The sequence below is a fragment of the Marinobacter sp. AL4B genome (genome assembly GCF_019916045.1).
Taxonomy (GTDB): domain Bacteria; phylum Pseudomonadota; class Gammaproteobacteria; order Pseudomonadales; family Oleiphilaceae; genus Marinobacter.
Window position 1 is genome coordinate 1 of record NZ_JAILWZ010000010.1, and the last position, 230,686, is coordinate 230,686.

Annotated in this window: 192 protein-coding genes and 2 pseudogenes (1 of these 194 cut by a window edge); 107 read left to right on the plus strand and 87 right to left on the minus strand. The window is 54.0% G+C overall.

What is annotated here, in order from left to right:
* Positions 1-25 precede the first annotated feature (25 nt).
* From K5L82_RS02130 to yeiP, 3 genes are all read left to right on the plus strand, one after another.
* Complete coding sequence (locus K5L82_RS02130; protein ID WP_223132991.1) at positions 26-14,098, plus strand: VCBS domain-containing protein; 14,073 nt, start codon at positions 26-28, stop codon at positions 14,096-14,098.
* Between the two features lie 631 nt (positions 14,099-14,729).
* Positions 14,730-15,227, plus strand: a complete 498-nt coding sequence (locus tag K5L82_RS02135) for an acyl-CoA thioesterase (protein WP_133004759.1) — start codon at positions 14,730-14,732, stop codon at positions 15,225-15,227.
* A 72-nt stretch (positions 15,228-15,299) separates the two neighbouring features.
* Positions 15,300-15,866 (plus strand): elongation factor P-like protein YeiP, encoded by a 567-nt coding sequence (gene yeiP / locus K5L82_RS02140; RefSeq protein WP_223132992.1) that lies wholly within the window; start codon positions 15,300-15,302, stop codon positions 15,864-15,866.
* Between the two features lie 46 nt (positions 15,867-15,912).
* Here yeiP and K5L82_RS02145 read toward each other — a convergent pair whose 3' ends face one another.
* Positions 15,913-16,680: a spermidine synthase gene (locus K5L82_RS02145; protein ID WP_223132993.1), complete on the minus strand. Its 768-nt coding sequence runs from the start codon at positions 16,678-16,680 to the stop codon at positions 15,913-15,915.
* Positions 16,680-17,393 (minus strand): lytic transglycosylase domain-containing protein, encoded by a 714-nt coding sequence (locus K5L82_RS02150; RefSeq protein ID WP_223132994.1) that lies wholly within the window; start codon positions 17,391-17,393, stop codon positions 16,680-16,682. Before K5L82_RS02150 ends, K5L82_RS02145 begins: the two co-directional genes overlap by 1 nt.
* Before the next feature lie 158 nt (positions 17,394-17,551).
* Between K5L82_RS02150 and K5L82_RS02155 the strand changes: the two genes are divergently transcribed.
* Positions 17,552-17,791: a TIGR02647 family protein gene (locus K5L82_RS02155; protein ID WP_223132995.1), complete on the plus strand. Its 240-nt coding sequence runs from the start codon at positions 17,552-17,554 to the stop codon at positions 17,789-17,791.
* A gap of 55 nt (positions 17,792-17,846) precedes the next feature.
* On the opposite strand, the gene K5L82_RS02160 is transcribed toward K5L82_RS02155, so the two are convergent.
* The 3 genes from K5L82_RS02160 to K5L82_RS02170 form a co-directional block, all read right to left on the minus strand.
* A complete protein-coding gene (locus K5L82_RS02160; RefSeq protein WP_133004764.1) occupies positions 17,847-18,023 on the minus strand; it encodes a DUF1328 domain-containing protein in 177 nt (58 codons plus the stop codon).
* 105 nt (positions 18,024-18,128) lie between these two features.
* A complete protein-coding gene (locus K5L82_RS02165; RefSeq protein WP_223132996.1) occupies positions 18,129-18,581 on the minus strand; it encodes a hypothetical protein in 453 nt (150 codons plus the stop codon).
* Positions 18,578-20,188 (minus strand): murein L,D-transpeptidase, encoded by a 1,611-nt coding sequence (locus tag K5L82_RS02170; protein ID WP_316933353.1) that lies wholly within the window; start codon positions 20,186-20,188, stop codon positions 18,578-18,580. Before K5L82_RS02170 ends, K5L82_RS02165 begins: the two co-directional genes overlap by 4 nt.
* Positions 20,189-20,252: 64 nt before the next feature.
* Here K5L82_RS02170 and K5L82_RS02175 point away from each other — a divergent pair, with 64 nt between their 5' ends.
* Positions 20,253-21,032: a TSUP family transporter gene (locus K5L82_RS02175; RefSeq protein WP_223132997.1), complete on the plus strand. Its 780-nt coding sequence runs from the start codon at positions 20,253-20,255 to the stop codon at positions 21,030-21,032.
* A 290-nt stretch (positions 21,033-21,322) separates the two neighbouring features.
* Positions 21,323-23,005, plus strand: coding sequence for an AMP-binding protein (locus K5L82_RS02180; protein WP_223132998.1), 1,683 nt, complete (start codon positions 21,323-21,325; stop codon positions 23,003-23,005).
* Between the two features lie 70 nt (positions 23,006-23,075).
* Here the strand turns inward: K5L82_RS02180 and K5L82_RS02185 are convergent, their stop codons facing one another.
* Complete coding sequence (locus K5L82_RS02185) at positions 23,076-23,270, minus strand: hypothetical protein (RefSeq protein WP_133004768.1); 195 nt, start codon at positions 23,268-23,270, stop codon at positions 23,076-23,078.
* A 118-nt stretch (positions 23,271-23,388) separates the two neighbouring features.
* Here K5L82_RS02185 and K5L82_RS02190 point away from each other — a divergent pair, with 118 nt between their 5' ends.
* Together K5L82_RS02190 and K5L82_RS02195 are read left to right on the plus strand one after the other, a co-directional pair.
* Positions 23,389-24,288, plus strand: coding sequence for a LysR family transcriptional regulator (locus K5L82_RS02190; protein ID WP_223132999.1), 900 nt, complete (start codon positions 23,389-23,391; stop codon positions 24,286-24,288).
* Positions 24,289-24,451: 163 nt separating this feature from the next.
* On the plus strand, positions 24,452-25,282 hold the full coding sequence (locus K5L82_RS02195) for a DUF2059 domain-containing protein (protein ID WP_223133000.1): 831 nt from the start codon (positions 24,452-24,454) through the stop codon (positions 25,280-25,282).
* 45 nt (positions 25,283-25,327) lie between these two features.
* On the opposite strand, the gene K5L82_RS02200 is transcribed toward K5L82_RS02195, so the two are convergent.
* Positions 25,328-25,606: a peptidylprolyl isomerase gene (locus K5L82_RS02200; protein WP_133004771.1), complete on the minus strand. Its 279-nt coding sequence runs from the start codon at positions 25,604-25,606 to the stop codon at positions 25,328-25,330.
* Between the two features lie 183 nt (positions 25,607-25,789).
* Here K5L82_RS02200 and K5L82_RS02205 point away from each other — a divergent pair, with 183 nt between their 5' ends.
* The 3 genes from K5L82_RS02205 (at position 25,790) to K5L82_RS02215 (ending at position 28,739) form a co-directional block, all read left to right on the plus strand.
* Entirely contained in the window at positions 25,790-27,376 is a 1,587-nt protein-coding gene (locus tag K5L82_RS02205; RefSeq protein WP_223133001.1) for an ABC-F family ATPase, read from the plus strand.
* A gap of 69 nt (positions 27,377-27,445) precedes the next feature.
* Positions 27,446-27,997 carry a DUF1415 domain-containing protein gene (locus tag K5L82_RS02210; protein WP_223133002.1) on the plus strand — a complete coding sequence of 184 codons (552 nt, stop codon included), beginning with the start codon at positions 27,446-27,448 and terminating at the stop codon, positions 27,995-27,997.
* A gap of 10 nt (positions 27,998-28,007) precedes the next feature.
* The gene (locus K5L82_RS02215; RefSeq protein ID WP_223133003.1) at positions 28,008-28,739 is read left to right on the plus strand and encodes a spermidine synthase; all 732 of its coding nucleotides are present in this window, start codon (positions 28,008-28,010) and stop codon (positions 28,737-28,739) included.
* Positions 28,740-28,769: 30 nt separating this feature from the next.
* Here the strand turns inward: K5L82_RS02215 and K5L82_RS02220 are convergent, their stop codons facing one another.
* The 3 genes from K5L82_RS02220 to K5L82_RS02230 all read right to left on the minus strand — a co-directional run bounded on the left by K5L82_RS02220 (position 28,770) and on the right by K5L82_RS02230 (position 34,944).
* Positions 28,770-30,182 (minus strand): sodium-dependent transporter, encoded by a 1,413-nt coding sequence (locus K5L82_RS02220; RefSeq protein ID WP_223133004.1) that lies wholly within the window; start codon positions 30,180-30,182, stop codon positions 28,770-28,772.
* A gap of 91 nt (positions 30,183-30,273) precedes the next feature.
* Positions 30,274-31,374, minus strand: a complete 1,101-nt coding sequence (locus K5L82_RS02225) for a Glu/Leu/Phe/Val family dehydrogenase (RefSeq protein WP_223133005.1) — start codon at positions 31,372-31,374, stop codon at positions 30,274-30,276.
* A gap of 66 nt (positions 31,375-31,440) precedes the next feature.
* Positions 31,441-34,944 (minus strand): indolepyruvate ferredoxin oxidoreductase family protein, encoded by a 3,504-nt coding sequence (locus tag K5L82_RS02230; protein ID WP_223133006.1) that lies wholly within the window; start codon positions 34,942-34,944, stop codon positions 31,441-31,443.
* A 303-nt stretch (positions 34,945-35,247) separates the two neighbouring features.
* Between K5L82_RS02230 and K5L82_RS02235 the strand changes: the two genes are divergently transcribed.
* Both K5L82_RS02235 and K5L82_RS02240 read left to right on the plus strand, forming a co-directional pair.
* The gene (locus K5L82_RS02235; protein ID WP_223133007.1) at positions 35,248-35,994 is read left to right on the plus strand and encodes an AzlC family ABC transporter permease; all 747 of its coding nucleotides are present in this window, start codon (positions 35,248-35,250) and stop codon (positions 35,992-35,994) included.
* Positions 35,984-36,295, plus strand: coding sequence for an AzlD family protein (locus tag K5L82_RS02240; protein ID WP_133004779.1), 312 nt, complete (start codon positions 35,984-35,986; stop codon positions 36,293-36,295). Before K5L82_RS02235 ends, K5L82_RS02240 begins: the two co-directional genes overlap by 11 nt.
* A gap of 19 nt (positions 36,296-36,314) precedes the next feature.
* Here K5L82_RS02240 and K5L82_RS02245 read toward each other — a convergent pair whose 3' ends face one another.
* The 3 genes from K5L82_RS02245 to K5L82_RS02255 form a co-directional block, all read right to left on the minus strand.
* Positions 36,315-36,980, minus strand: coding sequence for a hypothetical protein (locus tag K5L82_RS02245; RefSeq protein WP_262492478.1), 666 nt, complete (start codon positions 36,978-36,980; stop codon positions 36,315-36,317).
* A gap of 48 nt (positions 36,981-37,028) precedes the next feature.
* Positions 37,029-38,186 carry a GNAT family N-acetyltransferase gene (locus K5L82_RS02250; RefSeq protein WP_223133008.1) on the minus strand — a complete coding sequence of 386 codons (1,158 nt, stop codon included), beginning with the start codon at positions 38,184-38,186 and terminating at the stop codon, positions 37,029-37,031.
* Positions 38,187-38,247: 61 nt separating this feature from the next.
* Positions 38,248-38,604 (minus strand): hypothetical protein, encoded by a 357-nt coding sequence (locus K5L82_RS02255; RefSeq protein ID WP_133004781.1) that lies wholly within the window; start codon positions 38,602-38,604, stop codon positions 38,248-38,250.
* A 168-nt stretch (positions 38,605-38,772) separates the two neighbouring features.
* Between K5L82_RS02255 and K5L82_RS02260 the strand changes: the two genes are divergently transcribed.
* Together K5L82_RS02260 and K5L82_RS02265 are read left to right on the plus strand one after the other, a co-directional pair.
* A complete protein-coding gene (locus K5L82_RS02260; protein WP_133004782.1) occupies positions 38,773-39,462 on the plus strand; it encodes a response regulator transcription factor in 690 nt (229 codons plus the stop codon).
* Positions 39,459-40,775: a sensor histidine kinase gene (locus K5L82_RS02265; RefSeq protein ID WP_223133009.1), complete on the plus strand. Its 1,317-nt coding sequence runs from the start codon at positions 39,459-39,461 to the stop codon at positions 40,773-40,775. Before K5L82_RS02260 ends, K5L82_RS02265 begins: the two co-directional genes overlap by 4 nt.
* Here the strand turns inward: K5L82_RS02265 and K5L82_RS02270 are convergent.
* Positions 40,752-40,958: a hypothetical protein gene (locus K5L82_RS02270; protein WP_223133010.1), complete on the minus strand. Its 207-nt coding sequence runs from the start codon at positions 40,956-40,958 to the stop codon at positions 40,752-40,754. The two genes, K5L82_RS02265 and K5L82_RS02270, sit on opposite strands and share 24 nt — an antisense overlap.
* Before the next feature lie 10 nt (positions 40,959-40,968).
* Here K5L82_RS02270 and K5L82_RS02275 point away from each other — a divergent pair, with 10 nt between their 5' ends.
* From K5L82_RS02275 to K5L82_RS02375, 21 genes and pseudogenes are all read left to right on the plus strand, one after another.
* Positions 40,969-41,574, plus strand: coding sequence for a YigZ family protein (locus tag K5L82_RS02275; protein WP_223133011.1), 606 nt, complete (start codon positions 40,969-40,971; stop codon positions 41,572-41,574).
* A 72-nt stretch (positions 41,575-41,646) separates the two neighbouring features.
* Positions 41,647-42,174, plus strand: coding sequence for a DUF4136 domain-containing protein (locus K5L82_RS02280; protein ID WP_133004786.1), 528 nt, complete (start codon positions 41,647-41,649; stop codon positions 42,172-42,174).
* 21 nt (positions 42,175-42,195) lie between these two features.
* A complete protein-coding gene (locus tag K5L82_RS02285) occupies positions 42,196-42,555 on the plus strand; it encodes a translation initiation factor Sui1 (protein WP_262492479.1) in 360 nt (119 codons plus the stop codon).
* Between the two features lie 36 nt (positions 42,556-42,591).
* Positions 42,592-43,845, plus strand: coding sequence for a D-amino acid dehydrogenase (locus tag K5L82_RS02290; protein WP_223133012.1), 1,254 nt, complete (start codon positions 42,592-42,594; stop codon positions 43,843-43,845).
* A 246-nt stretch (positions 43,846-44,091) separates the two neighbouring features.
* A complete protein-coding gene (locus K5L82_RS02295; RefSeq protein WP_223133013.1) occupies positions 44,092-45,288 on the plus strand; it encodes a CaiB/BaiF CoA transferase family protein in 1,197 nt (398 codons plus the stop codon).
* A gap of 14 nt (positions 45,289-45,302) precedes the next feature.
* Positions 45,303-46,226 carry a hydroxymethylglutaryl-CoA lyase gene (locus K5L82_RS02300; RefSeq protein WP_223133014.1) on the plus strand — a complete coding sequence of 308 codons (924 nt, stop codon included), beginning with the start codon at positions 45,303-45,305 and terminating at the stop codon, positions 46,224-46,226.
* Entirely contained in the window at positions 46,216-47,205 is a 990-nt protein-coding gene (locus K5L82_RS02305; RefSeq protein ID WP_223133015.1) for a WD40/YVTN/BNR-like repeat-containing protein, read from the plus strand. Before K5L82_RS02300 ends, K5L82_RS02305 begins: the two co-directional genes overlap by 11 nt.
* A 2-nt stretch (positions 47,206-47,207) precedes the next feature.
* Positions 47,208-49,598, plus strand: a complete 2,391-nt coding sequence (locus K5L82_RS02310; protein WP_223133016.1) for an efflux RND transporter permease subunit — start codon at positions 47,208-47,210, stop codon at positions 49,596-49,598.
* 13 nt (positions 49,599-49,611) lie between these two features.
* Positions 49,612-51,270 (plus strand): DUF1302 family protein, encoded by a 1,659-nt coding sequence (locus tag K5L82_RS02315; protein WP_262492480.1) that lies wholly within the window; start codon positions 49,612-49,614, stop codon positions 51,268-51,270.
* A gap of 19 nt (positions 51,271-51,289) precedes the next feature.
* Positions 51,290-52,552 (plus strand): DUF1329 domain-containing protein, encoded by a 1,263-nt coding sequence (locus tag K5L82_RS02320; RefSeq protein WP_223133017.1) that lies wholly within the window; start codon positions 51,290-51,292, stop codon positions 52,550-52,552.
* A gap of 39 nt (positions 52,553-52,591) precedes the next feature.
* Positions 52,592-54,664 carry a hydantoinase/oxoprolinase family protein gene (locus tag K5L82_RS02325; RefSeq protein WP_223133018.1) on the plus strand — a complete coding sequence of 691 codons (2,073 nt, stop codon included), beginning with the start codon at positions 52,592-52,594 and terminating at the stop codon, positions 54,662-54,664.
* 4 nt (positions 54,665-54,668) lie between these two features.
* Positions 54,669-56,540, plus strand: coding sequence for a hydantoinase B/oxoprolinase family protein (locus tag K5L82_RS02330; RefSeq protein ID WP_223133019.1), 1,872 nt, complete (start codon positions 54,669-54,671; stop codon positions 56,538-56,540).
* Complete coding sequence (locus K5L82_RS02335) at positions 56,540-57,130, plus strand: isochorismatase family protein (RefSeq protein WP_223133020.1); 591 nt, start codon at positions 56,540-56,542, stop codon at positions 57,128-57,130. Before K5L82_RS02330 ends, K5L82_RS02335 begins: the two co-directional genes overlap by 1 nt.
* 58 nt (positions 57,131-57,188) lie before the next feature.
* Positions 57,189-57,584, plus strand: a complete 396-nt coding sequence (locus tag K5L82_RS02340; RefSeq protein WP_223133021.1) for an isopropylmalate isomerase — start codon at positions 57,189-57,191, stop codon at positions 57,582-57,584.
* A complete protein-coding gene (gene leuC, locus K5L82_RS02345; RefSeq protein WP_223133022.1) occupies positions 57,562-58,971 on the plus strand; it encodes a 3-isopropylmalate dehydratase large subunit in 1,410 nt (469 codons plus the stop codon). The genes K5L82_RS02340 and leuC overlap by 23 nt, the downstream gene beginning before the upstream one ends.
* A gap of 121 nt (positions 58,972-59,092) precedes the next feature.
* A complete protein-coding gene (locus K5L82_RS02350) occupies positions 59,093-60,259 on the plus strand; it encodes a class I SAM-dependent methyltransferase (RefSeq protein ID WP_223133023.1) in 1,167 nt (388 codons plus the stop codon).
* Entirely contained in the window at positions 60,256-60,612 is a 357-nt protein-coding gene (locus K5L82_RS02355; protein WP_223133024.1) for a hypothetical protein, read from the plus strand. Before K5L82_RS02350 ends, K5L82_RS02355 begins: the two co-directional genes overlap by 4 nt.
* 157 nt (positions 60,613-60,769) lie before the next feature.
* Entirely contained in the window at positions 60,770-61,405 is a 636-nt protein-coding gene (gene leuD, locus K5L82_RS02360) for a 3-isopropylmalate dehydratase small subunit (RefSeq protein ID WP_223133025.1), read from the plus strand.
* Positions 61,406-61,435: 30 nt separating this feature from the next.
* On the plus strand, positions 61,436-63,316 hold the full coding sequence (locus tag K5L82_RS02365) for a sigma 54-interacting transcriptional regulator (protein WP_223133026.1): 1,881 nt from the start codon (positions 61,436-61,438) through the stop codon (positions 63,314-63,316).
* Positions 63,317-63,342: 26 nt separating this feature from the next.
* Positions 63,343-63,732 (plus strand): RidA family protein, encoded by a 390-nt coding sequence (locus tag K5L82_RS02370; RefSeq protein ID WP_223133027.1) that lies wholly within the window; start codon positions 63,343-63,345, stop codon positions 63,730-63,732.
* A gap of 216 nt (positions 63,733-63,948) precedes the next feature.
* A pseudogene (locus tag K5L82_RS02375) lies at positions 63,949-64,996 on the plus strand (IS3 family transposase).
* Between the two features lie 468 nt (positions 64,997-65,464).
* On the opposite strand, the gene K5L82_RS02380 reads toward K5L82_RS02375, so the two are convergent.
* The 10 genes from K5L82_RS02380 to K5L82_RS02425 all read right to left on the minus strand — a co-directional run bounded on the left by K5L82_RS02380 (position 65,465) and on the right by K5L82_RS02425 (position 75,572).
* Positions 65,465-66,523 (minus strand): LLM class flavin-dependent oxidoreductase, encoded by a 1,059-nt coding sequence (locus tag K5L82_RS02380; RefSeq protein ID WP_223133028.1) that lies wholly within the window; start codon positions 66,521-66,523, stop codon positions 65,465-65,467.
* Positions 66,524-66,532: 9 nt separating this feature from the next.
* Positions 66,533-67,111 (minus strand): NADPH-dependent FMN reductase, encoded by a 579-nt coding sequence (locus K5L82_RS02385; RefSeq protein ID WP_223133029.1) that lies wholly within the window; start codon positions 67,109-67,111, stop codon positions 66,533-66,535.
* Between the two features lie 473 nt (positions 67,112-67,584).
* Entirely contained in the window at positions 67,585-67,734 is a 150-nt protein-coding gene (locus K5L82_RS16770) for a hypothetical protein (RefSeq protein ID WP_223133030.1), read from the minus strand.
* Between the two features lie 378 nt (positions 67,735-68,112).
* Positions 68,113-69,756, minus strand: coding sequence for a fatty acid--CoA ligase (locus K5L82_RS02395; protein WP_223133031.1), 1,644 nt, complete (start codon positions 69,754-69,756; stop codon positions 68,113-68,115).
* Between the two features lie 30 nt (positions 69,757-69,786).
* The gene (locus K5L82_RS02400; RefSeq protein WP_133004790.1) at positions 69,787-70,113 is read right to left on the minus strand and encodes a Na+/H+ antiporter subunit G; all 327 of its coding nucleotides are present in this window, start codon (positions 70,111-70,113) and stop codon (positions 69,787-69,789) included.
* 21 nt (positions 70,114-70,134) lie between these two features.
* A complete protein-coding gene (locus tag K5L82_RS02405; protein ID WP_133004791.1) occupies positions 70,135-70,404 on the minus strand; it encodes a K+/H+ antiporter subunit F in 270 nt (89 codons plus the stop codon).
* Entirely contained in the window at positions 70,401-70,889 is a 489-nt protein-coding gene (locus K5L82_RS02410; RefSeq protein ID WP_133004792.1) for a Na+/H+ antiporter subunit E, read from the minus strand. The genes K5L82_RS02405 and K5L82_RS02410 overlap by 4 nt, the downstream gene beginning before the upstream one ends.
* On the minus strand, positions 70,889-72,406 hold the full coding sequence (locus K5L82_RS02415) for a monovalent cation/H+ antiporter subunit D (protein ID WP_223133032.1): 1,518 nt from the start codon (positions 72,404-72,406) through the stop codon (positions 70,889-70,891). Before K5L82_RS02415 ends, K5L82_RS02410 begins: the two co-directional genes overlap by 1 nt.
* Positions 72,403-72,771 carry a Na+/H+ antiporter subunit C gene (locus K5L82_RS02420; protein ID WP_223133033.1) on the minus strand — a complete coding sequence of 123 codons (369 nt, stop codon included), beginning with the start codon at positions 72,769-72,771 and terminating at the stop codon, positions 72,403-72,405. Before K5L82_RS02420 ends, K5L82_RS02415 begins: the two co-directional genes overlap by 4 nt.
* The gene (locus tag K5L82_RS02425) at positions 72,771-75,572 is read right to left on the minus strand and encodes a monovalent cation/H+ antiporter subunit A (protein WP_223133034.1); all 2,802 of its coding nucleotides are present in this window, start codon (positions 75,570-75,572) and stop codon (positions 72,771-72,773) included. The genes K5L82_RS02420 and K5L82_RS02425 overlap by 1 nt, the downstream gene beginning before the upstream one ends.
* Positions 75,573-75,917: 345 nt before the next feature.
* On the opposite strand from K5L82_RS02425, the gene K5L82_RS02430 reads away from it, so the two are divergent.
* The gene (locus tag K5L82_RS02430) at positions 75,918-77,972 is read left to right on the plus strand and encodes an NADPH-dependent 2,4-dienoyl-CoA reductase (RefSeq protein WP_223133035.1); all 2,055 of its coding nucleotides are present in this window, start codon (positions 75,918-75,920) and stop codon (positions 77,970-77,972) included.
* Positions 77,973-78,310: 338 nt separating this feature from the next.
* Here K5L82_RS02430 and K5L82_RS16695 read toward each other — a convergent pair whose 3' ends face one another.
* Positions 78,311-79,303, minus strand: a complete 993-nt coding sequence (locus tag K5L82_RS16695) for a GlxA family transcriptional regulator (RefSeq protein WP_223133036.1) — start codon at positions 79,301-79,303, stop codon at positions 78,311-78,313.
* A gap of 271 nt (positions 79,304-79,574) precedes the next feature.
* Here K5L82_RS16695 and K5L82_RS02440 point away from each other — a divergent pair, with 271 nt between their 5' ends.
* Both K5L82_RS02440 and K5L82_RS02445 read left to right on the plus strand, forming a co-directional pair.
* The gene (locus K5L82_RS02440; protein WP_223133037.1) at positions 79,575-81,377 is read left to right on the plus strand and encodes an acyl-CoA dehydrogenase; all 1,803 of its coding nucleotides are present in this window, start codon (positions 79,575-79,577) and stop codon (positions 81,375-81,377) included.
* Between the two features lie 25 nt (positions 81,378-81,402).
* Positions 81,403-82,182 (plus strand): crotonase/enoyl-CoA hydratase family protein, encoded by a 780-nt coding sequence (locus K5L82_RS02445; RefSeq protein WP_223133038.1) that lies wholly within the window; start codon positions 81,403-81,405, stop codon positions 82,180-82,182.
* A gap of 77 nt (positions 82,183-82,259) precedes the next feature.
* Here the strand turns inward: K5L82_RS02445 and K5L82_RS02450 are convergent, their stop codons facing one another.
* Positions 82,260-83,525 carry an alkane 1-monooxygenase gene (locus K5L82_RS02450; RefSeq protein ID WP_223133039.1) on the minus strand — a complete coding sequence of 422 codons (1,266 nt, stop codon included), beginning with the start codon at positions 83,523-83,525 and terminating at the stop codon, positions 82,260-82,262.
* 167 nt (positions 83,526-83,692) lie between these two features.
* Between K5L82_RS02450 and K5L82_RS02455 the strand changes: the two genes are divergently transcribed.
* From K5L82_RS02455 to K5L82_RS16705, 7 genes and pseudogenes are all read left to right on the plus strand, one after another.
* On the plus strand, positions 83,693-83,944 hold the full coding sequence (locus K5L82_RS02455) for a hypothetical protein (RefSeq protein ID WP_223133040.1): 252 nt from the start codon (positions 83,693-83,695) through the stop codon (positions 83,942-83,944).
* A 78-nt stretch (positions 83,945-84,022) separates the two neighbouring features.
* Entirely contained in the window at positions 84,023-84,316 is a 294-nt protein-coding gene (locus K5L82_RS02460) for a hypothetical protein (protein ID WP_133004802.1), read from the plus strand.
* A gap of 183 nt (positions 84,317-84,499) precedes the next feature.
* Positions 84,500-86,542: a PhoX family protein gene (locus K5L82_RS02465; RefSeq protein WP_223133041.1), complete on the plus strand. Its 2,043-nt coding sequence runs from the start codon at positions 84,500-84,502 to the stop codon at positions 86,540-86,542.
* Positions 86,543-86,648: 106 nt separating this feature from the next.
* Positions 86,649-87,011: a DUF4870 family protein gene (locus K5L82_RS02470; protein WP_223133042.1), complete on the plus strand. Its 363-nt coding sequence runs from the start codon at positions 86,649-86,651 to the stop codon at positions 87,009-87,011.
* A gap of 259 nt (positions 87,012-87,270) precedes the next feature.
* Positions 87,271-88,344 carry an OmpA family protein gene (locus K5L82_RS02475; RefSeq protein WP_223133043.1) on the plus strand — a complete coding sequence of 358 codons (1,074 nt, stop codon included), beginning with the start codon at positions 87,271-87,273 and terminating at the stop codon, positions 88,342-88,344.
* 2 nt (positions 88,345-88,346) lie between these two features.
* A pseudogene (locus tag K5L82_RS16700) lies at positions 88,347-88,883 on the plus strand (thrombospondin type 3 repeat-containing protein); the annotation flags it as partial.
* 12 nt (positions 88,884-88,895) lie between these two features.
* Positions 88,896-89,900, plus strand: coding sequence for a thrombospondin type 3 repeat-containing protein (locus tag K5L82_RS16705; RefSeq protein WP_410505846.1), 1,005 nt, complete (start codon positions 88,896-88,898; stop codon positions 89,898-89,900).
* A gap of 71 nt (positions 89,901-89,971) precedes the next feature.
* Here the strand turns inward: K5L82_RS16705 and K5L82_RS02485 are convergent, their stop codons facing one another.
* The 5 genes from K5L82_RS02485 to K5L82_RS02505 form a co-directional block, all read right to left on the minus strand.
* Positions 89,972-91,285, minus strand: a complete 1,314-nt coding sequence (locus K5L82_RS02485) for an MFS transporter (protein WP_223133045.1) — start codon at positions 91,283-91,285, stop codon at positions 89,972-89,974.
* Between the two features lie 84 nt (positions 91,286-91,369).
* Positions 91,370-92,464, minus strand: a complete 1,095-nt coding sequence (locus tag K5L82_RS02490) for a DUF1513 domain-containing protein (protein WP_223133046.1) — start codon at positions 92,462-92,464, stop codon at positions 91,370-91,372.
* A 13-nt stretch (positions 92,465-92,477) separates the two neighbouring features.
* On the minus strand, positions 92,478-93,521 hold the full coding sequence (locus K5L82_RS02495) for an imelysin family protein (protein WP_223133047.1): 1,044 nt from the start codon (positions 93,519-93,521) through the stop codon (positions 92,478-92,480).
* Positions 93,522-93,530: 9 nt separating this feature from the next.
* Complete coding sequence (locus tag K5L82_RS02500; RefSeq protein WP_223133048.1) at positions 93,531-94,934, minus strand: di-heme oxidoredictase family protein; 1,404 nt, start codon at positions 94,932-94,934, stop codon at positions 93,531-93,533.
* Between the two features lie 6 nt (positions 94,935-94,940).
* A complete protein-coding gene (locus K5L82_RS02505) occupies positions 94,941-96,233 on the minus strand; it encodes an imelysin family protein (RefSeq protein WP_223133049.1) in 1,293 nt (430 codons plus the stop codon).
* A gap of 178 nt (positions 96,234-96,411) precedes the next feature.
* On the opposite strand from K5L82_RS02505, the gene K5L82_RS02510 reads away from it, so the two are divergent.
* Genes K5L82_RS02510 through K5L82_RS02520 form a run of 3 tightly spaced genes read left to right on the plus strand, consistent with a single transcriptional unit; the run spans position 96,412 to position 99,291 of the window.
* Positions 96,412-97,251: a 23S rRNA (adenine(2030)-N(6))-methyltransferase RlmJ gene (locus K5L82_RS02510; protein WP_223133050.1), complete on the plus strand. Its 840-nt coding sequence runs from the start codon at positions 96,412-96,414 to the stop codon at positions 97,249-97,251.
* Between the two features lie 18 nt (positions 97,252-97,269).
* The gene (locus K5L82_RS02515; protein WP_223133051.1) at positions 97,270-98,481 is read left to right on the plus strand and encodes a hypothetical protein; all 1,212 of its coding nucleotides are present in this window, start codon (positions 97,270-97,272) and stop codon (positions 98,479-98,481) included.
* Between the two features lie 9 nt (positions 98,482-98,490).
* A complete protein-coding gene (locus K5L82_RS02520; protein ID WP_133004813.1) occupies positions 98,491-99,291 on the plus strand; it encodes a mechanosensitive ion channel family protein in 801 nt (266 codons plus the stop codon).
* A gap of 52 nt (positions 99,292-99,343) precedes the next feature.
* Here K5L82_RS02520 and K5L82_RS02525 read toward each other — a convergent pair whose 3' ends face one another.
* Positions 99,344-99,748 carry a DUF4168 domain-containing protein gene (locus tag K5L82_RS02525; protein ID WP_133004814.1) on the minus strand — a complete coding sequence of 135 codons (405 nt, stop codon included), beginning with the start codon at positions 99,746-99,748 and terminating at the stop codon, positions 99,344-99,346.
* A gap of 226 nt (positions 99,749-99,974) precedes the next feature.
* On the opposite strand from K5L82_RS02525, the gene K5L82_RS02530 reads away from it, so the two are divergent.
* From K5L82_RS02530 to K5L82_RS02545, 4 genes are read left to right on the plus strand one after another with little or no spacing between them, the layout of a single operon-like run.
* A complete protein-coding gene (locus tag K5L82_RS02530) occupies positions 99,975-101,444 on the plus strand; it encodes a sensor histidine kinase (RefSeq protein WP_228259019.1) in 1,470 nt (489 codons plus the stop codon).
* Complete coding sequence (locus K5L82_RS02535; RefSeq protein WP_223133052.1) at positions 101,441-102,823, plus strand: sigma-54-dependent transcriptional regulator; 1,383 nt, start codon at positions 101,441-101,443, stop codon at positions 102,821-102,823. The genes K5L82_RS02530 and K5L82_RS02535 overlap by 4 nt, the downstream gene beginning before the upstream one ends.
* Positions 102,823-103,728, plus strand: a complete 906-nt coding sequence (locus K5L82_RS02540; protein ID WP_223133053.1) for a DMT family transporter — start codon at positions 102,823-102,825, stop codon at positions 103,726-103,728. The genes K5L82_RS02535 and K5L82_RS02540 overlap by 1 nt, the downstream gene beginning before the upstream one ends.
* Complete coding sequence (locus K5L82_RS02545; RefSeq protein ID WP_223133054.1) at positions 103,721-103,999, plus strand: GIY-YIG nuclease family protein; 279 nt, start codon at positions 103,721-103,723, stop codon at positions 103,997-103,999. The genes K5L82_RS02540 and K5L82_RS02545 overlap by 8 nt, the downstream gene beginning before the upstream one ends.
* Here the strand turns inward: K5L82_RS02545 and K5L82_RS02550 are convergent.
* Positions 103,977-104,870: an alpha/beta hydrolase gene (locus K5L82_RS02550; RefSeq protein ID WP_223133055.1), complete on the minus strand. Its 894-nt coding sequence runs from the start codon at positions 104,868-104,870 to the stop codon at positions 103,977-103,979. The genes K5L82_RS02545 and K5L82_RS02550 overlap by 23 nt on opposite strands.
* A gap of 70 nt (positions 104,871-104,940) precedes the next feature.
* On the opposite strand from K5L82_RS02550, the gene K5L82_RS02555 reads away from it, so the two are divergent.
* From K5L82_RS02555 to K5L82_RS02565, 3 genes are all read left to right on the plus strand, one after another.
* Complete coding sequence (locus K5L82_RS02555; RefSeq protein WP_223133056.1) at positions 104,941-105,930, plus strand: alpha/beta hydrolase; 990 nt, start codon at positions 104,941-104,943, stop codon at positions 105,928-105,930.
* A 49-nt stretch (positions 105,931-105,979) separates the two neighbouring features.
* Positions 105,980-106,636: an OmpA family protein gene (locus K5L82_RS02560; protein WP_133004820.1), complete on the plus strand. Its 657-nt coding sequence runs from the start codon at positions 105,980-105,982 to the stop codon at positions 106,634-106,636.
* 196 nt (positions 106,637-106,832) lie between these two features.
* A complete protein-coding gene (locus K5L82_RS02565) occupies positions 106,833-108,134 on the plus strand; it encodes a S8 family peptidase (protein ID WP_223133057.1) in 1,302 nt (433 codons plus the stop codon).
* Between the two features lie 75 nt (positions 108,135-108,209).
* On the opposite strand, the gene serA is transcribed toward K5L82_RS02565, so the two are convergent.
* Entirely contained in the window at positions 108,210-109,439 is a 1,230-nt protein-coding gene (gene serA, locus K5L82_RS02570; protein WP_223133058.1) for a phosphoglycerate dehydrogenase, read from the minus strand.
* A gap of 189 nt (positions 109,440-109,628) precedes the next feature.
* On the opposite strand from serA, the gene K5L82_RS02575 reads away from it, so the two are divergent.
* Both K5L82_RS02575 and K5L82_RS02580 read left to right on the plus strand, forming a co-directional pair.
* A complete protein-coding gene (locus tag K5L82_RS02575; RefSeq protein ID WP_223133059.1) occupies positions 109,629-111,032 on the plus strand; it encodes an FAD-binding oxidoreductase in 1,404 nt (467 codons plus the stop codon).
* Positions 111,032-111,709 carry an SIR2 family NAD-dependent protein deacylase gene (locus K5L82_RS02580; protein WP_223133060.1) on the plus strand — a complete coding sequence of 226 codons (678 nt, stop codon included), beginning with the start codon at positions 111,032-111,034 and terminating at the stop codon, positions 111,707-111,709. Before K5L82_RS02575 ends, K5L82_RS02580 begins: the two co-directional genes overlap by 1 nt.
* 20 nt (positions 111,710-111,729) lie before the next feature.
* On the opposite strand, the gene K5L82_RS02585 is transcribed toward K5L82_RS02580, so the two are convergent.
* The 5 genes from K5L82_RS02585 to K5L82_RS02605 form a co-directional block, all read right to left on the minus strand.
* On the minus strand, positions 111,730-113,034 hold the full coding sequence (locus K5L82_RS02585; RefSeq protein WP_223133061.1) for an ABC1 kinase family protein: 1,305 nt from the start codon (positions 113,032-113,034) through the stop codon (positions 111,730-111,732).
* 56 nt (positions 113,035-113,090) lie between these two features.
* Positions 113,091-113,753 carry a fumarylacetoacetate hydrolase family protein gene (locus tag K5L82_RS02590; RefSeq protein ID WP_223133062.1) on the minus strand — a complete coding sequence of 221 codons (663 nt, stop codon included), beginning with the start codon at positions 113,751-113,753 and terminating at the stop codon, positions 113,091-113,093.
* Between the two features lie 21 nt (positions 113,754-113,774).
* Positions 113,775-114,317 carry an adenine phosphoribosyltransferase gene (locus tag K5L82_RS02595; RefSeq protein WP_133004827.1) on the minus strand — a complete coding sequence of 181 codons (543 nt, stop codon included), beginning with the start codon at positions 114,315-114,317 and terminating at the stop codon, positions 113,775-113,777.
* Positions 114,318-114,340: 23 nt separating this feature from the next.
* A complete protein-coding gene (locus K5L82_RS02600) occupies positions 114,341-115,639 on the minus strand; it encodes an NCS2 family permease (RefSeq protein ID WP_133004828.1) in 1,299 nt (432 codons plus the stop codon).
* 135 nt (positions 115,640-115,774) lie between these two features.
* A complete protein-coding gene (locus K5L82_RS02605; protein ID WP_133004829.1) occupies positions 115,775-116,392 on the minus strand; it encodes a trimeric intracellular cation channel family protein in 618 nt (205 codons plus the stop codon).
* A gap of 222 nt (positions 116,393-116,614) precedes the next feature.
* Between K5L82_RS02605 and K5L82_RS02610 the strand changes: the two genes are divergently transcribed.
* Positions 116,615-117,595, plus strand: a complete 981-nt coding sequence (locus tag K5L82_RS02610; RefSeq protein ID WP_223133063.1) for an NADPH:quinone oxidoreductase family protein — start codon at positions 116,615-116,617, stop codon at positions 117,593-117,595.
* 120 nt (positions 117,596-117,715) lie between these two features.
* Here the strand turns inward: K5L82_RS02610 and K5L82_RS02615 are convergent, their stop codons facing one another.
* The 7 genes from K5L82_RS02615 to K5L82_RS02645 all read right to left on the minus strand — a co-directional run bounded on the left by K5L82_RS02615 (position 117,716) and on the right by K5L82_RS02645 (position 128,082).
* Entirely contained in the window at positions 117,716-119,545 is a 1,830-nt protein-coding gene (locus K5L82_RS02615) for a long-chain-acyl-CoA synthetase (RefSeq protein ID WP_223133064.1), read from the minus strand.
* 58 nt (positions 119,546-119,603) lie between these two features.
* Positions 119,604-121,553, minus strand: a complete 1,950-nt coding sequence (locus tag K5L82_RS02620) for an acetyl/propionyl/methylcrotonyl-CoA carboxylase subunit alpha (RefSeq protein ID WP_223133065.1) — start codon at positions 121,551-121,553, stop codon at positions 119,604-119,606.
* Positions 121,554-121,673: 120 nt separating this feature from the next.
* Positions 121,674-122,492, minus strand: a complete 819-nt coding sequence (locus tag K5L82_RS02625) for an enoyl-CoA hydratase/isomerase family protein (protein ID WP_316933354.1) — start codon at positions 122,490-122,492, stop codon at positions 121,674-121,676.
* Between the two features lie 29 nt (positions 122,493-122,521).
* Complete coding sequence (locus K5L82_RS02630) at positions 122,522-123,682, minus strand: acyl-CoA dehydrogenase family protein (RefSeq protein WP_223133066.1); 1,161 nt, start codon at positions 123,680-123,682, stop codon at positions 122,522-122,524.
* A 49-nt stretch (positions 123,683-123,731) separates the two neighbouring features.
* Positions 123,732-125,348: an acyl-CoA carboxylase subunit beta gene (locus K5L82_RS02635; RefSeq protein WP_223133067.1), complete on the minus strand. Its 1,617-nt coding sequence runs from the start codon at positions 125,346-125,348 to the stop codon at positions 123,732-123,734.
* 10 nt (positions 125,349-125,358) lie between these two features.
* On the minus strand, positions 125,359-126,225 hold the full coding sequence (locus K5L82_RS02640; RefSeq protein WP_223133068.1) for an SDR family oxidoreductase: 867 nt from the start codon (positions 126,223-126,225) through the stop codon (positions 125,359-125,361).
* Between the two features lie 60 nt (positions 126,226-126,285).
* A complete protein-coding gene (locus K5L82_RS02645; RefSeq protein WP_223133069.1) occupies positions 126,286-128,082 on the minus strand; it encodes an acyclic terpene utilization AtuA family protein in 1,797 nt (598 codons plus the stop codon).
* A gap of 138 nt (positions 128,083-128,220) precedes the next feature.
* Here K5L82_RS02645 and K5L82_RS02650 point away from each other — a divergent pair, with 138 nt between their 5' ends.
* From K5L82_RS02650 to K5L82_RS02685, 8 genes are all read left to right on the plus strand, one after another.
* On the plus strand, positions 128,221-128,832 hold the full coding sequence (locus K5L82_RS02650) for a TetR/AcrR family transcriptional regulator (protein WP_316933355.1): 612 nt from the start codon (positions 128,221-128,223) through the stop codon (positions 128,830-128,832).
* A 301-nt stretch (positions 128,833-129,133) separates the two neighbouring features.
* Positions 129,134-130,198 carry a hypothetical protein gene (locus K5L82_RS02655; protein ID WP_223133070.1) on the plus strand — a complete coding sequence of 355 codons (1,065 nt, stop codon included), beginning with the start codon at positions 129,134-129,136 and terminating at the stop codon, positions 130,196-130,198.
* A 64-nt stretch (positions 130,199-130,262) separates the two neighbouring features.
* Complete coding sequence (locus tag K5L82_RS02660) at positions 130,263-131,273, plus strand: putative solute-binding protein (protein WP_133004839.1); 1,011 nt, start codon at positions 130,263-130,265, stop codon at positions 131,271-131,273.
* Between the two features lie 14 nt (positions 131,274-131,287).
* Positions 131,288-133,342: a TRAP transporter large permease subunit gene (locus K5L82_RS02665; protein WP_133004840.1), complete on the plus strand. Its 2,055-nt coding sequence runs from the start codon at positions 131,288-131,290 to the stop codon at positions 133,340-133,342.
* Between the two features lie 88 nt (positions 133,343-133,430).
* Positions 133,431-136,019 (plus strand): S8 family serine peptidase, encoded by a 2,589-nt coding sequence (locus tag K5L82_RS02670; RefSeq protein WP_316933356.1) that lies wholly within the window; start codon positions 133,431-133,433, stop codon positions 136,017-136,019.
* Positions 136,016-136,513: a protease complex subunit PrcB family protein gene (locus K5L82_RS02675; RefSeq protein ID WP_223133071.1), complete on the plus strand. Its 498-nt coding sequence runs from the start codon at positions 136,016-136,018 to the stop codon at positions 136,511-136,513. The genes K5L82_RS02670 and K5L82_RS02675 overlap by 4 nt, the downstream gene beginning before the upstream one ends.
* A 94-nt stretch (positions 136,514-136,607) precedes the next feature.
* Positions 136,608-138,503, plus strand: a complete 1,896-nt coding sequence (gene parE / locus K5L82_RS02680; RefSeq protein ID WP_133004843.1) for a DNA topoisomerase IV subunit B — start codon at positions 136,608-136,610, stop codon at positions 138,501-138,503.
* A 96-nt stretch (positions 138,504-138,599) separates the two neighbouring features.
* Entirely contained in the window at positions 138,600-140,366 is a 1,767-nt protein-coding gene (locus K5L82_RS02685; protein ID WP_223133072.1) for an SLC13 family permease, read from the plus strand.
* On the opposite strand, the gene K5L82_RS02690 is transcribed toward K5L82_RS02685, so the two are convergent.
* Positions 140,354-141,637: an EAL domain-containing protein gene (locus tag K5L82_RS02690; RefSeq protein ID WP_223133073.1), complete on the minus strand. Its 1,284-nt coding sequence runs from the start codon at positions 141,635-141,637 to the stop codon at positions 140,354-140,356. The two genes, K5L82_RS02685 and K5L82_RS02690, sit on opposite strands and share 13 nt — an antisense overlap.
* Before the next feature lie 581 nt (positions 141,638-142,218).
* Between K5L82_RS02690 and K5L82_RS02695 the strand changes: the two genes are divergently transcribed.
* Together K5L82_RS02695 and K5L82_RS02700 are read left to right on the plus strand one after the other, a co-directional pair.
* Positions 142,219-142,767, plus strand: a complete 549-nt coding sequence (locus tag K5L82_RS02695) for a cytochrome b (RefSeq protein ID WP_223133074.1) — start codon at positions 142,219-142,221, stop codon at positions 142,765-142,767.
* Positions 142,768-142,818: 51 nt separating this feature from the next.
* Positions 142,819-143,400, plus strand: coding sequence for a YceI family protein (locus K5L82_RS02700; protein ID WP_223133075.1), 582 nt, complete (start codon positions 142,819-142,821; stop codon positions 143,398-143,400).
* 96 nt (positions 143,401-143,496) lie between these two features.
* Here the strand turns inward: K5L82_RS02700 and K5L82_RS02705 are convergent, their stop codons facing one another.
* Positions 143,497-143,724, minus strand: a complete 228-nt coding sequence (locus tag K5L82_RS02705; protein WP_114334180.1) for a hypothetical protein — start codon at positions 143,722-143,724, stop codon at positions 143,497-143,499.
* A gap of 208 nt (positions 143,725-143,932) precedes the next feature.
* On the opposite strand from K5L82_RS02705, the gene parC reads away from it, so the two are divergent.
* Positions 143,933-146,227 carry a DNA topoisomerase IV subunit A gene (gene parC, locus K5L82_RS02710; protein WP_223133076.1) on the plus strand — a complete coding sequence of 765 codons (2,295 nt, stop codon included), beginning with the start codon at positions 143,933-143,935 and terminating at the stop codon, positions 146,225-146,227.
* Positions 146,220-147,437: a phosphoserine phosphatase SerB gene (gene serB, locus K5L82_RS02715; RefSeq protein WP_223133077.1), complete on the plus strand. Its 1,218-nt coding sequence runs from the start codon at positions 146,220-146,222 to the stop codon at positions 147,435-147,437. Before parC ends, serB begins: the two co-directional genes overlap by 8 nt.
* Positions 147,438-147,522: 85 nt before the next feature.
* Here serB and K5L82_RS02720 read toward each other — a convergent pair whose 3' ends face one another.
* The 3 genes from K5L82_RS02720 to epmB all read right to left on the minus strand — a co-directional run bounded on the left by K5L82_RS02720 (position 147,523) and on the right by epmB (position 152,826).
* Positions 147,523-149,610 carry an EAL domain-containing protein gene (locus K5L82_RS02720; protein WP_223133078.1) on the minus strand — a complete coding sequence of 696 codons (2,088 nt, stop codon included), beginning with the start codon at positions 149,608-149,610 and terminating at the stop codon, positions 147,523-147,525.
* A 176-nt stretch (positions 149,611-149,786) separates the two neighbouring features.
* Complete coding sequence (locus tag K5L82_RS02725; protein ID WP_223133283.1) at positions 149,787-151,583, minus strand: GTPase; 1,797 nt, start codon at positions 151,581-151,583, stop codon at positions 149,787-149,789.
* A 178-nt stretch (positions 151,584-151,761) separates the two neighbouring features.
* Entirely contained in the window at positions 151,762-152,826 is a 1,065-nt protein-coding gene (gene epmB, locus K5L82_RS02730) for an EF-P beta-lysylation protein EpmB (protein WP_133004852.1), read from the minus strand.
* Between the two features lie 45 nt (positions 152,827-152,871).
* Here epmB and efp point away from each other — a divergent pair, with 45 nt between their 5' ends.
* Both efp and epmA read left to right on the plus strand, forming a co-directional pair.
* On the plus strand, positions 152,872-153,447 hold the full coding sequence (efp, locus tag K5L82_RS02735) for an elongation factor P (protein ID WP_133004853.1): 576 nt from the start codon (positions 152,872-152,874) through the stop codon (positions 153,445-153,447).
* A gap of 6 nt (positions 153,448-153,453) precedes the next feature.
* Entirely contained in the window at positions 153,454-154,422 is a 969-nt protein-coding gene (gene epmA, locus K5L82_RS02740) for an EF-P lysine aminoacylase EpmA (protein ID WP_223133079.1), read from the plus strand.
* Between the two features lie 5 nt (positions 154,423-154,427).
* On the opposite strand, the gene asd is transcribed toward epmA, so the two are convergent.
* Positions 154,428-155,297, minus strand: a complete 870-nt coding sequence (gene asd / locus K5L82_RS02745; RefSeq protein ID WP_223133080.1) for an archaetidylserine decarboxylase — start codon at positions 155,295-155,297, stop codon at positions 154,428-154,430.
* 149 nt (positions 155,298-155,446) lie between these two features.
* Between asd and motA the strand changes: the two genes are divergently transcribed.
* Together motA and motB are read left to right on the plus strand one after the other, a co-directional pair.
* Positions 155,447-156,298, plus strand: coding sequence for a flagellar motor stator protein MotA (gene motA, locus K5L82_RS02750; RefSeq protein ID WP_133004856.1), 852 nt, complete (start codon positions 155,447-155,449; stop codon positions 156,296-156,298).
* A 28-nt stretch (positions 156,299-156,326) separates the two neighbouring features.
* Positions 156,327-157,286, plus strand: a complete 960-nt coding sequence (motB, locus tag K5L82_RS02755; protein WP_133004857.1) for a flagellar motor protein MotB — start codon at positions 156,327-156,329, stop codon at positions 157,284-157,286.
* Between the two features lie 26 nt (positions 157,287-157,312).
* Here the strand turns inward: motB and rsgA are convergent, their stop codons facing one another.
* Positions 157,313-158,368, minus strand: coding sequence for a small ribosomal subunit biogenesis GTPase RsgA (gene rsgA, locus K5L82_RS02760; RefSeq protein ID WP_223133081.1), 1,056 nt, complete (start codon positions 158,366-158,368; stop codon positions 157,313-157,315).
* Positions 158,369-158,677: 309 nt separating this feature from the next.
* Between rsgA and orn the strand changes: the two genes are divergently transcribed.
* Entirely contained in the window at positions 158,678-159,220 is a 543-nt protein-coding gene (orn, locus tag K5L82_RS02765) for an oligoribonuclease (RefSeq protein WP_223133082.1), read from the plus strand.
* Here the strand turns inward: orn and queG are convergent.
* Complete coding sequence (gene queG, locus K5L82_RS02770) at positions 159,215-160,294, minus strand: tRNA epoxyqueuosine(34) reductase QueG (protein ID WP_223133083.1); 1,080 nt, start codon at positions 160,292-160,294, stop codon at positions 159,215-159,217. The two genes, orn and queG, sit on opposite strands and share 6 nt — an antisense overlap.
* A 130-nt stretch (positions 160,295-160,424) precedes the next feature.
* Here queG and K5L82_RS02775 point away from each other — a divergent pair, with 130 nt between their 5' ends.
* The 11 genes from K5L82_RS02775 to K5L82_RS02825 all read left to right on the plus strand — a co-directional run bounded on the left by K5L82_RS02775 (position 160,425) and on the right by K5L82_RS02825 (position 173,303).
* On the plus strand, positions 160,425-161,981 hold the full coding sequence (locus K5L82_RS02775) for an NAD(P)H-hydrate dehydratase (RefSeq protein ID WP_223133084.1): 1,557 nt from the start codon (positions 160,425-160,427) through the stop codon (positions 161,979-161,981).
* Positions 161,978-162,475 (plus strand): tRNA (adenosine(37)-N6)-threonylcarbamoyltransferase complex ATPase subunit type 1 TsaE, encoded by a 498-nt coding sequence (tsaE, locus tag K5L82_RS02780; protein ID WP_223133085.1) that lies wholly within the window; start codon positions 161,978-161,980, stop codon positions 162,473-162,475. The genes K5L82_RS02775 and tsaE overlap by 4 nt, the downstream gene beginning before the upstream one ends.
* Positions 162,472-163,803, plus strand: a complete 1,332-nt coding sequence (locus K5L82_RS02785) for an N-acetylmuramoyl-L-alanine amidase (protein ID WP_223133086.1) — start codon at positions 162,472-162,474, stop codon at positions 163,801-163,803. The genes tsaE and K5L82_RS02785 overlap by 4 nt, the downstream gene beginning before the upstream one ends.
* Before the next feature lie 20 nt (positions 163,804-163,823).
* Positions 163,824-165,710: a DNA mismatch repair endonuclease MutL gene (mutL, locus tag K5L82_RS02790; RefSeq protein ID WP_223133087.1), complete on the plus strand. Its 1,887-nt coding sequence runs from the start codon at positions 163,824-163,826 to the stop codon at positions 165,708-165,710.
* 5 nt (positions 165,711-165,715) lie between these two features.
* Positions 165,716-166,753, plus strand: coding sequence for a tRNA (adenosine(37)-N6)-dimethylallyltransferase MiaA (miaA, locus tag K5L82_RS02795; protein WP_262492482.1), 1,038 nt, complete (start codon positions 165,716-165,718; stop codon positions 166,751-166,753).
* Between the two features lie 33 nt (positions 166,754-166,786).
* A complete protein-coding gene (gene hfq, locus K5L82_RS02800; RefSeq protein ID WP_114334161.1) occupies positions 166,787-167,035 on the plus strand; it encodes an RNA chaperone Hfq in 249 nt (82 codons plus the stop codon).
* A gap of 90 nt (positions 167,036-167,125) precedes the next feature.
* Positions 167,126-168,427, plus strand: coding sequence for a ribosome rescue GTPase HflX (hflX, locus tag K5L82_RS02805; protein ID WP_228259116.1), 1,302 nt, complete (start codon positions 167,126-167,128; stop codon positions 168,425-168,427).
* A 78-nt stretch (positions 168,428-168,505) separates the two neighbouring features.
* Positions 168,506-169,690, plus strand: a complete 1,185-nt coding sequence (gene hflK / locus K5L82_RS02810; RefSeq protein ID WP_223133088.1) for an FtsH protease activity modulator HflK — start codon at positions 168,506-168,508, stop codon at positions 169,688-169,690.
* A 3-nt stretch (positions 169,691-169,693) separates the two neighbouring features.
* Entirely contained in the window at positions 169,694-170,569 is an 876-nt protein-coding gene (gene hflC / locus K5L82_RS02815; RefSeq protein ID WP_223133089.1) for a protease modulator HflC, read from the plus strand.
* Between the two features lie 174 nt (positions 170,570-170,743).
* A complete protein-coding gene (locus K5L82_RS02820) occupies positions 170,744-171,925 on the plus strand; it encodes an ATP phosphoribosyltransferase regulatory subunit (RefSeq protein ID WP_223133090.1) in 1,182 nt (393 codons plus the stop codon).
* Between the two features lie 82 nt (positions 171,926-172,007).
* Positions 172,008-173,303 (plus strand): adenylosuccinate synthase, encoded by a 1,296-nt coding sequence (locus tag K5L82_RS02825; protein WP_223133091.1) that lies wholly within the window; start codon positions 172,008-172,010, stop codon positions 173,301-173,303.
* 67 nt (positions 173,304-173,370) lie between these two features.
* Here the strand turns inward: K5L82_RS02825 and cmoB are convergent, their stop codons facing one another.
* Genes cmoB through K5L82_RS02850 form a run of 5 tightly spaced genes read right to left on the minus strand, consistent with a single transcriptional unit; the run spans position 173,371 to position 176,974 of the window.
* Positions 173,371-174,363: a tRNA 5-methoxyuridine(34)/uridine 5-oxyacetic acid(34) synthase CmoB gene (cmoB, locus tag K5L82_RS02830; protein ID WP_223133092.1), complete on the minus strand. Its 993-nt coding sequence runs from the start codon at positions 174,361-174,363 to the stop codon at positions 173,371-173,373.
* Between the two features lie 21 nt (positions 174,364-174,384).
* Positions 174,385-175,143: a carboxy-S-adenosyl-L-methionine synthase CmoA gene (cmoA, locus tag K5L82_RS02835; protein WP_223133093.1), complete on the minus strand. Its 759-nt coding sequence runs from the start codon at positions 175,141-175,143 to the stop codon at positions 174,385-174,387.
* Positions 175,133-175,501 carry a kinase gene (locus tag K5L82_RS02840; RefSeq protein WP_223133094.1) on the minus strand — a complete coding sequence of 123 codons (369 nt, stop codon included), beginning with the start codon at positions 175,499-175,501 and terminating at the stop codon, positions 175,133-175,135. Before K5L82_RS02840 ends, cmoA begins: the two co-directional genes overlap by 11 nt.
* A gap of 25 nt (positions 175,502-175,526) precedes the next feature.
* A complete protein-coding gene (locus tag K5L82_RS02845; RefSeq protein ID WP_223133095.1) occupies positions 175,527-176,546 on the minus strand; it encodes a serine/threonine protein kinase in 1,020 nt (339 codons plus the stop codon).
* Between the two features lie 5 nt (positions 176,547-176,551).
* Positions 176,552-176,974, minus strand: coding sequence for a hypothetical protein (locus K5L82_RS02850; protein WP_133004875.1), 423 nt, complete (start codon positions 176,972-176,974; stop codon positions 176,552-176,554).
* Positions 176,975-177,097: 123 nt separating this feature from the next.
* On the opposite strand from K5L82_RS02850, the gene K5L82_RS02855 reads away from it, so the two are divergent.
* On the plus strand, positions 177,098-178,207 hold the full coding sequence (locus K5L82_RS02855; protein WP_223133096.1) for an NAD(P)/FAD-dependent oxidoreductase: 1,110 nt from the start codon (positions 177,098-177,100) through the stop codon (positions 178,205-178,207).
* Here K5L82_RS02855 and K5L82_RS02860 read toward each other — a convergent pair.
* Positions 178,204-178,932, minus strand: a complete 729-nt coding sequence (locus K5L82_RS02860) for a ComF family protein (protein ID WP_133004877.1) — start codon at positions 178,930-178,932, stop codon at positions 178,204-178,206. The two genes, K5L82_RS02855 and K5L82_RS02860, sit on opposite strands and share 4 nt — an antisense overlap.
* A 51-nt stretch (positions 178,933-178,983) precedes the next feature.
* On the opposite strand from K5L82_RS02860, the gene bioB reads away from it, so the two are divergent.
* The 8 genes from bioB to K5L82_RS02900 all read left to right on the plus strand — a co-directional run bounded on the left by bioB (position 178,984) and on the right by K5L82_RS02900 (position 188,021).
* Positions 178,984-180,042: a biotin synthase BioB gene (gene bioB / locus K5L82_RS02865; protein WP_223133097.1), complete on the plus strand. Its 1,059-nt coding sequence runs from the start codon at positions 178,984-178,986 to the stop codon at positions 180,040-180,042.
* A 210-nt stretch (positions 180,043-180,252) separates the two neighbouring features.
* Positions 180,253-181,386, plus strand: coding sequence for an 8-amino-7-oxononanoate synthase (gene bioF / locus K5L82_RS02870; RefSeq protein ID WP_223133098.1), 1,134 nt, complete (start codon positions 180,253-180,255; stop codon positions 181,384-181,386).
* On the plus strand, positions 181,383-182,216 hold the full coding sequence (bioC, locus tag K5L82_RS02875; protein WP_223133099.1) for a malonyl-ACP O-methyltransferase BioC: 834 nt from the start codon (positions 181,383-181,385) through the stop codon (positions 182,214-182,216). The genes bioF and bioC overlap by 4 nt, the downstream gene beginning before the upstream one ends.
* Before the next feature lie 5 nt (positions 182,217-182,221).
* The gene (bioD, locus tag K5L82_RS02880) at positions 182,222-182,926 is read left to right on the plus strand and encodes a dethiobiotin synthase (RefSeq protein ID WP_133004881.1); all 705 of its coding nucleotides are present in this window, start codon (positions 182,222-182,224) and stop codon (positions 182,924-182,926) included.
* Between the two features lie 51 nt (positions 182,927-182,977).
* The gene (locus tag K5L82_RS02885; RefSeq protein WP_133004882.1) at positions 182,978-183,223 is read left to right on the plus strand and encodes a flagellar basal body rod C-terminal domain-containing protein; all 246 of its coding nucleotides are present in this window, start codon (positions 182,978-182,980) and stop codon (positions 183,221-183,223) included.
* Positions 183,224-183,239: 16 nt separating this feature from the next.
* The gene (locus K5L82_RS02890) at positions 183,240-183,959 is read left to right on the plus strand and encodes a putative metalloprotease CJM1_0395 family protein (RefSeq protein ID WP_316933357.1); all 720 of its coding nucleotides are present in this window, start codon (positions 183,240-183,242) and stop codon (positions 183,957-183,959) included.
* Positions 183,960-184,204: 245 nt separating this feature from the next.
* Complete coding sequence (locus K5L82_RS02895) at positions 184,205-186,004, plus strand: acyl-CoA dehydrogenase C-terminal domain-containing protein (protein WP_133004883.1); 1,800 nt, start codon at positions 184,205-184,207, stop codon at positions 186,002-186,004.
* A gap of 226 nt (positions 186,005-186,230) precedes the next feature.
* Positions 186,231-188,021, plus strand: a complete 1,791-nt coding sequence (locus K5L82_RS02900) for an acyl-CoA dehydrogenase C-terminal domain-containing protein (protein ID WP_223133100.1) — start codon at positions 186,231-186,233, stop codon at positions 188,019-188,021.
* Between the two features lie 117 nt (positions 188,022-188,138).
* Here K5L82_RS02900 and K5L82_RS02905 read toward each other — a convergent pair whose 3' ends face one another.
* From K5L82_RS02905 to leuS, 4 genes are all read right to left on the minus strand, one after another.
* Positions 188,139-188,774, minus strand: a complete 636-nt coding sequence (locus K5L82_RS02905) for an endonuclease (protein WP_223133101.1) — start codon at positions 188,772-188,774, stop codon at positions 188,139-188,141.
* 175 nt (positions 188,775-188,949) lie between these two features.
* Positions 188,950-189,957, minus strand: coding sequence for a DNA polymerase III subunit delta (gene holA, locus K5L82_RS02910; RefSeq protein WP_223133102.1), 1,008 nt, complete (start codon positions 189,955-189,957; stop codon positions 188,950-188,952).
* Complete coding sequence (gene lptE / locus K5L82_RS02915) at positions 189,954-190,532, minus strand: LPS assembly lipoprotein LptE (RefSeq protein WP_133004887.1); 579 nt, start codon at positions 190,530-190,532, stop codon at positions 189,954-189,956. Before lptE ends, holA begins: the two co-directional genes overlap by 4 nt.
* A 1-nt stretch (position 190,533) precedes the next feature.
* Positions 190,534-193,119 (minus strand): leucine--tRNA ligase, encoded by a 2,586-nt coding sequence (gene leuS, locus K5L82_RS02920; protein ID WP_223133286.1) that lies wholly within the window; start codon positions 193,117-193,119, stop codon positions 190,534-190,536.
* 153 nt (positions 193,120-193,272) lie between these two features.
* On the opposite strand from leuS, the gene K5L82_RS02925 reads away from it, so the two are divergent.
* The gene (locus K5L82_RS02925) at positions 193,273-193,827 is read left to right on the plus strand and encodes a zinc ribbon-containing protein (protein WP_223133103.1); all 555 of its coding nucleotides are present in this window, start codon (positions 193,273-193,275) and stop codon (positions 193,825-193,827) included.
* A 3-nt stretch (positions 193,828-193,830) separates the two neighbouring features.
* Here the strand turns inward: K5L82_RS02925 and lnt are convergent, their stop codons facing one another.
* From lnt to miaB, 5 genes are all read right to left on the minus strand, one after another.
* Positions 193,831-195,378, minus strand: a complete 1,548-nt coding sequence (gene lnt / locus K5L82_RS02930) for an apolipoprotein N-acyltransferase (RefSeq protein WP_223133104.1) — start codon at positions 195,376-195,378, stop codon at positions 193,831-193,833.
* On the minus strand, positions 195,368-196,213 hold the full coding sequence (locus tag K5L82_RS02935) for an HlyC/CorC family transporter (RefSeq protein ID WP_133004890.1): 846 nt from the start codon (positions 196,211-196,213) through the stop codon (positions 195,368-195,370). The genes lnt and K5L82_RS02935 overlap by 11 nt, the downstream gene beginning before the upstream one ends.
* Entirely contained in the window at positions 196,210-196,683 is a 474-nt protein-coding gene (gene ybeY, locus K5L82_RS02940) for an rRNA maturation RNase YbeY (protein ID WP_133004891.1), read from the minus strand. Before ybeY ends, K5L82_RS02935 begins: the two co-directional genes overlap by 4 nt.
* Positions 196,680-197,666 (minus strand): PhoH family protein, encoded by a 987-nt coding sequence (locus K5L82_RS02945; RefSeq protein ID WP_133004892.1) that lies wholly within the window; start codon positions 197,664-197,666, stop codon positions 196,680-196,682. The genes ybeY and K5L82_RS02945 overlap by 4 nt, the downstream gene beginning before the upstream one ends.
* A 110-nt stretch (positions 197,667-197,776) precedes the next feature.
* Positions 197,777-199,123: a tRNA (N6-isopentenyl adenosine(37)-C2)-methylthiotransferase MiaB gene (miaB, locus tag K5L82_RS02950; protein WP_223133105.1), complete on the minus strand. Its 1,347-nt coding sequence runs from the start codon at positions 199,121-199,123 to the stop codon at positions 197,777-197,779.
* Between the two features lie 357 nt (positions 199,124-199,480).
* On the opposite strand from miaB, the gene trmH reads away from it, so the two are divergent.
* Positions 199,481-200,257: a tRNA (guanosine(18)-2'-O)-methyltransferase TrmH gene (trmH, locus tag K5L82_RS02955; RefSeq protein ID WP_262492483.1), complete on the plus strand. Its 777-nt coding sequence runs from the start codon at positions 199,481-199,483 to the stop codon at positions 200,255-200,257.
* Here the strand turns inward: trmH and K5L82_RS02960 are convergent.
* The 4 genes from K5L82_RS02960 to K5L82_RS02975 all read right to left on the minus strand — a co-directional run bounded on the left by K5L82_RS02960 (position 200,205) and on the right by K5L82_RS02975 (position 204,633).
* The gene (locus K5L82_RS02960; protein WP_223133106.1) at positions 200,205-201,221 is read right to left on the minus strand and encodes a nucleoid-associated protein; all 1,017 of its coding nucleotides are present in this window, start codon (positions 201,219-201,221) and stop codon (positions 200,205-200,207) included. The two genes, trmH and K5L82_RS02960, sit on opposite strands and share 53 nt — an antisense overlap.
* A 272-nt stretch (positions 201,222-201,493) precedes the next feature.
* Positions 201,494-203,134 (minus strand): sulfate adenylyltransferase subunit CysN, encoded by a 1,641-nt coding sequence (cysN, locus tag K5L82_RS02965; RefSeq protein ID WP_223133107.1) that lies wholly within the window; start codon positions 203,132-203,134, stop codon positions 201,494-201,496.
* A gap of 1 nt (position 203,135) precedes the next feature.
* Positions 203,136-204,050, minus strand: coding sequence for a sulfate adenylyltransferase subunit CysD (gene cysD, locus K5L82_RS02970; protein WP_410505842.1), 915 nt, complete (start codon positions 204,048-204,050; stop codon positions 203,136-203,138).
* 175 nt (positions 204,051-204,225) lie between these two features.
* Complete coding sequence (locus tag K5L82_RS02975; protein WP_133004897.1) at positions 204,226-204,633, minus strand: PilZ domain-containing protein; 408 nt, start codon at positions 204,631-204,633, stop codon at positions 204,226-204,228.
* Positions 204,634-204,935: 302 nt separating this feature from the next.
* Here K5L82_RS02975 and rimO point away from each other — a divergent pair, with 302 nt between their 5' ends.
* Positions 204,936-206,276, plus strand: coding sequence for a 30S ribosomal protein S12 methylthiotransferase RimO (rimO, locus tag K5L82_RS02980; protein WP_133004898.1), 1,341 nt, complete (start codon positions 204,936-204,938; stop codon positions 206,274-206,276).
* Positions 206,277-206,333: 57 nt separating this feature from the next.
* On the opposite strand, the gene K5L82_RS02985 is transcribed toward rimO, so the two are convergent.
* Genes K5L82_RS02985 through K5L82_RS02995 form a run of 3 tightly spaced genes read right to left on the minus strand, consistent with a single transcriptional unit; the run spans position 206,334 to position 210,256 of the window.
* Positions 206,334-206,996, minus strand: a complete 663-nt coding sequence (locus K5L82_RS02985) for a carbonic anhydrase (protein WP_133004899.1) — start codon at positions 206,994-206,996, stop codon at positions 206,334-206,336.
* A gap of 18 nt (positions 206,997-207,014) precedes the next feature.
* The gene (gene oadA, locus K5L82_RS02990) at positions 207,015-208,823 is read right to left on the minus strand and encodes a sodium-extruding oxaloacetate decarboxylase subunit alpha (RefSeq protein WP_223133109.1); all 1,809 of its coding nucleotides are present in this window, start codon (positions 208,821-208,823) and stop codon (positions 207,015-207,017) included.
* 17 nt (positions 208,824-208,840) lie between these two features.
* On the minus strand, positions 208,841-210,256 hold the full coding sequence (locus K5L82_RS02995) for an acetyl-CoA carboxylase biotin carboxylase subunit (protein ID WP_223133110.1): 1,416 nt from the start codon (positions 210,254-210,256) through the stop codon (positions 208,841-208,843).
* Positions 210,257-210,388: 132 nt separating this feature from the next.
* Here K5L82_RS02995 and K5L82_RS03000 point away from each other — a divergent pair, with 132 nt between their 5' ends.
* The gene (locus tag K5L82_RS03000; RefSeq protein ID WP_223133111.1) at positions 210,389-211,336 is read left to right on the plus strand and encodes a LysR family transcriptional regulator; all 948 of its coding nucleotides are present in this window, start codon (positions 210,389-210,391) and stop codon (positions 211,334-211,336) included.
* A gap of 397 nt (positions 211,337-211,733) precedes the next feature.
* On the opposite strand, the gene gatB is transcribed toward K5L82_RS03000, so the two are convergent.
* The 3 genes from gatB to gatC form a co-directional block, all read right to left on the minus strand.
* Positions 211,734-213,185 carry an Asp-tRNA(Asn)/Glu-tRNA(Gln) amidotransferase subunit GatB gene (gene gatB / locus K5L82_RS03005; RefSeq protein WP_223133112.1) on the minus strand — a complete coding sequence of 484 codons (1,452 nt, stop codon included), beginning with the start codon at positions 213,183-213,185 and terminating at the stop codon, positions 211,734-211,736.
* 22 nt (positions 213,186-213,207) lie between these two features.
* On the minus strand, positions 213,208-214,656 hold the full coding sequence (gatA, locus tag K5L82_RS03010; RefSeq protein ID WP_262492484.1) for an Asp-tRNA(Asn)/Glu-tRNA(Gln) amidotransferase subunit GatA: 1,449 nt from the start codon (positions 214,654-214,656) through the stop codon (positions 213,208-213,210).
* Between the two features lie 68 nt (positions 214,657-214,724).
* Positions 214,725-215,012, minus strand: a complete 288-nt coding sequence (gene gatC, locus K5L82_RS03015) for an Asp-tRNA(Asn)/Glu-tRNA(Gln) amidotransferase subunit GatC (protein WP_133004905.1) — start codon at positions 215,010-215,012, stop codon at positions 214,725-214,727.
* A 396-nt stretch (positions 215,013-215,408) separates the two neighbouring features.
* Here gatC and K5L82_RS03020 point away from each other — a divergent pair, with 396 nt between their 5' ends.
* From K5L82_RS03020 to K5L82_RS03050, 7 genes are read left to right on the plus strand one after another with little or no spacing between them, the layout of a single operon-like run.
* Entirely contained in the window at positions 215,409-216,452 is a 1,044-nt protein-coding gene (locus K5L82_RS03020) for a rod shape-determining protein (RefSeq protein WP_133004906.1), read from the plus strand.
* A 29-nt stretch (positions 216,453-216,481) separates the two neighbouring features.
* Positions 216,482-217,366: a rod shape-determining protein MreC gene (gene mreC / locus K5L82_RS03025; RefSeq protein WP_316933363.1), complete on the plus strand. Its 885-nt coding sequence runs from the start codon at positions 216,482-216,484 to the stop codon at positions 217,364-217,366.
* Positions 217,366-217,842 (plus strand): rod shape-determining protein MreD, encoded by a 477-nt coding sequence (gene mreD, locus K5L82_RS03030; RefSeq protein WP_133004908.1) that lies wholly within the window; start codon positions 217,366-217,368, stop codon positions 217,840-217,842. The genes mreC and mreD overlap by 1 nt, the downstream gene beginning before the upstream one ends.
* A gap of 6 nt (positions 217,843-217,848) precedes the next feature.
* Positions 217,849-218,451, plus strand: a complete 603-nt coding sequence (locus tag K5L82_RS03035; RefSeq protein ID WP_223133114.1) for a Maf family protein — start codon at positions 217,849-217,851, stop codon at positions 218,449-218,451.
* On the plus strand, positions 218,448-219,929 hold the full coding sequence (rng, locus tag K5L82_RS03040) for a ribonuclease G (RefSeq protein WP_223133115.1): 1,482 nt from the start codon (positions 218,448-218,450) through the stop codon (positions 219,927-219,929). The genes K5L82_RS03035 and rng overlap by 4 nt, the downstream gene beginning before the upstream one ends.
* A 41-nt stretch (positions 219,930-219,970) precedes the next feature.
* On the plus strand, positions 219,971-223,684 hold the full coding sequence (locus K5L82_RS03045; protein WP_223133116.1) for a YhdP family protein: 3,714 nt from the start codon (positions 219,971-219,973) through the stop codon (positions 223,682-223,684).
* A gap of 18 nt (positions 223,685-223,702) precedes the next feature.
* Positions 223,703-224,524, plus strand: a complete 822-nt coding sequence (locus tag K5L82_RS03050) for a carbon-nitrogen hydrolase family protein (protein ID WP_410505847.1) — start codon at positions 223,703-223,705, stop codon at positions 224,522-224,524.
* 12 nt (positions 224,525-224,536) lie between these two features.
* On the opposite strand, the gene yjgA is transcribed toward K5L82_RS03050, so the two are convergent.
* The 8 genes from yjgA to lptB all read right to left on the minus strand — a co-directional run.
* Positions 224,537-225,064 carry a ribosome biogenesis factor YjgA gene (gene yjgA / locus K5L82_RS03055; RefSeq protein WP_223133117.1) on the minus strand — a complete coding sequence of 176 codons (528 nt, stop codon included), beginning with the start codon at positions 225,062-225,064 and terminating at the stop codon, positions 224,537-224,539.
* Between the two features lie 17 nt (positions 225,065-225,081).
* Positions 225,082-226,443 carry a magnesium transporter gene (gene mgtE / locus K5L82_RS03060; RefSeq protein ID WP_133004914.1) on the minus strand — a complete coding sequence of 454 codons (1,362 nt, stop codon included), beginning with the start codon at positions 226,441-226,443 and terminating at the stop codon, positions 225,082-225,084.
* 86 nt (positions 226,444-226,529) lie between these two features.
* On the minus strand, positions 226,530-226,799 hold the full coding sequence (locus K5L82_RS03065) for an HPr family phosphocarrier protein (RefSeq protein ID WP_133004915.1): 270 nt from the start codon (positions 226,797-226,799) through the stop codon (positions 226,530-226,532).
* 6 nt (positions 226,800-226,805) lie between these two features.
* Complete coding sequence (gene rapZ, locus K5L82_RS03070) at positions 226,806-227,687, minus strand: RNase adapter RapZ (RefSeq protein ID WP_223133118.1); 882 nt, start codon at positions 227,685-227,687, stop codon at positions 226,806-226,808.
* Between the two features lie 42 nt (positions 227,688-227,729).
* Positions 227,730-228,200: a PTS IIA-like nitrogen regulatory protein PtsN gene (ptsN, locus tag K5L82_RS03075; protein ID WP_133004917.1), complete on the minus strand. Its 471-nt coding sequence runs from the start codon at positions 228,198-228,200 to the stop codon at positions 227,730-227,732.
* A 103-nt stretch (positions 228,201-228,303) separates the two neighbouring features.
* Positions 228,304-228,606 (minus strand): ribosome hibernation promoting factor, encoded by a 303-nt coding sequence (gene hpf, locus K5L82_RS03080; RefSeq protein WP_133004918.1) that lies wholly within the window; start codon positions 228,604-228,606, stop codon positions 228,304-228,306.
* 71 nt (positions 228,607-228,677) lie between these two features.
* Positions 228,678-230,210: an RNA polymerase factor sigma-54 gene (locus K5L82_RS03085; protein ID WP_133007509.1), complete on the minus strand. Its 1,533-nt coding sequence runs from the start codon at positions 230,208-230,210 to the stop codon at positions 228,678-228,680.
* 182 nt (positions 230,211-230,392) lie between these two features.
* On the minus strand, positions 230,393-230,686 hold the 3' end of the coding sequence (lptB, locus tag K5L82_RS03090) for an LPS export ABC transporter ATP-binding protein (protein ID WP_223133119.1). 432 nt of this gene lie beyond the right edge of the window; the window shows 294 of its 726 coding nt (coding positions 433-726); its start codon lies off the right edge, out of view; the stop codon is at positions 230,393-230,395.

A 230,686-nucleotide genomic window follows, 5' to 3' on the forward strand; every position in this document is an offset into this window, starting at 1 on the left:
GGCTGAAACCCCGATCACCGAAAGTGTGAACGAAAGCGGTCTGGCAGGCGGTTCGACGTCGGGTGATGACAGCCAGATTGCCACCGGCACGGTGACCTTGCCGGCTGGAGTGGAAGCGGTGCCGCAGACCAATGTCAGCACTGAGCACGGTGAGTTCAGCATCGATAAAGATGGCAGCTATACCTACACGCTGACGGACACCACCTCGGGTGATGCCGTTACCGACAGTTTTGAATACACCACCCAGGATGCCGATGGCAACACAGTCACCAACACTGTAACCATCAGCATTGTGGACGACGTACCGGTTGCGCAGGACGATACCCACAGCATTACTGAAGATGCGACACCGAATCCGGTGAGTGGCAACGTGTTGATCGGCGGCGTGGCCGCCGGTGATGCAGCGGATACCCAAGGCGCTGACGGTGCCGAAGTGACCGGAGCCCAGGCGGGCAGCGTTGCTGGCCCGGTCGCCGACGGCAACCTGGCCACGGCCATCAGCGGCCAGTACGGTACGCTGATTCTGCAAGCCAACGGCAGCTACACCTATCAGCTGGATAACAGCAACCCAGCGGTCAATGCCCTGAAAGATAACGACACGCTGGCTGATACCTTCAGCTACACCCTGACCGACGGAGACGGGGATCAGTCCACCGCGACGATCACCATCACCATCAACGGCAACACCGATGGTGCGCCCGCCGTAACCATCTCCGACAACAACGGCGCCGAGCTTGGCGAGCACAGCATTGCCGAGAACGCGGCCAGCCCTATCACCGGTAGCTTCACGGTGACGGCACCGGATGGCCTCAAGAGCGTACAGGTAGGTAGCACAACTCTGACACCGGCGGATCTGGCCGGGTTGTCACAGACCACCCCTGTTACCGTGAACGGTACAGAGGGCACGTTGACCCTGACCGGCTATAACGCCAACACGGGCGAGATCACCTACGAATACCTGCAGTCGGGCACCGCCAAGGATCACAGCGCAGGTGATAACAGCGTGAGTGACAGCTTCACCATCACGGTGACCGACAATGCCGATGTCACGTCCAGCGACGCGCTGGATATTCTGATCACCGATACCGCCCCGCTTGCAGAGGATGACGCCAACAACATCACCGAAGACAGCACTGTGGCGGCTAGCGGCAACGTGATTGGCGGCGCGAGTGCCTCCGCCAACGATGCCGCGGATACCGTGGGCGCCGATGGCGCTACCGTGACCGCCATTGTCAGCAACAATGTTAACGGCAATATGCCCAGCACCAATGCTGATGGCGACCTAGTGATTGACGGTGAGTACGGCACCCTGACCATCAAGGCCGATGGCAGTTACGACTATGTGCTGAATAACAACAACCTGAACGTACAGGGCCTGCTGGCTACCGAAAGCCTGAGCGAGACGTTCACCTACACCCTGACCGATGGCGATGGGGATACCGCGGACGCGATCCTGGATCTGACCATCAACGGCGCCGATGATGGCGTGACCGTCACGGTACCGGCGGACACCGCCGCGACCACGCAGGATGGCGACAACACTGATCACGTCGTCTTTGAAAGCGGCTTGGTCGATGGCTCGAACCCGAGCGCAGCCGATACCCAGGTCGACTCCAGCTTTACCCTCACGGCGCTGGATGGCCTGGCGGCCGACGGTGGTGTGACGCTGGCGTACACCAACGTGAACGGCGAGGCGCGCACGCTCTCACTGAGCAAGGCGCAGGTTGAAGCGCTGGCGACTCAAAACCAGACGATGGACACCCAATACGGTGAATGGGTGCTCAATGGTTACAGCCAAGCAGCCGACGGCACCATCACGATTGATTACAACTACACTCTGGAGCGTGCGCCGCAAGTTGCCGGTGACGATACCCGGGACAACATTGCCATCACGGTAACCGATCGCAACGGCGATACCGACAACCAAACGCTGGGCATCAAAGTGGTCGATGATGCGCCGACCGCAGCCGACGATGCGAATGCCATCGCTGAAGATATAGCTTCGGTAACCGGTAATGTGATTGGAGGCAGCAATGCCTCCACCAACGATGTTGCTGACACAGTGGGCGCGGATGGCGCAATTGTCAGTGCCATCGTTAGCGACAATGTGGGCGCTAATGCCTCGACGACCGACCTCAATGGTAATCTGGTAATTGAGGGCGAGTTCGGCACGCTGACTATCAACCCGGACGGCTCCTACACCTACGCGCTGGATAACAGCAACCTCGCCGTTCAGGGTTTGAGTGAAAATCAAACGCTGACCGACATCTTTAACTACACCTTGACCGATGGCGACACAGACACGGCCAGTGCCGATCTTGTGATCACCATCAACGGTACCAACGACGGTGTGACACTGGACGTGCCGGTGGACACCAGCGCGACCACACCGGATGGCGACACCAGCGATCAGGTGGTCTTCGAGAGTGGACTGACCGGCGGCTCCAGCCCGAACGCGGCCGACACCCAAGTTGCGTCCAGCTTTACCTTGAAGGCGCTGGACGGTTTGGCGGATACCGATGCGGTCACCATTGCCTACACCGATGCGAACGGTGATCCGGCCAGCCTGGTGTTGACCAAGGCTCAGGTCGAAAACCTCGGCACAACAAACCAGACGGTCACCACCCAGTACGGTGACCTGGTGCTGAACGGGTATAACCAGGCGGCAGATGGCACCATCACCGTCGACTACGAATACACCCTGAAGAACGCACCGTCCGTCGATGCGACCGATGTCAGCGACAGCTTTGGCATCACGGCCAAGGATGAAGACGGTGAAACCGCGACGCAGAATCTCGGAATCAAGATCGTCGACGATGCGCCGACCGCGGCTGATGATGCCAACAGCATCACCGAAGACAGCAACGTGGCGGCCAGTGGCAACGTGATTGGCGGTGGCAACGCCTCCGCTAACGACGCCGCGGATACCGTGGGCGCCGATAGCGCGACCGTCAGTGCCATTGTTAGTGACAATGTGGGCGCAAATACCTCGACCACTGACCTGAACGGTAATCTGGTGATTGACGGCGAGTTCGGTACGCTGACCATCAGCCCGGGCGGCTCGTACAGTTACGAGCTGGACAACAATAATGCGGATGTTAATGCGCTTAAAACCGGCGCTAGCCTAGCCGAAAGCTTCACCTACATCCTGAAGGATGGGGACGGAGATACAGCAACTGCCCAGCTGGATATCACCATCAACGGCAACACCGATGGCACCCCAGCCATCGTGGCCAATGATGAAAATGGCGCCGGCGTGGATGGCCGCATTACCGTGAAAGAAAGTGGCCTGACGGACGGCACCGATGCGGCGAGCAACAGTGAAGCGGCGAACGGTACCCTCACGATTACGGCGGCGGATGGCTTGCAGAGCATTACCGTGGGTGGCGAGAGTTTTACCCTCGCGCAGCTGAATGCGTTGGCGACAACACCACAAACGGTTGCGGTGGATGGCGGCACTCTGGAACTGACCGGCTTTACCTCCAGTAGCTCGGTAGGGGGCGTGCCGACGGCAGGCGCTCTCGACTACACCTACACCCTGACGGGCGAGCAGGCGCACAACGGGGCCAACGATGACGCGCTCATGCTGGATATTCCGCTGAGCGTGACCGGCGCGGGCAACGCCACCACCAATGGCACCCTGACGGTGCGGGTGGAAGACGACGAGCCGCAGGCGTTCGCCGACACCGGTAACGTCACCGAAGGCGCAACCCTGACCGTAACGGCCACCGATGGTGTGCTGAGCAACGACACCGCCGGTGCCGATGGCTGGGCCACGGCAGGTGCCGTGGTGGGGGTGGCGGCCGGAAATACCGGCACTGCGTCCAGCGGCGGCGTGGCTGGCCGCATTGATGGCCAGTACGGCTACCTGACCCTGAACGCCGATGGCAGCTACGAGTATGTCTCCACCGCCGATGCGGTTACCGGCGACGAGCAAGACGTGTTCACCTACACCGTGCGCGATGGTGATGGTGACGAAAACACCGCGACGCTGACCATCAACGTAGCCGATGTCAGCCTGGCTGAAACGCCGATCACGGAAAGTGTGAACGAAAGTGGTCTCACCGGTGGCTCCACCGCAGGTGATGACAGCCAGATAGCCAGCGGCACGGTGACCTTGCCGGCCGGTGTGGAAGCGGTGCCTCAGACCAACGTGTCTACCGAGCACGGCGAGTTCAGCATCGATAAAGACGGCAACTACACCTACACGTTGACCGATACCACCTCTGGCGATGCGGTTACCGACAGCTTCGAGTACACCACTCAGGATGCCGATGGCAACACGGTCACCAACACCGTGACCATCAGCATCGTGGATGACGTACCGGTGGCGCAGGACGATACCCACAGCATTACCGAAGATGGCACACCGAACCCGGTGAGCGGTAACATACTCGTTGGTGGCGTGGCTGCGGGTGACTCTGCGGATACCCAAGGAGCTGACGGCGCGACCGTTACAGGTGCCCAGGCGGGCACGGTTGCTGCGGGCAGCCATGTTGCCGATGGCAACCTGGCCACGGCGATCAGCGGCCAGTATGGCACGCTGATCCTGCAAGCCAACGGCAGCTACACCTATCAGCTGGATAACAGCAACCCAAACGTCAATGCCCTGAAAGATAACGACACGCTGGCTGATACCTTCAGCTACACCCTGACCGACGGAGACGGGGATCAGTCCACCGCGACGATTACGATTACTATCAACGGCAACACCGATGGTGATCCAAGCGTGACCATCGCCGACAACAACGGCGCGGAGGCGGGTGAACACAGCATTGCCGAAGACGCGACCGACTCGATCACCGGTAGCTTCGCGGTGACGGCACCGGATGGCCTCAAGAACGTGCAGGTGGGTAGCACAACGCTGACACCAGCCGAATTGGCAGCGCTGAACACCACGCCCCAGACGGTCACCGGCAGTGAAGGCACCTTGACTCTGACTGGCTATAACGCCAACACGGGCGAGATCACTTACGAATACCAGCAGTCGGGCACCGCCAAGGATCACAGCGCGGGTGATAACAGCGTGAGTGACAGCTTCACCATCACGGTGACCGATAATGCGGATGTGACCTCCAGCGATGCGCTGGATATTCTGATCACCGACACCGCCCCGGTAGCGAACGCCGATGCCGGCACCGTCACCGAAGACGGCGCGGTGCTGGAAGGCAACGTGATCACTGACGCAGGCAGTGGCCAGGATGCCATCGGTGCCGATACGACGAACGTCACCGGCGTGAGCAAAGGCAGCGCCACGGCAGAGCAAAGTGGCAACGTGGGTGGCACCGGCGTGGCCGGTGATTACGGCACCCTGGTGTTGAACGCCGACGGTAGCTACAGCTATACCCTGGATGACGACAATGCCGCTGTGAATGCACTGAAGGACGGTGAGACGCTCACCGAAACTTTCAGCTACACCATCAAGGATGCAGACGGTGACTGGAGCACGACCACAATCACGCTCACCATCGATGGAAAAACCGATGGCACGCCGAGCATTGTGGCTGACGACACTACCGCCGGAGTGGATGGTCATATCACCGTCAAGGAAAGTGGTCTGACAGACGGCACCGATGCGGCCAGCAACAGTGAAGCGGCGAACGGTACCCTCACGATTACAGCGGCGGATGGCTTGCAGAGCATCACCGTCGGCGGCCAGAGCTTTACTCTGGCCGAGCTGAATGCCCTGAGTGCCACTGCTCCGTCGGCGGCGATTGCCGTGGCGGGCGGCACTCTGGTGCTGACCGGCTTTACCGCAAGCAGCACCGTGGGCGGCGTGCCGACGGGTGGCACCCTCGACTACACCTATACTCTGACCAGCGAGCAGACCCACAGCGGTGCCGAAGATGCAGCGCTGACTCTGGATGTTCCGCTGAGCGTGACCGACGCGGGCGATGCCACCACCAACGGCACCCTGACGGTGCGGGTGGAAGATGACGCGCCGACTGCAGTGAATGACAGCGATTCCGTCCCCGCAGGCAGCATTGAAGACATCACCGGTAATGTCGTTAGCAATGACACCCAGGGTGCCGATGGCTCCAGTGTTACAGCCATTCTGAGCGGCACCACCGGCACTGCGACTGCCGTACCGAGCATCGGTACACAAACCGTTGATGGCACCTACGGCAAGCTGACCATCCATTCCGATGGTTCATACACCTATGCCCGCAATCCCGGCAGCGAGGGTGGCGTTCAGGATGTCTTTACCTACACCTTGAGCGACGGTGATGCCGACTCCTCCACTGCTACGCTGACCATTGATATTGCCGACAACACGCCAACCACATCCGTACCGGCTGCGGGTGGCGCGATGACCGCCGTTTATGAGTCCGGGCTGAACGACGGTACCGAAGCCGCCACCAGAAAGGAAACCGTCAGCGGCACCATCAGCTTCACGGCAAAAGATGGTTTGAACAGCACGGACCCGATTACGCTGGGTAATCATACGCTGACCACCAGTGACCAAACCTTTGCTGACGGTCTGACCGCGCGATACGAGCACAACGTCACCACCGGCGAAGGCACAATCTATTACAGCTTTACTCTGCCAGCAGAGACCAACGGCGATAACACCAGCGCCGATTTCGCGCTTGTAGTCATCGATGCCGACGGCGATTCCGCACCGGCCAGCAATCTGGTCATCAGCATTGTGGACGATAAGCCAGTCGCTAGGGTTGATTTCGGCGATGTGACCGAGGGCGCCACCCTGAACGTGGACGCCTCCAGTGGCGTGTTAAGCAACGACACCGCCGGTGCTGATGGCTGGACTAACAATGGCAATGCCGTGGTGGGTGTTGTTGCAGGTGCAGGCGCAGCAGCAGAAAATGCCAATGTGGGGCAGGCAATCGCCGGAACATACGGCACGTTGACCCTGAATTCCGATGGCAGCTACACCTACGTATCTACCGCCAATGTGGTAACCAGTGACGCGCAAGATGTGTTCACCTACACCGTCAAAGACAATGACGGTGACCTGGTGGAAACCACACTCACCATCAACGTGGCCGATGTCACCGGCACACAGGTGAAAACCACCGGCAACGTAGATGAAGCCGGCCTGGCGAATGGCACCGAGGCGGCTGCCGATAGTGAAAGCATCTCCGGTGGCAACCTGAACCTGCAGCCGGGGTGGACCGTGACCGAGGCTCAAAGTGGCAGTACTACTTTGGGTTCCTGGACGATCAAGACAGATGGCACCTTCGACTACACCCTGAGCCAAGCTACCGCAGATGGTGCAGGGCCTGAGACTGACACCTTCAGCTACACGGCCAAAGACCAATACGGCAACACGGTGACCAACACCGTGACCATCACAATTGCGGACGATGCACCGCTGGTTGCCATAAGTGGCACCTCGCCGGGTAGCGTCACGGTAGATGAAAGCAACTTTGCGGCAGGCAGTGTGAGCGCTACCGATGCGGACTTTGTTAGCGGCGTATTCGATATTAACTACGGCGCCGATGGCGCGGCCATCACGGAAGGCACCGTTTACAGCCTGAACGTAACGAATGGCACCGCCAGTGGTGTGACTGACACTACCAGTAGCACCGATATTTATCTGTTTATGGATGGTACGGATGTCGTGGGGCGCGTTGGTAACAACGCCAGTGGAACTGAAGCCTTCCGTATCGTCATTGACCCAACCACCGGTGCGGCAACGTTGACTCAGAGCCGGGCGCTGAAGCACCCGAACCAATCAGATCAAAACGATCTGCTTAGTTTGGCGGACGGAACGGTTCAACTGGTTGCGACCGCCACCGATGGTGATGGGGATGCCGCCAGTCAGTCGGTAAATGTGGGCGGTAAGTTCAGCTTTAAGGATGATGGCCCGTCCATCACCGCAGCTCCGGCTGACGGATTGGTTGATGAGGCCTATTTGGCAAGAGGTAGTCAGGGAGAAGACGCCAGTAAGACTCAGATTGGTAACAGTCTGAATGTGGATTTCGGAACGGACAGTGCGGGCAACGTTGAATTTACTCAGGGATCAAGTGATTCAACAACGGCCGGTTTGACGGCTATTGGCCTGCAGTCCGGTGGCGAAGACGTACTTTATTTGGTTAGCGGTGATGGTCACACTCTTACTGGTTACACGCAGAGTGGCGGCGCAAATGACCCTGTGTTTACCGTACAGATCACTGATGCCACCGGGGCACCGGGCTATCTGTTCACGCTAAGCAAGCCTATTGATCACCTTAATAGATTCGGTGATTCCGTGAGTGGATTGGATCTTCAGTTTGAGCATGTTCGGGTGACTGACGGCGACGGAGATCCTTTGGAAACCGACTTCACCATAACCGTCATGGATGATGCTCCTGATCCGAATCAGGCGCAATTGGTGGCTGTGCAGGAAGACAGCTTAAATAATACGTTTAACACTAATGCTGATGCGACGGGAAGCAACACGGTTATTGGCGATGGCTCCGGCGGTACGGTCGCGCCAGCCCATGGCACAGCCACTGTAAATCCTTTAGGCACCATTACTTATGTGCCTAAAGGAAACTACAGTGGAGAGGATACGTTTACGTATACCACGACCACTGATGACGAAGAGAAAACCTACACGGTCACGGTGACCGTGACACCCGTTGCCGATGCGCCTACGCTCAGCGTCGACGCAACCGAGATAGGTACTGAGGAAGATACCGCTGTAGCCCTTGGCCTGAATGCACCCGTGATCGCCGATAATACGGATCAGAACGGTGTCGATGATGGCGATAACCCGGAACGGTTGGGCGAAATCACCTTGAGCGGCCTGCCCGAGGGGGCCCTGTTGACCTATGGTAGCTCCAGCTACACGGTTGATGCCAGCGGCAGCGTGACCATCGCACTCAATGATGGTCAGCATATCAATGGCCTGATTTCCGGCCTCACCATGTCCAAGGCCGATTTCGAGGCGATGACAGTAAAGCCACCGCTACACGCGAGCGAAAACTTTACCGTCAATATGGCGGTGACCAGCTTTGAGGTGGATGCCTCCGGTAACAAATTGGCCGGCGTGGCGGGTGCCACATCCAATATCAGCGTGGCTGTTAAGGTGCAGGCTGTCACCGATGATGCCGAGCTGGTGTTTGATACCAGCAAAACCACCGGAGATGGGGTGAGTTACGGCGGCACAGATGGCAATACAGAGGCTACCGTCACGATTAAAGAAGACACTACCTTTAACTTGAAAAACATCCTCAGTGCCAGTTTTGAGGATCTGGATGACTCGGAGGTGCGCTCGATTACCCTCGAAAATACCACGGGGCAAGCCATTTTGGTGAACGGCCAGCAAGTGGCAAACGGTAACAGCGTCACCATCAATGACAAATCCGGAACGAATGGCCAGACGGGTGATATCAGCAGCTTCCCCAATATTACCGTTGGTGGGGTGGGTGATTTCAGTGGGGATCTGAATGGCATCAAGGTGACGATCAATGCGCAGGATAAGGATGCCGATGGTTACCTGAACCAGGCAGGGCCTGTAGATGGAATCGCTGAAGCGAACACTACCAACAACAGTATTGATCTTAACCTCAAGGTGACACCTGTTGCCGGAGATGTGCAAGCAGGCGATGTCAGCACGCAAGAAGATACTCCGGTCAGCTTTCTTGAGAATGTGGCCGTGACAGACACTGGCACCGGCTCTGAGGTGATTAACTCCGTTTCCTTTGGTGTGCCTGCAGGGTGGGAGGTGTCGCCGCCAGCTTCAAGCGCAGGTTGGAGCACTAGTGGTGATGGCATTAGTGGAACCTACACAATTACTTTCAATGATGATTCTGGCGCTGGCACCGTTTTGACTGAGGGGCAACGCGAAGCAGTGCTCGATAGCTTCACCATTACCCCACCAGCGCATAGCAGTGCTGATGCCACCATCGAGTTATCGGTGACGACCACAGATACGAACGGCAGCGATTCGGATACGAAAACGGTCACCAGCGCGGAGGTGCCGTCATTAGCCGTTGGCATCACCGTTGCTCCAGTAGCCGAACGGACTGATACCGACTCCAATAGTGACGGTTTCAATGATGTCACCATGACCAACGGGCGCGATTACACGACACCGGGAAGTGAAGATCAGTGGTTCACATTGGGCACAGAGAGTGGGTTTAGCCTCAAGGACAACTGGTCGAATGAAGACCAAGACAGCTCAGAAGAGACGTTCGCGCTACTGATGCCCGAACTGGTGGATGGGAACGGCGTACAAACCGGTACTTTAGGTAGCCAGTTCCGATATTCGACCAATGGTGACACTACAGATGCAGGCGGAGACTGGGTTACGCAGATCTTTGGCGGGGATGCCATTGAAGTGCCGGTCGAGTACCTCGACACGCTGCAATTTTTGGCGCCCCCCGAGTTTTCCGGGCAGTTCAAAGTGTTGGTGCAGACTTTGACCCGCGATACTGATCCTAATGACGGTACGGTGGTCGAAGCCATCAGTGGCAATGCGGAACTAACCAATGTTTTGATTAAACCGGTTGCCGATACGCCGACATCCACGGTCACCGCTCGTGTCACTGGCAACGAAGATGACACCATGAACTTGGCCATCCGGCCGAGCAGTTCGGACTCTTCAGAAACCTTTATCGTAACGATCGATGCCGTTCCGAATGGGGCGGAAATCGTATACGACGGTGTCTCGCTAAAACCGGGTGCGACCGGGTTGCCATCAAATATAAATATTATTGACAACGGTAATGGCACTTGGAAAGTGGCGATAGAGGAGTTTGATCCGGTCGAAGGCGGAAACATGACCATTACTTCGCCACAAGATTCCAACACACCGTTTGATCTGCAAATTGGCGTAAAAACCGTCGACAAGCTCGAACTTGATAATGGGGATATCGAAGAAAATGCATCTGCGAATATTGATCTCACTATCAAGGTCGCACCGAAGGGCGTAGCTGACCCAGCAGACATCGAGGTAAAACCCGTTGCTGATCAGAATTTTGAAGAGGCGACGCTCGATGCCAATGGCGGAGTGATGCTAAGTGAACTGCTGAATAAAACTGGCCTGACCGATGATGATGGTTCCGAGGTTCTGACCTTTAAAATCGGTAGTTTGCCGACTGGATTCGCCGTTGAAGGAGCGACATTTGTTGGCAACGGACAGTGGAGCTTTGCAGCAGCGGATCTCAACTCTGTCAAAATCACCACGCCGGCGAATTTCAATGGTACGGCGGAATTTACCCTATTCAGCATAATCACTGAAAACGACGGTGATTCCCGAACGGACCAACACGCCGTAAGTGTGAAGGTAACCCCGTCGCCTGAGGCAGCGATGGTGACCAGCACGTCGCTAAACGAAGATGAAAGCGCACGGCTGGACTTCGGTGTGAAGCACCAAAACGGAGATATCGATGAAATCATCAGCTCCGTTTGGATCAAAGCGGCCGATGTGGACAACCAGGCCAATTTTACTCTCACATACGGTGCCAATGGCGCGACGCTGGTGGGCGGCGAACCCGGCGTAATCAAAGACGGTGGATGGTACAAACTCACGGGCGTAGCCATTAACAATATTTACGTGGAAGGCAGCGAAAACTGGCATGGCAATGTGAGTTTTGGTGTGCGTTATGAAGTAACGGACCCTGCAGCAGATGCTACGGTAGCAGATGTCACTGAAAACGCAGCTGACAAGACCGACGAGATCTACACGGTAACCGTGAATCCGGTGACCGACGCGCCAACCTTAACCGTCAATGCCGGGCAAAATATCAGCTTAAGTAATCCAGGCACCGAAACCGTAGACCTGAGCATTGGTAACAATGCCGCTGACTACGATGGCAGCGAGGTGCTCACTCGCATTCTGTTGAGTCAGGTTCCACAGGGTGTTGTGGTAGAGGGTGCGGATTACATTGGCAATGACCAGTGGCTTTTCATCACCAACAAAGCGTTTAGTGGTGAGCTAAGCGAGCAGCTCACTCTCAAGTTCCAAAGTAGCGCTGGCAACTTAACCAATCATGAAATCAACATCACAGTAACGACCGAGGATGCAGGGAACCAGCAGCTGGAAACTGACAGCGAATCGATTTTTGTGTCTACCAGTTATGCCGGGCCGGGTGGTGACCAGCCGGCTGAAATAATTGAGTGGCTTGACAACAATTATGAGCCGACAGAAGACACCGTCTTTAATCTGAGCGAAGCCGTAACAGGTCAGATTCAAGATGGAGTCACTGATAACGGGTTTACAGTCACCTTGAGTGGACTACCCGCAGGTGCGTCAATTACGGGAATGACCGCGACCGTCGTGGGCGGCTCGACTGTCTGGACAGCGTCAGGGCAGGGTGGAAACACCCAGTTGCAAGCCTTGCTTGATAGCATCGGTGTTACACCACCTGAAGATTGGAACGGAACCGACGGTCCGTTTGAATTCACGGCAACACTGACCACATTCGTGCCTAGTGGCAATCGATCGGATGCAAATTTAAATTTGTCGCAGCAGGTTGTTCCCGTCAGTGATGAGCCCGATGTGGCCGTCACGGCGCCAGATGTAAACGAAGGCAGTGACCTGGTGTTCACCTTTGATGTTGGCAATGCGGCTGATGCGGGTGATTGGGCCTTAGTGGACGGTAAGCTTTATTTGCAGCTCGATGATAGCGACGTGAACGGTGGAGGCACGTTGCTCGATGCAAATGGTGACCCGTTGATTTCTGAGGCGGTGTCGGGTAAATCCTCGTTAGGCTTACCGGATGGTACTTACTATGTGTTGAATGGGGTGACACCGAATACTGCGGTTGACGTTCGGTATCGGGCGAACGGCAGTCATGCTGACGGCTCGGTGACGATCAACAGCTGGATCGAAAGTCAGGAAACTGGCGCCGCAACATCGATCTTTGGACAAGGCACGTCGGTGGCCACGATCAAACCCGCAAACAGCGGATACGATTTTGCTGTGGCCGATGCAACGGGCAATGAGAATCCTGAGCAACAGGTTGCGGCCGATAAATCCAATCTCATCAAACTGAACGTTACTGACGGTGGTCTGGTCGATGACGATGGCTCAGAAAGTGTTGGCACAGTTCTGCTAGCTAATCTGCCAAATGACTTTTTGGTATACGTGGGCAACGATGCCAACGATGCGACATTAGCGAGTCTGTCGAACAATGCAGGCGGGGATGGCGTTACCAACAGCTGGCTACTTGGAAATGGCCAGATTCCTCCTTACGTCGCCATTATGCCACCGCAATACTGGAGCGGGACCTTGTCAGACATGCGCTTGCAGGTGATTTCTGGCGAAGGTGGGCAAGTCAACACGGTCAGTGAAGAAAGCTTTGCGCTAACGGTGGAGGCGGTTGCGAATGGCGTGACGCTGGACCCAACCCCGAGTTTCGGGGATGAAGGCAATATCATTCCATTAAACCTGAATCAGGAGTTTCTGGATTCCACCAAGGTCGGGCCGGATGCGGGAAGTTACCAGGATCAATCCACCGAATCGCTCACTTTGGAGTTCCGTGGGTTGGGTGAGAATGCTGCGTTCTACATTGAGCAAACGCTGATCAGCGATGGCAGCAGTTCGGTTGCTGTCGCTTATAATGCGGGTGCAGACACATACACCATCAGTGGGTTGTCGTCGGCGCAAGCGGATGGGCTTGGTTTTGTGCAGGCAAAAAATGCTTTGGGTACCGTCGAGGTACGAGGGCAGACTGTAGAAAGCGCCGTGCCTGAAACGCCTTCTAACTGGACCGGTTGGGAAGAAATTACCATGACGGTGACTGAGCAATTTGGAACCGCTGGAAACGACGATTTGCTTTGGACTGGGCAGTTAATTGATGGCCGAGGAGGCGATGACACCATCCAGCTACGCTTTAGTGAAAGCCTGAGCACAAGTGACTTGGTGACTAACCTGGACAACATCGAAGCGATTGGTCTCGGTATCAATGGGGCCAATACGATCGGCGGAGTAAGTGACGGGTTGAGCGCTCAGGACGTGCTGGATATGACCGATGACCGCAACGTGCTGAAGATTGACGGTAGCACAGAGGATTCGGTGTATCTAAACACGAACGAGTGGACGGAAGGCGCTACCGATGGTGGCTATGTCACATATACTCATAGCGTTAGCGGGGGCGGTGACGCGACGTTGTTAATCGCAAAAGATATTGTGCTTGTGGATTAATTAGCCTTCAGCGTCAACTTACTAAAAACCTCAGCCGTCACTGTTCCAGTGTACGGCTGAGGTTTTTTTCTGTTTCATTCTGGTCGGGAGTGCACTCACCTGATCAAAATCCCTTCAAGATGCGCAAGTTCAGTAATACCAAGCCTTCCAGCCGTGTGTCCTTACCTTGCTAACACAGTTTTCCACAGAGTTTGTGGGTAACCGTATTGTGTTATCCCCAACGATCCTAAAAAAATGCCCGATTTTGCTTGCTTTTGGGCGGAAAAAACGGGTGTTTCGATATTTTTATGGTCTGCTCTAGGCCCTGGTTAAATTACCTACAAATTCCGCAAGCCCGCTGATAGAGCGGTTGTAGCCTATGTGTCCTTACCTTGCTAACACAGTTGTCCACAGAATTTGTGCGTAACTGGCTAGGGTTATCCCCATGGTGGGCGGTAAACGATCATTGGCTGTGCATTACTTCAAAGAGCTCCCTATTTTGTGGGTTTTGATGTGTTAATCTCTACCTTGGTTAAATTACCGACAAATCTCTATGACCCGCTCGTAGAGCGGTTGTAGCCTATATGTCCTTACCTTGCTAACACGGTTGTCCACAGTATTTGTGAGTAATTAACAGAAGGAAAACCTTTTTATGACTGAAAAACCGGCCAAGCCTGTTTCGGCTTCCGCCATTGAGAAGCATGTGTATAAAGTGTTTCCCAACGATATGAACTCACACGACACGGTGTTCGGGGGCATGATCATGGCTAAGTGCGACCGTTTGGCGTTAGTTGTGGCCGAACGGCATTCGGCGCACGTTTGTGTGACCGCTGCGGTCGATTCTATCCACTTTCGCGCACCGGCAAGGGGTAAGGATACCCTGTTGTTCAGTTTGACCTTGAACCGTAGCTGGGGCTCTTCAATGGAGATTGGTGCGCGGGTGGAAGCGGAAAACAGCTACACCGGTGACGTTCGGCACATCTTGTCCGCGTTTTTCACTTTTGTGGCTGTAGATGAAGAGGGTAAACCGGTGGATGTCCCGGAAGTGATTCCCGAAACGAGCGAACAGCGCCGGCGTTATGCAAACGCTGAAATACGAAGGGCCGGGCGCCTGCAAACACGTGAGCAACTTACCAAGGCGAATAGCTGAGTAAAGTCGCATATTAAGCCCAGTCGTGGTATATCACGGCCACGGTGATCAACTTATATTGGAATAGGTGACATGCCAAAAGCGAGTGAAATTAAAAAGAACCAAGCGGTTGAATTTGATGGACGTGCGTTTTTCGTAAAAGACATCGAGCGTTCGGTGCCACAGGGCCGTGCCGGTGGCAGCCTTTATCGTATGCGTCTTTATGATGTGGTGACTGGTCAAAAGGTAGACGAAACCTTTAAAGATTCAGACATGTTGAATCTCGCCGACCTGGTTCGCCGTCCGGTTATGTTTTCTTACGCCGATGGCGACGAGTTCGTCTTCATGGACAACGAAGACTTCACTCAGTACATGCTGAATAAAAGCGCTATTGAAGACGAGCTGCTGTTCATTACTGAGGAAACTCAGGGCGTGATGGCTATTCTGGTGAGTGATACCCCGGTGGCCTTGGACTTGCCGCCTACGGTTGAGTTAGCCATTGAAGAAACAGATCCCTCTGTGAAGGGCGGTTCCGCAACGGCTCGCACTAAGCCTGCGCACCTGACCACGGGTCTGGTTGTGCAAGTGCCTGAGCACATTTCCACAGGCGACCGTATTAAGGTCAACGTGGAAGAACGTAAGTTCCTGAGCCGGGCCTGATAAACTCGGGTATCTGAGAACGGTAGAGAGGAGCGTAAGCTTCTCTCTACAGCTCCATCACGTCCAATTTCTTCCGCAGTTTTGCCCAGCCTATGGGTAACCGCCTTTCTAATTCCGCACACCGCGATGACTCTATTTTTACGTTGCTGAAGCCTTGTTTGCTGCCGTAAATCACCCAGTTGTTGGTTTTGCTTCTGAACACCAAGAGAAGTGGGAACTGGCGCCGTAGCTCACGCACCAAGTTGCCGTTGACCTCAGGCATTTTGTGGTAGTTTAGCGCAAGCCAGCCTGTGTGGGTTAAGGCTCGACTGCAGGCTTTAATGAATTGCCTCTGAGCTTGGGCCGGGCTCATCTTATCAGCGCTGTAGAGATCCGTAAGTATCATGTCGGTGCTAGCTTCCGGCAGATTGTCCACAGCCAGCCGCGCATCTTGAATGGTCACCTGTAGCCGGCTGCTGTTCGGCAGGCCAAACCATTTTCGGGCAATCTCCGCCACCTTCTCTCGCAGCTCGAAGACATGGATCTCACTCTTGGGTAGCAACTTGTGTAAGCCGTGGGCGAGCACACCGCCGCCCAAGCCCAGAACCGTGACATGCTGAGGCTCCCGAAAGGCGATGGGTAACAGCATCGCGCGGTTGTATTCATGCACCGGAAGGTTCGGAGTCGCGCGAACGATTTTGCTCTGTTCAAACACCGAATCAAAACTGAGTATTCTGTGTTTTCGGTCGTCGATCACCAGAATATTGCCGTACTTGTCCCGGTCCACATGAACGATGTCGCCGGGGATCGCGACGGTGTTATTTGAGGTGCCCATCAGTGGGTTGCGTAGCGTTGATGCAGAATACCTACTCGTTCCACGTAGGCTTTTGTTTCAGCGTAGGGAGGAATGCCCTTATAACGCCTGACTGCGCCGGGGCCCGCGTTGTAGGCTGCTGTGGCAAGCCGGGTATCACCCTTGAAGCGCGCAAGCATCTGAGATAGATAATTCACGCCGCCACGAATGTTTTCGGACGCAGTCATAGGGTTTTGCACACCTAGTTCTTTTGCGGTACCCGGCATCAATTGCATCAAGCCTTGAGCGCCTACAGGGGAGAGCGCCTGTGGATTAAAGGCAGATTCGGCATGAATAACCGCGCGCACCAGAGCCGGGTCTACGCCGTATTCTTTGGCAGCGGTTGTAATTTCGTTCTTGAATGGGCTGAGAAACAACGGTGTTTTGCGCCAGTCCACGGTGGAGTTCGGGTCGCAGGCGTAGCAATGGAAGCTGATAACGTCGAACTCTGAACTGCTCGGTCGTTGGCTGCTGTAGGCAACGACGCCATGCTGATCCTTGTACCGGTAAACGGTTTCACTCTTAGTGGAGGGCCGCGGTTGGCTTTTACTTTTGACGTTGGTGAATTCCACGCGTCCGTCGGGGTGGACAACCCGTTTGATCGTGTCGGCGACTGCGCTGGAACCTACCGCCCAAGCCAACAGGGAAGTAAAAGCAATAACGAAAATTTTGCGGGTGGTGATGCTCGACGTCATTTCATAACCGGAATGCTGGATCTAAGGCTTCAATGTACCGTTAATGCCAACGGACCGGTACTGCGAAGTGTAGGCTTTTTGTTTGTTTGTGAGAAATTTCGCTCGGTGGGGATTATTTCCGCTATGCTGCAAAGAAGATACCTAACAAGGAGTTTCTTATGCCTTTCTCGCCAGTTCATCTTGCCGAATTGAATCTGTTGTTGCAGTTTCCTTCTACCTCCACACAGGAGGGCATCAAAGTACACGCCAGTCAGGCGGCCTCAGAAACGGTTCGCGCGGCCGCTTCTCTGTTCTCGAAGGGACTGATTTCGCAGGAAGACGGTGGTTATCTAACGCCTATGGGGTGTGAGGCGGTTGAATTGACCCAGAAACTGCAGGCCATGTTGGCTGGCAACTGAAGGGCAATCGATACCATGGCCCTGAACAGTCAGGGCCATGTGCAACTTTGAAGCCCTAGACTTTCGGGCCTTTTCCTTTGAGAACGTTCATCACTACTGTTACAACCAGCAGTACCAAAAAGATAAAAAATAGAATTTTAGCGAAGCCTGCGGCTGTCCCAGCTATTCCGCCGAAACCCAGCACGCCCGCAATGATCGCAACAACGAGACACACTAAAGCCCAGTAGAGCATTTGTTTTCCTCCTTTTTTGCAATGCCTAGTAAACGTGGCACAACATTGGCGATACCGCAATTGAGAGCGCGTTAGGTTAAACGATGGTCATCGCGCGGTCAGGTTCTAGTCGGTTTCTTCAAGAGGATAAACTGAAGGGGCTAGGGTGGGTGAACAGCCGATTACGCCACGGGCCTGTTTGTGAGCATGCAGGTACCAGCGTCGGCCGCCACGGGGGAAGGTGTCCGGCCGGACTGTATACGTTGCGGTTTCCACCGTAGCGGGGATGGGGCTGCCGTCGGCCAAGCGGTATACGCACGCCGTTTCAATCGTGACAGGCTGGCGCGCGAGTAAGGCAATGAATCCGTCATCCCGAACCTGCGGTTTGCTGCCGTTGATTTCCGTGATTTTGAGGCAGGGGCCGTAATGAATTCGGTTGTTGTCGCCCACAGGTTCTTCCAAGCAGTGTTGAGCACTCAGGAGCACCGCGTTCTCCCCAATGTCGGGGTCGACCCCTGGCAGACTCTGGCATGCTGTGAGCGATACGGCGATAAGCAAGGGGGCAAGCGTTCGAATCATGGGTGGCTCCTGGGCGTCAGCTGCAAGTTTCCTTTGACATCAGATCTTAGCGCATCAACTAGCTGACGGTCCCGTCCGTAAACATCCTTCCGTATCTGCAACGTGCCCGTTTTATCGACCCAAGTGGTCCAGTATTGAAGGTGAACGGGTACAGACGTGTCCAGAATGGCCTTCACCGGCTCCTTTTCTTGCCGCGCTTGCCGAATGGTGTCTTTGGTCCAGGAGCTGTTGCGCGTGAGTAACCGTTCCGCCAGTTCGAACGGGCGTTCAACCCGGATGCAGCCAGAACTGATGGTGCGCTGTTCGCGGCGGAAATGGTATCGGCCCGGGGTATCGTGCAGGTAGATCGCATGTTTGTTCGGGAACATGAACTTAACTTGCCCCAGCGAATTGCTGGGTCCCGGTTGCTGAATGAGTTGATACGGGAAGTGGTTGGCCGTTAGCTCATTCCAATCAATCTCTTCCGGATCCACTTCTACGCGGCTGGCGCCCCAACCCCGATAAACTTTAAAGTTCATCCGGGACAGGTAGCCGGGGTCAGCCTGTAATTTGGGAAGCTGATCCTTAATCATCAGTGTTCGCGGCACGGTCCAGGTTGGGTTGAACACCAAATAGCGAATACGGTCGCTAAACACCGGGGTTTGCCTGAAAGGATCACCAACGATCACCCGTTGATGCATGACCTCCTTGTTGTTTTCCACCAGAACCATCTCATAGCCAGCGATATTGACCAGCACATAGGTGTCACCGAGTGAATCTGGCAGCCAGCGCCAACGCTCCAGATTGGCATCGATCTGGCGAATGCGCTCAATGGGCATAATGTTCAGGGCTTCCAGCGTTTTTTTCCCAACAAGGCCGTCTGGTTCCAGACCGTGGCGGGCCTGAAATGCCGGCATTGCTTGAATCAGATTGCCGGTATAAAGCTGGCTTTCGGGGGTGTCCAGAGCGCTGTAATGAGTGTCGTGGTCGGTGGGCGGCAGATCACCCAGCAACCTGAGCTGCTGACGAATCACGGGGATACGTGGGTCGTTATCGCCCGGGCGTATGGTCGGCCCTGACTCGTGCTGAGGCCAGGGTCGGCCAAGTAAGCCGGAGAGTTGGCGCCGGTAATTGCGTAGTTTCTGATAAGCCGGAGCCGGCGATTTGAAAGATTGTAGGGTCTGGTAAACGGTTTCGTTTTGCAAAGCTTGTTCAAGGGCAGTCTGCAAGAGGACTTGCCGCTTTTGAGTGGACCATTGGGCCTGAATGGTTTGCGAGTCCACTTTACCATCACGAAGATGGGCTGCTAGTAATAAAAAGGCATCGGTAAAAATCAGGTCCAGCTCTTCGGGGAGCAGTGTCTGCGGGGCATCCGTATCACTGGCTGATTTCTGAAGAACGTCGTTTAGGGTCTCTTGGTGGTAATCAGCCGGGTTTAATCCGTCATCGGCCAACTCATTAATCGCCCGAAGCAATTCTTGTCGAGCAGTAGGGGATGCCCAGACCGCCTGGTTGTGAGGGTTTTCGTGAAGCAGGGTCACGTCGCTCTGGGCATTTTGTGCAAATGCCAGTAGCATTATGACCATTAGGCAGCTTTTAATGTTTGCCTGTAATTCTGCATCCCGCACATCGTTCTCCTCATGAATAGCTTGCAAACTGAGCCGTTAGGCTTGCTGGAGTTTTTGATTCTTTATGTCTGACTTGTCAGTTGTCCAGTATGTTCTTATTGCGCTGATTTTTGTGTGGAGCGGCTTCGTACGTTCTGGCTTAGGTTTTGGTGGCGCTGTTTTATCGTTGCCCTTTCTATTATTGGTGCTGGACGAGCCGCTGGTTTTCCTGCCAATCATCTCGATTCATCTGTTGGTGTTCTCCTCATTAACCATTTGGATGAACAACCGGAAAAGCCGGACCTCAATCGAGGGTGCTCAAAACGCCGGCACCGTCGACTGGCACTATTTGGGACGAATGCTCTCGATTCTGATCGTGCCAAAACTCATCGGCGTGTTCGGCCTGATCACCCTGCCGGGCCACATTCTCAGTGCGATTATATTCGTTATTGTAGGCCTGTATTCCGTTTCTTACATCGTCAACAAGCCCTTTCGAAGCGGGAGCAAAACGGTTGATACGGTATTCCTGATGCTTGGGGGCTATATCAGTGGCACCTCGTTGATAGGTGCGCCTTTGATCATCGCGGTTGCTGCCCAGCATTTGCCGAAAGAAAAGCTGCGGGACACCTTATTCGCCCTGTGGTTTATTCTGGTGATGATCAAGCTGGGAGCGTTTGTGTGGGCAGGCGTGGAACTGCAGTTGATTCACCACGTCTGGTTGTTGCCTGCAGCGGCGGTCGGCCATGTGATCGGCCTGTACGTCCACGACCGGATGCTGCACGCCGAAACGTCACTGTTTTATCGGGTGCTGGGCACTATCCTGCTCGTGGTAAGCAGCATCGGGCTGATTACTGTTTGGCTGTAGCCGTTCCTAAGGTCTGTTCGCTCAGGAGCCAAGCAGACCTGAGTAAGCGGTGTAAAAGAATGCACAGGAACCCAGTAGAATCAGGCTCCAAGCGGGAACAATCATTACAGAGCGTGCCGGTCTGATCATCGCAACCTCCTTCGGTATGGCTAATCATTACGCGATTATTTTCAATTTAGACCAATCTTGAGGAATGTCACGAACCATTTTTTTAAATATTCGTCTAGTATGGGGTTTGATAAAGGCGAGTATTTTCGAGTAACGAATAAAAATAATAACTAGGACTCCATATGACTGTAGATCCTCAAAAACTGACGTCTGCCCATTGTTTATTTTATTGGGCGGAGAAAACCCCGGATAACGTATACCTTACCCAGCCATTTCCTGGCGGGCGCGTGGAGGACATCACGTGGGCGCAAGCTGCGGATCAGGTTTGCCGCATGGTGGCGTACCTGACCAGCTTGGAGCTTCCTGAACGAAGTAGAATCGCAATCTTGGGTAAAAACAGTGCCCATTGGATTCTGGCTGACCTTGCTATTTGGTCGTCGGGCCACGTGAGCGTGCCTTTGTACCCCACGCTTAACGGTGATACCGCCGCCTATGTGTTGGACCATAGTGACGCAAAATTGTTGTTCTTGGGAAAAATGGATGGCACAGCGGATGGTTGGAACGATATCAAACACCATATTCCGCAGGAACTGCCTATTATTTCTTTGCCGCTATCCCCACGCGACGACACACCGATGTGGCTTGATATTGTTGCAGATCACGCTCCGGCTAGCCCTCGATTGCCAGCCCCGGATGACCTGGCAACCGTCGTCTATACCTCAGGCAGCACCGGTCGACCCAAGGGTGTGATGCACAGCTTTCGAACCATGATTTCTGTTGCGGACGGTCTTCAACAGCTGTTTCAGGTAACACCAGCCGACCGGATGTTGTCATACCTACCGTTGGCCCATGTGGCCGAGAGAGCGGCCGTAGAAACGCAATCGTTGTATTACGGTTTCCATCTTTATTTCGCAAACTCGCTGGATACCTTTCAGGAAGATTTGCAGCGGGCGCGGCCGACTATGTTTTTCTCTGTGCCTCGTCTTTGGATGAAATTTTATCTGGGCGTAAATGCCAAGCTCCCGCTCAAAAAACAGAAATTATTGTTTAGTATTCCCGTTTTGGGCGGGCTGGTAAAAAAGAAAGTATTGAGGCAATTGGGACTGGATCATTGTCGGGTTGCACTCACGGGCGCTGCGCCTTTGTCCGCCGAGATCATTAACTGGTATCGAAGCCTTGGGCTTGAGTTGCTCGAAGTGTATGGCATGTCCGAGAATTTCGGGTATTCCCACGCCAGTCGCCCGGGGCAGGCGAGAATTGGGTATGTAGGCGTCGCGAACCCCGGTGTGAAACAGCGAATTGGAGACGGGGGCGAGATTGAAGTTCAAAGCCCGGGGCAAATGCTTGGCTATTACAAAAACGACGAAAAGACGAAAGAAGATGTCACCAGCGATGGTTTCCTGAAAACTGGCGACATGGGAGAGATCGATGACCAAGGTTATCTGCGAATTACGGGTCGGGTGAAAGACTTGTTCAAAACCTCCAAAGGTAAATACGTGGTCCCGGTGCCGATCGAGAATCGTTTCAATCACCCCATGGCCGAAGTCGTCTGTGTGGCAGGCGCGAATCAGCCCCAACCCTGCTTGATGCTGCTGTTGTCGGAGGAGGCCCGAACAGCGTTGAATTCAGGTATGGACCGCAGCGCTTTGGAACAGGAGCTGGCGCAAGAACTCGATGCGGTGAACGCCAAGAGTGACTCTCATGAGAAAGTGGCGTTTCTGGTGGTCGTTAAAGACTCCTGGAGTATGGAAAACGGTATGTTAACGCCGACTATGAAGATCAAGCGCAATGTGATCGAAGAGTTCTATCAACAAAAGATGGATGCTTGGTTCGCCGAAAAACGAAGGATAGTTTGGGAGTTCTGAGCCAATCGCAAGCGACAAAAAAACCGGCATGTTTACCATGCCGGTTTTTTTGTGGCGTCAAAGCGGTTATTTACACGCCGCCATGAGCCTGAGGCAAATCTTGCACCGCCGCTACGGCTTCGCGATTTGCTTTGCGCAGCTTGCGGCTTAAAAATTGTAGCCCTTGTTTGATTGCAGTACGGGTATACTCCCGGCGCATCTCCACTCCGTTGTGGAGGATGCCAGATGGCTGTGGGCGAACGCTCACGTTACGTTGATGAATCATGATGCCTTCCTCCTTTTTAGGGTGGCTTGGTTTGTTAGGTTTTAAACTATTCTAGAGGTTCTTATTTGCAGCTTGAATACGTTAAACTTCGTACTCGTGTTGCAAATGTGCAGTGACTATGGACTGGGATTATCTTCGATATATACGGGCTTTGGCAATAGCTGGAACCTTCGCAAAAGCTGGTGAAATACTGGGTGTGCACCAAACCACTGTTTTAAGACGACTTGATCAGATGGAAGAGTCGTTGGGTGTGCAATTTTTTGATCGAAATCGCGATGGATTGCAGCTTACCGCCACGGGTGAAATGGCCTATCGGGAGGCCGAAAGGCTTGCGGTGGACATGGAAAATCTGGAGCGAAAGCTGGTTGGGCAGGATGGCGCGCCGGTTGGCAAAGTCAGAATCGCTGCAGAAGATGCGGTGATGTATGAATTGCTCAGCCCGGTGTTGGCGGCGCTGGTGCGGGAGTACCCGGACATTGAGCTGGAGGTCCTGACCGACAACGATGTGGCCAACCTGAGCCAGCGGGAGGCAGATTTAACGTTACGCCCCGAGAATAAGCCGCAGGCCACCCTGGAAGGTGAGCGTATTGCGGCAATTGATTCCGCCGTCTACGGCTCGACAAATTACTGCCGACGAAACCGAAAAATGGATATTGAGAATAATCCGGAGGCCTGTACCTGGTTGATCCCGGACGAGTCCTTTAGCCATTTGGCGACCGGCAAGTGGTACCGAAAGCACCTTAAGAACGTACCCACGGTGATCCGCTGCAACAGCTTGCAGTCCATGCACGCTTTGGCGCGGTCAGGGGCGGGCTTGGCGGTTTTACCGTGTTACCTCGGAGAAGCGGCGAAGGAGTTGCGGCGGCTTTCGGATCCGCTGGACGGAGAAAGCATCGATCTATGGCTGCATGTCAACCATGATACCCAGCAAATGGCTAGGGTTCGGATTGTGATGGAGTTTCTGGTGGAGCGGCTCAAAGCTTTGGGGCCGGCCATTGAATTCAGCAACACGCTCTGAGCTCTGGAGGCATTAACGTGTTTGTGCTGGATATCCCAAGGGTTTTTCCTCCGGTACAGAAACATTCCTACCAAACCGTCATTTTCAGCAGCATTGGAAGCTTGCTGAAGGGGCGGCCTGCATGTCATAAACATCACTGTTCCCGTAACCGGATAAGAGTGACATGACGTTGAACACCCTAATGAAACCTCTTTTAGTGGCCGGGCTGCTGATGAGCAGCCTGGTACAAGCCGCACCAAGTGCCCAGCAGGTGCTGGAAGCTTCTCCCGTGGATGACATCGTTGTGCAGTACCCGGCGATGATGGGGCAGGGCATACGGGATGGCCTCAAGCAAAAAGCGCAGGTGCCGCCGATGGTGGCGGACACCATCGCGTATGTGGTGCAGAACAGCTTTCGCCCCGAAGAAATCAAGCGAAAAATCGCATCGAATCTCGATGCTTCGTTAAACGACGAGCAGTTGTCGAAGGTGCACGATTGGTACCAGAAACCGGTGGCAAAAAAAATTGCACGGGCTGAAGTGGCGGCCTCCGCGCCGGCGATCTGGCCACAAATACGCAAGAAAGCCCCAGAGCTGAACAAACTCAACGAGGGAACCGACCGCGAAGCGCGTTTCGATCGTTTTGACCGTGCTGCTCGCGCTACAGAAAGTGCCGTTGATACCGCCATTGCTCTGCAGTTGGGACTATCCTCAGCGATGGCTGCGGTGCGAGGTGAACCCGCGAATCCTGACGAAACGCGCCAGCAACTGGAAGCGCAGCGTCCGGCGTTGCAAGGTGTGGTGGGCAAGCAAGTTTACGACAGCTATTTGTACACCTACCAAAAAATCACTCCAAAAGAGATGGAGATGTATCTGGAGTTTCTGGAAAGTGATGCTGGTCAGCAGTTCACCAAGGTGGTGGCAGAGAGTGTTCAACAGGCTGTGACGGAGCCGATTGAAAATATTGGCAACCAGTTGGCAAGGTTCAGGAGTTTCGGAAAAGAAAACACTCAATGAGAACAGTCCGCCTGTGTGGTGACCACACAGGCGGACCAATAGCTATTAGCTGCGGGACGTTACTTCCAGCAGGTGGTAGCCGAACTGAGTCTGGATAGGACCAAGTACGGTGTTCACTTCGCCGCTGAACACGGCCTTGTCAAACTCGGGAACCATCTGGCCCGGGCCGAAAGAACCCAGATCACCGCCGTTGCGGCCTGATGGGCAGGACGAGTGCTGTTTGGCGACTTCTGCGAAATCCTGACCGCCTTCGATAGCTTTCTTCAGTTCTTCACATTTTGCTTCGCTGTCTACCAGAATGTGGCGTGCAGTTGCTTGTGCCATGATCAATATCCTGTTGTCGGATGGATGGGATGTTCAGAAGGTGAATGCTGCCCGTACCGCCCGCTCGAGGCAAGTGCTTTTTATGCGTGTTTCTTCGGCCTCACAGTTCGGCTTGCAAACCTGTACAATGCGCCGTTTATTTTGCCGCCACAGCGCTGGCCCTCACGTGTATAGGTTCTTTTCTTGATTTCCACTGCCAATATCACCATGCAATTCGGGGCCAAGCCCCTGTTTGAAAACGTTTCTGCCAAATTCGGCAGTGGTAACCGTTACGGCCTCATCGGCGCAAACGGCTGCGGCAAATCCACCCTGATGAAAATTCTGGGTGGCGACCTTGAAGCGTCTGCGGGTCAGGTGATGCTGGAGCCGAACGTGCGCTTGGGTAAATTGCGCCAAGATCAGTTCGCTTACGAAGACTGCACGGTAATCGACACCGTGATCATGGGCCATGAAGAGCTTTGGCGCGTTAAGCAAGAACGTGACCGCATTTATTCTTTGGCGGAAATGAGCGAAGAAGACGGTATGGCCGTAGCCGATCTGGAAGTGGAATTCGCCGAAATGGACGGATACACCGCTGAATCCCGCGCCGGCGAACTGCTTCTGGGCCTCGACATTCCGCTGGATCAACACTTCGGCCCGATGAGCGCCTTGGCACCCGGTTGGAAGCTGCGCGTTCTGCTGGCCCAGGCCCTGTTCTCGGATCCGGACGTTCTGCTGTTGGACGAGCCCACCAACCACCTGGATATCAACACCATTCGTTGGTTGGAAAGCATTCTGGTGGCCCGTAGCAGCACCATGATCATCATTTCCCACGACCGTCACTTCCTGAACAGCGTGTGCACCCACATGGCGGATCTGGATTACGGTGAGTTACGTTTGTTCCCGGGCAACTACGACGAATACATGACCGCCGCCACACAGGCTCGCGAGCGCATGATGGCAGACAACGCTAAGAAGAAGGCTCAGATTGCTGAATTGCAGCAGTTCGTAAGCCGCTTCTCGGCCAACGCCTCGAAAGCCAAGCAGGCGACTTCACGGGCTAGACAGATCGACAAGATCCAACTGGAAGAAGTGAAGCCTTCCAGTCGGGTTAGTCCGTTCATTCGCTTTGAGCAGGAAAAGAAACTGCACCGCCAGGCGGTGACCTTGCTCGGCCTGACCAAAGGCTTTGATGATGGCCCGCTGTTTGAGAATCTGGACTTGCAGATTGAAGCGGGTGAGCGTGTGGCGATCATCGGCCCGAACGGTATCGGTAAAACCACGCTGCTGCAGTGCCTGGCGGGTGCTTACGAGCCAGATTCCGGTGAAGTGAAGTGGACCGACAGTGCGCAGGTAAGTTACTTCGCGCAGGACCACACCGCGGATTTTGCGCAAGATGACACTCTCACCGACTGGATGGCGCAGTGGACCACCGGCGGCGAGCAGTTGGTTCGGGGCACGCTGGGCAGGATGTTGTTCTCGGGTGATGACATTGGTAAATCGGTGAAGGTGTTGTCAGGTGGTGAGCAGGGTCGGATGCTGTTCGGTAAGCTGATTCTACAGAAGCCGAACGTGATGTTGCTGGATGAGCCCACCAACCACTTGGATATGGAGTCCATCGAGGCGTTGAACCTGGCGCTGGAGAACTATCCGGGTACGTTGATTTTCGTGAGCCACGACCGGGAGTTTGTTTCTTCCTTGGCGACTCGCGTTATTGAGTTGAAGCCGGATGGGATTACAGACTTTAGCGGTAGTTATGAAGACTACTTGCGGAGTCAGGGTTACCTTTAATCTAGGCTTTACTTGAGAGACGACCGCTCATGCTTTTGAGTGGGTTTCGACTAAGTAAGAGAAAAAAGCATGAGTGATTCTGAGATTGTTATCGCAACGCGAAAATGGGTTGAAGACGTTGTGGTTGGTTACAACCTTTGCCCGTTTGCCAAACGTGAGCTGGTGAAAGACCGGGTTCGGTTCGTGATGACGGAAGCCAAAACGGAAGACGAACTTGTTCAGGCGCTTCACGCTGAGCTTCAACTGCTGGAAGACCAGCCGGACGTTGAAACCACGTTGTTGGTCCACCCGGGCGTGTTGCAGGATTTTTATGCCTACAACGAGTTCCTGGATACGGCGGATGCGTTGTTGGAATATCTGGAACTGGAAGGCGTGTACCAGATCGCCAGCTTCCATCCGGATTACCAGTTTGCCGACACCGAGGCCGATGCGGCAGAGAATTACACGAACCGTTCTCCATACCCTATGCTGCATTTGTTACGTGAAGCGAGCTTGGAGTCAGCGATTGATAACTATCCCGATGTGGATGGTATTCCCGACCGAAATATCGAGCTGATGAACCGGGAAGGCGCAGACAAAATGAAAGCGTTGCTCGCAGCTTTCCTGACAAACTCGAAATAAGAGCCAAAACATGGGATTGCTTTTCGAACAAATAGACAGCCAACCCTCGGTCATCGGAGAAATCACACTGCGTCGCCGCAGGATACCGGCGCTGGGTGAAAGGGATATCTACGAAGTGAAGCTGGGCGAGGAATTTCTCATGTCCAGCATGTTTGTAGACGCTGAAGTTGCTCTCTCTGATATTGGCCTGAACGAAACTGAAGGCGATAACCTCAGCGTGGTTGTTGGTGGCCTTGGTTTGGGCTACACCGCTGTCGCCGCTCTTAAGCACCAACGCGTGTCTGAACTGCTCGTGGTTGAATACCTAAAACCCGTCATTGGCTGGCATCAGAAAGAACTCGTGCCCCTGGGCAAAGAGCAGAATGATGACCCGCGCCACCGCTACGTACACGGCAGTTTCTTCGACATGGCCGTTGCAGATCCCGAGACTGGTGGCTTCGACCCTGAAGCGCCCGGGAAACAGTTTGATGCCATTCTGCTCGATATCGACCACTCGCCCAGAGCCCTGCTGCACGATTCCAGTGCTAGCTTCTACAGCACCCAAAATATAAGCCTCATGGCTCGGCAGCTGAAGCCTCGCGGTGTTTTTGCCATGTGGTCGAACGAAGGCGAAGACGACGAGTTTATGGCTGTTCTGAACGAAGTATTCGAAGACGTAGCTTGCCACGTTGTGAGTTTCTTCAACCCCTTCCAAAACCGGGAATCCTTCAACACCGTCTACGTCGCCCGCAAGCCTGAGTGATCCCGGGCAGCGTGCTGCCCGGGCATGTGCTTACATCAGGTTGTAGATAAAGACGATAGCCACAGCGACCGGCGTGATAAAGCGGACGGTGACAAACCACAAATTGAACATGCTTGGTGACAGCGACAGTTCGTTTTCCATGGCTTGACGAGACATCACCCAACCGGCAAACAGTGCAACCAGTAGTCCACCCAGTGGCAACAGTATGTTGGCGGTGAAGAAGTCCAGCAGATCAAAAATGGTTTTGCCTTCCAACATCGGGATGAAGCCCAGCGGCGCTACGTCGGCCCACAAGTTCAGCGACAGCACAGACGCAATACCCAGCGCCCAGCACACGCCACCGGCGGCTAGGGTGCTGATAGCACGGTTCATACCTTTCTGCTCTTCCAGCCATTCGACGATGGGTTCCAGAAGCGAAATGCCAGATGTCCAGGCTGCGAACACCAACAATACGAAGAACAGAGTGCCGAACAACGAGCCCATAGGCATCTGACCAAAGGCCAGAGGCAGTGTCTGGAAAATCAGTCCTGGGCCAGCGCCCGGCTCCAGTCCATTAGCAAAGACGATCGGGAAGATCGCCATGCCCGCCAGCAGAGCCACGCCGGTATCGATCACCGAAACAGTAATGGAGGTTTTGGCGATGGATATGTTCTTCGGCAGATAGGAACCGTAGGCCATCATCACCGCCATGCCGAGGCTCAGCGTAAAGAAGGCATGGCCAAGGGCAACCAATACGCCAGACGTAGTCAGCTTGGAGAAGTCCGGCTGAAACAGGAACGCCGCGGCCTGTCCGAAATGGCCGGTGGTCATGGCGTACCCGACGACGAGCAGCAGCAATATGAACAGCGCCGGCATTAGAATGCTGACGGCTTTTTCAAGACCAGAGCGAACGCCCCTAGCCACGACCACCATCACCAGAGCCATAAACACGGTGTGCCAGAGCAGCAAGGTAGACGGGGTGCTGAGTAAGCCGGAGAAGATGGCACCGATAGACTCTGCCGATTGCCCGGCCAGTTGCCCGCTGGCGGTGGTGCCCACGTAGGAGATGGCCCAACCACCAATCACTGAGTAAAACGACAGAATCAAAAATCCTGCGAGAACGCCGATGGCCCCCACCAGTTTCCAGGCCGGATTGAGCCTGTCGCGTTCAGTGATCAAGCGAATGCTGTTGACCGGGCTACGACCACCCCGGCGGCCTATCATGACTTCGGCCATCATGATAGGGATGCCAATTACGGCGATACAGGCAAGGTACACCAGTACAAAGGCACCACCACCGTTTTCGCCGGTAACGTAGGGGAACTTCCAGATGTTGCCGAGGCCAACGGCGGAACCGGTGGCCGCTAGAATAAAGGCGAGCCGTGACGACCAAAGCCCGCGTTTCGCGTTGGAGCCCTCAAGGGTTTCCGAATAGGGTGCGGAGCCGGATGAAGTGACAGACATAGTGATCTCCCGAAGGTATTGTTTTTGTTTCAGGGGTTAAAAAGGGGAGCCGCAGAACTCTGCAGCTCCCAAGGGGAAACGCCGGGCTAGATCACCCGGCGCGAGCCAGTCGGCTGGGCGTAAGCCCGGCACCCGGTGCGTGTTTTCTAAAACGCTCTTCAGCCAACTCGTTGGCGATCTCACCGGTTGCACGGCCGGTGCGGTCGGAGCGTTGGAATATCTCGGACAGGGTGTCACCGATGGTGTCTACATGAGCGCGAATTTGCTCGGGGGAGCCGTTTGTACGCTCGTAAAACACATCGATGATGCCGCCGGCGTTGATGGCGAAGTCCGGAGCATAGAGAATGCCGCGCTGTTTGAGCACGGCGTCATGTTCGGGGCGGTCGAGCAGGTTGTTGGCGGCACCGGCCACAATGGCGGCACGGAGTGCAGGAATGCTTTGATCATTCAGCACGGCCCCCATGGCGCAAGGTGCGACCACATCAACTGGTAAGGTCAGAATATCTTCGGACGCAACGGGTGTGGCGCCCAATTCGTCCACCGCCCGTTTGAGATTGTCTGCGTGAATGTCGGTGACCCACAGCTCGGCGCCGGCTTCTTTCAGGTACCGGGCCAGACGGAAGCCGACATTGCCAATACCCTGAACGGCCACTTTCAACCCCGACAGATCGTCAGTACCAAGTTTGTGTTTTACGGCCGCTTTCAGGCCGATAAACGTGCCGTAGGCCGTTACCGGTGAGGGGTCGCCTGTGCTGGGCAGGCCATCAAAACCGGTGCGGGTTGTTATACCGGCCACATGCGCGGTCTGGCGGCCCATCACTTTTAGATCGGGCACGCTGGTGCCGGAGTCTTCAGCGGCAATGTACTGACCGCCGAGGCTTTCCAAATGCCGGCCCATAGCCTCGAGCAAGGCTTCGGTTTTGTGTTTACGCGGGTCGCCGATGATCACCGACTTGCCGCCGCCCAGATCCAGATTGGCCAGGGCAGATTTGTAGGTCATGCCTCTCGACAACCGTAGGACATCTCTGACGGCTTCTTCATCGCTGGCGTAGGGGAACATTCGGCAACCGCCGAGTGCAGCACCCCGTGAGGTATTGTGGATGGCAATGATGCCTTTAAGGCCGGTTTCGGCATCGCAGACGAAAGACAGGTGTTCGTGGTTATCGAACTCCGGATGGCTGAACACGTTCATGGCGTTTCACCTCTTGTCGGTGGCCGACCGCTACCCTTGTGAGGCCTGCGGTGGCCGTTTTTTGTTTTAGACAGCTGCGTTGGCGATTTGTTGATGAGCCCTTTCGTTAGGGCTTAATTCAGACCGGTACTGCGCCCGTTCTTTTTGGGCAGCATGATAGGCGGCTTCTTTCACCGGCCCGTAGCCGCGGATCTTCGCGGGCAGGCTGGCGAGGTTGCGTGCCGCATCGGCGTGGTCTTTGCTCAGATGCTTGAGCAGGAAAGCCACGTCGGTTTCGTACTCCCGAATGATTTTGCGTTCCAGGCGTCGGTCAGCGGTGTATCCGAATGGGTCCAGCGGGGTGCCGCGCAGAGTGCGGGCTTTCGCCAGCCAAGTGAACACGGTTTCCATCCAAGGCCCGAAGGTATGCTTTTTCGGCCGTTCGCCGTTTTTACCGCGGCTAAGCAGAGGCGGCGCCAGATTAAATTCCAGCTCGATATCCCCTTCGAATTGTTCCTCGAGTTGCTTGCGCAGGCTGCCATTGCTGAACAGTCGTGCGACTTCGTACTCGTCCTTGTAGGCCAATACTTTGGCGTAGTTCTCGACGATAGATCGCAACAGAAGTGGGTCGCGGCCCAGCTTGTGTGCGATGGTCTGTTCCGCATTACGCACCAGCTTCTCGTAGCGTTTGGCTAGCGATGCATTCTGGTAATCGCTCAGGTGGGTCATGTTGCGTTGAATGAGCTGGTCTGTGGTTTCCATGACCTGCACTGGCGTGCCTTTGGGTTTCGGGAATGCCAACTCCATGACCCGATCAAGATCGTGGGCGGCCCGACGGCCCCAGAGGAAAGCTTGTTTGTTTTTCTCAACCGCCACGTTGTTGAGCTCGATGGCACGCTCAATGGCGGCGGCGCTCAGTGGCAACAGCCCTTGTTGCCAGGCGAAGCCAACGGTAAACAGGTTCACGGCCATGCCATCGCCCATCAAGGCTTTGGCCAGGTCGCCGGCATTGAGGAACCAGCTGCCATCAGAGCGACAGGCTTCTTTGACGGTCTGTTCCATCGACTCGCCGGGGAACTGGATGTCCGGGTCTCGGGTAAAGGCTGCAGGCATGGCTTTTTCGGTGTTGACTACCGCCCGTGAAAAACGGTTGTCCAGTTTGGCCAAGGCATCGTCTGTGGCCGAAACCATCAGGTCAAAAGCGATCATCAGATCGGCCTCGCCGGCGGGAATACGCACGGCGTGGATGTCCTCTTGCTTGTCACTGATGCGGATGTGGCTGACCACCGCGCCGAATTTCTGGGCCAAACCGGCCTGATCCAGCACCGATACGCCTTTGCCCTCAAGGTGAGCCGCCATGCCCAGCAAGGCACTTACAGTCACCACGCCGGTACCACCCACACCGGTCAGCAGAATGCCGTAGGGGTTGCTGCCAGATACGGGCGTCGGTTCCGGAAGCTCCGGGAATTCCACTGCAGAGCTGACCCCTGCCGGTTTTTTCAGTTTGCCGCCTTTGACCGTGACAAAGCTGGGGCAGAAACCACGCACACAGGAAAAATCTTTGTTGCAGGAAGATTGGTCAATGGTGCGCTTTCGTCCAGCGTCGGTTTCTTTCGGCAGAATCGACAAACAGTTGGATTGAATGCCGCAATCACCGCAGCCTTCGCACACATCCGAGTGAATCATCACGCGCTGGTCTGGGTCTTCCATGGTGCCGCGCTTGCGACGACGGCGTTTTTCGGCGGCGCAGGTTTGGTCGTAGATGATCACCGAGCAACCTTCAATTTCTCGCATTTCTCGTTGCAGAGCGTCCAGATCGTCCCGGTGATGGAAGGTCGTGCGATCGGCAAAATCGGCCCGGGACGGATATTTGTCGATATCGTCGCTGACCACAGCAATGCGTCGTACGCCTTCGCCGTAGAGCTGGTGGCTGATTTGTTGAACGGTCAAGGTGCCGTCCACCGGCTGACCGCCGGTCATAGCGACGGCGTCGTTGTAGAGAATCTTGTAGGTGATGTTGGCACCAGAGGCAATAGCGGCACGAATGGCCAGTACGCCGGAGTGGAAATAGGTGCCGTCGCCCAGATTCTGAAACACGTGGTTCTGGTTGGTAAACGGCGCCTGGCCAAGCCAGGTTACCCCTTCACCGCCCATCTGGGTGAAGGTGTCGGTGCCGCGATCCATCCAGGTGGCCATGTAGTGACAGCCAATGCCGCCGAGGGCACGGCTTCCCTCGGGTACCTGCGTTGAGGTGTTGTGCGGGCAGCCGGAGCAGAAGTGAGGTGTTCGCTCCAGTCGCTCCTTAGGTTGTGCCAGACTGTTTTCTTTTTCGGTCAGAAATCCGAGGCGCTGTTGCAGTGTGTCGTTGCAATAGCGGCCATCCAGTCGGGACGCGATGGCGCGTGCCACCATGGCCGGGGTCAGTTCGGCGATGGTCGGTAGCAGGTCATTGCCCTGATTGTCTTTTTTGCCAATCACATTGGGGCGCTTGCCATCCTGCCAGGTGTAGAGCTGGGTTTTGATCTGTTCTTCAATCAAGCCCCGCTTTTCCTCAACCACCAGGATTTCTTCCAGCCCCGAGGCGAATTCATAAATGCCTTCAGGCTCCAAAGGCCAGGGCATGGCTACTTTGTAAACGGTCAATCCGATGGTTTCACGTTCCTCGTCGCCCAATCCGAGATCCGCCAGCGCCTGGATAACGTCGAGGTAGGCTTTACCTGTGGTCACAATGCCGAGTCGGGGTTGTTTTGCCTGAAGCACAATATGGTCCAGCCGGTTGGCCCGGCAAAAGGCCTTGGCCGCTTCCAGCTTGTACCGGTGCAGGCGTTCTTCCTGCTCCATGGGTTTGTCGGGCCAGCGGGAGTTCAGACCGCCTTCCGGCATTGGAAACTGTGTGGGAATGCGGATGTTGATTCGGCTGAGATCCAAGTTGGCTGAAATGGATGAGTCCATGTTTTCGGCCAAAGCCTTGAAGCCAATCCAGCAGCCACTGAAGCGTGACATGGCCCAGCCGTAAAGGCCCATGTCCAGAATGTCCTGAATACCAGCGGGGTTCAGGACCGGCATTCCGGCATCGAGAAACGCGTAATCACTTTGGTGGGGTAGGGTGGATGATTTACAGGCGTGATCGTCGCCTGCGACTGCCAGTACGCCACCAAACCGGGAAGTGCCTGCCGCGTTACCGTGCTTGAAGACGTCGCCGGTACGGTCTACGCCCGGGCCTTTGCCGTACCAGAGTGCAAACACGCCATCGTAAAGCGCGCCCTCAAAAATATTGACCTGCTGGCTGCCCCAGACTGCCGTCGCGCCCAGGTCTTCGTTCACACCGGGCAGGAAATGAATATTTTGTTCTTTGAGCGGGTCCCGGGCTTTCCAAAGAACCTTATCGAAACCGCCGAGAGGAGATCCGCGATAACCGGAGATGAAGCCGGCGGTATTCAGGTCGTTTTTACGGTCGAGTTGGGCTTGGAGCAGGGGGAGTCTCGCCAGAGCCTGGCTACCGTTCATGTAGACCGAACCGGTATCTTTTTTCCAGACATCGTCAAGGCTGACGGGACGCAGCCCCGTGGGGGAGCGTGAAAGATCTGACATGTTGAAATCCTCTACTACCTGGCCGGATCGCGGCGGTAGGTAATGTCTTGTTTTTGTAATCCCGGCTTTTGGCCGGAGTTAGATTTCATCGGTCCTACCCGGTGGATTACCCGGGCTGTCCTTTTGGGACTGGACGAAAAACAAACTAGAGTAAGTTTACGTGTACGTCAACAGGTAGTGGGTGCTATCGGCTACCTGAAGCATGAGGTTTGCACATAACTGGCTGAGGTGGCGACAGAAAATAATTTGGCTTAGTGGTTTTTACCTATTCGTGTTTTGCAGGTTTCGGCTTAATTTCCTTCGATGTCTGCTCATACTTATTCTTACCAATTTCAACCGCACAAGGTGCGCGCTGAATTCTTTCGGTTGCTGCCGATATCCCTGTTCGTTGTCGCCTTTGGTGCCGCGTTTGGATTAGCGGCGACCCAAACTGGCCTGTCTCCGCTTCAGTCCATTTTGATGAGCTTCACGGTGTTTGCCGGGGCTTCCCAATTTGGGGCATTGGATTTATGGGGAACTGAAGTCTCCGTGATTCCCATGATGGTTGTGGTGTTTGCCATAAACGCTCGCCACCTGCTGATGGGGGCCTCGCTTTATCCTATGTTGAAGGATGTCTCGCCGGCGCGCAGGTATGGTTTGTTGTTGTTCCTGACTGATGCCAATTGGGCGATTTCAGCGCAGGATTACCAGAACGGCCGGCGTAATCTGGAGGTGATTCTCGGCGGTGGCGTGGTGTTGTGGCTGGCGTGGGTGTTGGGTACGGCTTTCGGCGCTTACTTCAGCGGATTGTTGCAGAATCCGAAAGCCTTTGGCTTGGACATGGTGCTTGGTTGCTTCCTGTTGTCGATGGTTTTGGGCGGCAAGGCCACGCCAAGAGTTGTAGTGGTTTGGCTGGTGGCGGGAGTGACGTCTCTTGCGGCCTGGAAGTGGCTGCCGGCCAATATGCATGTGGTGGTTGGCGCTTTGGCTGGCGGAGCGGTAGGGCTGCTCTGGCTGGAACCACGCGCTGCTGACATCTCAGAACAAGAAGGAGCCGGGCATGACCATTGAAACGACACCGGTCGGCGTTCTGATTCTGATTGTGCTCATGACGTTGGTGACGTTGATCACCCGCTTCGGCGGTGTGTTCGCGATGTCGTTCGTGAAAATCAGCCCGCGGGTTGAAAGCTTCATCAACGCCATGGCGAGCTCCGTGTTGATTGCGATTATCGTGCCGATGGCCGTGGCCGGTGATGCAGGTGCTTTGGCGGCACTAGTGGCGACGGCCATCACCATGCTGGCGCTTCGTAAGCCGCTGCCTGCAATATCGGTGGGCTTGGTCGCAGCGGCCTTGGTACGTTACTTCGTTTAGCGGTTGCTGTGGCTGGCTTTCAGATGTTTCTCAGGGTTCGGTGGCGAATGGTTGAGGCGAGCTGATTCAGCAGTTCCCGAGCTTCGCCATCGTGCAGAGTATGGCATTTGTCCTGAAGTACGCGCTGATCGTGTGTACTGGGTGCGTTGGTGACTTCTTTTTTCTGGTCCAGATGCTGGCAAGCGGCCAGGTGGGCTTTAATTTCTGTGTCTATCAATCGAGACGCCAGATTTTCAACCGTTTCGCTGCAAAACGGGCGGTTTTGGTTCAGATGGTTTCGGGCCTCAATGGCTGCTTGGCGCGCCTCAAGGCGCAATTCGTTTGCAGCCTCTCCTGCTTCTACAGCACGCAAGAAAACGCCCAGCCGATCGTGAAGTTGCCACACTTTGGGCCAGATGGTGTCGTAAGCGGCTTTTTCGGTACGGTAGCGCTCCTGCTCCAGTGCGGATAATTGATCAGGCGCTTTGACGCCCAGTGGCTGGTTAAAATCTACCACTCGCACGTCATCTATTTCCCGCCAGAGACTATCAATGCGCTGCTTTAAAATTCTGATTTGGTGCTTGTCTCGTCTTCGAGTAATAAGCAGTGCGAGAATAGTGCCTAAGGCAAGCAGCGAAGCGCCCGCTGCCATCAGAAGCGATAAGTGATGGGGCGGCAGCATGGTCCAAAGTTGACCTGCGTCCATGGCGTTCGACCTCCGTCGAATTCCGGTTTCAAGCTTTCAGTATAGAGCCTATTCCTGATTCTGTTGCCGGTACGGCAGCACGGAATGGGCATCGTTAAAGTAGCCGTTCACCTGCACCGCTTCTTCCCGCGTGAAATCGGCAACGGCATCCCTGAAACCCGGGTGGAGAATGCCGTGCCAGGAGTGAGTAATCACCGGCTCAAACCCGCGTACAAGTTTGTGTTCCCCTTGAGCGCCAGCATCGAAATGCTGAAGGCCCAATTCGAGGGAAAGCTCAATGCCTTGGTAGTAGCAGGTTTCAAAGTGCAGGTGATTGTATTCATCCAGACACCCCCAATAGCGACCATAAAGCGTTGAATCGCTCGTCAGAAATAACGCTCCGGCAATCATTTCGCCGTCGCGTATGGCCATGATTACGTGCAGGTGTTCGGGCAGGCTTTCCCGCAGGTGTTCGAAGAACGCTTTGTTGAGATAAGGCTGTTGGCCGCGTTTCAAATACGTGGCTTGATAGAACAGGTAAAACGCCGATAAGACCTGATCCGAGATGTCTCGCCCGTGGATATGGCGAAAGCCTATGTCTTGCTCAGCCACTTGCCGCCGTTCTTTACGGATGGACTTACGTTTTCGGGAGGTGAGTTCAGCCAGAAAGTCATCAAAACATTGATAGTCGCGATTGTGCCAATGAAACTGACAGCCAATGCGATGGAGCTCTTGATCGTTGCTCAGCAAGCTTTGATCTGCAGAATTCGGGAATAACAAATGCCAGGAATGGCCGCCAAGCTGCGCGGTCAAATTGGTGAGAAGCTTATCCAGCGCTGCGGGTGTTAGCTGTGCTCGGGCATCTTCGTCCAACAGCAAGCGAGGGCCTTGAGACGGAGTAAAAGGTACAGCGATCAGTAACTTCGGGTAATAGGGTAACCCATGACGTTGGTAGGCTTCCGCCCAGCCCCAGTCGAACACGTACTCGCCCATCGAATGGCTTTTTAGATACGCCGGAGCCACACCACAAATATGACCATTGCGGCGAAAAACCAAATGGCTGGGTGTCCAGCCGGTTTCCGGACGGGTGCAGCCGGACGTTTCCAGCGCTTGAAAGAATTCGTAGCGAAGAAACGGGTTTTCAAAACCGGCCAGCCGCTGCCACTCTGCTTGGGGAATGTCGGCGATGCTGGCGCAAGTTGTTACCGTGATCTCGGGTGCTGCCATGGTGATAATGTGCTCTGTGAAACCAAGGTCATACCATACGACAGAACCCGAGGGTTGATCACTATTTCATGTCGTTGCAGCGTTTTTCCATTTTTTTCTGCCATTTTTTCATGCGCTTTTGGTGTTTTTCCTGGCGCTCGTCGTGGATCTCGCTCCAGATCACGCGTTGTTCGTCGGTGAGCATCAGGCGGTCGGCCATTTCGCCACGGTGTTCCTGCATTTCCTGGCGGCGGTCTTCACGGTGTTCTTTGCTGAATTTACCTTTGCCTTCGCGGAAGTCTTCGCACATCTCTTTCTTGTTGTGCTTGCCTTCTCCGTGGTCCATGCCTTTGTGATCATGGGCAAAAGCGGCCGGGCTGGCTGCGAACAGGGTGGCCATCAAAACGCCGGCGGTCATTACAGAGGTATGTACTTTCATGATGTCTTCCTTTTAGGGGGTTCGACTGTCTACGGAACCCATGTTACGCCCTTGGAACGTCAGCGAGTGTCAGGCTTGTGTAAAGGTTGGGTAAAGAGAAAAAACTCCGCGGCAGACGGGCCAGAGCGCCGTGCTAGACTAGCTGCAGATAAAGGTAGAGGGGCAGATATGCAGAATCGGGTATTGCTGGTTGAGGACGACGATGAGCTGAGGCAATTGTTGTCGCGCTATCTGACAAACCAAGGTTTCAGCGTGCGAGAGGCGGCCAATGGCTATGATGGCTTGTCGCTGGCTTTAGGGCAGGATTGCGACATTGTGGTTCTGGATATCATGTTGCCCGATATCAATGGTTTGGATGTGCTGCGTGAGCTACGAGGCAAGACCCACCTGCCGGTAATATTGCTGACAGCCCGGGGCGACGAAACCGACCGGATTGTGGGCCTGGAAGTGGGCGCGGACGATTACATACCCAAGCCTTGCAACCCTCGCGAGTTGGTTGCTCGGTTGCAGGCCATTCTTCGGCGGGTTGCGTGGGATCAGCAAGCCGATGTGGATGCCAGTCGGGTCTACGGTGACTTGAGAGTTGAACCTGATCAGCGGCGAATTTATCAAAATGATAAGCCTCTTGAACTGACCGCGACCGAATACGAAGTGTTGCAGGTATTGCTTGCCCATGCCGGCAGTGTCGTTCGCAAAACCGACCTCATGCAGTGGGCATTGGGGCGGAGGCTCGAAGCCTTCGACCGCACGCTGGATATGCACGTGAGCAACTTGCGCAAAAAACTGGGAAATGACGACCCGCCCAGAGTGGAAACGGTGCGGGGCCTTGGATACAGCTATCGGGTGCCAACTGAATGACGCGTTTCAGGTTTACCTTGTTTTGGCGTATTTTTCTGTCGATCTGGCTGGCGATGGCGGTAACGATGGTGGCCAGTCAGCTAGCCACCCGCTTTCTGCTGGACCGGGAGCGTCAGGCCATTGTACGTCAGGTAGGCCTGCAGGAAATTGCCCGCGAAGCGGTGAACCTGCGGGAACAGCTCGGCCGGGCCGAGGCTTGGCGTTTTTTGCGGATGGAAGGTGAGCGGCTGAAACTACACTTGATGCTGATTGAGAAGGAGCAGGGCCAACACCGTTTGCCGCGTATGGTGCGCGAGCGCATGCAATCAAACTGGCACCCAAGCAAGCCCGCGGTGTTGAATGTGGGTGGCGGTTATCGACTCATTGCCTGGCCTCGCATGGGTGGTGAAGGTTGGTTGGAACCAGGGGTATTCCGAATGCTCGAGCTGGTCCTGACGTTTGTTGTTATTTCTATGGCTTGCTGGTGGATCGCCCGATTGGTTTCTCGGCCGCTCAAGCACATGGAGGGCACCGCTCGTTCGATTGCTAACGGTGATACGGAGTTGCGCGTGTCCGATACCATCGCTCAACGCCGCGACGAGATTGGCCAGCTGGCGGCTGCATTTAATGCCATGACCGATCGTTTGTGCCAACTGCTAGATCGTCATAACCGGTTGCTCAGAGATATATCTCACGACCTGAGAACCCCTCTGGCGCGGCAGCGGATTGCGATTGAGCTGGCCAGTGACGAAGGCGCTGATCGGGCGCTCATGGAAAGTATCTTGCGCCAGAATGAGCGGCTTGAAGCCATGACCGGCCAGATCCTGACGCTGTATCGGGTCTCTGAAAATGGCGGTGTTGTTGAACAGCAACCCGTCAAACCCTTATCGCTGATTAATCGGGTGCTGGGCGATGCCAGCGATTATGCCGAGCAGCAAGGGGTGGATTGTAAATTGGTGGCTAGTAATGAAGTTGCCGCGGTTTCCATTCTGGGCGATCCGGGGTTGCTGCAGCGAGCGTTCGATAACGTTCTGCAGAATGCGCTGGACCACACACCACCGGGCCAATCGGTTGATGTTGAGCTTACCGTTGCGAATGGTCAGGTCGAAGTGTCGATTGCTGACGAGGGGCCCGGTGCGCCAATCGATATGCTCAATCAGTTGTTCGAGCCGTTCTTCCGAGCGGACGAATCTCGCGGCGGAAAAGGCTGGGGTTTGGGCCTGTCCATTGCTCGAGATATCATACGAGCCCACGATGGCACCATTGAAGCTCGTAACCGCCAGGCAGGCGGCCTTCAGGTGACCGTTCGGTTACCGGTTTTTTTCGGGGATTGAGTCGACGTTGGTAGATGGAGCGTGTTCGGCTTCGTCGTCAACGGGTTTCAGGTGAGTCGCATTCGAGAAATCGATGCCTTCCTGCAACTCGTCTTCTTCAAATCGAATGCCGCAGCCGGCTTTACGGAATTTTGCCGGGCTGGCTGTGCCTGGTGTTTTGTTGTCACTGTCGCTGGATGTCATAGGTTGCCTCATGAGTAAAGATTACCCGGTTCCGTCAGGATACCTTGAGCGAGAAACGGAAGTGAAGAAAAGCCGTTTCATCGCCAGAGTGTATCCGGTTGGTAGTCGAGAAGAGGTGCGCGAGCGGGTAGCCGAGGCGCACCGGGATTACCCGGATGCCCGCCATGTGTGTTGGGGCTATCAAATTGGCCGGCCCGGCTCGGCGGCAGAAGCCGCCATGAACGATGACGGCGAACCTTCCGGCACGGCGGGCAAGCCGATTCTGAATGTGATTCAACATAAAGACATGGGCGATGTGCTGGTGATTGTGGTGCGCTATTTTGGTGGCATCAAGCTCGGCGCTGGCGGTTTGGTACGAGCCTATGCCGGCTCAGCCGAGAGTGTATTGTCGGAAGTGGGCCGGGTGGTTCAACAAGCCAGAGTGCAGGCCCAAATTGAGTTAGGTTTTGCTGACGAACAGCCGCTTCGGCATTGGTGTGACGGGCACGAAGGTACGATCGAATCGATTGAATACAGCGCTAAAGTTCATGCATTGGTTTCCGTGCCCGAAGTTCGGCAGCACGAACTGGTGGCGTTTTGTGAGTCTCAGAAACTGGATTACCGTTTTGAAACCTGACCAATCTGGCAGGTGGCACTGCAAGTACAGTGGGTATAATGTGTCAGACAACTCCAATGCAGGAGAACAACTATGCGAGTTTTAATGATGGCGGCCATGGCCATGTTGATGGCTGGTTGTGCCAGCAATGTCGTCACGGACTACAACACCTCAACGGTGTTCGGTAACTACAGCAGTTGGGCCTACGCGCCGATGGATCAGGGGTCCGGTTTTGCCTCTCTTGACGATGCCCGGGTTCGCAGTGCCGTCGAGCGGGAACTCAACCGCAAGGCCATGAAAAAAGTCGCGAAGGATAACGCCGACCTGCTGGTTAGCTGGCAGATCGTGTCTGAGGAGCGGTTGGAACAGAGCGGATTGGGTCTGGGCTTCGGATTTGGTCGCGGTAACTTTGGCTGGGCTTTGTCGGCACCGCCACCGGTTCGCGAAGTCACCGAGGGCAAGTTGGTGGTAGAGCTGGTCGATCAAGAAAGCGAAGAAGTGATTTGGCGAGCAGCCAGTCGCCGGTACTTGAATGAAAACCAGTCTCCGGAAACCCGGCGTAAGCTGATTGATGAGGTTGTCGCGGAAATGTTTTCGAAATATCCTCCGGGCTTAAACTGAGTAACCGACAGGATTTTGTTGATGGGTATGAAAAAGCGGGAAGGTGGTCTGGTCTTTTCCACCGAGCAAGGCCGCATGTGTCCGGGGTGCCGTAACCCGGTTTCCGACTGTTCATGCGGAGAGCCGGCGCAGCCAGAAGGCGATGGCGTTGTGCGTGTCAGCCGCGAAACCAAAGGCCGGAAAGGCAAAGGCGTGACCTTGATTACCGGCATTCCCCTCGATAGCAAGGCACTGAAAGACTACGCCAAAGTGCTAAAAGCAAAATGTGGCACAGGTGGTACAGTAAAAGACGGCGTGGTGGAGATCCAGGGCGATCATCGAGATCTGCTGGTGCCGCTGCTCGAGCAGAAAGGTTGGACCGTGAAACGGTCTGGCGGCTGAGGTTTTATTTAATCCAATTCGTAAGGAACAAGAGGTATGCACCTTCTGGTACTGGGCGCTGGGGTCGTGGGCGTTACTACGGCTTGGTTTCTTCAGGCGCAGGGGCACCAGGTTACGGTGGTCGATCGTCAACCTCAATCCGGGCTGGAAACCAGTTACGCCAATGGCGGCCAGATTTCCGTGTCCCACGCGGAACCCTGGGCTAACCCGGCAGCGCCACTGAAAATCCTGAAATGGCTGTCTCAACCCGAGGCCCCTTTGCTGTTTCGGCCGGGACTGGATCCGTACCAATGGCGCTGGGCGCTTTCGTTTCTGGGGCAGTGCACCTCGGCCAGAGCGGCTCACAATATTCGCCAGATGGTGAACCTCGGCACTTACAGCCGGGGTCAGCTTCAGGCCTTACGCAAAGAGACTGATCTCGATTACGATCAGCTCGACAAAGGCATTCTCCACTTCTATACCAACCCCAAAGAATTCGAGGCAGCGCTAGAGCCTGCGCGCATCATGCGCGAGTTGGGCTGTGATCGGCAGGTGGTGGAAGCCGATAGGGCGGTAGAGCTAGAACCGGCCTTGAAGCCCATCCATTATCGAATTGCAGGAGCGACTTATACCTCGGAAGACGAAAGCGGAGATGCCCGAAAGTTTACCCAAGCACTCGCTGAGCGTTGTCGGGAAGCGGGGGTGGAGTTCCTTTATGACACCGAGGTGTTGGGTTTCGAGAAAGTCGGCAATCGGATTCTTGGAGTTCAAGCCCTGAGCGAAGGCAAGCATCACACGCTTCGGGCCGATGGTTATGTGCTCAGCCTGGGCAGTTTCAGCGCGGTGCTCGCCCGCCCCTTAGGCCTGTTTTTGAATATCTATCCAGCGAAGGGTTATTCCATTACGGTTCCGGTTAGGAACGAGGAAGCTGCGTTTCAGGTCAGTCTGACGGACGATGAGTTCAAGCTGGTTTATTCCCGGCTGGGCGATCGTATTCGGGTGGCCGGTACCGCCGAGTTGGGAGGGTACAGCCGAGCGCTGAACACCACTCGCTGCCGGGCAATCGTGCGCAGGGCGGCCGAGCTTATGCCAGAGGCCGGGCACTGGGAGCAGGCCGCATTTTGGGCCGGGCTTCGGCCAACAACGCCGTCCAATGTGCCTTACATCGGTAAAAGCCCGTTCAGTAATCTGTACCTGAATACCGGGCATGGCACTTTGGGTTGGACCCACTCCTGTGGCTCCGCCGCGGCGCTTGCTGATATCGTCAGTGGTCGAGCGCCCGAGGTGGACTTCGCGTTTCTAGGATTATAGCGCCTTCCTCTAAATCCGAAAAAAAGCATTTCATTGTGAAATGTCCTCATTTCATAATGCACTCTTCTCGTTGGACTTCGGATTTCCTCTATTCGGTATTTACTTATAATAAGTGAGTGTTTTCAGTTGGTTGTAATTTAATAAAGTGTTTTTTGGCGGTTGGCACTGCTCTTGCTTCGAATGTTATTAAAAGCCCCTTTGCAAAGGGCAACAAAAATTCATTCGACAACAGTGTGCTGACTGAACATGACCAAACCTCTGGAAGGCGTCCGGATCCTAGATCTGACGCACATGCTCTCTGGCCCCTATGCGGGAATGCTCCTAGCAGACTTGGGAGCTGAGACAATAAAGGTAGAACCTCTCAAGGGAGAGGGCACTCGCGCCCTTCTCGCTAAAGATCCCCGAAACTCCCACAACGGCCAAGGTGCCTACTTTATAACGCTCAATCGGAACAAAAAGAGTGTTTGTATTGACCTGAAAAGCGAGAGTGGTCTTAATACATTTTACGATTTGGTCAAGGATGTGGACGTCGTTATTGATAACTTTTCCGCTGGCGTCCCAGCCAAGCTCAAAATTGATCATGAACACCTGTCAGAAATAAATCCCCGAATTATAACCTGTTCCATTACCGGCTTCGGTCAAGATGGCCCCAACTTCAGCCGCCCTGCATTTGATCTGGTGGTGCAAGGTATCGGTGGTGGAATGTCCATTACTGGCCATGATTCAGAGCATCCCGCACGCTCAGGTATTCCTATTGGAGACCTTGGTGGTGGCATGTTCGCAGTTATGGGCATTCTTGCAGCTTTGCACTCACGGAACGCCAAAGGTCATGGCCAGCATGTGGACATTTCTATGCTGGATTGCCAAATCAGCATGCTGAACTACATGGCGACTATGCACTTTCTTAGCGGAGAAAATCCAACCCCCATTGGCAACGGTCATTTTGTGCACGTGCCCTACGATTCCTTCAAAACCAGCAATGGCTTTGTGATTATTGCAGTTATCTTCGACAGCTTTTGGGACAGTCTGGTCGAGTTGCTCGGCATTGATGAGCTTCGGGATCCCAAATTTAAAACTCAGCCTGGGCGTTACGCCGATAAGCACAAAATCAACGGAATTATCTCAGAGCTGTTGCAAACCAACACTACTGAACACTGGGTCGAGCAGCTCTCCAGCGCTCGAATCCCTTGCGGACCTGTCAACAAGTTCTCCGATGCGCTGGCAGACCCACAAGTGCTTTTCCGGAAAATGGTGGTGGATATTCCTCAATTCGATGGTGGTGTGGTCAAAGCACCCGGCAATCCGATCAAACTCAGTGTTGACTCCCAAGATTCCTTCACCGCGCCTCCCTTGTTGGGGCAGCACACGGAGGAAGTGCTCAGGGCACTCGGTTACAGCGACCAGCGCATAAGCGAGTTGAAGGCCAGTAAAGCCGTCGGGTAATGGGAGGAAGCAGCATGAAGATTCGTATTAATGAGGTTAGTCCCCGTGACGGGCTTCAAAGCCAAGGCAAGACGTTATCGGTGGAGAACAGGCTGTCATTGATTCAGGCACTGGTTAAAACAGGGGTCAAGAACGTGGAGGCAGGCAGCTTCGTGTCACCCAAAGCGGTGCCGCAGATGGCAGGTACGGATGAACTGTTCGCGCTGCTACCTGATCAGAGCACCGTGCGTTACGCCGGGCTCGTGCCAAATATGAAAGGTTATGAGTTGGCCGTTGCGGCCGGGGCAAAGGTGGTGAATGTCGTTCTCTCTGTGACTGAAACCATGAACCAAAAAAATATCCGCATGTCGCTGCCGCAGACTGCTGAGGTTTGCACAGCGATTATAGAGCGCGGTCGGCGCGAGGGTGTTGAGGTTCAGGCGTATCTGGCGGTGGCATTCGAGTGCCCATTCGAGGGTTTAGTTGAACCAGCCGTCGTTGCCCGGTTTGCCAAATTGGTGAAACAGGCCGGTGCCAGCAAGATCATCATTGCCGACACCATCGGTGCTGCGAATCCGGAGCATGTTCAACGTCTGCTGGATGCGGTTACCAGAGAGGTGGGTTCGGACATTTTGTCCTGCCATTTTCACGACACGCGGGGTATGGCTTTAGCCAATATCGCGGTGGCAGTGGAACGCGGCGTACGAGAGTTTGATTCATCTATTGGTGGTCTTGGAGGCTGTCCGTTCTCACCGGGGGCCACCGGCAATGTGGCAACGGAGGATGTGGCGCTGTTGCTCAATAGCATGGGGTATGACACCGGAATTGATCCGCTTGACCTCATTCCCGTTGTGAACCTGGCCGAACAGCTAACTGACGTGTCGCTGGGGGGGAAGAGTTTCCGCTGGCTCAATCAGCAGGCGTCAAAGGCTGCCGAGGAGACTGGTCATGGTCGGTAAGGTTCTGGGTTTTGCGGCGCAAGTAGCACCTTGGGCAATTGTTAGTGGGTTGGCTTATGCCGCCGCGTTTATAAAGCCCGGCGTCGATCCTTTGCCGTTACCGCAGCCGCTCAATGAGCCGCGGGACTTGTTTTATGACGTGAGTGAATCTAAGCCCGGCAAGTTTTGGTTTGCAGGGAATAACGGTCTGATTCTCGAGGGCGGACAAACTATAGAGCAATGGCAGCGCCATATTATGCCTGAGTCTGTGAACCTTCAAGGGGTTGTAGCTTCCGCCGATGGAACGGTGCTTGCCGTAGGCAATGCAGGTTGGACCTTTGCACGTCGTGGCAATGGAAAGTGGGAGCCACACCAACTGCCGGTTTCGGACATTGCAGGCAAGTTGATCGAAGTGATTTGGCAAGACGGTTACTTCTGGGTCATCGGTGAGATGGGTGCAATCTTCCGCACCGACGCAGAAGCCACTCAGTGGGAAAACCTCAGCATTGAGGGTGATGTGGCGCTCAACGACATTGCCCAGGTCGAGAACGGTGATCTCTGGATCACCGCAGAATTCGGAACGCTCTATCACTCTGTTGACCAAGGTAATAGTTGGGAAGGACAGGAGCTCGGTTATGAAAGTCTGCGCTCCTTGGCCTTTCACGGCTCGGAGGGAGTGATCGTGGGCAATGGTGGTGTGATGTTCCACACCAACGATGCCGGCTTGAACTGGGCTGAGCTTATCTCTCCCACATCAGAGCATCTCTACGATGTTATCCACGACGGTACACGCTGGTTGGCGACCGGTAATGGTGGCGTTCTGCTGAGTTCAAATGATGGTGAAAACTGGAGCGAGATCTCGCCTGAAGGGTTCGCGGACGGCTATCACACGCGCTTACTCGCCACCGACAGCGGCGTGCTTATTGCGGGCCAATCAATCGGTTTGTTGTCCAGTGGAAGCTGGAAGAGCTTACCCGATTCCTTGGCAGGAGGACGCTAATCATGATTGATCAAGTTGCACGTTCACTGTCTGAATTCTCTGTTCGCCACCGGGTAGGAGTTGCGATTGTAATTTTTGTCAGCACCGCGCTGATGGCCCTGAACCTGATCAAAATAGATGTACGCACGGTGTTCAGCGATATGGTTCCAAGCAATCACGAATATGTGGATGTGCATGAAACCTATAAAGAAACCTTCGGCGGTAGTAACAAAGTTTCTATTCTGGTTCAGGCTCGGGAAGGGGACATTATGACCCTCCCGATACTGGAAGAGATTCAGCGGGTAACCCGTGAGCTGGCGAAAGTGAGTGGAGTAAACCCGTTCCAGGTTGTTTCCCTAGCATCTCGTAAATTGAAGTCTGTTAGCGCCTCCTCTATGGGGATCGAAAGTGTGCCCTTGATGTGGCCTGAGGTGCCCACAACAGAAGCGGGAATTGAGAGTCTGCGAGACGCGATTGTTAATAATCCGCTGGTCTACGGAATATATGTTGAACCGAACTTGTCCTCAACTCTAATTCAAATGGATTTCTATGATCATCTGGTGGATTACAGCCGAATCTTCCCTCAAATTCAGGCCATTCTGGATGCCTCACCTATAGCCGATCAGGTAACGCATCATGTCGTTGGTGAGCCGATTCTCTATGGCTGGGTAAATCACTTTCTTGATGAAACCGTCACTATCGCGCTGGTCTCCCTTGGTGCCATGCTCCTCGCGCTATTTCTGCTCAACCGCACATGGCGTGGAACACTGCTGCCCTTACTCAGCGGCGTGGTTTCAGCGATCTGGGCTTTGAGTATTGGCGTACTGCTTGGGTTCAACTTTGACCCGCTGGTCATTGTGGTCGCGTTCATAATCACAGCGCGCTGTTTCAGTCATGCAGTGCAGCTGATTACACGATTTGATGATCTGTGTGAGGGTGAGGATATCTCACCTCGTAAGTCTGCCGAGCAGACGATGAAGGAACTGTTCCGACCTGGTCTCCTTGGACTGGTTTCCGATGCTGGTGCAATCCTCTGTGTGCTACTCACTCCCATACCGTTGATCCAGAAAGTATCCATTATCGGCGCCATATGGGTTGTGACCATCGGATTTTCGGCGGTCATTCTCACGCCGGTGATGTTGAGCTGGGTTAAGGCACCTCTTCGCAATGCTCATTCACTCAATCTGCGCTTTTTGTTGACGGCCGTACTTGCCCTTGCGGTAAGGGTTGTGGAAACCCGGGCACGCTTTTTCGTATTGCCCGTAACTCTGCTGGCTGTTGGCCTACTAGTATTCAAAGCAACAGAACTGACGATTGGGGATGCCACTACGGGGTCGCCTGTGCTCTGGGAGGAATCTGCTTTTAACAGGGACAGCGTGCGGATCAACGCCAGCTATCCCGGCACTGACCAGATGTTCGTTGTGCTTGAGGCTGAGGAAAACGATGCTCTGAAACGCCCGGATGTATTGTCCTGGATGCAGGGGTTTCAGCGTCGGATGGAGCGTCTGCCCCAGGTTGGTGGCAGTGTCTCTCTCGCCGATATTGTGCTGGACGTGCGCAGAAATCTTTATGAGGGCAACCCACGCTACAGCGAGCTGGGCGCAACACAGCTTGAGAATGGCGAGCTGATTAGCTTCTACATGCAAGGTGCTGCGCCGGATGACCTTGCGCAGTTTGCTGACCCCTTGTTCCGCAACGGCTCTGTCATCCTGTTTTTCCGAGATCGGCAGGGTGAAACGTTGCGTCAGGCGACCTATCAGATTCGGAAGTACATTGATGAGCATCCCCTGCAGGGAGTGAATGTTCGTTTGGCTGGGGGTTCCCTTGGGATCATTGCCGCTGTCAATGAAATCCTTCTGTCTGACCAGATCGAAGCAATCGCACTGGCCTTGCTGGTCGTGATCCTTTCCTGCCTGGCGGTTTACAGGTCCTCAGCCAGCGGCGTTTTCTTCATTGTCCCGGTACTCATCTCAAATGTAGTGACCTTTGCCTTTATGGCATGGCAGGGCATCGGCATGAGTATCAGCACATTACCTGTGGTTGCACTTGGTATTGGTCTGGGTGTCGATTATGCATTTTATATTGTTGATTCTGTTAAGGAATATCTTGAGAGGTATCCGGAGTCTGAGCCCATGGAGGCTATCCGGCAATCCCTGTTTTCTGCCGGTCGCGGTGTACTCCTCACATCCGTGACCCTCGCGGCTGGCGTTTTATTTTGGTCGCTGTCTTCGCTGCGATTCCAGGCAGAGATGGGAACATTAATTGGGCTCTGGTTGCTCGTAGCAGCGTTTACATCGCTGTTCGTGATGCCATCCCTGATTCGAGTGCTTAAACCGAAGTTTATCTTCGGTGACAGCATCAAAACCGCTGAATCCGATCGAAAGACGGAAAGGCTGGCGCAATCCACTCAGTGACATGGGTAACAACATGAAAATTGAAAATAAAAAAAGACACGTTGGCGGTTGGCCCTTGAAGAAAGGGTTTCTGGCAGTAGCAGTTATGGCTGCAACGGTTGTCGCGCCGCAGGTAGTGTTTGCGGATGAGGAGGACTGGCTTACCAAGGACTGGGAGGTAAGTGGTTATCTGCGTCAGTACTTATCCTGGAATCTCGAAAACCCTACCCTGATAGGGCCCGACGGCCAGCAACGTGGCGATTATCGATACGACCTTTCGATGGCTCGCTCGGTGGCAAAACTCGATCTTTATCGTGATTTTGGTAACTGGCAGATGAAGATGACTGGACGAATTTCACGTGAGTCGCCAACGGATTATGGTAAGGATTTGCAGGATGTGATGGATGAGTGGGCAGGCACCGGCGGTGCCTCAGGCTCCTCGGTGAATCTCCGGGACGACGTCTACGACGACGAAGAGTTGCGCGAGTTTTGGGTACAAGGCGATTTGACTGATTCGACCAGCGTAAAGGTTGGTCGGCAACAGGTCGTTTGGGGTGAGACAGACTTCTTCCAGCTACTGGACGTTGTCCATGGTTACGACTTCCGCTGGCGTTCATTCCTCGAGCCGGAGAATGAAGAGCTGCGCAAACCGCTGAATATGATCAGCTTGACTCAGCAGGTTTATGACCTAGATGGCGCTCTTCAGGTGCTTTATATCCCAGGAAAACTCAATGACGGCAAAGATCGCGGCAACAGCTATGACGTCGAAGGTGGTCGTTGGGCGAATAATCCGAACAAGGGTATTACCTTTGCTTCGGCACCTTTTGGCGCCAACGTGCGCTACAACTACGACCATCCTGATGCCGATATGGACGACGATTCCTTTGGCTTGCGCTGGAGTGGTCTGGCTGGCGACTGGGGCTATTCTCTAGGGTATTTCCGTGGGCCTAACCCTGACCCGGTTGCGAACGCCAACCCGGCAACAAACCCAGGTCAACCGCAACTTCAGACAGGTCCTTATGAGGGTGTCTATGAGGGCGGTGCCACGGAAGCGGGTGAGTTCATCTTCCCGTACATCGATGTGTTTGGCGTAACCGCTAATAATTATTTTGCCGGCCCAGATCTGGTTTTCAGTGCGGAACTGGCTTACATCCCCAACGCACCCTACAACGTGGGTATCCACAGTATTGCAGAAGGTCCGGGCTGCGGGTTCTTCCCGGGCTTCTGCGGGATAGAAGAAAAAAATCTTTTCCGTTCAATGTTCCGGATAGACAAGCAACTCGATCTCCAAAGCGTATTGGGCACCAGTCGCCCGTCGTTCTTCACCGTGCAGCTTTTCAATAACTGGATAACAGATTTTGAAAAGGATGAGGAGCTTGTAAACCTTGCCGGCTTTGGGGGGGCAACCAAAGAGTTCAGCAGTACTCTCACCGCTGTTCTTGCAGCCAATTATGCCAACGATCAGATCAACCCGTCTCTTGCGGTGGGTTCTGATCTTACGTACGGCGGCGGCTTCATCATTCCGGCAGTGGAGTTTGCATACGGTAACCATCTTCGTGTGCGACTGGAGGCGGATATTTTCTTCCATGAAAAGGATCAGGAACGCCCACTTCAGGGCTTCAACGATACCAATCTGTTTGGGTATTTCTCTGGTAACGATCAGCTAGTTGCTCGGTTTACCTACCAGTTCTGAGGATTTAAGGAGAGTAATAATGAAAACAATCACTTCTGTTAAAAGACTCGCCCTTGCCGTGGGTTTGTTAACGAGCTCGGGCTTCCTGTCAGCGGCCGATTTGGCGGCGGGCGATGTCATTAATGCGGCTAACCTTGACCAACGCCTGGATGAAACCTTCCATGGCGATGCTATCAGCACCCTTTTGACTGATCGTCAGAAGAAATTGGTGCTGGAGGAAGGTTTGGTCATCACGTTAAAGGACCCTGAAGACATTCCGATGGGTGAAGATTACCTAGCTGCCACTGAGCAGTACTCAGGGACCGTAACGTTTAATCCAGACACTCGAATGATGGAAGGTTGGAAAGCAGGTATACCGTTTCCAGATATAGATCTGGAAACACCCAATGCAGCTGAAAAGCTCATATGGAATCACCATGTTGCTCAACCGTCAAAGAACTACCAAGAATATCCCGACTTTACTTACCTTTTTGTTGATGACGACCGCGGCCTTGAACGAACCCAGCAGTGGGTACTGAAGCGGCTCTACCTCAAAGGGCGGCTTGGGGAAGAAACGACAGAAGTTGGTGATGAGAATATTCTATTCAAACAGCTTCTATACGCAACATACCCTGCAGATATCCGCGGTCTTGGTCTGTTCACAATTCGTTACGACAGCCCGAAACTGGACGACAGCTGGGCGTATATCAAGTCTGTTCGGCGCACCCGTCGGCTCTCAGGTGGGACTTGGATGGACCCGATAGGAGGTACTGACCAACTCAACGATGACATTGAAATTTTTAATGCTCATCCGACCTGGTATCCGGAGTACAAGTTGTTGGGTAAGAAAAAAGTTCTGGTCATCGCTAATCGCAAGGACAAAGGTTGGGTGCGAGAAGAAAGCGGAAATGGTCAGTACCCTGCGGTCGATCTGGATAATGCGCCTTATTGGAATCCTGTTGGAGAGTGGGAGCCAAGAGAAGTATGGGTCATCGAGGCGACAGCTCCGCCAGAGCATCCCTATAGCAAGAAAGTTTTATACATGGACACGCAATTCCCTCGTTTTTACATGGCGGATGTGTATGACCGCAAGGGAGAGTTTTGGAAGTGGATGTTCTATCAATTAGGGCCATATCCAACCTACGATAACGATACCGCAATTCTTTCCCATGCGGGATTCACCATAGATTACCAGAGGCGGCACGCAACGATCTTCCTGGTTTCACCGGAAACATCTTTTAACACGCCGGTAAAACCCAACGAAATTTCATTGAGGCAGCTTGAACAGGCCGCAGCTCGCTGAGTCTGCATTAACTCTAATAAAAAGAGCTAGGAGAAAAGTATGAGTTTTAGACTCGGGGCGGATGTGGGCGGGACCTTCACGGACCTGCTTCTCATTAATGACGATACGGGTGCCACCTATACTGCGAAGGTACCCTCTACCCCCGCGGATTCGTCCGTGGGGGTCCTGAACGGCATTGAAAAGATCTGCCGGACGTCTGGCATTGACCCGAAGCAGATTCGCTCGGTTATGCACGGAACCACGGTGGCAACCAATGCTATTCTTACGCAAAAGGGCGCAAAAGTCGGGCTTGTCACGACCCGCGGCTACAGACAGGTTTTGCACATTGCGCGCTCGTTTGTACCAGGTGGTCTGGGCGGATGGGTAACGTTTGAAAAGCAGCCACTGCTTGCGCCTCTGGAGCACACGGTAGAAGCCATTGAGCGGCTGGGCGCGGGAGGAGAAGTTGTAACGCCACTTGACGAGGCAGATATCCGCAAGCAGCTCGAATTTTTGCGGGATGCAGGTATCGAAGCGTTAACCGTCTCGCTCATAAATGCCTATGTCAGCGGGGTTCACGAAGAGCGAATTGGCGAGATCGCGGCTGAGGTCATGCCGGGAATACCCGTCTCACTGTCGTCTCGCGTTGTACCTGAAATGCAAGAGTATGAACGCACGGAAACGACTGTAGTGAACAGCTTTGTTCGCCCGGAAGTATCCGACTACCTGAGCCATCTTGAAACCGAGATTCGTGCGCGGTTAGCCGATGATGTTGAGCTTTCAATATTGCGTTCGGATGGTGGCCTGGCGACGTGTGAGTCGGCGTCCTACACGCCGGTGAACCTGTTGCTTTCCGGCCCTGCTGGCGGTGTTGCCGGCGCAATCTGGTTTTGCTCTCGCGGTGGTTTTGACAAGGTTCTGACGTTTGACGTGGGGGGTACATCCACCGACGTGGCTCTGATAGAGCACAGCAGTGCTCGCTTGCGCCGAGAAACTCGCGTGGGTGACGTCGCCGTTCGTGCGCCTTCGGTGGATGTTCGCACCGTTGGTGCCGGGGGTGGCTCCATTGCTTTCGTACCGGAACTGACCCGCGCCTTGCGTGTCGGCCCGGACAGTGCCGGGGCCGTGCCTGGACCCGCTGCTTATAACAAGGGCGGTGAAACGGCGACTGTAACAGATGCCAACGTAGTGCTGGGTTACTTGCCTGCAAACCAGAAGCTTGGTGGCGAAATGGCGATTCGTACAGACCTTGCTGAAGCAGCCGTTCAGAAAGTTGCGGATGCCATGGGCGTCTCGCTGAAAGAGGCCGCAGAAGGCATCGTTCGCATTGCCAACGAGCATATATTCGGTGCTCTGCGCCTTATTTCCGTTGAACAGGGTTACGATCCGCGCGAGTTTGCGCTTTGTGGATTCGGTGGTGCAGGTCCTCTTCATGCTAATGCGCTAGGCATTCTCATGGGCGCGTGGCCAGTTATTGTTCCGCCGTCGCCAGGCGTGCTCTGTGCATACGGTGACGCGACAACCAGGGTTAAGGATGAGGCGTCGCGTTCACTGGTGAGAAATTTCTCCGCGCTTTCCGGTGAAGAAGTTGTGAACATTCTCGAGGGATTGACCAAGCAAGTCAGCGACTCGCTGGAAAAACAGGATATACCATCCAGTGAACAGACTGTCGTTTGGCAGGCTGATGTTCGCTATCAGGGACAAGCGTTGTTGCTTACCCAAGACGTCGCACCCGACGAATTGCGCAAGGATGGCCTAGGTCTTTTGCAGAGGGCTTTTGATGCTGAACACGAAAAACTGTTCAGTTTCTCTCTTGAGGAGGAACGGGAGCTTGTAAATCTGCGAGCTATCGCTCGTGGCCCAAGACCGAACATTACCGAACGTGAGTGGGCGGCCAAGGCGGAGTCTCTTGCAGACGCAATTACAGGCGAGAGTCTGATCTATTTTCAAGGTTCAGACTATCAGGCCATACTTTACGACCGCGATAAGCTCTTCCCTGGGCATATTGTGTCTGGCCCCGCCATTGTTACGGAAATGGACTCCACCACCGTTATCTTCCCTGACCACCAAGCAACCGTGGACAAAGTTGGCAACCTGCTGATTGAACCCGTTGGCTATAAGGGTAAGGAGTAATCGTATGCCTGCGAATATTATTCAACCAAATACCAGTCCGCTCAAGCAGATTGATGTGGACACCGTTACGCTCGATATTATCGAGAATGCCATGGCCAACGCCCGTAACGAAATGGATGCTGTACTGATAAGAACAGCCATGTCCCCTGGTATCCGGGAGCAGGGTGATGCTTTTCCTATGATCGCCAACCACGAAGGGAAAATGGTCGTGGGTCAGTTTGGTTCTTTCATTACAGGGTTCATGCAGTCCTACAATGGGGATATTGAGGAAGGCGATGTCTTTCTGACCAACGATCCTTACATGTGCGATGGCGCAGTGAGCCACCTACCAGACTGGCTGGTGCTAGTGCCTGTATTCAAAAGCGGTAGGCTGATCAACTGGGCCGCGATGTTTGGTCATATGTCTGATGTTGGCGGTAAGGTTCCTGGGAGTCTTCCCACCGATGCGCAGACGATTTTTGAAGAAGGCATCCGGATTCCGCCATTGAAGATCTACAAAAAGGGCGTGCTGAACCACGACGTTCTGGAGCTAATTCTGCACAACGTTCGGGTGCCGAGCTGGAACCGTTCCGATTTCAATGCCATCGTTGCATCTTGCCGCACGGCCGGGCGTCGCTGTGTAGAGCTGGCAGACCGTTTTGGTGATGACATCTTTGCCAGCGCTCTGGGTATGATGCTGCAGCGTAACTATGTAGCGATGCGTGAAATCATTCGCAATGTCGTGCCAGAAGAAAAGCGCTCGTTTGAAGATTACATTTGTGATGACGGCGCAGGTCTTGGCCCTTACACCATTCGCTGTACCATGTGGCGAGAGGGTGATAAAGCAATTTTCGATTTCGAGGGGACTGACCCGCAGGCGCCGTCATCCGTGAACTACTTCCTCAACGAGGAAATGTTCAAGATGTTCTTCGGTGCGTTCACTATCAATCTGTTCGACCCTTCGATTCTGTTCAACGACGGATTCTACGACTTGGTGGATGTGCGCATTCCGCAGGGCTCTATTCTGAAGCCTAATTTCCCGGCGGCGCTTTCTTGTCGTACGCACCTGCTTGGCCGCATCTTTGATGTGATGGGCGGCTTGTTGGGGCAGGGTACGCCCGATGCCATGAATGCGGCCGGCTTCTCGGATTCGCCGCACTTTATGTATTCGGGGTACGACTCGAAAGGCGAGTGGTTCCAGTTGTTCCAGATTGGCTTCGGCGGGATTCCCGGCCGTCCGATTGGCGATGGCCCCGACGGCCACAGTCTCTGGCCTAACTTCACCAACGTTCCTAACGAGTTTGTAGAAGCCTACTTCCCACTTCGCATCGAGACTTACGAAACGATTACTGATTCCGGTGGCGCGGGCAAGCACCGTGGCGGCAACGGTATTCGGATGGCTTATCGCCTTTTGGCTGACGGCGAGATCTCCATCCACGATGATCGCTGGTTGACTTATCCCTGGGGTGTTATTGGTGGTGACCCAGGCATGCGTAGTCGTAAGGAGTTGATAGCGGCCAGCGGCGAGAGGCGGGTTCTGCCGTCCAAATGCGATCATATCAAAGTAGAAGCCGGAGACCTGGTGATCTTTGATACCTGGGGGGGGGGCGGTTGGGGCAACCCGCTGGAGCGTGATCCTGCGGCGGTTACAACGGATGTTCGCAAGGGCTTGGTCAGTGTTGAAGGCGCACGTCGTTATGGTGTTGTGCTGGACAAGTCAGGCGAGGTTGATGCGGGCGCTACTGCTGCGTTGCGGGTTGAAATGGCGCACTCGCGCAACAGTGACGACCTGTTCTCAAGAGGCGGCACTATTGATGAGATTAAAGACAGATGCGAAGTGGAAACCGGGTTGCCGGCACCTGCCACACCGGTCTGGAAAACCTCTGAGGTGCACTGATGCAACTTGAATCGAACGTATTGAGGCGCGGTAACCGCTATGCTTTGATTCTGGTGGACTTGTGCGCCGGGTTTATAGACCCAGCGCTCAGCCCGCTAGCTTCTGAGGCAGGTAGTGTGGTGGAAGCCAACCAACGGTTGTTGGCCCATTTTCGAGAGCGAGGCTGGCCCGTCTTCTTCACCACCGTAGCCTATTCTGATGACGCTCAGGCGACGGTATTCCGGGAAAAACTCCCCGCACTGAATGTGCTGCAGGTTGGTTCCGGGCTAGAAGAAATCGATGCCAGATTGACGCCCCGCGAGGACGAACCCGTATTGGTCAAACACTGGGCCAGCGGCTTTTTTGCGACAGACCTGCATCAGAAACTGCAGGAAGCTGGCGTGGATGGCACAGTCGTGACTGGTCTAACAACTAGCGGTTGCGTTCGCGCAACCGCACTGGACAGCCTGCAATACAACTACCGCACGCTGGTTCCGCGTGAGGCTGTTGGTGATCGTGATGCAAAGGCGCATGAGGCTAATTTGCGAGACTTGGGAATCAAATATGTTGATGTACTTTCCCTCGAAGAAACTGTTCGGTTCCTGGGTTAGCAGAGCTGTGTCTCTGGCTGCGTTGGTGAGCCTTTTCGGATGCGCAACGCAAACAGGAATGAGGGTAAACGGCGAAAATCGGAGCTCGTTTATTGAGGTGCTTTCCGGCACTCCGGAGGCATGCGGGCTATACAGACGTGGTTATGTACGTGGCTTTCGCGAAAACGTGAAAGCGCTGGCAGCCGAGGATACAGAAGCCCAGAAACGGGCGCAAAAATGGTTGTCGGATAACCGCCGGGAGATTGAGGGAAAGGGGCTGATTGAAGCCGACTGTTCGAGGCCTTTCTGCATTATCGAGCCTCTGCAAAATGGTCAACTGGACACGTGGTGCGGTTACCGGTTGGAGGCGGACGAAGGAAGCGATCTCTATCAATGGCTTGACTGGGAGACTGTTCAGGCTGCATTGCAGCGTTCAAAACAAGGGCAGCAACATGGCACCAAAAACGCTTTATGACAAGCTTTGGGAAAAGCATCAAGTAGAGGAATTGCCGGATGGCACCGCATTACTTTATGTGGACAGGCATCTGCTCCATGAAGTTACGTCCCCGCAGGCATTTTCAGGTTTACGCACAATGGGTCGTAAACCATGGCGTATAAGTCCTAACGTGGCGGTTCCCGATCACGCAGTGCCGACCAGGCGCAGGGAACTAGGTGTGGCAGGAATCGCCGATCGAGTAGCGCGAGTGCAGGTTGAAACGCTGACGGAGAATTGTCATGAATTCGACATCCCTCTTATTGAGCTTGAGGACGTGCGGCAGGGTATCGTTCATGTCGTTGGCCCAGAGCAAGGTTTGACTATGCCTGGCATGACGATCGTATGTGGTGATTCTCATACTGCAACGCACGGAGCATTCGCCACGCTGGCCATGGGAATTGGTACTAGCGAGGTTGAACATGTGCTCGCCACCCAAACGTTGCGCACCCAACGGCAGAAAAATATGCGTGTGGTGTTTGACGGAAGCATGGGGTTTGGGGTGACGCCTAAAGACTTGATTCTGGCCTTGATCGGTCGCATCGGAACTGCGGGTGGAACCGGCTATACGATCGAATACGCGGGAGAAACTATCCGAAATATGTCCATGGAAGGGCGCATGACCATCTGTAATATGAGTATCGAAGCGGGAGCACGAGCCGGACTTGTTGCATACGATCAAACTACTGAGAGCTATGTCAAAGTTCGACCTCACGCGCCCTCTGGCACCACTTTTGAGAACGCGTGCAATTACTGGCGCACACTTGTTTCTGATGAGGGGGCCTACTTTGATCGGGAGGAGCACTTCTCGGTTGAAGAACTTGTTCCGCAGGTGACCTGGGGTACATCACCGGAAATGGTCACATCAATCAGCGGAACTACGCCTGATCTGTCTGAAATGGATTCAGCGTCAAGGGCGGCAGCGGAGCGTGCGCTCAACTACATGGGGCTGCGCCCCGGACAGCCACTGGCTGGGGTGCCTATCGATAAAGTGTTTATCGGCTCCTGTACTAATGCCCGTATGGAGGATCTTCGTGCTGTGGCCGACCTTGTGAACGGACGGAAGATTCACAGCTCTATTCGGCAGGCACTGATTGTGCCCGGTTCAGGTCTAATTCGAATCCAGGCGGAGCGTGAAGGGCTGGATACGATATTCCGAGATGCCGGGTTCGAATGGCGTGCAGCGGGTTGTTCAATGTGCCTTGGTATGAATGATGATCGCCTTGAGGCCGGCGAAAGGTGTGCATCTACATCAAACCGCAATTTTGAAAGCAGGCAAGGTAAAGGTGGAAGAACTCATTTAATGAGTCCCTTAATGGCTGCTGCTGCGGGTCTAACTGGTCAATTGACTGATGTGAGAGATATTTAGCTTTGTATTAAATGTCAAAAGATTAAAAGTGTGTGCATAAAATTAAATTTGAGGTGTCAGGCAAAATACAAATGATATATGAAGTGAGTTAACAAAAAGAATCTTTGCTAAGGGGATCAATATGAACACTGTAGCCACAAATCAGCAAAAAAAGCACTCAATGCTTGCAGCGCTGAGTCATGATGATAATGCGCGTCAGAACTTTGTCAGAAACCTTAAGTTGTATCTGGCTCAAAATATTTCGCCACGAAATCGCGATGTGTACGAATCTCGAGTGAAGCCTCGCTTGGGCTCTGATCCCGGTCTTCAAGACGTCGAGAAAGAAATGTACCGTGAAGACTACTTCAGGTTCTGGAGCAGTATGCAGAGAACTTCCCAAGAACTCATGTGGAGTTCTGTGCAGGTGCCAGTCGAGCGGCAGGCTGCTGAGCTGTCCGAGAAATTCAAAAAAATAGCATCGGATGAACCGATTGGAAGTCTAAGCCTTAATTCTGATCTGAAAATCCCTAAGTACCATACGGCGGTTGATATCCACTGTATGCCGGGAGGTTATCATAGCGACTTTATGCCGGATGATGTGTCTGCAGGTGCGATCTATGACCTAGGTGTTTATATCTATTCTATGGGTAGAATGGGCCCGCTTAATGATGATATTGGTGCCTCTACTGCTAAATGGCTAAAAGAAAATCATCCTGGCTTCAAGCCAAAGAAAATTCTGGATATGGGTTGTAGCGTAGGCCACTCAACACTAGCATGGGCTGAATACTATCCTGAAGCCGAAATCCACGCTATTGATGTCGGCGCTCCCGTCTTGAGGTACGCGCATGCCCGGGCTGAAGCGCTTGGCGTCAAGATTCATTATCATCAGATGAATGCAGAAAATCTTGATTTTGATAATGAAGAGTTTGATGTGATTACAGGAAGTATCCTGATGCATGAGACTTCAACCAGTGCCTCGAAACATATATTTAAAGAATGTAATCGTGTTTTGAAAAAAGACGGGGTTGTACTTATGGGTGAGACGCCTCCATATAAAGACCTCGATACTTATGATGCGTTCATGCTTGATTGGGATACGAGAAATAATAATGAGCCGTTTTGGCGTGCAAGCCACAAAATAGAGCCATCAGTGGCGCTTTCAGATGCCGGGTTTGCTTCTGAAAAGGTACTTGAAATATTGGCTCCGAGTGCTTTCGAGGCAAACCTAAAAGAGCGATATACTCATGTGTTTCAGGGGGGGGATTTTGGTGGTGCTGGACAATGGTATGTATATGGAGCGTGGAAATGAATAACAATACAGAAATCAAATTACCTCGAAAAGCAAAAGGACAGAGACCTGTTTTTTTTGATGATCCGGCAGTAGATAAGCTCATTTCTATGATATTTGGTTTAACAAATGAAATGTCTGTTTTATACGAAAGGCAAGATACTCTGGAACGATTGCTAAAAGAAAAGAATGTTGTAACTTCGGATGAAATTGAAAGTTATGTTCCGGGTGACTCTGTTAGGAAAGAAAGAGATGCTCGCATTGAGATTATGCTAAGCAGTGTTCTTCAGGTTCTTGAGGGGGATGTTGTGAAGCCGCGCGATAAAGAAAATAACATAAGTTATGACGAGGCGATTGCATTATCTGAAAGCTGATTTTTATTTTGGCATTTGTGCCCGCAGAAATGCGGGCACTATTTCCCATACTTCATGATGTTTGGATACTAAAAATGCCAATTTCCGGTGGAGAATGAGCCGGTCATCCAGGCCCTGAGTTCTGGTGTGATAATCGTGAAATCGAGAGACCTTTAACATGGAACCATTCAGAACATATTCAGGAGTGATTATCCCACTCGACCGCTCGAACGTAGATACGGACGCTATTTTACCGAAGCAGTATTTGAAAGTTCTTGAAAAAACAGGCTTCGGTGATTTTCTGTTTGACGATGAACGATATCTTGACCCTGGGGATGTGGATATTCCGGTTTCCGAGCGGCGACCTGACCCTGAGCACATCCTGAATCGAGCACCCTATGATCACGGATCTATTCTGTTGACTCGCGCCAATTTCGGGTGCGGCTCATCCCGCGAGCATGCAGTTTGGGCTCTGATGGATTTTGGCATTCGGACAGTACTTGCGACCAGTTACAGTGATATCTTCTACAACAATTGCTTTAACAACGGGTTGCTGCCGGTGATTCTGGATGAAGGCGTCATCGACGAACTTTTCGCTATGGTTCGGACTGTGGGCACCCTTGAACTATCTGTTGATTTGGAGAACTGCAAGATCAGTGCTGGGGCGAATGTTTGGGAGTTTTCGATTGAGCCAGGACGGCGGGAAAACTTGTTGAGTGGTTTGGATGAAATTGGCCGCACGCTAACATTCTCCCGATCTGTCAAGGCATACGAAACCAAGCGTAAAGTCTTGGAACCTTGGTTATTTGAATAGTGCAAATTGCCCGCGCGCGAGAGTATCTCGATGAAATTCTATAATTCTGAGACCAGTCGGGTGAGGGTATGCCTGATCGGAAACTCTAAACTCAGCAAGCTGGTCCATTCCCTGACACCAGAGTTTGAGTCGATAGCAGAAATCATCATCATTGACAGTATTTTCAATGATGCACTGATCTCGGCACGGCAACTGGTGGAGCACGACGCCGTTGATGTTTTTGTCAGTGCCGGCGCCAACGCGTTTTACCTAAAAGATACGCTTCCGATACCGGTAGTGGCGCTAGAGGTTCTGCAGTCAGATCTCGTCAATTCCGTTCTCAAGGCACGGCAGGTTAGCAGAAAAATGCTGTTACTAACGCACGAGCATCAAGCTGCCTGGACGGAGTTTTTGGATTACGTGGAAGGGGTAGAGATAGTCCACCGTACTTATCAAACGGCGGATGAAGCGAAAGACATATTCAACGGGATCGACAAAGGCAGATTCGGCGTTGTGATCGGAACGAGCTTTGTTTGCGATCTCGCAGAACAATGGGGCATCCCCTATGTTCTTGTATATTCTCGCGAAGCCTGCCGGCAAATGGTACGCAAGGCTATTGCTGTTGCAGGAGAGTGCAAACGCGAGGCAGAACAGTGTGCATTTGGTAAGTTTCTCCTAGAGCAAGCGCCAACGGCCGCCATCATCACCAACCGTGACGAACAGGTTGTCGGTTTCAACCATCAGGCCGAGCAGCTGTTCAGCGGCCTTATGCGCAATAAACGGATCGACCGGTTTCTGGATGGGCGTTTTTTGCAGGCTGCGGATACAGTAGCTGAAGCTATTTTACTTGGCGAGCGATTATGTAGAGTTGATAAGACAGCTTTCGATGTTGATGGGGGCAGGGTGGGCCACCTCTACGCAATCAAGGCGGCGCCTCAGGAGAATGCAGGCACAGACTCATCGGTCAGACGTCTGGTATTTCAGTCGCTGCCCATGGCGGAGGCAACGCACTTTTTACAAGTGTACGGAGCGACTCCCGGAGCTGTCCTGTTAAGGGGGGAAACAGGAACGGGGAAGGAGCTGGCTGCGCGAGTTGTCCATGAGTCCAGCGCAAACCGTGACGGTCCTTTTGTCGCCATTAACTGCGCTGCAATTCCGGTAGAGCTGTTTGAGTCCGAGTTGTTTGGCTACGCGGATGGCGCGTTCACCAGCTCTCGTAGTGGTGGTAAGTCAGGCCTCCTTGAGTCGGCGAATAATGGCACCTTCTTTATGGACGAAGTTAATTCTTTACCGGCACCTCACCAGGCGAAGTTGTTGAGAGTGCTCCAAGAGAGACAAGTTCGCCCAGTCGGTTCGCGTCGGTCGATTACTCTGAACATCAAGTTTGTCGCTGCCTGTAACCACGATCTTCTTGAAGAGGTTCGAGCTGGTCGCTTCCGCGAAGACCTTTACTACCGGCTCAATGTGTTTATTGTAAACTTACCGCCGCTGAGAGATAGGCCTGAAGATATTGAGACGCTAGCCCGGCACTTTCTCTTGATGCACAGTCAGCAATATCAGATTGAAGCCGATGTTGAAGCTTTAATTGCGGTGCTGATTCCGCATTTTCTCGGCTACCATTGGCCCGGGAACGTTCGCCAGCTTGAAAATCTGCTTGAACGGTTATTGGTATCCTCAAAGCTTTACGACTCTATCAACCAGTTCTCGGCAAATCTGCCGAACTTGATACCTGAACTTTTCGAGGTGTCAGGGAAATCCCTACCCGATACGTTTGGAGGCGGCCATCTGCAGTTGCTGGAGCAGGAGGAAATCCTAAAGGTGTTGGAACAGTTTGGAGGAAACAAAACACGCACTGCCGAATATCTCGGCATCAGCCAGACGACATTGTGGCGTCGGTTAAAACAGCTCAAGCCTGAATCCGGTCAGGGTTAAGGGAAGAAACTCAACAGGAGTTGGACATGACAATTGGAACAGAACCGATTCGGGTAGAACCTGATGTATTTAGTTCTTTTGCGATCGGTCAGGGGCACTGTGTTGGAGACTTGGTTTTCCTTTCCGGTCAGGCAAGCCTCGATGATGCGGGAGAGATTGTCGGGGCGGGTGATATCAATGCTCAGATCGAACAGGCTATGTCCAACATCCGGCGAACACTGGAGTCGGCGGGCTCAGGCATTGAACGCATTTTTAAGATAACCGTCTATCTCACTGATATGGCAGATTTTGAGCACATCATCACCATGCGCCATCGCTACTTTTCTGAACCTTGGCCAGCCGACACCACAGTCGGTGTGCAATCACTAGCGCTGCCGGAACTGATGGTCGAGCTAGATGTCATTGCCACCCGTTAGAACCTCTACGGTAAATTTATAAAACTTCTGACCGCAAGGGCTGGTATATCAATAGAATCTTTTGAGCAAGCCTTTTGGAGTCTTACAGAAGCGCTGGCTGCCGGTGAGCTGGATCGTTTTTACGAATTCATGCTGCCAAATGCCATTGTAATCCCCCCAGAAAATAATCTAGGTTTTGAGTAGAGACTTTTACAATGATCGCAAAAGGAACGACAGATAAAGAAGTCTCGATTCACCGACAGCCAAATCATGGCAATCCTCAAACAGCACGAAGCCGGAGTTCCGGTTGCTGAGCTGGCCCGGGAACACAATGTCAGTTCGGCGGCATGGACGCATCGATGATGAAGCGTCTTAAAGAGCTGGAAGCTGAGAATGCCCGCCTCAAGAAAATGTATGCCGAAGAGCGGCTTAAAGCCGAGCTGCGCCAGGAAGCGCTGGAGGGAAAGTTGTAAGGCCATCTCTGCGCCGGGAGATGGCCAGAAAGGGCGTGGCCAAGCATGGAATGAGCATTCGGTTGGCGTGCGTGGTGTACGGCATCAGCGAGACCTGCTATCGCTACCAAGCAAAGCTTTGTGGCGAGAATGCTCAGGTGGCGGATTGGCTGTTACGGCTCACGCACAAGCGCTGGGGCTTTGGCCTGTGTTTCCTGTATCTGGGCAACGTGAAAGGCTACCCTTGGAACCATACGCGCGTGTATCGCATTTACCGGGAGCTGGAGCTGAACCTTCGCATCAAGCCCCGGCTAAGGACCCAGCGAGATTATCCGGGCCAGCTGGATGTTCCGACTATGCCACATCTTGTCTGGCCGATGGACTTCATGAGTGATCAGCTGGCCAGTGGCAAGACGTTCCGGACGTTCAATGTGATCGATGATTACAATCGTGAGGGCCTGGGCATCGAGGTAGATCTGTCATTACCTGCTCAACGAGTAATCCGTGCTTTGGACCAGATCATTGAATGGCGCGGCAAACCAGCGGTTATTCGTTGTGACAACGGACTGGAATACATCTCACAGTCACTGGTTGACTGAGCCAACAGGAATTGAATTACGCTAATCTACATCCAGCCCGGCAAGCCCACTCAGAACGCCTATATCGAACGCTTCAACCGGACGGCACGGCATGAATGGCTGGATCTGCACCAGTTCGAAAGTGTTCCCCATGCCCGGCTATTAGCTACGCAATGGCTGTGGCAATACAATAACGAACGACCCAATACGGCAATCGGAGGCATACCTCCAACCAAGCTGCGACAAGCAGCTTAACCCTTCACTCAACAGGGTGGTTAAAAATGGGGGGGTACACACCCATGAGAACATGAAGCTTGGACTTTGAAGGAACCTGGCGTTCGCACTCTCCTTGATAGCGATTTCTGTGTAGGCCTTCATATTATCGTAGTTTTTTTCTAATTGACGAGTTGATTATGTGAGGGAGGAGTTTTCATTGAAAGGGATTTCCTGTGGTTTTCAGGGTGAAAAATTCGGCTTATCATCGCGATTACTTTTCAGGGATGTCGGGCGATATATCCAATTTACTCGCTTGCGTTCTCAGGTGTCAGGTTGGGTGGTCACTGGGGGATGGAAAATAAAGAAAATATTGATTAGTTTATTTTTGAAGGTAGCTCAAAAGAAACATTTAAAAGTATTCAGATTATGTATTTGATTTAGAAGGGTCATGAAGGAAAGGCTGTAGTTGAGGCTAATTGAGTATTATAATTAGCCTCATGCCTTCTGTTAACCCTTTAAAAGGGGTTTTACTTCTTCCCCAAATCTTTTAATCGATGAAACAAAGTCCGGCATGCTAAATAAGATTCCATCCAATCCAGCCGTTTCCGAAATCTCATCAATTTTTCGTGCTATCGTTTTCGGGCTACCATGAATAACTGGCATTCCCATAAAAGCAAGGTTACCTTCTTCAAAGTCCTTACCTAATCCTTGCCGCATTCTTTCGGAAGTGCCTCCAGCACTTGTATCCATGGAGGCGCTGGCAAGAATATTATTGATTGCACCACGATCTGCCCCGTCAACGATAGAGTTGCAGATATCAATCGCCTCATCGTCTGAATTCGCAATAATAAGCTGAAAAAGCGCAAATATGCCAACCTGTCTATTGTTCTTTTCAGCAGCACGACGCATTGATTCGCAAGTCTTTGCCAATAGATTTTTCTCGGCCATAATAAAGCTATGATCGCCATTTCGTGCGGTGAAGTCGATCCCTGCTGGAGATTGCCCCGCACAAACGATAGGAATCTGACGAGATGGTTTTGGCCAACAAGCACAATCCTCAAAATGGAAAAAATCACTAGAATAACTAACGTATTCTTCGTTCCAAAAACTTTTCACCAACCCCAGATATTCTTCAGCGAATTCGTATCGTTTATGATAGTACTCATCTCCCTTCCATAAGCCCATCTGTGTATATTCTGGCTTATTCCAACCTGTGACGATATTAAGTCCACAGCGCCCATTACTAATTTGATCAATTGTAGCAACCATTCTTGCAGTGATTGCAGGGTTGTGTGCAAGTAAGGTAACGGTAGGGAATAGGCCTATTTTATCTGTTTTTGCAGCTAAACCTGCCATTAATGTAAATGTTTCAAGGCATGAGTCCCAGTATCCAGTATCTCCACCAAACCCCTTGTATTTCATCATAGATAAAACAAAATCCAGGCCTTGCTTCTCTGCTTCTAATGTAATCTCTAGGTTATGCTGGAAAGTAGGCTGATAAACAGGGCTGTCCTTCGAAGGAATGTATCCGTTACTACCATTAGGTAAAAAAATTCCGAACTTCATAGAAATCTCCTAGATGCCATATTTTATTGTTGAGCTTGGCTCTCCAAGTTCACTCCTTACAGATTTTAGAGCCTTTGAATAAGCTACTAATGTCCTTGTGCAGTGATTTATCCTCTCTCTTAATTTGTTCTCTTTAATGGTTTTAGTTGACAGGAGCTCCTTTACGTTTTTAAAAATCAAATTTTCAGGAATAAAGTTCATTCTAAAGTTCTTGGCGGCAAAAGCCCTTAATTCAACCAAAGGATAGTGCCCACCTTCTCCAGAAGAAACTCCACAAAGAAGAACGGGTTTGTGGTAGAATTGAGCACTGCCCACGAAGTAGAACCAGTTTTTCAATATAGGCGGCATCATCCCGTTCCAGTCTGGGACCACAAAGATAAAAGCGTCGATCTCTTCCTCTACCCCATTTGAATATTGTTCGGAACAGGCAGAAAAGTCCCAAAAAGGAAGACCTAGATCAACTAAATTAAGAATTCCAATTTCGAAGTTATTATCTATATTATTTTCGATATATTCTTTGAGAAGTTTAGATAGCTCGAAGCTACTACTTGGTTTGTTCTGACTACTTGAGACGATTTTAATTTTCATTAGCAGATCTCGTATAGTTGACGTCATTTACTTTTTCGATATTTAGAGCCTGTTAAAAATTAAGATTATAAAAGCAAGCGGCATGCCAGAGTTGTTTTTTTAATAATTTCAATCACTTGAAAAAAACTTGAGGCGTTATTAAGAAAGCGTTGATGCAAATTGAATGCTGACGTTTCAGTATTGAAATGCACAGTGGTAATTCCCCCATTTATAATCGGGGGATATATGGAATCGTTTAGGAAGCCAGAGCTACCTTTGTGTCTGTGTTATGCCTCCCAATGCCGTATTCGCTGGCTCATGGTGATAAGTCCAGAGCCATCGAGTTGAAAAGCCTTGAACCTCTTCGATCGATTCGAACTGATAGTGGCTTAACCGGTCATAACGCTCAATGCATGCATTCTGCTTTGGATTACCGGGCTGGATACACAATAGTTCACTGCCTGTCTGCTTAGCCCAATTAATCAGTTTTCCGCTCATGTACTCGGGCGCGTAGTACCTGCGGAAGAAGCCTGGTGTGTGCCGCGCCGTGCGATCAGTCGACTCAAAGAGCCTATCATCCGCTCTACGGTTAACGAGAAGTCGGTATCAATCACCAGACTCTCCCGATTGTAGTCATCGATCACATTGAACCGCCGATACGTTCTGCCATGTGAGTATTGGTCGTGCATGAAATCCATCAATCAGCAGTCGTTTAGCGTCTGTGGGACAGCTAGCGATTCCGGCTTCTCACGAATCAACTGTTTCTTCGGTTTTATACGCAGGTTCCGTTCCAGCTCCTGGTATATCCGGTAGGTGTGCTTATGGTTCTAGCCAAAAGCCCTTAACGTTGCGCAGATACAGGTAGCACAGACTGAAATTCCAGTTGCGTTGATTGTGGGGCTGGCGCAATTGCGATTTAAGGCGCTCTTCGGCGTACATCTTTTTGAGGCGGGGGCTTATGTATTGAAGAACGACTATGGCCCGCAGGAGAGTCCGGCGGGCCATAGTAATCTCAGTTAGTCTTACTGCAACTGATCCCGAATCAGTTTCTTGTTGATCTTGCCAACACTGGTTTTCGGAATGTCTTCCACGAAATCAATCTGGCTGGGAATTGCCCACTTGTTGATTTCGCCGCTTTCTACAAATTCCTGCAGGTGCTGTTGAATGTCGTCCAAACCAACGTTTTCGCCGGGTTTTAGCGTCACCAGAGCGTAAGGCCGCTCGCCCCATTTTTCGTCTGGTACACCTACAACGGCGGCACCGGCCACAGCCGGGTGCTGGCTGATCAGGTTTTCCAGATCCAGAGAAGACAACCACTCGCCGCCTGTTTTGATCACATCTTTGATGCGGTCTTTGATGGTAAGTGTGTTATTTGGCTCCATCGATGCCACATCGCCGGTGTGTAGCCAACCGCCTTGCCAGAGATCTTCGCCTTTCTGGGGCTCTTTGAAGTAGCTCTGGGTCAGCCAGGGTGCTCGGGCCACCACTTCACCTTTGGCTTCGCCGTCATGGGCAACCGGCTGACCATTCGGGTCCACAATTTCCAGCTCCACCATGGGTACCGCAATGCCGGTTTTCACACGGATGTGGGTCTGCTCTTGCAGTGGTAATTCCAGATCTTCCGGTTTGAGGTAGGTGGCACTTAAAAGCGGGCAGGTTTCGGACATACCGTAGCCGGTGTACATCTTGATACCAAGTTTGGACGCGGCATCACACAAGCCTTTGGTTAGTGCGCTGCCGCCGATCAGTACGTTCCAGTTGCTGAGGTCCGCGGTCTTGATCGATTCCGTCGCCATCATCATTTGCATAACGGTGGGGACGCAGTGAGAGGTTGTGACTTTATGGGTTTTAATCAGATCAACAAGCAATTCGGGCTCGTACCGGCCCGGATACACCTGTTTGATGCCCAGCAGTGTGGCGGCATAGGGCACGCCCCACGCGTGTACGTGGAACATCGGCGTTACCGGCATGTAAACGGAAGACGAACGCAGGAATGGCATCTCATCGTAAGCCGACAGAGTGCCGGTCATCGCGAGCGTGTGCAGAACCAACTGCCTATGGCTGAAGAAAACCCCTTTGGGGTTGCCGGTTGTACCGGTGGTGTAGAACGTCGTGGCGACGCTGTTTTCGTCAAAGTCCGGGAAGTCGAATCGGGTTTCCGCTTTGTCCAGTAACGCTTCGTATTCGCCGAGCGTGTTGATCGAGGTGTCGGCGGCTGAATCGTTGTCGGTGAGCTGAATCCAGGTTTTGACCGTCTGAACGTCGTCTTTCACGCTTTCAATGATCGGCATGAAGTCGTCGTGAACCAGCACCAAATCGTCTTCAGCATGGTTCATGGTATAGACGATCTGTTCCGGTGACAGCCGCACGTTTACGGTGTGCAGGATGGCGCCGATCATCGGAATGGCGAAGAAACACTCCAGGTAACGGGGCGTATCCCAATCCATCACCGCAACGGTATCTCCGGCTTTCACACCGGCATCCGTCAGCGCATTTGCCAAGCGGTGTACACGCTCCACCAGATCGCTGTAGGTGTACTTGCTACGATTGGCGTAGACGATCTCCTGGTCCGGATTGTATCGGGGCCCGGACATGAGGAGTCGCTTAATCAGCAGCGGGTACTGGTAGGCATTATCTGCTGGCTGAAGAATTTTTGTTTTGGCCATCTTTGAACACCTCGTGTCTCTTGCTTTAGGTTATTGCTCCCAAGGATTGCCTCGGGTGCCTTTCATGGATTTTACGCCCATATGCATGGCGGCTTTCGCGAGCATGTTGGCGCTCACGGGTGCCGTCATGAATAGGAATACGGTGATCAATATTTCTGAAATACCAAATCCGTGGCTACTGAAGTAAATCACGGAGCTGAGCATGATTGCGCCGACGCCCACTGTGGTCGCTTTAGTCGGGCCGTGCAAGCGGGTGAAAAAATCCGGCAGTCGAGCCAGCCCAATAGCACCGACCAAGGTGAATGCGCCGCCTAAAATGAGCAGAGCCGAAACAATGTATTCAGTAACTAGACTCATGGAATGCCTCCTTTGGCCCCGTTATTCGATGACGCTGCCGCGTTTCAGGTATTTGGCCATCGCGACGGTGCTGACGAAACCCATGACCGCGATCAACAAGCCGGACTCGAGGTACATCCGCGAATTGAAGGTAATGCCAAGCAGAATGATCATGGCAATGGCATTGATATAAAGAGTATCTAGCGCCAGAACCCTGTCGGGCGCGTCGGGGCCTTTGATCAGACGATACACGTTCAGTAAAGCCGCAGTCATGACCATGGCGATGGTTGCGTAGAGTGCAGTTGTCATCATCGGAACATCTCCATCAACGGCTTCTCGTATCGCTTGTGGATCGCATCGATGACCTCTTGTTCGCTTTCGGCATCCAATGCATGGATCAGTAACATTTTGTTGTCATCGCTGACATCGGCACTCACCGTGCCCGGGGTCAGTGAAATGGTACTGGCCAGTAACGAAATGGCCAGAGGGTGCTCCAGCTGGAGGGGGTAGTTTACGAAAGCCGGCTTGGGTTGCCTGGGGTTTAGGATCAGGATTGCCACTTCAAAGCTGGCAACTAGAATATCCCAGAGCACCATCAGAACGAACATCGGCATTCGCCATACTTTCACGAAAGCCGGTCTTTCCGGCCAGAAGCCATGTGTGATTTGAGGGATGATCCAAGCAAGCAACAGGCCCATCACCACGCTGGCTCCGGAAATACCGTCGCTCAGGAATTGCCAAGTGCTGAACAACACTAGGCTTAACCAGGGTTGCGGGAAATTCAAACGATCGAACATCAGTTTTCCCCCCCAAACATCGGCGTTTCGAGTATTTGAGTATAAGCGGAGGTGTCGAATAGCTGGGCGGCAGTGGCTACCGTGTATTCGTTAATCGGGCCCGCAAAAGCCACGATCACTACCGTCAGCCCGATTAAGGCACCGGTTGATACCGAGACGACGCTTTTCATCGGTTCCGGTGGCTTTATGTGGCCATCAATCGTGCGCCAGAACAAAATGCTCCCAGCACGACTGTAGGCGATCAGCGTGAAGAAACTACCGACCAGCAGCACCGACCAGAGCCAGGCCATTTGCGGGCCGGTCTCGACCGATTTGAGAATCAGTACCTTACCGAAAAAGCCGCTCAACGGGGGTAACCCGGCCGCAGAGACCGCGCCAATCATGAAAAGTACGCTGATAAGCGTTCGGTGTGGCATTTTGGGCGCAGTGACAATACGGTCGCCTGCACTGCCTCTTTGGATGGCCACCAGCTCGGCCACCAGGAATAGGCCTGCCACGGTCCAGGTGGTGCTAAGCAGATAGAACAAGGCGGCTGAAACACCCGCCTCGGAGCCTAAGGCGACCGGCGCAAGCAAGGTGCCTACTGAAATAATAACTTGCCAGGCGATGAGTGTTTTCAGGTTGTTTGCCCCCAAGGCACCTACAACCCCCATCGACAGCGTAATCAGAGCGAGTGGGAATAGCCAGTCCATGCCAAGAGATGCCAGCTCGCCTGCGCCTTCGCCGAAGATCAGAACATAAACCCGAATAATGGCGTAAACGCCCACCTTGGTCATGATTGCAAACAAAGCTGCCACCGGCGCGGTGGCTTTGGCGTACGCTTTCGGTAGCCAGAAACACAGCGGCAGAATGGCAGCTTTAAGGCCGAATACCACCAGCAGCATCATGGCACCGGCTTTCACCAGTGCGAGGTTTTCACCGGTTACCTGCGGGATTTTGACCGCCAGATCGGCCATGTTCAGAGTGCCTGTGACACTGTAGATCATGCCCACGGCAATCAGGAAGATGGCGGAGCCCACAAGGTTCAAGGCGACATAGTGTAGCCCGGGCACGGTTCGGGTGGTGCCGCCGCCATGCATTAGCAAGCTATAGGACGCAATCAGCAGCACTTCAAACGCCACAAACAGGTTGAACAGGTCGCCCGTCAGAAACGCGATGTTCAGGCCCATGATCTGGAACAGGAACAGTGTGTGGAATTGTCGATTACCTTCGTCTGCGCCGCCAAGCGAGAATATATGAGCAAACACAGCCAGCACTGATGTCAGCACTAGCATTAGCGCAGCGAGCCGGTCGAGGACCAGCACGATGCCAAAGGGTGGCTGCCAGTTGCCGAACGCGTATATTCGGTAGCTGCCGTCGTCGGCCAGGCCCACTAGGACGATAGAGGCAACTAAAACCAGCACACTGGTGGTAATGGCCAGCGTTCGCCGCAGGCTGATGGGCGCATAGCCCATAAAGGTCTGCAGCATGCCGCCTAGTAACGGAATGGCGATGGGAGCAATGAGCCAGTGATTCATTTGCCGGATTCCTCCTGTTCCTGCTTACTGTTGGCAGGATGTGCCGGCGGGCAGCCGTCTACATGATCGTCATCGTTGTCGGCCAGATTGCGCAGAGACAACACCACGGCGAAGGCCGTCATGGCGAATCCGATAACGATGGCGGTTAACACCAGCGCCTGAGGCAGCGGGTCAGAGTAATTTTCCGCAGTGCCCAGAATTGGCTGTTGCGCGGTACTCAGCCGGCCCGAGGCAAACAGGAACAGGTTCACCCCGTAAGACAGCAGCGTTAGCCCCATGACAACCGGGAAGGTGCGGGCTCGCAACAACAGGTAAACACCGGATGTTGTGAGCGTGCCGATGACCAAAGCAAACAATACTTCCATTACGACTTCCTCCGCGGGCTCTTGATGGCTGAGTGCGGCGAAACCCGGCCGATACTGACCAGAATCAGCAGGGTCGCGCCGATGACCGCCAGATAAACGCCCAGATCGAATATCAGCGCCGAGGCCACTTCAAACTTACCGACCACTGGCCAGGTGATGTACCCGAATGTGGAGGTCAGGAACGGATAGCTGAAGGCCAAACTGCCTGCGCCGGCAATGGTGGCGAACAACAATCCAAGGCCGATCACGTTGTGATACTTGATGCCCACCCGGTCCTGAGTCCAAATCATGCCATTGGCAACGTACTGGATGACCAGAGCTACCGAGGTGATCAGGCCTGCGATGAAACCACCGCCCGGCATGTTGTGCCCTCTCAGGAAGATGTAGGCCGATACCATAAGTGCCATTGGCAGCATCGGACGAGCGACCTGTTTGAGCATCAACGGATAGGCGTCACGGGTCCAGGTATGCCCCTGGCCATCGCCCGGGGGCGGTGTCAGTGCGGTATTCTTGAGCATTGCGTAAATGCCCATAGCTGCAATCGCCAGCACCGTGATTTCGCCCAAGGTATCGAAACCCCGGAAATCCACCAGAATTACGTTCACGACATTGGTGCCACCACCACCCGGCTTGCTGTTCTCAAGGAAGAACTCGGAGATAGATGTGAACGGCTGAGTCAGCATGGCTAAAGTAACAAGAGTTATGCCGGTTCCCGCCAACAAGGCCAGAGCGATATCCCGTGTTCGGCGGCCTTTCGATGTCTCCAGCGGTGTCCAGGAGGGCATGTAATAAAGCGCCAGCATCAGCAGCACCATGGTGACCACTTCTACCGACAGTTGCGTCATGGCCAGGTCGGGTGCGGAGAAACGGGCGAAAGTCAGAGCAACCATCAGGCCGACCACACTGAGGAGCACCAACGCGGTGAATCGTTCACGATGAATGAACGCCGTGGCCAGTGCCGACACAATGAGGAACCCGGCGCCAAGCGCTGTAGGCCAGTCGATGGGTGATAAACCTTCACTACCGACAAAAATACCGAGACCCATAATCGGAACGATCGATACCGCGATGACACTCACCACCACTAGCATGATGTAACGTTGCAGCGAGCCGTTTTCGATACGTGCGGTCAGGTTATGGGTGAACTTTTCGATGCGCATCAACACCGCTTCAAAAACGGCTTTCTCGTCAATTTCTTTGAAACGAGCGTGGAAGTCGAAAAAACGCTGGCGCTGGCTGTACATCAGCAAGCCACCCACAAAGGCTGCGACACTCATCATCAACGGCAAGTTAACGCCGTGCATCACTGCCAACTGGTAATCCGGTACCGCGCCACCCAGAGTCGCCTGAGCCGCAGAAAACAGCAGTGGGCCAACCGAAATGGCCGGGAATATACCCACCATGATGCAGGCAAATACCAGAATTTCTACCGGGAACTTCATATAGCGCGGTGGCTCATGAGGTGGGTAAATCGGCAGATTCACCGGCTTGCCGTTGAAAAACACGTCATGAATAAAGCGAGCGGAATAAGCGACCGCAAAGATGCCCGCCAGAGTCGCGACAATCGGGGGCAGCCAAGCCCAGAAGCCGGGCAGGTTCAGTGCTAAGGATTCCGCAAAGAACATTTCTTTACTTAGGAAACCGTTTAGCAGCGGCACACCAGCCATCGACGATGCAGCCACCATCGCAAGCGTAGCGGTGTGAGGCATATAACGCCAAAGTCCGTTAATTCTGCGCATGTCTCGGGTGCCGGTTTCGTGATCGATAATCCCGGCTGCCATAAATAACGAGGCTTTGAAAGTGGCGTGGTTGATCACGTGAAACAGTGCCGCAACCGCCGCCAGTTTGGTGCCCATGCCGAACAGCAGCGTGATCAAACCAAGATGGCTGACTGTCGAGTGCGCCAGCAGACCCTTCAGATCGTGCTTGAACATCGCGGTATAGGCACCGATCAGCAGCGTGGCCATACCCGTAAAACTGACCAGGTAAAACCACAGCTCAGTGCCGGCAAGTGCAGGATACAAACGCGCCATCAGAAAGATGCCGGCTTTTACCATGGTGGCGGAGTGCAGATAGGCAGACACCGGTGTGGGCGCCTGCATGGCGTGAGGTAACCAGAAATGAAACGGGAACTGGGCGGATTTGGTGAATGCGCCCAGCAGAACCAGCGTCAGAGCGACCGGGTACATAGCGTGAGCTTTTATCAAGTCGCCTGCTGCCAACACATCGTCCAGTTCAAAACTGCCTACGATGTTACCGATGATCAGAATGCCTGCGAGCAAGGCCAGACCGCCACCGCCGGTTATGGCTAGTGCCATTCGGGCCCCTCGGCGTGCATCCTGTTTGTGGGTCCAGAAACTGATCAAAAGGAACGAGGTAAGGCTGGTCAGCTCCCAGAAAATGAGCATCAGCAACAGGTTGCCAGACAACACAATGCCCAGCATTGAGCCTTTGAAACAAAGGAGTAACGAGTAAAACTTCCTGACGTTCTCAGTCGCCTTCAAGTAGTAATGGGCATAGATAATAATCAGTAGCCCGATGATCAGGATCAGCAGCGCAAACATGAGAGCCAGGCCGTCGAGACGGAACGAGAACGAAATCCCGATCGCTGGTAGCCATTCGAAACTGTGAAGAACCACGCCGCCATCGGCCAGCGTTGCCCAATGGGGGAAAAGGGCGGCCAACGCGATCAGCGCGGGCACGGAAGATGCAATAGCAATCGCTGTACGCCCTCCCTGAGCAAACAGGGGAGCAGCAATCGCGCCTAAAAAGGGCAGTAGGACAACCAGCGGTAGCGACATCGCAACCTCGTTTTTGGTGTTTTCAGGCGTGAATGTGGGGCATAACGCCCTTCAGAGTGTAGCGGGCGGTCTGCCTCGCTGCACAAAAAACCGGGTAAGCTCCGGTTTAAACGGGAGTTAGTCTAGATTTGGTGGATCCGGGAAATAGGGGAGACGCCCGCGCTGCAAGACGATATCAGCGGGCTGAAGTGATTCTGGCGAAACTGTGCGGCCGGTGGACCTTCCGGTCATGTTTGCTCCGTCAATGAAACTTGACAGCTGATGATACGTGGCCAGTCAGGGAGGTCAAGTCAAGTTGATGCTGATTGAGTGTATACTTTGTAAAAATAAATTTGAGAGAGAGCCATGAGCACACCGTATCCTAACCTACTGAAACCTCTGGATCTTGGTTTTACTGAACTGAAGAACCGTGTATTGATGGGCTCTATGCATACGGGCCTAGAAGACCGGTTCTGGAATATCCACAAGCTTGCCCGATATTTTGCCGAGCGTGCGGAAGGTGGTGTGGGCCTGATGGTGACGGGTGGCTTCTCTCCCAACATGGCCGGTCAGTTATCGCCGCTGGCATCGACCATGAATAACCGTGCTACCGCCATGTTGCATCGCCATGTCACCGGGGCGGTCCATGAAGCGGGCGGAAAAATCTGCCTGCAGCTGCTTCACGCCGGCCGTTATGGCTACCAGCCTCTGATCGTCTCAGCCTCGGCCACCAAGTCCCCGATTAGCCTATTCAAAGCCCGTGCACTGTCCACCAAGGGCGTTGATCGCCACATCGACGACTTCGTTAGCGCCGCCAAACTGGCGAAGTTCGCCGGTTACGACGGTGTCGAAGTTATGGGTTCCGAAGGCTATTTTATCAACCAGTTCTTGTGCGAACGAACCAACAAACGTACAGACAAATGGGGCGGCTCCTACGAAAACCGCATGCGTTTGCCGGTTGAGATCGTTCGTCGCATGCGTGAAGCGGTCGGTCCCGAGTTCATTATTATTTATCGCTTGTCGATGCTGGATCTGGTGGAAGGTGGTCAGACCTGGGATCAGGTCGTGACGTTGGGCAAAGCCATCGAGAAGGCTGGCGCGACCATTATTAATACCGGTATCGGCTGGCACGAAGCGCGAGTACCAACCATTGTGACGTCTGTGCCTCGGGGTGGTTTTGCCGACGTAACGGCGAAGTTCTACGGCGAAGTCGATATTCCGGTGTGTACCACCAACCGCATCAATACGCCGGAGAAAGGCGAAGAAATTCTTGCGGATGGTAAGGCTGACATGGTGTCCATGGCGCGGCCGTTACTGGCAGACAGTGAATTTGTGCGCAAGGCTGAACAGAATCGCAGCGACGAGATCAATACCTGCATCGCCTGCAACCAAGCATGTCTGGACCATGTGTTCAAAGCCAAACGGGCGTCTTGTCTGGTTAACCCGCGCGCGTGTTTCGAGACGGAGTTGGTGCTGACCGTTGCGCCGGTCGTTCGCAGTGTTGCCGTCGTAGGCGCAGGTCCGGCGGGCTTGGCGGCAGCCACAACCGCGGCTAAGCGCGGCCACAAGGTCACGCTGTTCGAGGCTGACGACAAAATTGGCGGTCAGTTCAACTACGCCAAGCGCATTCCGGGCAAGGAAGAATTTTACGAAACCCTTCGTTATTTCCAGCGCCAGGTCGAGTTGTTGGAAATTGATTTGCAGCTCAATACGCGAGTGGATGCCGAATCGCTGAAAGCGCAGGGCTTTGACGATGTCATTATCGCCACGGGCGTAAAACCGAGAACGCCCAAAATCGAAGGGGTGGATCACCCCAAAGTGCTTGGATACCTCGATGTACTCCGTCACAACAAGCCCGTTGGTAATACGGTGGCAGTCATCGGCGCGGGCGGCATTGGTTTCGACGTCAGCGAGTTCCTGACCCACGACTTCGAGCGCCAGCCCGAAGGTGAGCAAGCCAAAGTCAGCGACTGGCAGGCCGAGTGGGGCGTGCATCCGGAGTTTGAAGGCCCAGGTGGGCTGGCGGAGCGCGAAGCAACGGCGACACCGCGAAAAATCTACCTGATGCAACGGAAAACCAGCAAAGTCGGTGGCGGTTTGGGTAAAACCTCAGGCTGGGTTCACCGCAGCAGCTTGAATCATCGCGACGTAGAAATGCTAAAAGGCTGCAGCTACGACCGAATCGATGATGAAGGCTTGCACATCACCTTGTCAGATAAAGACGGCAAAGAAATCGGGAAGAAAGTACTGCCGGTTGATAACGTGATCCTGTGTGCCGGCCAAGAGTCGTTCCGTGAGCTTTACGATCAGCTTGAGGGTGCGGGCGTGAAAGCGCACTTGATCGGTGGTGCTGATTTAGCTGAAGAATTGGATGCAAAGCGAGCGATTCGACAAGGCACGGAAGTGGCCGCAGCTCTTTGATGCGGTTATGTCGATCACACTATGTGACCGCCAAGGTCACATAGTGGCGCTGCAGGGGTGGGGCGTTACCGAATAGCTTTCAAGGCGTTCGAAATAGCCTCGGCCTCTGCTTCGAGAACCTGGCTGTGGAGACTTTGTCCCTTCTCGCGAGCGTGCTTGATTTGCTTACACTTCATCTCATAGAGACGACTTAAAACCTCGGACTGGCTCTGTCTCAATATTGTGTTCACGGCATTTTCTCCTTTGAACACCTGTCGGGATTTATTACATTCATGACCCAAAACGAATCTTCTGAAGAAATCGCTGCATAACCCGCGCCAGAACGAAACGTCGAAGTGTTACCGACCAAATCGCGAACGGTACGCACCGGGGGCTAGCCCGGAGTGTTTTCTAAATAAGCGACTGAAAGAACTGACATCTTCGTAGCCCACCATCCGAGTCACCTCTTCAATCGTAAGACGCGAGTTCTCCAAATGCTGCCGTGCCGATTCGATGCGTAGAACCTGCAAATAGCCAGTGGGGGTGTCACCCGTTGCCGCTTTGAACCGGCGAATCAACGATCGCTCGGTTAAACCACTCAACGCAGCCAAAGCCGCCAGAGTGATCGGTTCGCTGTAATGCGAATCCAACCACTCCTGCACTTTCAAAATGGCTTGGTCTGAATGATAACGCCGGGCCTGCAGTGCACTGTATGGCGCCTGACTCGACCGCCCTGCGTCAATCACAAATGCCTTTGCCAGCTCCCTGGCGACCTGCGCCCCCGCATGCCGTTCCACGAGATACACCCCAAGATCCCACCAAGCCATCCCGCCCCCGGCGCAAGCAACGTGACCATCTACCGTCACCAACTTATCTGGTTGCAAATCCACCTTCGGAAATCGCTGCCGAAACTGACTGCTAAACCCCCAGTGGGTGGTCGCCTGCCGACCGTCCAAAACCCCGGCTTCAGCCAACAAAAAAGCTCCGGTGCAATTACTGGCAATCCGTACCTGATCATCATTGGTGGATTGAAACCGGGAAAGCCAACCGACCAACCCCGGATTTTCGGCCAGGACCTGATCAATGGGCGAGCCAATGGTCGGAATGATCACCAGATCGTTTTCACCCAGCGCGGCAATGTCTTGCCAGGAGCCATCCGCACCAATCGTCAATCCATTGATGCACCGACAGGCCTCTCCGGATGCCGTCAGCAAACGTGTGCGAAAATACGGCTGTGGCTGTTCCCCATGAACCCGAGCCCAAGTCACACCCGCCATTCGAAACAGATCAATCACCCCTGTAATCGCACTGGCAAGCGCCCCGTTAAAACCAATGATCGTGACGGTTTTCACAAAGATGACTCCTATTAAAGAAAACTAAGCCAGCTATCTCAAAAGTAGGGCGCTGCTGCGAGAGAACACTTCCGAGAGTGTGCGCAGCAGGGAAGCTGCGCAGAAGCCCCCACGGACGGGTTCACGGCTTCTCTTGGGAGTGTTCTCTCGCAGAAGTGCCCGGCAGCAAAGTGAGAGGTATGGCGAATTTCACCAAGAATAAGTCAGAAACGACAATTTCAACAAGTACAACGGTTGTGAGAGGCTATAGCCAATCAACAGGAGAACACGAATGACCGACACCCTGATCGACCGCCGCGACCTGGCATTCCAGCTCTACGAAGTCATGGACACCGAAGCCCTGACCGAGCGCGAACGCTTCAGTGAACACAGCAAAGAAACCTTCGATGCCGTCATCGAAACCGCTGACAAAATGGCGAAAGAAAAGTTTGCCAACCACAACAGCGCGGCGGATAAAGACGAACCTAAATTCGTCGACGGCCACGTGGAAATGCTCCCCGAGGTAAAAGAAGCCTTTGACGCCTACGCCGAAGCGGGCTTCCTCGCCGGGCGTTACGATTACGACCTAGGCGGCATGCAATTGCCAGAATCGGTCATGGCCGCTTGCAACGGCTTCTTCACCGCCGCCAACCCCGGCACCGCAGGCTACCCGTTTCTGACCACTGCCGCCGCCAACCTGATCCGCGTGTTCGGCAACGACCAACAAAAAGCCACCATTCTGCCGAATATGCTCAACGGCCGTTTCAGTGGCACTATGGCCCTGACCGAGCCGCACGCCGGTTCCAGCCTCGCTGATATCCGAACCTCCGCCACGCCCACCGATGACGGGCACTACCTGATCAAAGGTGCGAAAATCTACATCTCCGGTGGCGAGCAGAGCATCACTGAAAACATCGTCCATATGGTGCTCGCCAAAATTAAAGGCGCACCGGCCGGCGTGAAAGGCATCTCACTGTTCATCGTGCCCAAATTCCACGTGGACGAAAACGGCGAGCCGGGCGAACGCAACGGCGTAAGCCTCGCCGGCCTGATTCACAAACTCGGCTACAGGGGTACTACGAGCACCGCATTGAGCTTCGGCGATGACGCGCCGTGCCACGGCTATCTGGTGGGCGAGCCCCACCAAGGCTTGAAGTACATGTTCCAGATGATGAACGAAGCCCGCATTGGTGTGGGTATGGGGGCCGCCGTGATTGGATATCGTGGCTACATGCACAGCCTTGAATACGCCAAAGATCGTTTGCAGGGTCGTAAAGCCAGCGAGAAGAATCCGGAAAGCCCGCAAGTACCGATCATCGACCACGCTGACGTGCGCCGCATGCTGCTGGCGCAGAAAGCCTACAGCGAAGGTGGCTTGGCGTTATGCCTATACGGCGCTCGACTGATGGACGAACAGCACACCCATCCGGCTGAACAAAAACGCGCCGAAGCGGGAAAGCTATTGGACCTGCTGACCCCAGTCATTAAAGCCTGGCCCTCAGAATTTGGCCCCAAAGCGAACGACTTGGCCATTCAGGTATACGGCGGCGCAGGTTACACCCGCGAATACCCGGTGGAGCAATGTTGGCGTGACAACCGCTTGAACCCTATTCACGAAGGCACCAACGGCATACAAGCGCTCGATCTTTTGGGCCGGAAGATTTGGCAAGACCAAAGTCATGGGTTACAGCTGTTGATGCAGGAAATGCAAGCGGACCTGCAAGCGGCAACAACCGACCGTTGTCAGCAATGGGCCCTGTCGCTGAGCGAAACTCTGCAGCAAGCGGTGAAAGTGACCCAGAGTTTGGGTAAATCCCTGATGGGGGGCGAAGTGGACAAAACTCTGGCCAACGCCAGCTGTTATCTACATTTATTCGGGCACATCATCGTCGCCTGGATGTGGTTGCGTCAGGCCAATGCCGCAGCCAATTCGCTGGCTTCCGCCAACAGCGACAGCGAGCGCAACTTCTATCAAGGCAAGCTGCAAGCTGCCCAGTACTTCTTCCACTGGGAATTGCCAACCGTAGCGCAAGATTTGGTATTGCTGCGCAATCAGGACGACACGTGCTTGAACATGAAAGTGGATTGGTTCTAAGCGAAGGCCACAAAAGGAAAGAGACATGTCACTGGTAACAGTAGAACAGCAAGGCCATATTTTGCTTATAGGTCTGAATCGCCCGGAAAAAATGAACGCCATGAACCGGGCCATGTACCACGAAATTGCAGCAGCCTACTACCAGCTGCAAAACGACCCGGAACTACGCGTCGCAGTGATGCACGCAGAAGGTGACCACTTCACCAGCGGCTTGCAGCTGGATGATTGGGCGGAAGTCTTCGCCAATGGCAAGGGCATCGAACCTGCCGAAGGCGAATTGGATCCATTTCATATCACAGGCGAAGGACTCACTAAGCCGGTGGTCTTCGCGGCTCAGGGCATCTGCTTCACCTGCGGTGTGGAAATGATGCTCAACACCGACATCCGTGTGGCCGCCAAAGGCACACGCTTTGCCCAGCTTGAAGTGCAACGAGGCATCTTCGCTTGCGGCGGCGCGACTATCCGGCTGCAGCGGGAAATCGGCTGGGGTAATGCCCAGCGTTACTTGCTAACTGGCGATGAATGGACGGCTGAGCAAGCCTACCAATGGGGGTTGATTCAAGAGCTGGTCGAACCCGGCGAGCAGTTGAACAAAGCCATGGAAATTGCCGAGAAGATCGCCAAAGCCGCACCGTTGGGCGTTCAGGGCAGTTTGAATTCGTCCAAAATCGCCGTTAGCGAAGGGCAGGAAATCGCTAAACAACGTTTGTTTCCCGATCTCGGTCCCGTGATGGCCAGTGAAGATGTTAAGGAAGGTATTCAGTCTTTTTTAGAAAGAAGGGAGGCTGTGTTTAAAGGAAAATAAAATCAGGTTGATTTCAATCGATCTGGCCGCCTGCCCCATCCACAAAACAGTCAGGGCAGGCGGCAGAAGCAAGTGGTTTATGCTGCGTCTGTTTCAGTCGAAGCTTCGGCTCGGCGAGTCGCGGCCTCAGCAGCCACTTTAGCGGCATAATCCGCATACTTGGCCATCAGCTCCGCTTTACGATCCGGGTCCCAGTTAATCTTGGACAGATCGCCTTCGTAGTGGTCAATCACCCGCTTATCCATTGTCTCCGACCACCACTTCGGAAAATACGCTGGCAATAGCATCGAAGCATAACCACTAGGCAGTTGCGGAGCGTTCTCGAAATGGCGCAACGCCTGGAAGCTTCGGCTCGGATGAGCATGATGATCCGAATGCCGCTGTAACTGGTACAGGAACAAATTGGTCACAATATTGTTGCTGTTCCAGCTGTGCTCTGGCTTGGTTCGCTCGTACTTACCGTTCTCTTTCTTCTGGCGCAGCAAGCCATAGTGTTCAATGTAATTCACACTCTCGAGCAAGCTAGCCCCGTAGATTGCCTGTCCCGCTAGAAAAGGAACAGCCCGCGGGCCGCAAACCAGCGTTGTGGCACCAAAGAACCCGGCACTCATCGCCCAGCCCTGCAACAGTTCATTATCGAAGCTCCAGAAACCCTTACCCTTGCGGGCCAGACGCGCTTTTTCGATTTCTACCGCCGATTTCAGACCACCCGCTATCGTGCGTGGTAAAAATTTCCAGAAGCTTTCCCCCATTTTGCTGCTAGCGGGATCTTCTGGTGTGGCTACACGCTTATGGTGTCCAAAATTATGCTCAACCACGAAATGGGTGTAACCGGTAGGCGCCAAGGCGGCCATCGCCATCAGCTTGTTTAACTTGTTCGATTTGTGGCCCAGTTCGTGAGCGGTGTTGATTCCGATGCCATTGATGGCCCCAACCGTAAAGGTTAATCCGATTTTATCTTCCAGTGGAACGTTCTTACGGCTAGCCAGCCAGGCGCCCATAAATGTCAGAGCGTATTGGGTGGGGATAAACGCTTTAACAATCCGGTCGTAGTACTTGTCGTGTTCCAGAGTCTTTACGGCCTCTTCGGGCGGATTGCTTTTATCAACGCCAACAGCACGGTCGAGAGCGGGAATGACGCCGTGAATCAAAATCGGTCCGGTCCAGGCCAAGGCTTTCAGTTTTTTCGGGGCGATGGCGTAGGCGCCTAGTGCGGCTACACCAATGCCGGGCAGTGCCGGGCCGAGTAACCATAGATAACGCTTGGGGTCTTTCCAGTCTTTGCCCGCCGGCCGAGCTGAAGTGTGTGGTTTTTCCGGAGATATTTGAAGTTTGGCATTCATAGTTGGCGCTCCCTCTTGTTCGTTGTTCTGAACAATTTATGTCGGACAATATTGCAATGCAACAAAATAATGAGATATGGCCCGGGATGACATGTCCAGGGGAGTTGGCGTAAAGCGGGACTCTGGTCCATCCTTTGAGTAATAAAAAAAAACAAGGAAATTTTAAGATGAGTGCTATCAATCCCAAGCGGCAGGTTATTTCCTGCAGTGCTCAGGAATGGATTCGAGAGTACATACGAACAGAGCGGCGAGCGGAGGTTATTTATCGGCATCCATCGGGGCAAATGATGATTGTCCATGAAGTTTTACACGATATATTAAGTCGGGCTGGTCACGATTTTTTGGTACTAGGAACCGGAAAAGTGCTTGGCGTTGAACGTGTCCTGATGATCGACGGTCGAGAGTTAACGAAACAGTAACTCTGCGGTAATTGCGATCGAACAGCTGGGGCTCTACGCTAGAAACACTGCCGACATGTACCAACAGAAGGAAATGTTATGAACAAGCTAACACTAAGTGCACTCGCTCTCTTGATGACGCTTGGCCTTGCAGCGTGCAGCTCCGAAAGCGATGAAGGCGCTGATTTCGAGCAGGCTGGCGAAAACGCTGCGGAAATGATGGATGACGCCGCCGATTCTGCGGAAGAGGGCATGGAAGAAGCGACCGGAACCGACGAGAGCGCGTTGGGCGAAGTTCAAGAAGGCTTTGAAGAGGCCGGCGATAAAATGGAAGAAGCCGCTGACGACACCAGCGATGCGATGGAAGAAGCTGCGGACGATGTTGCCAATTAAATTTATAGCATCAGCAGTTCTTAAAAAGGCGCCGTTAAGGCGCCTTTTTTTATGTCTTAAAACACTGTCTCCCAATGGTAATTGAACTGACACGAAATCGAGGCGCGCTTGTCATACAAGGTCAGGACACTGATCTCTCGACAATGCCGGATGGCTCAATAATTCGAGAGAGAGAAATAAAGCATGGCTAAGCACGATCTTGATTCAAATTATCTGGACCCTAACTACGAGCCTGTGGTGAATCACTCGGGTAACCGGCCCTTCGGTCAGGTGCTGACTACACGAATGCAGCGCCGTGCGGTTCTTAAAGGGTCGGTAGGCGCCGCCTTGGCGAGCCTGGTTGGAGTAGGGCTCGCGGGCTGCGGGAGCAGTGATGGCGACGGGTCAGCCTCTGCGCCTGATGGCATCGGTGGTTCAGGTGGTGGACAGGCTGACCTTTCTATAGGTTTCAACGCGGTGCCCGTTTCCGATGCCAATCACGTTGTTGTGCCGGAAGGTTATGCCACAAAAGCGTTCTTGCCGTGGGGTACCCCGATTACGGGTAGCTACCCGGCCTACAAGCCGGATGGCACCAATACTGGTGCTGAGCAAGAACAGCAAATGGGTATGCATCATGATGGCCTGCATTTCTTCCCCATAGATCTGAAAGCGGGAGGTAACAGTTCCACCGAAGGCTTACTTGTGATGAATCATGAGTACATCAACCAATCCGCTCTCCATGCTAACGGCCCGACGGGCGCAAGCAGTAATGCGGGTGTGCGCCCTGCCGATGAGGTCCGCAAGGAAATTGCTGCCCATGGTGTGTCAGTGGTCCACATTAAGCAAGACAGTAAGGGTACGTGGGATATAGTGTTTGGCAGTCCCTTCAACCGCCGAATCACCGGTGGCACCGAAATGGAGATACGAGGTCCGCTCCGAGGCTACGATAAGCTGGCGACGAAGTTTAGCTCAGCAGGCGAGCGCACTCGGGGTACTTTGAACAACTGTGCAATGGGGCCAACCCCTTGGGGGACCTATTTGGCAGCTGAGGAAAACTGGCATGGGTACTTTGCCAATAAAACGTCGGGTGATCGTCCCCGTGAGCAGATTCGCCACGGTGTTACAGGGAGTTCCCGTTACGACTGGGAGCTGGCGGATAATGGCGCCGATGCCTATGTGCGCTTCGATGTGACTCCAGGCTCAGGGGCGGCGGCTGACGATTACAGAAATGAGGCCAACACATTCGGTTTTATGGTCGAGATTGATCCCTTTACTCCGGAAAGTGCTCCGCAGAAACGCACTGCCTTGGGCCGCTTCGGCCATGAAGGTGTGATTTTTGCGCCGGTGAGAGAAGGGCAGCCTGTGGTTTGTTATTCCGGTGATGATTCTCGTTTTGAATACATCTATAAGTTTGTATCGTCGAAGCCATATTACGCGGCGACGGCGGGTGGCTATTTGTTGGACGAGGGCACTTTGTATGTGGCTCGCTTCAACGAGGATGGCTCCGGCGAATGGCTGCCGTTGGACCTGAAGGATGCCGGTTTCGCCGCAAAAGTCACCGCGGCAGCGGGCACCAACGTGGGCGAGATTGCCTTTGATGGCTTCGACGATCAAGCTGATGTCTTGTTGAACACCCGTTTGGCGGCAGATATCGCCGGAGCCACCCCGATGGATCGGCCGGAATGGGGCGCCGTTGATCCGAATTCGGGTGAGGTTTATTTCACACTGACTAATAATTCCAAGCGGACCGAAACTCAGACTGACGCAGCCAACCCGATTGCCAATAACCAGAATGGTCACATCATTCGCTGGAAGGAAGCTGAGAATAGTCACGCGGCTACCGGTTTCGATTGGGATATTTTCGTGTTCGCCGGCGACCAGGGCACTGAAACGATGGTGGATGGCGAAGCCGTTGTCACCCTGAACGACGACAATATCTTCAACAGTCCAGATGGCTTGTGGTTCGACTACAACGGCCGATTGTGGATTCAGACCGATGGCCGGGATGAAGCGCCTTATCAGAACAATATGATGCTGGCGGCGAACCCCGAAACCCGGGAGATCAAACGCTTCTTTGTCGGACCTTTTGGTTGTGAGGTGACCGGTGTAACCGGTACGCCAGACATGGAGACCATGTTCGTCAATATCCAACACCCGGCCGCCAATTGGCCCGATGCCAACGATCCGAGGCCAAGGGATGCCACTGTGATCGTGACTCGAACAGACGGCGGCGTAATCGGAAGCTGATCCAGTGGAAAAAAGGTGAGGTCAGTGGTTGGAAAATAGCGGGCTTTGCGAGAGGGTAAGCCCGCTATGCTAGACTGGAGGAAATCCATTTCCAGGAGCCCTACCATTGGCCGAACCGGAATTCATTCCCCGCAACGATGACCCCCAGAAACCGTCCACCGATTCAGCGCGCAACCTCGCGATTGTCGTTTATATTCTGCAAGCACTGTCGTTTTTTCTGGGCGGTATTACCGGCCTGGTCGGGGTGATCGTGAATTACGTCAAAATGGACGACGTTCGTGGCACCTGGATTGAGAGTCATTTCCGTTGGCAAATTCGCACCTTTTGGATAGGCCTGCTTTGGACGGTGATCGGAGTTGTTACAACACCGCTGATCATCGGCTGGTTTATTCTGTTGGGGACGTCCATCTGGGTAATCTATAAAGTCGTAAAGGGTGCTCTGGCCCTAAACGAGGGTCGGATTGTTTAATTACGCTTTTTACATTTCGCCCAAGCGGGCGAGATGCCATTTCCTCCCTCTCTCTTTATTTATTGAAATCTCGTAAGGCAATGATGTAGCCCGCACTGTGCCTGTAGTTTTAGTAGCCCTACTTTTTTCTTTTTGCTAATGTGACCCAGTTCCTTGTCTGAGCGGCCAAGTTAATGTTTTGCATTTTGGCCCAAACTGCATTGCGTTTTAGTCGATAGTGTTGCATCCAGTTAATGAGCATGAAAGGAGGGCGTTTCAAATGACAAGAAGGATATTTCGAGCGTTATCAGTGGCCGGTTTATGTGTCGCCGCATTACCACTGGCGCAAGCCAAACCGGTTCAGCACGAAAGTGAGGTTTCCGTTCTCGGCAGTTACATCAAGCCGGATAACGATCGTGTTGATGAATACGGCACCGCAATGCGGGCCATGTACAGCCATCGATTGAGTCAGCACTGGTGGCTTGAACCGCAGTTCTTTGCGGGGATTTTCGAAACAGGTGTTAATGGTGGTACAGACTTCTACCAGCAGGGATTGGGTGCTGATTTCAACTACCGCCTGTTTGGACCTGAGACTTTCTCCCCTTATATCTCTATCGGCGGCGGCGTTTCACGTAACGATGTGTTCAACAGCTCCAGCAACGAATTCAATGGTTATGCGAACGCCGCTCTGGGTTTGATTTCTTCCCCTTTCTCTAAGTCTGGACTTCGCCTGAGAGCCGACGCGAGATACCTGTGGGATGCTTTTGAAGAGGACTATTCGGATCTTCATTTTAGTGTTGGTTTAACCGTTCCTATCGGTGCGACGCGCACTCGCATCGTCGAAAAAACCGTGGTCATTGAAAAGCCGGTTGTGGTTGAGAAGAACTTGGCCGATTCAGACGGTGACGGCGTGGTAGATGGTGTTGATCAGTGTCCGAATACCTTGGAAGGTCTTGAGGTTAACGCTGTTGGTTGTGTGGAAACCAACCAGGTGCAGACCGTTATTCTGCAGGGCGTAACCTTTGAATTTAACTCTGACCGCCTGACTGCAAATGCGAGAGACATTCTGATCAGCACGGCTGATGCTTTGAAAGGCCAGACCGATCTCAACGTTGAGCTGGCCGGTTACACCGATAGTCAGGGTTCTGCAGCCTACAACCGTGAATTGTCGCAAAAACGTGCGAACGCAGTACGCAATTACCTCTTGGATCTAGGCGTTGCCCCTAAACAATTGACCGCCACTGGCTATGGCGAGGCCAATCCAGTACGGAGCAACGACACCGAAGAGGGTCGTGAGCGGAACCGCCGCGTTGAATTCAATGTGGTATCGGATACAGCCGGAGAGGGTGCTTGATCATGAAGTTGAATAATTTGAATTTCCCTTTAATTTTATTGTTTACCGCATTGCTGGCGCTGGCCGGCTGTGAAGCCGATGGCTCGAGTGATGGCTCTAGTGTTAACGGTGGCGGGGAGAACGTTGACAACCCGAAAGATTTTGACGGAGACGGAGACGGCATTCCTGATAACGAGGACTCCTGCCCTAATACCATTAACGACGGTGTTGATTCAGACGCCGATGGTATTGATGATGCCTGTGATGACGAAACCTCCAATGAGAACGACATTGATGGTGACGGCGTCCTCAATGGTGTAGACAACTGCCCGCTGGTTGCCAATTCGGATCAGCTTAACACTGATCGTGATTTGTTCGGTGATGCCTGTGACATCGATTCCGATGGTGACGGCATTGACGATAAAGTAAAGAATACTGATGGTAGCTACACCGACACCGGTGCAGATAACTGCCCTCTGATAGCCAATCCTTCTCAGGCGGACCGTGATAATAATAGTGTTGGTAATGCCTGTGATACCGATGCAGACGGGGATGGTGTTGACGATAAAGCGCTGGATGCGGCTACCGGCCAGTTCTCGGTGATTGATCCGGCGGATGGTGGTGATAACTGCCCTCTGGAAGCGAACTCCGGTCAGGAAGATACAAATAATGATGGCGTAGGCGATGCGTGTTCGGATGACGACGATGGCGACGGTGTTGTTACCGGCGATAACTGTCCGTTAGTATTCAATCCTAATCAGGAAGATACCGATGGTGATGGCACCGGCGACGCCTGTGACGTTGACATGGACGGTGATGGCGTAAATGATAAAACCGATTTAGGGTTTGGTAATTTCGGACCGGTTTTGCTCAATTCGGACAACTGTCCGTATGTGCCGAACGGCGCGGACCAAGCAGGCATTGATGGTGTTGGCAACCAGACTGATTCCGACGGTGACGGCATTGGTGATGCGTGCGACCGAGTCGATAACGTTGCGTTCTCTTGCGGCGTTGGTGAGCAGTTCGAACCGATGCTGACCAGCAGCACCGTCAACGGCGAAAGCCTTGGTGTGGTGGCTTCCGCCAATGAAACAAACTGTTTGTTGCCACTTGGATTGCTGTGCAATGTGAGCGATGAAAACAATGTCGTCGATGAGGACCTGAGTAACTTCGCGACCATTCAGAATACCAACTTGCTGGGTCTGTCGAACGTTAGCCTGCGCGTAGCGGCGACCTCTGGTTTTGCGTACCCAGGGCAAAACGTGATCGGCGTGTCAATCGCAGAGGCGTCGCAGTTGGTTCGGTTAGGCCTGTTGACCAACGGTGGTTTGAAAGTACGGACCCTGCTGAATGGCCAAATTCAGGAAGAGTCTGACGGGCAGGTAGGGGCAGATCTGGATTTGCTGGGTGTCTCTGGTCTGTTGGGTGGCGATGAGGTCGGATTCTTGGTGTTCCAGACTTCTAAGCGCTTTGACTCAGTCGAAGTTGAGAGTGGTGGTTTCGAGCTGCTGTCAGTGCTGGATGAGTTCAACGTGCACGCCGTGTGTGCGTCGAAAACCGATGTTCAGCTGCGATAGCGACGACTCGACGTAAGAAAAAGGGCCGGCAATTGCCGGCCCTTTTTTGTTGTTCTCGCTTCATATCTTGGCTAGTCTTCCGTCACTTCATCCAGCCTCAACGCACTGATCATCCCTGTAAACCCCATTAGCCCCAGTACAATAATGACCGCGACATCGGAAATTAGCGAAATAGCCGCGGTAAGCCCTCCGGTTGCCAGCAACAAAATACCAATCACTGTGTTACTCACTGAGGTGTAGTCCGTGCGTTTGTTGCCGCCGGCCATATCTACCAAATAGGTCTTACGGCCAAGGCGAACGCCGGCGTGGGCGATGCTGAGGATGAAGAACGCTATGGGATAAAACCAGGCACCGCCGAAACCGGGGCCGAAAACGAGGGCCAGGCATCCCACGGTTACACAAATGCCACTGGCCATTGCTGCGCCACGGATCATCACGCGGCGGCTGGAAGTGTCTGCCGCCCAGCCCCAGAAACTGGCGCTGAGAGAACTGGCCAAGCTGCTGGCGAGCAGGAAGACGCCAAGCATCCAGCCAATGTCGGATTCTTTCTGGGCCATGACTACAAAGTATGGAGAGGCCAGTGCGGAACATAGCAACAAGGCTCGGGTAATGACAAAATTCCGAAACAGGGCGTCGGTACGCAAGAGGGATAGGCTTTTGATGGCTTCCGCCAAGGCGTTTCCGCCGCCATCGGTTTCACCAGCGTACTCTTCCACTCCGGCAAACAGTAAGCCCGCGATAATCCACATGCTGGCGGCGAGTAACAGCAACAGGGCGTAAAAGTCGATGCTAGGATCGCCCCGGTCCCAGAATAGCAGTGCGGTGAGAATCACCGTCGCCGTGCCGCCCAAGGTGCTAGCCAGGCCGGACAAGCGCCCGCGCCGTGTCTTCGGGATGCATTTGCCCTGCACATCTTTCATGGAAACCGAACAGAATCCGCGCGAAAGCGAGAACACGATGAGGGCAGCTACAATGCCACTACCCGCTGCATAGCCTTCAAGAAACCACACGCTGGCAGCCATGGCCATCACGCTCACGGCCTGCCCGAAACTGCCCAATGTCCAGAACCATTTGCGCACCGCTTTGCGGCGAACCCAGGCGCCGATCACCATTTGCGGCACCATTGAGCCCGATTCACGAATGGGCACCAGCCAAGCCACCAAAGCGGGTGCACCGACGGCGCTCATCAGCCACGCCAGAACGGTTTTCGGGCTGATTAGCAGGTCGCCGAGCTTAGTCAGTACGTTGCTGAACAAGATTAAGAAAAAATTGCGTGGTACTTCCCGGCAGGCTTCGGCAGGAATGTCTTTGCAAACACGGGCATCTTCTTCGTTGGCGATCAGGCTGTATAGCTGATCAATCGAATAGGAGGACTTTTCGGACAAGGTGGCTACTCCGGCAAAGGATTTCGCCAAGCATAGCAGGAGCCGGGAAGTTGCTTAAGGGCCGGTTGGTGCAGTTATGGCTGGCTACACCAAGTGATGATCCCAATACAGTGGCAGTTGGGCAATGCCCTGAGCCGGCTGGTGTGCGCCAAGCCGAACCAGTTTGCCTTGGCCCGAGGAAATCAGGAAGTCACCGCCGGCTAATGCCTGCACGCCCGAACAATCGGGAATCGAGGCTTTTGCGAGCAGCTTGCCGGTGCTGCCTTGAAAAACCACTGCCGTGCCGCCGACGGGGGATGCTGCAGCCACTAGATCGTTTTCCGGGTGGGCGATGACGCTGGCAATATAGTTGGCGAGGCCCGCTTGGGTTTCATCGTCAAAACGCAGTTCGGTAAGCCGGTTGCCTTCCATGCGGGCAAGCAAGGCCGGCATTTCGTGCCTTGGGCCTTGGTGTTGGTAGGCTACGTAAATTTTGCCGGAAGGGTGAACGTCCAGGTGGCGCAGGCTTTGTTGATGGTGGCTCGGGGTCAGGCGGCCAATAATCTCTCCCGAGCGGCGGTCCATCAGAATCAGTGCCGATGTCATGGTGTCGAGATTGAGTTTAAGCCGGTCATAATCCGGGTGGGTGAGAATGCCGCCGAGGGCGATGGCCAGGGTTTCGCCGTCCGGATGTAGGGTGATTTGGTGTGGGCCGATACCGGCCAATTCGAAGGTGTTTACCCGTTGGTAGTTTTGCTCGGCATCATAAACCGCCACGATGCCCTCGCCGGGCTCGTAGCGGCTGGCGGTGGCATAAAGCCAGCGCCCATCCGGGGAGAACACGCCGTGGCCCACGAAGTGTTCACCTTGCGCGGCTTCAATATTGTGAAGGCGTCTACCGGTAGATGCGTCCAACACATAGAAGCTCCACCCCGGCCGGCGCTCGAAGAACACCAGTTGTTTGCCCTCGGGACGAGTGCAACCGCTGTGGCAACGGGTATCCACTGGTGAAACCCAAAGCGGCTGACCTTTCAAGTCGAAAGCGCTAACACCGAAGGTGCCATCGGGTTTGCCCACCGCTGCCGAGTACTGCTCGGGGTTAAACCCCGACTTTCTTGGCATTAAGCTGCAGCCACTCAGGCTTAACGCAGCAGTGCCGGCAAAAGCTGTTTTCAGGAGTTTGCGTCGGCTTCTATCCATTACATCTGGCCCTTCAGTCACCGTCGCTGGAATTGAAGCCCCGAACAACACCCAGAGCAACAGCGGCTTGGTCGTTGATCAGGGTTGCGAGCTGGGAAACGTCAACGTATAGCCCTTGCAGTATGCGAAAGGCGTTGTCGTCAGACAGCAATGCGGTCATCGGCCGATCAGCTTCCGGAAAGTTATCCAGCGCAGCATCAAACTGGCGTTGGACTCGCTCAGCCAGTTGTAATTCACCCTTTTGTTCCAGAAGTCCCAGAAATTCAGGCATGAAATGTTGCTGCAACCCGCGCAGGGTGGCTTCTACCGATAACAGGCTGGTGCCACTGCGCCAGGCGTCGGTGATGTAAGGATTGCGCTTGCCATTGCCGCGTAGCCCCATGGGTTTTGCTAACCGCCGCTCCTCAAGAATCTCCAGTGCTGCCATGGCCGACTTGAGGGTAGAAACGTGATAGACCTCGGTGTTTAGGTAAGGCGTTTTGAAGTTTTGCCAGTCGGCACTGAGCTGTTTGCTGTTTGAAGCAATATGCTGGGTGACAGTGGTCAACAGAGCGCAGCTGTGGGGGGCCGGCAGAGCACTTTCGCCGGTGGACAATGCCTCATCAAACAGCAGGTATTCCAGCATGGGAAAACCCTGAACCGCTACGCCCGATTGTTCAATAATGTTGGTGGTGATCGGCTGATCTGATTTTGTCAGGTAGCTGGCTTTGCGGGCAACCAGATTTTTAGGGTCTGGCCAGAATTGAAACTGCCAGGCCAGATTGTCGTTCTCCACTGGTCCGAAATCGACAAAACGCACCTGTTGCCAGGCCATAAAGGCATCACGCCAGTGTTGCTCGAGCTGCTCCCTTTGCTTCTCGTCGGGTGCTTCACAGTAACGGTTGGCTTGCTCGGCAAGCTGGCTTGTTTCGTCGGCGAGCAGGTCATAGCCCGATTGAATTGCCGGGTGCCAGCCCGCGCGGGCACTTTGTGGCGCATCCACCGGTGTGGCCGCGAAACTGACAGAGGCGGCAACGGCTAGGGTCGAGGCGCAAAAGGCTCGAATGATGGGCTGCATGGCAACTCCTTAAAGCGAATTGAGGAAATCGATCAGTGCTTGTCGGTCACTGGCTGACAATTGGCGGTATTGATCGGCCGTTGTTTGAGCTTCGCCGCCGTGCCAAAGAATGGCTTCTTCCTGCGTGCGGGCGCGGCCGTCATGCAAGAAGCCCGCTTGTGGATTCACTAGTTTTGCCAGCCCGGTGCCCCACAAAGGCGGAGTGCGCCATTCGTTGCCGTCGGCCAGAAATTCATCACGCCCGTCTGCCAGTGCTGACCCCATGTCGTGTAATAACAGGTCGGTATAGGGCCAGATGGTCTGGTTGCTAAGATCTGGGCGATCAGCGACTTGGCCTGTGGTGTGTTTGGGTGTGTGGCACGCTGCGCAGCCGATTTCGTTAAAGCGCTTGGCACCTTGCTGAACGGATTCCTGATTCAGGTTACGCCGGGCGGGAACGGCCAGACTCTTGGCGTAGAAGGTGACAAAGCCGGCGACTTTATCGGTGACTTCCGGCGCGCCGCCATCGGGAAATTGCTCACAATTCTGCTCAGCTGTGCAGTCGGTAGTGGGTTTCAGGCTTGAGGTCAGCCCCATGTCGCCTGCGAATGCACCCATGCCTTGCTGGTGCACGTTAGGCTCTGCAGCCTTCCAACCAAAGCGGCCCGGTGCCGTCTGTTTTGTTGCCAGATCCCAAACCTGATTCAGTTTGCCGGAAATGCCGTTTTTGTCTTCGTCGTCGGGATCGGTCAAAGCCTCAAGATCGCCGATTGGAATGGCTTCCAGCAAACCCATGCCGATCATTTGCGGTGCTACGCGGGGAGAGATCAACAGACTTTTCGGTAGAGGGCCGTAGTTCGGGTTGTCGATGTGATACACCGGTTTGCGTAAGGAAATCTGATGGCCATCGGGTAACGTTTCAGTGACCGGTTGCCATTCGATACGTAGGTTGGCTTCGGGCTTTGCAGCTGGCAAAGCTGCGGTCTGGAGCTGAGCACCATAAACAGGAGCCGGTTTGAAACCTTGCGTGCGGAGTATGTCCGCATCTTTCAGTGGATCTGCGGGCACCGCTAGCCGAAGGAATAGAGATACGGTTGGTTCGTCCACTCCCGGAGGATGGCCACGGCCATCTTTGATGTGACAGCCCTGGCAAGAATTAGTGTTGAACAGCGGCCCAAGACCGTCCCGGGCATCGGTGCTGGCGGGTGCTTCAACCCAAGGATTCCGGAAGAAACTGTTACCGACACTGAAATCCAGCCGTTTGGTCATCGACAAGTTGGCTTGGGGCAGTGAGTAGGCATTGGTATCGGATTGCTGAACCGTGCCTTCACCACCGGTATTCGGTGTGGTTTGTATCGGGTAACCAGCGTGGCTGGCGGCGAAAACGGGAACGCTGGCCATAGCCAGCGTTCCCCAGATCAGTGCGTTTTTCATCGTGCCTCAGAATGCGTGGCCGGCATCGTCAGGGGACAAGGCTTCAATACCGAGCTGGCGTGCGGCTTGTTCAATGGAACCGGTTTGTTCAACAAGCGCCATAATCGCATTATTGACGATTTGCGCACCCTGAGTGTTGCCCGGCGCGATCATAGTATCAAAGGCCATTGGGTTTTCGCTGCTTTCCGCGTGTGCTTTCAGTTGCCCCAAGGCTTTCATAGATGCATCCAACTGAGCGTTCAGGCGGGCATCCAATTCAGGATTGTTGGCTTCCACGAGATCAGACAGCGACGGGCCGCTGACCTCGCTGCCGTCGGCTCGGCGGTAGGTGCCGGTGTAAACGTTCTGGATACCTTGGCCATTGTAGTAATGGGAGTTATGAGTGTTGTCGCTAAAGCAATCGTGTTCGTCTTCGTAAGAGTTGGCTTCCAGAGCCACTTTCATGCGCTCGCCTGCCAATTCACCCAGAGACAAAGAACCCATGCCAAACAGCATTTTCTGTACCGCTTCGTCTACATCGCCGTTTGTCAGTTCGTTGCGGTAGTTGCTTGCGCTGCCTGGGGCCCATTGCGCCACCATCCATTCCAGATCGGAAACCAGAAGATCTGTTACCGCGTCCAGGTATTCACCACGGCGTTCACAGTTGCCGTTGGTGCAGTCAGAACCTGTTGCGTAATCGGTAACAGGGCGCTCACCGGCACCTTGTTCGAAGCCGTGCTGATCTTGGCCCCACAGCAGAAATTCGACCGCGTGGTAGCCGGTGGCTACGTTGGCTTCGGACCCTCCAATTTCGTTTAGATCCGCGAGCAGTTCCGGAGTCAATACGGTTGTGTCCAGGGTTTTTCCGCCCACGTTCACGCTTGTGTTTGCTATGAGATTGGCTGTTGCGCCCGCGTTGCCCAATTCGTACTGGTAATCGTCGGTTTTGACGTAATCGATCAGTCCTTCATCCAGCGGCCACGCGTTCAGCTGGCCTTCCCAGTCGTCTACGATGGTGTTGCCGAAACGAAACACTTCCGTTTGCTGGTAGGGCACACGAGCTGCCAGCCAGGCTTCTTTAGCTGCTTGCAGATTGGCTTCTGAGGGATTGGCAATTAGCTGGTCGGTGGCTTTATCCAGAGCCTTAGCCGTAATCAGCGCATCTTGGTAATTGGCGTGGGCCACATCCGCATAATGGGAAACCACAGAGGCTTTGGTGACCGGCTCAGTCTCGGCGGCGGAATTGTTGAGAGCGCAACCTGTGGAAAGGGTGGCGGCAATAGTAAGGGCTAGTGGAGCCGGGCGGAACAAAGCGGTCATTGGAAACTCCGAGCATTGTGGGTGTGACTAGCAATAGGAAGTATTAGCGTTTGCATTATGAGGGGGTGAGCAACGTTGAAGCAAGATTTTTTGATTTGTAGCGACACTGGACGTTTGCAGGGAGTTGTTTGTGCGGGGTGTCTGCGGCTTAATAGGTGGCTGGAATCAGGAGACTGACATGTTGAGTTATCTTCACGCCTTTCACGCAGGAAATTTTGCAGATGTTCAGAAGCACGCCGCATTGACCTTGGCGCTGGTCATGATGCAATCCAAGAAAACCGCCATCGCGTGTTTTGATACTCACGCCGGCAGTGCGATCTATGATCTGACCAGTGAACGGGCGAGAAAAACAGCTGAAGCTGATGCCGGTATCCACCACTTGTGGTCGTTACGTGGAAAGTTGAAATCACCCGACTGGCAGCCAATGGTGGAGTTGTTGGGCCGCGTAAACAAAGGTTCGGACACTTTGTCTTTGTACCCCGGCTCGCCCGCCTGGCTGGCGAATTTTGGTCGGCCCGGAGATGCGATTGCTGCGTTTGAACTGCACCCGACCGAGGGGAAGCATTTGGAAGCATGGGGCGAGAAGAACGGTGTTCGCGTTCAGAATGAAGATGGATTGAACGGGTTGTTAAAGTGTTTGCCACCCGCCCAGCCCCGGCTGCTAACGCTGATCGACCCGTCTTATGAAGTGAAAGATGAATACGGCCAGGTCGTGAAGACTTTGACGCACGCCTGGAAGAAATGTCGCCACGGTGTATTTCTGATTTGGTACCCCATTCTGACCAGCGGCCTGCATCAACAATTGATTGCAGGCGTGGCGGGAAGTGGCGTACGAAAAGTGCTGCGTAGCGAAGTGATGCTCGATCAGCCACCGGGGCGTGGCATGGTTGGTTCTGGCATGTTGGTGGTTAATCCACCATGGGGCTTCGATCAGCGGCTTAGCGATATGCTGGCGGAGCTTGAGGGTGAGGCTAGACTAGGACTGTCGGCCAGTCTTTCTTGGCTGGTACCCGAATAACACGACGGGAGACTTTTTTTGGCGACGGAAAAGGATACAGAGCAATCGTGCCTGCCGGGCGGCTTGATACCCTTGGACCAGTGGAGTGCGCCCGATGTGTCGGTACACAAAACGCTGCGGGCTGGGGTCAAAGACATTCTGGAGCAACTGCGTTCAGGGCTTACACCCGAAAGCGAAGCCTTTGAAAGTCTGGATGACTTACCTTCCTTATCTGAAAAAAAGCTGAAGCGGTACGCGCCGGAACCGGATGCCACGGCTCTGGCATCGGCCATTCTGGTACAGCTCGAAGCACTGCGTCAGCAAGGTGTTCACAATCGCCGGGTGAGCTTTATTGTCGCGCCTCCGTTTTCAGGGGTAACTGACGCTCTTTTGACCTTGCCCGCACGAGTCATCGAGCCACCGGATAATCTGTTGATGACGGAGCAAGATGCCGACCGTTGGTGGGACGATCAGCTGGGTGATGGCGACTGGGTGGTGCCTGAGCTCGCGAACTTTTGGTTGCGCCACCGCTCAGGCTTGAACCTGTTGAAGTCGTTTTTTGCTCGTGTTGCGCTGGACAGCGCCGGCCGCGGTATTGTGGCGTGTTCGAGTTGGTGCTGGCAGTTCTGGATTAGATATTGGCCAGAGATACACGTAAGCCCTTTAACTCTGGCACCTCTGGATTCGGAACGATTAGCGGGCTGGCTGGATTTTTTGGCCCATGGTGGCAATGGGCGATCACTGACGGCGCGCATGACCAATGATGGTCTTTATGTATTACCACCCCAAACTGACGACTCCAACGCCAAATACAGTTGCTTTACTCAGGACCTTGCCAATGCCGCCAGAGGTAATCGGGGTGTTGCGCATGCAATTTGGCAGCGGGCATTGCGGGCAAAGCCGGAAGAGGATGCGGAACAGGACGAAGGGGCGGCAAGCGCTAGCAAAACTGCTGAGTGCTGGGTCGTGCCGTTTGATCAGTTAAGCCTGCCTGGTGTGCCACAGGGCTCCGGCCAGCAAGCCGGGATTGTGCTACACGCCATTATGCTGCACAGCCAATTAACCATTGATTCACTGGAGCGGGTCACGGGCATTGCGAACCGTGAGTTGAAATTGCTTTTGTCCCGCTTTCTCAGGGCAGATCTGATCGTGCAGGATGAAACCACGCAAGCGTATCGGCCAACCTCGTTGGGCTACCCGTCCGTTCGCAAGTATCTGCAGGCTCGAGGATTTTCGGTAGACGGGTTCTAGGAGCACAGAATGGAAGAATTGGGGCTAAAAGACGCACTGTCCACTATCACGTCCGGCGCGATCGTTGAAGCCATTGTTGTGGTGGTGCTGGCTTCATTGCTGATTATAGCGGTTCAAAAACTGCTGCCTATGTTGGCACATAAGTTAACCGGCAAGCCCAGATTGTACTTGTTGGCGATGGTGCCACTGCTTCGGCTGGTGATCATCGTTTTGACCATTGTGATGGTGGTGCCGATTCTGGTGGAGCCGTCATTCGAAAATATGCTCGCGATTTTTGGGGCGCTGGGGTTGGCGTTGGGCTTTGCGTTTAAAGATTACGCCAACAGCCTGATTGCTGGAATCGTCACGTTATACGAAATGCCTTACCGGCCGGGGGACTGGATTGAGATCAATGGTCAGTATGGCGAAGTGCGCGCAATCGGTACGCGAGCAGCAGAAATTGTCACGCTGGATGATACGGTTGTTGTGATTCCCCATGGTTTGCTGTGGAACAACCTGCTGGCAAACGGTAACGATGGAAGTGACAACCTGATGTGCGTGGCAGAACTGTATCTTGAACCCAATCATGATGTTGTGCGTATGCGCGAATTGTTTCGCGATGTAATTTATACCTGTCCTCTCACCAAAACCTATCAGCCGGTTGTCGTTGCTGTGTTGGCAACGGATATGGGGATGAAGTATCGCTTGAAAGCTTACCCGTTAACGCCGGGTGACCAAACCCGATTTATCGCGGACCTGACCGCTCGTGCAGCCGACGTTTGTGCGGCCGAAGATGTCAAAATGATCTCCCGACCATTGCTGTGGCAGTGACATAAAAAAGCCCCGCGAAAGCGGGGCAACGGATGAACGCTGGGCAGTGGGGTTACATCAGCGCATCAACGCGGGTGCGGATTTTAGGCTCGCTGCTGTAAGCGGTCGCAATGGCGTTGTAAGTGGAGATCTCGATGCCTGCGTCCTGAATGGCAGAAACCATTTTGTCGTTTGCTTTCATTTGAAGCTCTTGAGCTTTCTGCTGGGAATCCGCGGCTTCAATCTTCTCAATGTACTCTTCCCGAACTTCCATCACCTGGTCTTGAGCTTCGATGAACTCTTTCAGTTGAGCATCGCTGAAGTTGGTGCTTTGGGTGCCGGCAGCAGCTGGATCAGAATAGCCTGGGCTTTGCGTCTGTGGATTGGCTGGATTTTGCTGCCCTTCTTGCTGCGCCATGGTTGGCGTGGCGGCCAGTAGTGCCAGAGATGCCGTTACGGAAACAAGTAGCTTATTCATAAATGAGGCTCCTTTCGCTTCATTGTGCTGGGACGACATGTTGCAACGTCCCGTTTCTGTGGATGTCACGCTGGTATTTGCAGGCATCATGCCAATCTATTTTTTCTTTTAATTCGTTTAAAATCAGTGGCTTGGGTATTCTCATGGTTAATCGTTGGTAATGAAGGTTGTGGCAAAATGCCTCATGTGTCAGAAATGCTGTGACACATAGGTACAGGAGCCCGTTATGTTTCCTTTTAGCCGGCGCCTTCGGAATATGTTCCGGTCGCTTCAGCTGACCCTGGTTCTGAGCATTGTGGTGCCGCTGGTTTTATTCAGCGGTATCGCCATTTACATCGGCATGGGGGCGGTCGAAAAAGCGCTGAATGATCGCTTACGAGAAGATCTGGAGCTGGTTGCGCAAGCCGTAAGCGGGCCGGTTTCCAACGCTTTGGCGCAAGGTAATGAACTGGTGCTCGGAGAGTCGCTGAAGTCCATTTTTCAGATTGGCCGCATATCCGGTGCGTCGGTGTTCGATGAAAACAGCGATCGGGTCGCTAGTTTAGGTGTCGCTGATACCGACGTGTCCAACAGTGCGAGCGCTGAAAAAGTCATCGCCAGCGGGAAACTGGGCGGGGCATTCCGCCGGGTAGATGGCGAATCGGTGTTCTCCCATTTTACGCCTTTGGTGGGGGTAGATGGCCGCATTCAAGGGCTGCTTCAGGTTACTCGAAAACGCAGCGATTTCCACGATCTGGTGGCCTCGTCTCGCTGGTGGGCGGTTACTATCTGGACTGCGTTTTCCTTCATGATGATTGTGGTGGTCGTGCTGGGGCATTACGGAACGGTGGGGCGGCATGTCAGCCGTTTACTTGAAAATATGGCTGGCCTGGCGCCCGGGCATTGGCTATTGGCTGTTCCGCCCTCTGGCCCTCGGGAGCTTCGCCAGATTCACCACGGTATTCTGAAGCTAGGCCGACGCATGGCCGCGGCAGAATCGGAAATTGAAGGGCGCATTGCACGAGAGCGAGCCCTGGCTGAGCAATTGGAATATCAGGAAAAGGTGGCAATGATTGGTCGTGTAGCCGGCGGTGTGGCGCATGAGCTAGGAGCCCCTTTGAACGTCATTCAAGGGCGTGCCCGCATTCTTGCGCGCTCGGGGCTACCGGACACACAGCAACGCCATCTTGCGGATATTGAACATCAGGTCACGCGTATGACCACAATCATCCAACAGCTATTGGATTGTTTTCGTCACGTGCCGGATTCTCGCCGCTCTTTGGACCTGTCATCGGTTCTTGCCGATGTTATGACTTGGGTTTCAGAAGATAGCCGTTGCACTACGCCAGTGCTGGAGACTGAGGGCCTTGAACAGGCGATGGCCGTGCAAGCAGAGCCTTTGCGAGTGGGACTGGCTTGCCTGAATGTGATTCGAAATGCTTGCCAGGCGGCTCAGAGCCAATTGAAAGTGTCGGCCCACGAAGCGGGTGATTGCTGGGAGGTACGCGTGGACGATGATGGCCCGGGTATATCGGAAGAACACCGCGCAAGGGTATTCGAACCCTTCTACAGTACGCGCGCCGCAGGCGAGGGAACAGGCCTTGGTCTTGCCGTGGTTAGCAGTGTTCTGAAAGAACATGGGGGCCGGGTAGAGGTGAGTGACAGTGAGTTGGGCGGCTGTCGAATGAGTCTATATTTTCCGAAGGAGGCGACATGATATCGGCAAACGCACCGCTGGTTTTGTTGGTTGAAGATGACCCGAGTCTCGGGCAACTGTTGACCGAGGAGCTTGAAGCGGATGGCTATGCCGTGGTGGGTGTGGCAACGGTTCAAAACGCACGAAAAGCCTTGAAGGAGCGGCGCCCGGCGCTGATTGTCTCCGACCTTCGGTTGCCCGATGGCGATGGTATGCAGGTGTTGGCTTTTCAACAAGCAGAACACCCCGGGATTCCTTTTATTGTTATTACCGCCTTCGGCACGGTTGATCAAGCCGTTGAAGCTTTGCAGGCGGGAGCGGATGATTTTCTGACCAAACCACTGTCTACCGATCACCTGCGCCTGAAAATAAAAAGGCTGCTGGCGCAGGCCGATATTAACCGGCAACTGGCCGAGATTCAGTCCCGCCAATACGGTGATTTGAATATGGGATTGGTGGGTGGCAGTTCAGCAATGGAGCGTTTGCGAAGTGAAATCCGGCAGGTTTCAGTTAGTCAGGCTGCCGTCCTTATTCATGGTGAAAGTGGCACTGGGAAAGAGTTGGTTGCCCATGCTATCCATAACCAGAGTGAACGATCGGGCAAGGCCTTCTTGGCGGTGAACTGCGCGGGTATTCCGCCGGACCTGATGGAAAGCGAATTCTTTGGCCATGAAGCCGGCGCTTTTACCGGTGCACAGCAGGCACGAAAAGGGTTATTTGCTGAAGCCAGCGGCGGCACTTTGTTGCTGGATGAGATTGGCGAGATGCCCATGTCGCTACAGGCCAAGCTGCTGCGGGTGTTGCAGGAAGGTGCGATTAAACCCGTTGGCGCAGACCACGAAGAGGCCGTCGATGTACGCATCTTGGCGTCCACTCACGTCGATTTGATGAAGGCGGTTGAGGAGGGGGCGTTCCGGGAAGACCTCTATTACCGGCTTGAAACACTGTCTCTTTCTGTTCCGCCGTTGCGGGAACGGGGCGAAGACGTAGAGTTGCTAGCCATGCACTTTCTTAAGGAAGCATGCCTTAGGCATGGTCGCGGCTTTATCAAGTTTAGTGAGGTAACGCTGCGAGTGCTTAGGGATTATCCGTTCCCCGGCAACGTTCGGGAGCTTTCCAGCGCCATCGAGAGGGCGGTAACGTTTTGTGATGGTGATACCATCCAGCCGGAACACTTGCCTGAGCGTATCCGTAAGCGACAAGGAAGTTTTCAGGCAAGTACGATAGACCCGGAGGATACAAATATCCCAGAATGGCCTACCTTGGAGATCCTGCAGCAAAATTACGTACGCCAAGTGATGAGCGCGGTTGAGGGCAACAAACGTCGCGCAGCGCAAATACTGGGTATTAACAGACGAACTCTTTACCGTTGGCTGGAATCCACTCTGGAGCAGAAGTGATGAAAAATCAGAAGCAGGCCATGTTGTATGGCCTGGCTACCGTGTTGCTATGGTCAACCGTGGCAACCGCTTTCAAATTGGCGCTGGCGGATTTGGCGCCCGTGCAGATGTTGCTGGTGGCGTGCTCAGCTTCCATCGTCGTGATGGCGGTCGCATTGGTGATTATGGGGCGGTGGCAGCAGATTTTTCAGCTCAACAAAACCCAGTACGTGCAATCGATTGGGATGGGCCTAATCAACCCGTGCCTCTATTACTTTCTGTTATTTGGTGCGTTTGATCGGCTGCCTGCGCAGGAGGCTCAGCCGCTGAACTACACCTGGGCATTGGTGCTGGCCTATCTGTCGGTACCCTTTCTGGGGCAGAAGCTGCGTCGCATCGACATCTTGGCGGGACTGGTGTGTTATGCCGGTGTTGTAGTGATAGCGACTCGGGGGGCAGTGACATCGTTGAATTTTTCAGACCCGTTAGGGGTCGCTCTTGCGCTGGGCAGTACGTTGGTTTGGGCGTCTTACTGGATCATCGCGACCCGAGACACCCGTGATCCTGTTGTCGGGCTGTTCCTGAACTTTTCGTTTGGCCTGCCGGTGATCGTCTTGGTGTGCTGGTACACAGTTGGGTTTGATTTTTCAGGGATAAAATCGCTCTCAGCCGCGATTTACATCGGTGTCTTTGAAATGGGTGTTGCGTTTATTTTGTGGTCCCAGGCCATGAAAAAAGCCGAAAATACGGCAAAAGTCAGCAATTTAATTTTTATTGCTCCGTTTTTGTCCCTGGTGTTTATTTACTTCATTCTGGGTGAAGTGATTCTGCCGTCGACCTACATTGGCTTGGTGTTGATTATCGCTGGCTTGTGGCTGCAGCAAAAGAAAGTTCAGGCTCGAACCCAAGGCTTGGACCATGGCTGAACAGTGGCATTTATACTTGGTGCGCACTGCTGCTGGCAGCTTGTACACGGGCATAACCACTGACGTACCCCGACGCTTTTCCGAGCACCAGACAGGAGCCCCCAAAGGGGCTCGCAGCTTGCGAGGCAAAGGTCCGTTGACGTTGGAGTTTCACGCGGTGGCGGGTGACCGGAGCCGGGCATCCAAACTGGAGTTTCGAGTCAAACGTTGGCCGAGAGCGCAAAAAGAAGCCCTGCTGCGAGGCGAGGTTACTCTGCCAGATGATGTCTGATGTGCTTGGCTGCGACCACGAGAGCATCGGAGGCGCGCTCTAGTTGGGCACTGTGGGTCTGAAATACGTGCCAAAGACTATTGTAGATTTCGAGCGTTACATCGACCTGCGCCGCTTTAGCGGCTTCCGCCAGGCGAGTAGCGTCATTAAGCAAAATTTCCTGACTTCCTGCTTGGATCAGTGTTGGGGGGAGCCCCTTCAAATCGCCAAAAACGGGAGAAATCATTGGGTTTGTGAGTGCGTCTTCGCCCGCATACATTTTCGCTGCTTTGAACACCCAGCTTCCATGAAGAACCGGTTCGCATTCGGGAGCGTAAAGCTGCTGGCTTGTTAAGTCCGTCCAAGGTGAAAAACATGTAATAGAAGAGGGTGACTGGAACCCGTGATCTCGAAGCCGCATTGCTAACACCAGCGCGAGCCCACCGCCGGCCGAATCTCCGGCGATGGCGATCTTTTGCTCTGTCTTCCCCTCTTCAATCAAGGCCCGATATACGGCTTCGGCATCATCCGGTGCTGCGGGGTAGGGGTGTTCGGGGGCCAGTCGATAATCCGGAATGATGACTTCGCAGCCCGTCAGCTTTGCCAAATGGCCGGCAATACCTTTGTGTGTGGTTGCAGAACCCAGGATGTAACCGCCGCCGTGCAGGTACACGATGGTGCCCGCTGAACGGGGATTCGCCAGAGCGCGCAAGACCGGTACCTGCCCCAATGTGCTGCGGGTAAATCGGACGCTCCGAGGAGCCACTGACGTTCTATAGGCTTGTCGAATCAACTTACGCTGTAGGTTTAAGGACACGCCTTTCGAGAGCAAAGGGCGTACGAGTCGGTACATGATCTGGCGCAGCCCGGCCTCAAGAAGCGGTTGGAACATCTGTGTTCTCCCCGGTGAATGCGTTAGGATGAACGTCAATTATTGACACATGACAGGCGTTTAACTCTACGTGTACTGGAAAACAGATACCATAGAAATACCGAACTGGGACAGGCGCTCGTTGCTTGAATGGCTTGAGCCGTTCAATCCTCCGCAGCCCCGGGAACTGAGCTCCGAGATGGAAGCCTATTGTCGGTTTTACGGTTTGGACCTTTGGGTGGAACACCCGGAGGTTACGTATCACCAGGGCTACATCAAGGCTCATCACCATGAAGTCATGGTGCATTATTTCCGGTTACCGGATGCCGTTGAGTCCAAAGGAACCGTGTTTATATTGCACGGCTACTTTGACCATGTGGGGCTGTATACTCAGCTTATTGACCGATGCTTGGGCGCGGGTTTTGACGTGCTTGCTTATGATCAGCCGGGCCATGGATTGTCCAGTGGCACCCCAGCGGCAATCGGCAGTTTTCTGGAATATCAAGCAGTTCTGTCGGAAGTCATGGCGCAGGTGGCGGATAAAATTCGAGGGCCGTGGTTTGCGGTTGGACAGAGCACAGGTGGTGCGATTCTTATCGACTATTTGTTGTCTAACCACCATAACCAAGAGACATCGGCATTCCGGAAGGTGGTGTTGTTGGCGCCGTTGGTTCGGCCGATGGGCTGGCTCGGTGCCAAGGTTCTGCACAGTGCGGCTCGCCCTTTCCTGAGCCGTTGGCGCAGAGCGTTTGGACAGAACAGTAGTAACACCCGATTCCTGAAGTTTCTTCGGGAGCATGATCCTTTGCAGGCTCGAGCCGTGCATGTGGATTGGGTATCGGCTTTGAGACAATGGGTGCCGCACATTGAGTCGGCTCGGCCGGTGGACTTCCCGGTAACGGTTGTACAGGGTGAAAAAGACCTGACCGTCGACTGGCAACATAATTTACGAATTATTCGAAACAAGTTTTCGTCAGTGACCGAACGCACCATTCCGGATGGGCGCCATCACTTGGTCAATGAGGCCAAGGATTTGCAGGCGACGGTATTCAATACCATTATTGATACGTTCTCACAATAATACGGTCGACAATGACCGGGTAAATAACTAATAGCATCAGGAGTTTGTGATGAAGAAAACAATCCTTGCCTTTACCGTTGCTACGGTGGGCCTGAGTGGCTGTATGACCTACGACCCGTATACCGGGGAAGAGAAAACGTCCAGTGCAACCAAGGGCAGCATCATTGGTGCCTTGGGCGGCGCGGCTATCGGTGCAGCTACCTCTAGCAAAAGCGATCGTGGCAAGGGTGCGTTGATTGGTGCTGCGGGTGGTGCTGCGGTAGGCGGTGGTATTGGCTACTACATGGACCGCCAGGAAGCGAAGTTGCGCCAGAAGCTTGAAGGCACAGGCGTACGAGTTGTTCGTAACGGCGACCAAATCGAATTGGTTATGCCCGGTAACATCACCTTTAATACCGATCAGTCCAGCATTCGTTCTGCCTTTACCGGCACGCTGGAGTCTGTTGCTCTGGTCTTGAAGGAATTCGACAAGACCATCATCCAGATCGATGGCCACACCGACAGCACCGGTCGTGACAGCTACAACCAACTGTTGAGTGAGCGTCGCGCTTCGTCTGTACGTGACTTCCTGATGAATCAGGGTATCGAGCCTGGGCGTACTCGCGCGACCGGTTATGGTGAGCGTGCTCCTGTTGCCTCTAATGAAAGTGCCGCGGGCCGCGAACAGAACCGTCGTGTAGAGCTAACGCTGGTGCCCATGCAATAAGCTTGATGCGTTCTGCATAGAGCTGTTTTGTTGCTCGGTGATGCCGAGCTTCTAAAAGCTTCGCTGCCTTAGGGGCGCGAAGCTTTTTCGTTTTATGGCGGGTGTCTTTTTAGTTGGCCTGATTGGGTACTGTGAACAAGTTCACATTGTGTCAAATTCACTTGTTCAACTAATGACAACAAGAGACCAGTATCCTATGAAAAAACACGCACTGATCACCGCTGCCGGTTTAAGCGCTTGCCTTCTTTCCGCAGCACCCGCTCAGGCTGGTTTATTTGATGCGCTTGGTCTGACTGGCGCGAAAAGCGAAGCAAATCAGTCGGTAACCCTTCAGGCGGGGGATGCGATTCCCGGCCGTTATATTGTGACGCTCGATCCGGCTCTCCCGAATTTGTTAGGGCTTGGCGATTTGACCGCTGGTATTCAGTCGCTGCTAATGGCTGTAGGCGGCGGTGAAGTGGTGCATGTATACCAGACTGCGTTGGTGGGGGCTGCTTTGGCGCTCACCGAGCAGCAGGCGGGCCTACTGTCTTCGTTGCCGGGTGTTCTAAACGTTGAACAGGACCGTGTTGTTGCGGCGAATTCCGCAAGTCAGTCAAACGCTACCTGGGGGTTGGATCGAATTGACCAAACGGTATTGCCCTTGGATGAGCAGTATCGCTATCCCGCATCCGGAGGCGCTGGTGTAAATGTTTATGTGATCGATACCGGGCTTCGTGATACCCACCAGGAATTTTCGGGACGAGTAATTGAAGGTCGTAACTTTGCGGTTAACGATGCTGGCCTGTTGGGTTTGGGAGCGTTGCCGTTGATTGGACCGCTTCTTAATCTGGGTGGTTCAACCGATGCCACCGATACCACGGACTGCAATGGGCACGGAACCCACGTAGCCAGCACGTCTGTTGGGTCTACCTATGGTGTTGCCAAACAGGCTTCAGTGGCGGCTGTGCGAGTGCTGGATTGCTCGGGTGCTGGAAGTAATGCTGATGTGATTGCGGGTGTAGATTGGGTTGCGGCTAATCATCAGGCCCCTGCGGTAGCGAACATGTCGTTGGGTGGCGGGGCGTCGGACGCGTTGGATAATGCGGTTCGCGGTGCCATTGACGAAGGTGTGACCTTTGTTGTGGCAGCGGGCAATGACGATGCGGATGCCTGTGGCGGTTCACCGAACCGTGTAGAACCTGCGATCACGGTGGGAAGCACCACTCGTGACGACCAGCGTTCATCGTTCTCCAACCATGGCCAGTGTTTGGATATCTTTGCACCGGGATCGGACATCACCGCGGCTTGGTACGAAGGCGATACCCAAACGAATACCATCAGTGGCACTTCAATGGCATCTCCGCACGTGGCGGGTGTTTCGGCTTTGATCTTGTCTGAGCAGCCAAGTTTGACTCCAGCTGAGGTGACGGATGCCGTGATCAACCTGGGTACAGGTAACGTGCTTAGCGGAATCAAGGCAGGATCGCCTAACCTGTTATTGCGCGCGCCGCAGTAACTGTCAGGCGGACACAAAAAAACCGGAACAATGTTCCGGTTTTTTTGTGTCCTGAATGTACCGTTATGGCTTGAGTCAGAACAGTACGCGGGTACGAATTGTGCCCTTAACCTGACGCAGCTTTTCAAGTGCAAGCTCGCCGTATGCTTTGTCCACATCCACAACCACGTAACCAATATCTTCTTTGGTTTGCAGGTACTGTCCACAGATGTTGATGTTGTTCGCCGAGAACACTTGGTTGATCTCGGACATAACACCTGGCACGTTCTCGTGAATGTGCAGTAAACGGTGCTGATTCGGGTGCGAAGGCAGTGCAACTTCCGGGAAGTTTACGGAAGAAACGGAGGTGCCGTTATCGCTGTACATAGCGAGTTTCTCAGCCACTTCGCGACCAATGTTTTCTTGGGCTTCGATGGTAGAGCCACCCACGTGCGGGGTCAGGATCACGTTGTCGAATTCCCGCAGCGGAGAAACAAATTCTTCGTCGTTGGACTTTGGCTCAACCGGGAACACGTCGATAGCAGCGCCCAGCAGTTTGCCGGAACGTAGCGTCTCGGCCAGTGCGTCAATATCCACCACGGTTCCGCGGGAAGCGTTCATCAGGATCGAGCCAGGCTTCATCTGTGCCAGCTGTTCCGCTTTGAACATGTACTTGGTGGACGGTGTTTCGGGAACGTGCAGAGAAACCACGTCAGCAATGTTCAGCAGTTCGTTCAGCGAGCCAACCTGGGTCGCATTGCCGATCGGCAGTTTGGACACGACATCGTAGAAGTACACGTCCATGCCCAGACCTTCGGCCAGAACACTGAACTGAGTGCCGATGTTGCCGTATCCGATGATGCCCAGCTTTTTACCGCGAATCTCGTAGCTGTCTTTAGCCGACTTCTGCCACTCACCGCGGTGCGCCTTGGCACTCTTTTCGGGCACGCCACGCAACAGCAGAATAGCCTGCGCCAGAACCAGTTCTGCAACGGAACGGGTATTGGAGAAGGGGGCGTTAAATACAGCGATACCACGACGAGTTGCGGCTTTCAGATCGACCTGATTGGTTCCGATGCAGAAGCAGCCCACTGCGACCAGCTTTTTAGCGGACTCAAATACTTTCTCAGTCAACTGAGTGCGAGAGCGAATGCCAACAAAATGCGCATCGGCGATTTTTTCAACCAGCTCTTCTTCAGCGAGTGAGTGGGTCAGGTACTCAATATTGGTGTAGCCCGCAGCGTTCAGGGTATCAATGGCAGATTGATGGACGCCTTCCAGCAGCAGGATCCGGATTTTGCTCTTTTCGAGAGACGTATTTGACATGGGCGTGCTTCCGAACCTTTCGTCACGTGAAATGACCTGCGGCCAGGGATCGTCGACCTAGCTCACAGAACAGGGGCGGTATGATACCATAAAGATCGATTTTCACAGTGCGCCGGTTTGCCTGGATCAATTCTTTTTGTGTTGATTTTGATCAAACCAGAGCCCAAACCTGACGAGACCAACACGCTCATGAGTTCCGAACAGATCATTGCCGCCCTTGAAGAACTGGTTACTACCGCTGAAAACCCGGGCAAAGTATTGACTGACCCTTCCGATCTGGACACTTACGGTAAGGACTGGACCAAGATCTATCCGCCCAATCCGCTGGCGATTGTTCTGCCAAAAACGACTGAGCAAGTGCAGGCAGTGGTTAAATTCGCGAACGAAAATAAAATCGGTTTGGTACCGTCAGGCGGGCGTACGGGGTTGAGCGCCGGCGCAGTCGCGGCCAACGGCGAGATCGTGGTTGCTTTCGATAACATGAATCAAGTGCTGGATTTTAACGCCAGTGACCGCACTGTGCGCTGCCAAACTGGGGTTGTTACCGAGCAACTGCAAAACTTCGCAGAAGAAAACGGCCTGTATTACCCCGTGGACTTCGCTTCCGCCGGTTCCAGCCAGCTGGGCGGAAACCTTTCCACCAACGCCGGTGGCATTAAGGTGATTCGTTACGGCATGAGCCGTGATTGGGTCGCCGGGCTAAAGGTTGTCACCGGTAAGGGTGACATTCTGGATTTGAACAAAGATCTGGCCAAGAACAACACTGGTTACGACTTGCGCCACTTGTTTATCGGCGCAGAAGGTACCTTGGGCTTTATCACCGAAGCCACGATGAAGCTGACCCGCAAGCCGGATAATCTGACCGTGCTGGTGCTGGGTTTGAATGATCTGGTTAACACCATGGATGTGCTGCAGTCGTTCCAGAGCAAGCTGGACCTCACTGCCTACGAATTCTTCTCCCATCAGGCCATGCAGCATGTCCTCGCGCATGGCCAGGTACAGGCGCCGTTTGAAACCGAAGCTCCATACTATGCCCTTCTGGAATTCGAGGCTGTGTCTGATCAGGTTATGGACGACGCCATGACGTTGTTTGAAGAGTGTGTAGAAAAAGGCTGGGTACTGGACGGTGTGATCAGCCAGAGCGAAACCCAAGCCAACGGTTTGTGGCAGCTACGTGAGCGGATTTCCGAGTCCATCGCTCCGCGTATTCCCTACAAGAACGACATCTCTGTTGTGGTTTCCAAAGTACCGGGTTTCCTGCAGGAAATTGACAGCGTGGTGACCGAGCATTACCCGGACTTTGAAATCATCTGGTTCGGCCACATCGGCGACGGCAACCTGCACCTGAACATCCTCAAGCCTGAGGACATGGCGAAGGAAGACTTCTTCGAGAAGTGCCAGCAGGTGAATAAGTGGGTGTTTGAAATTGTTGAGCGCTACCAGGGCAGTGTGTCTGCGGAGCACGGCGTTGGTATGACCAAAAAGCCCTACCTGCAGTACACCCGCAGTGAAGCTGAAATTGCTTACCTCAAAGGTATTAAGCTGGCATTCGATCCAAACGGCATCATGAACCCAGGCAAGATATTCGACTGATGAAAGAGCATATCGTCGTACTCACAGGCGCGGGTATCAGCGCCGAAAGCGGGCTTTCCACCTTTCGGGATAACGATGGATTGTGGGAAAAACACAGTGTGTACGACGTAGCCACGCCGGAAGCTTTCCAACGGAACCGGGACTTGGTGCTCCGGTTTTACAACGAACGGCGCCGGCAGCTTCAGGAAGTTGAGCCCAATCCGGCGCACCGGTTGTTGGCGGAACTTGAAAGCCGGTACCGGGTTACGGTGGTTACCCAGAACGTTGATAACCTGCATGAGCGGGGTGGCTCAACCAATGTGGTGCATCTACATGGAGAACTGACCAAAGCGAGAAGCACCGCTGACCCTGATCTGGTCTACGACATTGGCTACCGCGATATCCAGCCTGGTGATACCTGTGACCGTGGCGCTCAGTTGCGCCCGCACATCGTCTGGTTCGGTGAAGAAGTGCCGATGCTGGAAGCCGCCGCTGAAATGGTGCGAACCGCTGACCGTTTGTTGATCGTCGGAACCTCTTTGCAGGTGTATCCGGCCGCCGGCTTGGTTCATGAAGTGGATTTTGACGTGCCGATTACGGTCATTGACCCGGGTGAGCCAGCGTCGGTTTCCCGGGCGCGGGTAATCCGAAAAGGGGCCAGTGAAGGCTTGGCTGAATGGGTTCGGGCTTTGGGCTAAGTTCCCCTTTGGCTCTTGCCTCAGCTTTGGAGGTATTTCTCCAGTTCAGTTTTGAAGGCAGCCTGCACTCCCAGGCGCTTCAACATCCAGTAGTGTCCCGCAATCATTCGGTCTATGAAAATACTCTCCACCGGCGGCTTAAAAGAGTCCAAGTATTTAAAGACCGTACTCGTTTTGGCTGCTACCTGTTTGTGGATATCGGCTTCCGCAAAGTCGTACGGCTCGTCATCCACGAAAGGCACGATCAAAATGTCCCGCCACATGGCGTAGTAGGCTTCATCAATGGCAGGCTGGCTACCTACGCGTGCGCCTAGGTCGATTAGGTGTTGGTCCAGACCGCTGTAGTCTTCTGCCAGTGCCGAGATAAGTGCATTCCGGTAAGCCTCTACAATTTCCGGCTTCAGTTTCTTTACGCAGCCAAAATCGTACATCACGATGGTACCGTCTGGCCGATAAGCGAAATTGCCCGCGTGTGGATCGCCGTGGATGCATTGGAAACGGAACAACTGGTCCGCCATGATGGTGAAGATGCGGTGACCAATGAGGTTCAAGGTGTCCTGAGAGTAGCGTTCAGGTGTGACCTTGCTGATGTGGTCGCCTTCGACCAGCTCCAGTGTCAGAACTCGGCGAGTCGAGTGGCTATCAATGACCTTCGGGATGATGACCCAAGGCTGGTCTTTGTGGAATTCACCGAAGATTTTGAGGTTTTGAGCCTCGTTCTCGTAGTCCAGTTCTTCTTTCAGGCGTTCCCGGATTTCTCCGAACAGCAGATCGACGCTTTCTTTCGGCATTTTCAACAGGCCGCCGAGCTTTAACGCCATGCGCAGTTGTTTTAAGTCCGAATCGCAGGATTCATCAACACCGGGATACTGCACTTTCACGATCACATCTGTGCCATCGTGCATGCGAGCGCGGTGTACTTGGCCGATGGATGCCGAGGCGTAAGGGGCTTCCTGAAGGTATTCGAAGAGTTCGCTGACCGGTTTGCCCAGTTCGCTTTCCACCTGCTTCAGAATAACCTCGAACGGCATAGGAGGTGCTTCTTTCTGCAGTTTCTCTAAGGCGTCGGAAAACTCTTTGGGCAGGAAATCCTGAGTCTGGGAGGCAATCTGGCCGACTTTCATGACGGCGCCTTTCATCTCCCCGAGTGTGTCGGCTATCTGGCTCGCCATGCGGGTGTAGCTTTCGCTTTTGGCACCTTCGTCGTCGACGGTACGAAACAGGCCGCGAGCTTTCTGACCGGCGTATTCGCTGGCGACGGAAGCGGTCATACCAGCCAGTTTTAAAAAACGGCCAGAACGTGAAGTGACAGGTTTCTTAGCCATAATGATGTACGAGTTCCCTAGTGCAGAAGTTGTACCAAAGCCCTCGGAATATTTGGTCAGAGCACTTTGGTTTCCACAAACAGTACATCCTCCAGCTCTAATGACAAGGTTTGTCCGGATTTCAGAGGGCCAACGCCTTTGGGGGTGCCGGTCAGAATGACATCCCCTGGGAGCAAAGAGAATTGGCTGCTCATGTGGGCGATGAGCGGCACGATCGTATTGAGCATATCACGGGTATCACCAGTCTGTTGCCTTTGACCATCGACATCCAGAGTGAAGTGAATGTTGCCTCTGGGCAATTTGTCGGCTGGAACAAACGGGGACAGCGGGCAGGCACCGTTGAAGGCTTTGGCGCGCTCCCATGGATGCCCCTTCTCTTTGAGCTTGGTTTGCAGGTCGCGAAGGGTTAGGTCCAGTGCCAGGCCGTAGCCGAGGATCGCCAGTTCGGCTTCGCTGGCAGAGGCGTTGGTCAGGGGGCGCCCAATGAGAACCGCTAGCTCGGTTTCGAAGTGTACCTGGCCTTGATCTCGAGGTAGTTCGAGTGGTCGGGTGATGTGAGTCGCTGCTGTGGAAGGTTTGATGAACAGCAGCGGCTCGCTGGGGACCGGGTTGTTCAGTTCCCGGGCGTGTTCGGCGTAGTTGCGACCAATGCACACGATCTTACCTAGAGGTAGATGGACCGGTGTGCCGTCTTTCCAGAGGTGTTGATATGCGGGCATGGTCGCCTCCTGACTGAGTGATTATTCTCCTTCGAACGAACAGACAGTATAAACCGGCAAGCCTTCTTCCTGCAGCTTAGCGGAACCGCCTAGATCCGGCAGGTCGATCATTGCAGCGACTTCCACGATCTCCGCGCCAATGCGGCGGATCAGACGGCTGGCGGCCAGCATGGTGCCGCCGGTGGCGATCAGGTCGTCAACCAGCACGACTTTGTCGCCGGCGTGGAAGGCATCTTTGTGCAGTTCTACGGAAGCCGTGCCGTATTCCAGTTCGTAGTCTTCGACCAGCGTATCGAACGGCAGCTTGCCTTTCTTGCGCACCAGCACGAGCGACGCGTTCAGTTCGTAAGCCAAAGCAGAGCCGATGATGAAGCCGCGAGCGTCTACCGCAGCGACGGCATCGATATTCTGCCCGTGATAACGGTGCACGAAAGCATCGATCAGTTTGCGGAAGGCGGTTTTATCTTGCAGAACCGTGGTGATGTCACGGAACGATACGCCTTCTTTTGGCCAATTAGGAACGGTGCGGATGGCCTGTTTGATGCTCTGTGAAAAATAATCCATAACTCACCTGTTCTGGATGCGGCTTACGCCACATCCAGGAAAATAAATTTCAGCACAAAAACCATCGCAATAACGGCCACGCTCCAGTTCAGATCCGACCACTTGCCAGCCAGAGCTTTAACCGCCACGTAGGTGATGAAACCCAGTGCGATGCCGTGAGCAATGGAGAAGGTCAGGGGCATCATCAACGCCGTGACGATGGCTGGTGCAGTATCTGTGATGTCGTCCCAATCGATCAGCTTCAGGCCGCTGGCCATCAGACAAGCGACATAAACAAGAGCCGGAGCCGTTGCATAGGGAGGGATGATGCTGGCGATAGGCGCAAACAAAAGGCAAGCCAGGAACAAGCCGGCGACAACAACCGCTGTCAAACCAGTGCGGCCACCCGCAGCAATACCCGCGGTAGATTCCACATAACTGGTGGTGGTTGAGGTGCCCAAGGCTGCACCAGACATGGTGGCGACAGAGTCAGACATCAGGGCGCGGCCCAGACGGGGCAGTTTGCCGTCTTTATCCAACAGGCCGCCACGCTGGGCGGCGCCAACTAAGGTGCCAGAGGTGTCGAACAGATCTACGAACAGGAAAGCAAAAATAACGCTGATCATGCCAATGTTCAGGGCGCCCGCCAGATCCAGCTGCATAAAGGTCGGAGCGAGGCTGGGGGGAGCAGACATGAAGCCGTTGTACTCAACCATGCCAAGCATCATGGCAACGGCCGTTACGGCGATAATGCCAATCATCACCGCACCCGTCACCTGACGGTAAGCCAGTGCGCAAATCAGAATGAAGCCACCAAAGAACAGCAGGCTTTCTGCGGCCGTAACATCGCCCATACTGACCAGCGTAGCCGGGTGGTCCACCACGATACCCGCGTTCTTCAGGGCAATCAGCGCCAGGAAGAAACCGATACCGGCGGAGATACCAAAGCGCAAGGACAGTGGAATGCTGTTAATGATCCATTCCCGAACCTTGAAAATGCTCAACATGAAGAACAGGAAGCCGGAGATGAACACCGCGCCCAGCGCTACCTGCCAGCTGTAACCCATGCTGCCCACTACAGTGAAGGCAAAAAAGGCGTTCAAGCCCATGCCGGGAGCCAGTGCGATCGGGTAATTGGCCCATAGGCCCATAATCAGAGTGCCAACAACCGCCGCAAGACACGTTGCAACGAACACGGCGCCGAAGTCCATGCCGGTTGCTGACAGCATGCTGGGGTTGACCACAATGATGTAGGCCATGGTCAGGAAGGTGGTGATCCCTGCAATGACTTCTTTACGAACATTGGTGCCGTGGGCTTTGAGTTGGAACAGTCGTTCAAGCATGACGGGGGTCTGCCTCTCGGGGTGCCTGGGGTTAAGGGTGTGAAAAAAATTGATTAAATGCGGAAAAATCGATCTGAGTGAAAAAAAAGCAATGTTACCGGCTAGACGGCTCTGCGCCAAGTGATGATTGCGTGCTCAGTTATGAGCCTGATCACGTTGCAGACGAATATCAAAGCGTACGGCTAGCATTCTCACCAAAACGATAAACAACAAACCAATGGTCAACGCGGTGGTTTCACTCTCGAGCAGCCATTGGCAAACGAAATACAGCCAGCAGCCGGCGAATGAAATGGAGGCGTAAATCTGGTCTTTTCGGAATATATAAGGCACTTCATTACAAAGCGTATCGCGCAGAGCCCCACCGAAGGTGCCAGTCATGACGCCTAGCATAGAAGCGATAAACCAGGAATGCCCCAAATCCAGCGCCAATTGAGCACCAAGAATAGAGAAAATGCCCAGCCCGATGGCGTCCGGAAAAACGATCTTCGATTCCTTCAGGCTGTGCGCGTGGCTCCAGTAACTGAAAATCACGGCCATGCCCAAAATCATAATGGGCTGTTCCTGATGCTTGATCCAATACAGCGGATGGTTATCCATCATCAAATCTCGCAGCGTACCGCCGCCGAGTGCGGTGATGAAACCGATGGCAAACACCCCAACAGGGTCCATGTTTTTCGAACGCGCAACGATCATCCCTGAGATGGCAAACGCCACGATGCCTATCATTTCAAGCGCGTAGATAATATCAAACATGGTGAGCTCTGAGGTTGAAGTAATCAGAACGGATCGTGCGAAGAATAGCCGAAATAGCGTCAAAATTCATCCAGATTGACGACATTCGGAGCCTATTGAAGGGAAGGGGCTATATTAGTTAGGTTTATTGGCTCGGATAAGCGAACTTGATTTGCTTCAAGGGGCAACTCTGTTTAGCTTGAGATCCATCAATAACAAGCACCGAACGCCCTTGGAGAGATCATGAAAGCAATACTGTGCAAAGAATACGGTCCCGCTGAAAACCTGGTAATTGAAGACGTACCCAGCCCGGAGGTTAAGGGGCGAGGCGTTAAGGTTCGGGTCAAGGCTGCGGGTTTGAACTTTCCGGATACTTTGATTATTCAAGGTAAGTATCAGCTGCAACCGCCGATGCCGTTTTCACCCGGTGGTGAGCTTGCGGGTGAAGTGATCGAAGTAGGCGATAAAGTAACGCGTTTTAAACCGGGCGATCGTGTCGCGGCTTTGACCGGTTGGGGTGCTTTTGCTGAAGAGGTTGTGGCACCGGAATCCAACTTGTTGCCTTTGCCTGAAGGCATGCCGTACGAAAAAGCGGCAGGTTTTATGATGGTCTACGGCACGTCTTATTACGCTCTAAAACAGCGCGCGAATATTCAGCCAGGTGAGACGTTGTTGGTGCTGGGCGCTAGTGGTGGTGTAGGGCTAGCGACGGTGGAACTTGGCAAGGCAATGGGCGCTAAGGTGATTGCTGCTGCCAGCACGGCTGAGAAGCTGGCTGTCGCCAAAGACGCGGGTGCAGATGAGCTGATTAATTATTCTGAAGAGTCGGTGAAGGATGCGGTCAAGAAGCTGACCAAGGGTAAGGGCGTGGATGTGGTCTACGACCCGGTAGGCGGCGATTTCACCGAGCAGGCTTTGCGTTCGATGGCTTGGAACGGCCGTCACCTGATCATCGGTTTTGCGGCGGGTGATATTCCGAAAGTACCGGCGAATCTGACGTTGCTGAAGGGCTGCTCGGTAGTGGGTGTGTTTTGGGGTAGCTTTACCCAGAGAGAGCCGGAGGTCAGCGCTCAGAACATGATGGAACTCCTTAAGCTCTACGCCGAAGGCAAAATCGATCCTAAAGTCAGCGAAGTGTTCGAATTTGAGCAGTACGCTGAGGCATTGGGTGCGCTGTCGGGACGCCGGGCTACCGGGAAGATTGTTCTTAACGTGGGTGTTTGATTTAGGTTTGGGCAGCTAGCCTGCTTGGTTTGGGGGTGTTGGATGGTGAGAGGGTGGCCCCACTCTCACCCTCCCCCCAAGCTATCAGGCTGGGGCCGGAAAAAGCCCCACCTCCGCAAGTCAGAACCGAACGTCACCCGCCTCAATATCAGCAATCAGCTCCGGTGTCACCTTGGTATAGCCAGACGCTTTCGGAAGCCAGACGTAAACCACATCATCCGGGCGTTCCAGAGAATAGCCCAGTTTCTGAATGTCCACTTTGCGGTATTTGAAGGTGCCTGTTTTTTCGATGGCCTGTGTTACCCGAATGAACACGGGAACCGCGTAAGGCGGCAAGTTATCTTGCAGGTAAGCCAGCAGGCTGTCGGGGTCAAAACCATCACCGGCCTTTTGTGGCACCAGCGTTACCATGCCGGCCTTGCCGTTGGTGTGGGGGATTTCAACACCGTACACGATGGCTTCTTCGATCATGCCGGAGCCGTCGATGATATTTTCTACTTCGTTGGTCGATACGTTCTCACCCTTCCAGCGGAAGGTGTCACCCATGCGATCGACGAACTGCAGGTGGCGGAAGCCGATTTCGCGAAGAACATCGCCAGTATTGAACCAGGAATCGCCTTTTTTGAAGCCATCTCGCAGGATGGATTTTTCAGTCGCTTCTTTTTGGGTGTAGCCCTCGAACGCCCACTTCTTGGTGATCTCGCCTAACAGCAGGCCGGGCTCGCCTTTCTCGACTTCCTCGAACTGGCCCTTCTCGTTGCGGATCGGATCCCGGGTGCCATCATGGAATTTTACTAACCGGTAAGGGGCCGTCGAAAAACCGACGGTGTTGTCCATGTTGAAGAAGTTTGAGAAGCCAATGTTGCCTTCGGAAGAGGCATAAAGTTCCGCCACGGTTTCAATGCCGAAACGCTCTTTGAATTCTTTCCAAATGGAAGGGCGCAAACCGTTGCCGACCATTTTGGTAAGCGGGTGGTTTCGGTCTTGTGGGCTAGCAGGTTGATTCAGCAAGTAGCGGCAAAGTTCGCCCACATAGCCGAAGGTGGTGGCTTCGTATTTACGCACGTCGTCCCAGAAAGCACTGGCGGAGAATTTCCGGCGCAGTGCGATGGCCGAACCGCCAGCCAGTACCGAGCCCCAGCAAACCAATAAAGAGGTGCCATGGTAGAGCGGTAGCGTGCAGTAAAGTACGTCTTCCGGTTTCATGTTCAGCGACAACATGCCGAAACCACCGTAGGCGCGAACGAACTTGCGGTGCGAGCCCGGGGCGGCTTTGGGTAGGCCAGTAGTACCAGAGGTATAAAGATACACGGCTGTGTCGCCCATCAGCACGGGCTGGTTGAGTTCCGGCAGAGTGGATGGAAACTTGCTAACCTCAAGAGCGAGGTTTGTGTAACCCTCGGGCGCGTCGCCGAAGATATTCCGGGTGTTGGTGTCTGCCAAATACAGCATCGGGTTGGCGTGATCGAGTTTAATGTCAGAGCGAACCCCTTCAGCTTGCTCGAGTAACTCTTCACCGACCACAAACATTTTCGGTTCAATCAGGTTAATGCTGTGTGTCAGTACTTTGCCTTTCTGGGATGTGTTCAGCATGGCGCAGGCAACGCCAATTTTGGTCGCACCCGCCACGACGGCCAGCAGTTCCGGGCGGTTTTCCAGCAACACGGCGATGGCATCGCCTTTTACCAGACCCTGGTTCTTAAGGTAGTGCGCCATTCGGTTGCTCCAGGCGTCAAACTCTTGCCAGGTAACCGTTAGATCGTCACAGAGGATTGCCGCCCGATTCGGGTATTTCCGTGCGTTGCGGGTAATCAATTTGTTCAGGTTCAGGTCTTTTTCATTGTCTTTTGCGAGGTAATAGTAGAGCCCTCGTGCAATGGAAGGAAAACGACCGAGCACGGGGGGGATGCTGCGCATCATGTCGCGGGTGGAGATTATGTCTTGACTCATTTTTTTCCGTTCCCTTCGTCACGAGAGCCTTCGTTGTGCTCACGAATTATGTTGTGTGTTAAGCGTCTTCGGGTGCGAGCTCAATCAATAACTGGCTGCGCTTTACCTGGTCACCAGTATGGGTGTGCAGGCCTGACACGACACCGTCCCGGTCGGCTTTGATAGGGTGCTCCATTTTCATCGCTTCCAGCACAATCAGAGTCTGGCCTTGGGTAACGGTTTCACCTTCAGCGACGAGCACGTCGATAATGGCACCGTCCATTGCGGCTTGTATGCGGCCGCAGCCTGCCCCTTGGGCACCTGTTGCTGGCTGGTGTGTGCGATCAATAATAGACCACGAGCGCCCGAAGGCTTGTAAATATAGGGAATCACCGTTCTGCTGATATTGGCACCGGTGACGAACGCCATTGTCGATAATGCACAGCAGCCCTGACTGGTGACTTTGAAGTTGCAGCTCATACTGCGCATCTTCATGGGAAACAAAGAGCTTTTGGCCTGATCTACGGACGAGCAGTTCGACGGTTTCGTCTTGTGCTTCAAGACTCATGGGCATCACGGTTGCGGGCGCGTTGCTCCAGCCATTTTCGCCTGAGGTGCCAAGGCTAAGTGCGCATGCGCTGAGAGCCAGTTCGCGAATGCTGAGAGCTTGCGGCGCGAGCGACGGGTCGTCTTTGAACGACTGTCGTAGAAACGCTGTTGTTGCTTCTCCGGCGCCAAAGGTTTCATCGGCGATGATGCGGCTCAGAAAGTAGCGGTTTGTGGTGACGCCGAATACGGTGGTGTCTTCTAGAGCACGAATCAATCGACGACGCGCTTCGTCGCGGTTTTGGCCCCAGGCGATTACTTTTGCCAACATGGGGTCGTAATGTGAGCTGACCACATCGCCTGAACGCACTCCGGTATCGAAACGCAGGCCTTCACCTGTGGCTGCCGTGAATTCGTGCAGAGTGCCGGTTTGCGGTGTGAAATCGGTTGCGGGATCTTCTGCATAGAGGCGAACTTCGATGGCATGGCCGTTAAGTTGGATATCCTCCTGTGCCAGCGGCAGAGTCTGGCCTTCGGCGACCATCAGCTGCCAGGCGACGAGGTCTTGGCCGGTGATCAGCTCGGTAACCGGGTGTTCTACCTGCAGGCGGGTATTCATTTCCAGAAAGTAGAAGTTGCGGTCTTTATCGACCAGAAACTCAACGGTGCCTGCGCCTTCGTAGCCGCATGCCAGAGCTGCTTTTACGGCGGCTTCGCCCATGGCTTGGCGGAGTTCGGGGGTTACGAAAGGTGAGGGGGCTTCTTCGACGACTTTCTGGTGCCGGCGCTGAACGGAGCAGTCCCGTTCTCCGAGGTAGACCGCGTTGCCGTGGCGGTCCGCGAAGACTTGGATCTCGACGTGACGAGGTTCGATCACGGCTTTTTCGATGATCATTTCGTCGTCACCGAAGGCTTGTTTGGCTTCGGAGCGAGCTCGTTTGATGCCGTCGGCAAGCTGGTTTTGGTCTTCGATTAATCGCATGCCGCGACCGCCGCCGCCGGCAGAGGCTTTGAGCATCAGTGGTACGCCAATGTCTTTGGCGGCGACAATCAGTTCTTCATCGCTGGCGTTGTTGCCTTCAAAGCCGGGGACGACGGGAACGCCTGCTTCTTGCATGGCAATTTTGGAGCGGCGTTTGCTGCCCATCAGTTCGATGGCGTTTTCCGGCGGGCCTACGAAGGTCAGGCCGGCTTGTTTGATGGCTTTTGCGAAGCCTGCGTTTTCGGAGAGGAAGCCGTAACCAGGGTGAATGCAATCGGCGCCGGTTTTCTTTGCGGCATCCAAGATTGCTTCTGCGTTCAGGTAGGAGGCTGAAACTTGTGCCGGGCCTATACAAACGGCTTCGTCGGCTTGTTCAACGTGCAGTGCGTTGGCGTCGGCTTCAGAGTAGACGGCGACGGTTCGGTATCCGAGTGCTTTGGCGGTTTGAATAACTCTGCAGGCTATTTCGCCACGGTTTGCGATGAGTAGTTTTTTTAGCATGGCATTACCTACCTTGTTGCGATGTCAGCATCGTGCCTGTCCGCACTACTGGCGGGGAGCTCCCGCTAGCTTTTTTGATTGTCCGCTTAACGGTGCTTGCGGAAATTAGTTTCGTTGTACTTATTGCTTGCCAGCCCACTTCGGCTCGCGCTTCTGCACGAACGCCATGGTGCCCTCTGCACCTTCCGGACCGCGCACGGCGGTGGAAAACATCTCGGCGGCATCGTCCAGCAAATCGCTCATGTTTTCATTACCGACTCTGTGCAAGAGCGCTTTGGTTTGGGCGGTCGCATTCGGGGCGCATAGGCGCGCGCGCTCCAGAGCTGCTGCCAATAGGGCGTCGATTTGGTCGTCGCTCTCTGCGACCTGGTGCACGATGCCCAGACGTTGGGCTTCTTGCGCGTCCACGCGCAGGCCAAGCAGGGCCAATCGGCGGGCCTGGGTTAGACCGGTTCGGGCAACCACGAAGGGGGCAATTTGGGCGGGGATGATGCCCAGTGTGGTTTCTGGCATGCCGAACTTTGAGGTTGGGCCAGCAATGGCGAGGTCAGAAACGCAGGCCAGCCCGAAGCCGCCGCCCATGACAGCGCCTTCGGTGATGGCGATGACGATCTTGGAGGATTCGTTGACCTGTTGAATCATCCCCCCGAAGGCTCGGTTTAGTTTGAAAAACGGGTTGTCGCGGCCTTCGCCTTCCTGATTTTTAGCACCCGCCATGTCTTTGATGTCGCCGCCGGCACAGAAGTGGCCACCGGCACCGCGGATGACGACGGCTCTGATGGTGTCGTTGTTTTCGACCTGAGTGAATATGGCTGAGAGTTCTTCGACCATTTTCAGGCTCATGGCGTTCCGGACTTCAGGCCGATTGATGGTAACCATTAACGCCGGACCGTGTTGCTCGAGGGTAAGCGTTTCGAAATTTGGTAGTTCCAGTTCCATAACAGACTCCACGGGAAATTTACGACGCCTTAGCCTTTTTGCTTGCCCGGCAAGATGTTCATGGTCTTGCAGATAATTCCGAGCATGATTTCGTCAGCTCCGCCGCCAATGGAAACCAGACGTACGTCCCGGTAAGCGCGGGCGAGCGGGTTTTCCCACATGTAACCGTTACCACCCCAGTATTGCAGGCAAGCATCTGTGACTTCACGGCCCAAACGGCCGGCTTTGAGCTTGGCCATGGAGGCAAGTTGCGTGACATCTTTGCCGGCAACGTGCAGCTCACACGCTTTGTAGGTAAGGGCGCGCAACGCCTCGACTTCGGTTTGAAGCTCTGCCAAACGGAAATGAATATACTGATTGTTGATCAGCGGCTGACCGAAGGTTTTGCGCTCCTGACAGTATTCGATGGTTTGCTCGATACAGCTTTCCAACGCTTTGATGACGTTTGCCGCACCCCACATGCGTTCTTCCTGGAATTGGATCATCTGGCACATGAAACCTGTGCCTTCTGCACCAATTCGGTTGCGCTGCGGCACGCGCACATCATCGAAGAACACCTGAGCGGTTTCAGAGGAACGCATGCCCAGTTTGTTCAGGTGTGGGCTGAGAGTGATACCCGGTGAGTTCATGGGCACCACGATCAGGGTTTTGTTTTTGTGGGGCTTGTCGTCGCTGGTGTTGGCGAGCAAGCACATGAAGTCTGCTTTCGGAGAATTGGTGATCCACATTTTGGAGCCGTTAATGATGTAATCATCACCGTCTTTCTTAGCCGTGGTTTTAAGACCGGCGACATCAGACCCAGCGCCCACTTCACTGACACCGATGGAGCCAATCAACTCACCGGTAATGGCCGGAGTCAAAAAGTTACGCTTAAGTTCGTCGGAACCAAAACGAGCAATCGCTGGTGTGCACATATCGGTTTGCACACCGATGGACAAGGGAACACCTCCGCATTTGGCCATGCCCAGCTCTTCCGCCGCAACCAGGTTGTAGCTGTAGTCCAGGCCCATGCCGCCGTATTCTTCGGGCTTTTGAATGCCGAGCAGGCCCAGGTTCCCGAGTTTTTTGAACACATCGCGAATCGGGTATTCGCCGGCTTCTTCCCACTCATCAACGTAGGGGTTGATCTCTTTTTCGACGAAATCTCTGACGGTTTTTCTAAGGGCATCGTGCTCTGATGTGAAATTCATGGGTACTCTCCTGCTCTAATTCACGGTTGTTCTGTTTGTGTTGTTCGAATTAAAAACGTGCCACGCCGTAAACATTCGGTCTCAAAGGACGCTGCTCGGCTTCGCGGCATACAGATAAAGCGGTTGCCAGTACCCGACGGGTGTCCCGGGGGTCGATCAGACCGTCGTCCCACAATCGCGCCGTACCAAACAAAGCGGTTGAGCCGTCTTCGAGTTTTTTAGCAGTAGCCTGCTCCAGAAAGTCGAGGGTCTTTTCGTCAGGCTCTTTACCGCTCTTGCGTTGCTTCTCTTCGGCCACAATGCGAAGCACCTTGCCGGCTTGTGCCGGGCCCATCACGGCGGTACGGCTGTTGGGCCAGGCGAAGATGAATCTAGGGTCCAGACCTCGGCCGCACATCGCGTAGTTGCCGGCACCGTAGGAGCCACCTACGACAACGGCAATCTTGGGTACGCGGCAATTGGCCACGGCCTGAAGCATTTTAGAGCCGTGCTTGATGATGCCGTTCTGCTCGGAATGTGTGCCCACCATGAAGCCGGTGGTGTTATGGAGGAATACGATGGGTGTGCCCGCTTGGTCACACAATTGAATAAATTGTGCCGCCTTAGTGGCTCCAGCGGTGGTGATGGGGCCGTTATTGCCGATCACGCCTACGCTGCGGCCATGAATGCGGATGGTGCCGCAGACGGTCTGGTTATCGTGCTCGTTTTTGAAGTCCAAAAAACGGGAGCCGTCAGCAACGCGCGCGATGATCTCGCGCACGTCATACGGCTTTTTTGCATCTGCCGGAATAACGCCGAGAAGTTCTTCGGCCGGATACAGGGGCTCTTTCCAGGTGACATCTCGTTGCACGGGAAGATTGTCATTCCAAGGCAGGGCGTCGAGGATTTCACGCGCTTGGCGGATGCCATCGGCATCGTCTTCCGCAAGATACTCTGCGGTACCTGCAACGGTGGCGTGCATTTCCGCGCCGCCAAGTTCTTCGTCGTTTGCGATTTCGCCAGTCGCAGCTTTCAGCAGTGGCGGACCGGCAAGAAACATCTTGGTTTTTTCGCGAACCGTGATGACGTAATCCGATAAACCGGGCTGGTACGCACCACCTGCCGTGGCGTTGCCGTGCACGACGGTGACTTGAGGAATGCCTGCTGCGGACAGCCGGGCCTGGTTGGCAAAGCCACGGGCACCCGGTACGAAAATATCCGTTGCGTAGTTCAGATTGGCGCCGCCGGATTCGGACAGGGACACGATAGGTAACTTATTCTCTTTAGCGATCTGGTGCAGGCGCAATGTTTTATCCAGCCCTGCAGGCGTTATGGTGCCGCCCTTGATGGCACTGTTGCTCGCGACAACCAGGCACCGAATACCGGCCACACGACCAATGCCGGCAATGATACCGCCGCCGGCCATGGAGCCGTCTTTGTCGTCGTGCATCTGATAGCCAGCCAGAGAGCAAAGCTCTAGAAACTCACTGCCGCGGTCTAGCAACCGATTAATACGATCGCGGGGGAGAAGCTTTCCGCGCTTGGTGAACTTTTCCCGGGCGGCTTCCGCCAGATCCAATACCTTTTGCTCAACATCGCGAAAGGTTTTGATATGGGCTTCCATGGCCTCAGCGTTCGCCTGGAATTCGCTGGACTGGGGCGTAATCATTGACTCTAGCGTTTGCATGTATCCGTCCTCAGTCTTCCGATAAAACCTTGGGTGTGACAGCGCGGTGGAAGCCGTTGTATGCGTCGTTGTTCTTGGCTTTAGGCATTGGCCAAATCCGACCACCTTGAGAGCCGCCACCGTCGATGCGCCAGCAGTCTCCGCTGACAAACGCAGCGCCTTCACTCAGCAAGAAACAAATGACCGAACTGACCTCTGATTCCGTACCCATTCGCTTAATGGGGACCGCGTCGGCCAGGCTCCGAATCCAGGACTTCATGTGCGCGGGGTAGTTATCCATGCCGCTGGATGCAATCCAGCCCGGGGCAACCGCATTCACTCGAACACCCGAAGGTGCCCATTCCATGGCGGCGGTTTGCGTGAAATTTACCATTCCAGCCCGCGCTGCGCCGGAATGTCCCATGCCCGGCATACCGCCCCACATATCAGCGACAATATTGACAATAGAGCCGCCGGTTTTGCTGAACGCCTGGGTGTAGGCTTCTCGAGCCATCAGAAACCCGCCGGTCAGATTCGTGCGCACCACGGTTTCCCAGCCTTTCTGGTTAATCCCCGTTAGCGGCGAAGCGAACTGACCACCGGCGTTATTCACCAGCCCGTCTAATCGACCGTGTTCGGCAATAATGGCCTTAACCGTGGCTTGTACCGACTCTTCTTCGCGGATATCGCAAGAATGAGCGCTGGCAACGCCGCCGTCCTCTTCGATTTCCGCTTTAACGGCATCGACTTTTTCCTGTTTGCGGCCAACCAGAGCTACCCGAGCACCAAGCGCAGCCAATTCGTGAGCGTTACAACGGCCAATGCCAGAACCGCCGCCAGTGACGATAAACACTTGTCCTTCAAACAATCCCGGCCGTAAAACGGATTGGTAACTCATAAGCAATTTCCTGTTTAAATCTGATTAATCTCAGTAGAGCGTTTGGGTGCATGCACCGATCTAAGACTCAAAAAGTTTGGATGGCACCGGCACGGGAAACTCCAGAAGCTGCTGCGCAAACGCCTTACCTTGTGGGTCAATTCTCAGGCTGGCGATACCACCGCCACCCAAGCTGTGCTCCAGCAAGAAGTTAAACGCATTCAACCCCGGCAAGGCCCAACGAGTTACCTTTGCCGACTCTGGATTCAGCGTATGCGCCATCCACTCTGCGACTGCTTCCTCTGTGAGCGCGGCCTGAATGTACGACACGAATTCTGCTTCCCGTGCGATCACACCAATATTGCTGTGGTCGCCCTTGTCTCCTGAACGTGCCCACGCCAAACGAATCAAAGGAACGGTCGTATCCGTTGAAACATTAATGTTGTTATCCGGCTGAGGCGCTAGCTGAGTAGGGTCAAAGGTGCCTTCGCAGGCGACATCGATAGGTATAGCTTCGCCGCCGATATCGATCGACACCGAGACCTCAGCTTTTGGCACCAAGCAGGAATAAAGGCGAATCTTCGGGAAGACAGAAGGGCGGCCGCCCACAATGCCGGTAAGGCCGGGAGCCATTCCGGTGGCAGCTTGAGCAATCTCTCTTGCAAACAGAACCAACGCCTCTTTCTTGGGATGGGCGGCAGCAATCTTTACAATCACCTCGCGTGTGTCACGACGGCGCCCGTGCTGGCCATAAGTCGCCTCCGTTCCCAAAAGCTCGATGCTGGTTTCGGAATAGTCTGGCAGGCCTTTTTCGGCAAACATCGCCGATGTTTTTGCTAAAATAGCTTCCGCAACCTTCTGGGCTTTGGCTGGCGCATCTATGCCCCCAAGCAGGAACGAAGCGGTACATTTGAAACCATCGGGCCAGGTGCCAGACACCTTATAGCTATTGGTGGGCTCCAACCCTGTCGCGCCGGACATGTGAACCCGGTTCGGCGCAATCTCATCCAGCTTAACCTGAGTGAAATCGCAGGTTACATCGGGCAGAAGGTAAGCTCTGGGATCACCGATCTCATAAACCAGTTGCTCGCCAACAGTGCCTCGGCTAACTAAGCCTCCCGTATTGTCGGGTTTGGTCATAACGAAATCGCCATTGGCGCTGACCTCTGCAATCGGAAACCCCATGTTAGTAAACCCGTCTGCAACGGCTTCCCAATCGGTGAAGTTGCCCCCGGTAGACTGAGCACCGCATTCCAGCAAGTGTCCGGCTAGACTGCCTTGGGCCAGTTTGTCGTAATCGTCCCATTGCCAGCCAAATTCATGCACCAGTGGCGCTAGAACCAACGCGCTGTCGGCAACGCGCCCGGTCAAAACAATGTCTGCACCTTGGTCCAGTGCAGCGGCCAGACCAGGCGCGCCGAGATAGGCGTTCAGGCTGACCATCATGGCCGGGAACCGCTGGCCCGTAGTCATTTCGGTAATGCCATCATCGGCCAGTTTTTTCTTCTTGGTGATTAGATCATCACCCAATACCAGAGCGATCTTCAGATCGACGCCGGCTTTTTCACAAAGAGACTGAAGTGCATCACGGCAAGCAATAGGGTTAACGCCACCGGCGTTGGCCAGAACCCGAATCCCTTTTGCCTTAATGTCGCCAAGCAACGGGCCCATAACGGTTTGTACAAAATCCCGAGCGTAACCTTGAGACGGGTCTTTCATCTTCTGGCCCGCCATGATCGACATGGTGACTTCGGCAAGGTAGTCGGCTACTAGATAGTCGATGTTGCCCTGATGTACCAGTTGGGCGGCCGCGGTTTCGGTATCACCCCAGAATGCCGAAGAACAGCCGATTCGGATGGTTTTGTTGGCTTCTGACATGTTGTTGGCCCCGGTTATGTTGGCGGTTTAACGTGGATCTTCAATGATTGAATTCGACATTACCAAGCAAGCGCTTGGTTTGTAAATAGGCGGGAGTCAGGTAAAATAGGTCAACCTTTTCCGCAGTTGGATATTTTTGTGAAGCACAGCGATATTTTTCAGGCACTTATTCAAGATCAGTTGGTTTCTGACCCCGTCAGTGCTCGTGGTCGATTGTTGGCTGAAGCCGCGACTTTATTCCGGGATAAAGGGTATGAACGCACCACTGTTCGGGATTTGGCTGCGGCCGTTGGAATTCAATCCGGGAGCTTGTTTCATCATTTTCGGACCAAAGAAGAGATATTAAAGGCTGTTATGGTTGAAACCATACGGCTGAATACGGCCGTCATGCGGGCAGCGGTCGAACGTGAGTCGGCGCCGGAAGCGAAGCTGCGCGCGTTGATCCATGCCGAGTTGGAGTCGATCAATGGCCGGACCGGTGAGGCCATGGCTGTTCTGGTCTACGAATGGCGCAGTTTGTCAGAGAGCTCTCAGGAAGAAGTGCTGGCGCTGCGAGAGGTGTATGAAAGTCTTTGGCTGTCAGTGTTACAGCAGCTCAAAGATGGAGGCCAGTTAAGCTCGGATGTATTTATTGCCCGGCGGATGTTGACGGGAGCTTTGAGCTGGACTGTGACCTGGTATAGGCCTGAACGCGGTGGGCTGACTTTGGATGGCCTCACGGATGAAGTCATGGCGATGTTGGGTTTTTAGGGTGTGACAGGCGTATCGCGTTAGGGATGAAAAGCCGAGGAAGGCGCAGTTTTTCTCGGTGGATTCCATAGTAGAAAAGTCCAATTTTTAAGTTTCTATACGTAATTGGCCTGATCGGCATTATATTTCGGCAAACAAGCCATTTCCGTTTGAGTACTTTCCCCGCATCCTTCGTTCTGTGAATGGAAGTTCCCGTCGCTTCGGTGATCTGGTTCACGGAACGTTGAGAATTTGCATGCTATTGCGTGCAGCAATGATCACGTCTAAAAAACAAACATACAAAGTAAAGACAGGTCGCATTATGATCTCCTCTAAGCTCTCCCGGGCATACTGTTTCTCGGCTCGCATGCCCAAACTGATTGCAGCAGGTTTGGTTCTGGTTCTTTCCGGTTGTTCGGTTAATCCCATTTACCATACGACGGGTGTCGTACTTTCCGGTTACTCTGAATCCGAGGCTACCCCTTACGTTCTGCAGATGACCGACACGCAGATGGCGTGTGCATTAGGCGAAGGGATTGATCCATTACTTTACTCTTTCTCGCGAGTTGTGGATGCGCCTGATAGCACGGGTTCTTTGTTGATGCTGCTGGCTGGCAACTGTATGGAATACAGAGCTTGGGACGCAGAACTGGATTATCTGAGGCACGATTACAGCGGCAACGTACCTGCTGCTAAAGATGCCCGTGAAGTTTCAAAGCGTTTATACGCGCAAACAGCGACCCGCCGATACGAATCTTTCCGCCGCGCCATGACTGCTTATGACTTTGATCCCGCGGCAGAGCCGATGGAGTGCCCGTTCCTGTTTACGGACCAGGATGAGATCACCTTTCTTGTCGGTCTGCTTACCGGTATGCAGGCGATTGTAAATGATGCTAACTCAGGCGCTATGGCGGGTGTTCCCCGGAATATCGCACCACAAGCTGAGCGTGCGGCGCAGTGTATTGATAACGAAAAATGGGGCGGATTGCCTAATGCAGTCCGGGCCTTGGTGTGGTTGCTGCTTCCGGATACGCGTCCGGCTCTGTCGCCAGATCCATGGGTAGTGCTCCAAAACAGTGCTGATTTGGGTGTTAGCGCAGGCTTTAGAACATCCCACGCACTGCAAGTTGTTGCTGCAGAAACATTCGGTCGCCCAGATGTTCTCGCTGATTCGATTGCAGACTTTGCTGCCTCTGAGGAAGGGTTCGAGGTTCTCGAGGACTATGCGTTGCTTGATGAGGTTGCACGCACGGTTGTTACCTTCTCATCGGATAAACACTGGACAAAGAGCTACGGCCACCGTACGCCCACCCGCTTTTTCGGCAAAATGAGTCCGGAGCGTGACACCAGCAATATTGAAACCATGAGTTTGGATGGGCTGCTTTAACGAGTAGCCCCATCGACCGCATTACCTACTTAACAACCATAAAAATGATGACCCGGAGGTTATTGTGATCCGTAAAACACTTGCAGCCCTTTCCCTTGCGGCCGTTGCGCCCTTGGCCTCAGCACAAACCGCAACGATGTGTGTATTCGACGTTATCGGCGCCAACGGTGACGTTTATAACATGGTGAAAGACTTCGCCCTCGAGATGAAAACTCATAACGTAGATTTCAAGCTGAAGCCCTATACCGACGAAGGTGTGGCGATCGGCGACTTTAACTCTGGTCAGTGTGATGCGGTGGCGGCCTTGGATATCCGGTTGCGACCGTTTAACCGTTTCACCGGAAGTGTCAGCGCTGTCGGAGCGCTTCCGACCTACAAAGATCTGGAAACGCTGCTGGCGACCCTGGCTCAGCCTAAAGCGGCGCCGTTGATGAAAGAAAACGGTTACGAGGTGTTGGGCATTGTTCCGGCCGGAGCTGGTTACTTGTTCGTGAACGACCGGGAAATTGATACGGCGGGAGAGCTTGCGGGTAAGCGTATTGCCACCTTGGACTACCAGAAAGACGCCATTCGCATGGTGAACTATGTGAAAGCAACGGTTGTTCCTTCTGATATCACCAACTTTGCCGGTAAGTTCAACAATGGCTCCGTAGACACGGCCTATGCGCCGGCATTCGCCTATGAGGCCCTGGAATTGTATAAGGGCATTGGCGAGAAGGGTGGCATTGTTGATTACCCTCTGGCACAGCTGACGGTCCAGATCGTTGCCCGAGATGAGGTGCTTGACGATGACGTTGCCCAAAAAGCCCGTGAAGTGGCATGGGGCATGTTCCCGCAAGCAATGAATATGATCAGCGATCTGGAAGATGCGATTCCGGACGACAAGTGGATTCGTATTCCTGAGAAGGACATCGTTGGTTATCAGGAGATGTTCCGGGAAAACCGTCTTGAGATGCGCGATGGAGCTAATGGCGCGCCGGTTGTTTACAGCCCTAAGATGTTGAGCCTGATGAGCAAGATTCGTTGTTCCAGCAATCCGGGCGCTTCCGAGTGCACCGCAGATAATCGCGAATAACGGGGACTCTGATCATGAACTGGCGTGCAATGACTGCGACAGGCGTAAGGACACTGTACCCCGTGCACAAGTTGCACGGCGTCATCCTCCTGCTGTTACTCCTGGCGACCTTGTTGCTCGGGATGGGTAATTCGCTCCACTCCCGCCTGCTGTGGGTCGGGGAACAAGTATGGCCGAACTACTATTTGCTCAACCCGGACGCGGTTGAGCCCAGTTGTAACCTGAGTATGGATGTGGATAAAGAAGTGGAGCGTCGGATTCAGGCTTATAAGCCTGACCCCGACGATCTCTTCAGTTCACCACCCAATCCTCAAGCGCTTCGCAAATCTTTGGAAAGCAACCTGGTGTTGTGTGAACAACGCCATCAGCAGTTTGTCGAGAACCAGAAGCATGCCACCTGGGGGCTGGGTGTTTTTAAAGACATCGAGCAAGGGTTGGCTAATTTCTTGTTGGGCAATATTGACCTGACCAAGTTTTTATTTATTGGTATGTTCGCGATGGCTGCGGCCATCTCTGCGCTGGATTCCGATCATATTGCTCTGAGGCTGCCTCGTAACCGTGCTGAGTGGCGTTTGAGTCAGGGGTCGCAGTTCGTGGTGAACGGGTTGATGATACTGTCTCTGAATGCCTATCTGGGCAACTTGGAGCGAACGCCGGACTCCACCAGCGCCATGACACTCCAGTATGCCTGGGGGTTGGTGTTTGGTTTGTTCATGATCATTAACGCCGTGCGTTTTTTCGCTATTCCTGAGCGGATTAAGCCCGGCAGCATGGATTTTGCCTCAGGTCTTGTGGTGCCGTTGTACTGCACCATGGGCTTGATTGCCATGAGCTACTTCTTCTTTGTGGATGGTTACTCTTCGGGGTTGGCGATCTACTTTGGCATGATGTCCAACTTGTCCTCGATGTTCATCAACATCGGACTGTATGTGTTGGTCGGCATGATGCTGAAGCAAACCCGGGTGCCGGAGCTGTTGTTGGGGCTGATAAAGCCATTCAACTTGCCGGCTCCGTTGTTGGCATCTGTGATTATCTTTGCCACCGCCTTCCCGACGGCATTCACGGGCGCCTCGGGCATCTTTATCCTTGCCGTTGGTGGTGTGGTTTATGACGAGCTTCGCCGCGCCGGTGCGGGTCGTCAGTTGTCTCTGGCGACAACGGCCATGTCAGGCAGTCTGGGTGTGGTGCTGAATCCCTGTCTGTTGATTGTGGTGGTTGCGGCGCTGAACAAAGAAGTGACGACCTCAGAGATGTACGGGTGGGGCTTCTGGGTCTTCATTATGTCGGCCAGCTTGTTCTCTTTCATTGTCTGTAAAACCGAGGGTAACTGGAAGCCGCGGCCTGCGCCGGGTGCCTTGCGGGAGTCTTTGCGGGCAACGAAGCCGTTGTTTCCCTATGTGGCTGTCTCTGCCTTGGTGATTCTGGGGATTTGGGGTGTTCTGGGGCTCAAGTTCAATGAGTACAGCGCGCCGCTGATTCTTCCGCTGGTGATGCTGGCCATCGTGATGCTCGATTCAGGAAAGACCAAGGAAGACGTAGCAACGACTTCCCGAGTTCACGAGTTTTTCGGTCGAAGCACGGCTGCAGCCAGCGATGCGGCGGTTCACATTGGTGCGCTATTGGCTTTGATCGGGTTCTCGATCTGTCTGGGCGGGATTTTGGAACGGTCCGAGATCGTGCATTTTCTGTTCCCGGAAAGTCTCACCAGTCCGTGGCTCGCGATGTTGGTGATTGTCGTCATGCTCACGTTTATCGGTATGGTTATGGATCCGTTCGGCGCTGTTATTCTGGTGTCTGCGACCATTGCTCAGCCAGCGATTCAGATTGGTATTGATCCGTTACATTTCTGGATTGTGTGTCTGGTGGCATTCGAACTTGGCTACCTGAGCCCGCCAGTGGCGCTTAACCACCTGCTTGCCCGGCAAGTTGTGGGTGAGTCTGAAGTTTTGGCTGCCGAACGCACAGGCTCATTCTGGCACCGGTATGAGCGCCTGCTTCTGCCCTTGGCTGTCATGTTGCCGACCCTGTTATTGGTGGCCTTTGTTCCGATGCTGTTTTACGCTTTATAAAAGCATCGGATTCAAAAACCCGCGAGAGTCCTGCTCCGCGGGTTTTTTTGTTTGAGAGTCCGGCAATCTCTAGGCTGATGGAGCACTCGTGAGAGCTTTAATTGCGTTTTTTTTACTTTCACCATGGACGGTGGGGCTGACCGGTTGCAGTGATTCTGGACGCTCGGGTGGCGAGGAGCTCGAACGTCTTTCCAGCCCCCTGTCAGGGGTTATCGCTATCGAAGCGAACAGCCGGATTGACCAGGACACCATGGATCAATTGCGTCGAGAGGGCGCATCTCCCGCTGCAGGTGAGCAAAAGTTACCGGCGAGTTTTGTTCTTGCGGGGTATGTCAGCCCGAATGCAGGTACTTACCCGGCTCCCGCTCGAGCTTGTCAAACCCAGGATTACGAGTTTGACCTGAGCGATACGTTTTTGGTGCCTCTAGCCGCTGGTGAAACGATGGTACTCAAGAGCTTTGGTACCTGTGGCGCAAATGTTGCCCTAGAATTACAGGTTGAGGGTTATCCACCAGTACGTACAACAGGCGGGGACGAAACCGCACAGTTTCGCTTAAATACCGAGCAAACTGGCGAGTACCAAGTGGTGGTGCGGAACGTGGGTAATGTGCCGTCCCGTTATGTACTGTTGAAAACCGCCGGAACTGCGCAACAAAATGCCACATACGTTTGGCCGGATCACAGATTTGTCGAAGGCGAGGCGATTGTCACCCTGGCTGAATCCGCTTCCGAACCTGGATCGGCCTCTCACATGAGTGCGCAACGTTCCGCCGCTGCGCGGATGCTCGGTGAGCGCACCTGGCTGCGCACAATGCCAAACAGCGCCCGTGCGATGGCGGGTGATCAGAGGCCGCAGGATACATTGGCATGGATTCGCTCACTCAGGGAGCAGCCTGACGTTGAGTCGGTCGTCCCTAATTATCAGATGCGGAGCCAGTCGCCGGTGGGAGAACCGCTGTACAGCAAGCAATGGCACTACGGGATGATCAATGGGCCGGTTGCCTGGCAGATTGAGCCAAGGGGCGGTGCTGGCGTCAACGTGGCGGTGTTGGATACTGGGTTGTTCCGGAAGCAGGGCGCGTCAAATTGGCACCCGGATTTGGACCGGAATGTGGTAACAGGCCGGGACTTTGTTGATAACGACAACGATCCGAGAGATCCGGGTAGCAGTGTGGGCGGGAACGTGTACCACGGAACACACGTAGCGGGCACGATCGCGTCTGTTATTGATAACAAGGGCAGTGGTGGCGTTGCCTTTGGGGCTAACTTGCTGCCAGTGCGGGTGCTGGGTGAAGGCGGTACCGGTTCCTCTGCTGACTTGATTGATGCCATCGCTTGGTTGGTGAACGGTGGCAGCGGGCAGCCGCCAAGGGCGCACATAGTCAATATGAGCTTGGGGGGACTGCCGGAGATACCTCAGTTGGAATCGGTCATTGCTGCGGGTGTCAATAAAGGCATGCTGTTTGTTGCTGCAGCGGGCAATGGAGCGGGTTCGGTAAAATCCTACCCGGCGGCCTCCCGGAACGTGCTTGCCGTGAGTGCGGTCGACGGCGCACGCAACTTGGCTTCCTATTCAAATTACGGCAGTTGGATTGATTTGGCGGCGCCGGGCGGTGACGCAGGGCGCGATGCCAATAACGACGGTGAAGCAGATTTGATCTGGAGCACCAGTGCAGCGCTTAAATCCGGTCAGTACGAGCCGGATTACAGAGGGCTTCAAGGTACTTCCATGGCGGCACCCCACGTTTCTGGTGTGCTGGCGATGATGAAAGCGGGAACGTCCGATCTCAGCTATGGCGATGTCAGGGCGTTGCTCGAAAGTGGCGAATTAACAGAATATTCGGGCAGGCACTCGGATCAGCTTGGGTACGGAGTACTTGATGCGGCCAAAGCCGTGTCGGCAGCCAGCCAAGGATTTACGGGCCCGGTATTGTCTGCGTCACCGGCCGTGGTGTCGTTGAGCAACGAAGGGGTTGAGGTTCAGGCGGTTGAGCTTAATGTATATGGCTCTGCATCAGTGACTGGCGCTTCTGTAGACTCATCCCCAGCTTGGTTACGCGTGACGGAAGACTTCTCGCGGGAGCCGTTTACCCTCGAGGTTATTTTATTGCCGGGCCAACTGGCACCCGATGTCGCCGCCAGAGGTGATATTGTGGTGAATTACAATATGAATAAACAGCTGCGCATACCGGTTATTGGCCAGTTGATTACCGATGAAAAAGCCCGGAATGCTGGCAAACACTTTGTGTTGCTGGTTGGTACCGAACCAAACGAGCAAGGTGTGTATTTGGCCGAGGCACAGGTGACAGCCACGGTGCAGGATGGCGAGTATTCATTTCAGTTCGAAGCCGACGATGGCGAAGAGCCCCGGGAGCTCAACGAGGTGGCTCCGGGCGACTATTATCTGGTTGCCGGTACGGATATCGATGGCGATGGATTTATCTGCCAGTCTGGGGAAGCATGCGCGGAATATCCCGTCTCGGGTTTGCGGGAGGTGGTTACCGTTCAATCGGGGCAATCCATCAGTGACCTGCGCATGACCACCGGGTTTAGCCGTCCGACCATTTCTGCAGCCAGCCCGGACGTCCTGCCCAGACCCGCGTTTAAAGGCTACCGGCTTATGAATACAAGCAGCCGCGCGGTTCCCATGAATTCAACTATAAAGGCATTGCAATGACCCCTTTTTCGATGAAAGCATTCACGGCCTCCGCACTTTTGTTGGTTTTAACCGGCTGCGCCGCCTCAGGTAACACCGCGCCTCAGCAAATCTCGCAGGTACGGCAGATTACTCAGTCAGCTCATTGTGGTTTGACCGGCCCCGGTGTCGCTTACGTGGATTCCGCGGAAGAATTAGACGCATTTTTGGGAGTGCGAGGCCAGAATATGTCGACGGGCGTGATCCGTCAGGTCGATTTAGAACAAGAGCAACTGATTTTCGTGACTTTGGGCCAAAAAACCACCGCTGGCTATAGCCTTGGGCTGAAAGAAGTCAGCCAAGATCATGGTACGCTCAAACTGCAGATGGATTTAAAGGCGCCCGCGCCAGACATGATGGTGGCGCAGGTAATCACCTCGCCGTGTGTTGTGCTGGCTGTCGCCGGTGGCAACTGGGAACGGGTTGAAGTGACGGGTGCCACCGAACAACCGCTGGTAGAACGGGTTAAGCGCTGAGTTCTGCTGCATGGTCTAAAAATCAATCGTTGATCTTTCAGCGCCAATCAATAAGCTATGGCGCAACGATCATTTTCGGAGTTCTGCCCTTTCTATGAGCCAGCAACAATACAACGCCGATGCCATTGAAGTTCTTAGCGGCCTTGATCCGGTGCGAAAGCGCCCGGGAATGTACACGGATACATCAAGGCCAAACCATCTGGCGCAAGAGGTGATCGACAACAGCGTCGATGAAGCCTTGGCTGGCCATGCTCGCAAAATTGAGGTGATCCTGCACAGCGATAATTCGTTGAGCGTGGAAGACGATGGCCGGGGTATGCCGGTCGACATCCATAAAGAAGAAGGTGTGCCTGGCGTTGAACTGATCCTTTCACGCTTACACGCAGGTGGTAAGTTCTCGGAAGGGAACTATAACTTCTCCGGCGGGTTGCACGGTGTGGGTGTTTCCGTGGTTAATGCCTTGTCGACTTTGCTGGAAGTCACCATTCGCCGGGACAGCCAAGTCCACAGAATGACCTTCGAAAACGGTGAGAAAGCCAGCGAACTTGAAGTCATCGACACGGTTGGCAAGCGCAACACGGGTACTCGGCTGCGGTTTTCACCGGATCCAAAATATTTCGACAGTCCCAACTTCTCGGTCAGCCGCTTGCGCCATAATCTGCGCGCAAAAGCGGTGCTGTGCCCGGGCCTGACTGTAATATTCGTACAGGAAAAAACCGGAGAGAAAGACGAATGGCTGTATGAAGACGGTCTGCGAGACTATCTGCGCACCGCATTGGCTGATATCGAAGCGGTGCCTCTGGACCCGTTTACTGGCAGCTTGTCCGGAAATCAGGAAGCAGTGGACTGGGCCATACAGTGGCTTCCCGAAGGCGGTGATGCTGTTCAGGAAAGCTACGTTAACCTGATCCCGACCGCCCAAGGCGGAACGCACGTGAACGGCCTGCGCACCGGTATGTTGGAGGCTATGCGGGAGTTTTGTGAATTCCGAAACCTCCTGCCCCGTGGTGTTAAGTTGTCGCCGGAAGATATCTGGGAGCGGGTTGCCTACGTATTGTCGTTCAAAATGCAGGAGCCCCAGTTCTCCGGTCAGACCAAAGAGCGTCTGTCTTCGCGCGAAGCAGCGGCTTTTGTCTCGGGTGTCGTTAAAGATGCATTCAGCCTGTGGTTGAACCAGCATACCGATGTGGCCGAAGTGCTGGCAGAGCTCTTTATTAGCAACGCACAGCGTCGTCTTCGGGCCAGTAAAAAAGTGGCTCGTAAAAAGGTGACCTCTGGTCCCGCGCTGCCGGGAAAGCTGGCGGATTGTTCGGGCACCGATACCAATCGTTCTGAACTGTTTCTGGTGGAGGGTGACTCGGCTGGCGGCTCCGCCAAGCAAGCCCGTGATCGAGAATTTCAGGCGGTGATGCCGCTGCGAGGCAAGATATTGAACACTTGGGAAGTAGATTCCGGTGAAATTCTGGCTTCTCAGGAAGTACATGATATTGCGGTTGCTATCGGCGTGGACCCCGGCTCTGATGATTTAGCCGGCTTGCGGTACAACAAGGTATGCATACTCGCCGACGCAGACTCCGATGGGCTGCATATTGCTACTTTGTTATGTGCGTTATTTGTGAAGCACTTCAGGCCGCTGGTCAGTGCCGGGCATGTGTTCGTTGCTATGCCTCCGCTGTACCGGGTAGATCTGGGAAAGGAAACGTTTTACGCGCTGGACGAGCACGAAAAGCAGGGCATTATTGATCGGCTGGCTGCAGAAAATCGGCGGGGCAAGCTTCAGGTTACCCGTTTTAAAGGGTTGGGTGAAATGAACCCGCTGCAGCTGCGCGAAACCACCATGGCCCCGGATACGCGGCGTCTGGTAATGTTGACGTTGGAAGAAGGCGACGATACCGACGAAGCGATGGATATGTTGTTGGGTAAGAAACGGGCCTCGGATCGCAAGGCTTGGCTGGAAGCCTACGGTAACATGGCGGACGTTGCGGGCTGATATTTCTTTTGGAACTATTAAAAGTTCGCCTTATTCTTTTTAAGTTTCCCTCGAGCTCGTTATCCTGTCTGTTTTCCGGGTGGAACAGACAGGCTTATGGAGTGGGACGGCTGGTTTTCTCTATTTTTGGCAGGTGCTGCACTGGCGTTGATGGTGTCGGGCCGGTTTGCACCACACCTCGTGATGCTGGCGGTGCTGGTGTTACTCAGCGCTACGGGCATTGTTAGCCATGAACAAGCGCTGATCGGGTTTAGTAACCCCGGCCTCATCACCGTTGTTGCCTTGTTTGTTGTTGCCTCGGGAGTCCATCACTCCGGAGGCGTCGATCTTTTAGTGCGCTATATCCTCGGCAAACCCAAAACGGTGCGGGCGGCTCAGGCTCGTATCGCCTTGCCGGTTACTCTGCTCAGTGGCTTTCTGAATAACACGCCTGTGGTCGCGACCATGATCCCAGCGGTCCATGGCTGGTCGCGCAAGATTGGTGTTGCCCCTTCCAAGCTAATGATTCCCCTAAGTTATGCCGCAATTTTCGGTGGCACGCTGACCATGATTGGTACCAGTACCAACCTTGTGGTGAATGGTCAGTACCAACAGTTAACCGGCAATGATGGTTTTTCCATTTTCGCAATTACCCAAGTCGGGTTGCCGGTGGCGGCTATTGGTGTTTTTGCGATGCTGGTGTTCCTGCCGCGATTCCTGCCTGAGAAGAAAGACTATCAAAAATTCGGTTCGGTCAAAGAATTCACCCTTGAGGTAGCGGTTGCGGTCAACGGGCCTTTGGTTGGTAAATCGGTGGGAGAGGCTGGTCTAAGGGAGCTTGAGAGGCTCTATCTGGTCGAAATTGAACGTGACGGAAGCGTCGTCACGGCCGTGCCTTCAGAAGAACGGTTGCGGGGTGGCGACCGGCTGGTGTTTGCCGGTGACACCCAAGCGATATCCGATTTGCTCCGAATCAATGGCATTGTGCCATCAGTTCATGATGATGAGCCGGCGCTCAGTAAAGATCGAGCTGAACGACGATTGGTTGAAGCGGTGCTCTCTCCGCAGTGTGATGTGCTCGGGCAGACTATTCGCGATGCCCGTGTGCGAGACCGATACGGTGCCGTGGTGTTAGCGGTGGCCCGGGGTGGTGAAAGGGTGCCTGGTAATCTTGGAAATATCCGGCTGCGCCCTGGCGATGTGTTGTTGCTTGAAGCCCGCCCCGCATTTGTAAGTCGTCAGCGCTACAACAAAGATTTTCTGTTGATTAACGATTTGGAAACCGAAGCCCCGCGTCACGATCGGGCCTGGTTGTCCTGGGGGATTCTACTGGTGTTGGTTGGCCTCGCAGCCTGCGGGGTTATGACTATGCTAAATGCCGCTCTGGTGGGGGCGTTTTTGATGATCGTCGCGGGCTGTTGCACGGTTGGGCAGGCGCAGAAGGCGGTCGACGTACCTGTAGTGTTAACCATTGCATCCTCCTTTGCGCTGGGCGGAGCACTAGAGCAAACCGGCGCAGCACGGTATCTGGCCGATTCGGTGTTTGGGCTGAGCCAGGGTAATGCGTTGGTGGCTCTTATTCTGGTGTATTTGGTGGTGTCTGTCCTTACAGAAGTGATCACCAATAATGCTGCTGCGGTGCTGATCGTGCCAGTTGTGCTGTCGCTGACGCAGGCCATGGGGGTGGCAGAAGAGCCTTTTATCATCGCCGTGATGATGGCGGCTTCGGCGAGCTTTGCGACGCCGTTAGGCTATCAGACGAATATGATGGTGTTCGGGCCTGGAGGCTATCGTTTTACCGACTTTCTGAAGGTAGGGTTACCCATGAATATTTTCGTGGGGATTGTCGCGGTGAGCGCCATCGCACTGATTTATAACATCTGATCCGAGTTGGTCAGAATGTCACAGCAGAGTACTTTCAGGCTGCCTTGAGATTCATAGGCAAGCGACAGGGTAACGCACATATTGGCACCAGTGACGCATAGATAAGGCGCGGTCACTTGCAGGTTTCCGGGTTGTTCAATAGCTTGGCTCAGGTATTGCTGTCTGCACCAGTCTGCACTGGCCGTATCTTCGAGCGGTTTAAAGCGTGGGTCTTGATCGCGCGGGTTGCCATTCGGCAGAAGCGTGTCGGTTATTTGAACCCCATCCGCATCAATGAGATAGCATCGAGAGACCACGGAATGAGTGATCAGTTCACTGCATGCCTCACTTAAGCTAAAGCCTTTCTGGAGCCGGTCAGTTGCGAGCTGGAATGGTGCCGTGAAATAGTTGACGAGCTGGCGTGTCGGATCTTGTTTGACCTGTTTTCTTTGTTTGTATTCCGTCAGTAAGTCGTCCAGGTCTGTCGGTGCGTGCGCCATGGCTTCCAAGTCGGTGCTGGGGCGCTGAAAGTAAAAGCCTTGAACGAAATCGACCCCGGCATCAATGGCAATCATGACTTGATCGCGGGTCTCCACACCTTCCAACAGCACCAAACAGCCAGATTGGCGTAGCAGCGATACAATACCGTTTAGGATTTGTCGGGCGCGGTGGTCGTCAGCCGCCCGCATCAATAACGACCGGTCGAGCTTCACAATATCCGGAGACAGGTTCCAAATGCGTTCGAAATTGGAGTGCCCTGCGCCAAAATCGTCGATCGCCGTGAGGCAACCGAGTTTTCGGTAATAGGCGACGGTTTCTTTGAGCTTATCGGCGTCGTCGGTAGGCTGTTCAACGATCTCCATAACGATTCGATGCGCGGGTAGCCCTGTCCTCTCAAGAATCTGCCCGAAAAACGAATCAGACTGGTTGCCATGGGTAACGACTCGCGGCGATACGTTCAGAAACAGCCAGTTTAGCTGGTCTTTGATACTGCTGTAGTTACGGACGTGCAGATAGCGGCAGAGTCGATCAAGCAGCAGGTTTTCTGCGTCGGAAGAGGGCAGGTCAAATAAGTGTGGCGGTAGAACCGCGGCATTGTCGTTATCGAAGGCGCGAATCAGAGCCTCATAGCCAACCGTGCGCTTGTGAGCGATGCTGTAGATCGGCTGAAGAGCCGTATGGAGAGTCAGTCCACGAAATGTAGCGGTCCACGTATCGTCTTGCTGGCTAAGCATAGGCGACAGTATATCTGCTTCAGGATCCGCTAGCATTTCGTTGAGGCTGTAGGACATAGGTGTGTCTGGGCCGTGTAAAAGATATAAACAGCTATTGAGCACATAGCGGGAAATAGCTGAACTAATCGCCAGAGTGCCTATATCCTTGGCACGATTCATTTTATTTCAATATCTTACTTCGTTGAAGAGTGCCAAAAAACTAAACCGATTACCACCAGTTAATGCGTATAACTGGAAACAGGTTGTATTCAGGAGGAGAGCGGGGAGGGTAAAACGACGAATCCCGGCATAGGGCCGGGATTCAAGTGTTATTAGTTATTGCTGGGTACGACCACGGTTTCGTCGAAATCGAGTTCCATATCGCTTTCCTCTGTCATTCATTAACACCCCGAAACGGAGCAGTTCATAAGTTTGGTTAAAGTCTATCTCAGCGATAAATTTCGACAATCCGTAAAATCCCTATAAGACCAAAGTGGCCGAGGCGATACCCTTAGAGTGGTATAAGTTGTTCAAAGAAACTGATCAATGACGACAAAATATTTCGGTTTGATTGGTTTTCTATGAGCTTTAGACTGGTTGAGCCTATATCGGGTGAATACTGTTGGCCCCGCACGATAAATGATAAAGCTGGAGTAGACATGGCAGTTCGAAATTCTGATGACCGGTACGGTTGGCTTTCCATTTTGATGCATTGGTTGGTTGCGGCCGCGGTGATCGGGCTGTTTGGGCTGGGTTTCTGGATGGTTGATTTATCTTATTACGACGAGTGGTACCGTCGGGGCCCTGATATTCATCGTTCGGTGGGAATATTGTTATTTAGTGCCATGCTGTTCCGTGTGTTGTGGCGTATCGCGACACCGTTTCCCAAACCTTTGCCTGAGCACAAGCGTTGGGAGGTGGTATCGGCTCACATTGCCCACGCCTTGCTCTATGTATTAATTTTTGTGGCGATGACCAGCGGTTACTTGATCTCCACCGCCGACGGCTCTGCCATTGATGTGTTTGGATGGTTCCAGGTCCCCTCAGTGACGGGTCGCATTAAAGGAATGGAGGATACCGCGGGACTTGTGCACTACTGGAGCACCTGGGCCCTGGTTGCCTTGGCGTCTATTCATGCTCTGGGAGCGTTAAAGCACCACTTCATCGACAAGGACGCGACCTTGCGCCGAATGCTCGGAAAATCGTGAGTTGTCGAATTCAAGCAATGTGTAATACCAAAGTTAATTAAGGAGAACTTTATGAAAAAACTGATACTTGCTTCAGCCGTTTCCATGGCCGTAATGGCGTCAGCTCATGCTGACGAGCACAGCGGTACCTACGACTTTGATAATCAACAAACGCATCAGTTTATTACCTTCAAGATCTCTCATTTGGGTTACAGCTGGTTGTATGGCCGTTTTAACGACTTTGATGGTCAGTTTGTATACGACGCTGAAAACCCGGAGAACAGTTCCGTGTCAGTGACCATCGACACTGCGAGTATTGACAGTAACCATGCAGAGCGGGACAAACACTTGCGCAGTGATGACTTCCTGGCCGTCAGCGAGTTCGGCGAAGCAACGTTCAAGAGCAAGCGTGTTGTGATGGAAGACGATGGTGAAGCCGATATCATCGGTGACCTGACGCTCCGTGGTGTTACCCGTGAAGTGACTCTCGAGGCTGAAATGCTGGGCTACGGTTCGGATCCTTGGGGTGGCTACCGCATGGGTTTTGAAGCCGAAACAGAGATCAAACTGAAGGATTTTGGTATCCCGATGGATCTCGGTAAAGCGTCAGAAACCGTTGAAATCGAAATTTCCGTAGAAGGTATTCGTCAGTAGGTTCTGCAATGTTTAGCCCGAGACTCCGAAATGGCGGAGCCTCGGGCTATTTCCCCTTCGGCGATTCCATCGCCAATGTTCCTTTTAGATAGGGTGTTAGTGGTTCTCTGGTTGTTCGTTTGCCCTGCAAAGGTGGCGCTGACGAAGAAACTGGGCCACAAAAATAACGACCCAGATGACCAGCCCAGCCCAGAGGTAGGGGGCTGGAAGTTGAAATGTGCCACTGATGGCAAACTCCACTAGCAGCATCAGAATAACTGCAAGAGTGGCATTGACCAGAGCCGTTATCATCGCATGCCCGCAGGCTTTAAGATTGGGAATCATAGGTTTCCGCTTGCTCAGAGATAAGACGGCAATCTAACTAGAGAAGCGAGAATACGGTGCACCTTACAGACTCTCCATGCGGGAATTCCGCTATTGGAAATTGGTGTATCGTGGCTGGCGTCCATATAATGTGAGCCACATTTCCCGGTGTCTCTTTCGGGTAACGAATCGACATTCTAAATCAGGCAGTTAAGGCAAAGGGGCGTCCATGCCAGAGTTTCAGACGACCGATGAAGGTTTCGAGCGGGTAGCGCTACGCGATTATACCGAGAAGGCCTACCTCGACTATTCCATGTACGTAATCCTCGACAGGGCCTTGCCCAATGTGGGCGATGGGCTCAAGCCGGTGCAACGGCGAATTGTGTACGCGATGTCCGAGTTGGGCCTGAAGTCCACCTCTAAGTACAAGAAGTCGGCTCGAACCGTGGGTGACGTTCTGGGTAAGTTCCACCCGCACGGCGACAGCGCGTGTTATGAAGCCATGGTGCTGATGGCTCAGCCGTTTTCATACCGCTATCCGCTGGTGGACGGGCAAGGTAACTGGGGATCGCCGGATGATCCCAAATCGTTTGCTGCCATGCGTTATACCGAATCCCGGCTTGCTCGTTTTTCCGACGTGCTATTGAGTGAACTGGGTCAGGGCACTGTAGATTGGGTGCCGAATTTTGACGGCACCATGGACGAGCCTTCTGTTTTGCCGGCTCGTTTGCCGCACGTGTTGCTAAACGGTACGACTGGTATTGCGGTGGGTATGGCCACCGACATTCCTCCCCACAACGTGCGGGAAATCACAGCCGCTTGTATTCGTTTGTTGGATGAGCCGGAAGCCACCGTTGATCAGTTGTGCGAGCATGTAAAGGGGCCGGACTTCCCAACCCGAGCCGAAATCATTACCCCTCGCAACGATCTTCGTAAGATGTATGAAACGGGGCGAGGCTCTCTGAGGATGAGAGCGCGCTGGATCAAAGAAAACGGCGAAATCGTGGTTACCGATTTACCGCATCAGGTCTCGGGCAATCGGGTACTCGAACAAATCGCTCATCAGATGCAGACCAAGAAACTGCCGATGGTGGCGGATTTGCGGGACGAATCGGACCACGAGAATCCGACTCGGCTGGTGGTTGTGCCGCGCTCGAATCGCGTAGATTTAGACGGTCTGATGGCGCATTTGTTTGCCAGTACCGACCTTGAGAAAACCTACCGGGTGAACATCAACGTGATTGGCAACGATGGCCGCCCCGGAGTTAAGGGTTTGCGCCAGATGTTGACCGAATGGCTCGCATTTCGGAAAACCACGGTAACGCGCCGTTTGCAGCACCGTCTGGACAAAGTGTTGGCCCGCCTGCACTTGCTGGAAGGTTTGTTGATTGCCTATCTCAATATTGACGAGGTGATCGAGATTATCCGCACGGAAGATAAGCCGAAAGCGGAGCTGATGGCCCGGTTTGGCTTGTCACCGGAACAGGCGGAAGCGATTCTTGAGTTGAAATTGCGCCACCTCGCCAAACTGGAAGAAATGAAAATCCGCGGTGAGCAGGATGAACTGGCTTTGGAGCGTGATGAACTTCAGGCCATTTTGGGCTCTGAAGAGCGTATGCGGGAGTTGATCAAGACCGAGCTTCAGCAAGATGCAGAAACCTACGGCGACGACCGCCGCTCGCCTATCGTCGAGCGTGAAGAAGCTAAAGCCTTCAGTGAAACCGATCTGGTGTCGAACGATCCGGTGACGGTTGTATTGTCGGACAAAGGCTGGGTGCGAGCAGCGAAAGGGCACGATATTGATCCGTCTGGCCTGAGCTACAAATCGGGCGATCGTTTTTCTCTGGCTGCCAAAGGCCGGAACAACCAGCAAGCGATCTTCCTCGATTCTACCGGCCGGGCATACGCGTTGATGGCCCATACCCTGCCCTCAGCTCGAGGGCAGGGTGACCCCCTGACCGGTCGGATTAACCCGCCGTCGGGTGCTACTTTCTCGGGCTTGCTCATGGGGAACCCAGAGCGTAAAACGTTGTTAGTGACCGATGCCGGCTACGGCTTTGTGACGTCGCTGGGTGACATGACCAGTAAAAACAGAGCTGGTAAAGCCGTGGTGACGGTGCCAAAGGGCGCGAAGATTATGACGCCTGTGACGGTACCGGAGACAGCTTCAACCTTGTATCTTGCCGCTATTTCCAACGAAGGCCGCATGTTGGTATTCCCGCTCAATGAGCTGCCAGAATTGGCGAAAGGCAAAGGCAATAAAATTATCAGCATTCCCTCCTCGCGGGTACAGAACCGGGAAGAGTTTGTGGTGGCAGTCGCGGTGTTTGGCGAAGAAGACCAACTGGAGATTCAAGCCGGGAAGCGCAAGCTCGGGTTGAAGTTCAGTGATCTTGAGCACTATCTCGGAGAACGTGGCCGCCGTGGCCATAAATTGCCCCGCGGGTTGCAGCGCGTGGACGGTATTGATGTCATTCCCTCTGCCGCCAGAGCAGAGGAAGAGGAGAACGTAGACAGTGAGTGAGCTGGTGCTGGTAAACGTATCCGGGCGCGATAAGCCCGGACTAACCTCGGAAATAACGGGGATTATGGGGCGATACGATGTGCGCATTCTCGATATCGGTCAGGCCGTTATTCACGATTATCTAACCTGGGGTATCTTGATCGAGATTCCGGACGAGTCTCAATCTTCGCCGGTTATCCGCGATATTTTGTTTCGTTTGCATGCGCTGGATTTGCAGGTCCGGTTTGCACCGATCTCTGTCGAGGAATACCAGTCTTGGGCTGAGGGGCGTAACCGAGCCTGTTACATCGTTACCTTGCTGTCGCGGGATATCAAAGCGGAACAGATTGCTCGCGTGTCTGAAATTACAGCCCGTCACGGCTTGAACATCGACAACATTACCCGGTTGTCAGCCCGGCCATCGCTGAAGTCATCCGAAAATCGAATCGCTTGCGTCGAGTTTTCCGTTCGCGGAACGCCGCTGGATCTGGAGCAGCTGCGCTCGGATTTCTTGCACATTGCGGGCGAGATGAACGTCGACATCGCCTTCCAGGCCGATTCGATTTTCCGGCGTAATCGTCGATTGGTGGTGTTCGATATGGACTCAACGCTGATCGAAGCGGAAGTGATTGATGAACTGGCTCTGGAAGCCGGGGTCGGGGAACGTGTTGCAGAGATTACCGAGCGAGCCATGCAGGGCGAGCTGGATTTCAGCCAGAGTTTTGCTGAGCGCTTGTCGCTGCTGAAAGGTTTGGACGAGTCGGTGCTTGAGAGTATCGCTAACCGCCTTCGAATGACCGAGGGGGCAGAGCACCTGATTCGCAGTTTAAAGGCGCTGGGCTACCGCACGGCCATTCTGTCGGGCGGTTTCACTTACTTTGCCCGTCATCTGCAGAGTAAACTGGGCATTGATTACGTTTACGCCAATGAACTCGAAATCGTAGACGGCAAAGTGACCGGCGAGGTGAAAGGGCAAATTGTCGATGGTCAGCGCAAAGCAGAGCTGTTGCTGGAAATTGCTGAAAAGGAACATATTGCTCGAGAGCAAGTGATTGCCGTGGGTGATGGCGCGAACGACCTTCCGATGTTGAGTCAGGCGGGGTTGGGTGTAGCGTTCCGGGCGAAGCCCTTGGTGAAAGAGTCAGCCAAACACTCGATTTCCACGCTTGGGTTGGATGCTATCCTGTATCTGATCGGGTTCCGTGAGAGCGAAACGAATCAAACATTGTAGTTTGCCTTCAGGCAATTCTGAAAAAGGGGTGGAGACTGGGTTCTCCACCCCTTTTTTGTGTCTGGCTGTAAGTAACCAGGAACCGTCAGTGATCGCCAAAGTCGTAGTTCATTTCAGGCCCCGGAACTTGCAGGTAATAGCCTTGAATGTAGTTAACGCCTGCTTGCCAGAGGGTCGCAAGAACGCTGGCGCTCTCCACTTGCGGCACGATGGTCAGCTTGCCGGACTTCTGCAGCGAGTTGGCCATTTCTTTCACTTGATCTTTTATATTGTCATCTTTCTGGATGGTTTCGGTGAAAGAACCGTCAAATTTCACGTAATCCGTATCGATGTGTTTCAGTGCATTAAACGGATCGATGGCACCGCCAAAGTGCTTAATCGAGAGTTTGCAGTTGAGTTCGTGCACTGCTTTAGTGAAGTCTTTCGCTTGCTTCGTGAAGTTATTGGCGTCGTTTTCGCTAATTTGGAATATCATGGCGTCGCCAGGTAGGCGAGCTGCCTTCAGGGCAACACTTAGCCAAGGTGTGAAGGTGACATCCTGCAGAGTTTCAGCGCTGAGGTTCACGAACAGCTTGGTATCATGGCCGCGGGAGCGATGGCTGGAGAGCTGTTTAATGGCTTGCAGAATCACCCAACGGTCGATTTTGATGGCGGTTTCTGGAGGGCAAATAGCCGGTAACAGGTCGTAGGGGGTAACTTCTTCGTTGTCGCTGTTGGTCATGCGGGCCAGCGTTTCATAATGCTCTTCGCCTTCACCACGCAAGTTGATGATCGGCTGGAACAGCAAGTACAGCCGGTCTTCGTCCATGGCCTTGCTGATCATTTCGAGGGCGTTCGATTCATCGGGTGCCTCAAAATCAACCGGGTTGTATACAACAACGCCATTCCCGTTTTTATGCCCTGGCTGCTTTTTGACCTCGGCAGAAGCCAAATGAACCCGGCTGAGGAGTTCTTCTGCTTTAGGGGAGTTCTCGGTAATGGCGGAAACGCCAATGGATACGGTCAGGGATACAGTACGACCGTTGATTTCGAACAGGTGATCATCCACCGCCTCGCGAATCGTTTCGCACAGTTCTGCCAGTCCTTTGTCATTGCCCGGAAGGCACATTATACAGAAGGCATCATCGCTTAGACGCGCGAGTGTCATGTCTTCAGGCGTTTTCTCTTTCAGCAGTGATGCCAGGTCACCAAGCAACAGATCGGCACCGGCAATGCCTACATCGCTCTTCATGCTTAGAAAATTATCGACACCAATATAGGCGAGGGCGCCGGTTTCATTGGTCTTGGCAGAGGTGGCCAGAGTCTCGGACAGCCGTTCCATCAAATGTTGCCGGTTATACAAGCCAGTCAGCAAATCTTGACTGCTAATTTGTTTGAGCTTTTCTTCAAGTTCGGCGTCACTGTGCTCCGGTTGCAAGACCACTTGTGTGCAGGCTTCGCCGTCATAAGTCGCGGCAGACACTGACATCGTAACGTTGAGTTCGTTGTCGTCGCTTCGACGAGCCGTGCAGTTGAAGGTCATGCCGTTTGCCCCGGCTTCCTCAAACGCTTTCATGAACTCTTTATACTGCTCTTGGTATTCAGGCGTTAACGTGTCCAAAACCGGGACGCAGATCAGGTCATCAATATCCTCGTACCCGAGGAACTCCATATACGACTGATTGGCGTATATGTGCATGCCATCGTCTATGTAGGCAATGGCATCTTTGGAACTCTCGAGCAGAAGCTGACAGCGCTGTTCAGCTTCGCGAAGATGAGATTCCAGAACCCGGCGTTTGCGACGTTCGTTTAGAGCAGCGAGTTCGCGCTTGAGAGCCAGTACCAACATTTCTGTGTACTCAAAGGGCACCGCGTCTTGAGCGCCGAGACGCATGATCGAGAGATCTCGTTCCCGGTTTGGCTCATTGGTTAACAGAATGAACGGGATATCTTTGTCCATCCGTTTGACCATAGCGAGTGCAGCATCCGGCCCGAATTCGAGTTCCTCTAGGTCCCTGGCCAGCAACAAATCCCAATGTGAAGCTTTTAGCGCTTCTTCGAGATCTTCTTCCGAAGTAATGCGATGGGCTCGGGTTGCTTTGCCGGCGTTGCGGAGCAAACTGACCAACGACTCCGCATCATTTTGAGATGGGTCTAGGATCAGCAGCTGTACCGTGGAATTTTTTTTCTGCATTCGTACGATGTCTCATCATGCCGTTTGATGGTGCCGAAACGTTTTGCCGTCAGTAAAACGGAAGCAAAAGGGCTTCCGGACTTTCGGCAAATAACCGGCGTATCATTGGAATAGAATGATGAAGGGGTTGTTGGTTAATAACAACCCTGACGTCTATGGACTGTTAACCGGTCGCTTTAAAGCGACGGCCACAGGGAGTCGAATTCGTCTTCTGTTGTGCTTGCGCTGGAGTTCCGCGAACCTTTTGAGAATGAGGAGCTTGCGGCCGTGTGCAGTTTAAGCTCGAATTGGCTGACACTGCCCGTTGCGGAAATCTTCTTCAGCAATTGGCCCTGGTCTTCAGAGCCGTCGTGCACTAGCGAGATACGGCTACCACTCTGGAACGGCAGGCGAGGAGTAATCAGGGTTGCGGGTTGGTTAACTACGCTGATCTCCGGGAGCATGAGCCCGCGGAGGTATTCGCTGCTATTGCCTACTTTCTGAATGAGGCGGACAGCGCAGGGCGCGGCGCTGGGAGCGAGCAGCTCGATGCCGACTTGCGTGCCTTGATTTCGAACCTGCCGAAGCCACCGGACCACCGCAAGACTCCAAGGATGCGAGTGTTGCTCCCTAACACCGAGCACCTCTCCGGCCTGCAATGAAGCCGGAATATTGGTTTCCCAGCCCACGCAATATCCGCCGGGACTGGTGTTGATCAGCGACGCTTTATGGGAGACCGGCTTGGTTTTGCTTGGTTTGGTCCCTGAACTGTTCCGGAAATTAATCGGAGCGTCCGATGGTGGCAAACTGCGTTCGTGGGCCGCCGCATCGTGCGCGCCTGACCAAGCGTCAGGTTTTGGCATGGAATTGCGAATAAAGAAGTTTTCTTCTTCATGCTGTTCGTCGTTGCCGTCAATGAATTCCGGAAACGTTTTTTCGCCAGCAATAAAATAATGGGCGGCCGTTAGCCCGACACACATTTCCAAGGTTCCCTGGCTGGCAATCCGGTTGAAGTTGCGCTTGGCCAAAATACCCAGTGCCTGGCTTAGGTGTGTCAGTAGGGTATCGCTGATGGTCGCAGGGATGTCCAGCTTCATCGCTCTCGAGGGTTTTTCGTGGCGCGCCTGCAAGGCTTCGGCAAGGTGGGTTGACAGTTCACGGGTGTCGAAGCCGATATTGTTTTCGCCTGCAGCCTGCTCAAGCAAGCTGCGATAGATCGGTGAAGAGTCTTTCTCTAAATTAACAACGAACAGGCTGTCGTCGCCAAGCTCCGGGCCGCACTCGCAATAATCCGTCCAGGTTTCGAATAGATCGTAGATTAGGGTCAGCTCGGTTTGGCGCAGCTGGTTCGGGCGCGCACAACCTAGCAGTAAGACGCGCTTGTAGCTGTCCGCTACGGTGCTGGAGCGGCGATGTTTGAGCAGCTGGTCGTCAACATCGTATGCGTCCAGCTTATGGCGTTTGGCAAACCGGAACAAGCGATGGCATTCCAGCCAGCTGTTGGCCGGGCTGGGGCAATACAGCTGGTGAGCGCGGAGAATGGTGGCACCTAGCTCGGAGATAGCTCGGTGTGCGGCTATGCTGATCTGGCGCTTGTTCTTGTCCAGACCGCCGTTGTCAATAAATTCAAGTACGCAAAGCTTGTACCCACTTGCTAAATGAAGCTGAAGGGCTTGAGTGAGGTTCGCAATTTTACGTTGTTTCTCCGGCAGGGCGATGGCTAGTCCGAGGAAATGCCGTGACAGTTCGTTGCAGACAAAGTGAATTTTGTCTCTTGCCAGCTCGAGAAATTGCATGCGTTGTTGGGGAGGGAGAAACAATTGATTCACTTCGATGATCGCGTGATAAAGCTGACGCGAGGTTTCACCGATATTGGCCATAGGCAGCTGACGGACCCAGGAACGAAACGCTTTGGGCGAAGTGTCGCAAAAAGACAGGCTAGCTGTTTTTTGCTCAGGAACCTTAAGTTCGGGTTTCAGGGTCATGCCTACTATGATCTCGCACCAGTGGCTAAATTACGATGAGTGATTAAGCAAAATTACCGAAAATACAGATCGTTATTGTTTCCCAATACTCAACTTTAAAGTAGCAAAGCGATGATAAAAAGCGAGAAAGTCGTTAGTTGACAATCTTTGACAAGTTGAAAACTGCTCGTTTTTGCGACATGCCTCACTAAATTACCGGTATTGGGGTTTTGCTGGTTTCCCCCGGAACTTCCCGAACGAGTTTAGGAACCAGGAATCCCGGGAGTTTTTCAAGCATTTTCCGAACGAGCAAGGCAGCGCTGGTATCACTGACATCAAAATGATGCGCTCCGGCTACCGGATCGAATGCGTGTAGATAGTACGGCAATACACCGGCATCAAACAGCACTTCGCTCAACTCGGACAGTGTGTCGGCATTGTCGTTCACTCCTTTCAGAATAACACTCTGATTTAGAAGCGTAACCCCGGCTTGTTTTAGGCGTTCGAAAGCGTCACGAGTGGCTTGATCAATTTCGGCGGGGTGGTTTACGTGAACCACCAATACTTTTTGCAGGCGGGTACGGTTCAGCCAATTCAGCATATCGTCACACACTCGCTGAGGAATCACGACTGGCAAACGCGAATGAATGCGCAGCCGCTTCAGGTGCGGTACAGCATCGAGCAGATCCACCCACTGCGTAAGCAGGCGATCATTGACCGCCAATGGGTCGCCACCGCTGAGAATGACTTCATTGATCTCAGGGCTGGCATTTAGCGCAGCGATAATATGATCGCGGTCATCGCGGCTGAGCTTGTGTTCCCCATAAGGAAAATGTCGCCGGAAGCAGTAGCGACAGTTGATCGCACATTGTCCGGTTACCATTAACAGGGCTCGGCTGTGGTATTTTCTGATCAGACCCGTGGTTTGAATGGCGGTATTTTCTTCCAGCGGGTCCCGGACAAACCCGGGCAGTTCGGTCGTTTCGTCGGCAATCGGAAGTACCTGGCGCAACAACGGATCATTCGGGTTGCCGGGTTCCATGCGTTCAATGAAAGGCTCGGGCACCCGGATCTGAAACAGTTCGTGGCCGTTCTTGGCGCCTTCTAACCAGCTACCTGCGGGCAGGTTCAGGCGTGCCAGGAGTCGCTCTGGATTGCTCACCGAGTGGCTAAGAATGGTTTGCCAACTTTGTTTGTCGGTGGGGGAGGTTCCGCACTCAGGAAGGTGACTGGTGTCACGGGCTTCTATACGGACCGGTGTTCGCTGTATCATAGCGGCCTTTGAATTTTTAACGACAGTATGTCAGGTGGACATTTCATGGCTTCATATTCTACCAACGAATTTCGTGGCGGGCTCAAGGTTTTGCTGGATGGCGATCCTTGTATCATGCTGGAAAACGAATTCGTTAAGCCCGGTAAAGGGCAAGCATTTAACCGTGTAAAGCTACGCAACCTGATGACGAACCGGGTTTGGGAGCGTACTTTCAAATCGGGCGAGAGTCTCGAGGCGGCGGACGTAATGGAGCAGGACATGGAATACCTGTACTCCGATGGTGAGTTCTGGCATTTCATGCTGACAGACGGTTCTTTCGAACAGTATGCCGCAGACGATAAAGCAGTCGGCGACACCGTTAAGTGGTTGAAAGAGCAAGACGTGTACACCGTGACTTTGTACAACGGTGCGCCTTTGTCGGTTACGCCGCCTAACTTTGTTGAGCTCGAGGTTGTCGACACGGACCCGGGCATGAAGGGCGATACCGCACAAGGCGGATCCAAACCTGCGACTTTGTCCACCGGTGCGGTAGTCAGCGTGCCCTTGTTCATCGTCATCGGTGAAATGCTGAAAGTGGATACTCGCACCGGCGAGTACGTGAACCGTGTAAAAAGCAGTTAATCTACGATGATTGATTCTCCTGTCTGGCAGCCGACTGCCTCGCGGGACGCTCTAAAAAGCCGTGCACAGCAACTTGCTTACGTGCGCGGCTTTTTTTGTGAGCGGGATGTGCTGGAAGTGGAAACACCAGTACTTGGCCGCCACGGCGTTACCGATTTGAATCTTGATGGCATCCCGGCAAACGTGAGAGCCGCTGGTGTTCACGGGGGATGGCTTCAAACATCTCCTGAATACCCCATGAAACGGCTTTTGGTTGCAGGTTCTGGCTGTATTTACCAAATTGCCAGAGTGTTTCGGAATGGCGAACGAGGGAGTCGTCACAACCCAGAGTTTTCGATGTTGGAATGGTATCGCGTCGCAATGGATGATCAGGCGCTCATGTCCGAAGTGGCTGATTTGGTATGCGGTTGGCTCGGTTGTGAGCGGCCGGTTCAGCTGAGCTATCGGCAGGCGGTGTTCGAAAACGCCGGCTTTGACCCCATGGAAACCTCTGATAACGACCTGAAAGGCTATTGTGAGCAATGGCTGGAGCCCGAACAACTTTCGGATCTGAGTCGCAACGATTGTTTGGATTTGGTGATGAGTTTTGCGGTCGAGCCAACGCTGGGCTTTGATCGGCCGGTGTTTATTACCCGCTACCCCGCAGCACAGGCCGCGCTGGCAAGGGTGTCGCAAGAGCAGGGGCACCAGGTTGCGCATCGATTCGAGCTTTACATAAACGGGTTGGAGCTGTGCAACGGGTATTGGGAGCTGACGGACCCAGAGGAGCAGCGGCAGCGTTTTGAGACGGATAATCAGCAGCGACGATTGGCGGGTAAGCCGGAAATGGCTTTGGACAGCGCGTTTATGGCGGCGCTGGATGTCGGCTTGCCCGATTGCTCGGGCGTTGCCTTGGGGCTAGACCGGTTGCTGATGCTGAAGGTGGGCGCAAAAACGATTGAGGAAGTTCTTGCCTTCCCGATCGAAAGAGCCTGACCTTGTCAGGTTCTTGTTGGCTTTAACTGGCCAAAGGCTTCGCCCATTTGTACGGCTTTGCTCGCGACTTGATCTGCGTTCCAATTTACGGCGCCTTTGGGCATTACCAGAACAACGGTGGAGCCCAAGCGGAACCGACCCATTTCATCGCCTTTCTCGAAACGCACGGCCTGATCGCCGGAGTACTGCCACTCGGTAACCTTGCTCGGCTTGGGAGCAACGACACCTGCCCAAGTGGTTTCTACACTGCCGACGATCATCGCGCCTACTAACACTAGCGCCATAGGGCCCGCTTCGGTATCAAAAACGCACGCCACACGCTCGTTACGGGCGAACAGATTCGGAACGTTCTCTGCCGTTACCGGATTAACAGAAAACAGCTTGCCGGGAACATACACCATTTCTTTCAGGGTGCCGGTCACAGGCATGTGAATGCGGTGGTAATCTTTTGGTGACAGATAAATGGTGGAAAATTCGCCTTCGCGAAAGGCTTCAGCCCGCTTTTCATCACCACCGAGCAGTTCGGTCAGGCTGAAAGATTGGCCCTTGGCCTGAAATACCCGATCGTCTGCCGTGACTTGGCCAAGTTGGCTGATGGCGCCATCAACCGGACTGACAAATACATCCGGGGTTTGGTCAATGGTGCGAACGCCGGGTTTGAGGGCGCGGGTAAAGAATGCGTTAAAACTGTCGTAAGCGGTGGGGTCCGATTCTGCGGCCTCACTCATGTTTACGCCGTAGCGGTCGATAAACCAGCTAATGACGCGGTTTTTCAGAGCTGGACTCCTGTCATAGTCTGCGAGGCGGCCAGCCAAGCGGGATAGCGTCAGCTGTGGCGTGACGTATTGACTCAGGACGAACAGTTTATCAAGCATTTGAAACATCTCTCGGTTCTATAAAGCGGGGCAGTTTACCAAACAGGGCGTAGTGTATAGAAATTGTTTCTCCCCTTCGCTGTTCTGCCGTGGGCTTGCTATCATCGAACACTGCTTTTTTACAGGGTTCAGACGGACGACTATTATTTATGCTGCTGATTATTGGTGCAGTGATTGTTATTGCGAGTGTTCTTGGCGGCTATACATTGCACGGCGGGAACTTGGCCGTGCTATGGCAGCCGACAGAGGTGCTGATCATTGGTGGGGCCGCCGTAGGCTCGTTTGTGATCGCTAATCCGATGCACACCGTGAAAGAGGTGTTTAGCGGTCTGTTGCGATTACTCACTGGGTCTCCGTTCAATAAAGCCTATTACACCGATCTGCTCAGCCTGCTTTACGAAATCTTTGATAAATCACGCAAGCAAGGCGTGATGGCCATCGAAGAAGATATCGATAACCCCGAAGAAAGCCCGATCTTTACCCGTTACCCAGTCATCATGAAATCCAAACACTTACTGGATTTTATCACAGACTATTTGCGCATTATCAGCTCCGGAAACATGGCACCTCACGAGCTGGAAGGCATGATGGAAAACGAAATCGAGAATCGCCAGCATGAACTGGAAGAACCCGCTCATGCGGTGAATAAAATCGCTGATGCCTTGCCAGGGTTGGGGATCGTAGCAGCGGTTCTGGGTATCGTGATCACCATGAATTTTCTGACCGAAGGGCCCGAGAAAATCGGGTTGAGCGTGGCGGCGGCCTTGGTGGGGACGTTTTTGGGTATCTGGATGGGCTATGGCTTTGTTGGCCCCGCGTCCATTGCGCTTGAGCATACCGCGAAATACGAACTGAAAGCCTATGAGTGTGTGAAGTCAGCCATTGTGGCGACGGTTGCGGGGCAGGCACCCCAAATGGCGATTGAATTTGGTCGCAAAGCCTTGCCGACCGAGAAACGCCCGGGCTTTCAGGAATTGAACGATCACGTTCGCTCCAAATGATGCCTTACATCACTAGCCGGAGTTAAGCGTGGACCAACAGCCGATCATCATCAAGCGCAAAAAGAAGGTAGTCGCAGGGCACCACGGTGGCTCCTGGAAGGTCGCGTTTGCCGACTTTGCTACTGCGATGATGGCGTTCTTCTTGGTGCTCTGGTTGACCGCTACGGCGTCGCCGGAGCAAAAACGAGCCGTGGAAGGTTATTTCAAAGATCCGGTTGGCTTTACCGAAGGTGGCTCATCGAATCCGATAGATCTGGGTGGCAGTGCGTCGGTGGTTAACGAAAGCTCTTTGGACATCGAGTCCAGTACCATTCAAATTGAAGATGATATCGTGGATGAGCTGGCTGACACCCTTGAACAGCGCCGTATGGAACAGCTTTTCCAGGAGTTGAAAGAGCGAATTGAGCAGAATGAAACGCTGCAAGAATTCAAAGACCAACTGCTGATTGATATAACCGAAGAAGGGCTGCGCATTCAGATTGTTGACCGCTCTGGGCGTCCGATGTTCGACTCTGGCCGGGCAGAGCTTAAATACTACACTCAGGAATTGCTGTTTGAACTTGCGAAAACGCTCGGTTCTGTCAACAACAAGTTGAGCCTTACGGGGCACACAGACGCCACGCCGTTCAGTGGCCGGCCGGGCTACACCAATTGGGAATTGTCAGCTGACCGCGCCAATACCGCACGCCGGGCCTTGGTTGCTGGCGGGGTGAGGCTGGAACAAATTGCCCGTGTGGTCGGGCTGAGCGATTCGGTCTTATTTAATGCTGAAAACCCGACGGCACCGATTAACCGTCGAATTTCTATAATCGTTCTCAAAAACAAAAGCGTGGCAGATGCTCGCGCCAAGGCGGCATCCGCTACCAAGCCGCTGATTGATCTGACTCGCCCCACCGAAGCGCAAGAGCAAGAAGCCTTGAATAAGCTGGAGGATGGCAGCTGGCGAGAAGAGCGCCCCGAACCTGCTCCGGGGGAGCTCAACTGGTAATGCCTCCGCGTGGAACGACCACCGGTTCAGGTCAGCTTTAACCCGCGCGCTTGCTGTTCAGCCATGTCTTGAAGAATTCGGTGGAAGCTCTTAAGCCTTTCCCGGGAAATTTCGCCATTCTCGGCTGCAGCATCCAGCGCGCACCCCGGATCCCCCATATGCCGACAGTTCCGGAACTTACACAGCCCCATCAGCGGTCGAATCTCCCGAAAGCCGTACTCCACTTCCTGCGGCGTCATGTGCCACAAACCAAACTCACGGATACCCGGCGAATCAATCAAATCGCCGCCAGTGGCTAGGTGGAACAGCTTGGCGGTGGTGGTCGTGTGCACACCTTTACCGGTACTTTCCGATACCGCGCCTACTCTTAGCTGCTCATCGGGCAGCAACGTCTGGATAATCGAGGACTTGCCCACGCCAGACTGGCCCACGAACACGCTGGTCTGATTGCGAACCAGTGCTTCAACCTCTGGTGCTGGCTCGCCTTCGCAGGCTGCTGCCGATGTCTGTTCAACCTGGTAGCCGAGCGCTTTATAGCGAGCCAGCAGAGCTTCGATCTGCGGCCGGTTCTGGTCGTTAATTAAATCCGTTTTGTTGAGCAGCAGCACGGCGGGAATGTCGGAGCTTTCGGAGGCCACGAGATACCGGTCAATAAGGCTGTCGTGAGGTTCTGGTTCTGGTGCGATTACCAGAATGATATGGTCAATGTTGGCCGCGACAGGCTTCAGGGCGCCAAAATTGTCGGGCCGCTGCAGCAGGTTATCCCGGTCGCAACGAGCAACAATCACTCCGGTTTCACTCTTGCCGGGTCGCCAAACGACTTTGTCGCCGGTCACCAGGCTGCTGATGTTAGCTCGAACAAAGCATCGAAATACTTGCCCCGTATCATCACCTTGCAGGGCTTCAACGTCCAGTTGCTGGCCGTAATGCGCGATGATCAAGCCTTCTTGTTCTGGCCCCAATTCACCGGCTTCAGCTTGAGCTTCCACGGCCTTTTCCTTGCGGGCCATTCGTGTGGTGCGCTCTTTCTGGATCTTCTCGATTCGCCATTGCTGGCGTTTGTTCAATTTGCGTTTTGCCATCTGCTCTCTGGTTTTCCGGGGAAGTGGTGTACCACATGATACGTGAATCATGGACAATAGGCAGAGTTTCTCATGTGTGCCACCTGATCCAATGATTTCTGTGTTTGGGTGCAAGTGTCGGCGTGGGATTCTTGTAGTCTGACGGCAAGTGTTGCAGTCAGAAGTGCGGGTGTGGATTGGCTTTCCGAAAATTTCGTAGGCCATGGATGGCCGTAGAGAAGCCCACATGGATGTGCTCGTAGCGGTTTTCGGAAAGCCAATCCACACACGCACTAGCACCCAAACTTAACAGCATAGGTGTAAAAGAAAATGAGCAACGGAAACCACCTGGTCTGGATTGACCTGGAAATGACAGGTCTGGATCCAGAGAAAGAGCGGATCATCGAAATGGCCACGATTATTACCGATTCGGAACTGAATCTGGTTGCTGAAGGCCCCGTAATTGCGATCAAGCAACCAGACAGTTTGCTGGACTCCATGGACGAATGGTGCACCAAAACCCATGGCGAAAGTGGCCTGACTCAGCGTGTGAAGGATAGCGAAATCAGTGAAGCGGAAGCTGAACAGCAGACACTGGAGTTTCTGAAACACTATATGTCAGCCGGTACATCTCCATTGTGCGGCAACAGCATCGGACAGGATCGACGGTTCCTGGTGAAATACATGCCAGAGCTGGAAGACTTCTTCCACTATCGTAATCTGGACGTATCCACTATCAAAGAACTGGCCCGCCGCTGGCGCCCGGATGTGTTGGATGGGGTAAAAAAGAAAGGCAGCCACCTGGCGCTGGACGATATTCGCGATTCTATCAACGAATTGCGTCACTACCGCGAGCACTTCTTCAAGTTATAAACCGTGCTGGCGAAGCGCCCAGGTGACGTGCTCCCGCACCACCTCGGATGGGTGCTCCGCCCGCTGTTTCAGCGCCTCGATGACCGGAATGGTTGACGGGGCGTTGCCCAATCCTACCGCAATATTTCGCAACCAGTTTTCATAACCGGTACGGCGAATCGCCGAACCCTCGGTACGTTTCAGAAACTCCTGCTCTGTCCATAGAAACAGCTCAGCAAGCTCGGTGTTGTTTAAGCCGTGCCGTGGCTGGAAGTCGTGCTCGGCGGTAGGTTTACTGAATTTGTTCCAGGGGCACACAATCTGGCAGTCGTCACAGCCAAACACTCGGTTACCCATTTTCGAGCGCAATTCTTCCGGAATCGGCCCTTTCAGTTCGATGGTGAGATAACTGATGCACTTTCGCGCATCCAGTAAGTGAGCGCCAACAAAGGCATCCGTGGGGCAGATTTCCAAACAGGCAGAGCATGAGCCGCAATGCTGCTTTTCGAAAGGCTGGTCTACCGGCAAAGGCGCGCTAGTAAAAATTTCACCCAGAAAAAAGAACGAACCTGCCTTAGGGTGAATCACCATGTTGTTTTTACCGATCCAGCCAAGCCCCGCCCGTTGTGCTAAACCTCGCTCCAACACCGGCGCACTGTCAACAAAGGCACGGTAGTCGTAACCGCCGACCGCTTCGTCAATCCATTTCGCTAAAGTCGCGAGCCGTTTCCGCATGAGTTTATGGTAATCCCGCCCGAGCGCGTAGCGTGTAATGTAGGCGGTTTCCCGGTTAGTAAGCGCTTGTTTCGGGTTGTCCGGAGAGGGCAGGTAATCTAAACGCACTGAAATAACCCGCTGGGTGTCTGGCACCAGAGAATCCGGGGTATAACGTTTGTCGCCATGGTCGGCCATATAGGCCATGTCGCCGTGATAGCCGGCGGCCAGCCATTGTTTTAGGCGCTCCGCATGGGGGCCGGTATCGGCGTAAGTAATGCCCGCGTCAGAAAATCCCAGCTCTTTGGCCCACTGACGGATTTTATCTGGCAGGTCGTCGAGTGAGGTGTTCGAGGGCGTATTGTCTGTACTGGTGACCATGACGGAGCCTTCGGCGGTGAAAGCCTGCGGAGATTTAATTTGATTAAGTTATGACCTTTTTTCCTGTTTTGCTATGCTTTACAGGTATCTGGCCAATTTACTTAAACCGTTTTCTTTAGCGGGATGCCCCATGCGCTACGCGGACAGTCTACCAGAAGCCTTGTATTCCGCCGACTCCGTACGAGCGATGGATCGCTATCTTATTGAAGAACAGGGAATTGATGGTTTCGACTTGATGCAGGCAGCGGCCCGGGCAGGATTTCGGCAGCTCAGGAAGCATTGGTCGTCGCTCGGCTCGCTGTTGGTGTTATGCGGTGCGGGAAACAATGGGGGCGATGGTTATCTCATTGCGGCCAATGCGCAGCGCTTGGGCATTTATGTAGAGTGTGTTGCAGTGGCTCCGAGCTCAAAACTCACGGGAGATGCTCTGCGAGCGTTCGAAGCTGCGAAGACGGAAAGTGTGCCGATAACGGAAATTTCCGATTTAGCGGAAAGGTTGCTTCAAGAGAAGCTGTTGGCCTCGGATGTGATTGTAGACGCTCTGCTCGGTACCGGGGTGATCGGTGCGCCACTAGCGCCGTTTGCCGAGGTGATTCGTGCCGTTAATCAGGCAAAACGGCCAGTGTTGGCCGTCGATTTACCGTCTGGCCTTGACGCCTCAACGGGTGCAGCGGCAGGCAATGTGGTTCAAGCGGAGTTAACCGTTACGTTCATCGGTGCCAAAGCCGGGTTGTATACCGGAATGGGTCCCGCAGTTTGTGGCGAGGTGGTGTTTGAGCCTCTGGCGACGCACGAGCAAATAAATGGGTGCTCAGAGCAGCCGGTTGCGCGCCTTGCTCGCTGGCGGGACTGCAAAGCCGGTTTTTTACCGCGGCCGCTCAATGCCCACAAAGGGCGGTTTGGTCATGTGCTGATTGTAGCGGGTGATTTCGGCTTCGGTGGTGCAGGCATTATGGCAGCCGAGGCGGCTTCGCGCGCAGGCGCAGGGCTGGTGTCACTGGCGACTCGGCCGGAGCATGTGACCGCTGCGCTGGTGCGTTGTCCGAATGTGATGGTGCGCGGGGTGGTCCACGGTTCAGAGTTGACCACACTGATCGAGCAAGCGGATGTGATTGTGTGTGGCCCCGGAATCGGTAAGTCGGCTTGGGGGCAGCAAATGTTGCAGCAGGTACTGCGTAGCACGAAGCCGAGAGTGCTGGATGCCGATGCGCTTAATGTGATGGCAACCCGCGCGGCGATTCCTTTTGGTCAGCATGTGCTTACTCCGCATCCGGGTGAAGCAAGCCGGATGCTTGGGTGCAGCGTTGCAGAGGTTGAGGCGGATCGGCTGGTCGCTGCGCAGAAGATTCAGCGAATTTGGGGCGGTGTGGTGCTGCTTAAAGGAGCAGGAACCGTCATCGCCACGGGCTCCGAAATGCCCGTTGTGATTGCTGGTGGCAATCCGGGAATGGCGACCGGGGGCATGGGTGATGTCCTGTCGGGCATGCTGGGCGCTTTTATCGGCCAGTTAAACGACATTGGATTGTCGACCGTTGCAGCAGCATCGGCGCACTTGACCGCTGGGGATAAGGCGGCTGAACGACTGGGCTACATGGCTATGTTGCCCACCGATGTTATCAACGATTTACCTTTTGTTTTGAAGGAAACCGACGTTATCGGCGTCAGAAATCACCGGGAGGAAGAATGAGCATCATAGGTATCGAGCGCCGGTTGTTTCTGGACGGGGAAGGGGAAACGCAACGCCTGGGCGGTGAGCTAGCTCGGCTGGCGAAACAGTCTGAGCAGAGCCTTACCGTCTTTCTGGAAGGTGATTTGGGGATGGGGAAAACCACCCTCAGCCGGGGTGTCATGCGTGGTTTAGGCCACGAAGGCGCGGTGAAAAGCCCGACTTATACGCTCGTAGAGCCTTATGAGCATTTAACGCCACCCGTTTACCACTTTGATCTGTACCGCTTGGGTGACCCGGAAGAGCTCGAATACATGGGCATCCGTGATTATTTTTCAGCGGATAATTTATGTTTGATCGAATGGCCGGAGCGGGGCGAAGGTGTGTTGCCTGAGCCGGATATCGAGATCCAGTTGGAGCGGCAAAGCGAGGGGCGGGCCGTGATTTTAAGAGCGCGTTCTGAGTTGGGCGCCTCGTTGTTAAATCAAATTGAATTGATAGGGCCGGATTCATGAGAATCGCACTGTGTATACTGCTGGCGCTCGCGACAAGCGTTGTTCATGCAGCCACTAAGGTTGAAAGCGTGCGCATATGGCCTGCGCCCGACCATACCCGTCTGGTGCTGGATACGGCCGGTAAAGTGGAGCACAACATGTTTTCCCTTTCCAGTCCGTCTCGATTGGTGATTGATATAAAAAACACCACCAAACGCGCCGATTTCAGCAAAGTAGATCTGTCGGGGAGTCCGATTAAACGAATCCGAACCGCGGCTAGAAACGGGACAGATCTTCGGGTTGTGCTGGATCTGAAAACCGACATCAAACCTCGTAGTTTTGTGCTCGAGCCCAACCAGCAGTACGGCCATCGTTTGGTGGTAGACCTGATTGATGAATCCGGAACGCGGCTGGAAAAGGCGGCGAGCCCGACGGTTACGCAGAACTCAGCCGGGAAGCGTGACATTGTCGTGGTCATTGATGCCGGTCACGGTGGCGAAGATCCCGGGGCAATCGGGCCACGAGGCACCCGCGAAAAAGACGTGGTTCTGAAAATGGCGAAAACCTTAGCGGATTTGGTGAACAAACAGTCCGGTTTTAAGGCCAAGCTCACCCGTACCGGGGACTACTATATCGGTTTGCGAAACCGAACGATTCTGGCCCGTAAGCACAATGCCGATTTGTTTGTATCGGTTCATGCCGATGCCTTTCGAACGCCGCAACCAAGCGGGGCTTCGGTGTTTGCCCTGTCTCAGCGCGGAGCGACCAGTGAAACGGCGCGTTGGCTGGCTCAAAGTGAAAATCGTTCGGATTTGATTGGTGGTACCGGCGCTTTGTCGCTGGAAGGTCGGGATGAAATGCTGGCCGGCGTCTTGCTCGATTTGTCGATGACCGCAAGTATCAATGCCAGCCTGGGTGTAGGGAGTTCCGTGTTAGGGCAGCTTGGCAGCGTCGCCAAACTGCATAAGCCGGGTGTAGAACAAGCAGCGTTTGCGGTGCTCAAATCGCCGGACATCCCTTCGATTTTGGTGGAAGCGGGCTTTATTTCGAACCCCAAAGAAGAAAAGAACCTGTCAGCAGGGTGGTATCGTGAAAAGCTGGCCAGGGCCATGATGGACGGTATTCACGATTATTTCCGGCGCAGCCCCCCTCCAGGAACCTTGTTGGCGTGGCAAAAGGACAATCGCAAAGGCGGTGGTCGAGTCGGGCAGTACCGGATACAACAAGGCGATACGCTGTCCGGTGTAGCGCGTGAAAATCAGACCACCGTCAGTGAACTGATGCGCTTTAACGGGATGAACAACGATCGTGTTATGGTAGGGCAAACCATACGTATCCCCTCATCCTGACCAAGAGGTAGTTCCCGGCTATGCCCCACATTCAATTGCTCTCGCCCCGGCTTGCAAACCAGATAGCCGCCGGTGAAGTGGTGGAGCGTCCCGCGTCTGTTGTTAAAGAACTGGTGGAGAACGCTCTGGATGCCGGCGCCAGCCGGGTTGATATTGAGCTGGAGCAAGGCGGTGTAAAGCTAATTCGGGTTCGGGATGACGGCTTCGGCATCGCAGAAGCGGACCTACCGCTGGCTCTGAGTCGGCATGCCACCAGTAAAATCCTGACCTTGGATGACCTCGAGGCCGTTGGCACGCTCGGGTTCCGGGGTGAAGCACTGGCCAGTATCAGTTCGGTATCGCGTCTCTCGTTGACCTCGCGCACGGCAGAGCAAGAAGCGGCCGCCCGGGTGGAGGTCGAAGGCCGGGACATGGACGCGAAGATCTCACCGGCTGCGCACCCGGTTGGTACCACCGTTGAAGTACGTGATCTGTTTTTCAACACCCCCGCACGCCGTAAATTTCTGCGTGCCGAAAAAACCGAATTCAATCACGTTGATGAATCCATCCGCAGGCAGGCGCTTAGTCGTTTCGATGCAGGGTTTACCCTGCGCCATAACCAGCGTGTGATACAAAGCTTGCGGCCGGCTGAATCGAATCTCGATAAAGAGCGTCGAATCAGCTCGCTCTGCGGCCAGAAATTTATTGATAATGCCGTTGTCATCGAGGCCGAAGCCAGTGGTTTGCGTCTATGGGGGTGGGTCGCACTGCCGACGTTCTCCCGTAGTCAGGCGGACCTACAGTATTTCTTCGTCAATGGCCGCGTGATTCGGGATAAGTTGGTGGCGCATGCGGTGCGTCAGGCCTATCGCGACGTGCTATACAATAATCGCCATCCGGCGTTTGTGCTTTACCTCGAAGTAGACCCGGCCACGGTGGATGTGAACGTTCACCCGACCAAGCACGAAGTGCGTTTTCGCGATGGCCGGCTGGTGCACGACTTCATTTTCCGTACCTTGCACAGAGCGCTGGCAGACGTGCGCCCGGCCGACCATTTCAGAGGTGCCGAAGCGCAGGCGGTGGGCCATGAAACCCAAGTGCCCCAGTCGGGAGCCGGTCCTGAAGCCTATCCGCTGTCTCAGGGCACCACGCCTTCGCATGTACCTTCGTACAATACGGGCTACAGCACTACGGCACCAACCCAGCCACAGCAGGATTGGAAAGCCAGTGATCAAATGGCTTTCTATAACTCGCTCAATGCGGGTGGCGGTGTGACCAACGAGACTCGCCCCGACCCGTTCGAGTCGCAGCCGGTGCCCACACCGCCCCAAGATGGCGAGGATGAGCCGCCGCTGGGTTATGCCATTGCACAGCTTCATGGCATCTACATCCTTGCCCAGAGCCGAACGGGCATGATTGTGGTGGACATGCACGCGGCGCATGAGCGGATTACCTACGAGCGCATGAAACGGGCGTTGGTGGAGCAGGACTTGAAGAGCCAGCCACTGTTGGTGCCGGTGTCGCTGGCTGTCAGCCAAAAAGAAGCTGCGCTGGCGGAAAACCACGGTGACGAGTTGCAACAGCTAGGGCTGCAAATAGAGCGGATTGGTCCCGAAACGCTGGCGGTTCGGCAAATACCTGCGTTGTTACGCGGAGCAGATACCGAACAGTTGGTGCGTGACGTCTTGGCAGATTTGATCCAGAACGGGCAAAGCGATCGTGTTGAAGCGGTGACCCACGAACTACTCGGCACCATGGCTTGTCACGGCTCCGTGCGGGCCAATCGACAGTTAACCATCCCTGAAATGAATTCCCTGTTGAGAGACATGGAAGCCACGGAGCGCAGTGGTCAGTGCAACCACGGTCGCCCGACCTGGACGCTGATGACGCTGTCCGAGCTGGACAAACTGTTCCTGAGGGGGCGTTAAAGAAGATGGCAGGCGAACAACAGTCAGTGTTTCCCCCCGCTATTTTCCTAATGGGCCCCACAGCATCGGGTAAAACCGATATGGCCATGGCGTTGTGTGAGCATTTGCCGTGCGAGATCGTCAGTGTTGATTCAGCCATGATCTACCGTGGCATGGACATCGGCACCGCCAAGCCGACACCCGACGAACTGGCGACGGCACCTCACCGGCTGATTGATATTTGTGATCCGTCGGAAACATACTCTGCCGCAGATTTTGTGCGGGACGCTTTGGCGGAAATGGCTGAGATTACCGAGCGAGGCCGGATACCGCTGTTGGTCGGTGGCACCATGATGTATTTCAAAGCCTTGTTGAACGGCATGTCGAAGCTGCCATCTGCTGATCCGGAGCTAAGAGCCCAGATCGAGAAAGATGCCGAAGCTCAGGGGTGGGCATCCTTGTACGATGAACTGGTTGTTAAAGATCCGGTTGCCGCAGAGATCATTCATCCCAACAATCGCCAACGCCTTATGCGAGCAATTGAGGTAATTCGGTTAACCGGTAAGCCGATTTCCGCCTATTGGCAGGCCAGTTCGGGATCCTTCGAAGCGCAAAAATCGTCGGATATCAAGGATTACACCTATTTCACCAAGTGGCAGGCAGACGAAAGTGCCGACCTGCCGTATACTGTTTTTCAGTTTGCACTTGCTCCGACAGACCGCAAGATTCTTCACGAGAGAATTCGTAGGCGCTTTCTGGCGATGCAAGATGCAGGGTTTCTGGACGAAGTCCGGCAGCTGATGGGACGGGGTGATCTCAATCCTGATTTGCCCTCCATGCGTTGCGTTGGCTACCGCCAGGCGTGGGAATACCTGTCTGGTGAATGCGATCACGAAACCTATTTGAACAAAGGCATGGCGGCAACGCGCCAATTGGCGAAACGCCAGCTGACCTGGTTGCGAAAATGGCCTGATATACAGTGGCTGGATAGTAATAACTTACAAATGGTGCTGGAAACCTTGAAAAAGTCAGGTCTGCACACCACATTTAACGTTGCTAATTGACGATCTGCACCTACCTCTAACAGGAGAATACTCATGTCAAAAGGGCATTCCTTACAAGACCCTTACCTCAATGCTCTGCGCAAGGAACGCATTCCCGTTTCTATTTTCTTGGTTAACGGCATCAAGCTTCAGGGCCAGATCGAGTCTTTCGATCAGTTCGTAATCTTGCTGAAAAACACCGTTAGCCAGATGGTTTATAAGCACGCTATTTCCACGGTTGTGCCTGCTCGCAATGTTCGTTTGCCGCAAGCGAATCCGGGAGAGGAAGAAGCTGAAGGTTAAACACCGGTGTTTCCGGTTCTAACACCCGCGGTGCAGGGCAGCCTTTGAGCTGAGCTGGCCGCGGGTGTTTGTTTTTATGGAGTTGATTATATTTTGTTTGAACGTCCTGACGTTGGAGAGCGAGCGGTTCTCGTACACATCGAGTTCACCGCCCACGATGGTTCTGAAGACCCGGGTGAGTTTCATGAGCTGGTAACTTCGGCGGGTGTCGAACCGGTAGATATGGTGACCGGTACACGGAAACAGCCCAGCCCCCGGCTATTCGTTGGCGAAGGTAAACTCGAGGAAATTCGCGACGCGATAGTGGCCAGCGAAGCCGATGTGGTGTTGTTTAACCACGCTTTGAGCCCGAGCCAGGAGCGCAACATCGAGCATGAGCTCAAGTGTCGGGTATTAGACCGAACCGGTGTTATTCTCGACATTTTTGCCCAGCGTGCTCGCACCCATGAGGGTAAACTGCAGGTTGAGCTGGCGCAGCTTGAACATATGTCGACACGATTGGTGCGTGGTTGGACCCACCTAGAACGGCAAAAGGGTGGTATCGGCTTGCGTGGACCGGGCGAAACCCAGTTGGAAACCGACCGACGCTTGCTGCGAGAGCGCATTAAGTCGATTCATAAACGGTTGGAAAAGGTCCGTAAACAGCGGGATCAGGGGCGACGGGCTCGTAAACGCGCGGACGTTCCAACCGTATCCCTAGTGGGGTACACCAACGCGGGCAAGTCGACCTTGTTTAATCAGGTCACCACATCGACGGTTTACGCGGCCGATCAGCTATTCGCAACTCTTGACCCGACTCTTCGCAAGTTGGAACTTCCTGATATTGGTTCGGTCGTAGTGGCGGATACCGTAGGGTTTATTCGCCACCTACCGCACAAATTAGTTGAAGCCTTCCGTGCGACGCTGGAAGAAACCCGGCAGGCATCGATACTGCTGCACATCATTGATTGCCATGATGAGCGCCGTGATGAAAACATCGAACAAGTGGAAAACGTGTTGTTGGAAATTGGTGCCGATGAGGTGCCTCAACTGCAGGTTTTCAACAAGATAGACTTGCTGGATGATTTTGAAGCCCGAATCGATCGTAACGAAGACGGTATTCCGGTGAGGGTTTGGGTGTCGGCGATATCCGGAGCAGGTATGGACCTGCTCTTTGATGCCGTTGTAGAACGTCTTGCAGAAGATGTGGTTCACCATTTTGTGTTGCTTGGGCCAGCAGACGGTAAGCTTCGTGCCTTGTTGCATGAGGCAGGTTCTGTACTGAGTGAAGAGCATCGGGAAAGTGGTGATACCGTAGTAGAAGTGCGGCTGCAGAATCGCGATTGGATGCAGTTGCTCAGCCGGGCAGGTGTTAGCCAAGATGAGGTTCGGTTGGAAGATCGAGCACTGTGAATTACGCCGCCTATTGCCGGGGGCTTTATAAATCCCTAGTATTTGCAGCCATTCGAATAAACACGAACGGAGAGAACTATGGCCTGGAATGAACCGGGTGGTAACCGTAACGACAACGATCCCTGGGGAACCGGTGGTCGTCGCGGCAATGATCAGGGGCCACCAGATCTGGACGAGGCTCTGAAAAAGGGGCTCGATAAGCTAAATCGTATGCTGGGCGGCAAAGGCGGCTCTAGCAACAATGGCAGCTCAGGGTCTGGTAGCAAAAACGGTGGTTTTGGTGCCATTTTGGCCATCGCCGCCATATTGGCGTTCGGTTATGTTCTGTACCAATCGTTCTACACCGTAGACGAACAGGAACGAGCAGTCGTGCTGCGCTTCGGTGAATTCAGTCGCACTGAAAGCCCAGGGCTGCGTTTCAAGGTGCCGTTGATTGATTCGGCAACTAAAGTCCGCGTGACCAACGTTCGCTCTGCGCGTTCCAGCGGTCAAATGCTGACTCAAGACGAAAATTTGGTAACCGTGGATCTGCAGGTTCAGTACCGGGTTGGCGATGCCAGGGCTTACGTTCTGAATGTACGGGATTCTAATCAGGCGCTGGCCTTTGCGACCGACAGCGCCCTGCGTCACGAAGTGGGCAGTTCTTCGCTGGATGACGTATTGACGGAAGGGCGTGCGGAATTGGCTGTTCGCGTTGAACAGCGTCTGCAAAGCTTCCTGAAAGAGTACGGCACCGGTCTGGAAATCGTTCGGGTGAACGTTGAAAGCACACAGCCCCCTGCGGCCGTGCAAGATGCTTTCCGCGAGGTTCAGCGGGCTCGTGAAGATGAGCAGCGTGCGAAAGAAGAAGCCGAGACTTACCGTAACAAGATCGTTCCGGAAGCGCGGGGGCAAGCTCAGCGTATGATTGAAGAAGCCAACGCTTATAAGGCCGAAGTGATTGAGCGGGCTCGCGGTGAAACTGCGCGTTTCAATCAGTTGCTGGCTGTGTACGAACAGGCTCCGGTGGTTACGCGTGAACGTATGTATATTCAAACCCTGGAGCAGGTTTTGGGTAATAGCAGCAAGATCTTTGTGGACACCGAAAGTAGCGGCAACATGATGTACCTGCCTTTGGACAGGCTGACTCAGGGGCGGATGTCGAACTCCGGGTCCCGTTCATCCCAGTCAGGTGATCAGCAAGTCGACGTTCAGACGCTGACCGATCAAGTTCTTCAAGAGCTGCGCGCGCGTCAGGATGGAAACACTCGGAGGAGTAGATAAGTTATGGGACCTAAAGGTGTATTGGGCCTTGCAGGCACTCTTATCGTCGTCCTGCTCGTGCTGTCTAGTGTATTCATCATTCCTGAGACGCACCGTGGTGTGAAGCTCCGTTTTGGTGAGTTGGTTCAAACCGATATTCAGGCGGGTATCCACTTCAAAGTGCCGGTCATTGATCAGATTCGGGAGTTCGATATTCGGGTTCTGACCATGGATCTTCCGTCGCGTCAGTACCTCACCATCGAGAAAAAACCTCTGGATGTGGATTCGTACGTGGCTTGGAAAATCCGTGACGTAGACCAGTTCTACCGTGCGACCGGCGGCGATGAGCGCCGTGCGGAAACACTGATTTTGTCTCGAGTCGATAACGGCTTGCGTGATGAGTTTGGTGTGCGGACCATGCACGAAGTGGTCTCCGGTCAGCGTGATGAGTTGATGCATGCACTGAGAGATCGTGCCAACGAAACCGCAGTGAAAGAATTTGGTATTGAAATTCTGGATATTCGGGTTAAAGCGATCGAGTTCCCGGGCGCAGTCAGTGAAAACGTTTATCGTCGGATGGCGACTGAGCGTCATAAACTGGCTCAGGAATTTCGTTCCCGCGGTTTGGAATTGGCGGAAGGGATTCGTGCTGACGCAGATCGCCAGCAAACCGTAACCTTGGCAAATGCCTTTGCCGAAGCGGAAACAACCCGAGGTGAAGGTGACGGTGAAGCGGCTCAAATTTATGCCGAATCTTATGGCAGCAATCAAGAGTTTTACAGCTTTTACCGTAGCTTGCAGGCTTACGAGAAAACATTTGCCGGCAAAGATGACATCATGGTTATCGACTCCGACAGTGCTTTCATGAAGTTCCTGAAGGACCCGGCGGGCGTCAACTAAAACAGTTGGCTCGAAAGGAAAACCGGAATACCTAGGTATTCCGGTTTTTTTGTGTCTGCCAAGGGTGTAGAATCTTTCCGGTTTTGTTTGGGCATTTCTTCGCCTAGCATCTTGAACCCTGAGTCATTCCCCCGGCATCTGAGCCGGTGACGGAAAAACGGACAACAGAATCTCATGACAGTATCTGATCGCTGGTTACTGCCAGATGGAGTTGAAGACATTCTTCCTCCGCTGGCCGGACGGATCGAGTCCCTGCGCCGGGATGTAATGGACACCTGCCAACGCTGGGGTTACCAATTGGTTATCCCGCCCCTGATCGAGTACCTGGAGTCCCTGTTTACAGGAACCGGACACGACCTGGAGTTGCAGACGTTCAAGCTGACCGATCAACTCACCGGCCGCATGATGGGTGTGCGGGCCGATATGACACCGCAAGCCGCTCGGATTGATGCGCACACGCTGGGCCAGGAAGGTATTACCCGCCTTTGTTATGCCGGTCATGTGTTGCATACCCGCCCGCGTCATATGCTGACAGGACGAACGCCGATACAGGCCGGGTGTGAGTTGTTTGGTAGCACCTCAGAAGCGGCGGATATGGAAATCATCAGCCTGATGCTGGAAGCCCTTCGGGTAGCCGGATTGCCGCGTGTGCATCTGGATCTGGCTCACGTTTCTATTTATGAAAGCCTGATTGCCAGCTCTGGGTTTGATAAAGACACCGAAGCGGCTGTTTTTGACGCAATGGCTCGAAAGTCGGTTCCGGAATTGGACCGGTTGCTGGGTGACTGTGAACCTGGCTCGGCAGGCGCCCGTTTGTGTGATCTCGCTCGTGTAAACGGTGGAGTAGAAGCGTTGGAGCAGGCTCGAGTGATATTGGGTGGTGCATCTGAAGCGCTCGATGCAGCTTTAAATAAGCTGACCCGCGTAGTGGAGATGCTAAGCCGTGATTTCCCGGAAGTCAGTTTGGGCTTCGATTTCTGCGAATTGCGTGGCTACAACTATCACACCGGCTTGGTATTTGCTGCCTATGTTCCCGGTCATGGTGATGCGGTCGCCAAGGGTGGTCGTTACGATGCCATTGGCAGTGATTTTGGACGTGCCCGGCCTGCAACCGGTTTCAGTCTGGACATTCGCGCGTTGGTGTCTCTGGGTGAGCGTGTACACCATCACTCAGGGGCTATATGGGCACCTGCAGTTGAAGAGTCCGCGCTTGAAGGTGTGATTTCTGGTCTGCGAATGACGGAAACTGTGATTAGACAATTGCCGGGTGACGAACCTGCAGATCCCGCGTTGCAAGGTTGTGATCGTCAGTTGGTGAAAAAAGACGGGCAATGGGTTGTGGAAATGCTGGGCTGATTTTATCGCCGGTATTCAACGAATATTCCTGAGTAAATGTGCAAGGCGCGTTCCTTCGGGCCGCCTGATGTGAGAGAGAATCATGGGTAAAAATGTTGTTGTGCTGGGTACCCAGTGGGGTGATGAAGGTAAAGGCAAGATCGTTGACCTTCTGACAGAAAAAGTGTCAGCAGTGGTGCGCTTTCAGGGCGGTCACAATGCCGGCCACACACTGGTCATCGAGGGCAAGAAGACGGCGTTGCACCTGATCCCTTCCGGTATTTTGCGGAAGAATGTCCACTGCTTGATCGGTAATGGCGTTGTTCTGTCACCGGAAGCGTTGCTTAAAGAAGTTCGTGAACTCGAAGCCAACGGCGTTGAGGTTCGTGAGCGCCTGAAGATCAGTCTGGCATGCCCGATCATTTTGCGTACCCACGTTCGCATTGATCAGGCACGTGAGCGGGCGAAGGGCGAAGACAAAATCGGTACGACTGGCCGTGGTATCGGCCCGGCCTACGAAGACAAGGTTTCTCGACGTGGCGTTCGTGTGGGTGACCTGTACAACATGGAAGACTTCGAGGTTAAGCTTCGTGAGATCATGTCTTACCACAACTTTGTGCTGACGGAATATTTCAAAGAAGAGGCCGAAGACATCGATGCAGCTTTGGTTGAACTGAAGCAGATGGCGGAAGAAATTCTGCCAATGGCGGCGGACGTAACCGACATCCTGCACGATCACCGCAAGCGCGGCGAGCACATCCTGTTTGAGGGTGCTCAAGGTTCTTTGCTTGATATCGATCTCGGCACCTACCCTTACGTAACTTCGTCCAACACTACCGCTGGCGGCACGGCAACTGGTTCTGGCTTTGGACCTCTGTATCTGGATTACGTGCTGGGTATTACCAAAGCTTACACCACGCGTGTTGGCTCAGGCCCGTTCCCGACGGAATTGTTTTGCGACATGGGTGAGCACCTGGCGGTTAAAGGTAACGAAGTCGGTACCACGACTGGTCGTTCCCGTCGTTGTGGTTGGTTCGATGCTGTCGCTTTGCGTCACGCGATTCAGATAAACAGTGTGTCGGGTATCTGCCTGACCAAGCTGGACGTTCTAGACGGATTGGAAACCGTGAAGGTGTGCGTCGGCTACAAAACGCCGCACGGAGAGATTACTCGTCCGCCGATTGGTTGCGATACCTTCAAGGATATTGAGCCGATCTTCGAGGAGCTGCCGGGCTGGAGTGAAAGCACCTTTGGCTTGACCACTGTTGAGGAACTGCCGGAGAATGCAAAAGCGTATATCCGCTTCCTGGAAGAGCAAATCGAAGCGCCGATCGATATCATCTCTACTGGCCCTGATCGTGTAGAGACGATCACTCTGAGGCACCCGTTCGGGGAATAAGCTTCAGAGTCAAAAAAACCGCCTTTAGCGTGAGCTTCAGGCGGTTTTTTTATGGCCGAATATGCGGTCAGGGCTTCTCGGCAATGATCGTTGCCCGTTTCGGGCCGGGATAGCCTTCGATGGTCTTTGAGGAATCGTTTGGATCCAGGAAGTCAGCCAATGAGTTGAACCGCATCCAGTCGGTTTGCCGTTGTTCTTCGGTGGTCGTGTCGCTGACATCTACCACGCGAGCATTGCGGAAGCCTGCGCGTTCGAGCCATCGAATCAAGGTAGGGCAGCTGGGCAAGAACCAGACGTTACGCATCTGACCATAACGATCTTCCGGCATCAGAGTGAAGCCTTCGGGGCCGTCCACAACCAATGTTTCCAGGACCAGTTCACCACCTCGGCGTAAGGTACCTTTCAGGTCAAGCAAGTGGTCAATCGGTGAGCGTCGGTGATACAACACGCCCATCGAGAAAGTGGTGTCGAAATGTTCGAGGTTTTCCGGCAGATCTTCCATGCGTATTGGCAAAAGATCGACGGGAGTTTTGCCGAGATAATTTTTCACCGCCAAAAACTGAAACATGAACAATAAGCCGGGGTCGATGCCCACGACTTGTCGAGCGCCGGCGCCGGCCATGCGCCAGCAGTGGTAACCGGAGCCGCAACCGACATCGAGAATAGCGCGCCCTTTCAAATCAGCAAGGTGGGGCGCGACCCGATCCCATTTCCAGTCTGAACGCCACTCGGTATCCACGTGGGTGTCGAAAAAATTGAAGGGGCCTTTGCGCCAGGGCATTAAGCCGCGTAACCCAAGCTCCAGATTTTCGGCATCCGGTTCGCTTAATGGTTGCTCAGTGGTCACGGTCACGGCAGACGCATTCAGTTCCACTTTAGCGGGAATGTCTGTCGGTAAGGCTTCAAGCGCTGCGTGCCAGCGTGCCATGTCACCGTGTGGGTTGTCTTCGAAACGGCGTATCAGCTGGGCTGTCAAAACCTCGGCCCATGCGGCCTGATCGCTGTTGTTGAGATAATCGATAAACGAGGAGAAATGTTCGCGCCAGTCGAAAGCAGCCATAGGTGTCGCAGGGTCCGGAGGTTAAGGGTTCTTGATGGCCAGCATGGAAACAAAGTTGAAACACTGATACCACACCAGTACTTGATCAAAGCCGGTGTCGAGAAGCCGTTGCTTGTGGGTGTTCAGGGTTTCGGGAATCATGATGTTTTCAATCGCCGCCCGTTTCTGGCTGATCTCCAGATCCGAGTAACCATTGGCGCGTTTGAACTCATGATGCAGCTGAGTTTGGGTGTCCTGTTCCGTCTCGGATTCGAAACGGATTTTTTCAGACAGAATCAGTACGCCGCCCGGGAGGGTGGCATCGGCGATTCGTGCCAGTAGATCTTTTCGCTTTTCAGGCGGGACGAACTGAAGCGTGAAGTTGAGGGTGGTAACCGAAGCGCGGCTCAGCTCTGTGGTCAGAATGTCTTCGCAGCGCAGGGAAACCGGCAGCTCGTGGTCGTCGAGCGCGACATAGTGTTCGCATCGCTCGATCATGGCGCGGGAGTTGTCCACCCCCACCAATGTGCAGTCGGAATGGGGAATTCCGTGGCGCATGGCCAGTGTCGAGGCGCCCAATGAACAGCCCAGATCGTAGCAGTGAGAGCCAGGTTGAACGTATTGCTCGGTAATGACCTCGATCATCGGAATGATCGTGGTGTAACCGGGTACCGAACGCCGAATCATATCCGGAAAGACTCGAGCCACTGAGGCATCAAAACGAAAGTCTTCAGGGTTGCGCTCGGTAGCGAACAGGCGATCCGTCATTTGCGGTACTTGCGCTGGTTTTTTACGGCTCATCGCTATCCCCGACTTTAGGTTTTACCGGATCCCGATCGGTTGGCGATGGCCGGGCACAGCGCACACCACGATTCTTGTAGTCCACCAGAATACCGCGGAACGAAGGGTCGACGTCGGCTGCAATGGCAAGATAACCGTTTTCACACACCGCGTGCAGCCCGGAGGGCTTGCGAGACATCCGAAATTCTTCACCCGGCGCCACGTGAATGGCTTGGAAGTCGCCTACGGGAACATGGTCTTTATTGTCCGAATGCTTGATTTTTCCGCCAACCTCCAGTGCCGTTACTGTGCTGATGATGGCAATCACCGCGGTCACAATAAGGGCACGTGCCGAATAGCGGTTTTCACTTTCGCTCATGGTTACCTCTTTGAGAAGTCAGTGTTCAGAATTGTCCCGGAAGCGTTAGAGCTGGCTCTTGCAGGGCAGAGAGTTGTTCCCGCAGGGACAGGACTTGGTCAGACCAGAAACGCGGCTGCGCAAACCAGGGGAAAAAACGGGGGAATGCAGGATCTTCCCAGCGCCTTGCCAGCCATGCGCAGTGGGCAATTTGGCGATAGCAGCGTAGGGGTTCTATCAGATGCCGTTCCCGGCGATCAAAATCCCGGAAGGTTTCGTAGCCTTCAAGCAGCTCGCCCAGCTGACTGCCGCGCTCATTCGTTTCACCGTTCAACAGCAGCCACATATCTTGCACGGCGGGGCCAGTGCGGCAGTCGTCTAAATCGACAAACAGCATGGCTTCGTCACGGCAAAGAATATTACCCGCGTGACAATCCCCGTGGATCCGGAGCGTATTTACATCGCCAGCGTCGTCCATGCGCTGCTTGCAGCCATCGATTAAATCCGGGATCAGGCTGTCCCAGGCGGGCCGAAGATCGTTAGGAATCCAGCCGCCGTTAACGAGTAAAGCGTTGTGTTCTTCTAGCCCCCGAATCAGGTCAAATCCTGGCCGATGCTCGAAGCTTTTGGTTGCGCCCAGATTGTGGATTTGGCCTAGCCATTGGCCCAGGCGATAGAGCGTATCGGTTACGCTGGTGTCCGGTGCCTGGCCCCCACGTTGAGGAAATACCGCGAAACGGAAGTCGCCATGGAGGCCTAGAGTGTTGCCGTTGCGCAATGTCAGAGGGGCGACGACAGGAATGTCTGCAGCTTGCAGGTCCAGCGTAAATTCGTGTTCTTCGTGGATGGCGGCATCAGACCAGCGGCTGGGGCGATAAAATTTCGCGATGACCGGAGAGCCTTCGTCCAATCCGACCTGATACACCCGATTTTCATAACTGTTCAACGCAAACAGCCGTCCACTGACGGCGAAACCGGCTTCTTCCATGGCATCCAGAATAATTTCCGGTTTCAGGGTGTCGTACGGATGGGGGGAAGTGGTTATGTCAGAGGACTCGTTTTGCATAGTAATCAGAAGGCCGAGTGTTGTTGTGACTTCATGAATTGTAAATGGTACCAGTTTTCATCCAGTTCCCAGCGCACGCGGTTAATGCTCGGAGATGCCAACACAATGTCCCCAGCCCGCGCCTGAACCTGAGCCAGTTCCCGTTCTGCTTTTTGCCAGTCGCGATGGGTGTCGGCCAGATGCTTCATCCCGGGAAACACCACTGACAAGGCCTGTTGTGTTGAAAGGCTGTGGGACCGAAGCGAACTGATGGTGGCCGTGTCACCTTCTACTCGTAATACCCGGTGTTGATAAGGGTAGCTGGAAACCACTTTGTCAGCTTTCAGTTGGTCGTTCAGGCTAGTGACTTCAAAGCCACGCCAAGCAATCCAGCCTACAAAGAGTGCGGCGACGATCATTACCGTTAGAAACTGCTTCCTGTCGGACATTTTCCATGCTCCGTGCATCCGTTGCGCTTGGGGTAAAGTATAACGGTTCTGAAAGCTCAGGTAATGCAACGCTGGGCTATCTGGGTTAATTTCAGGCAGTGGATTGATTAGCAGGGCTGAAAAGTGGATTGCGAAAGCTACAAAGTTCAAACGGTTGTCATCGGAGCCGGAGTTGTGGGTCTGGCCATTGCTCGTGAGCTGGCCCTGTCGGGGCGTGAGGTTTTGGTACTTGAAAGCGGCGAGAGGTTTGGCGAAGGAATTTCTTCCCGGAACAGCGAGGTGATTCATGCCGGTATTTATTATCCGGCGAATTCCCTCAAAGCGGCTTTTTGCGTGCGGGGGCGCGAGTTGCTCTACGAATATTGTGTCAGTAGAAAGGTGGGGCATCGTAAATGCGGTAAATGGATTGTAGCGACCGACGAACGTCAGGCGGCGAGGCTCGATGCTATTCACCGGCAGGCGGAAACGAACGGGGTTCATCTGCATCTGGCCTCAGGTGATACAGTGAAAGCGCAGTGCTCGAAGGTGAGGGCTATGGCGGGTCTGTGGTCATCGCAGACGGGCATCGTCGACACCCATGCATTGATGCTGTCGCTGTTGGGTGAGTTGGAAGATGCAGGCGGACAACTTGTGCTGAACAGTCCTGTAGTCGCCGCGGAAAGCTTACACTGCGGCCATCGCCTCACCGTCGGAGCCGATGCTTCGGTTACCTTGGAGGCTAGTGAAGTGATTAACGCTGCAGGCTTGGGTGCACCGGGGCTTGCGTGTGACTGGTTGGGTCTTTCGGAGACAGTAAAGCCCGAGCAATGGTTGGCCCGCGGCGTATATTTCAGCTACAGCGGTCGACACCCGTTCAATCATTTGATTTACCCTTTGCCGGAACCTGGCGGACTGGGTGTGCATTTAACGTTGGATCTGGCTGGGCAAGCCCGTTTCGGGCCAGACGTTGAATGGGTTGATACAGAAGATTACACCGTGGACCCCAGTCGGCTTCGGGCTTTTGTTGAGGGGATTCGCCAGTGGTGGCCGTCGCTCGATGCTAGTCGGCTCCAACCTGCTTATGCCGGTATTCGACCCAAACTTGCGGGGCCGGATGGCGGTTTTTCGGATTTCCGGATCGACGGGCCTGAGGTTCATGGCCTTGCTGGTCTGGTTCATCTTTACGGCATCGAATCGCCGGGCCTGACCTCCTGTCTCGCCATCGCCGAATACGTTAAGCAGCAGTTGGGTTAGCCGAGGGTGCGAGCCAAAGCCCAGATTTGAATGTCTCGGGCTCCGGCTCCGGCTAACTCTATGGCAAGTGCTCGCGTGGTAGCGCCCGTTGTTACCACATCGTCAATAATGGCGACCCGCTCCGGAATCGGTGCACAAACCTCGAATACTGAGCTCAGATTACTCAATCGTCCGTCTCTGTTAAGGCCCCGTTGAGCACGCACTTTGCGTTTGCGCCGAACCGCTTGGCTTCCGACCGGGATTTTGAGACGTCGCCCTAGGTATTCGGCAATATCCTGTGATTGATTGAACCCACGTTGCCATCGGCGCTGCCAGTGCATGGGAGCTGGAATCAGCAGTTCCGGACGTTCTGATTCGGTCAGGGTGCGTTCCAGATAGTCAGTGAAATCCGCGAGCAACGGTCGCGCAAATTTACGGTGTCCTTGGTATTTGTAACGGCCGATCATGCTGTCTACAGGGAATTGATAGCGCCAGGGGATCAATGAACGTGTGAAGGGTGGTGGTTGTGTAAGACATTCGCCACAGCGCCTGACGGAGCCGGAAAAGGCCAAGGGCAGGGCGCAAGTGTCGCAATGCAAGCGATTGTGGGGAAGGTCGGCGCGACAGGGTGTGCACAGGCCTTGGTAGGCATGTTTGTTCAAGCAGGTGACGCAGCGGCCGGTTTTCGCTTCCCTGTTAACCAAATGGTCCAATAAGGTTGACAGCGGTTTCAGTCTGTTTATCATCGTGGTTTATCCGTAAACCAATTACCTTGTAAAGGTTAACAGGACTTGAACATGACTGCTACTGCACTGCGACACGACTGGAGCCTTCGGGAGGCTCAAGAGCTGTTTAATCTCCCGTTTAACGATCTCTTGTTCCGCGCTCAGTCGGTGCACCGGGAACATTTTGATCCCAATGAAGTGCAGGTCAGTACGTTGCTGTCTATCAAGACCGGCGCTTGCCCGGAAGATTGTAAATACTGCCCTCAGAGCGGGCATTACAACACCGGCCTTGAAAAAGAAAAGTTGTTAGAGATTGAAAAGGTTGTCGCGGAGGCGCAAGCGGCGAAGCAAAAAGGCGCTTCACGATTCTGTATGGGGGCGGCTTGGCGCAGCCCCTCAAAGAAAGATATGCCTTATGTTCTGGATATGGTTCAGCAGGTGAAATCGCTGGGTCTGGAAACGTGTATGACGCTGGGCATGCTGAAAGAGGAAGAGGCGAAGGAGTTGGCGGAAGCCGGTCTGGACTATTACAACCATAATCTGGACACCTCTGAGAAGTACTACAGTCACATCATCACTACGCGCACTTACCAAGATCGCCTGGATACGCTGGACAACGTTCGTAAGGCCGGTATGAAGGTATGCTGCGGCGGCATTCTGGGGATGGGTGAGGATGAGGATGACCGCGTGGGGCTGTTGGTTCAGTTGGCGAATTTGCCGCAGCATCCTGAGAGTGTGCCGGTGAATATGCTGGTGAAGGTGAAGGGAACGCCGATGGAAGATGTGGAGGATCTGGAACCGTTTGATTTTATCCGGATGCTTGCGGTGGCGCGGATCATGATGCCAGCTTCGCATGTTCGCTTGTCGGCCGGTCGTGAGCAAATGAATGAGCAGATGCAGTCGCTGTGTTTCCTGGCGGGTGCGAATTCTATTTTCTACGGCGAGAAGCTGCTGACGACGTCTAATCCGGAGGCGGATGCGGATATGCAGCTGTTCCGTAAGCTGGGTATTCGTCCTGAGCAGCGGGAGCAGTGTGCCACCGAAGAGCAGCAGGAAGAGGAGTTGGCCGAGGCTGTTGAGTATGAGGCTACGCGGCATATGTTTTACGATGCTTCTCGGGAATCTGCCTGATTTTAAGAGTCAAGTTTTGGTGCCGGTGAAGGTCTGGTGCCGCTTTTCGGGACACGCTCAAGACGTCCCTGTTCGCTTAGGACGGGCCATCCCTGGCCCTTTATAGTCCCGAAAAGCGGCACCAGACCTTCACAGCGAAATTCGGCGGGTATTCCATTTAATGCTTCCTAAAAGGCATTGCCCTTTCCCTAACCGGTTGGTGTCATCTGTATGCGCGATTTTGCCCTCGAGATTGAACAACGGAAACAGACGGGACTTTACCGGACCCGACGTTTGGTCTCTGGCCCGCAACAGCCGGAGTTAACCGCAGATGGTCAGGCGTTGTTGTCGTTTTGTAGCAACGATTATCTGGGCTTGGCCAATCATCCCGACAACATTGAAGCGCTCAAGAATGCCTTACCTGAGACTGGGCTGGGTGGGGCTGCGTCTCATCTTGTGTGTGGTCATCATGATGCTCATCACCGCTTGGAAGAGCGGTTGGCGGATTTTACCCAGCGTAGCAGTGCCTTGTTTTTTTCTACGGGTTATATGGCAAATGTGGGTGTGATTTCGGCGCTGGTGGGGCGGGGCGACACGGTTTTTTCAGATCGCCTGAATCATGCCTCGATCATTGATGGCTGTATTCTTAGCCGAGCCCGGGTTCGGCGTTATGCGCACGGGGATGTCGACGCGCTGAAAGCGATGTTGGCAGACACTTCAGGGCACAAGGTTGTGGTCACCGACGGGGTGTTCAGCATGGACGGCGATGTGGCGCCATTGAAGGCATTGGCACGAGCCTGTAAGGCCCACGATGCCTTGTTGGTGGTGGATGACGCCCACGGCATTGGTGTGCTGGGGCCGCAGGGCCGGGGCAGTGTGCTGTCGGCGGGTTTGTCGGAGGATGATGTGCCGGTTTTGATTGGTACTCTCGGCAAGGCGGTGGGTACCAGTGGGGCTTTCGTGGCGGGTCCGGCGGTGTTGATGGATTATCTGGTGCAAAAAGCGCGAACGTATATTTACACAACGGCGATGCCGCCTGCGATGGCCGCTGCGACGTGCGCCAGCTTGGATCTGATTGAGGCCGATGATCAGCGGCGGACACATCTGAATGGGTTAATCGCGCGTTTTCGTGAAGGTGCGCAGGCGTTGGGCTACGAATTGATGCCGTCTTATACGCCGATTCAGCCCATCATGATTGGCGGCAATGAGGAAGCTTTGGCGCTGAGTCAGACCTTGGAACGGCAAGGCGTGATGGTAACCGCTATTCGGCCGCCGACAGTGCCCGAAGGGCAGGCACGGTTGCGTGTGACCTTGAGTGCTGCGCACAACGAGGAACATGTGGATCGATTATTGGCGGCCCTATGAATATTTTTAATGATTTAACCACGGCTTCTAGCGCGGATGGCGGTACCGGAACCAAAGCCTCGATTGCCTCGGGGTTTGGTGGTGCCAGTCACACGTATGACAGTGCGTCTCGATTGCAAAAAACGATGGGCGACACCATGTTGTCGCGAATTCCGGAGGCTTTTGGTCCGGAGTCGATTCTTGATTTGGGCTGCGGCACCGGTTGGTTTACGCGAAAACTGACAACGCGCTATCCCGAGGCTCGGGTCACCGGCGCGGATTTGTCTCCGGGTATGTTAGCGCGAGCGGAGGCAGCTACAGGATTCGGTGGTGTTAATTGGCTGAATGCCGATGCGGAACAGTTGCCGCTGGCAGACGGGAGCGTTGACCTGGTGTTCAGCAACCTGATGGTGCAATGGAGCCAGCAGCCCGAGGTTGTGCTGGCGGAATGCCAGAGGGTGCTGCGACCGGGCGGATTGTTGGTGATGTCTACGTTGGTGGATGGCACGTTGCGAGAGCTCAAGCAAGCGTGGGCGAAAGCAGACCCAGGGCAGCCGCACGTTAATCGGTTTGTGCCGGCAGAACAATGGCAGCGCCTGACGAGGATGACTTTGACTGGTTCAGCGCTGGAATTGTCGCCGATTCGCCTGCTCTATGACTCACCAATGGCGCTCAATCGGGAGCTGAAACAGTTGGGAGCCGTGTTCAAAGGGGAAGAAAGGCGTCTGACAGTGACGGCTCCGGGTCGCTTTCGGGCGATGTGCAGGGCCTATCCGGGCGCACGGTCTGGTCGGGTGTTCGCGACTTACGAGGCCGGTTGGTTGAACTGGCAAAAGCCCATAGCAGGATAAACACCATGGCAAAGAAAACCTATTTCGTGACAGGTACTGATACAGAGGTGGGCAAAACCATCGTCAGCGCTTCGATTCTCGAGGCCGCCAAGGCGCAGGGTAAACGCACCATTGCCATGAAACCGATTGCCTCTGGTTGTGAGCGAACGTCGGGAGGTCTTCGCAATGAAGATGCACTGATGCTGCAAGCTGCTGTGACCGAAACCATTGCTTACGATGTCATCAACCCAATTGCCTTAGAGCCCGCAATTGCGCCTCATGTAGCGGCGGTTCAAGCGGGGCAGCAGCTTAGTGCTCAGCGTTTGATCGGTTTTTGTCGCGGTCTGCAAATGCGGCCCGCGGATTTGATGCTGATCGAAGGTGCTGGCGGCTGGCGCGTGCCGTTGAACGATCGCGAAACCTATGCGACGGTGCCTCGTGAAATGGGCTTGGGCGTTATCATGGTGGTACCGTTGAAGCTTGGCTGTATCAATCATGCCATGCTGACGGCGGAAGCGATTCGGGCAGATGGACTGATAGTTGCGGGTTGGATTGCAAATCATCCGGAAGCCGATCCCATGAGCTGCGAAAACGAAACCCTCAATTATCTGGTCACGCATCTAGACGCGCCCTGTTTGGGTATTTTGCCCTTCGTGGACGAGGTGCCGGTGGCGGATATGGCCGCTGTTCTGGCTCGCTATCTAAACATATCTCCGTTGTTTGAAAATTAACCAGATTTGTGCGTTAATTGAGGCAATAGTCTGCCACGGGGATCTGCCTCCATGATTAATAATACACTCGGTATCGGTATTCAGGGCATCCAGGACGGCATGGTCGGGATGGATAACGCCGCCCGGAAAATCGCCCGTGGTGGTGCAGATGGTCCGCAAGGCAGTGCAGAAGGGGCGGGCAATCTTGCTGAGCCTATGATCGAGCTTAATCTTTATAAGCGCAGTGTTGAGGCATCGGCACAGGTCGTTAAAACGGCCGATGAAACTATAGGCACTCTGTTGGATATTAAGGTCTGATCAGCGGATACCGCCCGTGAACATATCTCCGCAAGTTTCCTCGGTTTATCCCTCCGTTAGCTCCGTCTCAGTGGCTGGTTTCAGTGGGCCTGTGGTTACTGGATCTGAGAGCACCTCAGGTGAGCAACCCTCTGACGGTGCAAGTCGTTCAATACGTGCGCCGGAACAGGCCTCCGAAGATAAAAATACCAACTCATCAACCGAAAAACCGGAGCAAGAAAAAGAAAACCCGCAAGGGCTGTCCGAGTCCGAACTGAAAGAACTCACCGAGCTCAAAGCCCGTGATCGGGAAGTGCGTGCTCACGAGGCTGCTCACCAAGCGGTGGGAGGCCAGCACGCCGGGGCTATCTCCTACTCGTATGAACGTGGTCCTGATGGCGCTCAATACGCGGTTGGGGGTGAGGTGCCCATCGACGTATCTCCTGTGGCCGGTGACCCTCAGGCGACGATCGAGAAGATGCGAGTTGTTCGTTCGGCTGCCATGGCCCCGGCCCAACCCTCATCGCAGGATCGCGCAGTGGCCGCGCAAGCAATGCAAACTATGTTGCAAGCTCAGGTGGAACTGGCCAAGGGTGAGGGTGAGAGCGCCAGTATTGATGGCGGAGCCGAGGAGGCCAGACAAGCTCAAAGCCCTCAGGACAATCAGTCACGTCAAGCAACAGAAGCGTATCAAAATGTATACGCTATGCAGGGTTACGGATTCGACTCGGACGCTGCCACTTCGATTTTTATTTGACATCCCCCCTCAGGTTAAAGCTCTGAACGCGAAAGGCATATTGCGCTTTCTCGTTCGCCTTCGTTACGTTTGAGAACACAAAACCCGACAAAATTGACTCAATTCTCTTGACAATTCTGTGCTCCAAAACGTATGTTTCAAACAAGTGTTTAATTAAGGCTGTGAAGCGCGAGCTTCACGGTGTCTGAGCAAACCACGGTATAGCTGCAACAACTTCAGCTGCAACCAACATTGAGGTGGATTCAATGCCTGAGTACAAAGCGCCCCTGCGTGATATCAAATTTGTAATGAACGAGCTGCTCGACAGCGAGACACACTACGCCAATTTGGAAGGCGCTGAAGACGCGACTCCAGATATGGTTGATGCCATTATCCAGGAAGGTGCGAAATTTGCTGAGCAGGTACTGTCTCCGCTGAACGCGATCGGCGACCGTGAAGGCTGTACGTGGAGCGAAGACGGTGTTAAAACGCCGACTGGTTTTAAAGAAGCGTATGACCAGTTTGTTGAAGGCGGCTGGCCTTCACTGGCTGCCGATGCCAACTACGGCGGTCAGGGCCTCCCCGATTCGCTGGGCATCGTGATGAGCGAACTGAACGGTACCGCTAACTGGTCTTGGGGTATGTACCCGGGCTTGAGTCATGGTGCGATCAACACGCTGGAAGCACACGGTACTGAAGAACAAAAGCAAACTTATCTGACTAAAATGATCAGCGGTGAGTGGACCGGCACCATGTGCCTGACCGAAGCTCACTGTGGTTCTGACCTGGGCACCCTGCGCTCCAAAGCAGAGCCTAACGCAGACGGTTCATACAGCATCTCCGGCACCAAGATCTTCATCTCGGCCGGTGAGCACGACATGACCGAGAACATCATTCACATCGTTTTGGCTCGTCTGCCGGGCGCACCCGAAGGTACCAAGGGCATCTCCTTGTTCATCGTACCTAAGTGCCTGCCAGCGGAAGACGGTTCTGCCGGTGAGCGTAACGCCGTTTCCTGCGGTTCCATCGAGCACAAGATGGGTATCCACGGTAACGCAACTTGCGTCATGAACTTCGATGGTGCCAAAGGTTGGTTGATCGGACCTGAGAACAAAGGTCTGAACTGCATGTTCACTTTCATGAACACCGCCCGTATCGGTACGGCTATCCAGGGTCTGGGTGCAGCTGAACTGGCTTTCCAGGGCTCTTTGGCGTACGCCAAAGATCGTCTGGCCATGCGTTCATTGAGTGGCGCTAAGAACCCGGAAGGCATCGCTGACCCGATCATCGTTCACCCAGACGTGCGTCGCATGCTGCTGACTCAGAAAGCAGTTGCTGAAGGCGCCCGTGCCCTGATCTACCTGACTGCACAGAAAGCGGATCTGGTGGCTCGTGGCAAAACTGACGAAGAACGCAAAACAGCCGACGAAGCACTGGGCTTCCTGACTCCGATCGCCAAAGCATTCCTGACCGAAATCGGTTACGAAGCTGCGAACCTGGGTATGCAGGTATTCGGTGGTCATGGTTTCATCTCCGAGTGGGGCATGGAGCAGAACGTGCGTGATGCTCGTATCGGCATGATCTATGAAGGTACTACCGGCATCCAGGCTCTGGATCTGTTGGGCCGTAAGGTTCTGATGACTCAGGGCGAGTCTCTGAAAACCTTCACTAAGCAGGTTCACGTGTTCTGCAAAGAAAATGCTGACAATGAACAGCTGAAGCAGTTCGTCGAACCACTGGCTGAAATCAACAAAGAGTGGGGCGACCTGACCATGAAAGTGGGCATGGCCGCTATGAAGAACCGCGAAGAAGTGGGTTCTGCTTCCGTTGACTACCTGATGTACTCCGGTTACGCCGTGTTTGCGTACCTGTGGGCTCAGATGGCCAAGATTGCTCAAGAGAAGCTGGAAGAAGGCACCGCTGAAGAAGCGTTCTACACTGCCAAGCTGCAAACTGCACGCTTCTACTTCACCCGCATGCTGCCGCGCACCAAGACTCACGCCGCAACCATGCTGGCCGGTGCAGATACGTTGCTGGATATGCCGGAAGAAAACTTCGCCCTCTAAGGCTGAGGTTGCTATCTGATTGATAGTGAAAAAAAGCCCGTTCTCTGCAAAGAGGCGGGCTTTTTTCATGAGTTTGAGCCCGTTATTAAGGTAGAATACTCGCCACAAAATAATAACCTTGATACGGACACATTGCCGATCGGGCGGATGCAGCTGAGCCTTCCAAAGAGTGCCATTGTTCAAGCATGCCCCCGAAGAGACTGACTGATTTTCTGGAGAGTTATACATGGCTGATTATCAAGCCCCCCTTCGTGATATGAGTTTCGTACTGAACGAAATGTTTGATGCGCCTGCCTTGTGGGCTTCGCTGCCAAGAATTGCTGAAAACGTTGATCCGGAAACGGCCGATGCCATTCTGGAAGAAGCTGGAAAAATCACCAGCGGCGTTCTGGCCCCTCTGAACCGCGAAGCTGACGAGCAAGGCTGTAAGTGGGACGAAGGAGAAGTCACCAGTCCTGAAGGCTTCAAAGAAGCCTACCAAACCATCGTAGATGGTGGCTGGAATGGTTTGGGTGGCAACCCGGAATTTGGCGGCATGGGCATGCCCAAAACGTTGGTCGCACAATTTGAAGAAATGATGCAGGGTGCCAATATGGCCTTTGGCCTGGCCCCCATGCTGACGGCGGGTGCCTGCTTGGCGTTGAATGCCCACGGCAGCCAAGAGTTGAAGGAAAAGTACCTGCCGAACATGTATTCCGGCGTATGGTCTGGCGCGATGGACCTGACCGAGCCGCACGCGGGTACTGATTTGGGTATTATTCGCACCAAGGCTGAGCCGAACGATGACGGGTCTTTCAACGTCACCGGCACCAAGATTTTCATCACTTGGGGCGAGCACGACATGGCGGAGAACATCATCCACCTGGTGCTGGCCAAGCTCCCGGATGCGCCGAAAGGACCAAAGGGCATCTCTTTGTTTCTGGTTCCGAAGTTCATGGTTAACGACAACGGCTCCCTGGGCGAGCGTAACCAGTTCAGCTGTGGCTCCATTGAAAAGAAAATGGGCATCAAAGGTTCTGCTACTTGCGTCATGAACTTTGATGGTGCCAAAGGCTGGTTAATCGGCGAAGAAAACAAAGGCCTGAACGCCATGTTCACCATGATGAACTATGAGCGTCTGGGCGTTGGCATCCAGGGCATTGGCGCTGCTGAGGCCTCCCTGCAAAGCGCTCGCGAATACGCCAACGAGCGTATCCAAAGCCGTGCACCCACCGGTGCCCAGCAGCCAGAAAAAGCCGCAGACCCGATTCTGGTGCACCCAGACGTGCGTCGTATGCTGCTGACCATGAAGAGCTACGTTGAAGGCGGCCGTGCTTTCTCAACTTACGTGGCCAAGTGGCTGGACATCTCCAAGTACTCCGACAACGACGAACAGCGCAAGCACGCCGAAGGCATGGTTGCTCTGCTGACTCCGGTTGCCAAAGCCTTCCTGACCGACCGTGGTCTGGATACCACCATCATCGGCCAGCAGGTCTTCGGTGGTCACGGTTTCATTCGCGAGTGGGGCCAGGAGCAGTTGGTTCGTGACTGCCGTATCACACAGATCTACGAAGGCACCAATGGTATCCAGGCAATGGATCTGATGGGCCGTAAAGTTGTGGCGAGCCAGGGCAAGCTGTTCGAACTCTTCGCAGAAGACGTGGGTGCATTCATCGAAGAAAACAGCGCTGACGAAGCGCTGCGCCCGTACCTGGAGCCGCTGGCGGCTGCGCTGGAGCGACTGGCTGACACCACTGAGCACGTTATCAAGCAGGCTGCTGAAAACCCCAGCGCCGTTGGCGCTGCGGCAGTCGACTACCTGGACATGTTCGGTTACACCGCGCTGGCCTACATGTGGGCGAAAGCGGTTAAAGCTGCTGCACCGAAGGCAGAAGGTGACACCTCCGGCTTCTACACCGGCAAACTGAAAACAGCACGCTTCTACTTCGAGCGTCTGCTGCCGAAAGCGGTGTCACTGGCTGAAGGCATCCGCAGTGGCAGCGATGCCATGATGGCGCTGGATGCGAACGAAATCTAAACCGATTTCTTAGGTCCGGTAACTGAAAAGCAGGCCTAAGTGGCCTGCTTTTTTGTAGGTACTAATAAAGGGGTCTGAAAGCTGTATCGCGCACACTCTCATGCACCCAAGTTGGTTTTACAGGTGATTAATCAGGTCAGGATTGGTCACAAACGGATTCTCATTACCTTGAACCTCTGCCACCCTGCGATGCCGAGTTAGCTCCTTGTCATCCGGCGGGTCAAGCTTACTCCAGTTTTGAAACACCGGAGTCGCCCCCAGCCACGGCAAATCATAAGTATCCACCATATAGGCCATGGTGCGAGCAACATCACCCTTAATGCGCTCTGCCGGCTCAAAGAATTGATTGTTCGTGCGAATACCGCACTCATCCCGATCGGTCGCCTTGCTTAAATCTTCATAACGCGCCGTCCGACGTTTCAGTTCAATACGACTACGGACCGGCACCGTATTGTGTAAATCCGACGCAATCTGCCGATAACGATTGTCACGCTTGCACTGGGACTTCGTACCGCAATCCAAGGCTGACCGAATATCTGCGAGCGGATAAATATGCCCATCGGTCATCACAAAACCTTTGGATTTAAACGGCTCATCACAGAAAAAAGACGAACCGCCGTCCGCATAAATATTGCCCCAAAACTCATTCTTCACAACAGAATCGGGATCGCTGAACCGAGTGTTTTGGGCGATCACCATGCCGGTTGAAAGAGCGATAGCAAGTGTCGTGGGTATGGCTATTATTTTTTTCATGGTCCATGTGCCTCACATCGTACATCGAGTGCCAGAGCCAATTAGAGAGCTGGCTAAATGATCAAATCGCCGAAATTATGACAGCGTGATCATTTATTAATGCGAAGTATGACACAGTGGTGATTTGCTAGAAGCGAGTTTGGCCTGATTAATGTGTATGTTTGTTACACATTAATCAGTGGGCGCCGGCAAGCAGAGCCGAAAGATCTCTGAGATGGTGCCATGGCGGAAGATCGCCGTATCCCTTGGCCGCGCGATCGGTAGTACCGCAAAGCTGAATGGCACGATGCAACTGAGCCAAGCTTAGCCTGCGCGCTGCCTGCTGGATAGCCCCCGCTCGCTTGGGCTGGAACACCCCGCGCTTTTTCAGAAAGCTGGCCGGATTATCGCCAGGGGGCAGGGCTGTTTTCAGTTCAATGATCAGATGCAGATCTCGAACCAGCACACTGAGCAAGCCCAATGGGTTTTCGCTTTCCTGTTGCAGAATACCGATGATCTTTCCAGCATGGGCCGCCTTGCCCGCGAGAAGTTCAGTAACCAACTCAAATCCGTTAAATCGCGCGCTGTCCTGAACCGCCATCTCGATGGTTTCTTCATCGATGGTTTGGCCGTCCGCGAGAAGGGTCAGCCGGTCCAGTTCCTGACTGGCGGCAAGCAGGTTGCCCTCTAGCCGCTCTGACAGCATCGTCAGGGCTGCGCGGGTAATGTGCAGGCCATGGTTGCTGGCCCGCTGTTGCAGCCAGCCGGTAAATTTGTCCGAATCCACAGGCCAAACCGGTACATGCACGCCATTGGCCTGTAAATCCTTGTACCACTTACGTTTGGTTTCGGCGGCATCGAGTTTGGCGCTGATCAGCAGCAGAATAACGTCTTCCGGCGGGGATTGGAGTATCTGCTCCATCACCTTTCGGCCATCACCGAGTTTTCCGGTAGGCAAGTGAATCTCAATGCGCCGTTTTTCGGCGAACAGCGACATGGCATTGCATTCGTTAGCCACCGAACCCCAGTCCAGCTGTTGGTCAGCGTGATAGGTCAGGCGGTCATGAAAATCGGCACTCTTGGCAGCCTTACGTATCTGGTCACAGCACTCCTGAACCAGTAGCGGTTCATCGCCCGAGACGAGGTAAACCGGTGCAAGACCCTTTTTTAACGTTTGAGGGAGTTGGCCGGCCTGAATTTTCATGGCGACTCTGAGGGTTTTTGATCGGCTGAATGGGCGTTCAGGGCAGCGTCTATGCGTTCTTGGGTCATCGGCACCAGTCGAAATATAACCTGCTGGGCAAGGCGGTCACCGAGCTGTTGTTGAAGCTCTTCTTCTTCTCGCTGTTTAGCGAGAACGTTGGTTTCATCGTAGCGGTAGGTTTCGCTGGATGTCAGGTCTGTTGCTGCGATGAGAGGGGTTTTATTTGCCGTGAGTAGTTCAAGGGTTACGCTGTGGCGCAAAATGTACTCGGCGGCAGAAGCTTGGGCTGTGATCGCTGAGGCACGTCGATCTTGGCTGTAATCCCGAAGCGTCAGCACGTAATCCGCTGACTCCTTAGGTTGCAGCTCAATACCGCCCATAGACAGCTGTTCGCGAACTGACTCGCAGAAACGGGCAGGTAAGGTGTTCGGGCAATCAATGGCCAGCGGCTGTAACGCCGCCGGAACCGGCGAGGTGCCCCGTAGCTGAAAGCCGCAGCCGGAAACAACGGCGGCGGTCAGTGCCGCAACAAGCGGAAACCGAAGCGTTTTCAGTGTCAGAGGCACCAATCTCATATCAGTTAGCTACCACGTTTACGAGCTTGCCGGGGACAACAATCACTTTACGAACTGTTTTGCCTTCCGTAAAGCGCTGCACGTTTTCGTTCTCTAGCGCCATTTTTTCGAGATCGCCTTTACTGATGTCGGCTGGAACGCTCTGCTTGGCGCGCACCTTGCCATTCACCTGCAGCACCACTTCGATCTCACTGCGCACCATGGCGCTTTCATCAGCCACCGGCCAGCTTGCGTCGACCACAGTTTCGCTGTGCCCAAGAGCGTGCCAGAGCTGGTGGCAAATGTGCGGTACGATCGGTGACAGGACCAGTACGGCCACATCCAGAGCTTCCTGGCGAACAGCACGGCTTTGCGGTTCATCATCGCCAAGTTTGCTCACTTCATTCAGCAGCTCCATGGTCGCAGCAATGGAGGTGTTGAAGGTCAAACGGCGGCTAATGTCGTCGCTGACTTTGGCAATAGTTTCATGAGTCTTGCGGCGCAGGTCTTTCTGGGCATCCGTCAGACTTGCGACATCCAGAGCCGGGGCTTCGCCTTTGCTGGTGTGTTCGTGAACAATGCGCCACAGACGCTTGAGGAAGCGGTGGGCACCCTCAACGCCGCTGTCAGACCACTCAAGAGACTGCTCGGGGGGCGCTGCAAACATCATGAACAAGCGTACGGTATCGGCGCCGTGCTCGTCGATGATTGATTGCGGGTCAATGCCGTTGTTCTTGGACTTGGACATCTTGGTGACGCCGCCAATCTCGACAGGCTGCCCATCAGACTTCAATACGGCGCGAACAACCTGGCCCTTACCGTCACGCTCGACAGTCACTTCGGAGGGGTTGTACCAAGACTTACCGCCGTTGTCTTCGTTGCGGTAGTAGGTTTCAGCCAACACCATGCCTTGGGTCAGCAGACGTTTGAACGGCTCGGAGCTGTCCACCAGGCCAACGTCACGCAGTAATTTGTGGAAGAAACGCGCGTACAGCAGGTGCAAAATGGCGTGTTCGATGCCGCCAATATACTGGTCTACCGGTAGCCAGTAATTCGCCGCTGCCGGGTCCAGCATACCCTGATCGTAGTTGGGGCTGCAGAAACGGGCATAGTACCAGGACGACTCCATGAACGTGTCGAAGGTATCGGTTTCCAGTGTTGCCGGCTGGCCGTTGAATTCGGTCTTGCACCACTCCGTGTCGGCTTTGATCGGAGACTGAACGCCGTCCATTTCCACGTCTTCCGGCAGACGAACGGGCAGGCGGTCGTCGGGAACCGGCATTTCGGTACCGTCTTCCAGAGTCATCATCGGAATGGGCGCGCCCCAATACCGTTGGCGTGAAACGCCCCAGTCGCGTAGTCGGTAGTTCACCGTACGCTGACCAATCTTGTTCTGTTCCAGGAAGCTGGCAATTTCTTCGAAGGCTTCGTCGCTGGTTAAGCCGCTGTATTTACCGGAGGACACCAGAATGCCTTTCTCGGTGTAGGCCTTTTCCTGTACGTCGATCTCTTCGTGATCGCTTGGGGCGATCACTTGCTTGACCGGCAGTTTGTACTTGAGAGCGAACTCGTGGTCGCGCTCATCGTGACCGGGAACCGCCATCAGGGCGCCGGTGCCGTAATCCATCAACACAAAATTGGCGACCCAAACCGGAACTTCTTCCTGGGTCAGCGGGTGGATCGCTTTAAAACCCGTGTCGATGCCTTTCTTTTCCATGGTGGCCATTTCGGCTTCGGCCACTTTGCTGTTGCGGCACTGGTCAACAAATTCCGCCACATCAGGATGACGCTCACTGGCCGCTTTGGCCAGCGGGTGCTCGGCCGCAACGGCCATGTAACTCACGCCCATCAGAGTATCCGGACGGGTGGTGTACACGGTTAGGCTATCTTCACGATCCTTCAGCGGGAACGTCAACTCGGTACCGGTTGATTTGCCGATCCAGTTGCGCTGCATGGTCTTGACCTGTTCGGGCCAGCCGTCGAGATCGTCCATATCGTTCAGGAGTTCTTCCGCATAATCGGTAATGCGGATAAACCATTGGGGAATCTTCTTCTGCTCAACCAGAGCACCCGAACGCCAGCCGCGACCATCTACGACTTGCTCGTTGGCAAGTACTGTCTGGTCAACCGGGTCCCAGTTAACCGTGGACATTTTCTTGTACACCAGGCCTTTCTCGTAAAGGCGGGCGAAGAACCACTGTTCCCAGCGGTAGTATTCAGGATCACAGGTGGCCAGTTCACGGCCCCAATCGTAACCAAAGCCCAGCTGTTTAAGCTGCGTCTTCATGTATTCGATGTTGGAGCGGGTCCATTTGGCGGGCGCGGTTTTGTTGGCAATGGCAGCGTTTTCAGCGGGTAGGCCGAACGCATCCCAACCCATGGGCTGCATGACATTCTTGCCCTGCATGCGCTGGTAGCGTGAGATCACGTCGCCGATGGTGTAGTTGCGGACGTGGCCCATGTGTAGCTTGCCGCTCGGATACGGGAACATCGACAGGCAGTAGTACTTGGGCTTGCTCGGATCTTCTACAACCTTGAAGGTTTCGTTGGTTTCCCAGAAGTCGCGGGCGGTCTGTTCTACATCGCTTGGATTGTATTGCTCGTCCAGTCCTGCCATTACCAAAATTACCCTGTGTCAGAATGATGTTCGAAAAGGCCGGACATTCTAACGCACCCGCGGCTTAACAGGTAGTCTGCCAATTTGTCGTACTTGTGCCAGACTTACTATTGTTGGGGTTTTTCTTCAGATGAGAGGTCGAACATGACAGAACCAGAGCGCAATCATCTTTCCGGTAAGGCTTTAGAGGCCTATGACAGAATGCTGGAACGTGTGCAGGCCCGCTTGCATGTGTTCCAGGAAACCTCCGTGCAGACACTGGAAGAAGAGGTTCAGAAAGCCGTCGAGTTCGAGTACGAACTGGAAGAGATGACCCGCGAAGAGGCCGATTTATTGGGAGCCTATCTGAAACGGGATCTGGAGCATCTGATGCACTTTGTCGAAGAAACCGGCGAAGGCCTGAGAGAATGGCTGCAACTGGATATTTCTTTGCTGGAGCAGACCCTGACCGATCGGCTGTTGTCGGTGGCGGATCAAACCTTAGTGGATACCCTGGCGCTGAAGCAGAAACTCGAAAACGAAGAGGTAGGGCAGTACATTGCGGGGGAAGTGGCTACGGCAGGGATGTTTCGATGCCTGAATTGCAGCCACATGCTGTGCCTGACCAAAACCAATCATCTTGAGCCCTGTGAGGCGTGCGACTCCCACTATTTCGAGCGGGTAACGAGCCGCTGGCCAAACAAGGCTGACAAAGACTGAAGGTCAGTTCTTCGGTATCACTCGTTCACGGACGAAGACGATCAGAATCAATGCCAAGGTGAGCACTGGCCAGGAGCCGGTTTGCATATAGGGTGTGCTGCCGGTAGCGGTGAAGACCTCGCCAGTGAGAACCGTTTGCTTGAACTGAGGTACCCGTTCCGTCATTTTGCCTTTTTCGTTAATGATGGTAGTGACACCGTTGTTGGTGCCCCGCAGCATGTAGCGGCCTGTTTCCAGTGCCCGCATGCGGGCTAACTGCAGGTGTTGCAGTGGGCCGATGGAGTCCCCGAACCAGCCATCGTTGCTGATCGTCAACAACAACCCGGAGTTACGGGCGTTGAAGGCTACAAAATCCGGGTAAGCCACCTCATAGCAAATGTACGGCATCACGTTAGTGCCATTGGCTTGCAGCGGAGACTGATTATCAGGGCCGGGGGAAAAGCTGCTCATAGGGAGGTCGAAAAAGCCGATCAAACCTCTAAGCAGCCCTTCAAGCGGAACGTATTCCCCGAAAGGCACCAGTTTCTGCTTGTGATAAATACCTTCACCGTTGCCCAACGCCATGATGCTGTTGTGGAAGGTGTTGCCTTCTTTCTTCTCGCTGTAGCCATACCAGGGAATGCCGGTGATCAACGTGCTGTCCTCGCCCAAACGCTCCTGAATGTGGGCAATGATGGGGCCGGCTTGGTCTTGGGGGATCGGGATGGCCGTTTCGGGCCACAGAATGATATCTGCCTGCCAGTGTTCCTCGGTCAGTCCAAGGTACGTGACAATCTGGTCTCGAAGGAAGTCTGGATCCCACTTGATTTGCTGAGGAATGTTGCCCTGCATGGTGACAAAGCTGACCGGTTCATCGCTGATGGTGGTCCAGTCGGTCTTGTTCAGTACCGGTGCCATGCCCCACGGCAACAAAGCAACAAGGAGTGTTACGACAGCCGCTTTAGTGCGACCGGCGCGTAGCAGCCACCAGAATGCATAGGCTGCAGCGGCAGTGGCGGTCACCCAAAAGGTGATTCCATGCACGCCGGTTACAGGCGCAAGGCCTGCGAGAGGGCCATCAGTGTGGGCGGTGCCCAGATAGAGCCAGGGGAAACCGGTAAGCAGCCAGCCTCGTAGCCAGTCTCCCAGCAACCAAATGGCGGGGAATAAGATTAAGCGTCGGACCAGGTTTTGCTTTGCCAGCTTACCCCAGAACCAGAAGGCTAATCCGTGAAACAAGGCAAGGCCCGCCACGAACAAGATCATCAAAATAATGGCGACCGGAATGGGTGTGTTGCCGTGTTCGCTGATGCTGATGTAGATCCAGCTGGCGCCAGAGCCAAACAAGCCCAGTCCCACCAGCCAGCCCGCACGGAACAGTTTCTTGGAAGGTTGGTGCAGTGTGACCAGAAGAATCAGAAACGCAGACAGAGGCCCTAGCCACCAAAAGTGAAAGGGCGAGAACGTCAGTGTTTGCACAGCGCCGGCGATCAGGAGGATCGCCGCGCTGAACCAAGGAATGCTTGTAAACTTGAGATTTAACGGGTGGCTTAGGGTTGGCTCATGATTCACTTCGGGTTACCTGCAGCAAACGGATGACACGGTTATCGGCGTTGGCTATGGTAAACTTCAAGCCGCCGAATTCAACCGTTTCACCACGCCTTGGCAGATGGCCAAACTCTTTCAGTACCAATCCGCCGATGGTATCGAACTCTTCTTCGTCCATGCCGGTTTCGAAAAATTCGTTGAAATCATCGATCGGGGTTACCGCTTTCACCGCATAGGTGCCATCACCTCGAGCCTTTATGTGGGTTTCTTCGTCGAAATCGTGCTCATCTTCGATTTCACCCACGATCTGCTCGAGAACATCTTCAATGGTGATCAGGCCGGCTGTGCCACCATACTCATCGACCACGATCGCCATGTGGTTGCGATTCTCTTTGAACTCTTTGAGCAGCTGGTTCAGGCGCTTACTTTCAGGCACAAAGGTTGGCGGGCGGAGGATTTCTCGGATGTGGGGCCAATCCAGGTCATCGTTGAGGGCCAGCGGCAATAAATCTTTGGCCAACAGTACGCCGAGAACGTCATCCGGGCTTTCACCGATCACAGGAAAGCGGCTGTGGGCAGAAGCGATGATGTCGGGAAGGAACTCTTTGGGTTCCTGCGAGGCTTTGACGGTAATCATCTGAGAGCGTGGAATCATAATTTCTTCCACGCGCATGTCGATCACCTGCATCGCACCCTCAATGATGCTCATTGAGTCGGTGTCGATGATTTCCTGGGATTCTGCATCCCTCAGGATTTCCAGTACGTCCTCTACGGACTCCGGCCCACTGGAAAAGGCCTGTGATATACGCTCCAGCCAGGACTTGTTGCCCTGACTGCGACTCGACTGATCGTCGCTCATGAGTCTTTTTCCGTTTCCTCTGCTTCGTAAGGGTTAGCAAACCCGAGCTGCGCGAGCAACTGGATTTCGAGGCTTTCCATCACCTCGGCATCACTGTCTTCAATGTGGTCGTAGCCCTGAAGATGGAGCATGCCGTGAATCACCATATGAGCCCAGTGGGCCACAGGTTCTTTATGCTGTTCTTGGGCTTCTTTTTCAACAACCGGCGCGCAAATAGCAAGATCTCCGGCCAGAGGAAATGTTATACCCGCTGGTGCTTCAAATGGAAAGGACAAAACATTAGTGGGTTTATCCTTTCCACGGTACTGAAAGTTCAGTGCTTGGCTTTCTTCAGCGTCAACGATGCGAATCGTCACCTCGGAATCTGCATCACTTCGCCAAGCCAGCCCCGCCCATTTTCGGAAACTGGATACATCAGGAAGGCCTTCGCCTTCGAAGGCATTCTGAAAATCAACGGTCAACTGACTCATGTGCGTGGGCCACTACCGTCGTTGAAGGAATCGTAAGCTTCAACGATGCGTTGAACCAAGGGGTGGCGAACCACGTCTTTTGATTCGAAACGGGTAAACCCGATGCCCCGCACGTTACTCAGAACGCTGGCCGCATGGATAAGCCCCGAATCCTGACCACGTGGCAAATCCACCTGAGTGGTATCGCCGGTGATCACGGCGGTAGAGCCAAAGCCGATACGGGTCAGGAACATTTTCATTTGTTCCCGGGTGGTGTTCTGGCTTTCATCCAGAATGATAAAAGAGTTATTGAGCGTACGGCCACGCATAAACGCCAGTGGTGCAATCTCGATCACACTTTTTTCGATCAACCGGGTGGTTTGCTCAAACCCAAGCATTTCGTAAAGCGCGTCGTAAAGCGGGCGGAGGTAAGGGTCCACCTTCTGAGCAAGGTCACCCGGCAAAAAGCCCAGTTTTTCACCAGCTTCAACCGCAGGGCGTACCAGCAAAATGCGCTTAACCTGTTCATCTTTCAGAGCTTCCACGGCGCAGGCCACCGCCAACCAGGTTTTGCCCGTGCCCGCAGGCCCGATACCGAAGTTGATGTCGTGGGTGCGAACGCTGTGCACATACTTCTGCTGGTTCTGTCCACGGGGCTTGGCGGTCAGTTTGGGAGTTTTGATGACAGTGATTTGCCCTTCGTTGTAGGGCACGTCGTCCGGCAGCCGTTCCAGCCCGGTTTCCCGAATGAACAAGTGGACGGTATCCGGCTGAATATCGTCCACGGCTTCGGTTTCCCGGTACATATGACGAATAACTTCCGTGGCGGCAGCGACGTTTTCAGTTGCCCCTTCAACTCGGAAGTGATGGCCACGGCGGCCAACTTTTACCTGCAGACGTTTTTCGATCATCTTCAGGTGTTCATCAAATTGCCCGCACAGCGTGGTGAGACGTCGCTGGTCTACGGGATGCAGGTCAAATTGTCTGCTGTCTTGAGTGTTCAATCTTACTCCGTATTGGTTTACTCCCTCTCGGTTTCAGAGGGAGTTAGCATTTCTAGAAATGTGCAGGCCCGCCTCCCATCACCGCACTAACATCACATGGAGGCCGAAATTTAGTACATCGCCGAATCCACAGGCACACCACGCAAAGAGTTTGCGTACGCCTCAACAATCTCCACATCGACAAAGTGCCCAACAATTTCGGGGTTGTCGTGGCGGAAATTCACAATCCGGTTGTTTTCGGTGCGGCCTGAATACTCACCCGGATCTTTCTTGGAGAGCCCGGTGACCAGAATACGCTGAGTGGAACCAACCATCTTGCGGCTGATGTCCATCACCGTCTGGTTGATGCGATCCTGCAGAATCTTCAGACGCTGCTTCTTCACTTCCATAGGCGTATCGTCAGGCAGGTCAGCGGCTGGCGTACCCGGGCGAGCGCTGTAAACGAAGCTGAACGACATATCAAAGCCAATATCGTTGATCAGCTTCATGGTGTCCTCGAAATCTTTTTCAGTTTCACCGGGGAAGCCAATAATGAAATCGGACGAGAAGCTGATGTCCGGGCGAATCTTGCGCAAACGGCGTAGCTTGGATTTGTACTCCAGTGCCGTGTGGCCACGCTTCATCGCCGCCAGAATGCGGTCGGAACCGCTTTGCACCGGCAAGTGCAGGTGGCTGACCAACTCGGGTACCCGTTCGTACACTTCGATCAGCGAATCGCTGAACTCCACCGGATGAGAGGTGGTGTAACGAATGCGGTCAATGCCATCGATGGTGGCGATCATCTCAACCAGTTCGGCCATGTCCATCACATCGCCATCATGGGTTTCGCCACGATAGGCGTTTACGTTCTGGCCTAGCAGGTTCACTTCGCGCACGCCCTGACTGGCCAAGTGGGCCACTTCGGCAATCACGTCATCCACCGGGCGGCTGACCTCTTCGCCTCGGGTATAGGGCACTACACAGAAGGTGCAGTACTTGCTGCAGCCTTCCATGATAGAAACAAACGCGGAGGGTCCGTCTGCACCGGGGTCTGGCAGGTTGTCGAATTTTTCGATCTCAGGAAAACTGACGTCAACCACGCCAACACCGTCACCTTTGGCACGTACTTCGGTAATCATGTCCGGCAGGCGGTGCAGGGTTTGTGGGCCGAAGACCATATCGACGAACGGTGCCCGGTCGATGATCGCCTGACCTTCCTGGCTCGCTACGCACCCGCCGACACCGATGATGGTGTTGGGCTTGTTGCTTTTGAGCTTTTTCCAACGGCCGAGTTGGTGGAACACTTTGTCCTGGGCTTTTTCCCGAATGGAACAGGTGTTCAGCAGCAGGATGTCGGCGTCTTCTGGTGAGTCGGTCATTTCGACGGGCTCGCCAGTTTTGAGTAGGTCTGCCATGCGGGCGGAGTCGTACTCGTTCATTTGGCAGCCGTGGGTTTTGATGTACAGCTTCTTGGCCATGGGTCTCACGCGGTTTGGTGTATGTTGCGCCGGATGTGGTGTTTTTGGCGCTGGCAAAAATTGGACGGAACATTATACCGGTGTGATTAAACTTCAACCACCGTTGTCTCGGTATTCCTTACCTAACACTGTGCTATTATTTCCCGCCTTCGTGTTTTGTGCATGGAGGGTTTTGGCGGAGGCTTTCCAAAAACCGCTCCTTGCGGCACATCCATGTGGCGCTTCTGCTCCGCCATCCATGGCTCCGCACATTTTTGGAAAGCCTCCGCCAAAACCCTTTACCAATTATTGGAGCAGGAGTCCCCAAGGCATTGGGTTGCTCCTTGAATGCTTCTGAAACTGAACGAAATTTCAAACATGACCCCCGAACGCCTCGCCCGAATCAAACACATCCTCGACACCCGCCAACCAGACCTTCGGGTGCTGACCGATCAGGTGCATAAACCCAGAAACCTCTCAGCCATCATCCGGTCCTGCGATGCCTTCGGGTTGGCCAATATGCACGTGGTGTGGCCGAAAGAAGGTTTTCGGGCGTTCAGGAAAACCGCCGGAGGCAGCTATCACTGGGTGACCACCCATACCCATCCGACCATGAAAGACGCCGTGGCCGACTTAAAAGGGCAGGGACATAAAATCTACGCCGCACAGCTGTCAGACCGAGCCGTGGATTTTCGGGATGTGGACTTTACCGTGCCCTGTACGATCGTCATGGGCAACGAAGTAGACGGTGTGAACCCGGTTACCGCCGAACAAGCGGATGAACACATTGTGGTGCCGATGATGGGCATGGTGGAATCACTGAACGTATCCGCGGCCTGTTCAATTATCCTCTCGGAAGCACAGCGGCAGCGGAAACTGGCAGGAATGTTTGACCAGCGGCGGATGCCCGAAGATGAGTACAACCGCTTGCTGTTCTCCTGGTGTCAGCCCACGGTCAAACGATACTGCGACGACCGCAACCTGCCGTACCCACCGATAGATCACGAAACAGGTGACCTCATCGATGGCGTTGGCTGGATGCAAGAAGTCCGAAAACTAAGAGCCAACCGCCCCAGATGGGACGATGAAAAAAAACCAAACTTCAGTCCTCGCGAGCCTCAAGATACCGCTGCAACTGCTCCCGCAAAGCCTTAGGCAAACGAGTAATCGTCAGCGCATCCTTGTCACGGTCGTAATACACCGCCTGATTCACCAAGTCTGAAGAAAACGAAACACTCATACCCCCACCAGAGCCAGCGATACGCACCAACTTTTTTACCTTACGGTGGTCCGGGTGCAAAACCCCGGTTTCCGGCATTTCCACATTCTGGCTGGCGAATTCCTTAAAACGCTCAGGCTGACTCTCGTCCAGATAACTAGACAAAGCCTCAATCGCCACCGGTTCACCCAAGGCATGTTGGTCTTTGCAGAACTCGTAAGCCTTAGCACGCACCTCGCCGGCTTTCTCCGGTTCGCTAGTCTTAGCAAAGGCCTCTACCGCATCCAAAAAGGTGGTGGTTTCTTTCTCCACATCCACGCTGTTAGTGAATGCACACAGACGAATGAACAACTCGCCGGGATCACCCGTGCCGCGGGCGTGCACGAGGGTCATATAATTGTCCCCGTCTTTCCCGTCGCGCCAGTCGTCAAGCTCAATGCGAACCGCCAGATTCAGGCGGGACAAGCTCAGAACATCGGTGGCATCCAGCTTCTGGCTGCCGTCGAAGCGCATCGCGCTGTCGGTTTCAAGAACGAACAGGTACACCACCTCCGAATCGGCCAAAGCATCGTGCACAACCATCAAGTGGCCATCGAACTCCTCCTGACTGCCATTCAGAAGTTCCTGCCACTGGCCAAACAAACGATCCGTCATAGCAGCAAAGGTTTGCTTCTCTTCCAGATAATCCTTCAGCCAGGCACTGAATGGGCACTCCCCGACATCATCAGAGAAACGGCCGTACTTTTTCCCCGGCTTGCTGTTAAACAAACGCTTCATCTGCTTGTGCAACGCTTCGTAATCGCCACCGGGCTCCTGCAAGGCCTCACCGGCAACAAGGCGAGCGGGTTGGCCCGGCTGGTATTGGCTGGCGAAAGCGGTGCGGAGGTGTTTGATGGCCATATTACGATCCTGTCGAGTTTACGAGATTCAGATGGCGCAGATGATGCCACGGATCGGAAAGGGATTCATTTGCAGAATGTACGGAGAGGGGAGTGTTGCTCGTAATAAGCCGAAGATGTGTTCACGCGAACGAAGAATAACGTCGGCGGCGGGGTGAGGGTTCCTTTTTCTGCCGGAAAAAGATGTCTGAGCGAAGCGAGTTATTTTTCCAAAGAAAAAGGAACCCTTACCCCGGCAGCCCGCCCGCCAAGGTAAGGGAATCCCTATTTAGATCATAATGCCCGAAGTAATCCAGAAACCGCCTCAGCAATCTCCGCTTCGCGATCAGCAGTCACGCTGGTATTAGCAATGTCAGTGCCCAAATTCACAGTCACGGCAATTAGCCCGTGAGCAGTAAGCAACTGCGAAACGCGACGACGCTCATCCGCATCACCGGCATTTTCTTCCGAAACCACCACAGCCGTCCGACCTTGATCAAACAAAGCACGCTCGACCGCCAAGGCCAAAGCCGGGGCTTGCTTGCCATTACAGGCAATGATCGTCGGCTTCTGAGCCAAGCGGCGCTCGCGTTCTTCTGCGGTAACCGGATCCAGAGACTCAAGGCCATCGGCCAGGCCGGCGATCATGCCGGCGCCTACTGTGACGTTGGTCAGGCGGTCGATCACAATGAAGCTGCCAGTGGCGTGATTGCGCTGGTACGCATCAAATGCGATAGGCTGGTTAAGAGTCAGTTCGCATAAGCCGATTTCGTTGAGCTGCAACTGGCTCGGGTTCGGGTTCTGCTCCAGCGAGTTCACATCGGTCTGATGGTGAATCTTCTTCACCGTCCCGGAGGTAAATGTCGGCCCGAGTTTGATGTCGTATAGGCGACCGGTTTCCAGTGGAGCGTCTGTCATCCACACGATGTTGGCGTTAAAGCGATTCGCCACTTCCGGTTCGTCGTCCGCTTTCACCAGCATGTCGCCACGGCTGATATCGATCTCGTCTTCCAGAGTCAGAGTAACGGCCTGATCGATGTAGGCTTCATCGAGATTGCCGTCAAAGGTGACGATTTCTTTGACCTTGCTGGTGCGGCGCGAGGGTAGGACCATCACGGTTTCGCCCGGACGAATCACGCCAGAAGCGATGGTGCCGCAGAAGCCACGGAAGTTGAGGTTGGGGCGAGTGACGTACTGCACCGGGAAACGGAAATGCTCCAGGTTCTTGTCTCGCGACACCTCAACGGTTTCAAGAATTTCCATCAAAGGCTGGCCGCTAAACCAAGGCGTGTTCTCGCTCCGGTTCACGACGTTATCGCCATCAAGCGCCGACAGAGGCACAAAGCGAATGTCTTTAAGGCCCAGTTTGGTGGCAAATGCCAAGTACTCTTCGCGAATTTCGTTGAAGCGCTCTTCGCTGAAATCTACCAGGTCCATCTTGTTCACCGCCACCACAATGTGGCGAATGCCCTGCAGCGAGGCGATGAACGAGTGACGACGAGTTTGCGTCATCACACCGTGGCGGGCGTCGATCATAAGAATCGCCAGCTGGGCAGTTGACGCGCCGGTGGCCATATTGCGCGTGTACTGCTCATGGCCGGGGGTATCGGCAATGATGAACTTGCGCTTGTCGGTGCTGAAATAGCGGTAGGCCACATCAATGGTGATGCCTTGCTCACGCTCGGCCTGCAAACCATCCACCAAAAGGGCCAAATCCAGTTTTTCACCGGTGGTGCCCATCTTGGCGCTGTCGGTTTTCAGGGTGGCCATGTGATCTTCATAGATCATCTTGGTGTCGTGCAGCAAACGGCCAATCAGGGTGCTTTTGCCGTCATCAACGCTGCCGCAGGTCAGCAAGCGAAGCAGTTCTTTGTTTTCGTGCTGTTTCAGGTACGACAGAATATCGTCGGCGATCAATTCAGACTGGTGTGACATCTTAGAAGTACCCTTCCCGCTTTTTCTGTTCCATGGAGCCGGCTGAGTCGTGGTCAATGACCCGCCCCTGACGTTCGGAGCTGGTGGCCAGCAGCATTTCTTGAATGATTTCCGGCAGAGTATCTGCTTCAGATTCGATGGCGCCGGTCAGGGGGTAACAGCCCAACGTACGGAAGCGCACCGACTTCATCATCGGTTTTTCACCTTCATTCAAAGGCATGCGGTCGTCATCCACCATGATCAAGGTGCCATCGCGCTCGACAACCGGGCGCACGGCCGAGTAGTACAGGGGAACGATGTCGATGTTCTCCAGATAGATGTACTGCCAGATATCCAGCTCGGTCCAGTTTGAAAGCGGGAATACGCGAATGCTTTCGCCCTTATTCACCTTGCCGTTGTAGGTATTCCAAAGTTCGGGGCGCTGGTTTTTCGGATCCCAGCGGTGGTGCTCGTCCCGGAACGAATACACGCGTTCCTTGGCTCGGGATTTCTCTTCGTCCCGGCGTGCGCCGCCAAAGGCTGCGTCGAACTTGTACTTGTCCAGTGCCTGTTTCAGGGCCTGGGTTTTCATCATGTCCGTGTGTTTCGCGCTGCCATGGGTAAACGGCCCGATGCCTTGATCTACACCTTCTTGGTTAGTGTGCACGATCAGGTCCAACCCGTAGCGGCTCACCTGTTTATCACGAAACTCGATCATCTCTCGGAATTTCCAGGTGGTGTCAACGTGCATCAGGGGGAAGGGTGGCTTACCCGGATAGAAGGCTTTTAGCGCCAAATGCAGCATCACGGCCGAGTCTTTGCCGACGGAATAAAGCATGACCGGGTTATCAAACTCGGCCGCCACTTCTCGGATTATGTGGATGCTCTCGGCTTCCAGCTGTTTCAGATGGGTGAGGTTGTATGTGGTCATGTTCATCCGTTGCCGCAGAGGGGCTTTTAATGGCTGTAATCAGGATGAACACTATAACAGGGGGCTATAGGGTATAAGAAGGTGTCTGGTAAGACTTTTGGGTTCTAATGATATGGCCGGTGCGCTAACCCAAAAGCATTATCTGAATGGTAATACCTCTGCTTTCGAGTGTGCCGACGCTTTAGTTTTGCCGGGACTCGTCGAAAAGTTTTCCGATGTATTGGTCGATGTAAACAAAGCCGTTGCCTTCAATGCTATTGAACTGCAGGCCGATATGAAATTGATCGCGGGCGATACGACGGATATGAACGACGTGGCTCTCGGCCACAATGGTGACTGGTTGAGCCGGTAGGACAGGCACCGAGAAACGGGCTGTGAGTTGAATGGGGTTCTTGGGCACGGGTGGTAGCATATTGGGGATCAAAGCTTTGGCGGTTTGCGCATCACACTGAATCATGACGCCGGTGCGAGAAATATTGGCGATTTCGCACTGAAGTTCCCAACCGTTTGCTTTTTCGAGACTGATCGCTGAAGACACGTCTACCCGCTGCTGATTTCTTAAATTAGGTTTTGCATCGAGAGGCTTCATATTGACTCTTCTTGCGTTGAACGTATCAAGCGAGGTTGCGTGTCCCATAATGCCTTAGGTCTTGGTTTGGTGTATTCTTATTTGTTTGAAAAGTGATCAATTCCAATTGTGCCGCAGAGTGTGACATATTCGCAACAGAAATTATGAACATAGCGTCACAAACTTATGCGGTTTGTACGTTTTCGACGTACTTTTAGGCCGAATAAGTACCATCGGTAAGGCTGCAGTTGGCGAGCCGCTGATGTAAAATTGCGCCCCTACATTCAATAGGAGCTTTGCTCCGGGATTCCTGAAGACACTTTATGACCGAGAAGACAGAAAATGCCGCCCAAGGCGGAAAAGTTGGTTTTATCAGCCTTGGCTGCCCGAAGGCTCTGGTTGATTCCGAGCGCATCCTGACTCAGCTTCGTCTGGATGGCTACGATGTGGTACCAACTTATAACGACGCTGACGTCGTAGTTGTGAATACTTGCGGGTTTATTGATGCTGCCAAGCAGGAATCCCTGGATGCGATTGGTGAGGCGCTCAATGAAAATGGCAAGGTGATCGTAACCGGTTGTATGGGTGCTGAGGCTGATACGATTCGTGAAGCCCATCCCGGTGTGCTGGCGGTGTCTGGCCCTCATGCCTACGAGGAAGTGGTGGGAGCCGTGCACCAGTACGTGCCCCCTAAAAAGGACCACGATCCTTTTGTCGATCTGGTCCCACCGCAAGGCGTCAAGCTCACGCCTCGGCACTATGCCTACCTGAAAATCTCCGAAGGCTGCAACCACCGTTGTACTTTCTGCATCATCCCTTCGATGCGCGGTGACCTCGTTAGTCGTCCAATTGGCGATGTCATGGACGAGGCGCAGCGTTTGGTGGATGCCGGCGTCAAAGAGCTGCTGGTGATTTCCCAGGATACTTCCGCCTACGGCGTAGATACCAAATACCGAACAGGTTTTTGGCAGGGGCGTCCTCTGAAAACCAAAATGCAGGCTTTGTGTGAAGCGTTGGGTGAATTGGGTGTTTGGGTGCGTTTGCACTACGTCTACCCGTACCCTCATGTAGACGACATCATTCCGTTGATGGCTGAAGGAAAAATTTTGCCGTACCTGGACATTCCGTTCCAGCACGCCAGCCCGAAAGTGCTCAAGGCCATGAAGCGACCGGCGCATGACAGCAAAACATTGGATCGCATTCGCAAATGGCGCGACATCTGTCCGGAGTTGACCATTCGTTCGACCTTCATCGTTGGTTTCCCGGGTGAAACTGAAGAAGACTTCCAGTACCTGCTGGATTGGTTGGACGAAGCTCAGCTGGATCGTGTTGGCGCGTTCACCTATAGCGCGGTTGAAGGCGCGCCGGCCAACGAGCTCGAAGGAGCCGTTCCGGAAGAGGTGAAAGAAGAGCGTCTTGCACGCTTCATGCAGAAACAAGCCGAAATCTCAGCGGCGAGGCTACAGGCCAAGATCGGCAAGACCATCGAGGTGCTGATTGACGAGGTGGACGAAGAGGGTGCCATTGGTCGATCCAAGGCCGACGCTCCGGAAATTGACGGCATGGTATACCTGAACGACGTTTCTGATGTTGAGCCAGGGCAGATTGTGGAGGCGGTGGTTGAGCACGCCGACGAACACGATTTGTGGGCGTCTCTGGTGTAAGTTGAACGAGATCAAAAAGGCCCCGACACGTCGGGGCCTTTTTGATGGTGCTGGCGATTATTCGCTGATGTTAGCGATGTAATCCGAGTAATACTGGTCAAAGTCCTTGAATTCCATGCTGTCGCGACCGCAGCAGCGAATGTTCCCGGATTTGATGTCATACACCCAGCCGTGGATTTGGATCTTCCCAGTGGCCAGTTTGGCCGCTACCACAGGGTGTGTGCGCAGGTGTTGTACCTGTTGCAGCACGTTTTCCTCAATAGCTTCATTGAGATACTTGCTGTCCAGACACGCATCGCTTGCAATGCTGTGTCGTTCACGCACGATCTCCATGGCTGACCGACAATGCCCCAGCCATTCTTTCACGTGTGGCAGCCCCTTCAGCGCTGGAATATCCAGCGCTCCTTTGATGGCCCCGCAATCCGTGTGGCCACAAACGATGATATGGCGGACACCCAAAACCGCAACGGCGTATTCGATGGAGGCGGTCATGCCTCCGGTTTCATTACTGTGCGGAGGAATGACGTTACCGGCATTTCGGCAGATGAACAGGTCCCCGGGGTGTGAGCCAGTGACCATGTTCGGGTCGATACGCGAATCCGAGCAGGTAAAGAACAGCACGTCCGGGTTTTGACTGTCGGCTAATGCGCCAAACAGATCCTTGTGCTCCGGGTAAACGTTTTTGCGGAAATTCAGAACGCCGCGAACAATGTGATCCATAATCGTTTCTCCTGCCGGTCAGGCAATTTCGATTAACACTTCTCCAGGGGTAACCCGGTCACCCTTACTGACGTGGACCGCTTGGACGGTACCGTCAACACTGGAATGAATTTCGGTTTCCATCTTCATGGCTTCAGTAATCAGAACGGCTTGGCCAGCGGTCACAGTATCGCCTTCCTGAACCAGCACATCCACCACATTTCCGGGCATGGCGGTACTGACGTGGCCGGGGTCGGTGGCGCGCTTACGGCTTTTGCCGCGGGCTTCTGCCACGTATTCGTTCAAAGATTCGAACACCACTTCTTCAGGCATGCCGTCCAGTGACAGGTACAACTTACGCTTGCCGGGCTCGGTGTTGCCTACGCCTGTGACGGCCACTTCGTAAGTTTCACCGTGGACATCAATACGAAATTCGGTGGCCATGGCTGCGCCCAATCGACCCTGTCCTGCTTGCTCTGCCGGTAAGAGCTCTTCCGGTTTGAGCGTGCCATCCTTGCGTTGTTGCAGGAATTCGCGGCCCAGGTCCGGGAACATGGCGTATGTGAGCACATCTTCCTCGGAATTGGCCAGACTACCAATGTCTTCTCGCAATTTTTTCAGCTCAGGGGAGAGCAAGTCGGCCGGCCGGCCTTCGTTGACCGTTTCGTTGCCAATGGCCTTTTTGCGAATGTCAGCGTTCACCTCGGCGGGTGGGTGGCCATAACCGCCCTGCAGGTAGCGCTTTACCTCGTTGGTGATGGTTTTATAGCGTTGTCCGGCGAGCACATTATAGACCGCTTGGGTGCCGACAATCTGGGAGGTGGGGGTCACCAGTGGCGGATAGCCCAGATCTTTTCGAACGCGCGGGATTTCGTTGAACACCTCATTGATCTTGTCGAGGGCGTTCTGCTCTTTCAGCTGATTGGCCAGGTTCGACATCATGCCGCCCGGCACTTGGTTGATCTGAACCGACACGTCCTCACGAGTAAACTCGCTCTCAAACTGATGGTACTTTTTGCGCACTTCGCGGAAGTAATCGGCGATCTGGCTGAGTAATTCCAGATCCAGCCCCGTGTCGTACTCGGACCCTTTCAATGCGGCGACCTGAGATTCGGTAGCGGGATGGCTGGTGCCGCTGGCGAAGGCCGAGATGGCTGTATCGATTCGGTCTGCGCCAGCTTCGATGGCTTTAAGTTGGCATAGTGGAGCAAGTCCCGCCGTTGAATGGCTGTGGATAACCAGCGGTAGGTCTACCGCAGATTTGATGGCTTTCACCAGTTCGTAAGTTGCGTAAGGTGTCAGCAATCCCGCCATATCTTTGATGGCAATGGAGTCGGCACCCATGGCCTGCAGCTGCTCGGCCTGCTTAACAAACAGTTCAGGCGTGTGCACCGGGCTGGTGGTGTAGCAGATTGTACCTTGTGCATGCTTGCCGGCTTTTTTGACTGCTTTGATGGCGGTTTCAAGATTGCGCAGATCGTTCAGCGCATCGAAAATTCGGAACACGTCAATGCCGTTATCCGCCGCTTTTTGCACAAAGGCTTCCACCACGTCATCGGCGTAATGACGATAGCCGAGTAGATTCTGGCCCCGCAGTAGCATTTGCAAACGCGTATTGGGTAAAGCTTCACGAAGCTGGCGCAGACGCTCCCAGGGATCTTCTTTCAGGAATCGCACGCACGCGTCAAAGGTGGCTCCACCCCAGACTTCCAACGACCAATAGCCCACCTGATCCAATTTGTCGCAGATCGGCAACATATCTTCGGTGCGCATGCGGGTGGCAATCAAAGACTGATGCGCATCCCGCAGAATAAGATCGGTGACTTCGATTTTCTTCGCGTTACTCATGTTCACTCTCCTATGGATTACCAGCCAGCATGGGCTGCGATGGTGGCGGCAATCGCCAGTGCCACGGCACTAGGGTGACGTTTTTTCGAATAGTTCAGCAGTTCTGGGTGCTCTGGCACAAAGCTGGTGTCAAACTTACCCGCCCGGAAATCGGGGTGATCCAGAATCTGCTGGTAATAATTGGCGGTGGTGGTGATCCCGTGCAGGCGCATATCGTCCAGAGCACGTTTTCCGCGAGCGATCACTTCGTCCCAAGTCAGTGCCCAAACCACGAGCTTCAGACACATGGAGTCGTAGTAGGGCGGAATCTCGTAGCCGGTATAAATGGCGGTATCCACCCGCACTCCCGGGCCGCCCGGTGCGTAATAGTGGGTGACGCGGCCGAAGCTGGGTAAGAAATCGTTCTTGGGGTCTTCCGCATTGATTCGGAATTGCAGGGCGTAACCGCGATAGGAAATGTCTTCCTGCCGGTATGTCAGAGGTAAGCCTGAAGCAATGCGCAATTGCTCCCGAACAATGTCCACGCCGGTAATGGCTTCGGTGATGGTGTGTTCCACCTGTACTCGGGTGTTCATCTCCATGAAGTAGACTTCATTGCCGGTCAGCAAAAACTCAACCGTACCGGCGTTTTCGTAACCCACGGCCTCGGCTGCTTTGACCGCTAGACCGCCGATGTACTGGCGCTGCTCGGGCGTGAGTTGCGGGCTTGGTGCAATCTCGATCAGCTTTTGGTTGCGACGCTGAATCGAACAATCCCGTTCGTATAGGTGTATGGCCTTCCCCTGACTGTCTCCGAGTATCTGCACTTCGATGTGGCGGGGATTGACGATGCACTTCTCCATAAACACTTCGGCCGAGCCAAAGGCTTTCGTTGCTTCGGAAATCACTCGCGGATACTGAGTTTTCAGTTCTTCGGCGCTGTCGCATCGGCGAATTCCCCGGCCACCCCCGCCGGAGGTCGCTTTGAGCATGACTGGATAGCCAATCTCGTCAGCCAGCTTGAGTGCTTCATCAAGATCTGCCAGGTTACCTTCCGAGCCAGGTGTAATCGGCACGCCAGCCGCGCGCATACTGTCGCGGGCTTGGGTTTTATCGCCCATTTTGTGGATGACGTCAGACTTGGGCCCGATAAAAGTCACCCCGTGCTGCTCGCAAAGCTGCGCGAATCGGGCATTTTCTGACAGAAATCCGTAGCCGGGGTGAATGGCGTCGCACCCGGTTTCCAGTGCTAAATTGACTATCCGTGCCGGGTCCAGATAGCCGGCCAATGGGTCTTCCCCCAGGGAGTAGGCTTCATCAGCCCGCTTCACGTGTAAGCCGTATCGGTCCGGCTCGGTGTAGATAGCCACCGAGCGGATGCCCATCTCAGCGCAGGCACGCTCAATGCGCACCGCAATCTCGCCTCGGTTGGCGATCAGAACTTTCTTCAACATGGGAGATTCCTCGTTTCGTCGTCCCGAATGAAGGTTTTAAAAGAGTAGCGAGAATGAGTGATCAGTAAAAATTGATATTATTTCGTTTGTGTATAATGAATTACTTATAGGTGGCCTGGTGAAGGAGAATTTATGCCGCTGAGTATCCAAAAACTGGCTAGCCGGCTGACGTTTCGCCAGCTTCAAGTTTTCAAGGCCGTTTATGATTTGCGGAGCTACAGCAAAGCAGGTGAGCTGTTGGGATTAACCCAGCCTGCCGTCAGTAGTCAGGTTCGGCATCTCGAGCAGGCGTTGGAGATGCCAATGTTCGAGTATGTGGGGCGTAAGCTTTATTGCACGGCGGCTGGAGAGGAAATGGCAGCGTGCGTACGTACGGTGTTTAACGAGCTCGGGGATATGCAAAATCGCTTGGCAGCGCTCGAGGGAAGGGTGGCTGGAGATCTGCGATTGGTGGCGGTAAGTACAGCTCAGTATGTGGTGCCGTACCTGCTGCATTCGTTTCTCGAACAGAATCCACAGGTCAATATCTCAGTGGCGGTGGTTAATCGCGCCACTGCGTTGGAGCGATTGAACGAGAACAGCGATGACTTGGTCATCATGGGGATGGTCCCGCAAGGTAAGCCGTTAACCTCATTGCCTTTTCTGGACAATGAGTTAGTGCCGGTTGTTCCCGCTGGGCATCCGCTGCTTGAACAAAGTCCGGTTAGCCCCGAAGCTTTTCTGAGCAGTCAGCTACTGACCCGGGAATCCGGTTCCGGCAGTCGGTTGGCGTTAGAGGTTTATTGCCAAAAACACCGTCTGAAAATGGAGTCGGTGATGGAACTGGGGTCGAATGATGCGGTTAAGCACGCGGTTCTGGCGGGTTTGGGAGTGGCGGTTATACCCAAACTGAGTATTCTGTCGGAGTTGGCTTTAGGCTCTCTTATGGCCCTTGATATCAACGATTTCCCGCTACGGCGCAGTTGGTGTGTGGTGCACCCGCAAGGTCGGCACCCGACCCCGGCTATGAAGGCGTTTATTGATTACATTCAGAGGAATATTGCCGAGTTCGACAGTTTGTTTCGGCGATTGGGTTCTTAGGTTGGTGCTTTGGTTTTGTATGTTGTCTAGGTTTTTTTGCGGGCGGGCCTTGGCGGGAGGTGTCTCCCAAAAACCGCTCCTTCGGCACATCCATGTGGCGCTTCTGCTCCGCCATCCATGGCTCCGCACATTTTTGGGAGACACCTCCCGCCAAGGCCTTCAGGCGCACGGAGAAATAGTCGGAACATTCGTTGGTCTTGTTGAGTGGGTATTTTGCAGAAGTGAGGCGGGGTGGGTTTTAGCCCTCTTCCCAAAAATTTCGGAGGCCATGGATGGCCGGAGAGAAGCACACATGGATGTGCTCGTAGCGTTTTTTGGGAAGAGGGCTAAAGCCCACCCCCTCCCCATAATTTTTCAGGCTGGGGCCTGAGTTAAGGTCCCCAGCCAAAATTGGCCATTAACCACCAAGTTTACGCAGAAGAATCTCGTTGAACAGCTTGGGGTTGCCCTGGCCTTTGGAGGCCTTCATCAGGGGGCCCATAAAGCCGCCAAGCATCTTCTTGCGCTTCTTTGGATCTTCCTCGCCCTGGAACTGAGCAACCTGATCCGGCATGCCGGCCAGAACCTCGTCAACCATGGCTTCGAGAGCGCCAGTATCCGACACCTGCTTCAAACCCTTGGCTTCGATAATCGCATCCACGTTATCGTTTTCGCCGGTCCAAATAGCTTCAAACACCTTCTTTGCACCAGAAGACGATACCGTATTATCGGCAATACGAGTTACCAGGGCGCCCAGCTGAGCACCAGTGATCGGCGCATCGGCTACCGACTTTTCTTCCGCATTCAAGCGCGCAGAAAACTCACCTTGAACCCAGTTAGAAGCCAGCTTTGCGTCCTTGCCATGCTCCACGGTTTCCTCGAAGAAACCGGCCAGCTTCGCGTCTGCCGACAGAATGCCCGCATCGTAATCGTTCAGACCGTACTGCTCCTTAAAGCGAGCGCGTCGAGCATCTGGTAGTTCCGGCAAGCGTGCACGAGCGTCTTCGATGAAGGCATCATCGATTTCTACCGGCAGCAAATCCGGGCAAGGGAAGTAACGGTAGTCGTTGGCTTCTTCTTTGCTCCGCATGGACCGGGACTCGTCCCGGTCGCCGTTGTACAGGCGGGTTTCCTGAGTAATCTCACCGCCGTCTTCCAGAATATCCATCTGACGCTCAACTTCGTGCGCGATGGCCTGTTCCATGAAGCGGAAAGAGTTCAGGTTTTTGGTTTCGGTGCGTGTGCCCAGGGTGTCTGAGCCCTTGGGTTTGAGCGAAATGTTTACGTCAAAACGCATCGAACCCTGAGACATGTCGCCGTCGCAGATGCCGAGTGATGTCACTAAGCTATGCAGTTTCTTGGCGAAGGCTACGGCTTCTTCGGAGCTGTTCATGTCCGGCTCGGTGACCACCTCGATCAGCGGCGTGCCGGCACGGTTCAGGTCGATGCCGGACATGCCGTGATAATCCTCGTGCAAGGACTTACCTGCGTCTTCTTCCAAGTGTGCATGGTGGATGCGTACCCGCTTGGTGCTGCCGTCAGACAGGTCGATGTCGACATGACCGGGCCCCACAATTGGCTGCGCCAGCTGAGTGGTCTGATAGCCCTTGGGCAGGTCCGGGTAGAAGTAGTTTTTGCGCTCAAACACCGAACGACGACCGATTTCGGAATTAGTGGCCAAGCCAAACATCACCGCATAGCGAAACGCTTGTTCGTTCGGAACAGGTAGCGTGCCCGGCATGGCCAGGTCAACGGCGTTGGCCTGAGTGTTAGGCTCGGCACCAAACGCGGTGCTGGAGCCTGAGAAAATTTTGGTGTTGGTCGCAAGCTGAACGTGAATTTCCAGCCCGATCACGATATCCCACTGCATGTGTTCGTCTCCTTATCCGGGCTTATTGAGGTTCACGCTGGTGCCAATCGGTCACCTGCTGGAACTGATGGGCTGCGTTCAACAGGCGCGCTTCGGAGAAATAATCCCCGATAATCTGCAAGCCAACCGGTAAGCCGTCAACAAAGCCCGCAGGCACCGACATCGCCGGAATGCCAGCCAGGTTGATGGCAATGGTGAACACGTCTTCCAGGTACATAGTCACCGGATCCGTCGTCTTCTCGCCCTGAACGAACGCAGGTGAGGGTGATACCGGGCTCATCATCACGTCCACTTCTTTGAACGCATTGATAAAGTCCTGCTGGATCAAGCGGCGAACCTTCTGGGCCTTGAGGTAATAGGCGTCAAAGTAACCGGCTGACAACGCATAGCTGCCCACCAGAATGCGGCGCTTAACCTCGTTGCCAAAGCCTTCCGCCCGGGTGCGGGTGTACATGTCCATAAGGTCTTTCGGGTTTTCGCAGCGGTAGCCATAACGAGCGCCGTCAAAACGAGACAAGTTTGCGGAAGCTTCCGCCGGAGCGATCACATAGTAGGCGGCAATGGCCAGCTTGGCATTGGGTAGAGAAACCTCTTTCACCGTCGCGCCCAGCTTCTCGTACTCACGCACCGCATTACGAACCTGCTCTTCCATAGCCGGAGACAACTGCTCGCTAAAGTACTCCTTCGGCAAACCAATCTTCAGGCCTTTCAGAGGCTCGTTGAGGGTTGCGGTGTAATCCGGCACTTCCCGGTCGATGCAGGTGGAATCCTTCGGATCAAACCCGGCCATCACATTCATCATCAGCGCTGCATCTTCCGCCGTGCGGGCCATAGGGCCGCCCTGATCCAGCGAAGAGGCAAATGCAATCATGCCGTAACGAGATACCCGTCCATAAGTCGGCTTTAAACCGGTAATCCCGCACAGCGCCGCAGGCTGGCGTATAGAGCCGCCGGTATCGGTGCCGGTCGCTGCAGGTGCCAAACGCGCCGCGACAGCCGCCGCCGAACCACCAGAAGAACCACCGGGAACGCGTTTGTCGCCCCACGGGTTGGTCACCGCACCAAAGAAACTGGACTCGTTGGAAGACCCCATGGCGAATTCATCCATGTTGGTCTTACCCAAACAAACCGCGCCAGCGGCCTTGAAGTTTGCGGTTACCGTGGCGTCGTAAGGCGGTACAAAGTTCTCCAGCATCTTGGAGCCGCATGTGGTGCGAACGCCGTTGGTGCAGAAGATGTCCTTGTGGGCAAACGGAACCCCGGTCCAGGCCGTTGCTTTACCGGCCGCACGCATCTCGTCCGCGGCCTTTGCCTCAGCCAATGCGCGCTCATCGGAGATGGTAATGAAACTGTTGTACTTACCGTCCTCATTCTTTAAACGGTCGAGGAACTGTTGTGTCAGCTCCACACTTGAAATCTTTCCGCTCTCCAGCTCTTTGGAAAGCTCTGCTACGGACTTGTTATGCATCATCAATCCTGAAATCTTTGATGGTCAGAAAAACGCCGAATAAAAGTCAGCGGCTGCCTACTTGAACCGAATCACTCAATAACCTTGGGAACCAGATAGAGCCCATCCTCGGTCGCGGGTGCAATCGCCTGAAACGCCTCACGCTGATTGGTCTCGGTGACCTCATCTGCGCGTAAACGCTGAACGGCATCCAACGGATGCGCCATCGGCTCCACGGCCTCTGTATCCGCAGCGCTTAATTGATCAACCAGATCCATAATGTTGCCTAGATCTTTCTCCAGAGCCGAAACCTGCTCGTCATCCACTTTGATGCGGGCGAGCACGGCAACTTTTTCAATGTCCTCGCGGGAAATGCTCATGTTGCCTCCAATAAAGCATGTGTGAATACAATTTAATGCAATGATGCCCGGACCCTCGGGTACAGCCGTTTACAGATGCTCTTGCGATGTCCGGGGATGCCTTGGGGAACTGCTTTCCAAAAATGTGCGCAGCCATGGATGGCGGAGCAGAAGCGCCACATGGATGTGCCGAAGGAGCGGTTTTTGGAAAGCAGTTCCCCAAGGCATCGTTGCACCTGTTGAAAACAAGGCGAATATATTAGCAGAAACCTGCCACAGATTGGCCCCGAAACAACCTATAAAATGTGCAATTAGTAAGCCAGTAGCCCCGATGGCTCCTTGCCTGCACAGGGCCCCGCTGATAAAGTTGCCGCATCCTTCTTTAGCAACCGCAACTCTCAGGTTGAAACAACACGAATGTTAATCAAAAGACTCCGAGGCCTATTCTCCAGCGACCTGTCCATTGACTTGGGCACCGCCAACACACTCATCTATGTGCGGGGTCGTGGCATCGTATTGGACGAGCCGTCCGTTGTCGCCATCAGGACTACCAACTCCCAGAAAACCGTGGCAGCTGTGGGTGCTGAAGCGAAACGCATGCTTGGTCGTACCCCTGGAAACATCACGGCCATTCGTCCGATGAAAGATGGCGTGATCGCAGACTTCGTGGTCACCGAAAAAATGCTCCAGCATTTTATTCACAAAGTGCATGAAAATAGCTTTATCACCCCGAGCCCGCGCGTACTGGTGTGTGTGCCTAGCAAGTCCACCCAAGTAGAGCGCAAGGCCATTCGCGAATCAGCACTGGGCGCGGGCGCGCGCGAAGTCTTTCTGATCGAAGAGCCTATGGTGGCAGCGATCGGAGCAGGCCTGCCGGTAGAAGAAGCCAGCGGCTCCATGATCGTTGATATCGGAGGTGGTACCACCGAAATCGCCATCATCTCCCTGAACGGTATCGTCTACGCCGATTCTGTGCGTGTAGGCGGCGACAAGTTCGACGAAGCTATTGTGACTTACGTGCGCCGTAACTATGGCAGTCTGATTGGTGATTCAACCGCTGAGCGCATCAAGCATGAAATCGGTTGCGCTTACGAAGGACTTGAGCTTAAAGAAATCGACGTTCGTGGTCGCAATCTGGCGGAGGGCGTGCCCCGCGCTTTCACTCTTAACAGCGAAGAAATTCTCGACGCGCTGCAAGAATCACTGGCTCAGATTGTACAGACCGTCAAAAGCGCGCTTGAACAGTCTCCCCCTGAATTGGCATCCGACATCGCTGAGCGGGGTATCGTACTGACAGGCGGTGGTGCGCTGCTGGCAGGTTTGGACAAGCTGATCAGCGAAGAAACCGGACTGCCCGTTATCATTGCTGAAGACCCACTGACCTGCGTCGCCCGTGGTGGCGGTAAAGCGCTGGAAGTGATTGATCGCGGCGGTATCGGAATGTTCTCCCAGGAGGGTTAATCCCGTGGGGGGAAGTCACCATTAAAACAATCTTCGTTCAGGGGCCGATACCCGGCTTCCGACTCCTCCTCGTCATACTGTTATCGGCAGCGTTAATCGCTGCCGATAGCCGTTCTGACAGACTGTCGACCGTACGTAGCACCATCGAAACAGGGTTGGCCCCGATCTACTGGTTTGGCAACTTGCCGGCTCGGATGGGAGATTGGCTCGACGGATCGTTTGAAAGTCACGAAGATCTTCAAAAGAAAAACGAAGAACTGCAAACCCGCCTTCTGATACTGGAACGAAGGGCGCTTAAATACGCAGCCTTGGCTTCCGAAAACAACGAACTCCGCCGTTTGATGAACTCCGCCGAAGTGTTGGATGACCGCGTCATCGTTGGCGAAGTGGTGGGCGTTTCACCGGATCCCTACACTCACGAAATTGTCATTAACAAAGGTCAGAGTGACGGTATTGTTGTTGGGCAAGCCGTGTTGGATGCTCAGGGCCTGATGGGGCAGGTGATCCAAGCCAGCCAGTTTACCTCGCGCGTCTTAATGGTGTCTGACAGCAGCCATGCCGTACCCGTGGAAGTGTTGCGCAATGGCCTGCGAGCAATTCTATTAGGCAGTGGCCAACCCAATACTCTGGACTTGGTGCACGTGCCGGATACCGCAGATATTCGCGAAGGAGATGTGTTGGTCAGTTCCGGTTTGGGGGGGCGTTTCCCTTCTGGTTATCCCGTGGCTGAAATCACCGAGATCGTAAAGGAACCGGGCGAACCTTTTGTCACCATCGGTGCAGCACCGAAAGCGAGGTTGAATCAGAGCCGTCTGGTGTTGGTCGTGTTTCAGCCGAAATCCCGGCAAGACGAAGAGCCGGAGGGAGAGCCAGGGAGTGTGGAGTTGGCTCCGGATGAAGGGGAGGCTCGCTGATGTTGTCGGTCATTAGTTATCCGCTGTTTTTGATTTCAGTTTTGGTGTCGCTGGTCCTGAGCATTTCGTTGTTTCCTGCCGGCTGGTTCGAATTTCGACCTGAATGGTTGGGCCTTGTGGTGTTTTACTGGAGCTTCCGGGCACCTGCGCAATTTGGTGTGATTCTGGCGTGGTGTTTGGGCCTATTGCTAGACACTCTTGAATCTACCCCGCTGGGTGTCAACGCGATGGGCATGGCGCTGATTGCGTTTTTAGTATTGACCGTACACCAGCGCCTTCGCATGTACCCGCTGCCGCAACAATGTCTTATGGTCTTTTTGTTGCTGGGCATCAATCAGATGCTGGTGCACTTTATCAAGCAGCTGATTGGCGCAGAGAATACCGGTTTCAGCTATCTGTGGCCTGCTTTAACCAGTGCCTTGATCTGGCCGTTGTTCAGCAGTGTGCTGGACCATATCAATCGAAAACTGGGGTAATACACTATGCCTGATCTGATTCTTGCTTCCGCGTCGCCCCGGCGCGCCGAATTGCTCCAACAGATAGGCTTAGATTTCCAGGTACGGCCAGCGGATATCGATGAAACACCGACATCGCTGGAAACACCTGAGCATTACGTCGAGCGTCTGGCGCGAGAAAAAGCGCTGAGCATCGCCCGGGAGTATCCTGATAAGTGGGTGCTAGGCTCTGATACGTCTGTCATACACAATGAAGAAATTCTGGGTAAACCGGAGTCCTCTGAGCAGGCTGTGAGCATGCTTCAGGCGCTGTCGGGAAGCACACATCAGGTACTAACCGCAGTGGCTCTGGCCAAAGGTTCGGAATGCTGGTCCCGGGTTGTGGTTACCGAGGTCATCTTCCGGGAGCTGGAATCCGCTGAGATCAGCGCGTACGTTGCAAGCGGCGAACCCATGGATAAAGCAGGAAGCTATGGCATTCAGGGGCTGGGTGGCATTTTTATCAGTGCGATCAAGGGTAGTTACAGTGCGGTGGTGGGGCTTCCCCTTCAGGAAACTGCAGCATTGCTCGCTCAAGCGGGCCACTCGGTGATCCAGTCCTGGCCGAGCACTAAGGAGAGTCAACAATGAGTGAAGAAATTCTGATCAACGTAACGCCTGTGGAAACCCGGGTGGCGCTGGTCGAAAACGGCATGTTGCAGGAAGCCTACATCGAGCGGACCAGCCGCAAAGGTATTGTCGGCAATATCTATAAGGGCAAAGTGGTTCGTGTGTTGCCGGGCATGGAGGCTGCTTTCGTTGATATCGGCCTTGAGCGCGCGGCTTTTATTCATGCCTCGGATGTGGTGGCCAGCCAACCTCCAGCGGCGGACGAAGGTGATGGCCCGCGAGTGGTCCCCGATATCCGCACGTTACTGCGGGAAGGCCAGTCATTAGTGGTTCAGGTGACGAAAGACCCGATTGGCACCAAAGGCGCGCGCCTGACCACACAGCTGTCTGTGCCATCCCGGTATCTGGTGTTTATGCCGGGTGTGAAACACATCGGTATTTCTCAGCGCATCGAAGACGACAACGAACGGGCTCGTCTGAAATCGATTATTGAGGACGCCGCCGCTGAACATCAAGAAGTGGACGGCGGGTACATTATTCGCACTGCGGCCGAAGGCGCTCAGTCAGAAGAGCTCATCGCCGATATGGTGTATTTGCACCGGCTGAGCCAGTCGGTTCATGAACGCATCAACAACGCTCCGGCACCGTCAGCGGTGTATCAGGACCTGCCGTTGTTCATCCGTACCATACGGGATCTGATCCGCCCTCAAACCGAAAAGGTGCGCATCGACAGCCGGGAAAGCTATCAGCGGGTGATGGACTTTGTGCATGAGTTCGTCACCGAGTTTGCAAACAAAGTAGAGTATTACCCCGGTGAGCGGCCCATCTTTGATCTGTACTCGGTTGAAGACGAGATTCAAAAAGCCCTGAGCCGCAAAGTACAGCTTAAATCCGGTGGGTACGTGATCATTGATCAAACCGAAGCGATGACCACCATCGATATCAATACCGGCGCTTTTGTCGGGCACCGTAATCTTGAAGAAACCATCTTCAAGACCAACCTCGAAGCGGCGCGTTCGATCAGTCGACAACTGAGGCTCCGCAACCTCGGTGGCATCATTATTATCGACTTCATTGACATGGACGACACGGAGCATCAAAGGCAGGTGCATCGTATGCTTGAGAAAATGCTTGAGCGTGACCATGCGAAAACCAAAATCACTGGTGTTTCAGAGCTGGGTTTGGTGGAAATGACACGAAAGCGCACCACAGAAAGCCTTGGGCAGGTGTTGTGCGAGCCGTGCCCGATCTGTGATGGCCGTGGTTTTCTGAAAACCTCTGAAACCGTTTGCTATGAGATTTTCCGGGAAATTCTCCGAGTGAACCGGGTGTACGAGGCAGAGAACTATTTGGTAATGGGCTCCCAGAACGTGGTTGACCGGCTGCTCGATGAAGAATCCGACAACGTGGCGGATCTCGAAACCTTCATTAAAAAGACCATTCGATTCCAGGTTGAGCCTTTCTACAGCCAGGAGCAGTATGATGTGGTCCTGCTCTGATATCTGAGCGGCTGCGTATCCTAGGGGGCTGACCGATAACGATGTCGATCCGCGATGAAGGCAATGTTCAGGCAGACCCGCCACCCGGAGGAGTGATAGGCCGTGTTTTGGCGGGCATTGCCTCGTGCGTGTGGTGGGCGTTGCTGGTTTGTCTGGTGTTGCTCGCCTTATACGCAGGTATTGGCCGGCAGCTTACGGCCAATATTGACCAATTCACCGATCGAACCGCCCGTATCCTCTCCGAACAAACCGGCCTTGACGTCAGCATTGGCCAGCTGTCTTCTTCGTGGCAGTGGCTCAACCCGTCGGTCACAGCCTCTGAAATCACCGTGCGCCATCCCGAAACCGGGAAAGTGGTAGCAGATCTTGAGTATCTGAACGCCAAGCTGGATTTCCTCTCTTCCTTAATGCGCCTACGTATCGTTTTTGAAGATTTCGAAGCGGACGAACTTGAGCTCACACTGACACGGTCGGTCGTCCCCGGTGAAGCGAGTCCCGTTGAAGAATTGCTGCAAAATCCGTTGCAAGAGGGGCGCAACCTGCAAAAGTGGTTGGATTATGCCGGCACTTGGTTGTCCGACCCGGAAGTCAGAGTTACCCGGGTCAGCCTGACTCTGAATGACGGAAAAGACCATTTACGCCACATCGATATTCCTCAGCTGGATTTGCTGTTCCGGCGCGGACTGTTTCAGGCAGGAGGGCGCGCAATGCAAAGTGGTACAGCCACCCAGTTGGCGAGCTTTGCGTTGGTAGGGCAGCAATTTTTCCGCGGTGACTTTACGGGGCAACTTTACCTCGATGTTGATTCCGGCCGTTTGTTTGATGGGCTGGTGGACGACCTGAGCTGGAAAGGCATTCGCGTGGAAGGCTTCGATGTGGGGGGGAAGGCTTGGCTAACCTTCGAAAAAGGCGAGCTGGCACAGGTTCAAGGCCAGGTAGAAACACCTTATTTGCAGTTGGGAGTAAACAGCCAGTCGCTGGCCCCATTGGAGAAAATTCACGCACGATTCGGGTGGAAGCGGGGGCTGGCGATCATGTTCCAGCAACTGCAGTGGGAGTGGGCCGGAGATGTCGTGCAGCCGTTCAGTTTCAGAATTCAACCCCAAGACTCTGGCACGGCACTGGTGGCGGATGCATTGCCGCTCGACCCTCTCAGAAGGCTGGTCTTAAACCTGCAACTGTTACCGGAAGTGGCCAATCAGGCGCTGGAGCATTACCGCCCTCAAGGTTATGTGGATGACATGCTGTTACTGTTGCCGGAACAGGCTGGAGATTTCAGCTTGTCGGGGCAACTCAGAGAGGTTAGTGCGCAGGCATGGCAAGGAGCACCGGGGGCAACGGGGCTTAGGGGGTATTTTGAGGTGTCGGCACAAGGTGGTTTTGTGGAGTTGGATGCCACTGATCCGGTTACGCTGGGCTTTCCCTCCTTATTTATTGATGAATGGGCCTTTGACTCGCTGGCGGGGCGGGTGTCCTGGTTAACGGATGGGGCTGTGATTCGGGTATTCGCCGATGATCTTGAATTTGGCTATCAACGAGACACGGTTATTCGCGGCGCGTTTGATCTGAAGCTCGATGGGCAGGGTGAAGATAACCTGGGGCTACGGGTTGGCGTCGAAAACGGCACCGCCGACATGTTGGCGGCTTTTGTGCCGGCTTATGCGGTGGATCAAGAGCTTTACGAGTGGTTGTCTACCCGGATTGAAAAGGCCGATGTTCTTGCGGGTGAATATTATGGCCATGGTCGTATTGGCACCAATGCCCCAGCCGGATCCTTTGTGTCTTCCATGTGGTATGAATTCGAAGATGGCACGGTTCGCTACGATAACCAATGGCCCGTAGTAACCAACGCGGCTGGCAGGGTCGAGGTGCAGAACGGCAATACCTTAGTAACCCTCGATAAGGGAACCACCGGTGGTTTAGCGGTTGACCAAGCGCAGGTGCGGGTTGTGCCCGGGCAGATGGATGACCCAGCCCGAATTAACATCTCAACTTCAGCGCCGGTGACGGGAGGCGCGGTGGCTTGGTGGATGGATAACAGTCCGCTTGGCGACATGGCGGGTGCTGCGCTTGCGGATGCGGAAGTTCGTGGGCAATTTCAGCTGGGCCTGAATATTGATTTGCCTTTGAGCGACGCGCAGCCGATTGTTGAAGCCAGCGTACAAACCGACGGTGCAGAGTTTGCTCTCGCCCAAAGTGGGCTGGTGTGGCGCAAAATCTCTGCGGACCTGACGTACCATACCGAAGCTGGTTTCTCCGGCGGCCCGGTTAAGGCTGAGTTCTTACAGCAGCCGGTTAACCTTTGGTTTGGCCACAGCGGCCAAGGCAGTGCCTTACATATAGAACAAAATGGCAGTATTCGGTTACCGGGCTTATTGCGACAGTTTGGTCTCGCAAGCGAGAGCTCGTTAGGTTTGAATGGTTCGTTGGAATACAGCGCAGGACTGACGATCGGTGAAGAGGAGGTGTCCCCGATTTCAGTATCGTCCGACCTGTTCGGACTGGCGGTCGATTGGCCGGCCCCCCACCGCAAAGAGGCTCTGGATACCGCGCAGCTCGAGGTGCAGATTAACCCCTTTGTCGAGGAAGGTGTGCAAGTGTCTGGCGAGTGGGCGGATCGGCTGGCCTTCGACATGAATCTGAGAGAAGGCGGCGTTGATCTGACCTTCGATCATTTGTACCTTGGCGACAATCGTCTTTCCGATATTCAGGTTAGCGCACTGGATTTAGGCGATCGCTGGGTGGTGAATACCGAGTCCGAGCGGGCGATCGGCCGCGTGGTTATTCCGGAGAACGATGGCATTGTCGAGGTGGATCTTCAGAGCCTGACTTTGAGCCGTCAAAGTGACGATGATGAATTTGATGAGCCAGAGCTCTTAACCCTCGAACACCAGCTGGAGGCTTTTCGAGAGCTGGATATTGGCAGTTGGCCGAGCATAGATGGCCGGATTTCCGCTTTGACGGTGGGTGATAAGCCCGCAGGGCGCTGGGCGTTCAAACTACGTCCGGAAGATCATCAGTTGAATGTCACCGAGATCCAAGGGCAGGTGGGTTCGTTAGCGCTGACTGGCGATATGATTTGGCGCATTCTGGACGGTCGAGAGGTGACTCAGTTTAAAGGCCAGCTTGCAGGCGGAGCGCTCAAGGATCTTGAGCCGATTACCGGCGGTTCGATCCCGTTGAACAATGATGAAACAACCATCGAGCTGGACTTGGACTGGCCCGGCAGCCCTGCGCATCTGGAGCTAGGGAAGCTCAGTGGCAATGTTAGTGTACGTTTAGATGACGGCGTGATTCTCGAGCAAAACAACTCGGCGCAACTGTTCCGGATCTTTAACCTTTTGAACACCGATACTTTGTGGCGGCGCTTGAGTTTGGATTTCTCGGATCTTTATGAAGCAGGGGTTGCCTTTGATGCCATCTCAGGCAAAGCCGTCATCACCAACGGTTTGCTCAGCCTGGACCCTGAACTACAGTTGGTCGGGCCGTCGGGTGCTTTTAAAATCAATGGCAGCACCAATATGGCAACGGAAGATCTGAATATGCGCCTGGTCATGGTGTTGCCAATCACCCAAAATTTACCCCTGGCGGCTCTTTTAATGGGGGCCAGCGCGCCCATTGGGGGAGCGTTGTTTGTGTTGGATAAGATACTGGGGGACCCTCTCAGTAAACTGACCAGTGCCACCTATACAGTGTCAGGTAGCTGGAGCGATCCAAAAGTTGAACTGAAAGGCGTATTTGATACAGGCAAGTGATTCGGGAGACTGGTTATGATGAAGGTTGCTGCAATTCAAATGGTGAGTGGTCACGACAGTGCGGTCAATCTGGCGGAAGCTGCCCGCCTGCTCAAAGACGCTGCGGAGCGTGGCGCCAAGGTAGCCGTGTTGCCCGAGAACTTTGCCGTATTGGCCACCAGCCAGATGCGAGCCTGTGGTGAGCAAGAAGTGAGTGACAGTCCCGTGGTGAGGTATTTTCTTGCGGAGCAGGCCAGAACGCTCAAGCTTTGGATTGTCGGAGGCTCCATGCCTTTGGCGAATCGGCCGGATGGCTCAGCTATTGAGGATCGGGTGAGGGCAAGCTGTCTGGTGTTTGACGATCAGGGTCGCGAAGTTGCTCGCTATGACAAGATCCATCTGTTTGATGCCATGGTCGAAGACGCTCACGGCCAATATCGAGAATCCGACGCGTTCGAGCCCGGTGAACAAGTGGTTACCATCGATACCCCGGCGGGCCGTTTGGGATTGGCGATCTGCTATGACTTACGGTTTCCCGAGTTGTTTCGCGCCCTCCGGGAGCAGGGGGCTGACTGGGTGTGTTTGCCTAGTGCATTTACCTGGCAAACCGGAGATGCTCATTGGCATGCGTTGATTCGCGCCCGGGCCATTGAAAATCAGGTATGGGTAGTGGCACCGGGTCAGGGTGGTCAAAACAGTGAGCGCAGGCGAACCTTCGGCCACAGCCTGATATGCGATCCATGGGGCAAGGTAGTTGACGAAATCGAAGAAGGGCCGGGCGTGGCTCTGGCCGATGTCAGTTTGGAACGCTTAAAACAAGTACGGACGCGTATGCCGGTGTGGGAACACCGGCGCTTATAAAGGTCAGCAGCGTTAGCGCTGCTCGGCTTCGTCAATCCATTCCCGAAGTGCGCGGAACAGCTTGCGGGACTGCCCGGTGTTGGTCTGCTTTTCGACTTCTTTGCGGGCGTTTCGTACCAGATTTCGCAGGTGCTGAACTTCTGCCGTCGGACAGTAGTCGATAAACTCTCCTACTACCGAATCCCCTTCCGAAATCATCTTGTCGCGCCAGCGCTCAGCGAGATGGTGGCGACGAGTATGCTCTTCGCTGCCCGCATAGAACGCATCAATTGTTTTACTGATGGTTTCGGGGTCGTCTTCCTGACGGATGATTTTGCCGATGTATTGCAGATGCCGGCGGCGGGCTTCACGTTGAGTGATACGGCGTGATTCCAGAATGGCCCGTTGCAGCCGGTCGCTGATCGGAAGCGTGGCGAGCTGATCTTCGTTCAGTTCCAGCATGCGCTTGCCGAGATCCTGCAATTCGTGCATCTCACGCTTCAATTGCGATTTACTGGGCCCCAGATATTCTGGAAGTTGGTCGTCAGTATGATCAGTCATGTTGTCTATCGATTCTGTCAGGCGTAAAAGAGGGTGGCCAATCCCAGAAAGGCCATGAAGCCAACAACATCGGTCACCGTTGTCAGAATAACACCGCCGGCGAGGGCCGGGTCAATGTTACGGGACTTCAAAAACAGCGGCAGTACGGTGCCAGCCACGGTGGCTGCGACCAGGTTGATCACCAGAGCGGCCGCAATCACGCCGCCGATCATCCAGTCACCGAACCAAAGAATGGCCGCGGTGGCGACGACACCGGCCCATAAAAGTCCGTTAAGGATACCGGAGAGCAGCTCTCGATTCAGCAGCCACGCCACGTTTACGCTGCTGATTTGTCCCACGGCCATGCCCCGAATCACCAGCGTAAGCGTTTGACTGCCTGCAATGCCGCCCATGCTCGCGACAATGGGCATAAGAACGGCCAAGGCAACCACTTTGGCGATGGTCTCTTCAAACAGCCCGATCACGGCCGAAGCGGTAAATGCGGTCAGTAGATTGATGCCCAGCCAAACCGCCCGACGACGGGTGGTTTTCATCACCGGGGCGAAGGTGTCTTCATCCTCATCAAGACCGGCCAGACTCATCAGGGAGTGGTCGGCGTCTTCACGAATAACATCGACCACGTCATCGATCGTGATACGGCCCAGCAGTTTGTTGTGCTCGTTAACGACCGGAGCTGTGATCAGGTCATAGCGTTCAAACAGGGTGGCTACTTTGGTGTCGGACAGGCTCACCGGAATGGGTTCAATGTCGGTGTCCATGACCTCGCGGACCGTAGACGCGGGGTTGGATACCAGCATGCGGGTGATGGCCAGTGTGCCGATAAACTCATCCCGTCGGTTAACCACGATCAGGCTGTCGGTCATAGGTGGCAGGCTACGGTGACGGCGTAAATAACGCAGGACCACGTCGATACTGATGTCCGGACGTACCGTAATGGTGTCCGTGTTCATCAACCCGCCGGCGGTGTCTTCGGGATAGGAGAGAACTTCCTCTACCCGCTGCCGGTCTTGTTCGTCCATGGTGTCCAGTACTTCAAGGATCACCGTGTCCGGTAGCTGTTGAAGCAGGTCGGCGAGGTCATCCGACTCAAAATCTTCAATAATGTCAGCCAGTTCCTGAGCGTTAAACTTGCTCAGGAAATACCCTCGGATATCGTCACCAAGGTGCTGGAGAACTTCGCCCTCTAGTTGCTTATCAACCAGATTCCACAGCAAAGCCCGCTGACGAGGCGGGGAGGATTCCAGAAGGTGGGCGATATCACTGGGACTGAGGCCGCCGTTCAGGATGCGCGAAACCTGTTTGAGCGCGCCACTATCCAGAGCCTCGCTCAGGGAGCGGAGTCTCTGATGGGCCTGGCTTTGTTCCAGAATATCAGACATGGATCCACCTACGGTCAGAAAACCTCCGTATTATAGCGGAGTTAGCGAGCATCGGTGAGGGGTAGTTGTAGGTGAATTGCGAAGAATCAGCCGCCTTCGCCGAAATAATCGGCAATCAGCTCGGTGAGTGCATCGATGGCTTCTCGTTCGTCTGGGCCGTCAGCAATCAGTTCAACGGTAGTGCCTTGGCTGGCCGCAAGCATCATGACCTGCATGATGTTTTTTGCATTGACCTTGCGGTCATCTCGGCTGATCCAGACGTGAGCTTCGTGCTCAGAGGCGGTGGCGACCAGTTTTGCTGTAGCTCGGGCGTGCAAGCCGAGCTTGTTGATAATCGTAACGGTGCGTCTGATCATGGCGAATCAGATTTCCCCTCTGGCCTGCAGGTGAGGCAACTCGGAGTGGCGAACCTGTACGTTACGGTACTTTTTCGCGAAGTGCTTGGTCAGTTGCTCAGAGACGTACACCGATCGGTGTTGGCCGCCGGTGCAACCGATGGAGATGGTCATATAGCTGCGGTTGCTATCTGCAAAGGAAGGTAGCCAGGAATCCAGAAATCCAATGATGTCGTTGACCATCTTCTGGCTTAACGGTTCACGTTCGAGGAAGTCGATGACCGGTTGATCGATGCCTGTGTACTTGCGCAGGCTGGTGTCCCAATAGGGATTGGGAAGGCATCGGACATCGAATACGTAATCGGAGTCCACGGGAACGCCGTGCTTGAAGCCAAACGATTGAACCAATAACGCTAATTCTTGATCTTTCCGACCGGCAACCCGCTGCTTGACCATGTCACGCAGTTCGTACATGGATAAGCCTGTGGTATTTACATACAGGTCGGCCAGCCGGGATAAAGGCTCGAGTAGCGTTTTTTCGTAGGACACCGCTTCAGGGAGGGATGTTTTGTCATCACTGAGCGGGTGTTTGCGTCGAGTCGCATGAAAACGTTGCAGCAGGGTTTGCTCGTCGGCATCCAGAAATATGATCTCGACATCGATGCCGGTGCTTTTGAGTTGGCTGTAAATCGCCTCAAAGTTGGCCAGCTCGCCGGAAAGGTTCCGCGCGTCAATGCTGACCGCCATTTTTCGCAGGCGAGTGGTCGCCTCCTGAGAGGCTTCTTGCGTCAAAGGGAAGAGAAGCCCGATGGGGAGGTTGTCGATGCAGTAAAACCCCAAATCTTCCAGTACGTGCAGGGCGGTACTTTTGCCCGAACCTGAGCGGCCGCTGACGATAATCAGCTTCATAACAGTATTCCTCTCATGCTGCGCGCTTTTGCTGAACTCGTATCAATTATGACTTGAAGTCATGGCCCTGTGCAGGCTCTCGGTCTCCTGGCACTGGCGCAGCTTTTCGCAAAAAGAGCTTTCATTAAACTTTTCAGCAAGCTGACTGAGCAACTCCAGGTGTTCGCTGGTCGCCTCTTTAGGCACAATCAAGGCGAAAACAATATCGACCGGTTGGTTGTCGATGGAATCGAAATCGACCGGTTCGGCCAGTGTCATCAAAACGCCAATGACTCTGTCTAGCCCAGCCAGACGGCAATGAGGGATCGCTATGCCTTCGCCTATGCCAGTACTGCCCAGCCGTTCTCGTGACACCAGGTTATTGAAAATATCTGTATCGTTGAGACTTTCATCCTGTTGGTGAATGTACTCAGCGATAAACTCCAATACACGCTTTTTGCTTGACGCTGCAACACGGCACAGGGTCAGTTCTGGAGCCAGAATGTTGTCGATGGTCAGGGATGAATCGCTCATAGATCGACTTCATTTCCGTAAAAAAAAGGCTGCGGCCGGATAATACTCCTGCCGCAGCACGTTTTATTGAAACGCCCGGTTTGGTTTCACGCTAACAGGCGCGTTAACCGTTACCTTGCATCCGGGCAACTGTTTTCTCTTTATGTTTGAGGATCTGGCGGTCGAGTTTATCGACCAGGCCGTCGATGGCGGCGTACATATCCTCGTTTTCAGCCTTTGCGTGAATTTCGCCACCAATCACGTGGAGGGTAGCTTCGGCCATCTGGCGAACTTTCTCAACTTCCAGCGTCACCTGACAATTACTGATGTGGTCAAAGTGTCGCTCAAGCTTATCAAACTTGGTGGTTACGTAATCCTTTAATGCGGGAGTCAGTTCTACATGATGGCCTGAAATATTGAGTTGCATAGGCTTCTCCTGTTGTCATATAGCCGGCTTTTGCCGGACTGAGTGTCAGCACCTCTTGTACTGACGAATCCTTAAACCAAACGCTTACGCTCGTTCGAGGGTGGGATATGCATCGCCTCCCTGTACTTGGCTACCGTACGTCGGGCAACATTGATTCCCTGTTCTCCTAGCATGGCTGCAATTTTGCTATCACTCAATGGCTTTTTTGGAGTTTCGTCCGCAATCAGTTTTTTGATCATCGCACGAATCGCCGTTGAGGAACATTCTCCACCTTCGGCCGTGCCCACGTGGCTGGAGAAAAAGTATTTGAGTTCAAAAATACCCCGTGGTGTATGCATGTATTTTTGCGTGGTAACCCGCGAGATGGTCGACTCGTGCATATCGACCGCTTGGGCGATGTCCGACAGAATGAGCGGCTTCATGGCTTCGTCACCATGATCCAGAAAACCCTGCTGGTATTCCACAATGCGAGTGGCCACTTTGAGCAAGGTTTCGTTCCGGCTCTGGAGGCTTTTAATAAACCATTTGGCCTCTTGCAACTGGTCACGCATGTAGGTGTTGTCTGCGCTGCTATCTGCCCGACGTATGAGTGAAGCATAGCTCGCGTTTACGCGAATGCGCGGGGCAATTTCCGGGTTGAGTTCGACGCGCCATCGGCCTTCGTGTTTGCGTACGATGACATCCGGGATGACATAGTCCGGTTCTGTGCGATCGACGCTGTCACCCGGCGTTGGGTTCAGGCTGGTGATCAGCCCCAACACTTCTTTCAGTTGATCTTCTTTCAGGCGGCTGCGGCGAAGCAACTGAGCGTAGTCACGGTTGCCTAACAAATGCAGGAACTGGGTGACCACGAGCTTGGCTTGGCGAAGCCAAAGCGTGTCTGGTGGCAGTTGACTAAGTTGGATCAGTAGGCAGTCTTGCAGATCTCGAGCAAACACACCGGGCGGATCAAAATGCTGGAGCCGGCGCAGAACCGCCTGAACCTCGTCGAGTTCCAGCGGATCTTCTTCTGAGCTTTCAAATAAGCCGGAGTGGATCTCTTCGATGGAAGACGTTAAATACCCCCGGTCATCAACGGCGTCCAACAAGGCATGGGCGATCGCTTGATCCCGTTCGCTGAGCGGAGTCAGGTTCAGCTGCCATTCCAGATGATCGTGCAGAGTCTCGCTCGGTGAGTTCCGGGTTTCGAAGTCAGAATCGTTTTCATCGTCGCCACGGCTGGCAGGAGCAGGTGCCGACTGGTAAATGTCATCCCAAGCGGTATCAACCGGCAGATCGTCGGGGATGTTATCGGGTGTTTGATCTTCCGCGGACCAGTCGGGTGCGGTTTCTGACTCGTCCCAATCCGAACTTGGCGGCTCGGCAGCCGACTCTTCCTGAGCTGTTGCGGTTTCGTGCTGCTCTTCGTGGCCGTTTTCTTGCTGGTCGGTGGAATCCGCCTGATCGTCGTCCTCGGAGGTTTCCAGCATGGGATTTGAATCGAGTGCTTGCTGGATTTCCTGCTGTAGATCCAGCGTGGAAAGCTGCAATAGCCGAATGGCTTGTTGCAGCTGGGGTGTCATGGTTAGGCTTTGGCCCATTTTAAGCTGTAATGAGGCTTTCATAACCATGGCTTAATATCCATAACGTGCTCGCATCCCGATCAAAAACATTGCTTGCAAATATAAAAAATTGTTGTGCGCTGGTGACTTACAGTGCTTGGCCAACAATATAAGCAAGTACCCTGCCGAGTTTACTTGCTAGCGTTCAGCAAAACAATCAGCCCGGCCTTCAGGTCTACGATTGTCTATAGTCGGAACTCATCTCCAAGGTAGACTTCTTTCACTTGTTGGTTGGATAGAATGGCGTCTGCGTTGCCCGATGCGATGATGTGTCCGCCGGACACAATGTAGGCATTCTCACAAATATCCAGGGTTTCGCGTACGTTGTGGTCGGTGATAAGAACGCCGATGCCTTTGTCGCGCAGGTGCCGAATGATGTGTTTGATGTCGCTGACTGAAATGGGGTCTACGCCAGCAAAGGGTTCGTCCAGAAGGATGAACGCAGGTTCCATGGCCAAGGCCCGGGCAATTTCTACGCG

Excerpts from the sequence above, each read along its gene's own strand:
- K5L82_RS02235 (WP_223133007.1), top strand. The coding sequence starts at position 35,248 with ATGTCTGCTCATACTTATTCTTACCAATTTCAACCGCACAAGGTGCGC.
- yeiP (WP_223132992.1), top strand. The coding sequence starts at position 15,300 with ATGCCAAAAGCGAGTGAAATTAAAAAGAACCAAGCGGTTGAATTTGAT.
- K5L82_RS02585 (WP_223133061.1), bottom strand. The coding sequence starts at position 113,034 with ATGGCTAAGAAACCTGTCACTTCACGTTCTGGCCGTTTTTTAAAACTG.
- K5L82_RS02520 (WP_133004813.1), top strand. The coding sequence starts at position 98,491 with ATGGAAGAATTGGGGCTAAAAGACGCACTGTCCACTATCACGTCCGGC.
- K5L82_RS02600 (WP_133004828.1), bottom strand. The coding sequence starts at position 115,639 with ATGCTTGAACGACTGTTCCAACTCAAAGCCCACGGCACCAATGTTCGT.
- K5L82_RS02625 (WP_316933354.1), bottom strand. The coding sequence starts at position 122,492 with ATGGAACTGGAACTACCAAATTTCGAAACGCTTACCCTCGAGCAACAC.
- K5L82_RS02665 (WP_133004840.1), top strand. The coding sequence starts at position 131,288 with ATGAACTGGCGTGCAATGACTGCGACAGGCGTAAGGACACTGTACCCC.
- K5L82_RS02315 (WP_262492480.1), top strand. The coding sequence starts at position 49,612 with ATGAAAATTGAAAATAAAAAAAGACACGTTGGCGGTTGGCCCTTGAAG.
- K5L82_RS02595 (WP_133004827.1), bottom strand. The coding sequence starts at position 114,317 with ATGGATTATTTTTCACAGAGCATCAAACAGGCCATCCGCACCGTTCCT.
- mutL (WP_223133087.1), top strand. The coding sequence starts at position 163,824 with ATGCCCCACATTCAATTGCTCTCGCCCCGGCTTGCAAACCAGATAGCC.
- K5L82_RS02925 (WP_223133103.1), top strand. The coding sequence starts at position 193,273 with ATGACAGAACCAGAGCGCAATCATCTTTCCGGTAAGGCTTTAGAGGCC.
- K5L82_RS02415 (WP_223133032.1), bottom strand. The coding sequence starts at position 72,406 with ATGAATCACTGGCTCATTGCTCCCATCGCCATTCCGTTACTAGGCGGC.
- K5L82_RS02675 (WP_223133071.1), top strand. The coding sequence starts at position 136,016 with ATGACCCCTTTTTCGATGAAAGCATTCACGGCCTCCGCACTTTTGTTG.
- ptsN (WP_133004917.1), bottom strand. The coding sequence starts at position 228,200 with ATGAGCGATTCATCCCTGACCATCGACAACATTCTGGCTCCAGAACTG.
- miaA (WP_262492482.1), top strand. The coding sequence starts at position 165,716 with ATGGCAGGCGAACAACAGTCAGTGTTTCCCCCCGCTATTTTCCTAATG.
- K5L82_RS02720 (WP_223133078.1), bottom strand. The coding sequence starts at position 149,610 with ATGCAGAAAAAAAATTCCACGGTACAGCTGCTGATCCTAGACCCATCT.
- K5L82_RS02550 (WP_223133055.1), bottom strand. The coding sequence starts at position 104,870 with ATGTTCCAACCGCTTCTTGAGGCCGGGCTGCGCCAGATCATGTACCGA.
- holA (WP_223133102.1), bottom strand. The coding sequence starts at position 189,957 with ATGAAAATTCAGGCCGGCCAACTCCCTCAAACGTTAAAAAAGGGTCTT.
- K5L82_RS03085 (WP_133007509.1), bottom strand. The coding sequence starts at position 230,210 with ATGAAAGCCTCATTACAGCTTAAAATGGGCCAAAGCCTAACCATGACA.
- parE (WP_133004843.1), top strand. The coding sequence starts at position 136,608 with ATGAGCCAGCAACAATACAACGCCGATGCCATTGAAGTTCTTAGCGGC.
- K5L82_RS02135 (WP_133004759.1), top strand. The coding sequence starts at position 14,730 with ATGACTGAAAAACCGGCCAAGCCTGTTTCGGCTTCCGCCATTGAGAAG.
- K5L82_RS02785 (WP_223133086.1), top strand. The coding sequence starts at position 162,472 with ATGAGAATCGCACTGTGTATACTGCTGGCGCTCGCGACAAGCGTTGTT.
- K5L82_RS02330 (WP_223133019.1), top strand. The coding sequence starts at position 54,669 with ATGCCTGCGAATATTATTCAACCAAATACCAGTCCGCTCAAGCAGATT.
- gatA (WP_262492484.1), bottom strand. The coding sequence starts at position 214,656 with ATGATGCATAACAAGTCCGTAGCAGAGCTTTCCAAAGAGCTGGAGAGC.
- bioB (WP_223133097.1), top strand. The coding sequence starts at position 178,984 with ATGACTGCTACTGCACTGCGACACGACTGGAGCCTTCGGGAGGCTCAA.
- K5L82_RS02280 (WP_133004786.1), top strand. The coding sequence starts at position 41,647 with ATGCGAGTTTTAATGATGGCGGCCATGGCCATGTTGATGGCTGGTTGT.
- hpf (WP_133004918.1), bottom strand. The coding sequence starts at position 228,606 with ATGCAACTCAATATTTCAGGCCATCATGTAGAACTGACTCCCGCATTA.
- K5L82_RS02820 (WP_223133090.1), top strand. The coding sequence starts at position 170,744 with ATGACAGTATCTGATCGCTGGTTACTGCCAGATGGAGTTGAAGACATT.
- K5L82_RS02210 (WP_223133002.1), top strand. The coding sequence starts at position 27,446 with ATGAGTGATTCTGAGATTGTTATCGCAACGCGAAAATGGGTTGAAGAC.
- K5L82_RS02150 (WP_223132994.1), bottom strand. The coding sequence starts at position 17,393 with ATGACGTCGAGCATCACCACCCGCAAAATTTTCGTTATTGCTTTTACT.
- lptE (WP_133004887.1), bottom strand. The coding sequence starts at position 190,532 with ATGAGATTGGTGCCTCTGACACTGAAAACGCTTCGGTTTCCGCTTGTT.
- K5L82_RS02845 (WP_223133095.1), bottom strand. The coding sequence starts at position 176,546 with ATGCAAAACGAGTCCTCTGACATAACCACTTCCCCCCATCCGTACGAC.
- mgtE (WP_133004914.1), bottom strand. The coding sequence starts at position 226,443 with ATGTCTGATATTCTGGAACAAAGCCAGGCCCATCAGAGACTCCGCTCC.
- cmoA (WP_223133093.1), bottom strand. The coding sequence starts at position 175,143 with ATGAGCCGTAAAAAACCAGCGCAAGTACCGCAAATGACGGATCGCCTG.
- K5L82_RS02220 (WP_223133004.1), bottom strand. The coding sequence starts at position 30,182 with ATGTCTGTCACTTCATCCGGCTCCGCACCCTATTCGGAAACCCTTGAG.
- K5L82_RS02885 (WP_133004882.1), top strand. The coding sequence starts at position 182,978 with ATGATTAATAATACACTCGGTATCGGTATTCAGGGCATCCAGGACGGC.
- miaB (WP_223133105.1), bottom strand. The coding sequence starts at position 199,123 with ATGGCCAAGAAGCTGTACATCAAAACCCACGGCTGCCAAATGAACGAG.
- K5L82_RS02610 (WP_223133063.1), top strand. The coding sequence starts at position 116,615 with ATGAAAGCAATACTGTGCAAAGAATACGGTCCCGCTGAAAACCTGGTA.
- K5L82_RS02225 (WP_223133005.1), bottom strand. The coding sequence starts at position 31,374 with ATGAACGTGTTCAGCCATCCGGAGTTCGATAACCACGAACACCTGTCT.
- K5L82_RS02420 (WP_223133033.1), bottom strand. The coding sequence starts at position 72,771 with ATGGAAGTATTGTTTGCTTTGGTCATCGGCACGCTCACAACATCCGGT.
- K5L82_RS02695 (WP_223133074.1), top strand. The coding sequence starts at position 142,219 with ATGGCAGTTCGAAATTCTGATGACCGGTACGGTTGGCTTTCCATTTTG.
- yjgA (WP_223133117.1), bottom strand. The coding sequence starts at position 225,064 with ATGACTGATCATACTGACGACCAACTTCCAGAATATCTGGGGCCCAGT.
- gatB (WP_223133112.1), bottom strand. The coding sequence starts at position 213,185 with ATGCAGTGGGATATCGTGATCGGGCTGGAAATTCACGTTCAGCTTGCG.
- K5L82_RS02635 (WP_223133067.1), bottom strand. The coding sequence starts at position 125,348 with ATGCAAACGCTAGAGTCAATGATTACGCCCCAGTCCAGCGAATTCCAG.
- K5L82_RS02300 (WP_223133014.1), top strand. The coding sequence starts at position 45,303 with ATGAAGATTCGTATTAATGAGGTTAGTCCCCGTGACGGGCTTCAAAGC.
- rapZ (WP_223133118.1), bottom strand. The coding sequence starts at position 227,687 with ATGAAGCTGATTATCGTCAGCGGCCGCTCAGGTTCGGGCAAAAGTACC.
- rsgA (WP_223133081.1), bottom strand. The coding sequence starts at position 158,368 with ATGGCAAAACGCAAATTGAACAAACGCCAGCAATGGCGAATCGAGAAG.
- K5L82_RS02545 (WP_223133054.1), top strand. The coding sequence starts at position 103,721 with ATGGCTGAACAGTGGCATTTATACTTGGTGCGCACTGCTGCTGGCAGC.
- K5L82_RS02405 (WP_133004791.1), bottom strand. The coding sequence starts at position 70,404 with ATGATGACAACTGCACTCTACGCAACCATCGCCATGGTCATGACTGCG.
- K5L82_RS02240 (WP_133004779.1), top strand. The coding sequence starts at position 35,984 with ATGACCATTGAAACGACACCGGTCGGCGTTCTGATTCTGATTGTGCTC.
- K5L82_RS02615 (WP_223133064.1), bottom strand. The coding sequence starts at position 119,545 with ATGAGTCAAGACATAATCTCCACCCGCGACATGATGCGCAGCATCCCC.
- K5L82_RS02215 (WP_223133003.1), top strand. The coding sequence starts at position 28,008 with ATGGGATTGCTTTTCGAACAAATAGACAGCCAACCCTCGGTCATCGGA.
- K5L82_RS02155 (WP_223132995.1), top strand. The coding sequence starts at position 17,552 with ATGCCTTTCTCGCCAGTTCATCTTGCCGAATTGAATCTGTTGTTGCAG.
- K5L82_RS02460 (WP_133004802.1), top strand. The coding sequence starts at position 84,023 with ATGAACAAGCTAACACTAAGTGCACTCGCTCTCTTGATGACGCTTGGC.
- efp (WP_133004853.1), top strand. The coding sequence starts at position 152,872 with ATGGCTTCATATTCTACCAACGAATTTCGTGGCGGGCTCAAGGTTTTG.
- K5L82_RS02255 (WP_133004781.1), bottom strand. The coding sequence starts at position 38,604 with ATGAAAGTACATACCTCTGTAATGACCGCCGGCGTTTTGATGGCCACC.
- K5L82_RS02850 (WP_133004875.1), bottom strand. The coding sequence starts at position 176,974 with ATGTCCGACAGGAAGCAGTTTCTAACGGTAATGATCGTCGCCGCACTC.
- K5L82_RS02290 (WP_223133012.1), top strand. The coding sequence starts at position 42,592 with ATGCACCTTCTGGTACTGGGCGCTGGGGTCGTGGGCGTTACTACGGCT.
- K5L82_RS02335 (WP_223133020.1), top strand. The coding sequence starts at position 56,540 with ATGCAACTTGAATCGAACGTATTGAGGCGCGGTAACCGCTATGCTTTG.
- K5L82_RS02395 (WP_223133031.1), bottom strand. The coding sequence starts at position 69,756 with ATGGCCAAAACAAAAATTCTTCAGCCAGCAGATAATGCCTACCAGTAC.
- K5L82_RS02860 (WP_133004877.1), bottom strand. The coding sequence starts at position 178,932 with ATGATAAACAGACTGAAACCGCTGTCAACCTTATTGGACCATTTGGTT.
- K5L82_RS02935 (WP_133004890.1), bottom strand. The coding sequence starts at position 196,213 with ATGAGCGACGATCAGTCGAGTCGCAGTCAGGGCAACAAGTCCTGGCTG.
- queG (WP_223133083.1), bottom strand. The coding sequence starts at position 160,294 with ATGGTCACCAGTACAGACAATACGCCCTCGAACACCTCACTCGACGAC.
- K5L82_RS02445 (WP_223133038.1), top strand. The coding sequence starts at position 81,403 with ATGTCACTGGTAACAGTAGAACAGCAAGGCCATATTTTGCTTATAGGT.
- cysN (WP_223133107.1), bottom strand. The coding sequence starts at position 203,134 with ATGTCACACCAGTCTGAATTGATCGCCGACGATATTCTGTCGTACCTG.
- K5L82_RS02700 (WP_223133075.1), top strand. The coding sequence starts at position 142,819 with ATGAAAAAACTGATACTTGCTTCAGCCGTTTCCATGGCCGTAATGGCG.
- K5L82_RS02340 (WP_223133021.1), top strand. The coding sequence starts at position 57,189 with ATGAGGGTAAACGGCGAAAATCGGAGCTCGTTTATTGAGGTGCTTTCC.
- K5L82_RS03050 (WP_410505847.1), top strand. The coding sequence starts at position 223,703 with ATGAAGGTTGCTGCAATTCAAATGGTGAGTGGTCACGACAGTGCGGTC.
- K5L82_RS02685 (WP_223133072.1), top strand. The coding sequence starts at position 138,600 with ATGGAGTGGGACGGCTGGTTTTCTCTATTTTTGGCAGGTGCTGCACTG.
- K5L82_RS02260 (WP_133004782.1), top strand. The coding sequence starts at position 38,773 with ATGCAGAATCGGGTATTGCTGGTTGAGGACGACGATGAGCTGAGGCAA.
- hflK (WP_223133088.1), top strand. The coding sequence starts at position 168,506 with ATGGCCTGGAATGAACCGGGTGGTAACCGTAACGACAACGATCCCTGG.
- hflC (WP_223133089.1), top strand. The coding sequence starts at position 169,694 with ATGGGACCTAAAGGTGTATTGGGCCTTGCAGGCACTCTTATCGTCGTC.
- motA (WP_133004856.1), top strand. The coding sequence starts at position 155,447 with ATGCTGCTGATTATTGGTGCAGTGATTGTTATTGCGAGTGTTCTTGGC.
- K5L82_RS02895 (WP_133004883.1), top strand. The coding sequence starts at position 184,205 with ATGCCTGAGTACAAAGCGCCCCTGCGTGATATCAAATTTGTAATGAAC.
- K5L82_RS02995 (WP_223133110.1), bottom strand. The coding sequence starts at position 210,256 with ATGTTGAAGAAAGTTCTGATCGCCAACCGAGGCGAGATTGCGGTGCGC.
- K5L82_RS02385 (WP_223133029.1), bottom strand. The coding sequence starts at position 67,111 with ATGAAAATTAAAATCGTCTCAAGTAGTCAGAACAAACCAAGTAGTAGC.
- K5L82_RS02540 (WP_223133053.1), top strand. The coding sequence starts at position 102,823 with ATGAAAAATCAGAAGCAGGCCATGTTGTATGGCCTGGCTACCGTGTTG.
- leuC (WP_223133022.1), top strand. The coding sequence starts at position 57,562 with ATGGCACCAAAAACGCTTTATGACAAGCTTTGGGAAAAGCATCAAGTA.
- K5L82_RS02180 (WP_223132998.1), top strand. The coding sequence starts at position 21,323 with ATGACTGTAGATCCTCAAAAACTGACGTCTGCCCATTGTTTATTTTAT.
- K5L82_RS02475 (WP_223133043.1), top strand. The coding sequence starts at position 87,271 with ATGACAAGAAGGATATTTCGAGCGTTATCAGTGGCCGGTTTATGTGTC.
- K5L82_RS02640 (WP_223133068.1), bottom strand. The coding sequence starts at position 126,225 with ATGAGTTACCAATCCGTTTTACGGCCGGGATTGTTTGAAGGACAAGTG.
- K5L82_RS02535 (WP_223133052.1), top strand. The coding sequence starts at position 101,441 with ATGATATCGGCAAACGCACCGCTGGTTTTGTTGGTTGAAGATGACCCG.
- K5L82_RS02580 (WP_223133060.1), top strand. The coding sequence starts at position 111,032 with ATGAAAGAGCATATCGTCGTACTCACAGGCGCGGGTATCAGCGCCGAA.
- K5L82_RS02905 (WP_223133101.1), bottom strand. The coding sequence starts at position 188,774 with ATGAAAAAAATAATAGCCATACCCACGACACTTGCTATCGCTCTTTCA.
- K5L82_RS02380 (WP_223133028.1), bottom strand. The coding sequence starts at position 66,523 with ATGAAGTTCGGAATTTTTTTACCTAATGGTAGTAACGGATACATTCCT.
- bioF (WP_223133098.1), top strand. The coding sequence starts at position 180,253 with ATGCGCGATTTTGCCCTCGAGATTGAACAACGGAAACAGACGGGACTT.
- K5L82_RS02440 (WP_223133037.1), top strand. The coding sequence starts at position 79,575 with ATGACCGACACCCTGATCGACCGCCGCGACCTGGCATTCCAGCTCTAC.
- K5L82_RS03035 (WP_223133114.1), top strand. The coding sequence starts at position 217,849 with ATGCCTGATCTGATTCTTGCTTCCGCGTCGCCCCGGCGCGCCGAATTG.
- K5L82_RS02430 (WP_223133035.1), top strand. The coding sequence starts at position 75,918 with ATGAGCACACCGTATCCTAACCTACTGAAACCTCTGGATCTTGGTTTT.
- K5L82_RS02185 (WP_133004768.1), bottom strand. The coding sequence starts at position 23,270 with ATGATTCATCAACGTAACGTGAGCGTTCGCCCACAGCCATCTGGCATC.
- K5L82_RS02200 (WP_133004771.1), bottom strand. The coding sequence starts at position 25,606 with ATGGCACAAGCAACTGCACGCCACATTCTGGTAGACAGCGAAGCAAAA.
- K5L82_RS02325 (WP_223133018.1), top strand. The coding sequence starts at position 52,592 with ATGAGTTTTAGACTCGGGGCGGATGTGGGCGGGACCTTCACGGACCTG.
- asd (WP_223133080.1), bottom strand. The coding sequence starts at position 155,297 with ATGCTTGATAAACTGTTCGTCCTGAGTCAATACGTCACGCCACAGCTG.
- K5L82_RS02195 (WP_223133000.1), top strand. The coding sequence starts at position 24,452 with ATGACGTTGAACACCCTAATGAAACCTCTTTTAGTGGCCGGGCTGCTG.
- K5L82_RS02500 (WP_223133048.1), bottom strand. The coding sequence starts at position 94,934 with ATGAAAAACGCACTGATCTGGGGAACGCTGGCTATGGCCAGCGTTCCC.
- bioD (WP_133004881.1), top strand. The coding sequence starts at position 182,222 with ATGGCAAAGAAAACCTATTTCGTGACAGGTACTGATACAGAGGTGGGC.
- epmB (WP_133004852.1), bottom strand. The coding sequence starts at position 152,826 with ATGATACAGCGAACACCGGTCCGTATAGAAGCCCGTGACACCAGTCAC.
- K5L82_RS02455 (WP_223133040.1), top strand. The coding sequence starts at position 83,693 with ATGAGTGCTATCAATCCCAAGCGGCAGGTTATTTCCTGCAGTGCTCAG.
- K5L82_RS02165 (WP_223132996.1), bottom strand. The coding sequence starts at position 18,581 with ATGATTCGAACGCTTGCCCCCTTGCTTATCGCCGTATCGCTCACAGCA.
- K5L82_RS02825 (WP_223133091.1), top strand. The coding sequence starts at position 172,008 with ATGGGTAAAAATGTTGTTGTGCTGGGTACCCAGTGGGGTGATGAAGGT.
- K5L82_RS02305 (WP_223133015.1), top strand. The coding sequence starts at position 46,216 with ATGGTCGGTAAGGTTCTGGGTTTTGCGGCGCAAGTAGCACCTTGGGCA.
- K5L82_RS02190 (WP_223132999.1), top strand. The coding sequence starts at position 23,389 with ATGGACTGGGATTATCTTCGATATATACGGGCTTTGGCAATAGCTGGA.
- K5L82_RS02630 (WP_223133066.1), bottom strand. The coding sequence starts at position 123,682 with ATGAATTTCACATCAGAGCACGATGCCCTTAGAAAAACCGTCAGAGAT.
- K5L82_RS02645 (WP_223133069.1), bottom strand. The coding sequence starts at position 128,082 with ATGTCAGAAGCCAACAAAACCATCCGAATCGGCTGTTCTTCGGCATTC.
- parC (WP_223133076.1), top strand. The coding sequence starts at position 143,933 with ATGCCAGAGTTTCAGACGACCGATGAAGGTTTCGAGCGGGTAGCGCTA.
- K5L82_RS02985 (WP_133004899.1), bottom strand. The coding sequence starts at position 206,996 with ATGGATCACATTGTTCGCGGCGTTCTGAATTTCCGCAAAAACGTTTAC.
- K5L82_RS02575 (WP_223133059.1), top strand. The coding sequence starts at position 109,629 with ATGAGTTCCGAACAGATCATTGCCGCCCTTGAAGAACTGGTTACTACC.
- K5L82_RS03065 (WP_133004915.1), bottom strand. The coding sequence starts at position 226,799 with ATGATCAGACGCACCGTTACGATTATCAACAAGCTCGGCTTGCACGCC.
- K5L82_RS02840 (WP_223133094.1), bottom strand. The coding sequence starts at position 175,501 with ATGAGCGAAAGTGAAAACCGCTATTCGGCACGTGCCCTTATTGTGACC.
- K5L82_RS02370 (WP_223133027.1), top strand. The coding sequence starts at position 63,343 with ATGACAATTGGAACAGAACCGATTCGGGTAGAACCTGATGTATTTAGT.
- hfq (WP_114334161.1), top strand. The coding sequence starts at position 166,787 with ATGTCAAAAGGGCATTCCTTACAAGACCCTTACCTCAATGCTCTGCGC.
- K5L82_RS02365 (WP_223133026.1), top strand. The coding sequence starts at position 61,436 with ATGAAATTCTATAATTCTGAGACCAGTCGGGTGAGGGTATGCCTGATC.
- K5L82_RS03045 (WP_223133116.1), top strand. The coding sequence starts at position 219,971 with ATGTCGATCCGCGATGAAGGCAATGTTCAGGCAGACCCGCCACCCGGA.
- gatC (WP_133004905.1), bottom strand. The coding sequence starts at position 215,012 with ATGAGCATTTCCCGCGAGGACATTGAAAAAGTTGCCGTGCTCGCCCGC.
- leuD (WP_223133025.1), top strand. The coding sequence starts at position 60,770 with ATGGAACCATTCAGAACATATTCAGGAGTGATTATCCCACTCGACCGC.
- K5L82_RS02295 (WP_223133013.1), top strand. The coding sequence starts at position 44,092 with ATGACCAAACCTCTGGAAGGCGTCCGGATCCTAGATCTGACGCACATG.
- K5L82_RS02590 (WP_223133062.1), bottom strand. The coding sequence starts at position 113,753 with ATGCCCGCATATCAACACCTCTGGAAAGACGGCACACCGGTCCATCTA.
- K5L82_RS02245 (WP_262492478.1), bottom strand. The coding sequence starts at position 36,980 with ATGGACGCAGGTCAACTTTGGACCATGCTGCCGCCCCATCACTTATCG.
- K5L82_RS02270 (WP_223133010.1), bottom strand. The coding sequence starts at position 40,958 with ATGACATCCAGCGACAGTGACAACAAAACACCAGGCACAGCCAGCCCG.
- K5L82_RS02465 (WP_223133041.1), top strand. The coding sequence starts at position 84,500 with ATGGCTAAGCACGATCTTGATTCAAATTATCTGGACCCTAACTACGAG.
- rng (WP_223133115.1), top strand. The coding sequence starts at position 218,448 with ATGAGTGAAGAAATTCTGATCAACGTAACGCCTGTGGAAACCCGGGTG.
- K5L82_RS02175 (WP_223132997.1), top strand. The coding sequence starts at position 20,253 with ATGTCTGACTTGTCAGTTGTCCAGTATGTTCTTATTGCGCTGATTTTT.
- K5L82_RS02565 (WP_223133057.1), top strand. The coding sequence starts at position 106,833 with ATGAAAAAACACGCACTGATCACCGCTGCCGGTTTAAGCGCTTGCCTT.
- K5L82_RS02975 (WP_133004897.1), bottom strand. The coding sequence starts at position 204,633 with ATGAAGCCTCTCGATGCAAAACCTAATTTAAGAAATCAGCAGCGGGTA.
- K5L82_RS02560 (WP_133004820.1), top strand. The coding sequence starts at position 105,980 with ATGAAGAAAACAATCCTTGCCTTTACCGTTGCTACGGTGGGCCTGAGT.
- K5L82_RS02355 (WP_223133024.1), top strand. The coding sequence starts at position 60,256 with ATGAATAACAATACAGAAATCAAATTACCTCGAAAAGCAAAAGGACAG.
- K5L82_RS02690 (WP_223133073.1), bottom strand. The coding sequence starts at position 141,637 with ATGTCCTACAGCCTCAACGAAATGCTAGCGGATCCTGAAGCAGATATA.
- rimO (WP_133004898.1), top strand. The coding sequence starts at position 204,936 with ATGACCGAGAAGACAGAAAATGCCGCCCAAGGCGGAAAAGTTGGTTTT.
- K5L82_RS02900 (WP_223133100.1), top strand. The coding sequence starts at position 186,231 with ATGGCTGATTATCAAGCCCCCCTTCGTGATATGAGTTTCGTACTGAAC.
- K5L82_RS02265 (WP_223133009.1), top strand. The coding sequence starts at position 39,459 with ATGACGCGTTTCAGGTTTACCTTGTTTTGGCGTATTTTTCTGTCGATC.
- K5L82_RS02495 (WP_223133047.1), bottom strand. The coding sequence starts at position 93,521 with ATGCAGCCCATCATTCGAGCCTTTTGCGCCTCGACCCTAGCCGTTGCC.
- cysD (WP_410505842.1), bottom strand. The coding sequence starts at position 204,050 with ATGAACATGACCACATACAACCTCACCCATCTGAAACAGCTGGAAGCC.
- K5L82_RS02400 (WP_133004790.1), bottom strand. The coding sequence starts at position 70,113 with ATGAGTCTAGTTACTGAATACATTGTTTCGGCTCTGCTCATTTTAGGC.
- mreD (WP_133004908.1), top strand. The coding sequence starts at position 217,366 with ATGTTGTCGGTCATTAGTTATCCGCTGTTTTTGATTTCAGTTTTGGTG.
- K5L82_RS02310 (WP_223133016.1), top strand. The coding sequence starts at position 47,208 with ATGATTGATCAAGTTGCACGTTCACTGTCTGAATTCTCTGTTCGCCAC.
- orn (WP_223133082.1), top strand. The coding sequence starts at position 158,678 with ATGAGCAACGGAAACCACCTGGTCTGGATTGACCTGGAAATGACAGGT.
- K5L82_RS02350 (WP_223133023.1), top strand. The coding sequence starts at position 59,093 with ATGAACACTGTAGCCACAAATCAGCAAAAAAAGCACTCAATGCTTGCA.
- K5L82_RS02655 (WP_223133070.1), top strand. The coding sequence starts at position 129,134 with ATGATCTCCTCTAAGCTCTCCCGGGCATACTGTTTCTCGGCTCGCATG.
- trmH (WP_262492483.1), top strand. The coding sequence starts at position 199,481 with ATGACCCCCGAACGCCTCGCCCGAATCAAACACATCCTCGACACCCGC.
- oadA (WP_223133109.1), bottom strand. The coding sequence starts at position 208,823 with ATGAGTAACGCGAAGAAAATCGAAGTCACCGATCTTATTCTGCGGGAT.
- K5L82_RS02275 (WP_223133011.1), top strand. The coding sequence starts at position 40,969 with ATGAGTAAAGATTACCCGGTTCCGTCAGGATACCTTGAGCGAGAAACG.
- K5L82_RS02530 (WP_228259019.1), top strand. The coding sequence starts at position 99,975 with ATGTTTCCTTTTAGCCGGCGCCTTCGGAATATGTTCCGGTCGCTTCAG.
- K5L82_RS02160 (WP_133004764.1), bottom strand. The coding sequence starts at position 18,023 with ATGCTCTACTGGGCTTTAGTGTGTCTCGTTGTTGCGATCATTGCGGGC.
- K5L82_RS02450 (WP_223133039.1), bottom strand. The coding sequence starts at position 83,525 with ATGAATGCCAAACTTCAAATATCTCCGGAAAAACCACACACTTCAGCT.
- ybeY (WP_133004891.1), bottom strand. The coding sequence starts at position 196,683 with ATGAGTCAGTTGACCGTTGATTTTCAGAATGCCTTCGAAGGCGAAGGC.
- K5L82_RS02505 (WP_223133049.1), bottom strand. The coding sequence starts at position 96,233 with ATGACCGCTTTGTTCCGCCCGGCTCCACTAGCCCTTACTATTGCCGCC.
- K5L82_RS02960 (WP_223133106.1), bottom strand. The coding sequence starts at position 201,221 with ATGGCCATCAAACACCTCCGCACCGCTTTCGCCAGCCAATACCAGCCG.
- epmA (WP_223133079.1), top strand. The coding sequence starts at position 153,454 with ATGATTGATTCTCCTGTCTGGCAGCCGACTGCCTCGCGGGACGCTCTA.
- tsaE (WP_223133085.1), top strand. The coding sequence starts at position 161,978 with ATGAGCATCATAGGTATCGAGCGCCGGTTGTTTCTGGACGGGGAAGGG.
- serA (WP_223133058.1), bottom strand. The coding sequence starts at position 109,439 with ATGTCAAATACGTCTCTCGAAAAGAGCAAAATCCGGATCCTGCTGCTG.
- K5L82_RS02620 (WP_223133065.1), bottom strand. The coding sequence starts at position 121,553 with ATGCTAAAAAAACTACTCATCGCAAACCGTGGCGAAATAGCCTGCAGA.
- K5L82_RS02525 (WP_133004814.1), bottom strand. The coding sequence starts at position 99,748 with ATGAATAAGCTACTTGTTTCCGTAACGGCATCTCTGGCACTACTGGCC.
- K5L82_RS03020 (WP_133004906.1), top strand. The coding sequence starts at position 215,409 with ATGTTAATCAAAAGACTCCGAGGCCTATTCTCCAGCGACCTGTCCATT.
- K5L82_RS02230 (WP_223133006.1), bottom strand. The coding sequence starts at position 34,944 with ATGTCAGATCTTTCACGCTCCCCCACGGGGCTGCGTCCCGTCAGCCTT.
- K5L82_RS02705 (WP_114334180.1), bottom strand. The coding sequence starts at position 143,724 with ATGATTCCCAATCTTAAAGCCTGCGGGCATGCGATGATAACGGCTCTG.
- K5L82_RS02425 (WP_223133034.1), bottom strand. The coding sequence starts at position 75,572 with ATGTCGCTACCGCTGGTTGTCCTACTGCCCTTTTTAGGCGCGATTGCT.
- K5L82_RS02145 (WP_223132993.1), bottom strand. The coding sequence starts at position 16,680 with ATGGGCACCTCAAATAACACCGTCGCGATCCCCGGCGACATCGTTCAT.
- K5L82_RS02320 (WP_223133017.1), top strand. The coding sequence starts at position 51,290 with ATGAAAACAATCACTTCTGTTAAAAGACTCGCCCTTGCCGTGGGTTTG.
- K5L82_RS03000 (WP_223133111.1), top strand. The coding sequence starts at position 210,389 with ATGCCGCTGAGTATCCAAAAACTGGCTAGCCGGCTGACGTTTCGCCAG.
- K5L82_RS02250 (WP_223133008.1), bottom strand. The coding sequence starts at position 38,186 with ATGGCAGCACCCGAGATCACGGTAACAACTTGCGCCAGCATCGCCGAC.
- cmoB (WP_223133092.1), bottom strand. The coding sequence starts at position 174,363 with ATGGCTGCTTTCGACTGGCGCGAACATTTCTCCTCGTTTATCGATTAT.
- K5L82_RS02775 (WP_223133084.1), top strand. The coding sequence starts at position 160,425 with ATGCGCTACGCGGACAGTCTACCAGAAGCCTTGTATTCCGCCGACTCC.
- K5L82_RS02605 (WP_133004829.1), bottom strand. The coding sequence starts at position 116,392 with ATGTTTGATATTATCTACGCGCTTGAAATGATAGGCATCGTGGCGTTT.
- K5L82_RS02285 (WP_262492479.1), top strand. The coding sequence starts at position 42,196 with ATGGGTATGAAAAAGCGGGAAGGTGGTCTGGTCTTTTCCACCGAGCAA.
- bioC (WP_223133099.1), top strand. The coding sequence starts at position 181,383 with ATGAATATTTTTAATGATTTAACCACGGCTTCTAGCGCGGATGGCGGT.
- K5L82_RS02490 (WP_223133046.1), bottom strand. The coding sequence starts at position 92,464 with ATGGATAGAAGCCGACGCAAACTCCTGAAAACAGCTTTTGCCGGCACT.
- K5L82_RS02510 (WP_223133050.1), top strand. The coding sequence starts at position 96,412 with ATGTTGAGTTATCTTCACGCCTTTCACGCAGGAAATTTTGCAGATGTT.
- K5L82_RS02410 (WP_133004792.1), bottom strand. The coding sequence starts at position 70,889 with ATGTTCGATCGTTTGAATTTCCCGCAACCCTGGTTAAGCCTAGTGTTG.